Source organism: Mesorhizobium sp. M0500 (genome assembly GCF_040321165.1).
Lineage (GTDB): Bacteria > Pseudomonadota > Alphaproteobacteria > Rhizobiales > Rhizobiaceae > Mesorhizobium.
This window is the reverse complement of record NZ_JAMYRB010000006.1, coordinates 1-226,568: the sequence shown is the minus strand read 5'-3', so window position 1 is coordinate 226,568 and position 226,568 is coordinate 1. Positions and strand designations below refer to the sequence as shown.

Sequence of the window (226,568 nt, the reverse complement as noted above, 5' to 3'; positions counted from 1 at the left end):
CAGGCGGCCTTGCGCTTCACACTGCCTCGTCCATGACGTCTGCATACAAGTTGTATGAAAGTCTCGGCTTCGAGAGACGCCCCGCCCACGACCTTTTCGCCTCCGACATTATTGGCTTTGATCCAGCACTCGGCGATCAGCAGATCATCGCCTACCTGCTGCCGCTCAAGCAGGTCGAGAGCAGCCGCGATCGATAATGTTCGACCGCCGTTTGAACGGACGGAGGCATCATCTCGCTTCCGGATGCTGTCCGCAGCTTCCACCGTTTGTCTCGATGCGAGCAGATCCTAGTCTTTCGTATAGTCAGGCCCAAAACGAGTCGGCAGGTTGTCGGCGAGTTTCAACCAAGGAAGCTTCTCCTCAAAAGCGACATGCAGCGTAGGTGCAAATTTTTCTGGCTCCTCCATCGCTGCCGCAAAAAAATGCATGACATCAGACATGTTTTTTGAGCGGAAGGACAGCGGCGTGCCACAGTGATTGCAAAATGTTCTTTCCACACCGGGAGAAGAGTTGAATACCTTCGGTAGCTTGCCCAGCCATCGCCATTGGCCGTCCAAGACTCCAATATAGGAGGTCATCGGCGCAGAACATTGCCGCCGACAACTTTCACAATGACAGACCACGCAGGCCTGTGCCGGGCCATCGACTTCAAAGGCAATAGCGCCACATAAGCAATGACCACGCATGCAAATTCTCCTTGAGCCAACAAGGACAGCTTCATGCCTGGGCGTGAGGGAGGCGCCATGAAATGCGTCGAGCTGGCGCCCAATTCCGACATTCGGCGCTGGCGATTGTCCTCGCGTGCGCGAGGCGTTGCCTCCAAGCTGCCTTCACTACCCCCTTTCGGCATATAGAAATGTTCGTAGAGTTTCTCCGCCGGGCCGCTGAATTCACGGCCTGGCAGGTCTATCGCAACCCGAACACTACAGTGGAATTGCGGTCACTTCCTTGGCCGTTCGGATCACGAACATCGTGTGGTATCGCGCGACGTTGCTTCGGTCTCGGAACAGTCGCTCGCACAGCGCATCGAACTCTTCCATATCCGTCAGGCGGAGCATGAGGACGGCGTCGGTTTCGCCGCTTACACTGTAGGCCTGAGTGACGGCCGGTTCCTGAGCGGCCAACTCGAGAAAGTCCCGCATAAACTGCTCGCCATGACGCTCCAGTTCGACGGCGACGATCGCCTTCAAGCCCCGGCCAGCCTTTGCCGGTGCGAGAAGCGCGACAACGCGGCTGATGACACCGCTCTTCTTCAGTCGTCGTATGCGGCGCAGGCAGCTCGAAGGGGAAAGCCCGACTAACCCCGCCAGTTTGGCGTTAGTTCGTGAGGCATCATCCTGGAGCAGGTTGAGAAGCCTTCTGTCGATCTTGTCCATGTCGGTCGCGCTCATCGTCGGTGCGTTGCAATTTTATTGCACGGAATCGCAAACTTTGACCACAAATGCGAAGCGTCTCACGCTACTCAGATGGCTCCAGGGATGATGGAGCAGCATGATGGCAATTTGCGCCGCCTTCTATCGCAAGACATTGGAGACGCTTGAAATCTATTGGGAACTGGTTCGCGTCATCGTTCCGGTTGCGATTGCCACGCGGCTGCTGCAGGACCTTGGCGTCATCCAGGCGATTTCTCCGTTCTTCTCCCCGCTCATGTTGCAGGTGGGGTTGCCACCTGAACTCGCCTTTGCCTGGCTGACGGGATTGCTGGTCGGGATCTGGGGCGCGCTTGTGATCGTATTCACCTTGGTTCCGGTTTCGGCGCTCAGCACTGCCGACATGACGGTTCTTTCGGCTCTCTTGCTGTTTGCACATGCCATTCCGATCGAGCAACGGATCATTCAGAGGGCTGGGCCGAGCTTCCTGGTCACCGCGGCGCTTCGTATTGGCGGGGGTTTGGTCTTTGCTGTCCTTCTGCATCAGATATTCGCCGTGACCGGATGGCTGTCAGGACCGGTGAAGCCGGCGTGGATGCCGACGAATGAAAGCACCGACTGGGGCGGCTTTCTCCTGGGTACGCTCAAAACCCTGGGCATCATGCTCGTTGTTCTGCTTGCGCTGAGCTGGGTGATCGAGCTTCTCAAGATGTCGGGCATTTTGGAGTGGATGAACAGAGGGCTTGCACCGCTCTTTCGGCTCGCCGGCATCGAAAAGCAGACGGTACCTTTCGCCGCTGTTGGCCTGTTTCTCGGGATTTCCTATGGCGCAGGACTGCTGATCCGCGAGGCGCGCACGCCTAGCGCGGAGCCGCGTCAGATATTCCTTGCCTGCGTGTTCATGGGTTTTGCCCACAGCCTCATTGAGGATACGTTGGTCGTTGTCACACTTGGCGCTGATGTTACCAGCGTGCTTCTCGATCGCCTAGCGTTTGCCGTGCTCGCGACCGCCGTGATCGCAAAACTAATCAAGGCGGTTCCCGACGCTCTTTTCTTCAAGACACTCTTCCACAAGGAAGAAGACAGTCCGCGCAATCAGATTTCGGAGCCGGCGATTAGCGGGCCGTTGACGTGAGCCCTCCTTACGCAGCAGCCGACATGTTTGTCGCATCGCTATCGCGAAAGGACGCGGCTACCCCTCGCCCGACAGATCGCGCCGCGCCTTGTCGAGTTCTTCGGCATAGCGCCGCATCAGGTGGCCTTCGGTCAGCAGACCGACCACCTTGCGATCGGTGAAATCCTCGACCACCGCCAATTCCTCGGCGCCGGCGCGCTGGAAGGTCTCGGCCGCCGATTGCACGTTCATGCTCGGCACCAGCACCGCATCCCTGAATTTGGCGAAGGACAGCACCGGCATCTCGTCATCCGACAAATGGCTGTGCAATTCGGCGACGATCAGCACGCCGACATAATGCAGGTCGGCGTCAACCGCGATGACGCGCTGCGAGGCACCGAGCGGCACCTGCTTGCGGAATTCCGCAAGCGTCGTCGAGGCGTCGATGGTGCGGACATCCTTTCGCATCATCGAGCCGACAGTCAGGCTCCGCATCCAGCCGACATCATGCGCGCTGCGGATCGTTTCGCCGCGCAGGTGAAGGCGCCATGTCGAGAAGGAATAGCCGAACGTTTCGCGCACCAGGATCGCCGCCATGAGCGAGGCAGCCAGCACCACGCCGGTCAGCGTCAGGTCGCGGGTCGATTCCAGCGCCAGGAAGGTCATCGTCAACGGGCCGCCGACGACGCCGACGGCGAGCGAGGTCATGCCGACGACGGCGGCGACGGCAGGGTCGATGCCGGTCGCCGGCGAGACGAATGCCATCGCGCCGGCAAACATCTTGCCGAGCAGCGCGCCGAGAAACAGCGAGGCAAAGAACAAGCCGCCGCGGAAGCCGGAGCCGAGCGAGATCGCCGAGGCCGCCAGCTTCAGCACGAAGACGCTGGCCACCACGGCCAGCCCGTAATTCATCGCGAATTCGCGGTGCAGCGCGCCATGGCCGCTGGACAGGACTTGCGGCGTGACCAGCCCCAGCAGCCCGACCATCACGCCGCCGATGGCGGGGCGCAGCGAGGCGTCGATCGACAGCCGGGCAAAGAGGCGCTCGATCAGGCTCACCAGATGCATGATGGCGATGGAAGCACCGCCGCCCAGAAGCCCGAGCAGCATGAACGGCAAATACTGGCTGACGGTGAGCTGCGGCAGACCGGCGAGCTCCAGCGGAAACGGCACGCCGCCGAACACCTCTGCGGTCAGCGAGGCCGAGATCGCGGCGGCCATTACCGGCGCGACATTGGCGACCGAGTAGATGCCGATGACCAGCTCGAAACCGTAGAAGGCGCCGGTCAGCGGCGCGTCGAAGGCGGCGGCGATCGCGCCGGCGGCACCGCAGCCGACCAGGATGCGGACATCGTTGCGGCGCAGCCTGAACAAGCGCGCCAGCCGCGACGCCAGGCCCGAACCCACCTGCGTATAGCCGGCCTCGAGCCCGACCGAAGCGCCGAAGCCGCTCGAGATCATCGTCTGCCCGGCGATGATGAAGGTGTCGGTCAGCGACATGTGGCCGCCGTACAGCGCGTTGGCTTCGATCGGATCGACCGGCGTGCGGAACTTCCGCTTTCTCAGCCAGATCACCGTCAGCCCGAGCAGGATGCCGCCGATCGCCGGTATCAGCGCCTGCTCCGGCCTTTGCAGCGAAAACATCGCCGAAAGCCGACCGCCGGGCTGAACGCCGAACATAAGCCCATGCAGGACCTGCACCAGTCCGCTCATGCCGGTGACCAGCGCACCCGCCATCACCCCGACCAGGGCAGCCAGAATGACGACGGCAATACCGCGCGCCTCGAGCAGCGGGATCGATCTGATCAGCACCGCGCGCAACCGGCGGGCATAGACTTGCGGTTCGTTTCTGGGCGGTTCGTTTCTGGAAAGCACCGGGGCGGCTCGCCGATATTCGTGGGTGCCTGATACCCTCGGCAACATCGCATGGCAACATGCAGGCCGCCGAGGTGTCATGCCCGCGTGATGCTGCGGCGATAAAGCCCATCCTCAGCTCGGGGAACCGCGTTGACGTAAACGTCAACCCAAAGCTATATGCGCCAGCGACCGTGGCTGTAAAACCAGCCATGCGACTTCGGCCAGGTGGACGCGCCAAGGCGCGACAAACGTAACGAGACGAGGAGAACCGCCATGAGCGTTCAGGAGATTGCCGACAAGATCAGGTCGCGCGTGGCGAGTGCCGGGTTCGATCGCTCGGTGAAATTCGACACCGGCAGCGACGGCGTCATCGTCATCGACGGCGCCGATGTCTCGACCACCGATGCGCCGGCCGATTGCACCATAAAGCTGTCGCTCGACGATCTGGACTCGCTGATATCAGGCGACCTCAACCCGACCATGGCCTTCATGTCCGGCAAGATAAAGGTCGAAGGCGACATGAGCGTCGCCATGGCGCTCAGCCAGTTGATCGGCTGATCGCTTGAGGTGAAACAAGCCGCCGCACGATGGCGGGCGGCTTGCTTCGAACCATCAGGCAGCGAGCGGCAGCCGCTGCGCCTTCAGCTTGCGCCCGGCCGCCTTCAGCGTGCCTTGCGCGCCGTCGAGCGCGCCGACAACCAGTTCCCGCGCCAGCAGGCGGTGCCGCTCGTAAGGCCCCGGCATGGCCAGCGAGCCGGTCTTTGCGGCCGAAAACCCGAAGCGCTCGTAATAGGGCGCGTCGCCGACCAGCAGGATCGCCGCATGGCCAAGCCGCTCGGCCTCAGTGACCGCATGGCGCATCAGCGCCGAGCCGATGCCGGCATTTTTCAGCGCCGGGTCGACCGCAAGCGGGCCGAGCAGCAGCGCTGCCGTGCCGCCCTCGCCCAGGACCACGTCCCACAGCCGCACCGTGCCGGCAACAGTGCCCGACGCATCGCGCGCGACAAAGGCCAGGCCCTCCGCAGGCCGGCGGCCGCGCCGCAGCTTTTCCGACGACTTCTTCCGGCGCTTCGGCCCCATCGCGCGATCGAGCAAAGCCTCGCGCGCCGGGACGTCGGCGGCGGTTTCGGCGACGACCGCAATCTCCCCCCTCGAGGGGGAGATGTCGCCGAAGGCGACAGAGGGGGTTGTCGCGCGTGAAGCGCCGGCCTCCATCTGCGGCAGGAGGCCGAGTCCAGTCGAACCGACCCCCTCTGGCCGCTTCGCGGCCATCTCCCCCTCGAGGGGGGAGATTCCCACGCCTTCAACGATGAGATCTGCAATGTTCATTTCCGCGATCCTTCACAAGCGGATTGTTCCACAGGCGAGCCCGGGCGGGCGACAGGCGCCCACCGGGGATGATCTGAGCAACTCTTGCGAGCCCTCAGATCACGTAGGATCGGAGAGGCTCGAAGCCGTTGAAGGCGACCGATGCATAGGTCGTCGTGTAGGCGCCGGTGCCCTCGATCAGCACCTCGTCGCCGATGGTCAGCGACAAGGGCAGCGGGTACGGCGTCTTTTCGTACATCACGTCGGCCGAATCGCAGGTCGGGCCGGCGAGCACGCAAGGCGCGGTCTCGCTGCCGTCATGTGCGGTGACGATCGGGTAGCGGATCGCCTCGTCCATCGTCTCGGCGAGACCGCCGAACTTGCCGATGTCGAGGAACACCCATCGCACATTGTCGTTGTCGGCCTTCTTCGAGATCAGCACGACCTCCGACTTGATCACCCCGGCATTGCCGACCATGCCGCGGCCCGGCTCGATGATCGTCTCGGGGATGGCGTTGCCGAAATGCTTCCTGAGCGCCGAGAAGATCGCCTGGCCATAGGCCTGCGCCACCGGCACATCCCTGAGATAGCGGGTCGGGAAACCGCCGCCCATATTGACCATCTTCAGCACGATGCCTTCGTCGGCGAGCGTCGCGAACACCTTCTTGGCGTCGGCCAGCGCGCGGTCCCAGGCGGTCAGGTCGGTCTGCTGCGAGCCGACATGGAATGACACGCCATGGGCGTCGAGGCCGAGCGCCCTGGCATGGCGCAGCACGTCGACCGCCATCGCCGGCACACAGCCGAACTTGCGCGACAGCGGCCATTCGGCACCCTCGCCGTCGGTCAGGACGCGGCAGAACACGCGGGCGCCGGGAGCGACGCGCGCGATCTTCTCGACCTCCTCGACGCAGTCCACCGCAAACAGCTTGATGCCGAGCTGGTAGGCGCGCTGGATGTCGCGCTCCTTCTTGATGGTGTTGCCGAAGGAGATGCGGTCCGCCGGCGCACCGGCGTCCATCGCCATCTCGACTTCGGCAACGGAAGCGGTGTCGAAGGACGAGCCCATCGCAGCAAGCAGGCGCAGGATTTCCGGCGCCGGATTTGCTTTCACCGCATAGTAGATCTTGGAATCGGGAAGCGCCTTCTCGAAGGCGCGGAAATTGTCGCGCACGACATCGAGGTCGACGACGAGGCACGGGCCGTTCGGACGTCGGGTGGCGAGAAAGTCAAGGATGCGCTGAGTAGCCATCGGGTCTCTCCATCAGCGCCTTTCGGCGCGCACAAAGGCTTGCGGACGCGGGCTCTCGGCCTCGCGAACACGCGGTGGACAAAGGCGGGACGGAAATCCATGGAACCAGCCGGTGGAGACCCCGGAACCATGAAGCGCCGTCTCGCGGCGGTGAACCTTGGCCTTGCCCGGCCTCGGTTCGCTTTGTCTGCCTTGGCTTGGATGGGAGACCCGTCCGCACTGCCGGCAATGAAGGTGTGCCTCTTCAGTAACCCCGGTCTTTGGACGACCGGCAGAACACCAGAAAGGCCCGCACCGTCGTTGCTTCAAGGTGTCCTCGGTTGGCGGTTGGCCGCTAAACCGACTGGAGGGGTTGGCTCCAGTTACCTTACCGATTGCCCTCACCATTCGAGGATCGGCGGACACCCACAGGCACGTGCGACTTTGGGCAAGCGCGATATAAGATCGAAAGATTTCACAATCAATAAAAATCGTATCGCAGGTTGTAAAATTTGTGGCATCGAACAATGCTGCGGGACCAGAAGAACAATGCTGCGGCAAGCACACCCGGATATCGAACGCATGACAGGCACTCGCGGCCCGCTGAACGCTTTTCTCGATCTTGATCAAGTCCCTGTTACCAATGCGCAATCCGGCCCGCTTGCCGGCTTGCGGTTGGCCGTCAAGGATATCTTCGACGTCGCCGGGTACCGCACCGGTTGCGGCAATCCGCAGAAATACCGCGAAGCCTCGCCGGCCACGGCCACCGCGCCGGCCGTCCAGACGCTGCTTGATTCGGGCGCCCGCTTCGTCGGCAAGACGCAGACCGACGAACTCGCCTTTTCCCTGCTGGGGCTGAACGCGCATTTCCCATCGCCGATCAATCCGGCGGCACCCGACCGCGTCACCGGCGGCTCGTCCTCGGGTTCTGCTTCTGCAGTCGCCGGCGGGCTGGCCGATATCGCCACCGGCTCCGACACCGGCGGCTCGATCCGTGCGCCGGCAAGCTTCTGCGGCCTGATCGGCCTCAGGACCACGCATGGCCGCATTTCGCTCGACGGCGCGATGCCGCTGGCGCCTTCGCTGGACACGTTCGGCTGGTTTGCCAGGGATATCGTCACCTACGAAAAGGTCGGCACGGTGCTGCTCGGCGACGATCCGCACCGCCACGAACTGGTACGCCCTCTTGCCCTCGACGCGCTGGACAGCCTCGTGCTCGGCCCGCTGGAGGCCGAGGAATATCGCGCCATGGTCCGCAGTGTCGCTTCGGTGCTGGGCGCGCCGCGCAGCGTTGGCCCGCTGTCGCATTCCACCGACGATCTTTATTGGTGCTTCCGCAAGCTGCAAGGCTATGAAGCCTGGCAAAGCCACGGCGCCTGGATCGCTGGCGGCGACCGCATGCTGGGACCCGGCGTCAAGGAGCGCTTCGAGCATGGCGCGACCGTCGGCCCGGCAACCGCGCAGCACGAAACGGAACGTCGCGTTTCGTTTCGCCTCGAGCTTACCGACCTGCTTGGCGAGGACGGCGTTCTTGTGCTTCCGACCGCTCCGGGTGCCGCGCCGCTCAAGGCCGAATTATTTGATGATTTGCAGATCTATCGCGAGCGCGCGCTGAGATTGCTGTGTCTTTCCGGCCTGTCTGGATTTCCGCAGATCACGCTGCCGCTCGGCAAGACCGGCGGGGCGCCGTTCGGTCTTTCGCTGCTCGGCCCGAAGAACAGCGACCGGCAGTTGATTACGCTCGCCGCCCGCATCCTTTCAGCCCACCAAGGAGGCGCATGACATGGATACGCTGACCCGCATGCGCGCCTTCATCGATGTCGTCGAGGCCGAAGGCTTTTCGGCGGCGGCACGCAAGATCGGCCGCTCGAAGGCGCTGCTGTCGAAATATGTGCGCGAGCTGGAGGACGAGCTCGGCGCGCTACTGCTCAACCGCACCACCAGGCAGTTCTCGATGACCGAAGCCGGCCACACCTATTACCGGCGCGCCTCGGAGATCGTGCGCGAGGTCGACAGCCTTGCCGATGCGGTGCGCGAATCCTCCGGCGACGTGCGCGGCAGGATCAAGCTGTCGGCGCCGCGCACCTTTGCCGACGCGCCGATCGGCCAATCGCTGATCGACTTCGCCAAGCAGCATCCCGACATCGTGCTCGACATTCATCTCGACGACCGCTTCGTCGATCTGGTCGAAGAGGGTTTCGATCTGGCAGTGCGCATTTCGCGGCTGGAAAATTCCTCACTGATCGCCAGGCGCCTGGCGCCGTTTTCGGTACGGCTTTGCGCGTCTCCCGAACTGATCGCCAAGCACGGCATGCCGGTCAGGGCGCAAGACCTTGCCCGCGTGCCTTGCATCATCGACACCAATGGCCGCTGGCTCACCAACTGGCCGTTCAAGGGCGACGGTGCCGATACGGTGAGTGTTTCGGTCTCCGGCCCGATCGAGGTCAACAGCCCGATGGCGGCGAGGGCGGCCGCCGTGGCTGGACTGGGGTTTTCCATCCTGCCGGATTTTATCGCCGCGCCCGACATCGAAAGCGGCAAGCTGGTGACTGCGCTGGATGACCGCATTCTGCCCGGCGGCGGCATTTTTGCTGTCTATCCGCACCGGCGCTATCTGCCTGCAAAAGTTCGCGTTTTCGTCGACTTCCTGGTGCAGTGGTTCAAGACGCTGGACAACGCATGAGCTTTCAGCCGCGTTGCGGTCCCATTTTCGCCCGCTTTCTGGTAACTGTCGGCAATTCACCGAAGCCGATTGAATCGCGACCGAGAATGCACCTGAAACGGCAAGCAATGATGCTGGCTTCGGCCTTGACCGCGACGTTTGCCGCCGTCGGACCGGCTGAGGTGCATCCCCACGTCTTCGCTGAAGCCCGCCTCGAAGTGGTCCTCGGCCCGGATCACCAAACTGTGAAGGCATTGCGCCATGTCTGGCGCTTCGATGATTTGTTTTCGAGCACGGTGATGATGGAGTTCGACAAGAATTCCGACCTGAAACTCGACGACAAAGAGCTGAAGGATGTCGCCGACACCGTCCATGCCTCGCTTGCCGAGTTCAACTATTTCCAGCTCGTCACCGTCGACGGCAAGGACGTGGCAATGACCCCGCCGCCTCATTTGATGGCCAATTTCGACAATGACCAGTTGATCATCCTGTTTGAATCTGAACCGAAGGTGCCGATCAAACTGAGCGGCAAGATAGATATCGGCGTCTACGACCCGACCTTCTACACCGCGATCGATTTCACCGAGGATGCCAATCTGCAGGTCGATGGGTTGCCGCCGACCTGCACCAGCAAGGTTGTCCGCCCGAACCCGGACGAGGCGATCGCCCAGAACCAGAAGACCCTGACCGAGGCCTTCTTCAACGATCCGACAGGCACCGACATGAGCAAGATCTTTGCCACCAAGCTTGAACTGACCTGTCAGCCGGAAGGATAGATCCAGTGACCAAGCCGTCCCTGCGTTTGGCATTCGGTCTTCTGGCCGTCGCCTTTGTGATGACGCACTTTCTCGGCACCGCCCACGCCCAGAGTTCACTCGGCATCGGCACCAATGACGGCATGGCTCCAACCGCCACCGGCCCGTTCGCCCACATCCTGATGTGGATCAATCTGCGCCAGCAGGAATTCTATCATGCGCTTGCCGGCGCGATGAAGGCGATGCGCCAGGACGGCAGCAAGTTGTGGCTGCTCATCGGCCTGTCCTTTGCCTATGGCATTTTCCACGCCGCCGGCCCCGGTCACGGCAAGGCGGTGATCTCTTCCTACATGGTGGCCAATGAAGTGGCGCTCCGGCGCGGCATCATGCTGTCCTTCGTCTCGGCCCTGCTGCAGGCGCTGACCGCGATCGTGGTGATGCTGGTCGCCTATTTCTTGCTGCGCGGCACTGCTGTCTCGATGACAGACGCCGCATGGTTCCTCGAAATCATGAGCTATGTCTTCGTCACTCTGTTCGGCGCCTGGCTGCTGTGGCGCAAGGCCGGCCCGGCCATCCTTCGCCTGTTCGGCGCAAATCCGGGCTACAGCCTCTCGGCTGCCCATGCCGGCCATTCACATTCCGGCCATTCACATGCCGCCCATTCACATGCCCATGCGGCACATTCCCACGCGCTTGATGCGCATGACCACCACGATCATGCGCATGACCATCACGATCACGGCGCCCACGACCACGCCCATGCTGCGCACGATCACCACAGCCATGCGGCGGGCGAGGTCTGCGAGACCTGCGGACACTCGCATGCGCCCGACCCGGCGCTGCTTTCCGGTGATCGCTTCGATTGGCGCACGGCCTGGTCGGCGGTGGCTGCCGTCGGTATCCGCCCCTGTTCAGGCGCGCTGATCGTGCTGAGCTTCGCCTTGCTGAACGGGCTGTGGTTCGGCGGCATCCTTTCGGTGCTGGCCATGGCACTCGGCACCGCAATCACCGTCTCGGCCCTGGCGACGCTTGCGGTGACCGCGAAGAACTGGGCGGTGTATTTCGCCGGCGACGGCCGCATGGGCAACCGCATCCATTCCTTCGTCGAGATCGGCGGCGCCGCCTTCGTCTTCCTGTTCGGCCTGCTGCTGCTCTCGGCCAGCCTGACGACCGGCGGGTGACGTCCAGGCGCGACTCTCCCTTCTCCCCTTGTGGGAGAAGGTGTCGCCGAAGGCGACGGATGAGGGGTGTTCCAGCTTGGCGCCAACAGCGCTCTGTCCAGCACCCCTCAACCGTCTTGGCGCTGCGCGCCAATCCACCTTCTCCCACAAGGGGAGAAGGAAGACGGCGCCACGTTAAATCCTGCCGCCCAGCTCATCCTCAATATGGACGCGTATAATCTCATCAAAACTCGTCTCCGCCGCAAAGCCAAGCTCCCTCGAGCGCCGCGCCTCGAAGCGCGTCGGCCAGCCCTTGACGATCGCCCAGATCGTCTCGTCGGGCTCCTCGCGGATCAGTTTCACCGCCTTGGCGCCGGCGACACGTTCCAGCGCTTCGATCTGTTCGCCGACGGTGACGGCGACGCCCGGCATCGTCAGGTTGCGGCGCGGGCCGACGGCACTGCCGTCGATCTGAGCCGCATGGATCAGGAAATTCACCGCCGAACGCGGGCTGGCGTGTGTGTGGACGACCGAGCGCGGCACCGGCAGGATCGCTTCATGGCCGCTCAGCGGCTCGCGGATGATACCGGAGAAGAACCCTGAGGCCGCCTTGTTCGGCTTTCCCGGCCTGACGCAGATGGTCGGCAGCCTAATGCCGATGCCGTCGAAGAAACCGCGGCGCGTATAGTCGGCAAGCAGCGCCTCGCCGATCAGCTTCTGCGTGCCGTAGGAGGTCAGCGGCGTCGGGTGGAACTCGTCCGGAATGATGTCGGGAAACGGTGCGCCGAACACGGCGATCGACGAGGTGAAGACGACGCGCGGTGTATAGGCCGCCAAGCGGATGGCATCGAACAGCGCCCTTGTGCCGTCGAGATTGACGCGATAGCCGAGATCGAAATTGGCCTCCGCCTCGCCCGACACCACGCCGGCGAGATGGAAGATCACGTCGGGGCGCGGCGCGACCAGATTTGCCGTCGCGCCCGGCGCTGCAAGGTCGCCGGTGTGGACGCTAATGCCGACGCTGTCGAGGACCGGCGCCTGCGGCGGCACGATGTCGTGAAGGTCGAGCGCGGCGATCTTGCGGCCGCCGAGCGTCCCGTCCTTGGCCAACCTGGCGATGAGCTTGTGGCCGACCATGCCTGCCGCGCCGGTAATCAGAATGCGCATGTCACTTTCCCTTTTTGCGCTGGCTGCGGCTACGCAGCCAGAACACGACGAAGATTGCCACCATGAAGATCGCCGCGACGACGCCGGCAAGCACCGTCGAGACCTTGCCGACCGCCAGCATCACTGTTGGAAGATAATAGGCTGCGATGCCGAACAGCAGCAAAACCCAGGCGGCGCCGATCGCCGCATTGCGGGTGTCGCGGTCCATCACGCGGCGCCAGGGTGGCGAGAGTTCATGTCAATCGTTGCCAATGCCCAGAACTCCCGAAGTCAGTGATAATGGCCGCGGTGCGGTGCCGTATCATGCGCATGATCGTGCTCGTCATCATGCTCATGGCTGTCGGCACATCGGCCGAATTCCGGTTCGACCGTGGCATGGGCTATGCCATGTTCCGCCGCAAGCCGCTTCTTGATCGCGCTGACCGCCATATGCGCGTCGACGCCGTCATTGAGGCAGGCATGCAACGTCGCCATGTTGCTGGAACCGTCGATCGACCAGACATGCATGTGATGCACCTCGCGCACGCCCTTGATCGAGCCTTCGATGTCCCTGGCGATCAGGTCGCGGTCGAGGCTTGCCGGCACGCCTTCGAGCAGGACGTGGGCGGCCTCGCGCATCAGCGACCAGGCCGTGGACAGGATCAGCAGCGCGACAAGCACCGACAGGATCGGATCGATGGGCGTCCAGCCCGTCGCCAGGATCACCAGCGCCGCCACGATCGCCGCGGCCGAGCCTAGCAGGTCGCCGAGCACGTGCAGGATGGCGCCGCGCATGTTCAGGCTGCCGCGGTCGCCGCCATGCAGCACGTAGAACGAGCCGAGATTGACCAGCAGGCCGGCGATCGCGACGACCAGCATCGGCCCGCCGAGCACCGGAGCCGGCGCTTGCAAGCGGCCCCAAGCCTCGTAGACGATCCACAGCGCGATGGCGAAGATGGCGATGCCGTTGGTGTAGGCGACCAGCGTCTTGACCCGGCCGAAGCCGTAGGTGAGGCGCACGGTCGCCGGCCGGCTCGCAAGGTGAAAGGCATACCAGGCAAGGCCGAGCGCGACGCAATCGGCAAGCATGTGGCCGGCATCCGCCAGCAGCGCCAGCGATCCCGTCAAGAGACCGCCAAGCGCTTCGACGACCATGAAGCCGGCGGTCAGGCAGGCAGCGATCAGCACGCGCTTCTTGTCGGTCGAGCCGTGCACATGACCTGCGCGATGGCTGTGGTCGTGGACCTGCGAAGCGTGGTCGTGGGTATGCGCCATCTATAGCCCCTGCTAGAGCCTGATCCATCCCGGCAGACTCGGGATGGAGGCTCTATCTTTCTATTTGACCATGATCTTACCCGAAAAACCGGATACCACTTTTCGGGAGCATGGTCAGGCGCCGAACTCGGCGCGGAAATCCTCGAGCCGCCGCTTCTGCTGGCCATCGCTGTCGAAATTAGCCGGATCGAGCCACGCCTCATAGGCTCTGCGCAGATCAGGCCATTCCCTGTCGATGATCGAATACCACGCGGTATCGCGGTTTTCGCCCTTGACCACAAGATGCTGACGGAAAATGCCCTCGAACTTGAAGCCGAAACGTTCCGCCGCGCGCTTCGACGGCTCGTTGCGATTGTTGCATTTCCATTCGTAGCGGCGATAGCCAAGCTCGTCGAAGACATACTTCATGAACAGGAACTGCGCTTCCGTCGCGGCCGGCTTACGCGAGATCAGCGGGCCCCAATAGATGTTGCCGATCTCAATGACGCCGTAGGTGGCGTCGATGCGCATCAGCGTCTGGCGCCCGGCGACCTTGCCGCTGGCCTTGTCGATGACCGTGAAGAACAGCGGGTCTTCGCTGGCTTCCGCCTTGTCCAGCCATGGCTGGAAGGCGGCGCGGCTCTCCGGCGGGTAGTCTGGCAGCCAGGCAAAGCGGCCGTCGACATCGGCCACCGACGAGGCCTCAAACAGGCCGTCGCCGTGCTTTTCGGCGTTGAGCGGCTCCAGCCTGACAGTTCGCCCCTCCAGCACCTTGCGTTCGGGCCGCGGGCGCGGTTGCCAATTCTTGAGATTTTCCGACACCGAAAACTCCAATCCGTTTGACTTTTGCGGGCGGACGCTCACAAAAACGCACGCTCGCTGAAAGAACCACACGGACAGGAAAAATGCTCCACACGATTTCGGCCTTCGACCGCCTCGGCGAGGAAAATGCGTTCGCAGTGCTGGCGCGTGCCACGGCACTTGCCCACCAGGGCCGCGACATTGTCAATCTCGGCATCGGCCAGCCCGACTTCAAGACGCCGCAGCACATCGTCGAGGCCGCGATCAAGGCGCTGCGCGACGGCCATCACGGCTATACGCCGGCCAACGGCCTGCTGGCGACGCGCGAAGCGGTGGTCCGCCGCACGCTGGCCACTACCGGCGTCGAAGTCTCGCCCGAAGCGGTGATGATCCTGCCCGGCGGCAAGCCGACCATGTTCGCGGCCATCCTGATGTTCGGCGAGCCGGGCGCCGAAATTCTCTATCCCGATCCCGGCTTTCCGATCTACCGCTCGATGATCGAGTTCACCGGTGCTGCCCCCATCCCGGTGCCGATGCGCGAGGAGAACGGCTTTGCCTTTTCGGCTGCGGAGACCTTGGCGCTGATCACGCCGAAGACCAGGCTGCTGATTCTCAACTCGCCGGCCAATCCGACCGGCGGCGTCACGCCGCGCGCCGAGATTGAGAAGCTGGTCAAGGGGCTGGAAGCGCACCCGGACGTCGCCATCCTCTCCGACGAGATCTACGACGTGATGACCTATGACGGCGAGACGCACTGCTCGCTGCTCGCCTTCCCCGAAATCCGCGACCGGCTGATCGTGCTCAACGGCTGGTCGAAGACCTGGGCGATGACCGGCTGGCGCATGGGCTGGTCGATCTGGCCGAATGGCGACAAGGGCGCGCATCTCTACGACAAGGTGCGCAAGCTGGCGGTCAATTGCTGGTCCTGCGTCAACGCGCCGAGCCAGTATGCCGGCATTGCCGCCATCGACGGCCCGCAGGACGATGTCGACAAGATGATGCGCGCCTTCGACCGCCGCAGGAAGGTCGTGGTCGAGGGGTTGAATGCCTTGCCCGGCGTTTCCTGCATTACGCCGAAAGGCGCCTTCTATGCCTTCCCCAATGTTTCCAAGACCGGCTGGAAGGCCAAGAAGCTCGCCTCGGCGCTGCTCGAGGATGCCGGCGTGGCGCTGATCGGCGGCCCCGATTTCGGCATTCTCGGCGAAGGCTATGTCAGGCTGTCCTACGCCAATTCCGAGGAGAACATCCTGCGCGCGCTGGAGCGGATCGAGGCGTTCCTGGCGAAGTGAGGACGGCGAAAGGAGAAGCCAGATGTTCTATGCCATTCTTGCCTATCACGAGGAAGAAGCGATTACGGCACTGACGCCTGAGCAGGATGCGGCGCTGATGACCGATCTTCTCCAGATCAACGATCGGCTCTACCAGCAAGGCACCCTTGGGCCGGCGGCCCGGCTCGGCGCGACACAAGACGCCTGCACCTTGCGCGGGCCAGGCACCGGAATGGTTATCGACGGCCCCTTCGCCGAGACCAAGGAACAATTGCTGGGGCTCTATGTCGTCGACTGCGCCAACCGTGACGCCGCCATCGACATTGCGCGCGACCTTCGCCGCGTCAATCCGACCGCCGTCTACGAAATCCGCCCGATTTCGCTATATTTACCCGGCGTGCCGCTTCCGGTCACCCGGCCCTGATTTAGACCGGGTTGAGACTAATTTAGCCTCGCCCGACAAATGGCATCTTCGTCGCCATCACGGTCATGAACAGGACGTTCGCGTCGAGCGGCAGGCTGGCCATATGGAGGACGGCATCGGCGACGCGCTCGACATCCATCACCGCTTCGGCGGCAATGGTGCCGTTGGCTTGCGGCACGCCGACCGTCATCGCTTGCGCCATGTCGGTCAGCGCGTTGCCGATGTCGATCTGGCCGCAAGCAATGTCGTAGGGCCTGCCGTCCAGCGCCAGCGTCTTGGTCAGCCCGGTGATGGCGTGCTTGGTCGCCGTATAGGGCACCGAGCCCGGCCGTGGCGCATAGGCCGATACCGAGCCGTTGTTGATGATGCGGCCGCCCATCGGCTGCTGCCTGCGCATGGCGCCGAACGCGGCGCGAGCACACAGGAACGAGCCGGTGAGATTGACCCCGACGATGTCGTTCCACACGTCGACCGGGATGTCGTCGATCAACGTCGATTTGTAGCTCGTGCCGGCATTGTTGAAGAGCAGGTCGACGCGCCCGAAAGCCGCAGCCACCGTCTCGAACAGATCGTCGACCTGATCGGCCTTGCTGATGTCGCAGGCGAAGGCCAATGCCTTGGCCTGCGTCGGCCCGGCCGCGGCGATCGCATCCTCCAGCACCGGCTTGCGCCGGCCGCAGAAGACCGTATTCCAGCCGGCCTTGAGCAGCGCCGTGGCGACGCTTTTGCCGATGCCCGTGCCGGCGCCGGTGACGATGGCGGTTTTATAGTCGGTCATGGCTGTACTCCCTGAAAGGGATGAGCCATCGCAAATGACGGGAACCATGGCAAGCCGGCCCAAAGCCTGTGCTCACAAAAAGGGCGGCCGTTGGCGACCGCCCCTGATCCGAACCGGGCATGGGAGGAGGAAAGCCGATCCGACTGCCTGAAATCATGCGCTCACCGGATTAACGAGAAGCTAACGCCAACGGCGCCGAGCTCCGAGGCTTCCTCTTCGAGCTACCAGCGCGAGCCTGCGACCGGTTTGGCCGTGCTGCCCGCTGCCGGCACCTTCGCCGCCGTCACCGTCGCCTCGACATGGTCGACCAGCGCATCCGGCAAGCCGAGACGGCCGGCAAGCAGGTCGAGATAGCCGCGTTCGGCCCGCGTGTCCGGATCGATGGCAAGACGCGAGGCGGTGTAGAGTTCCAGCTTTTGCGCATCGGTCTTGGCCCCGGCGATCAGCACATCCAGATCGAGCGGCGCCTCCAGTTCCGACATCAGGAATTTCTCCGCTTCGGCGCCGACGCCCGCTAGGCTGAGCTTGCCGGCGATCTTCTGCCGCTCTTCGTCATCGACGTGACCGTCGGCCTTCGCCGCCGAGATCATCGCCCTGACCAGCGTCAGCGTGAATTCGTCTTCGCCCTGCGGCGCTTGCGACGGATGGAAGGCGGTATCGGCCGGCGGCGGCCGCAATTCCGGTTCGCCTGCAGCTTGCGTCTCGGCCGGCACGTTGCCGTTCTTGTAGTTCTGGTAGGCCTTGTAGGCGAGGCCGCCGATCGCAGCCAACCCACCAAGCTTCACCGCCGCACCGGTGACCTGGCGGCCTGGGCCGGTTCCGAGCAGCACCGCGGCCAGCGCACCGGCGGCAAGCGGATTGTCCTTGGCCATCTGCACCGCCTGCCCGGCCTTGTCGCGGACGGTCGATCCGGTGCCGGGAATTTGCGAGCCGAGCAGATCGTCGAGGAGCTTCTTGGGATCGAACATCTATGCCTCCAGAATTGGCCCGGCCGAAGGTGCGCGGGCAGGTTTGCACGTCGAAGACCTAGGTCCCGCAGTTTGACATTACAATGACGCGGTGCATCGTTTTGCCCGCTGCCACGCATGACCTCGAATGGAGGTCTGCTGGGATTTCACGCGGAAATTAAAGTGCTGCAGCCTCCTTCCGCGCCAAAAAACGCGTGTCGAAACCAGCTTCGACTTCGAGTAATGTCGCGGCACGTCGCTTGGGAGGAGCCTGGCATGACCAATGAGACAGCCCGCCAGCCGGCACGCGATCCTCAGGAGCTGGAGCGCCTGCTGATTTCACGGCAATGGGTCGGAGACATTGACGGCATGGCAGCGCTTTTCGAGCAGCATGCCGTCATCGACAGCGGTAGCGGACAACTGACGTTCGGCCGCGAAGCCATCCGGGGGCTGTTCGCGGAGATCACCGCAACCGGCCGAAAATTTCAGTCCGGAGATCAGCGCCCGGCTGTCGTCAATGGCGACCTGGCGCTCACCTCGACCCGGCTTCCCGATGGCACCATCACCACCGAGGTCGCGCGCCGGCAGAACGACGGGACATGGCTGTGGGTCATCGATCGCTTCTCTGTTGCTTGACGTGAAGTTGCTTAACGTGAAGCTAACTTCCGATATGGCGATCGCCGCGCGCTTGCGCCAGCTCGACCTGGTGCTGGCGCTCGGCGTAGCGGGCGCGATCTTCGTTCGAGCGGGCATCGAAGCAATGCGGGCATGAGATGCCGGCAGCATATTTCGGCGACAGCCGGTCTTCTGCAGCCAGCGGATGCCGGCAGGCGCGGCAGAGTTCGGCCTCGCCTTCGAGCAGCCCGTGCGATACCGAAACGCGCTCGTCGAAGACGAAGCATTCGCCTTGCCACAGGCTCTGTTCGCCGGGCACGTCCTCGAGATATTTCAGAATGCCGCCCTTGAGGTGGAACACATCCTCGAAGCCGAGCGACTTCACATAGGCGGTCGCCTTCTCGCAGCGTATGCCGCCGGTGCAGAACATGGCGACCTTGCGCCCCTCGAGCTCGTGCCGATGCTGCTCGACCCAGGCCGGGAATTCGCGGAAGCTGGTGGTGGCGGGATCGACAGCACCTTTGAACGTTCCGAGCGACACCTCGTAGGCGTTGCGCGTGTCGATGACGATGGTGCCCGTATCCGAGATCAGTGCATTCCAGTCGGCCGGCGCAACATAGGTGCCTGCACCTGCCGCCGGATCGATATTGTCCACGCCCATGGTGACGATCTCGCGCTTCAACCGCACCTTCATGCGGTGGAACGGCATCGTTGCGGCGCTGCTGTATTTGATCTCGAGACCGGCGAGACCGTCGATGGATTCGAGATGATCGATGAGCGCCGCGATTGCCGGTTCACTGCCGGCGACCGTGCCGTTGATGCCCTCACGCGCCAACAGCAGCGTGCCTTTGACGCCGCGCGCGCAGCAGAAGGCGGCGAGCGGCGCGCGCAGCGCCTCGAAGGTGTCGAGCCGGGCGAAGCGGTAAAGCGCGGCAACGCGGAAGGCTTGGCTGGGAAGTGTCATCACCAAGCCACTAGACGCTCACGACAGCCTGATCAAGGCAGAGCCGGGAGCGGTCTGATCGCGGAAGGTTTCGAACACCACGCGTGACATCGCGACACGCCGCGTTTCGTGGACAGAAAAACCGCCTTCTGCTAACCGGTCGACTTGATCAACAGAGGAGAGACGACGAATGCCCAGCACGACCGAAAAGCTCCTGTCGCTCCTCAACGGCCAGCCGGTCATACCGGTGCTGAAGATCGCCAATCCCGCCGACGCGGTGCCGCTGGCCCGGGCGCTGGCCAGCGGTGGCCTGCCGGTGATCGAGATCACGCTGCGCACCGCCGACGCGCTGGAGGCGATCCGCCGGGTGGCGGGCGAGGTCGAAGACGCCGTCGTCGGCGCCGGCACCATCCTGGACGCCCGCCAGTTCGGCGAGGCGGCGGCCGCCGGTTCGAAGTTCATCGTCAGCCCCGGCATCACCCGCGAGCTTCTCGCGGCAGCCAAGGACAGCGACGTGCCGTTGCTGCCCGGTGCCATCACGCCGGGAGAGGTCATGGCCGCCCGCGAAGCCGGCCTGCGCTTTCTGAAATTCTTCCCGGCCGAACAGTCGGGCGGCACTGCCTCGCTCAAGGCTTTCGCCTCGCCGCTTGCCGACGTGAAATTCTGCCCGACCGGCGGTATCACCGGCAAGAACGCCGCCGACTACCTCAGCCTGCCCAACGTCATCTGCGTCGGCGGTTCCTGGGTGGCGCCGGACGATCTGGTCAAGGCCGGCAAATGGGACGAGATCGAAGCCTTGGCACGCGCGGCAAGCAAGCTCGGGCGCTAGCATCTTCTGCATCAAAAGCCGCGGCCGATCTGGCCGATCTGGTTCGCCGGCTGGTTCCCGCTCATGGGCTCGAACCACGATTCACGCCTTCAAAGGGCGCTGTCCTACCATTAGACGAAGCGGGAGAATGCCGACCGCTGGTTAGCATCCCTGGATGAAGGAAGCCAGTGCCGGCGGTGGAGGTAGCCGCGCGAGGTGCCCAGCGCGGCCTACTCGGTCTTGAAGCGGGCCACCGACATGAACTTGACGGCTTTGCCGGTGAACCGGTTTGCGTCGGCCATCTCGTTGCCCGGCTGGAAGCCTATCGTATAGACCTCGCTCGGTGCCGTACGGACGAAGTCGTAGGCGTAGCGCGGCGCCGTTGTCGCATCTGAAACAGTTGCGACATACTCACCGCTGTGCAGCGCCCACCGGGCGGACTGCGGCGCGGCGGCGACCACCACCGGCTTGGGGCCGGGCTTCAGGTCGCGGGCGGTGGCCCTGGGTTCCTTGCGTGTGGTCTTCACGCCTGCACCGATGACGGCGGCCGGATCGGAGCCTGCCGGGCGGGCAACGATGGCCTCGCGCGGCGATGCCCCGTCGCTCGATGCCCCGTCGTCGCTCGCCGGTTCCTCGAACACCGATGCTTGCTCGGAAAGCGACGCGACCTTGTATTCGTCGGTCGCGCTGACCCGTTCCAGAACGGCCTTGACCTCGTCGGGCTGGGAACTGTCGGGCCGCGCCGACGGCAATACCGAGAATGCGTCGGTGGCGGTGTTGCTCCGCTCGGCCGCACTCGCCAGCGCCAGCAACACTTGCTTGTCCTGCGGCGCAAGACCCACCGACGAAAGATCGGCCGGCAGCGAATGATTGGGCCGCCAGCTCGGCACGGGAATGTTGTTTGCCGCGACCTGCACCGGGCCGGCCGCAGCAGACGGGTCTGCTATGCCGAACGGAACATTTGCCGGCGCCACGCTTGCCGGCGCTTGCGCGGTCGCCACCGCCTGTTCAGTCGATCCAGCCGCATCCGCCACGCCGAACGGAACGTTTTCAGGCGGCTGGGCGCCGACGTCGGTCTTCGGACGCGGAGCAAAATCCGGCAGCGGAATGCTGCGGGCAGGCAATGCCGCGATGATCGTCTCCGGCGTGTCGTTCTCCGGTTCAGGCGCAGGCGCCGGAGCATCGGCGACTTCCGGAATCTGAGCGCGCTTGGCATCCTGAGGCGCCACGATGGCAATGCCAGGCAGGTTGCTGCTCTTGGCGGACGGCGCCGGCTTCACGTTACGGGGCTTTGGCGCCGGCTCGGCCATCGCCACATCGGCGCTGTCGTCCGCCTCGTCGTCGCCACCGCCGAAGAGGGCTGCCAGGAACCCACGGGATTTTTTGGCACCGCCGCTTGCGCTGGCGAGTTCGATGGCCGGTGCGCCGGCGCCCTTGCGGGCTTTGTAGGAGGCGAGCGCCTGTTGATAGCCAGGCAGCGGCTTGCCGTCGCTCGGCACATGCAGCGTCTTGCCGTTGGGGAACACGCGCGCCAGTTCCTGGCGGCTGATGCCGGGCCAGTGGCGTACATTGCCGACATCCATATGCACGAACGGCGAGCCGGAACTGGGATAGTAGCCGACGCCGCCGCCCTGCATCCTGAGGCCGACGTCGCGCAGCTTCTTCAGCGGCACGCCGGGAATATAGAAATCCATCGCCCTGCCGAGCATGTGCTGGCTTTTTTCGGCGACGCCCCTGCTGCGGCTGCGCAGCATCGAATTCGTGGCCGGCGAACGATAGCCGCAGACGACCTGGATGTAGTCGGTCGCGCCGCTCTCCCGATAGGCCTCCCAGACCAGGTCCAGCAGGCGCGGATCCATCTTGGTCGGCTCGTTGCGACGCCAGTCGCGCAGGATGATGTTGATCTTTCGCAAGCCCGCCTGGTCGTAGCGCCCGTTGCGCTTGTAGACGATCTCCGCCTTTTCATGCGTGTGGAGATGATAGAGCTTCAGCGAACGTGTCTCGGCGCTGGCGCCGGTTGCCGCTGCTGCAAGGAACCCGACGGCAACAATCACCGCTGCCAGCCATCTCGGCCAGACGCTCATGTGATAATGCCGCCCGTTTTTGTGTCGTTCGATTCTGTTCAAATCAAAAGGCCTTGCAGGCTGCCGTTTTGTCCCCGGATTTGACCAAACGGATGCGTGGTGTGTGCATCCGAATATCGATCCTAATGGTTAATCATCGCTTATTGAAGCCGAAATGCGGTAACACGGTGGCGATATCCCGCCAAAAATATTGCGCAGGATATCTTGGTAAACCGCTGGTTTAGATCATGTTTTGGCGCCAGCTCGAAACACGATCTGTTACCGTCCGCCTTAATACGTGAACACTGTGGCGAACACCTCGTTTCGAGGCGCAGTTGCGTGGAATGATGTCCGGATGAGAACCGGCTTGGCCCTGTGACTCAGGAAGCGAGCCGTTCGACGCGGCCGGTTTCCGGGTCGATGCCGTATTCCTTGAGCTTGCGGTAGAGCGTCGACCGGCCGATGCCGAGGCGGCGGGCGACTTCGCTCATCTGGCCGTTATAGTGATCGATGGCGAGCTTGATCATTTCGAGTTCGACGTCGGCCAGCGCACGCACATTGCCGCGCTCGTCGAGCGCCCGCAGCGTGCCGAAACGAGGCTTGGCTGGTGCATCGGCGTCGGCGGCTGCGATGCCGCCAGCGGCCGATATGTTGTCGCGCGGCTGGCTGCCCGAAGCCACTCCGGAAGCTGGCCACCCTGGAGTTGGCCCCCCTGAAGCTGGCCACCCTGGAGCTGGCAAGGCGATACCCGAATCGAGATTGACCGTGCCCTCGACTTGCGCCCGGATCTGCGGGAATTCTTCTTCGGTCAGCATGTCGCCGTCGGCGAGCACCGAAGCCCGGAAGACGGCGTTTTCGAGCTGCCTTATGTTGCCCGGCCAGTCATAGGCCTGCAGCATGGCAAGCGCCGCAGCCGAGATGCCTCGCAGGCGGTGGCGCGGATCGGCGGGCGCCACCTTCTCCATGAAGTGCTCAACCAGATACGGGATGTCGTCGCGACGGTCGCGCAATGGCGGCACGAAGATCGGATAGACGTTCAGCCGATAGAACAGGTCCTCGCGGAACTTGCCGTCCTTGACCTGCTGCAGCAGGTTGCGATGGGTTGCCGAGATCAGCCTGATGTCGACCCTGACGGTCGAGCGCCCGCCAACCGGATCGACCTCGCCGTCCTGTACGGCGCGCAACAGCTTGACCTGCACGTCGAGCGGCAGGTCGCCGATTTCGTCAAGGAACAGCGTGCCGGTGTGCGCTTCGACGAACTTGCCGGTATGTTTTTCGGTGGCGCCGGTGAACGAGCCCTTCTCGTGCCCGAACAGGATCGATTCGACCAGATTGTCGGGGATGGCGCCGCAATTGACGGTGACGAAGGGTTTCGAGCGGCGGTCGCCGCTGCCCTGGATGGCGCGCGCCACCAGTTCCTTGCCGACGCCGGATTCACCTTCGATCAGGATCGGAATGTTGGACGCCGCCGCCTTGCGGCCGAGCCGGATCACCCGATCCATCGCCGGACTGTGGGTGATCATGTCCTTGAACGTCAGATGGCCGCCGCGCTGCCGTGACGAGCGCTTCACTTCGCCTTCGAGCGCTTCGACCTTGAGGGCGTTGCCGATCGACGCCTGCAGCCTATCGGGGGAGGCCGGCTTGACGACGAAGTCGAAGGCGCCGTGACGCATTGCCGAAACGACGGTTTCGATGCCGCCCTGCGCGGTCTGCACGATGACGGGAATGTGGATGCCACGCTCGCGCATCGCCTTCAGCACGCCGATGCCGTCGAGCCCGGGCATCATAAGGTCGAGGATGACCACCGACACGTCGCGCGCATTGGGTCCGTCGACAAACTCGAGACCCGCCTCGCCGCCATCGGCGACGATCGCGGTGTGGCCGAATTTCGTCACCGCCGCCTCGAGAAGCCTGCGCTGCACGGGATCGTCATCGACTATGAGTATGGAAGCTGCCATGACTGATCCGACCGTGCCCGCCCGAGAATGCGCCCTATGGATCATCTTGGCACAGGGTTCTAAATAAGCTTTCAAAAAACCCGGTGAATGAATTCCTTAGGATTTGACCGGCTTCTCGTTTCCTCGAATTTTTGTGTCTGGAAGGATCGGCAATGCGCATGGTTTTTGCTCGAAAGCTGGCGGCGGCGCCCGGTCAGGGCGTGGCGGAGCTTGGCGACCTGCCGGAATGGAATCTGGCCGATCTCTATTCGGGCATGGAAGCGCCCGAGTTGAAGCGCGACATCGCCAAGGCCGCCGTCGATGCCATCGCCTTCGAGAGCCGTTGGAAAGGCACGCTCGCCGCCGAGGCCGGGCGTGGCAGCGCCGGCAGGCTTGGCGAGACGCTTCAGGCCTATGAAGCGCTGGAGGAGCTGATCGGCCGCATCGTCTCCTATGCCGGGCTTGTCTATGCCGGCAACACGTCGGATCCGCAGCGCGCCAAGCTCTATGGCGACATCCAGGAAAAGATGACCGATGCCAGCGCGCACCTGCTGTTTTTCGCGCTCGAGCTGAACCTCATCGACGATGGCGCGATCGAAAACGCACTCGCGGCCGATCCGGCCTTCGCCCATTACCGGCCCTGGGTGCTCGATCTGCGCAAGGACAAGCCCTATCAGCTCGAAGACCGCATCGAGCAGCTCTTCCATGAAAAATCGATCACCGGGCGCGGGGCCTGGAACCGCCTGTTCGACGAGACGATGACCGATTTGCGCTTCGACGTCGACGGCGAGGAGCTGACGCTGGAGCCGGCACTCAATCGCCTGCAGGACGCAGACAGCGAGGTGCGCCGCCGGGCGTCCGAGGCGCTGGCCACGACCTTCCGCAAGAATTTGCGCGTCTTTACGCTGGTCACCAACACGCTGGCCAAGGACAAGGAGATTTCTGACCGCTGGCGCGGCTTCGAGGACATTGCCGATTCCCGCCACCTCGCCAACCGCGTCGAACGCAGCGTGGTGGATGCACTCGCCGCCGCGGTTCGCGACGCCTATCCACGCCTGTCGCATCGCTATTACGCGATGAAGGCGCGCTGGCTCGGCATGGAGGTGATGAACCACTGGGACCGCAATGCGCCATTGCCCGAGACCCCGCAGGCAGTCATCGGCTGGGACGAGGCCAAGAACACCGTGCTTTCCGCCTACCAGCGCTTTTCGCCCGACATGGCGGAGATCGCCAGAACTTTCTTCGACCGCAACTGGATCGATGCACCGGTGAGACCCGGCAAGTCGCCTGGCGCCTTCGCGCATCCGACCGTGCCTTCGGCGCATCCCTATGTGCTGCTCAACTACATGGGCAAGCCGCGCGACGTGATGACGCTGGCGCACGAGCTCGGCCACGGCGTGCACCAGGTGCTGGCCGGCGGCCAGGGCGCCCTGATGGCATCGACGCCGCTGACGCTGGCCGAAACCGCATCGGTGTTCGGCGAAATGCTGACCTTCCGCTCGCTGCTCGAGCAGACCACCGACAAGCGCGAACGCAAGGCCATGCTCGCCCAGAAGGTCGAGGACATGATCAACACGGTCGTGCGCCAGATCGCCTTCTACGAGTTCGAGCGCAAAGTGCATGCCGAGCGCAGGAGCGGCGAACTGACCTCCGACAAGCTCGGCCAGTTCTGGTTGGAAGTGCAGGCGGAAAGCCTCGGGCCGGCGATCAAGCTGCGCGAAGGGTACGAGATTTTCTGGACCTATATCCCGCATTTCATCCACTCGCCTTTCTACGTCTATGCCTATGCATTCGGCGATTGCCTGGTGAACTCGCTCTACGCGGTCTACCAGAACGCCGAGCGCGGCTTTCAGGAGAAATATTTTGCCATGCTGCGCGCTGGCGGCACCAAGCATCATTCCGAGCTTCTGGCACCGTTCGGCCTCGACGCGGCCGACCCTGCCTTCTGGCAGATCGGGCTTGGCGTGATCAGCGGACTGATCGACGAGCTGGAAGCACTGGACAATTGATGCGCAACACTGGGTGATGCGCAACACCGGATGACCGGGTTTTCCAGAACAGTTTAGCTGCAATGCATATTGGCGATGGTTCTATTCTTGTCTTGGATATTTGTTCTTAAATAACTTTCCATGGAAGTTTTCCGTTAGATTCCCGTAAGCTGTATGATAGCGTCCGCCCTCAAGCTCAGCCGGGCACGAATGGATCCGGTCGGAAAATCCCGACCGGTCATGGCGTGTCGGCGGATGCGACAACGGTTGTTGGCCAGGGGCAAACCGGTCGCCGACAGCTCGATCGAAGCCGGCTGTTCTGCAAATTGCGGAACCACCATCGAATGGTCCTTCGCCGAGGTCATGGCTCCACAGGCCAGGGCGGACGGATCGGACTGGAGAGAGAAAGACAATGGGCACTTTTTTCTACATGCTCCTGGCGTTCCTGGTAGGTGTGTTGGTTGGCTGGTTCATTTGGGGACGCCTGCGTGGCGAACTCGACAGTTTGCGCGGCGATCTAGACCGCACGCGCAGCGAACGCGACAGATTGCGGGCCGATAGCGACCGTCTGACCGGTGAGTTGGATGCATGCGGCCGCGCCCGCGCCGATCTCGAACGCCGGCTGGGCGAGGCGAAAACCACCCAGGCGCCAACCGCGAAGGCGGCAACAGCCAAGGCGCCAGCCGCCAAGACCGGCGCGACCAAAGCCGCGATGCAGGCGCCGTCAACGCTGATGTCGACATCCGCACCGGCTAAACCGGCGCCGAAGAAATCTGCAACGGCGAAGGCCGCGACCGCGCCACGCGCAAGTGCCGCGAAAACGGCAACGCCGAAACCGCCTGCATCGAAAGCGAGCGCCGCGCCGACGACCGCGCCAGCGGCAAGCAAGGCTGCGCCGGCGGCAAAGAAAGCCGCGACCGGCAAGGCAACAGCCACCGCGGCAGGCAAAGCCAACGATCTGCGTCGCCTGATCGGCATCGGCCCCACCAACGAGCGGCTGCTCAAAGGGCTTGGGGTCACGACCTATGCCCAGATCGCCGCCTGGACGCCCGACGATGTCAAGCGGATCGAGGCGACGTTGAATTTCGACGGCCGTATCGAACGTGAACGCTGGATCGAGCAGGCGAAACTGCTTGCCGCCGGCGACGAAAAGGAATTTGCGCGCCGCTTCCCGACCGCGGGAGAAGCCAGCAACACCTGATCCATCGCAGGCGGCATCTGGAACAAGGCGGCGCCCTCTGGCGCCGCATTTGTTTTTGCCGCCGCGCCTTTGCGTCTTGAGACGCCGCTCCCTCGATTGCACACGGTCGAGCCCCCATATAGATCGATCGCTGGTGACCGCAGCATCCGAGCCTTATGTCCCTGCCCCTGCCCTTTGCAATTTTCAGGAACGACGAGACCGCGCGGCAGCTCGTTTTCGACCGGCCGGCCGAGATAATCGCAGCGCATGGCGAGGCGGACTTTTTGCCTGCCCTGGAAGCCGCGCAGGTAGCACATGACGGCGGCAAATGGCTGGCCGGTTATTTCTCCTACGAGGCCGGTTACCTGCTCGAACCCAAGCTCGTTCCGCTGCTGCCGGCCGGCCGCCGCGCCCCGCTTTTCTGCCTCGGCGTGTTCGACGCGCCAGTCGAGGAGACGATCGCGCCAGGCGATCTGCCGGCTAGCAACGGCCCAATCTTCGACGCCAAGGCAGCCTGGTCTTCGGACGACTACGCCAAACGCTTTGCCAGGCTGCATGACCATATTCGCAAGGGCGACTGCTACCAGGGCAATCTGACCTTTCCGGTCCGCGCGCAATGGTCGGGCGATCCGCTGGCCGCCTTCAACGCGCTGACCGAACGCCAGCCGGTGAAGTATGGCGCGCTGGTCGCGCTCGGCGATCCGATCGTCTTGTCGCGTTCGCCCGAACTGTTCTTCGAGGTGGACGCGGAAGGCATGATCGAGACGCATCCAATGAAAGGCACCGCGCCGCGCGGCGCCACCAAGGCCGAGGACGATCGCCTGAAAGCGTTCTTGCGCAACGACGAGAAGAACCAGGCCGAGAACCGGATGATCGTCGATCTCCTGCGCAACGACATCTCACTGATCAGCGAGGTTGGCACGCTCGATGTGCCGGAGCTTTTTCGCATCGAGAGCTACCCGACGGTCCACCAGATGGTGAGCCGCGTGCGGGCAAAACTTTTGCCCGGCCTCGCCATCCGCCAGATTTTCGCCGCGCTGTTCCCCTGCGGTTCGATTACCGGCGCGCCGAAGATCCGCGCCATGGAGATCCTGCGCGAGCTGGAAGGTGGCCCGCGTGACGTCTATTGCGGCGCCATAGGCTGGATCGCGCCCGGCGGCCGGATGCGCTTTTCGGTGGCGATACGCACCATCTCGCTCTTTGCCAATGGCGAGGCGGTCTACAATGTCGGCGGTGGCGTCGTCTTCGATTCGACAGCCGAAGAGGAGTACCAGGAGTGTCTGCTGAAAGCCCGTTTCGCGACGGGAACACTGCCGATTTCGAACTGATCGAAACAATGCGCTGGGAACCCGGCTCGGGTTTCGTCCGTTTCGACCGCCATCTCGCGCGGCTTTACGGTTCGGCAAGCGAACTCGGCTTCGCCTGCGACCCGCAAAGGGTCGGCGAAGCGCTGATGAATGCGGTCGGCCGCCAGCACATCGCATTGCGCACTCGCCTCGTCCTGTCGCGCAAGGGCGAAGTGGCGGTGTCGGTGCAGCCCTACGAGCCGCTCGCCGCAGACAAGGTCTGGACCCTGCAGCTGGCGCGCGTGCGGCTTGATTCGAGCGACATGCTGCTGCGCCACAAGACCAGCGGCCGACAAACCTATACGCGCGCCCGCGCCGAATATCTCGCCAGCCGCGCCAACGAGGTGCTGCTCGCCAATGAGCGCGGCGAAATCTGCGAGGGCACGATCACCAACGTCTTTGCCGATTTCGGCGACGGCGTGCTGGCCACGCCGCGGCTCGATTGCGGCCTGCTGCCTGGCGTCCTGCGCGGCGAACTGCTGGATCAAGGCCGCGCCGGTGAAGCGGTCTACACGTGGAACGAACTGCAATCGGCCAAGGCGCTGTTCGTCGGCAACTCGCTGCGCGGATTGATCCCGGCGCGGCTGGGCTGAAGCATCTGGAGACAACAATGTTCGTGGTTTCGCTGAACTACAAGGTGCCGCTGACCGAGATCGACTGCCTGCAGCAAGCGCATGTCGAGTGGCTGAAGGCCTGCTATGCGCAAGGTATCTTTGTCGCCTCCGGGCCAAAGCGGCCAAGGACCGGCGGCATCATCATCGCGCGCGGTCCACGCGAGGAGCTCGATGCCAGACTGGCGGACGATCCCTTCGCCAAGGCAGGTGCCGCCGATTACGAAATCACCGAATTCACGGCGAGAATGGCCGCTGCCGCACTGGAAGCCTACAAAGAGGCATGAGTTTCCGCCCACCGACCCACACACCCTATGACGGCTCGTCGAAACTGTTCACCATCGGGCTGAAGCCGCTCAATCTCGATAGATGGATCGAGGTCGACCAATATCTGCTGCCCTATCTTGCCGAGAAATGCCGGCTTTACGCGGAAATTCCCGACAAGGTTTTTGTCGAGGAGCAAGCAACGCGCGACGCCCAGCGCGAAGTGCTCGATCTGGTCGGTGCGCATCTGGCGGCGAACTTTCCTGAGACCCACAGGCGTACCGCCGACGGGATCGAGGTGATCGGCGGCACCGACGATCTCGAAGGCTCGGGCACCGCAGCTTCTTTCAGCGATGCGCCGCTTGCCGCGGCCTCGTTGCTCGTCCAGGAAGATTTGATCCTGATGCGCCGCGACGAGAGCGGCTGGCGTCTGGCGGCCGGCTCGCTCTGCTTCCCCTCGTCATGGTCGCTGATCGAAAAATTCGGCAAGCCGCTGCAGCAGATCCACGCGCCGGTACCGGGTTTCGGCCCGGGCACACGCCCGGCCGATCTCATCAACCGCATGTTCGACGGCCTCCAGGGCCAAGCCGTCGAGCGCTACAACTGGTCGATCCAGGCGGGCGACGCGCTCTACCATCCGCTCTCCAACCTCGAACGCATCGACCGCGCCAGCTGTCGCCCGTCGAGATTCCCGGATGGCGACATCGACGCCCATGCCTTTATCCGCGTCGAACGGCAGACGCTGAGAAAGCTCCCCGTTTCGGGCGACGTACTCTTCACCATCCGCATCCATCTCGACCCGCTCGCCGTGCTGGAACGCCACCCCGACCGCGCGGCGCTCGCGGCGTCCTTGGCCGAACAACTTCTGGCGCTGGACGAGCCACAACTCGACTACAAGGGGATGACCGCCGACCGTGACCGGCTGGTCGCGTGGCTCAGGGCGCTAGTGCTGTCCTAAATCGCGGCCAGGCCCAGCAGCAGGATCGCGGACATTGCGGTAAAGACGGTGACGTTGACATCCCACCGCCAGCCCGCCGGTCCAAACGGCGGCCGGAACGGCGGATAGCCGTTCTCGTCATACAGCACGCCACCGTAGATCGGCCGCGAGAGCATGGCCGCGAAGAATGCTCCATACATAGCCGCGGCCAATCCCCCGGCGAGATAGAGCCGCTCGGCTTCGAGTTGTCCCTTGATCCAGATAAGTCCGAGCGCAATCAGCGCCACACCGGTGTAGCTCAGCACCTGCCAGACGACATGAAACCGGGCGTGTGGGGTCCACAACGGATTGGTTGCATGTGTGGCGTTGAAGTCGGCTTTGATCGTCGCTACGCCGTAGCCCACGGTCGCGACGCTTAGCAGAATTCGGGCAAGCAGATGACTATCGTAAGCGAGCTCCATCGCATTTTCCTCCCTTATGCAGGAACGACTTGAATGGCACCCTGGGCACAGAAGAGCTGCCCATCGGCCAGCCGCGCATAATTATGGACGATCCCCTTCTCGTGATCCTGCAACTGCACGATGAAGTTGCCGCTCTGCTCCGTCTAACTCGCGAGCACGAGATTCGGGCGTACGCTGGTCAGGTCGACCTTGACCATCTCGTCGATTTCGGTGGTCCCGATCGACGCCTGGATATGCAATTCCTGCGGCGAGAAAAACGTCAGCCGTGGTACGAAGGGGCCGAAAACGCAGTCGAAAGTCTTGCCGACGAGCGAAGCTGGAAAAGCATCGGTTTCTGCCATCATCCTCTCCTTGGGCATGGCCGCCGCTGCGGGCCACGCCATTTGACGATTCTCGGTGTCGCAGTCGCATAAACATCCGAATATATGCCCTTGGAGCGCTCCAAGGAATACGATCCGCCTATTTCGGTTTTGAGTCAATAAAATTCTTGGAGCGCTCCAAAAAATGGTCTACCTCAGGAAAAACGAGTGAATCGCCAATGCCAACCCTAGCCGATGTCGGCAAGGCTGCCGGAGTTTCCCGGGGGACTGTCTCCAACGTCTTCAACCGGCCGGAGCTGGTCAGGCCCGAATTGCGCGAGCGCGTCGAAGCGGCCGCGCGAGCGCTCGGGTTTGGCGGCCCCGATCCGAAAGGACGATTGCTGCGGGACGGCAAGTTCAATGCCATCGGGTTCATGCCGCCTGGCGCCTACGCCATCTCCGAAGTGATGAGAAGCCCCTATGGCCGTGAGCTGGTGCTCGGCGTTTCGCTCGCCTGCGACGAGGCTGGAACGACGCTCAGCCTTGTAAACGGCACCGATGACACGCGCTTCGCCAGCATCCGCGATGCGCTGGTTGACGGCTTTATCCTTGGTCACAGCGCCGACATTGGTCTCATAATTTCGGTACAGAGACGGCGTCTGCCCTTCGTCATTCTCGAAAGCGACGCGGGTCCCGACATCAATTCGATAAAGATCGACGGTAGGAGTGGAGCGGTTGCTGCCGTCCGGCATTTGATCGGGCTGGGGCACCGGCATTTTGCCATCCTTTCGGTGCGCCGGACTCCCGGCCCGCCGATTGTCCACATGCCCGGACAGGCAACGCGCCCGCTTCTGGCCGGCTTCCCGCTCGACGATGAAAGGCTCGATGGTTTCAAACAGGGTTTGGCGGAGGCGAATTTGTCGATCGACGATGTCCCGATCATCGAGACGATACCAGGCGAGCCGTCTGCCGGAGCAGTGGTGTTCGACAGGGCGCCTGAAGTAACCGCGATCCTGACCATGTCGGATTGGCAGGCGATCACAATACTGGACGAGGCGGTTCGCCGCGGCATCGACGTGCCGGGCCACGTATCGGTCGTTGGCTTCGATGGGACCGCTGAATCCGCACGCACCACGCCTCCGATGACCACTGTGGCGCAAGACGTGATCGGAAAAGGCAGGCTGGCCGCCCGAATGGTTCTTGACAATGAGGCCCCCCGCCAGGTCGTTCTGCCGGTAGAACTGGTGGTTCGAGCCTCCACGGCCGGGCCGAGGGCAAAAGTCCGCTGAAACGCGCGGATGCGCCATCCGCATCAGGGGCGGCGCTGGCAGCGTCTTTTCGCTAAGCAGCGTCTGACACTGAACGGGGCACAACTTGACTATAAGGGCCTGACAGCCGACCGTGACTGTCGGCGGAAGACAACTGTAACTTGTGGCTTGGGGGAACAATGATCCAGCATCTTGGCAGGCCGGTCACGTTCATGGCCGCGATCCTGGTACTGTCGACAGCAGCTGAGGCGGAGCCGGTGACTTATGCCGGCAAGCTTGGAAAAAGCGATATCGTCGTCGAATTCACCGGCGACCCCGCGACCGCCGACGGCCCGCTGGCCGGCCGCTACTTCTACCGCTCGAAGGGCGTCGATATCCCGCTGCAGGCCAGGTTGCAGAAGGGCAGCAAGTTCGAACTGGCCGAGGAGGAGGCATGCGGCGCCGATAATTGCGATGACGGAAAGGCCGCGCCGATCGCCGCTGTGTGGCGCCTGGCCTCATCCAGTAACGGCAAGACCCTTGAAGGCAGCTGGAACGGAAAGAAGGCGCTGCCGCTCAGATTGGAACGGGTCGCAAGTCGGCAAGTGACCGGGAACGAGCCCAGCACCCCGCTCGATCTCTACGATTTCAGCTTCATGAACTTCTTCGCCATGACACGCCGCTCACTATGGAAACGTCCCCTTATGACTATCTGCGGATGGACACTCAGCTCGATAACGGCAAGACGACTGGCTGGCCGGACGCAACCTACCGCTATGTTGTCGACCCTCGCACCAAATTCGCCACGCCGCGCATTGTCGAACTGTCCGCCAACGTTCTGATCGAGGCCGCGAATGCTCTGCTGCAAGACAGGCACTGGCGCGCAAACATCGGCGCACTGGGCTGTGTGGCGGCGCAATATGCCGGCTTCAACGAAGGCGGGCCGATTGACAGCATGAACGACGGCACGCTCGGCGGCTATGAGGACAGCACATTCGAAGTGAGCTCGCTGACGTCGAGGCTGATGAGCTGGCGGGAGTCCGGCAGCATCTTCTGCGGCGGAGCGCATCCGACCAACTATTCGGACGCCTACATCATGGATATGCGCCGCGGCGTCCTGCTTGGCCTTCAGGACATTTTCTCGGATACGGTGGATGGCAAGCCCGGTCCTTCCCTCGCCTCCTTGGTCAAGCAGCGGCGCAAGAAACCGACCGATCAGACCGATATCGATCACGAAGCCGAATGCGGCATGGACGATCTCATCGGCGAATATCTAGCGGTCAGCCTCTGGCGTGAGGGCGACAAGCAGGTTCTGGTGTTCGGGCTCCAGACCCTATTGCATGCCATCCAGGCCTGCGCCGACGATCTGCTGGAACTGCCGGTCTCCGGGGCACGTGACCTCTTCAAGCCTGAATTCGCAAGACTGGTCGAGCCGTAGCCGGGATGGCGCGGCGTGAGGCCGGCCGTCCGCTTTTCGCTTTATTGTGACAATGATCTATGGTTTGTCGCGCCGCGGCCAAGCCGCTGTTCCGAAGCGTTTTTTGAGGGAGTAATCGATAAATGGCGAATGAAAACTGGCCCGTTTACGGTGAGATCACCGGCCCTGTAGTGATGATCGGCTTCGGCTCGATCGGACGGGGCACGCTGCCGCTGATCGAGCGCCATTTCAAATTCGACAAGTCGCGCATGACGGTCATCGACCCGCGCGACACCGACCGCAAATTGCTCGACGAGCGCGGCATCACCTTCATGCAGGATGCGGTGACCAAAAAGAACTACAAGAAGCTGCTGACACCGCTTTTGACCAATGGCGGCGGCCAGGGCTTTTGCGTCAACCTGTCGGTCGACACTTCCTCGCTTGAGCTGATGAAGCTCTGCCGCAAGCTTGGCGTCCTCTATATCGACACGGTGGTCGAACCCTGGCTCGGCTTTTATTTCGACGAGAAGGCCGACAACGCCTCACGCACCAACTATGCGCTGCGCGAGACCGTACGTACTGAAATCGCGAAGAACCCTGGCGGCACCACGGCGATCTCGTGCTGCGGCGCCAATCCGGGCATGGTCTCGTGGTTCGTCAAGCAGGCACTGGTCAATCTCGCCACAGATCTTGGCCTCGACTTCTCGGAACCCGCGCAGCACGATCGCGAAGGCTGGGCCAGGCTGATGAAGAAGGCCGGCGTCAAGGGCATCCATATCGCCGAGCGCGACACCCAGCGCACCAAGAAGCCCAAGCCGATGAACGTGTTCTGGAACACCTGGTCGGTCGAAGGCTTCATTTCGGAAGGGCTGCAGCCGGCCGAGCTCGGCTGGGGCACGCATGAGGCGTGGATGCCGAAGAACGCCAAAAGCCACAAGAACGGTTCGAAGGCCGCGATCTATCTGGAGCAGCCCGGCGCCAATACACGCGTGCGCACATGGTGTCCGACGCCCGGCCCGCAATACGGTTTCCTGGTGACACACAACGAAGCGATCTCGATTGCCGATTTTTTCACGCTGCGCGGCAAGAAGGGCAAGGTGCAATACCGGCCGACCTGCCATTACGCCTATCATCCCTGCAACGACGCCGTGCTGTCGCTGCACGAGATGTTCGGTGTCGCCGGCAAGGCTCAGCCCGTGCATCACGTGCTCGACGAAAATGAACTGGTCGATGGCGTCGACGAACTCGGCGTGCTGCTCTACGGCCACGCCAAGAACGCCTACTGGTACGGCTCGCAGCTGTCGCTGGCCGAGGCGCGCAAGCTGGCGCCCTATCAGAACGCCACCGGCATGCAGGTCACGTCGGCGGTGCTGGCCGGCATGGTCTGGGCGCTGGAAAATCCCGAGGCCGGCATCGTCGAAGCCGACGAGATGGATTACAAGCGCTGCCTCGACGTGCAGAACCCATATCTCGGGCCGGTCAGGAGCTATTATACCGACTGGACGCCGCTCGACAATCGGCCTGGTCTGTTTCCCGAGGATCTCGACACCAAAGACCCGTGGCAATTCCGCAACATCCTCGTTCGATAGCAGCGTTGCCTCGACACTCCGCCAGCTTGCAATCGCCCGGAAATCGGGCGATTGAAGAGGGGCGGCCTAGAGCGACGTGCGTCCATTTGGACGCACAAAGTACGCTCTAGCACTTTGAATGTGCGCATCGTGCTTTCCGAAAATCGGATCGATTTTGGGCCGATGCGAGAGGAGAGGATCTTGAAGATGACGATTGCGCAAAGACTGCTTTCGGCTGGCATTGCCGCGGCCGCTACGGTCGCGTTGGCGGCCTGCACGACAACCGGCCCAGGCGAGCCGCCGGTGATCACGGCCAAGGGGGTTGAAGGCTCCTGGATCGACGCGCAGGGCACGGGCTTGTCGACCTTCAAGGGCGGCAGCTTCGCGACCGTCGCCACCGATACCGGCCAGAAGCTTGCCGATGGCAGCTACACCATGACCGGCGGCACCTCGGTCGAGATCCATGGCACTTCGCTGATCCGCCAGACGCCAATCAGCTTCAACTGCTTGATGGTCTCCACCAGCCAGCTCAATTGCACCAGCGCGAGCGGACAGAATTTTGTGCTGACCAGGCGCACCTGAAATCCGATTCCGAATTTACTTTGCACAAGGGCGGCGGCTTCAAGCCGCCGTCTTCTTGCGCCGGCAAAGCTGATGCCGATTTCCGCTTGCATCGACTGAAACGCGATGTGAACATAGCCCAAGAGGGCTGTTACATCCCAGTCAAACAAGAGCGTTAAACGCCTCTGGTCAAGTTATCCGGGAGACGAGAATGAAGAAGATTGCTGCCATCGCCGCGCTGTCGGCATCGGCGCTTGGCCTGTCGGCAGGGGTATCCTTTGCCGACTACACGCTCAACATCCTGCACATCAACGACTGGCATAGCCGCATCGAGAGCAACAACAAGTACGAATCGACCTGCTCGGCCGAGGAGGAGACCAAGGGCGAATGCGTCGGCGGCGCCGGCCGCCTGGTCACCGCGATCGCGCAGGAGCGCAAGAAGCTGGAAGGCCAGAACGTGCTGCTGCTCAGCGCCGGCGACAATTTCCAGGGCTCGCTCTTCTACACGACCTACAAAGGCAAGACCGAAGGCGAATTCCTCAACCAGATGAAATTCGATGCCGAGGCTCTCGGCAACCATGAGTTCGACGATGGCGAGTCGGCGCTGGCGCCGTTTCTCGACATGATCAAGTTTCCGGTGCTCGGCGCCAATGTGAAGGCCAATGCGCAATCCAAGCTCGGCGACCGCGTCAAGCCGTCGATCGTGGTCGAGGTCGGCGGCCAGAAGATCGGCATCGTCGGCGCGGTCACCAACGACACGCCGGAGCTTGCCACCCCTGGCCCGAACATTGCCATCGAAGACGACGTCAAGTCGATCACCGCTGAGGTCGAGAAACTGAAGCGAGAGGGCGTCAACAAGATCATCGCGGTCACCCATATCGGCTACAAGCGCGAGCGCGACGTGATCGCCAAGATCCCGGGCATCGACGTGGTGGTCGGCGGCCACAGCCATTCGCTGCTGTCCAACACCGACCCCAAGGCGGAAGGCCCATATCCGACGATGGTCGACAATCCGGACGGTTACAAAGTGCCGGTCGTGCAGGCGGCGTCCTATTCGAAATATCTCGGCGAGTTCAAGGTCGTGTTCGACGACAACGGCGTCGTCAAGGAGGCAAGCGGCGATCCCATCCATCTCGACAAATCGATCACGCCCGACCCCGCCGTGCTTGCCCGCATCAAGGAACTCGGCGCGCCGATCGAGGCCTTGAAGAACAAGGAAGTCGCCGAGACCACCAAGGCGATCGACGGCAGTCGCGAAAACTGCCGTGCCCGCGAATGCGAGATGGGCAATCTGGTCTCCGACGCCGTCCTCGACCGGGTCAAGGGCCAAGGTGTCGAGATCGTCATCTCGAATGGCGGCGGCTTGCGCGCCTCCATCGACCAGGGCACGGTCACCATGGGCGAGGTTCTCACCGTCCTGCCGTTTCAGAACACGCTGGCGACCTTCCATATCTCCGGCAAGGATTTGGTTGCCGGCCTCGAAAGCGGCCTCAGCCAGGTCGAGGACGGCGCCGGGCGCTTCCCGCAGGTTGCCGGCCTGAAATATGCGTTCGACAAATCGGCGCCGCCTAACGGACGCGTCAAATCGGTCGAGGTCATGGAAGGCGGCGCCTGGACGCCGATTAAGCCGGACAAGGATTACCTGGTCGCCACCAACAACTATGTCCGCCAGGGCGGCGACGGCTACAAGGTGTTCGCCGAGAAGGCCAAGAACGCCTATGATTACGGCCCGGGGCTTGAACAGGTCGTCGCCGACTACCTAGGCGCGCACCGGCCCTATACGCCGAAGCTCGACGGCCGCATCACCGAGATCGCCGCGACCGTGGCCCCGGCCGCAGAACCTGCCAACCCTGCCGAACCGCCAAAACCTGCTGAGGCTGCGCCGGCAAAGCCCGTTGAGCCGGCAATGCCCGAAATGCCGGCCGGCTCCGGCGACATTTCCAAGACCCCGCCGGCCGTCCCGGCTGAAACAGCGCCGGCACCCGCACCCGCCGAGCCGGCCCAGCCGGCGGCACCTGCGGCTCCGGCCACACCGGCTCCGGCGACCCCTGCTCCGGCTGAGCCGGCACCGGCCGAAAGCAGCCATGTAATCGTCGCCGGCGATACCTATTGGGATCTCGCGGTGAAGGCTTATGGCGACGGCACCAAATGGAAAATAATCTCCGATGCCAACAAAGCCTACGAGCCACGCCGCCTTCCGGTCGGCGCAACCTTGACGATCCCGGCGGCCTCGAAGTAATCCGGCCGCAGGAACGCAATGCACCCGCCCGGCAGACCGGGCGGGTCTTTCATTTCTGGGATAAGGTGCGGCCAGACGCAGCATTTGAAAACCGGCGCGGCATCGCTACTTTCGCCGCGGCACCGTTGGTTCGCGGTGTTGGAGAACCTCATGACGCTTGCCAACCCTGCTGAAATCAAAGGCGAGAAGACTGCCGCCTCGCCGTCGGCAGGGCGCCCTCTGGTCAGGACCGGCAAGGTCGGTGTCATGCTGATCAATCTCGGCACCCCGGACGGCACCGGCTTCAAGCCGATGTGGCGCTACCTCCGGGAGTTCCTGTCCGATCCGCGCGTCATCGAGCTCAACAAGGCGATCTGGTATCCGATCCTCTACGGCGTGGTCCTCACCACCCGGCCGAAGAAATCAGGGGCCAACTATGCCAGGATATGGAACCGGGAGCGCAACGAGTCGCCGCTGCGAACCTACACCCGCGCCCAGGCCGAGAAGCTCGCGCTCGCGCTCGGCGAGCTACCCAATGTCGTCGTCGACTGGGCGATGCGCTACGGCAACCCTTCGACCGAGAGCGTGGCCGAGAGACTGGTCGAGCAAGGCTGCGACCGCATCCTGTCTTTCCCGCTCTATCCGCAATATTCGGCGACGACGACTGCGACTGCCAACGACCAGCTGTTTCGCGCGCTGATGAAGATGCGCCGCGCCCCGGCCATTCGCAGCGTGCCACCCTATTACAACGAGCCGGCCTATATCGAGGCGCTCGCCCGTTCGATCGAAAAGCATCTGGCGAGCCTCGACTTCGAACCGGAAATTGTCATCGCTTCCTATCACGGCATTCCGAAACCCTATTCCGACAAGGGCGACCCCTACCAGGCCCATTGCCTCGAGACGACCCGACTGCTGCGCGAAAAGCTCGGCTGGGATGAAAACAAGCTGATTACCACCTTCCAGTCGCGCTTCGGCGCGCAGGAGTGGCTGCAGCCCTACACCGACAAGACGGTCGAAAGACTAGGGCGCGAAGGCGTGAAATCGGTCGCCATCGTCAATCCAGGATTTTCCGTCGACTGCATCGAGACGCTGGACGAGATCGGCAGGGAAGCGTCCGAGACCTTCCATCATGCCGGCGGCGAAAAGTTCGCACACATCCCTTGCCTCAACGACAGTGCCGAGGGCATGGCGGTGATCGAGGCGATGGTGCGGCGCGAGCTGTCCGGCTGGGCCTGAACAGATTACCCGTCTATGCACCCGCAATCCGTGATCACCTGATTGTAACATTGCTGAAACACACTTAAGTGTTTGATGGGAATCGGTCGCGTGGAATATCCAACATGGCCGGCCTTTGAGGGGAGAGCCAAATGGGTTTCAGTGGTTTTGATATCGCGCTTCTTGTTCTTGTCGCCCTTGTCGTGCTGGTGCTTATCAAGGGCATCCGAACAATTCCGCAAGGCTATAATTATACCGTCGAACGTTTTGGCCGTTACACCAAGACATTGAACCCAGGCCTCAACCTGATCGTGCCTTTCGTCGACCGTGTCGGCGCCAAGATGAACATGATGGAGCAGGTGCTCGACGTTCCGACGCAGGAGATCATCACCCGCGACAATGCCACCGTTGCCGTCGATGGCATCGCCTTCTATCAGGTGCTCAACGCGGCGCAGGCCGCCTACCAGGTCTCCGGCCTGCAGAATGCGATTCTCAATCTCACGATGACCAACATCCGCACCGTGATGGGCTCGATGGACCTCGACGAACTTTTGTCGAACCGCGACGCCATCAACGAGCGCCTGCTGCGCGTCGTTGACGAGGCGGCGCATCCCTGGGGCATCAAGATCACTCGTGTCGAGATCAAGGACATCAACCCGCCGGCCAATCTCGTCGAATCGATGGGCCGACAGATGATGGCCGAGCGCAATAAGCGCGCGCAGATCCTCGCCGCCGAAGGCCTCAAGCAATCGCAGATCCTGGAGGCCGAAGGCCGCAAGGAAGCCGCCTTCCGCGATGCCGAGGCGCGCGAGCGCTCGGCCGAGGCTGAAGCACGCGCCACGCAGGTGGTGTCGGAGGCGATTTCCAAAGGCGACGTGCAGGCGCTCAACTACTTCGTCGCGCTGAAATACACCGAAGCGCTGACCAAGATCGGCTCAGCGACAAATAGCAAACTCGTGCTGATGCCGATGGAGGCCTCATCGCTGATCGGCACGCTCGGCGGTATTGGCGAAATCGCCAAGGAAGTTTTCCGAAGCGAAGGCACCGCCGGTGCCGCACGACGGGCCGCCCGCCCGCCGGTCGTTCGTCCGAGCGAAACCTGAGGCCACAGCCATGCTCGACCGCATTGTTTCCGAACTCGGCCCGTGGAGCTGGATGGTCCTCGGCTTCGTCCTGCTGGTAATGGAGGTCATCGCGCCGGGCATTTTCATGCTGTGGATCGGCATTGCCGCGCTGTTGATCGGCGTCGTCTCACTGCTCATCTGGGATGCCGGTTTCTGGACCTGGCAAGTCCAGGTCCTCGCCTTCCTCGCGCTGTCGCTGGTCTCGGCCTATGTCGGCAAGCGGCTGGTGGGCGGGCGCCATGATGAAACCGACCAGCCCCTGCTCAACCGTCGCGGCGTACAGATGGTCGGCCGGACGGCGACCCTTGCCGAGCCGATCAAGGACGGGCGCGGCCGCATAAAGCTGGGCGACACGTTGTGGCGCGTCTCCGGCCCTGACCTGCCGGCCGGCACGCAAGTGCGCGTGACGGGCGCCGCTGATACCGACCTGGAACTGACGGTCGAGGCGGTCTAGAAGCCCGCTAGGCAGCACCGATGCGCAGCAGGTCGTGCAGATGGACGAGCCCGATCGGCCGCCTGCCTTCGACCACCATCAGGCTGGTGATAGCCGAGTCGTTGATCGTCTGCAGCGCCGTCGCAACAAGCGTGTCGGGCGCGGCCATTTTCGGCTCTCTGGTCATCACCTGATCGACGCTCATTGCCAGGAGATCGCTGCCGATATGGCGCCTGATGTCGCCATCGGTGATGATGCCGATCAGCTTGCCGTCCGCGGCAGTCACGGCCACGCAGCCAAACCCCTTGCGCGACAATTCGAGGATTGCCTCGCGCATGCCGGTACCTGACGACACCAGCGGCAGCCTGTCGCCGACATGCATGATCTCGCGGATCTGCGTCAGGTTGGCTCCGAGCTGGCCGCCGGGATGGAACGTGCGGAAATGGTCCGGGGTGAAGCCGCGTGCCTCGAGGAGCGCGATGGCCAGCGCATCGCCCATCACCATTTGCAATAGTGTCGAGGTCGTCGGCGCAAGCCCGTGCGGGCAGGCTTCCGGTGCTCGCGGCAGCAGAAGCACAACGTCGGCCGCGCGCGCCAGAGCCGATTTTTCACCCGCGGTGACCGCGACCAGCGGGATCGAGAAGCGCCTCGAATAGGCGATGATGCCCTTGAGCTCAAGGCTTTCGCCCGACCACGAAAGCGCGATTATGGCGTCGTTTCTGGCGATCATGCCAAGGTCGCCGTGATTGGCTTCGGCAGGGTGGACGAAGAAGGCCGGCGTGCCGGTCGAGGCGAGCGTTGCGGCGATCTTCGAGCCGATATGGCCGCTTTTGCCGACCCCGGTGACGATGACGCGGCCATCGATCTGCGACACCATGCCGACGGCTCGTGCGAACGGCTCGGCCAGCCCGTTTTCGAGAGCGTCTGCCAGTGCCGCGACGCCGGCCTGCTCCGTCGCCACGGTTCTCAGCGCCGAGGCAATCGCGGCCTGCCCGTCATGCCGCTTCCTGTCTGGGGATTTCACGTCCATGGACGATGCGATTAGCGCTTCGGCGCGCGCCTGTCCAACGGAATTGCCGTCCCGAACCTCCTGACGGGCCATGCCTCAACGCTCCGTTAACCATCCCCATTTACGGTTTCGTAAGTATGGCGCGCGTGCGCCGCGCAAGCAGTGGTGCCGATGTCCGGGTTTCAGCCTCAAAACAAAATGGGACGAAAGGGCAAGGCGGTCTGCGCTTTGCTGCTGGCAACCAGTGTCTTTGCGTTGTCGCGGCCGGCACTGCTTTGCGCCCAGGAAACCGAGCTGCGCGGCGAGGTTTCAGAATCGACAATCCTGGACGACCAGCAGTACAAGATCAGGCAATCGAGCATAGCCGGAACCCAAGCCGCGCAGGCTGCTGCAACCGCCAACGACAATACGCCGCTGCCTACCTATCGCCCGGCCAGCCAAGGGGCGTTGCCTGACGACGGCACGGGCGAGGCGGCCACAACCGGCGGCACTTTCGATCAACCAGCGGCCAGCGGCGATCCATTTCCCGACAACCCTGCTCCGCCCCCCCGACGGCGGCCAAGCCCGACACAACGCGCCGCCAATGCGGCCAACGCCGAAGACGAGACCGCTGACAGCCAGAAGCGCAAAAGAACCGCGACTGCAGCCGCGGCGGCGACCGATGACACCGATACCGCCGCCATAGACGAGCAGGATACGGTCAACCGCCGTGCCGTCACCATCGATTCCGCCGAGAGGCTCAAGCTCGACCCTGGCGCCGAGCGCACCGAAGCCATCGAAGGCCAGGACAACAAGAACGAGGACGACCCGTTCGCCGCCACCGGCATCAAGCTCGGCTCCTTCGTGATCCGGCCGACGCTCGAGCAAGGCCTGACGTCTTCGACAAACGCCGATTCGAGCAGCCTCGGCAAGCCGGCCTTGCTGTCGGAAACGACGCTGCGCTTCAACGCCGTCTCCGACTGGCGGGAGAATTCGGCGACGGTTGAGGGCTATGGCATCTTCCGCGAAACCTTGTCCGGCTATGACATTCACGAGGCGCAAGGCCGCGTCGACGGCACACTCAACATCGATCTCGATAATGATCTGCGCGCCATCGCCAAGCTGGGCTATGAGGCCTTGCCCGAATCGGCCTCGGCGCCGGACGCGGTCGTCGGCGCCGTTGGCCAGCCGGTGCGCCAGACCGTGAACGGCAGTCTCGCCGTCGAGAAGGATGCCGGCAAAATGCGCTTCGCGCTGACTGGCGCGGTCGAGCACGACATCTTTGGCGACGCCAAGCTTTCGTCGGGCGGATCGCTGTCGCAGAAGGGCCGCGACTCGACGCTCTACACGGCCATTTTGCGTACCGGTTACGAGATCTCGCCTGCCATCACCCCGTTCACCGAAATCGAGATCGGCCGGCGCGCTTATGATTTGCGCGTCGATCCAAACGGCTTCCAGCGCTCCTCGACCAGGCTTGGCGCACGGGCCGGCGTCGAGCTCGATCTCCGCGAGAAGCTTAGCGGCGAGTTCTCGGTCGGCTGGCTGCGCGAAGCTATCGACGACGATGCCCTGCCGGCTATTTCGGGCGCGACGGTCAATGCCGATCTCAAATGGTCGCCGGAACGCGGCACCACGATCGGGCTCACCGCACAGACGACCGCCGAGAACACGACGAATGCGGGCGAAAGCGGCGACATGCTCTATTCCGGCAGCCTCACCGGCGAGCGGCAGATCCGCGCCAACCTGACCGGAAATGCCGCTCTCGGCCTTGAATGGCGCGACTATACCGGCTCCGACGATCATGATTTGACGCTGAGCGCCGAGGCTGGGCTGACGTGGTGGCTGAACCGCTACACCGGGCTCACCACCCGCGCCAGGACTGAAAAACTGACCAGCAACCTGGTTGGGCGCGACTACACGGCCAACAGTATCTTCGTCGGCTTGAAGTTGCAGCGCTAAATGCATGTCGCGCAAAAGTGTGCAGCGGTTTTGCGATAACGACTTGCGTAAAACAAGAACCTAAAGCGCGTCGCATGAGGCCGGTCGAACGCGGCGCGCTTTAGCCGATCAGCGCGGCAACCGGTGTTGAAACTACAAGGCTACGCCGCGGCGTTCTGACGGCGCGAGTTCGTCGAGAAGCGTGCGAATGACACCGGCCATGCTGGCATTCATGTCTCTGCGCCACAGTGCGAAGGCAACGTTGGCCTCGACGAAGCCTTCGGGCGAGCCGCAGTCGAACGTCCGCCCGCGGTAGTGGTAGCCGTAGAAGGACTGTTGCTTCTGCAGCTTCAGCATTGCATCGGTGAGCTGGATCTCGTTGCCGGCGCCTTTTTCCTGACCTTCGAGTATCTTGAATATCTCCGGCTGCAGGATATAGCGCCCGTTGATGTAGAGGTTCGACGGCGCCGTGCCGGTCTTCGGCTTTTCCACCATGCCGGTGATGCGGAAACCGTGATGCGCGTCCTCGCCGCGGCCGACAATGCCGTATTTGTGCGCCTCGGCCGGATCGCATTCCTGCACGGCGACGATGTTGTTGCCGGTCTCGGCGTAAAGCTCGACCATGTCCTTCATGCAGCTTTTTTCCGACTGCATGATCATGTCGGGCAACAGCAGCGCAAAGGGCTCGTCGCCGACGAGCTCGCGCGCGCACCAGACGGCGTGACCAAGGCCGAGCGGTACCTGCTGGCGGGTGAAGCTGGTCTGCCCCGGCGCCGGCTGCAGCCGCTGCAGGCGGGCGAGCTGGTCGTCCTTGCCGCGCTGCGCAAGCGTGTCGTAGAGCTCGAACTGGACATCGAAGTGATCCTCGATGACCGCCTTGTTGCGGCCGGTCACAAAGATGAAATGCTCGATCCCGGCTTCGCGCGCCTCATCGACCACATACTGGATGACCGGCCTGTCGACGACCGTCAGCATTTCCTTGGGAATGGCCTTGGTGGCGGGGAGAAAGCGCGTGCCGAGACCGGCAACCGGGAACACTGCCTTGCGAACTCTCTTCATGTGCCAATTATCCATTTGCATGACTGTTCGGCAATCCCGATTCGAGACATTTTCATGCCGAAATCGAGGATTACTGAACGGCGGGTCAGAAATCTCAGCTGGTAAAGCATTGACGCATCTTTTCACCCCGTACGACACCTATGGTAAACCAAATGCTAACCGGGTTCGGCGATGAATAGTCTTCCTGAGATGAAGAAGGAGGAAAAGATGTCCGTTCGCAACGCCGCAAGGCGCTTCACCAGCGTCCTGACGGCCGCCAGCCTCTCGCTTGCCTTGCTCATGCCCAGCGGGTCGGCTTTTGCCGATGCCGGCTTCCGCCAATGGGTCGCCAGCTTCCGTGCTACCGCCGTGGCGAGCGGCGTTTCCGGCTCCGTCTACGACCAGGCATTCAAGGGCATCAACGATGCTGACCCGGTGGTGCTGGAAAAGGCCCGTACTCAACCCGAATTCACCGCACCCGCTTGGGATTATTTCGACAACCGCGTCCATGACCAGTCGGTCGCCGTCGGCCAGCAGATGGCAAGGAAATGGAAGCCTTGGCTGGACAGGATCGAGGCAAGATACGGCGTCGACCGCTACATCCTGCTGGCCATCTGGTCTATGGAATCTAACTACGGCGAAACCCTCAAGCGCGATGATATCATGCGCAATGTGGTGCGCTCGCTGGCGACGCTTGGTTATGCCGACCCGAAGCGAGCGAAATTTGCCCGCACCCAACTGATCGCGGCGCTGAAGATCCTGCAGACCGGCGACATCGACGAAAGCCATCTCAGCGGCTCATGGGCCGGCGCGATGGGCCATACCCAGTTCATCCCCACCAGCTACCAGTCCTATGCGGTCGATATGGACGGCAACGGCAAGCGCGACATCTGGAATTCGATTCCCGACGCACTGGCGACAGCCGCCAATTTGCTGAGGAAGAACGGCTGGCAGGCAGGCAAGACCTGGGGTTATGAGGTCAGCCTTCCGGACGGCAAGAAGCTGCCCGGAGGCTCGAAGTCGCTGTCGCAATGGCAGGCGTTGGGGGTCAGCCGTGCCAACGGCAGGCCGTTCAAGAACGGTGCGGACAAGGCGACGTTGAAGCTGCCCGGCGGCCGCGGCGGGCCGGCTTTCCTGATGATCAAGAATTTCTCGGTCATCAAGCGCTACAACAATGCCGACAAATATGCGCTCGCCGTGGGCCTTCTTGCCGACGAAATTGCCGGCTATGGCGGGCTTGTGCAGGACTGGAAACGACCGTTTACCAAGCTCTCCTTCGAGGAAAGGCAGGAGCTTCAGAAGCGACTTTCCGAGCACGGCTATTACGACGGCAAGTTCGACGGCAAGATCGGTGACGGATCGAAAACCGCCATCATGGCCTTCCAGGCAAAGGCTGGCTTGACCCAGGACGGGTATCCGAGCAAGGAAGTGCTCAAATGGCTCAGGCAGAACTAGAGCCGGTTGCGGGATGGAGAGGGTGATTGGTTTCGGCTGCGCGCATCCGGTTAATCGTTCGTCGCGTGCCGATCCTCGTTCTGGCGATCGCCGTTCTGGCAGTCGGCTCCGCCAGTGCCTTTCATACCGCGGCCATGGCGCAGGAGCCGGAAAGTCGTGGCTGGTCGCTGCGCGACCTGTTGTTTCCGCGCAGAAGCGAGCGGTTTGAGCAGCCGCCGCCCGAATTCCAGAGAGAATTCCAGAGAACAAAGCCCAGGCCCAAGCTGAGAAAGCCCCGGTCAGTTCGCCGGCCGCCGCCGGCCGAGCCGACAACCCCGGTGGCCGAGAAGGCGCCGGATGCACGCGTCGTTCTGGTGGTCGGCGATTTCATGGCGTCTGGGCTGGCTGAGGGGCTCGACGCCGCCTTTGCCGAGAACACCGGCGTCAGGATCGTCGTCCGTGCCAACGGATCGTCCGGCTTCGTGCGTGACGATGTCTACAACTGGCCAGACCAGGTCAAGTCGCTGATCGCCGCCGAAAAACCGGCAGCCGTCGTCGTCATGCTCGGATCCAACGACCGGCAGCAGATGCGCGTCGGCGATGTGCGCGAGCAGCCGCGATCCGAAAACTGGACCAAGGAATACGAGCGCCGGACCGAAGCGTTCGGCAAGGCCATCGCAGCAACCAAGGTGCCGTATCTGTGGGTTGGCATGCCGGCCTTCCGGGTCTCGAAAATGACCTCCGACATGCTGGCCTTCAACGACATCTTCCGCTCGTCCGCCGAAAGCCACGGCGGCGAATTCGTCGACGTCTGGGACGGGTTCGTCGACGAGAACGGCGCCTTCATCACCAGCGGACCGGACATCAACGGCCAATCGGTGCGCCTGCGCTCCGACGACGGCATCAACATGTCGAAGGCCGGCAAGCGCAAGCTCGCCTTCTATACCGAAAAGCCGCTGATGAAGATCCTTGGGCTGGCCGCGCCGGGAAGCGTGGTCCCGGCTTCTGCCCCGGCCGGCGCTCCCGTCGAGGCGCCGTCACCTGCTGCCGCACCGATAGCTGTCGATCGCACCGTGCCGATGCTGCTCAGCGATCCGGCGCTGGACGGCGGCTCGGAACTTCTCGGCGCCGCCCCGCCGGCAAAAGCGGACAAGCATTTGCCGGGCGAAAGGCTGGTAATCGAGGGCAAGGCGCCCGACGCCTCACCGGGCCGTGCCGACGATTTCTCGTGGCCACCCAAGACACAGCCTGCGACGGCGGCCGCATCCGATACGACGACGGCGATCCGCCAGTAAACAGAACCTCTTCGGAACGGGCTCAGCGCGGCAGCACGCTCGATCCCATCAGCGCCTCGTCGATGGCGCGCGCCGCCTGGCGGCCCTCGCGGATCGCCCAGACGACCAGCGACTGGCCGCGCCGCACGTCGCCCGCCGCATAGAGCCTTTCGACGCTGGTCCTGTAGTCCCGGTCATTGGCCTCGACATTCTTCGAACGGCGGCTGTCGGTGACGATCTTCATCTGCCCGTCGAGTTCCGAGACCGGCCCGCGAGCGGCTGGCCCGGCAAAGCCGATGGCGATGAACGCGAGATCGGCGCGGATGACGAATTCGGTGCCGGCGATTGGCTTGCGCTTTTCGTCGACCTCGCAGCATTTGACCCCGGTCAGCTGGCCGTCCTCGCCGATGAATTCAAGCGTCGCCACCTGGAATTCGCGCTCGGCGCCTTCGGCCTGCGACGATGACGTGCGCATCTTGGTCGCCCAGTAGGGCCAGACCGACAGCTTGTCTTCCTTTTCCGGCGGCTGCGGCCGGATGTCGAGCTGGGTGACGCGCACCGCGCCCTGGCGGAAGGCGGTGCCGACGCAGTCTGAGGCAGTGTCGCCGCCGCCGACGACGACGACATGCTGGCCGCCGGCGACGATCGGGCGCGACGGCCATGCGACCGACTGGATCGGCTCGCCGCCGATACGCTTGTTCTGCTGCACCAGATAGGGCATGGCGTCGTGCACGCCGTCGAGATCGTCGCCCGGGATGTTGGCCGGGCGCGGCGTTTCGGAACCGCCGCAATAGAGCACGGCATCATATTCGGCGAGCAGTTCGGCGACCGGCTTGTCGACGCCGACATTGACGCCGCAATGGAAGCTGACACCTTCGCCCTGCATCTGCTCGATGCGCCGGTCGATATAATGCTTCTCGATCTTGAAATCGGGGATGCCGTAGCGCATCAGCCCGCCCGGCCGGCTCTCGCGCTCATAGACGTGAACGTCATGGCCTGCGCGGCCGAGTTGCTGGGCAGCCGCCATGCCTGCCGGCCCCGAGCCGATGATCGCGACGCGCTTGCCGGTCTTCCGTTCCGGCGGATAGGGCCGGATATGGCCGGTTTCATAGGCTTTGTCGGCAATCGCCTGCTCGATCGTCTTGATGGCGACCGGAATATCCTCGAGGTTCAGCGTGCAGGCTTCCTCGCAAGGTGCGGGGCAGATGCGGCCGGTAAATTCCGGAAAATTGTTGGTCGAATGCAGGTTGCGGATCGCGTTTTCCCAGTCGCCATTGTAGACGAGGTCGTTCCAGTCCGGGATCTGGTTGTGGATCGGGCAGCCGGTCGGTCCATGGCAATACGGAATGCCGCAATCCATGCACCGCGCGGCCTGTTTCTCGACCTCCTTGTCCGACATCGGCAGCGTGAACTCGCGGAAATGCCGGATGCGGTCGGAAGCCGGCTGGTACTTGTGCACCTGCCGGTCGATCTCGAGAAACCCTGTTACCTTGCCCATAGTCCAGTCCCTACTGTCCGGAAGGCACGCCTGGCGACGCACCCGTTAACCTCATAAGGCAGCTGTGGCAACCTTCAGTCCGAGGTCAGGATTCTTGATGAAGATGGTTGCCGGGACGCACGGCCTCCCGGCAATTTCCAAATCTATTCCGCCGCCACGTTCATGCGCATCCGCTCCATCTCGATCAGCGCGCGGCGGTATTCGACCGGCATGATCTTCCGGAATTTCGGCCGGAAAGTCGCCCAGTCGTCGAGGATTTCGCGACCTCGTACCGAGCCGGTGTAGTGGACGTGGTTGGAGATCAGCTGATAGAGCCGCTCCTCGTCATGGCTGGTCATATCGCCGGATACGTCGACACGGCCCTTATGGTCGAGATCGCCGCCATGGTGGAGCAGCTTTTCCATCAGGTCGTCCTCTTCCGGAACCGGCTCCAGCTCGACCATCGCCATGTTGCAGCGTTCGGCGAAATCACCCGCCTCGTCGAGCACATAGGCGACGCCGCCCGACATGCCGGCGGCGAAGTTGCGGCCGGTCTGGCCGATGACGACGACGATACCGCCGGTCATGTATTCGCAACCATGGTCGCCGACACCTTCAACGACGGCGGCGACACCCGAATTGCGCACGGCAAAACGCTCGCCGGCAACGCCGCAGAAATAGGCCTCGCCCTCGGTTGCGCCGTAGAGCACGGTATTGCCGACAATAATGGACTCGGCAGCAACGATTTTCGTGTTCTCCGGCGGGCGGATGACAATGCGGCCACCCGACAGGCCCTTGCCGACATAGTCGTTGGCAGCGCCCACCAGTTCGAACGAGACACCGCGCGCCAGGAAGGCGCCAAAGGACTGGCCGGCCGTGCCGGTGAGCTTGACCGAGATCGTGTCCTCGCGCAGTCCCTTGTGCTTGAAGCGCTTTGCCACCTCGCCCGACAGCATGGCGCCGGTCGAACGGTCGACGTTGCGGATCGGCAGTTCGATACTGACCGGCTGCCTGGCTTCGAGCGCCGGCTTTGCGAGTTCGATCAGCTTGCGGTCGAGCACGTCGTCGATCGGATGCTTCTGCCGCTCGGTCCAGTGCACCGCCTCGTGCGGCGCATCGGGCTTGTAGAACATCTTGCTGAAGTCGAGCCCGCGTGCCTTCCAGTGCTGGATCAGCTCGCGCTTTTCCAGAAGGTCGGTGTCGCCGATGATCTGGTCGAGATGGGTGTAGCCCATCTCGGCAAGCAGCGCCCGCACCTCTTCCGCCACATAGAAGAAGAAGTTGATGACGTGCTCGGGCGTGCCCTTGAAGCGCTTGCGCAGCACCGGGTCCTGTGTCGCGACGCCGACGGGGCAGGTGTTGAGATGGCACTTGCGCATCATGATGCAGCCGGCCGCGATCAACGGCGCGGTCGAAAAGCCGAACTCGTCGGCGCCGAGCAGTGCGCCGATAATGACGTCACGCCCGGTGCGCAGGCCGCCATCGACCTGCAGCGCGACGCGCGACCTGAGGCCGTTGAGCACCAGCGTCTGGTGCGTCTCGGCAAGGCCCATCTCCCACGGGCTGCCGGCATGCTTGAGCGAGGTCAGCGGCGAGGCACCGGTGCCGCCGTCATAGCCTGATATGGTGATGTGGTCGGCACGCGCCTTGGCGACGCCGGCCGCAACCGTGCCGACGCCGACTTCCGAGACCAGCTTGACCGATACGTCGGCCGCCGGATTGACGTTCTTCAGGTCGTAGATGAGCTGCGCCAGATCCTCGATCGAATAGATGTCGTGATGCGGCGGCGGCGAGATCAGGCCGACGCCCGGCGTCGAGTGCCTGACCTTTGCTATGGTCGCATCGACCTTGTGGCCCGGCAGCTGGCCGCCCTCGCCGGGCTTCGCCCCTTGCGCGACCTTGATCTGCATCATGTCGGAATTGACCAGATACTCGGCCGTGACGCCAAAGCGTCCCGAAGCGACCTGCTTGATTGCCGAGCGTTCGGGGTTCTTGCCGCCGCCCGGCAGTGGCAGATAGCGGTCGGCCTCTTCGCCGCCCTCGCCGGTGTTCGACTTGCCGCCGATGGCGTTCATGGCGCGCGCCAGTGTCGTGTGCGCTTCCCTTGAGATCGAGCCAAAGGACATCGCCCCGGTCGAGAAGCGCTTGACGATATCGGCCGCCGGCATCACCTCGTCGAGCTTGACCTTCTTACGCCCGGTCTCTTGCGCAAGCTTGATCTTGAACAGGCCGCGAATGGTCTGCGCCTGCGCCGTCTCGCTGTCGATCTGGGCGGAATAGTCCTTGAACGTCTCCCACGAGCCTTGGCGCACGGCGTGCTGCAAGGTCGCCACTGCGTCGGGCGACCAGATATGGGCCTCGCCGCGCATGCGGAACATGTATTCGCCGCCGACCTCGAGGCTGTTGCGCAGCACCGGGTCGTTGCCGAAGCCGTCGGTGTGGCGGCTGACCGTTTCGGCGGCGATCTCGTCCAGCCCGACGCCTTCGATCAGCGTCGCCGTGCCGGTGAAGTACTTCTGCACGAAGTCCGACTTGAGCCCGATGGCGTCGAATATCTGCGCGCCGCAATAGGACTGGTAAGTGGAGATGCCCATCTTGGACATCACCTTCAGGATGCCCTTGCCGATCGACTTGATGTAACGGGAGACGACTTCGTAGGCGTCGACCTCCGCCGGCAATTCGCCACGCTTGTGCATGTCGAGCAGCGTGTCGAAAGCGAGATAGGGATTGATCGCCTCGGCGCCGTAGCCGGCGAGACAGCAGAAATGATGCACCTCGCGCGGCTCGCCGGATTCCACGACGAGCCCAACCGACGTGCGCAATCCCTTGCGGATCAAATGATGGTGCACGGCCGCAGTCGCCAGCAGTGCCGGAATGGCGATGCGGTCCGGGCCGAGCTGACGGTCCGACAGGATGATGATGTTGTAGCCGCCGGCGACCGCCGCCTCGGCGCGCTCGCATAGCCGGTCGATGGCGCCCTGCATGCCGGCCGCGCCTTCATTCGAACCGTAAGTGATGTCGATCGTCTTGGTGTCGAAACGGTCTTCGGTGTGGCCGACGGAGCGCAGCTTCTCCAGATCGCCATTGGTCAGGATCGGTTGGCGCACTTCGAGCCGCTTGCGGCGCGAATTGCCGACAAGATCGAAGATGTTGGGCCGCGGCCCGATGAAGGACACCAGGCTCATCACCAGCTCCTCGCGGATCGGGTCGATCGGCGGATTGGTGACCTGTGCGAAATTCTGCTTGAAATAGGTGTAGAGCAGCTTCGATCTGTCCGACATTGCCGAAATCGGCGTGTCGGTACCCATCGAGCCGACCGCTTCCTGGCCGGTGGTCGCCATCGGCGACATCAACAGCTTGGTGTCCTCCTGGGTGTAGCCAAACGCCTGCTGGCGGTCGAGCAGTGAGACATCCCTGCGCAGGGCGCGCGGCTCGACCGGGTTCAGATCCTCGAGGATGAGCTGTGTGTTGGCGAGCCAGCTCTTGTAGGGGTGCCTGGTCGCGATCTCCGACTTGATCTCCTCGTCGGAAACGATGCGGCCCTTGTCCAGGTCGATCAGCAGCATGCGGCCGGGCTGCAGCCGCCACTTCTTGACGATCCTTTCCTCCGGCACCGGCAGCACGCCGGCTTCCGAGGCCATGATGACGCGGTCGTCATCGGTGACGATGTAGCGCGCCGGCCGCAGCCCGTTGCGGTCGAGTGTGGCACCGATCTGGCGGCCGTCGGTGAAGGCAACCGCCGCTGGCCCGTCCCACGGCTCCATCAGGGCTGCGTGATACTCGTAGAAGGCCTTGCGGTCCTGACCCATCAGCTTGTTGCCGGCCCAGGCTTCCGGGATCAGCATCATCATGGCGTGGGCGAGCGAATAGCCGCCCTGCGTCAGGAATTCGAGCGCATTGTCGAAGCAGGCGGTGTCGGACTGCCCTTCATAGGAGATCGGCCACAGCTTCGAGATGTCGTTGCCGAACAGTTCGGAATCGACCGAGGCCTGCCGCGCCGCCATCCAGTTGACGTTGCCGCGCAGCGTATTGATCTCGCCATTGTGGGCGACCATGCGGTAGGGATGCGCCAGCTTCCACGACGGGAACGTGTTGGTCGAGAAGCGCTGGTGGACCAGGATCAGCGCCGTCTCGAAACGCGGGTCGGTGAGGTCCTTGTAGTAGGCGCCGACCTGATAGGCCAGGAACATGCCCTTGTAGACGATGGTCCGCGACGACATCGAGACGACATAGAAGCCGTTGTCGACGCCTTTGGTCTCTTCGTGGATACGGCCGGAAATGACCTTGCGCAGGATGTAGAGCCGCCGCTCGTAATCGTCGTCGTTCTCGATCTCGGCGCCGCGGCCCAGGAACACCTGCCGGTGCACCGGCTCGGAAGCGGCGATGTCGGGCGCCTTGGACAGCGATGAATTATCGACAGGCACGTCGCGAAAGCCGAGCAGCGGCTGGCCCTCGAGTTGCGCCACCTCGGCGATGATGCCTTCGATATGCGCCTGCAGCTCCGGGTCGCGCGGCATGAACACGTGGCCGACGGCATAGTGGCCGGGCTTCGGCAGTTCGACCCCTTGCTTGGCCATCTCCTCGCGGAAGAAGCGGTCCGGCAGCTGCACCAGCACGCCGGCGCCATCGCCCATCAGCGGATCGGCGCCGACGGCGCCGCGATGCGTCAGGTTTTCGAGCACGGCAAGGCCGTCCTCGACGATCTGGTGCGACTTCACGCCCTTCATGTTGACGATGAAGCCGACGCCGCAGGCATCATGCTCGTTGCGCGGATCATAGAGGCCGTGCGCGGCATAGCCGGTGCTGGTTCGCCCAATATTGGTCAGGGACGGATTTTTGACGACTGCCGCTTTCGTCTGCGCGGCCTTCGTCGCAGATGGCGTCATGTCCGTCATCGTCCTGTCCTCCGTTCCGTCCCCTTCGGGCGCTGGTTTCCGTCGGGAAGCGCGTGGCTCCCCTTTCAATCTTGCGGCACGTCTTGCGAAATTCTTGCCGACCGTGCGGCTTTCCGCATCGTTCGCATATGGTATTCGTACAGGCCGGAGCCAGGCTGTCTAGCTGTCGCTCGCGGCAATGCCGCAGAGGCGCAATCATATGCCAATGCGGCCAGTTTTGTGCGACAAAATAAGACAGCACTACTGTCCTAAATTTTTATGACAGAAATTTTGGATGCACACAAGACCGATTCACAAAATTCTTGAGGCTTTCGCGACAGAAAATTGCGCGGAACGCCGTGTCAGCGTAGCCTTCAGTCGCTGCATCTACGCTCATGCGTTTCGCTGGCTTTAGCGGATTTTCGGCATCTGCCACTTGCGGCCGGCATGCGAAAGCGGCCAAGCTCGCATCGATTTCCCCAGCATAGGCAGACGCATGATTTTCGCTTCCGACAATTGGGCAGGCGCCCATCCCCGTATCGCTGCCGGCCTGTCGGGCCATGCCGACGGCTTCTCCACCGCCTATGGCGACGGTGCCCTCGACAAGGCCGTTTACCAGCGCTTCAATGAAATCTTCGAATGCGAGGTCGCGGTGTTTTTCGTCGCCACCGGCACCGCTGCCAATTCGCTGTCGCTGACTACCTATAACAAGCCAGGCGGCATTTCCTTCTGCCATCGCGAATCGCACGTCATCGAGGACGAATGCGGTGCACCGGAATATTTCACCGGCGGTTCGCGGCTTTATACAGTCGAAGGCGCACTCGGCAGGATCGATGCCGGCAATCTGGAACGGGCGGTGGACCGTTTCGCACCCGAAAACGTCCATTCCGGGCGGCCGGTTGCCGTTTCGATCACCCAGTCGACCGAAGTCGGCACCGTCTACACGCTGAACGAAATCGCCAGGATTTCGGCGATCGCAAAGCAGCACGGATTGCCGCTGCACATGGATGGGGCCCGCTTTGCCAATGCGCTCGTCGCGCTGGAAACGACGCCGGCCGAAATGACCTGGAAGCACGGTGTCGACATCCTCTCCTTTGGCGGCACCAAGAATGGCTGTTGGTGCGCCGAGGCGATCGTGCTGTTCGACCTCGAGCGAGCCAAGGAATTGGCCTTTTTGCGCAAGCGCGCGGCCCAGCTGTTCTCGAAATCGCGCTTCATCGCCGCGCAATTCGATGCTTATTTCAGGGGTGGGCTATGGCTCGACACAGCACGGCACGCCAATGCGATGGCGGCACGGCTTGCCGCGGCGATAGAAGATTCCCCTTCGGCCCGGCTGGCCTGGCTGCCGCAGGCGAACGAGGTCTTCGCAGTCATGAAAAAGGCCGAGGCCGAAAGAATGCAAGCGGCAGGGGCGGCCTTCCACGACTGGCACAGGCCGCTCGGCTACGACAGCTACATTGGCGAAGACGAAGCGCTCTATCGCTTTGTCACCAGCTTCGCGACCACGCCCGACGAGGTCGACCGTTTCGGCTACCTGCTCGCCGGATAGCAAGCCTTGCCCACCAGCAAAAAGAGCGGCGCATTGCTGCACCGCCCTTTCTTCCCGGGGAGTTGGCGTCCCGGAGTTTAGCTGCCTGGCTTAGGCGGCAGTCTTGGCCTCGATCTGCTTGGCCTTGGCCGGAGCCGAGGTGATCGCGATCTTGCGCGGCTTCAGCTCTTCGGGGATGTTGCGCTTGAGGTCGACGAAGAGCAGGCCGTTCTTCAGCGCGGCGCCGACAACCTCGACGTGATCGGCAAGCTGGAAGCGGCGCTCGAAGGCTCGGCTGGCGATACCGCGATAGAGCAGTTCGGAGCCTTCGCCATTGCCTTCCTCCTTGCGCTCACCCTTGACGGTCAGCACATTGCGGTGAGCTTCGATCGAAATCTCATCTTCCGAGAAGCCGGCCACAGCCATCGAGATGCGATAGGCATCCTCGCCCGTGCGCTCGATGTTGTAAGGCGGATACGTCTGGCCTTCCGGCTGCGCAAGCGAATCGAGCATGGTGAACAGCCGGTCAAAACCGACGGTCGAACGGTAGAGCGGGGAAAAATCAACGTGACGCATGGTGTGTTCTCCTGTTGAGCAACAAGGTTGCGTATGGCCGGTGCGAAACCCGTGACGGCGTTCCGGATGGACCAGCGGCCCCGACATTGGCGACCGCATAACAAATTTGGGAAGCCGGCGACGGCATTTCAAGATTTTCCCGCGTCCGAACGGAACCGGTCCCGGCCCACGTCCCGATGCCGATGAACGGCAGATGAACCGTGGCTTCGGCGAGCGTTCAGCCAGGCGGCACTAAAACTGTTCTCGAGATCACGAACAGGTCGCCGGAAAAGGCGACACGACGAGGCCGAACCGGGTGTAACGTCCCTTCCTCCCGGTCGACAGAGGCCGGAAGCACGCCAAGGCTGCTTCCGGCCTTACTTGTTCGCTGCCTGGGTCGACCTCCCCGGCGTCCCGAATTCCTTTTGCTTTTGGCGCATGGGCGTTTATGCCTGACTTGCGCCCACGCCGGCACCGACACCAACCAAACACCGTATGACCGATCTTCTCCACCAGCCCCCTCTCTTCCACGAAACTCCGGGCAATCCGCTGCCGGAAAACACGGCCGGCGGCTTCTTCACCACGCGCGACGGCAAGAAGATCCGCTATGGGCTGTTTGCCGCGGTTGCCCGCCCGATGAAGGGCACCGTCGTTGTCCTGACCGGCCGCAACGAGTGCATCGAGAAGTATTTCGAGACCATTCGCAACCTTACCGACCGGGGCTTTGGCGTGGCAACCCTCGACTGGCGCGGCCAGGGCGCTTCCGACCGGCTGATCGGCGACCGACAGCGCGGCTTCGTCCGGAGCTTCTTCGACTACACCGGCGATCTGGAGCAGTTCTTCGAGGAGATCGTGCTGCCCGATTGCCGAGGACCCTACTACATACTGGCCCATTCGGCCGGCGCGGTGATCGCGCTGCTCGCCGCGCCCTCGATGGCGAACCGCGTGCGCCGCATGGTGCTGATCGCACCGTTCTTCACCGTGCCGGACCTGCCGGTTTCGGTAAAAACCGTCCGCCGCATCTGTTCGCTGTTCTGCCTTCTCGGCCTTGGCCGACTCTATGCCGCATGGGGGCCGCGGCCCAAGGAATCGGTGCCCTTCGCCATAAACAAGCTGACCAGCGACCCGGAACGCTATCGGCGCAATACGCTGATCTACGAAACCTATCCGCAGCTGGCGCTCGGCGGACCGACGATCTGCTGGCTGAAGGCGGCCACGGAGGCATCCTTGATCGTCAGCGACCCGGATTTCATGGCCAAGATCCAGGTGCCCTTGCTGATGATCGCCGCCGGCGCCGACCAGGTCGTCTCGACCAGGGCAGTCGAAGCCTATGCGAGACGTCTGCGCGTCGGCTCGCTAGTGATGATCGACGGCGCCCGCCATGAGATCCTGCAGGAAGCCGACCTCTATCGCGAGCAGTTGCTTGCGGCATTCGATGCCTTCATCCCCGGAACCGGTGACGTCTGAGCCACATACCTCGTCCGGCTTCAGCTCGTGCGGGCGAAATCCATGATCCAGTTGGTCTCCCATGCCTTGCCGCCGTCCGGCGAAAAGGCCTGCTCCCAGCGCGCCGACCCGTCCGTGATCCGCGACCACAGGAAGCGGACCTGGATCGGCTGGCCGTCGAAGACGTCTTCGCACAGGAACGTGCCGACGCCCGCCACGAAAGTGCCGCGCATCGGAACATCGATGGTCGACGGATTGCGGCCGTCGATCCACCAGATCGACCATTGCCTCGCCGCCGGGTCGAAGGTCCGCAAGGTGGCGGCGCGATAGGGCCCGCCGGGCAATTCAATCCAATTGTCGTCGACATTGCCGAGGCCGCCAAGGATCGGCCGCACCTCGCACGTGCCGCCAAACACATCCCAGTTGCCGTCGCCCTGCAGCCGCTTCTGCAATCTTCGATGGCCGACGGTCCAGCGCCCGAAAAAGAAATCGAAATCGCTCCGCCCGTCCGCCGGAGCATCAGAATGGCTGGCTGCTGGCTGCGTCGACATCTATGGTCCTCCCGGCTGACAGCGTTTCATAGCGCATGCCAACTGACATCAGCCTGTCAGGAGGTATGGCAACGATCTTGCCTGGGCAGCAATGGCCAATCTCAGCCGCGCAGCGCCGCCATCGCGGCTGCGTGCAGCTCTGGTGTCGCCGCTGCCAGAATGTCGCCGCCCTTTTCCGCCGGTCCGCCTTCGAAAGTGGTGATGACGCCGCCCGCCTTCTCGATGATCGGGATCAGCGCGACGATGTCGTAGGGCTTCAATCCGGGATCGGCGACGATATCGACGCTGCCCGCCGCCACCATGGCGAAGGCATAGCAGTCGGTGCCGTAGCGGGCGAGTTGGACCTGTTGCTCGAACAGGTCGTAGCGCAGGCGCGCGTCTCCCTTGAACAGCGCCGGCGTGGTGGTGAACAGCGTCGCCTCGGCGAGATTCGTCGTCTTGCGCGTCGCGAGTCTTCGCGGGCCACCGGGACCTTCATAATGCGAGCCGGAGGCATTGGCGTAGAACAGCTCTCCGGTGAAGGGCTGCGACATCATGCCGGCGACGGCATCGCCGTCGACCGTCAGTCCGACCAGCGTGCCCCATACCGGCAGGCCGGAAATGAAGGCGCGCGTGCCGTCGATCGGATCGATCACCCAGACATGCCGGCTGGAGATGTTTTCGCCGCCATGTTCCTCGCCGAGAATGCCGTGATCGGGGTACTGCGCTGATATCAGCGCCCGGATGGCGCGCTCGGCCTCGCGGTCGGCCTCGGTGACCGGGTCGAAGCTGCCGCGCTCCTTGTTGGTGACCGCGCCCTGGTTGCGGAAGCGCGGCAAGGTCTCGGCTGCGGCGGCACGCGCAATGCGCCGCATGAACTCGATGCTGATGTCCAACTGATTCTCCCGCTCCAGCATGTTTGGAGATACCCGTTTGCCTACGGATTTATGCCGAAACAAAGGCGTTCGGAGCCTTTCGCATGGTGCCAACTGTTGCTCGAATGCAACGCCGCCGTCATGGAAATGCAATTTCCACTTCACAGTGAATTAAAAAAGCCGGAACGCGCCTTGACATTTGTGCAGCGCACAATACGTTTGTTCTCGGACAGGGGTTCCTGTCCATGCCCTCCTTGGGCGTTTCCTCCCTAGACTTCGACCGTGTCGTGCAAACGATGCGGTCTTTTTTTACGCTGCCGCATGAGCGGCGAGTACCGCGATTCCGCGGCTATTCGGCGGCCAGCGGCAGATCCATGAAATTGTGATCGGGCATCGCCATCAGTTCGGCCGAAAACCGCGCCAGATCGTCGGCCAGGGCGTCGAAACCAGCCGATCTCTGGAACGTCCGCTCATTCATGTAGAGCCCGCGATTGACCTCGATCTGCAGCGCATGCAGATGGCGCACGGGGCGGCCATAGTGCTCGGTAATGAAGCCTCCGGCATAGGGCTTGTTGTGGGCGACGCTGTAGCCCATGCCGGTGAGCAGGCCGATCGCCGTCTCGGTCAACGCCGCCGCGGCGGAAATGCCAAAGCGGTCGCCGACGATGAAGTCCGGCCGCAATCCGCTGTCGCCGACCCTTATGCTTGCCGGCATCGAGTGGCAGTCAATCAGCACGGCGTAGCCGAAGCGCGCATGGGTTCTGGTCAAAAGCCGTTTCAGCGTCTCGTGATAGGGCTTGTAGACCGCTTCGATGCGCGCCACGGCTTCCGCCAGCGGCAAGCGGCCGGAATAGATGTCGAGCCCCTCGCCGACCAGCTTGGGCACGGTGCCGAGCCCGCCGGCCACCCGCGCCGAGCGGATGTTGCAGAATGACGGCACCGGTTCGGCGAACATGCGCGGGTCGAGTTCCCACGGCTCCCGGTTGACGTCGAGATAGGCGCGCGGGAAGTTTGCCGCCAGCATCGGCGCCCCGAGCGCGACGGCGCCGCCGAACAATTCCTCGACATAGCAGTCCTCTGAGCGGCGGATGGCGTTGCGGTCCAGCTTGGCCATAGCCATGAACCGGTCCGGATAGTAGCGGCCGCTATGCGGCGAGTTGAAGAGGAAGGGAACGCGCTGTTCGGCGCCCGATCGGATTTCGAAGGGAGGAACGACCGAAAAATCCTCGGCTGCCGTTTTCAATTTGAACGAACCCGGGAATACCAATGCATCATGATAGGAAAGTGCCACCTCGCCGCCCGCATGTCCAGCCGCCGAAGCGCAAGCCAAAACAGGATTGTGCGCCCAACGTTCACTTGATGTTTACCGTCGCCTCCTCATATACAGCATGGTTAACGGGCTTGCCGCACGGCATTGTCGGTTGGGTGATTCGGACGGGACAAGATGGCACGCATTCTGCTGGCGGAAGACGACGACGACATGCGCCGGTTCCTCGTCAAGGCGCTGGAGCGCGCCGGTTATCAGGTCAGCGATTTCGACAATGGCGCCAGTGCCTATGAGCGGCTGCGCGAGGAACCTTTTTCGCTGCTTTTGACCGACATCGTCATGCCCGAGATGGATGGCATCGAGCTCGCCCGTCGCGCCACGGAGATCGATCCCGACCTCAAGGTGATGTTCATCACCGGCTTCGCCGCCGTCGCGCTGAACCCTGATTCCAAGGCGCCGAAAGACGCCAAGGTGCTATCGAAGCCGTTCCACCTGCGCGACCTCGTCAACGAAGTCGAAAAGATGCTGCAGGCCGCCTGACGCGCTTTTTGTCGCGTCTTGACCGACGCCGCAAGCCAGCCATTCTTTCCCCTTTCCCGCTATTGACGTGCAGAACCAAAAATGGTGTATGCGCGGCTTCGGATGGGCGTGTAGCTCAGCGGGAGAGCACTGCATTGACATTGCAGGGGTCACAGGTTCAATCCCTGTCACGCCCACCATCCAGACAATCCCTCAATTGGCCGTCGGTATTTTTCGTCGACTGACGTTCCCGGCCTATACCGGCCTCAGGCGGCGCCGAGGCGGAGATCACCGGTCTCGACGTGCTGGAGAAACCAGGCATAGGTCTGTTCCAATCCGCTGCGCAGCGAGTAGCGCGGGCGCCAGCCGGTGGCGAACAGACGCGACACGTCCATCAGCTTGCGCGGCGTGCCGTCCGGCTTCGTCGCATCGAACGTTATCGCAGCATCGGCGCCAGCGACCGACACGATGGTGCGGGCAAGGTCGGCAATGGTGATGTCTTCCCCAGAGCCGACATTGATGTGGCTGTCGCCCGAATAATTCTTCAGCAGCCAGACCAGCGCGTCGGCGGCGTCGTCGACATGCAGGAACTCACGCATCGGCGTGCCCGATCCCCACACCTCCAGGGTCTTGCGGCCGGCGCGCCTGGTCTCGTGCGCCTTGCGCATCAGAGCGGGCACGACATGGCTGGAATTGAGGTCGAAATTATCGCCCGGGCCGTAGAGATTGGTCGGCATCGCCGAGATGTAGTCGACGCCGTGTTGGCGCCGATAGGCCTGGCACAGTTTCAGCCCGGCGATCTTGGCGATCGCATACCATTCGTTGGTGGGTTCGAGCGGCCCGGTCAGCAAGGCGTCCTCGGAGATCGGCTGCGCCGCGAATTTGGGATAGATGCAGGATGAACCGAGAAACAGCAGCTTCTGCACCTCGTTGCGGAAGGCGCTATCGATGACATTGTTCTGCATGACGAGATTGTCCTGCAGGAAATCGACGGGAAGCCTGTTGTTGGCCAGGATACCGCCGACCTTGGCCGCCGCCATTACCACTGCATCCGGCTTGCGGTCGGCCATCCAGCGCCGCACGCCGGCCTGGTCGAGAAGATCGAGCTCGGCGCGCGAGGCGGTCAGGACCTCGCAATCCTCATCGGCCAATCGGCGCAGGATGGCCGAGCCGACCATGCCGCGATGTCCGGCCACGAAAACGCGCTTGCCCTGAAGGTCGAAGGTCATCAGCTTACCCCAATGCAGAACGGCAGCTATGCCAGTTGGCCGGCGGAGCGCCGGATCGGCTTCTCTGTTGCCGGACGCATACCGCATACAGATTTGCCCAGACAAGGCAAATCGCAAAGCCACCCGAAGCAACCTTTGGATCGGACGCTGTAGCGCTCGCGATCAGACGCCCGCTACCGCGCAGAGGCTTGTCATTCTGGCAATGGCAAGCTCGGGGTCGGCCAGCAACCCTGCCTGGTCGGCAAGGCGAAAGACATCGGCATAGTGACGGATGCCGCGCGCCGATTGCATGCCGCCGATCATCGAAAAATGCTCCTGGTGGCCGTTCAGCCATGCCATGAAGATGATGCCGGCCTTGTAATATTCGGTGGGCGCCTCGAAGATTTTGCGCGACAGCGGCACTGTCGGGGCCATCAACGCGTCATAGCCGGCGCGGTCGCCGTCGGCCAGCTTTGCCAGCGCTGCATTGGCGACCGGCGCGATCGCATCGAAAATGCCGAGCAGCGCGTGCGAATGTCTGTCGCCGTCGCCGGCGATCAGCTCGGGGTAATTGAAATCGTCGCCGGTGAACATCAGCACGCCCTCAGGCAGCCGATCCCTGAGCGCAATCTCCTTGCCGGCATCGAGCAGCGATATCTTTATGCCTTCGACCTTGCCGGCATGGCGTTCGATGATCGCGACCACCGTCTCCAGCGCAGTTTCGAAGTCGCTGCTGCCCCAGTAGCCTTTCAGCGCCGGGTCGAACATGTCGCCCAGCCAGTGCAGGATGACCTTGCCGGAGGCCTGGGACAGGATGCGGTCGTAGACGCCGATATAGTCGTCGGGGCCTTTGGCGACCGCCGCCAGCGCCCGGCTGGCCATCATGATCGCCTTGCCGCCAAGCCCTTCGATGAAGCCGAACTGTTCTTCATAGGCCGCGATGACATCGTCTAGCCTGCTGGCGCCCCCCGGCGCCAGATGGTCGGTGCCGGCGCCCGACGCAAGATCGGCGCCTTCGACGCTGCGCGCCTCGGCGATCGAGCGGCGGATCAATTCCTTGGCATTCGCCCAGTCGAAACCCATGCCGCGCTGAGAGGTGTCCATCGCTTCGGCGACACGGAAGCCAAGCCGCCAGAGGTGACGGCGAAACGCCATCGTCTTGTCCCAGTCGACCGCGGGCCTCGACCACGGATCGGTCATGGCGAGGGGATCGGCAACCACATGGGCGGCGGCGTAGGCGATGCGCGAGAAGCGAGCGCCGGCCACAGGCTGCACCGGCTGGCCGACAAGCCGGCAGCGGACACGGCCGGCGCCTTCCCCGGGCAAGGTGATGTCCATGGCTCTCTCCCTTACCAACGCCTATTAAATGGAACGTTCCAACAAATCAAGATATTTTGCCCCTGCCTCGTGCAGCGAAAATTGCTGCATCGCAGCAGCCGAAAGCCCTGCTTGCCCGAGGATTGCGCCACCGAGCCGCATTTCCCGGGTTCGCAAAAACGCGATTGACTCAAATGCGCAGCATGGATTAGATCGTTCCAATAAAATCGCACAAGAAACCACCGGGAGGACAGATCTGGATGGCCAGCCGGGCCAAGGCAACGATACTCGACATCGCCCGTGAGGCGGGCGTGTCCAAGTCGACGGTATCGCTGGTGCTGCAAGGCAGCGGGCTGATCCGGCCCGAAACCGCGCTCAAGGTGCGCAAGGCGATCGAGGACGTCGGCTATGTCTACAACCGCGGCGCCGCCAATCTGCGCAAGGCCCATTCCAACGTCATCGGCATGGTCATCAACGATCTCACCAATCCGTTTTTCGCCGAGCTCGCGGTCGGCATGGAGCGCGTCTTCCAGTCGGCCGGCGTCGTGCCTTTCATCGCCAATACGGCTGAAAACCCGGTGCGCCAGGAAGAGGTGCTGAAATCACTGATGGAGCAGGGTGTCGCCGGGCTCGTCGTGTCGCCGGCGCGCGGCACCACGCCTGGCGCGTTCCGTCGCCTTGAGACCGCAGGCGTTCCGGTCGTCTTCGTCATGCGCCGGCTTCCCGAAAGCCGTATCCCGATGATCACGCCCGACAATCATCGCGGCGCCTATCTCGCCACCGCCCATCTGATCGGCAAGGGCCATCGCCGGCTGGCCTTCTTCGGCGGCTCGTCCGACCTTGTCGTCTATCACGAGCGCCTGGGCGGCTTTCGCGAGGCCTGTGAAGCGCTCGGCATCGAACCGGCCGACAGGCTGGTCTTCGAGGGCGAAACCAGCCGCAAGGGCGGTATTGCCTGCCTGGAAACCGCACTTGCCATGGCCGCGCCGCCGACCGCGGCCCTTTGCTTCAACGATGCGGTCGCCTTCGGCGTCTTGCTGGCGCTGCGCAAGCGCGGCCTGGAACCCGGCGCGGACTTTGCCGTCGTCGGCTTCGACGACGTCGCCGAGGCCGAGCACTATATGCCGGCGCTGACCAGCGTCGCGGTGAACACCGCCGGCCTCGGCGAGCGCGCCGCCCATGTCGTGCTGAAGATGATCCAATCGCGCACCACGCGCGCCGAGGATCATATCGGCGCCGTCAACCTCGTGGTCAGGGAAAGCTGCGGCCCCGATCGCAACGAGCATGGCTGTGCAGGAATGGGAGACGCGGCATGACCGTCAGTTGGGGGCTGATCGGCGCCAGCACGATCGCAAGACAGTTCATGATCGGCGCCATCCGCGCGCAGAAGGACGGCGAGATCGCCGCGGTGATGAGCTCCAGCCCGGAGCGCGCCGCCACTTACGCCAGTGAAAACCGCATTCCGGCGGCGGTCTCGACGCTCGACGCCCTGCTCAAATCCGATATCGACGCCGTCTACATCTCGACCACTAACGAATTGCATCTCGAACAGGCACTCGCCGCCATCGAGGCGGGAAAGCATGTGCTGTGCGAAAAGCCGCTGGCGCTGACCAGCGCCGACGCGCGCAAGATGGTCGCGGCGGCCAGGGCCGCCGGCGTCGTGCTCGGCACCAATCACCATCTGCGCAATGCCGGCTCGCATCGGGCGATGCGCGAAGCGATCGCTGCCGGCCGCATCGGCAGGCTGATCGCCGCGCGCGTCTTCCACTCCGTCTATCTGCCGGAAAACCTGCAGGGCTGGCGCATCACCAGGCCGGACGCCGGCGGCGGCGTGGTGCTCGACATCACCGTCCACGATGCCGACACGCTGCGCTTCGTGCTCGGCGACGATCCCGTCGAGATCTCGGCATTCACGCAGTCGGCCGGCATGGCCGCCGGCGGACTGGAAGACGGCGCCATGTGCCTCTGGCGCTTCGCATCGGGCGTCATCGCCCAATCGCATGAGGGCTTCACGACAAAATTCGCCGGCACCGGCTTCGAGGTGCATGGCAGCGAAGGCTCGCTGATCGCCAAAAATGTGATGACGCAGAAGCCGGTCGGCTCGGTCTTGCTTCGCACGGCACAGGGCGAGGAGGAATTGAGCTTCGACCGCGAAGACCTCTATGCCCGTTCGCTGCGCGAATTCCACGCAGCGATCCGTGGCGACGGCCAGCCGTCCGCCACCGGCGAGGACGGCGTCTGGTCGCTGACATCAGCCGAGGCGGCATTGCAATCGGCCAGGTCCGGAAACGCCGTTGCCATCGACCCGAAGCTCGGGAGCGCCGCGTGAGCAAGCTCGTTTCAGCGGCTGAAGCTGCCGGCCTGATCAGGGATGGCATGGTCGTTTCCGTGTCATCGTCGAGCGGCCTCGGCTGTCCGGATGCGGTGCTGGCTGCCGTCGGCGAGCGCTTCGACGCGGAAGGCCATCCCAGGGACATCACGACGCTGCATCCGATCGCCGCCGGTGACATGTACGGCATCAAGGGCATCGACCATCTAGCCAAGCCCGGCCTGTTGAAGCGCACTTTGTGCGGCTCCTATCCGTCCGGGCCGTCATCGTCGGAACCGCCGCAGATCTGGAAGATGATCGGCGACAATTCGGTCGCCGCCTATAACGTGCCGTCCGGCATCCTGTTCGACATGCATCGCGAGGCCGCGGCCAAGCGCCCCGGCGTGCTGACCAAGGTCGGGCTCGATACCTTTGCCGACCCGCGCCATCAGGGTTGCGCCATGAATGCTGCCGCCAGCGAGCCGATCGTTTCGGTGCAGCAGTTCGACGGCGAGGAATGGCTCTATTTCCGCTCGATCGTACCGCAGGTCGCGATCATCCGCGCCACCACGGCGGACGAGCGCGGCAACCTTACCTATGAGCATGAGGGTGCCTATCTCGGCGGCCTCGAACAGGCGCTGGCCGCCCGCAACAATGGCGGCATCGTCATCGCGCAGGTCAAGCGCGTCGTCGCGAACGGCACGCTGAAGCCGCACGATGTGCGCGTGCCCGGCGTGCTGGTCGACCATATCGTGGTGGCGCCCGACCAGTTGCAGACGACGCTGACGCCTTACGATCCGGCCATCTCCGGCGAGATCTTCCGGCCACTGTCGAGCTTTCGCAACGCCGAGATGAACGTCCAGAAGGTCATTGCGCGCCGCGTCGCCATGGAGCTTGCCGACGGCATGGCGGTCAATATCGGCTTCGGCATCTCGGCCAATGTGCCGCGCATCCTGCTCGAGGAAGGCCAGCACGGCAAGGTCACCTGGGTCATCGAACAGGGCGCGGTCGGCGGCGTGCCGCTGCTCGATTTCAAGTTCGGCTGCTCGTCGAATGCCGACGCCTTCATGCCTTCGCCGCACCAGTTCATCTATTTCCAGGCCGGCGGCTTCGACGCCTCGCTGCTGTCCTTCCTGCAGATCGACCGCCACGGCTCTGTCAATGTCTCGAAGCTTTCGGCGCGGCCGCATGTCACCGCCGGCGCCGGCGGCTTCGTCGACATCACCGCGCGGGCGAAGAAGATCGTCTTTTCCGGTTTCTTCAATGCCGGCGCCAAGTTGTCGCTTGCCGGTGGCGGCATCCGCATCGACCAGGAGGGCAAGGTCAAGAAAGTCGTCGGCGAGGTCGAGCATATCTCCTTCTCGGGCAAGCGTGCCGTCGCGCAGGGACAGGATATCACCTATGTCACCGAGCGCTGCGTGATGAAGCTGACGCCTGCGGGGCTGATGGTGACCGAGTTGGCGCCGGGCATCGACCTCGAGCGCGATGTGCTGGCGCAGGCCGAGATCCCGCTCGCCGTCGCCAACGACCTGAAAGTGACGCCGGATGCGCTCTACCGGGACCGGCCGATCGGCCTATCGCTCAATGGCGGCGCGTCGCTTGGAGGCGCACATGGCTGAGCGTCTGGTAACCTTTGAAACCGACGGCGCCATCGGCATTGTCACGCTGCGCCGGCCGGAGAAATTCAACGCGCTCGATATTCCGATGCTGCGGGCGCTGGAAGCGGCACTCGACGAGGCCGAGACAGCAACCGGCGTCCGCGTCGTGCTGGTCTGCGGCGAAGGCAAGGGCTTTTGCGCCGGCGGCGACGTCGAGGCTTGGGCAGAAATGAGCGCTGCCGATTTCCAGGTGCAATGGGTGCGCTACGGCCACCGCGTCTTCGACCGGCTGGCGCGGCTGCGACAGCCGACGATCGCCGTTCTTGCCGGCCATGCGCTGGGCGGCGGGCTGGAACTGGCGGCGGCTTGCGACTTTCGCGTGGCGGAAACGCAGGTGAAGTTGGGGTTCCCCGAAACCTCGATCGGCGTCGTTCCCGGCTGGTCCGGCACCCAGCGCGCCGTGCGCCGCTTCGGCGCGCAGGCAGTGCGGCGGATGGCGCTCGGCGGCGAGGTGTTTCTGGCTACCGAGGCTCTTGCTCTGGGGATTGTCGACCGGGTGGTCGAGACCGGCAAGGCGTTCGCCGAAGCCAAGGCCTGGGCCGGCAAGATCGCCGAGCGCGGCCCGCTCGCGACCGAAGCCGCCAAGCTGATGATTACAATCGCCGAGGGCGAAGAGAGTGCTGCCGCGACCGAAGCGCTGGCCAGCGGCTTCATCGCGCTGACAAGCGATCTCAGGACCGGCGTCGAGGCTTTCAAGACCAAGCAGAAGCCGGCGTTCTCAAGATCTTAGGAACCTGGAAATCACATGAACGCACCCCTCAACATCGCCATGCCCGCCGAGGCAGCCGCAGCGCCGAAAAGGTACCGGCTGCTGATCGGCGGCAGGTTCATCGACGCCCAGGACGGCCGCACGCTGGAGCGCAGCAGCCCCGGCCACGGCTTCACCGTCTCGCGCTATGCACAGGCCGGCGCGGCGGACGTAGAGGCGGCGGTTCAGGCCGCGCACAAGGCCTTCGAGACCGGCCCGTGGCCGCGCATGAAGGCAGCCGAACGCGCCGCGATCCTGCTCAAAGCTGCTGACCTGATCGAGGCGCGGCTGGACGAGATTGCCCGGCTCGACGCACTGGAATCCGGCAAGCCGATTGCGCAGGCGCGCGGCGAGATCGGCGGCGCCGTCGATATCTGGCGCTATGCCGCGGCACTTGCCCGCACGCTTCACGGCGAAAGCTACGCCAATCTCGGCGACGCCATGCTCGGCGTCGTGCTGCGCGAACCGATCGGCGTCGTTTCCATCATCACGCCGTGGAATTTCCCGTTCCTTATCGTCAGCCAGAAACTACCCTTCGCGCTCGCCGCCGGCTGCACGGCGGTGGTCAAGCCGAGCGAGATGACCTCGGCCTCGACTTTCGTGCTCGGCGAGATACTGATGCAGGCCGGCTTGCCGGACGGCGTCGTCAACATCCTTGCCGGGTTGGGCGCCGATGTCGGCGCACCGATGGTCAGCCATCCGCTGGTCGAGATGGTGTCGTTCACCGGCTCCACCCGCGTCGGCAAGATGACCATGGCGTCTGCCGCCAACTCGCTGAAGAAAGTCGCGATGGAGCTCGGCGGCAAGAACGGCCAGATCGTCTTTCCCGATGCCGACCTCGAGGCCACCGCCGACGCGGCGGTGTTCGGCGGCTTCTTCAATGCCGGCGAATGCTGCAATGCCGGCAGCCGGCTGATCGTCCATGAGGCGATCGCCGACGAGTTCCTCGGCGCCGTCAAAGCCCTCACCGCCAAGGTGGTTGTCGGCGACCCGCTCGACGACCGCACCAAGGTCGGCGCGATGATCTCCGCCGACCATATGGCCAAGGTCACCGGCTACGTGACGGCAGCGGAAAACGGCGGCGGCCGGATCTGTAGCGGCGGCAATCAGCTTGCTTCGAGCGCCGGCCAGTATCTTGATCCGACCATCGTTCGCGATGTCACCGAAGACATGGCCATTGCACGCGAGGAAGTGTTCGGTCCGGTGCTCTCGGTGCTGACTTTTGAATCGATTGAAAGGGCGTTGCACATCGCCAACAACACGCCCTATGGTCTGTCGGCGGGCGTGTGGAGCGCCAGCATCGATACCTGCATGTCGGTGGCGCGGAATGTGCGTTCGGGAACCGTTTGGGTGAACACGTTCATGGAGGGTTACCCCGAGCTGCCTTTCGGCGGCTACAAGCAGTCCGGTCTCGGACGCGAACTCGGCAAGCGCGCCGTCGAGGATTATACCGAGGAAAAGACAATCCAGTTTCATCGCGGCCAGCGCACCGGATGGTGGGTCGGCTGAGTTGGGAAGAACCCGGTGGGCATCCGCCGGTCGTGTAAGTTCAACAAGGGAGGAAGTACATGTTGCGCAAACTGCTTATCGGGACGGCTCTCGCATCGGGCGTTGCGTTCGCGGCCCATGCCGAGGACGTCAAGGAAGTCCAGATGCTGCATTGGTGGACGTCGGGCGGCGAAGCTGCCGCTCTGAACGTGCTCAAGCAGGATCTGGCCAAGGAAGGCTTTGCCTGGAAGGACGTGCCGGTGGCCGGCGGCGGCGGCGACGCTGCCATGACCGCGCTGAAGGCGATGGTGGCAGCGGGCAACTACCCGACCGCCTCGCAGATGCTTGGCTATACCGTGCTCGATTACGCCGCAGCCGGCGTTATGGGCGACCTGACCGAGACGGCGATAAAGGAAGGCTGGGACAAGTCCGTTCCCGCGGCCCTGCAGAAATTCTCCGTCTATGATGGCAAGTGGGTCGCGGCTCCGGTCAACGTCCACTCGGTCAACTGGCTATGGATCAACAAGGCGGTGATGGACAAGATCGGCGGCACCGAGCCCAAGACCTTCGACGACTTCATTGCGTTGCTGGACAAAGCCAAGGCGGCGGGCGTCATCCCGCTCGCGCTGGGCGGCCAGAACTGGCAGGAAGCGACAATGTTCGACTCAGTCGTGCTGTCGACCGGCGGGCCTGAGTTCTACAAGAAGGCCTTCAACGACCTCGACGAGGAGTCGCTGAAGTCCGACACGATGAAGAAGTCGTTCGACAATCTCGCCAAGCTCGTCACCTATGTCGACCCGAACTTCTCGGGCCGGGACTGGAACCTCGCCACCGCCATGGTCATCAAGGGCGATGCGCTGGTGCAGGTGATGGGTGACTGGGCCAAGGGCGAATTCAACGCCGCCAAGAAGGTCCCGGGCACCGACTTCCTGTGCTACCGCTTCCCGGGCACCGACGGCAGCGTCGTCTACAACTCCGACATGTTCGGCATGTTCAACGTTCCGGAGGACCGCAAGGCCGCCCAGATCGCCCTGGCCACCGCCACGCTGTCGAAGAGCTTCCAGTCGGCCTTCAACGTCGTCAAGGGCTCTGTTCCGGCCCGCACCGACGTGCCGGACACCGATTTCGACGCTTGCGGCAAGAAGGGCATGGCCGACCTGAAGGCCGCCAATGAAGGCGGCACGCTGTTCGGTTCGCTGGCGCAGGGCTATGGCGCGCCTCCCGCGGTTGCCAACGCCTACAAGGATGTCGTCTCGAAATTCGTGCACGGCCAGATCAAGACCTCGGACGAGGCCGTGACCCAACTGGTCAGCGCGATCGAAGACGCCAAGTAAGGCACCCGCCCATGTGAATGATCTCCCCGGCGCAAGCCGGGGAGATCCCCTGCGGCGAGGTTTTGCGGTTGCGCCGACCGGCACGCTTTCGTGCCGCAGAGCCCGAGACAGCAGAATTCCGGACCCGCCATACGGAATGGACAGATGAGCACAGTTGCTGAAACCAGTATCACGCTGACGCCGGAGCACGATGCCCGTCCGGGCGCCACGGTGCGCTCGCGCCTTCAGGACGCGCTGCCGAAGCTCGTGCTGGCGCCGAGCTTCGCCGCCACTATCGTCTTCGTCTACGGCTTCATCCTGTGGACGATCTATCTGTCCTTCACCAATTCCAAGACCTTTCCCTCCTATGCGATCACCGGGCCACGCGCCTATCAGCGGCTATGGCGCTGGACTTTCGAAAGCGATCCGCCGTCCTCCTGGTACACGTCGATCACCAATATGGGGATTTTCGGCTTCCTCTATATTTCCATCTGCCTGGCGCTCGGCCTGTTCCTGGCGATCCTGCTCGACCAGAAGATCCGCGGCGAAGGTGTGCTGCGGCCGATCTACCTCTACCCGATGGCACTGTCGTTCATCGTCACCGGCGTTGCCTGGAAATGGTTTCTGGACCCCGGCCTCGGCCTCGAGCAGACGCTGCACCAATGGGGCTGGACGAGCTTCCATTTCGACTGGATCAAGAACAAGGATTTCGTCATCTACACAGTGGTCATCGCCGGCGTCTGGCAGGCGTCGGGCTTCATCATGGCGATGTTCCTGGCCGGCCTGCGCGGCATCGACGGCGAGATCCTGAAGGCGGCGCAGATCGACGGCGCCACCACCTTCCAGCTCTACCGTCGCATCGTCATCCCGCTGCTGCGGCCGATCTTCCTGTCCGCCTTGATCGTCCTCGCGCATCTCGCCATCAAATCCTACGATCTGGTGGTCGCGCTGACCAGCGGCGGGCCGGGCGGTTCGGCCTGGCTGCCGTCCAACTTCATGTATGAGTACACCTTCAAGCGCAACGAGATGGCCGTCGGCTCGGCCAGCGCCGTGATCATGCTGATGACCATCACCGCGATCATCGTTCCCTATCTCTATTCCGAGCTTCGGGAGAAGCCGCGATGAGCGCCGTGGCCACTCCTGCTCGCCAGAGCACTGGCGGTATCAGCGCCAGGACGGTCAACCGTATTGTCATCTACGGGCTGCTGGCGCTGTTCGCGCTGTTCTACCTGATGCCGTTGTTCGTCATGCTGGTGACCTCGTTCAAGACCATGGACGAAATCCAGAACGGCAACATGCTGGCGCTGCCGCAGGAGCCGACCTTCGCACCTTGGATAAGGGCGTGGAGCGAGGTTTGCTCGGGTCTCACCTGCGTCGGCATGAAGGGTTATTTCTGGAACTCGATCAAGATGGTGGTTCCGGCCGTCATCATCTCGACCCTGCTCGGCGCGCTCAACGGCTATGTGCTGACGAAATGGCGCTTTCGCGGGGCGACGCTGGTGTTCGGGCTGATGCTGTTTGCCTGCTTCATTCCGTTCCAGTCCGTCCTCTTGCCGATGGCAACGATCCTCGGCAGCCTCGGCCGGTTCGGCGTCAAGCTGCAGAACGCGACCGGCCTCACCTTCGGCTTCGGCAATCCGACCGTGAACCTGGTGTTCGTTCACGTCGTCTACGGCATCGGCTTCACCACCCTGTTCTTCCGCAATTATTACGAAGCGTTTCCGAACGAGCTGGTGAAGGCGGCGCAGATCGACGGCGCCAGCTTCTTCCAGATCTTCCGGCGCATCATGCTGCCCAACTCGCTCCCGATCATCGTGGTGACGGTGATCTACCAGTTCACCAACATCTGGAACGACTTCCTCTTCGCTTCCGCCTATGCCGGCTCAGGCGACGTGATGCCGATGACGGTGGCGCTGAACAATGTCGTCAACACCTCGACCGGCGTCGTCGAATACAACGTCAACATGGCGGCGGCGATGATCGCCGCGCTGCCGACGCTCCTCGTCTACGTGCTCGCCGGCCGCTATTTCGTGCGCGGCCTGATGGCCGGCGCCGTCAAAGGATAATCGCATGGCTTTTCTGGAAATTGACGGGCTGAAGAAGCGTTTCGGAGCGGTCGAGATCCTGAAAGGCATCGACCTCGACCTGGAAAAGGGCGGCTTCCTCGTGCTGGTCGGGCCTTCCGGTTGCGGCAAGTCCACGCTGCTCAACACTATTGCCGGCCTGGAAACCATCACCGAAGGGGAAATCCGCGTCGACGGACGCACGATCAACGATCTCCACCCCTCCAAGCGCGACATCGCCATGGTCTTCCAGAGCTACGCGCTCTATCCGAACATGACGGTTGCCGGCAATATCGCCTTCGGCATGGAGATGCGCGGCGTGCCGGCCGGCGAGCGCCAGAAGGCGATCGACAAGGTGGCGAAGGTCCTGCAGATCGGCCATTTGCTGAAGCGCAAGCCAAGCCAGCTCTCCGGCGGCCAGCGCCAGCGCGTCGCCATGGGCCGGGCGCTGGTGCGCGATCCAAAGCTGTTCCTGTTCGACGAGCCTTTGTCCAATCTCGATGCCAAGCTGCGTGTCGACATGCGCATCGAGATCAAGCGCCTGCACGCCACCACCGGCACCACCATCGTCTACGTCACCCACGACCAGATCGAGGCGATGACGCTGGCCACCAAGATCGCGGTGATGCGCGACGGCGAGGTGCAGCAGTTCGGCACGCCAGCCGAAATCTATAACAATCCGGTCAACCTGTTTGTTGCCGACTTCATGGGCTCGCCGGCGATGAACCTGATCCCGGCGACGATCGGCAGCAACGGCAGCGGCTTCTCCGTCGTCATGGAGCGCGAGGCGCGCCAGCCGATCTCGCTGCCGCTGGGCAATGCGCCGGCCGGCCTGTCGGCATTCCAGGGAAAACCGATCATCTTCGGCGTCCGCCCGGAAGCACTGACCGATCCCGAGGGTGCCGAACGCAACGCCTCGAACATCGCCCGCGCCGACTGTCACATCGAGGTCATCGAGCCGGCCGGCTCGGATACGTTCGCGGTCACCAATCTCGGCGGCAAGGCGGTGGTGGCGCGGCTGCGCGCCGATGCCAAAATCCAGCCCGGCACGGTCACGCCGCTCGCCTTCAACCTGACCAAGGCGGTGTTCTTCGATCCAGCGACCGAGAAACGCATCGTCTAACGGCCATGACAAATCCCGACATCGTCATCATCGGCTCCGGCATAGGCGGCGCCACGATCGCCTCCGGCCTTGCCGGCAGTGGCGCCTCGATTCTGATGCTGGAGCGCGGCGAAGCCCTGCCGGCAACGCCGCACACACGCGACACCCGCGCGATCTTCGTCGATGGCCACTATAGGCCGAAGGAGATGTGGCTCGAGGCCGGCGGAGCGCCGTTCAACCCGGGCAATTACTACTATGTCGGCGGCAATTCGAAATTCTACGGCGCGGTGCTGATCCGCTACCGCAGGGAAGACTTTTCGGAGATGGAGCATTATGGCGGCGTCTCGCCGGCCTGGCCGTTTTCCTACGAGGAATTCGAGCCCTGGTATTCCAGGGCCGAGCAGCTTTTCCGCGTGCGCGGTGCACTCGGTGAAGACCCGACCGAGCCGTTCCACTCGATGCCCTACCCTTTCGGGCCGGTACCCGACGAGCCGCCGATCGCGCGTGCGCGCGCCGAGCTTAGGAGCCTGGGCCTGCACCCGGCATCGCTGCCGCTCGGCATCGACATCGAAGCCTGGCTGAAAGACGGCAGCACGCCGTGGGACGCTTTTCCCAACACCGGCGTCGGCAAGGTCGACGCCCAAACGGGGCCGCTGACCGCCGCCCTTGCCGACCAGAACATCAAGCTCGAGACCGGCGCCCACGTCGAACATCTCGAGGCATCGCCGGATGCGGGGACAATCGCTGCCGTCCATTATCGACAGAACGGTACGCTGAAGAAAGTCGCGCCGAAGCTGGTCATCCTATCGGCCGGCGCGGTCAATTCCGCCGCCATCCTGCTGCGCTCGCCCAGCCCTCAGGGCAGAGGCGGTGGCAAAGGCCTGGCCAACCGCTCCGACCAGGTCGGCCGCAACTTCATGAACCACAATTCGAGCGCCATGCTGGCGATCGATCCACGCCGCCGGAACAAATCCGTCTACCAGAAGACGCTGATGCTGAACGATTATTATCTGTCCGACGGCAAGGGCGGCAAGCCGCTCGGCAATGTCCAGCTCCTCGGCAAGATCGACGGCAACATCCTCAAGGCCAATGTCAGGCGCGCGCCCAAATTCGCGCTCGATTTCATGGCCGGCCGCGCCGTCGACTGGTATCTGATGTGCGAGGACCTGCCCGATCCCGAGAGCCGCATCATGGTCGACGGCAAGGACATCGTCATGCAGTGGCGGCGCTCCAACATGCAGTCGCTCGACGGACTGACCAAGGTGATGCGCGAGAATTTCCGCGCCTGCGGCTATCCGATCGTCCTATCGCGTCCGTTTGACAAGCGCACGCCCTCACATCAGTGCGGCACGGTGAAGATGGGCAACGATCCAGCGACCTCGCCGCTTGATCCGTTCTGCCGCTCCTTCGACCACAGCAATTTGTTCGTCGTCGATGCCGGCTTCCTGCCGAATTCGGCCGCCGTCAATCCGGCGCTGTCGATCGCCGCTCAGGCGCTGCGCGTCGCCGATCATATCCGCAAGACGGAGCTTGCAACATGAGCCGCCCGGCAGCGATCGTCACCGGCGGCGCGCGCGGGATCGGCCTTGCTTGCGCCGAGGCGCTGGCCGACGCAGGCTTCGACATCCTCCTCTCAGACCTTGCCGACGAAGCCGCCGACGGGCTCGCCGCCGACATCACAGGGCGCGGCGCGAAGTTCGCCTATGCCAGCAGCGACATCGCCGACCTCGACGGCCACGCAGCGCTGATTGATGCCGCGACAAGCGCCTTCGGCCGCATCGACTGCCTGGTCAACAATGCCGGCATCGGCGCCGTCCTGCGCGGCGATCTGCTCGAGCTCAAGCCCGAAAATTTCGACCGGGTGCTCGGCATCAATCTGCGCGGCACCGTATTCCTCAGCCAGGCCGTCGCCAAAGCGATGCTCGGCCTGCCAAGCGATGGTGCGAGATCGATCATCACCATCACCTCGGTCAGCGCCGCCATGGCCTCGCCGGAACGTTCCGATTACTGCATCTCCAAGGCTGGGCTTTCGATGTGGGTGAAGAACCTGGCGCTGCGGCTTGCCACCGAAAACATCGCCGTGTTCGAGGTGCGCCCGGGCATCATCCGCACCGACATGACCGCGGGTGTCACCGCCAAATATGACGGATTGATCGACGGCGGGCTGGTGCCGGCAATGCGCTGGGGCGCAGCGGATGATGTCGGCGCCGCCGTGGCGGCGTTGGCCGGCGGCACGCTCGGCTTTTCGACCGGCTCGGTCATCAATGTCGACGGCGCGCTGTCGGTGCCGAGGCTATGAACAGGGTGACGCCATGACCGACTACATCATCGTCGGCGCCGGCCCGGCCGGCTGCGTACTCGCCAACCGGCTGAGCGAAGATCCGTCGCATCAGGTGCTGCTGCTCGAAGCCGGCGGCAAGGACTGGCATCCGCTGATCCACATGCCGGCCGGTTTCGCCAAGATGACCAAGGGCATCGCCGCCTGGGGCTGGTCGACGGTGCCGCAAAAGCACATGCAGGACCGTGTCTTCCGATACACGCAGGCCAAGGTGATCGGTGGCGGCTCTTCGATCAACGCCCAGATCTACACGCGCGGCAACGCCCGCGACTACGACGCCTGGGAGAAGGAAGAAGGCCTTGCCGGCTGGGGCTATCGCGACGTGCTGCCCTATTTCAAGCGCGCGGAGAACAACCAGCGTTATGCCAACGATTTCCACGGCGACCAAGGCCCGCTCGGCGTGTCGAACCCGATCGCGCCGCTGCCGATCTGCGAGGCCTATTTCCGTGCCGGACAGGAGATGGGCATCCCCTTCAATCCCGACTTCAACGGGGTAGCCCAGGAGGGCGTCGGTTACTATCAGCTGACGCAGAAGGACGCGAAGCGCTCCTCCGCCTCTGTCGCCTATCTCCGGCCGATCCGCGAGCGAAAGAATCTCACCGTCAGGACCGGCGTTCTGGTGACGCGCATCGTCGTCGACAAGGGCCGCGCCGTCGGCGTCGAGATCGTCGACAGGCCGGGCGGCCAGCCAACGATCCTGCGCGCCGAGCGCGAGGTGATCGTCTCGTCCGGCGCCATCGGCTCGCCGAAGCTTTTGCTGCAGTCGGGCATCGGCCCGGCCGACCATCTGAAGGCGGTCGGCGTAACACCGGTGCACGATCTGCCCGGCGTCGGCTCCAACCTGCAGGATCATCTCGACCTGTTCGTCATCGCCGAATGCACCGGCGATCACACCTACGACAACTACGCCAAGCTGCACTGGACGGCGTGGGCCGGGCTGCAGTATCTGCTCCTGAAGAAAGGCCCGGTAGCCTCCAGCCTGTTCGAGACCGGCGGCTTCTGGTACGCCGATCCGACCGCCGCCTCTCCCGACATCCAGCTGCATCTCGGCCTCGGCTCCGGCATCGAGGCCGGCGTCGAGAAGCTGAACAATCCGGGCGTGACATTGAACTCGGCCTTCCTGCGCCCGCGCTCGCGCGGCACCGTGCGGCTGAACAGTGCCGACCCGGCCGACCGCCCGCTGATTGATCCGAACTATTGGTCCGATCCCTATGACCGCGACATGTCGATCAAGGGGCTGAGGCTGGCGCGCGAGATCATGCGGCAGAAGGCGCTGCAGCCCTATGTACTGCGCGAGGTACTGCCGGGACCCGACCTGCAGAGCGGCGACGAGTTGTTCGACTACGCCTGCCGCAGTTCCAAGACCGACCACCACCCGGTCGGCACCTGCCGCATGGGCCACGATGCGATGAGCGTGGTGACGCCCGATCTCAAGCTGCGCGGTATCGAGGGCCTGCGCGTCTGCGACGCCTCGGTGATGCCGCGCATCCCCTCCTCCAACACCAATGCCCCGACGATCATGGTTGGCGAAAAAGGCGCCGATCTGATCCTTGGCCGCGAGCCGCTGCCGCCGGCGGTGTTTTCCACCAACCGAGCGGCATGAGGGACAAAGAATGATCAGGCACTGTGTCTTCGTCAGATTTCGCAACGATGTCGCCGACGCCGAGCGCGCGGCAATCCATGCCGATCTCGAAGCGTTGCGGGCGGTGATCGACGGCATGGGCAGGGTCGAATTCAGCGCCAATACCAGCCCGGAACCCTTCGCCCGCGGCTTCACGCACGGCTTCACCATCGACTTTCGCGACGCTGCGGCACGCGATGCCTATCTGGAGCATGAAGCGCATCAGCGAGCCGGCGCAAAACTGGTCGCGGCGCTCGAAGGCGGCACCGACGGGCTGATGGTGTTTGATCTGGAGATCGCGTGACTATCCCATTCTCAGCGCAACGACGCCGGCAACGATGCTAAGCACCGCGGCACCTCGCCATGCCGTCATCTTCTCGCCGAGCGCGAACACCGAGATCATCATGGCGAACAGGATCGATGTTTCGCGCAGCGACGCCACCGAGGCGATCGGCGCCTTGGTCATCGCCCACATCACGATCCAGTAGGCGCCGCCGCTGAGCACGCCGGTATAGATTCCGGCCTTCCAGTCGCGCGCCAGCACCGGCAGCGCCTGTGGGCCGCGAAAGACGACGCATAGCACCAGCGCCCACAGCGCATCGCAGACGAACAGCCAGGCGGCATAACTCGACGCGGTGGCGGCCAGCCGCGCGCCGCTGCCGTCCGACAGCGTGTAGCTGGCGATGAAGATCGATGTGCCCAGCGCGAAGCCGACGGCGCGCAGGTTCAATTTCTCCAGATGCGCGCCGCCGCGAAACGACAGCACCAGCGTGCCCGCCGACAACAAGAGGATGCCGACAACGGCGAGCGGCGCCGGCATCTCGGCAACCACCACAACGCCCCCCAAAGCGGCCAGCAATGGCGCGGTGCCGCGCGCCAGCGGATAGGTCTGGGCGAAATCGCCGGCCTTGTAGGCGCCGATCAGGAACGTCCTGTAGCCCATGTGGAAGACAACCGAGGCGAGGATGTATGGCCACACTTCCGGCTTCGGCACCTCGACGAAAGGCAACGTCACCAGCGCAGCGGCACCCATGCCGAGCGTCATCAGTGTGATCGACAGGAAACGGTCGAGATGGACCTTGACCAGCGCGTTCCAGATCGCATGCATGGAAGCGGCGGCGAGCACCGCGAAAAAGACAAACAGGCTCATCGGCGGTTCATCCGCCGCCCGTCCCGATGACGATCGGCGTCTCCAGGTCGATATCGACCCAGAGCGGAAAATGGTCGGAAGCGATTTGGCCGATATCGGCGCTGACCGAGCGCACGCGCCCGGCAAACATGCCGCCGACGAAGCAATGGTCGAGCCGGCGCTTTGCCAGCCTGCCATCGATAGTCTTCACATGGGTGTGGAAATCCGCTGTCGGTTCCATTGCGACGGCGGCGGCATCGACAAAACCGTCGAGATAGGCGGCACCGCGATGATAGGGCGCGCTGCCGACAATGCGCCGGTACTCGGCGCTATCCGGCTCCATGTTGAAGTCGCCCAACCAGATCGCCGCTACGGGGTTTTTTGGCTCCTGTTCGCCATTGCTCCAGTTGCGCGCCGGCTCGTCGTCGGCGCCGCTCCATGGGCCGCCCTCGGACGGCACGCGGCGATGCTCGGCGAGCAAATAGTCGATCTGCTCCAGCCGCTCCTCGGCCGCGATATGCGCCAGATGCAACGACAGCACCCGCACCGGACCGGCAGGGGTGCGGATCATGCATTCGAGTGCGGCATTGCGGGTGTTGAGCGGCCGCAGCGTGCGCCTGAGCGGCAGGGTATGCAGCCGCGACCAGACGATCGGCAGCTTCGACAGAACCATGGTGCCGAATTGCCGCCGCCGGTTGACGATGCGGCCTTCACGCCGGTGGCTGGCATCCATGTCGAAGGCCGGCCCGTAGACCCAATGATAGTCGGGCAGCAATTGCGAAAGAAGTTCCGGCTGGTCGTCCTCGTTGCTGCGCAACCAGTGCCGTTCCACCTCCTGCAAGGCGACGATGTCGGCGCCGGCCACGACCTTGGCACAACGCGCCAGGTCGTAGCGGCCATCGCTGCCGAAGCCGTACTGGATGTTATAGCTGACCAGCTTCATTGCTTATCCGGCTCAGTTTCCTGCTGGCAGTAGCCGTTCGCTGACAGCCTTGCAATGTGCAGCCGAGCGGAGGGAGCTTGGGCCAGATGCTAAGTGGTCAGCGGCTGGAACCGACCGGGCGGGGATGCTGCCAGTTCCGACCAGTCGATTTCTTCCTCAAGGCGGTGGTAGGCTTCGTCGCCGATCGTTCCGTCGATGCGCAAACGCTCCAGCGCATCGCGCTGGCTCTTGATGGCGTAAAGACGCAATCTGTCATACTCGGTCGCAGCCTGGGCATCCTCCGGGTTTTCGGCGATGGCGCGCTGGGCGGCATATTGCTCTCGCACCGCCCCGGCCGCGCTGGATGTCTTGCCGCTGAGCACGTCCAGCGCCGCCTGCATGATGGCGACGCGCGCCTGCGCCACCTCCCGGTCGACCGTCCGGTCGAGGTCGAGATTGAGCAGAAGCAGCAACGGTTTCAGGCTGACGCCTTGCAGCACCAATGTGCCGAGCACGACCGTGAAAGCGGCGAGCACGATCGGATCACGGCCCGGAAAGTCGGCCGGCAAGGCAAAGGCTGCCGCAAGCGTCACCAGGCCACGCATGCCGCACCAGCCGATAAGCACGCCGCCGCGAAATGTCGGCGCGTCCTTCCGCCTGTCCTCGTCGCCCAGACGTGCCAGCGCTCTGAGGATCGCGCCGCAGCCCAGAACCCAGACGAGCCGCGATACGATGACGACGGCCAGCACAGCCAGGGCAAAGACGAACGCCTCGCTTTGTCCTTGCTCGGCAAGTCGGCCGACGATGGACCGCGCTTGCAGGCCCATCAGAACGAAGGCCAGCACGTTGAGCACGAACACCGCCGTCTCCCAGACCGAGTAGGAGCTGACACGATTCCTTGCCGGCATGCGGCGCGGCGATGTACGTGCGATCGTCATGGCATAGACGACGATCGTGATGATGGCGGAAAGCCCTATCCTGTCGGCCAGGATCCAGACGCCGAAGGTTGAGGCGAATTGCACCACGGTGCCGCTCGCCGGGTCGTCGATGCGGCCGAGTATGGCGAGAGACAACCGGCCGAGCACATAGCCTGCGGCAAGGCTGCCGACCGTCGACAGCAGGATCATTGGAACGGCACTGCTCAACAGGATGGAGCCGGCGGCTGCGGAAACCGACATCCTGTAGATCAGCAGCGCCGTAGCGTCGTTGAGAAGGCTCTCGCCTTCCAGGATGGCGGTGATGCGGTGCGGCACCTTGAACTGTCCGAGCACGGCCGCCGCCGCCACAGCATCGGGCGGCGCTACGATCGCGCCGAGCGCTATGGCCGCGGCAATGGGCAGGCCTGCCATCGTCCAGCCGACCAGCGCGACCGTCACGGTGGTGAAGATGACGGCGCCAAGCGCCAGCAGGATGAGCGAAACCTTGTAGCGGTTGAGATCGCGCAGCGACGTGTCATAGGCCGCGTCGAGCAGAACCGGCGCGATGAACAGAGCGAGCGCCAGCTCCGGGTCGATCTCGATGGTCGGGGCAAACGGCAGGAAGGCGATGCCGGCGCCGGCCAGCGCCAGCAATGACGGATAGGGAATCTGCAGACGCCGCGACAGCGCGGTCAGGGCGACCGCGATGAGAAGCAGGACAAGGGTGAGTTCAAAAAGCGCCATGCCTTATCGTAGCGGTGAAGCCGGGCGATTGGCACTGCAAAAACGGCGACGGCTTTGGCTGCTCGTGAATGGTGAATGGTGAATGGTTGCTTGCAGAGGAATTTCGGCGCGTAAAGCGCATTCTTACTATTCACTATTCACTATTCACCATTCACTCTTCTCCTAATGCAGCACCAGCATGTCGCCCGACGAGAACGAAATCTCGGCCTTTTCGCCGACGGCCGGCGGCGGTGTGGCCGGACTGTTGAACGTGTCGAGCGAGACCGTGCTGCCGCCGATGCCGACGCGAACCCGGATGACCGAGCCGAGGAAATGCACCTCGGCGATTTCGCCCGAAAGGCTGGAATCGCGGCCGGGGTGTCGGCCGAGCGAGATCGCCTCGGGCCGCAGCGCCAGCGACAGCGTGTCGCCGGATTTCGAGCCGTTGAGCTTGCCCTTGAGCGAGACCTCTTGCGAGTTGACGCGCACCTTGCCCGAAGCGGCGTCGGTGACCGTGCCTTCGAGCACGTTCAGCGTGCCGACGAAATTGGCGACGAATTTGGTTGCCGGCCGGTTGTAGATCTCGAACGGCGTGCCGACCTGCTCGGCCTTGCCGCCATACATGACGGCGATGCGGTCGGAGATCGACAGCGCCTCTTCCTGGTCGTGGGTGACGAAGATGGTGGTGATGCCGAGCTTCTTCTGGATCGAGCGGATTTCCTCGCGCAGTGACACGCGCACCTTGGCGTCGAGCGCCGACAGCGGCTCGTCGAGCAGCAGCAGTTTCGGCTTGGGCGCAATCGCCCGCGCCAGCGCGATGCGCTGCTGCTGACCGCCGGAGAGCTGATAGGGATAGCGGTCGCCCATCTGTGGCAGCTTGATGATGTCGAGCATCTCGGCAACGCGCCTGTCGGCATCGGCCTTCGGCATACCGGCGACCTTCAGCCCGAAGCCGATATTCTGCGCCACGGTGAGGTTCGGAAACAGCGCATAGGCCTGGAACACCATGCCGACATTGCGCTGGTTGGGCTTGAGCCGGGTGATGTCCTTGCCGGCCACGACGATCTTGCCGGCGGATGGCTCTTCGAAACCGGCGACCATGCGCAGCACCGTCGTCTTGCCGCAGCCCGACGGGCCAAGGAAGGAGACGAATTCGCCCGGCTCGACGTCGAGGTTGAAATCCTGCACCACGGTGATGGGGCCGAAGGATTTTCGCACATGCTGGATTGAGAGGAATGGCTCGGTCATGGCTTTTTCTTTCGGGTCAGTTCGGACGGTTCGCCGATCGCGGCGCGAAGCGCGACAGGATCTGGATCAGCGACATGCAGCCCCAGGTGATGGCGAAGGCGATGATGGCAAGCGCCGCCGGCTCGTAGGCGCGATTGGCGCCGACGTTCTGCAGATAGGGTCCGAAAGCAGGCCGGTTGAGCAGGCTGGCCATGGTAAATTCACCGATGACGATGGCGAAGGTCAGGAAGGCGCCCGACAGCACCGCGATCAGCACGTTCGGCAGGATGACCCGAGCGATGATCGTGCCCCAGCCGGCGCCGAGGATCTGCGCCGCCTCAGTCAGTGTCCGCACGTCGATGGTGCGAAGCCCGGTGTCGACGGCGCGATACATATAGGGCAGCGCCAGTGTCGCATAACCGATGACCAGCAAGGCATTGGCTCCTGTGTCGCTGGCCAGGAACGGCAGCGGTGAGTTCGACCCGTACATTCTGATGTAGCCGAAGACGATAACGATGGCCGGGATGACCAGCGGCAACAGCGTGATGAACTCGACGACGGGCCTTAGCTGCGGCAGCCGCAGACGAATCCAGTACGCCGCCGGCACCACCACCAGCACGCCAAGGATGATGGTGAAGATGGCGGCGACCACCGAATAGATGAAGGTCGCCTGGAAGCGGGGATCGCCGAGCACGACCTGATAGGCATCGAAGGAATACGCGCCGCGCCGCATGCGCATGGAGAATTCCACGGTCGCGATCAGCGGAATGAAGAAATAGGCCGCGCCCAGCGCGAAGACGATCCAGGCCCAGAATCTGCCGGACTTCATTTGAGCCACCTCTCAGAGCGCGTCCTGAACCAGATGTAGAAGACATTGGCCAGCCCAGTGATGACGATCATGCCGAAGGCGATGGCGTAGCCGAGATGGGCATTGTGCAGCACGTCACCGCGGATCTGCGCGTAGAGCAGGATAGGGACGATGTTAAGCGAGGAGCCGGTCAGAGCGTAAGCGGTGGCGATGGCACCGAAGGCGTTGGCGAACAAGAGGATGACGGTGCCGAGGAAACTTGGCCAGATCACCGGAATGACGACCATGCGCCAGAACTGCGCCTGGGTCGCGCCAAGCGTTGCCGCCGCTTCGCCCCATTCCTTCTTCAGCCCATCGATCGCCGGCACGATGATCACCACCATCAGCGGGATCTGGAAATAGACATAGGTCAGCGTCAGGCCCCAGAACGACAGGATGTTGAAACCATGGGCATAAATGTTGAAGCCGACCAAGACGTTGAGCAGCACCGTGGCGAGCCCGAGCCGGCCGAGCGTCGCGAGAAAGGCGAAGGCCAGCGGCACGCCGGCAAAATTGGAGGCCACGCCGGAAAAGGTCAGTGTCGCCGAGCGTATCCACTCCGGCAGCCCGCCGCGCACGATGGCGATGGCAATGGCAAGCCCCGCGAAAGCACCGATCAGCGACGAGGCGAGGCTGACCTTGATTGAGATCCAGTAGGCGGCAACGATCGACGGCTGCGCCAAGGCCGCTATGTTTTCGAAAGTGAATTCGCCGGCATCGTTCCGGAATGCGCCAAGCATCAGATAGAGCGTGGGCAGGATCAGGAACATGATGGCGAAGATGAAGAAAGGCGCAACGCCAAGCCACTGCGTCGGCAGCCTCATGCTGCGGGCGTCGGCAGGAGGCGCGGTCTTCCCGGCAACAGCGTGATCGGACAACGAGATATCGGTCATGCGCCGGCTACCGTCCTGGAGGTATGCCGGGCGGCGATCTAAGCCGCCCGGCTGATCTCAAGTCTTACTTGACGTTGGCGCCGACGACGGCATCCCAGTTCTTGGTGATGGCTTCCTTGGCCTTGCCCTGCTCGTCGAGCGTCGGGAACACCGCGGCTGCATAGGACTCGGCCGGCGGCAGCTTGGCCATCACATCAGCCGGGAGCTTGCCATTCTTGGCGAGGTCGTTGAAGCGGATCGGGTGACAATAGCCCTTCAGCCAGCCGATCTGGCCTTCGTCGGAATAGAGATATTCCAGCCATAGCTTGGCAGCATTCGGGTGCGGCGCGTAAGCACTAATCGCCTGAACATAGACGCCGGCGACGACACCGGTCTTCGGCACGACGACGTCGACCGGCGGATTGCCCTTCAGCGTATCACGGCCGGCAAGCGCGTTATAATCCCAGGTCACCAGGATTGGCGTCTGGCCTTGGGCAAGCGTCGCGGGCTTGCCGATGACCGGCACGAAATTGCCGGCGGCGTTGAGCTTCTTGAAGAAGTCGAGACCAGCCGTGCCGGCGGCTTCGCCGGCAGCCGCACCGCCGGAAAGGCCGGCGGCATAGACTGCCTGGATGGCCTGGTTCGAAGCACGCGGGTCACCGGCGAGCGCCACGGCATTGGCGAATTCCGGCTTCAGCAAGTCGGCCCAGTCGGCCGGCGCTTCCTTGACCAGGTCCTTGTTCACCAGAAACGAAAGCACGCCGTAATAGTCGCCGGTCCAAAAGCCTTCGGCATCCTTGGCGCTGTCCGGGATCGAGTCCCAGGTTGACACTTTATAAGCCTGGATCAGGCCATCCTTCTTTGCGGTCGGGCCGAAGCTCAGGCCGACGTCGATGACGTCGGGCGCTTGCGGGCCCTTGTTGTCCTTGTTGGCCTTGATCGCCTCGACCTCGTCGCCGGAGCCGGCATCGGGGTTGAGCTCGTTGATTGTGAGTTCCGGATATTTTGCCTTGAAGCCGTCGATGACCGCGCCGTAGCCGCACCAGTCATGGGGCAGCGCGATGGTGGTGAGCTGGCCTTCAGCCTTGGCTGCGGCGACCAGTTCATCCATGGACTGGGCCGACGAGATGGCAGAGGTCGCCATCAGGGCGACGGCCGAAAGGGAAAGCAGTTTTCCCGTGAATTTGAACATGTGTTCTCTCCGTTGAACTGACGCCGTTGGACGCCTGCGATGCGGTATCGTTTTCGTGTGACAGCCAGATGAAAGCTTTGTGAAAGCGATGCCCCGCAGTATGAAAAAGTAAACTCTTTTTAACCGGCTGTAGCAATCGCTTCGCGATTCTTTTTCCGGCTAACTAGTTTCGATCTTGCCTTTCATCTTTCCCCCTTTCCTTTGCCTCTTTTCCCAAGTCGATTTCCGATGCGAAAATTGTCTCAGACGGTGCCGGCGATGGCGTTTTCGAGCAGCGTCAGCGCCGCCTTTTTGGTCAGCTTGACCGGGTTGCCGCCCGCGGTCGGATCGACCACCGCCATGTCGGCAATCAGGCCCTTGCGTTTCTTGTCCATGTCGAGCCCCTTGATCAGGCCGGGCAGCGCATGCGGCACCTTGAGCTCCTTGCGCAGCTTGATGATCGCCTTGGCAAAACCGTCGAATCCGCCCTTGATGCCGCAATAGGCGGCAAGCCGGGCTATGCGCGGCTCGATCGCCTCTCGGTTGAAGGCCAGCACGTAGGGCATGAACACGGCGTTGGTCATGCCATGGTGGGTGTCGTAGAGCGCGCCGATCGGATGCGACAGCGAATGAATCGCTCCAAGCCCTTTCTGGAAGGAGGCCGCTCCCATGGCAGCGGCGCTCATCATGTTGGCGCGGGCGACCAGATCCTTGCCGTTGGCGTAGGCTTTCGGCAGGTTTTCGAAGACCAGCCTTATGCCTTCCACGGCGATGCCGTCGGCCATCGGGTGATAGCCCGGCGCGCAATAGGCTTCGAGGCAATGGGCAAGCGCATCCATGCCGGTGCCGGCGGTGATGAAGCCCGGCATGCCGACCGACAGCTCCGGATCGGCAATGACGATCGCCGGCAAAAGCTTTGGATGGAAGATGACCTTCTTGGTGTGGCTCGCCTCATTGGTGATGACGCCGGCGCGGCCGACCTCCGAGCCGGTGCCGGCCGTGGTCGGCACGGCGATGATCGGCGCGATCGCATCGGCATCGGCGCGTGTCCACCAGTCGCCGACATCCTCGAAATCCCAGACCGGCCGTGTCTGCCCGGCCTGGAAGGCGATCAGCTTGCCCAGGTCGAGCGCCGAGCCGCCGCCAAAGGCAATGACGCCGTCATGCTTGCCCTTCTTGAACACGGCAATGCCGGCGGTCAGGTTGGAATCCACCGGGTTCGGCTTGACCTCGGAAAATACGCCATACGGCACCTTGGCGTCGTCGAGGATCTTCAGCGTCGAGGCCACCACCGGCAGCCTGGCCAGTCCCGGATCGGTGACGAACAGCGGCCGCTTGATGCCGGTCGCCGCCAGCACCTCCGGCAGCTCCTTGATGCGTCCGGCGCCGAAGCGGACGGTCGTCGGGTAATTCCATTTGGAAACGAGTTTTGTCATTTCGACCTTCTTGACTGCTTTCGTGCTCTTGGACGTCATTAGTTCACAAAGGTGTTGGCCACACGTTCCGACCGCATCATGTACGGAACCCAGATGACTGCGGCCCATATCGAGCGCGAAATTCCGCCTACGGTGTCTGCGTCGTACGCATCGGCCAATTCTGGAACGACGGTGGGAAAAGCCAGATGCACAGCCCATGGATCGAGAACGGCATATACCGGCATCGCGAATGCCCAAATCATGTACCAGCCGGGGAATATCTGCCAGCGCTTGAACATGAAGAACAATAATAGGGCCGGGGCCGTAAGGTTTAGTATGCCGGATATCACCAATTCGGCAAGAATCAGCACACCTTGGGACAAACTGTAGGCCTGCCAGTTCTGTAACATGCCGAGATAGTCGGAATTGTGCAGTTGTACCAACCCCAGTATCGGCGTGAGAATCAACCCGAGCATCGGCAGGACAAGCCATCCGCCGATACTCTCGGGACCCTCACGATCTGGCAGCGCCGATTGTTGTGTATCCGCCATTACTCCCCCTCAACAGCGATCGCATGCTTGTCGATCGCCACCTTAGATCACCTCGCGCAGATGGTATGATTTCGGCCTGGTCAGATTGTCGTAGCCGATGGCCGACAGTGCCGCGCCCTTGCCGGTGTCCTTGGCGCCGGTCCAGACCAGCGCCGGGTCGAGATAGTCGCAGCGGTTCATGAACACGGTGCCGGTCTCGACGCGATCGCCGATCGCCGCCGCATGGCCGGTGTCGCGCGTCCAGATCGAGGCCGTCAGCCCATAGGGGCTGTCGTTCATCAGCGCGATCGCTTCCTCGTCGTTGCGCACCTTCATGATGCCGACGATCGGGCCAAAGCTTTCCTCGCGCATGACGCTCATCTGGTGGTCGACCTGGGTCAGCACTTCCGGCGCCAGATAGGGGGAACCTTGCCTGTCGTTGGCCACCTTCATATTGATGTGTGCCCTGGCGCCCTTGCGCAACGCCTCGGCCTTCTGCTCGCGGATCAGGTCGGCGAAGCGCGCCTGCGCCATCGGCCCCATGGTGGTCGCCTGGTCGAGCGGATTGCCGACGACGTAGTTCCTGGTCTCGGCAATGAAGCCCTCGACGAATTCATCGTAGACCTTCTCGTGGACATAGACGCGCTCGATGCCGCAGCAGCACTGGCCGGAATTGTAGAAGGCGCCGTCGACCAGATTGGCAACGGCATGGTCCATCTTTGCGTCCGGCAGCACATAGGCCGGATCCTTGCCGCCGAGTTCGAGGCCGAGCGTCATGAAGGTGCCCGCCGCCGCCTTTTCGATGGCGCGGCCGCCGGCGACCGAGCCGGTGAAGTTGACATGGTCGATCTTGCCGGAGCCGAGCAGCCTTTCAGTCTGCGCGTGGTTCAGGACGAGGTTCTGGAACAGGCCCTTGGGCAGGCCGGCCTTATCAAACGCCTGCTGAAACCGTTCGCCGACCAACAATGTCTGTGCCGCATGCTTGAGGATGACGGCGCTGCCCGCCATCAGCGCCGGGACGATGGTGTTGACGGCGGTGAGATAGGGATAGTTCCACGGCGCGATCACCATGACCACGCCGAGTGGCACCTTCTTCACATAGCGGCGAAAGCCGTCCTTCGGATTGGAGGCCATGACCGGCTTCAGGGCCGCCTCGGCGATCTCGACCATGTAGCTGACGCGTTCCCTGACGCCGCCGAACTCGCCGCCATAGCGCACCGGCCGGCCCATCTGCCAGGCGATCTCCGGCACGATCTCGTCGGTCATGGCGACCAGCGCTTCCAGCATGGCAAGCATGTATTTGCCGCGCTCGACGACCGGCGTCTCAGCCCACTTCTCCTGCGCCGCCTTGGCACGTTCGACCGCGGCACCGATCGCCTGGTCGGTGGCAAGAGGCCGTTCGGCATAGATCGAACCGTCGACGGGGGATTTTATCTTCACGGTTTCCAAAGAGGTCTCCAAATCAACAAGGCACTGTTTTGACGAAGCCGGCCGCGCCATAGGCAAGGATTGCGCGATCGCGGGTGATGATCTCGAGGTTTTTCGAGCGCGCCGTGGCTATGATGATCCGATCCGTTGGATCGTTGTGAACGACGCCGGGCAGGAACGAAGACTCGACCAAAAGCTCACTGTCGATCCCCTCGACGCTCGCTGCCCCGGTCTGCACGAACCGTTCGAACCATGCGAGCGGTGACTTGATGAATGGCAACCGGCCCTTGGCTACAAGCATGCCGATTTCCCAGGCGGACATCACGGAAACGGCGATCACGCTGCCATTTTTGCGTGCGCTGGTCACCTTCTCGACCGCAGCCCTCGTGACCGGCTGCTCCGTTGACAGCCACAGCATGAAGCATGTGTCGAGCAGAACCCCCTCACTCGTCATAGACATTGCCCCAATCCGGATCGGCGGGCGCGGTATAGTCGACGTCCGGAAGCAGGGTGAGCGTCCCGGCCATGCATCCAAACAACGGATCGGCACCCCGAGGCGGCACGATGTACTCTTCCTTGTTGCCGTTCATGTCATCCACGAAATCCACTTGCCCCTCCTCGAAACCAGACCGGCGATCAGGCTCCGGTGGCCTCGCCGCATCATTGGAACTTCCGAGGTGCACCAATATCTCGCTTTCCTGCCGGTCGAGAATTTCAGCGATCTTGCGTATCTCGTCGACCTGCATACGCCGTTCACCGTTCAGTGTCCGCGACAAGGCGCTGTAGTGTATGTTCATGCGGCCGGCCATGCTGCGTACCGTGAGCTTGCGCTCGTTCATTCGACTCATGAACCACGCTTTGTCGACATGGGCTCTACCTTTGGGCAAACGCTGCCTCCTGCGTGTTGCTGGTGCGATAACCGCAACAATATTGCGTAAAGCGCAACGCCGTCAATACCGCTCGAACCCCCTGTGCAGTTCCCAGTCCGTAATCCGGCGGTCGTACTCGAACTGTTCCCAGTGTGCCGTGTGGACGTAATGTTCCAGCACATCGTCGCCGAGCGCTTGCCTCAGCATTTTCGATTCCGCCAGCGTCGCGGTGGCGTCGCGCAATGTCTTTGGAATTTCAGGCAGCTGCGAGGCCTGGTAGGCATCACCGACGAAGGGCTTCTGCAGTTCAAGCTTTTCATCGATACCGGCAAGCCCGGCCGCGATCAGCGCGGCGAAAGCCAGATAGGGGTTCAAATCGGCGCCGCCGATGCGGCATTCCATGCGGATGCCCTTGGTGCCCTCGCCGCAAAGACGGAACCCGGCGGTGCGGTTGTCCTCGCTCCACATGATCTTGGTCGGCGCAAAGGTGCCGGCCTGGAAGCGCTTGTAGGAATTGATGTAGGGCGCCAGGAACCAGGTGAATTCCTTGGCATATTTGAGCTGGCCGGCCGCCCATTGCTGGCCGAGTGTCGACAGCGTCCACTCGGCATTTTTGTCGTAGAACAACGGCGTCTTGCCGTCGGCGCTCCACAGCGAATTATGGATGTGGCTGGAATTGCCGGCGAGCCCGTAATTGTACTTGGCCATGAACGAGATCGCCTTGCCTTCGGACTCGGCGATTTCCTTGGCGCCGTTCTTCAGGATGACGTGGCGGTCGGCCATGTCGAGCGCCTCGGCATAGCGGACATTGATCTCTTCCTGGCCTGGCCCCCACTCGCCCTTCGAATTCTCGATCGGGATGCCGGCCGCCTCCATCTCGTTGCGCAGCCGGCGCATGACGCCTTCTTCCTTGGTGGTGATGCCGATCTGGTAGTCGCCGATGTAGGGCGATGCCGTCTCGAGGCCCTGCCAGTGCTTCTTGCGGGCGGAATCGTAGGTTTCGCTGAACAGATAGAATTCGAGCTCGGAAGCGAAATAGCCGATATAGCCGCGATCCTGCAGCCGCTTGACCTGCTTCTTCAGCATGGCGCGCGGCGAATGCGCCAGGTCGTCATGGGTATGGTGGTCGAGCACGTCGCAGATCACCAGCGCCGTCTTCTCCAGCCACGGAACGCGCCGCAGCGTCGCAAGGTCCGGCTTCATGACGAAATCGCCATAACCCTTCGACCAGCTCGCCGCCTTGTAGCCGGGCACCGGTTCCATATCGATGTCTGCGGCCAAGAGATAGTTGCAGCCATGCGTCTCGTCATGCGCGGAATCGACGAAATACCGGGCCAGGAACCGCTTTCCCGCGAGCCGCCCCTGCATATCGACGATGCAGGCCAGCACCGTGTCGACCTCGCCGCTGGAGACCGCTTGCTTCAACTGATCGAAGGAGAAATTTCCGGCCATTCCTTTGGCACTCCAGCGCTTGTCGTTTCGGGCTTGTCACTTTGAAAAGGAAACGGAAATCCATGGCCGGCACGATGCCGGCCATGGTCATCAGAGAGCGTCAGGCGCCGGCTTCGCCTATGGCTAGCTCGGCTGCCTTGATCGCCGCCTGACGCTTTGCGATCTGGTCGCCGATGGGCGGCCCCTGGAAGCGGCGGTTCTCGAAACCGAACCAAAGCACCGCGGTCAGCACAATGAAGCCCAGGGTGATATAGAGCACTTTGTCGTTCGGCGGCTGGATGGCGATGTAGAAGATGATCGCCATGCCGATGACCGACAGGATGCAAAACAGCTTGAACAGGCCGGCGCCGAGGTTCCATGGGCCGGGGTTCGGCCATTTTTCCGTTCCGAAAGCCATCATGCCGAGCACGATCGGAATGATGAAGGACAGAAACAGGAACACCAATGTCGAATTGACGACGATGGTATAGATGTTCGTGCCGCCGACCGAGATGAACTGGGCAAGAAAGACATAGATGACCTCGAGCACAGCAGCCGTCCAAATCGCATTGACCGGCGTGCGCCAGGTCGGGCTGACCTTGGCTAGCGAGGCCGAGCCGACCGGCATGCCGCCATCACGCGAGAAGGCGAAAAGCATGCGCGAGGCAGAGGTGACCGTTGCCAGACCGCAGAGGAACTGCGCGATCAGGATGCCCAGATAGAGCAGTGTCTTCAGCCACGCCGGCAAGATCGCGTCCATCGTGGCGAAGAACACGCCCCAGCCCTGCTTGGCGCCGGCCGCCAGGTCCGGAATCGCCAGTACGATCGCGCACAGCATCACCCAGCCGATCAGCGACGACCAGACTACGGACGAAACGATTGCCCGCGGAACCGAGTGCGCCGCCCTCAACGTTTCTTCCGAAGTATGCGCCGACGCGTCATAGCCAGTGATGGTGTAAACCGGCAGTAGCAGGCAGAGCAGGAAGAGATACGTCATGGAATCGGACTGCGGGAAAACACCGCCGCCCGCGTCGCCCGAATAGTTCGTGAACGTCCACAGCCGCGTAATGTCGATCGCTGGAGCAAACATCAGGCAGGCGACGATCAGCACGGCTGTTGTTGCCAGGATCAGGAAGCCGGAGGCGTCCGTCAACATAGCCGTCAATTTGATGCCGAAATGATTGAGCAGCGCCTGCAACACGGTGATGAACGCGACAAACCCGACGATCTCACCAGGCGTGCCAGTCATGCCGAAGGCTCCGCCGAAAGTGCCGACGAAGAAGAAAGCAGTACCGATGTTGATGGCGCCGAGCACGGTGATCAGGCCGAGCAGATTGAGCCATGCGGTGAGCCAGCCAGTGAAACGGTTCCCTAGGATGGATGCCCAGTGATAGAGGCCGCCGGCGGTCGGAAATGCAGAGGCGATCTGGGCCATGGCGAGCGCGAAAAATCCCGAAACCATGCACCCGACGATCCAGCCGATGCCAGCGCCGGCGCCACCGATGGACGACGTCGCTTGCGCGAAGGAATTGATGCCGCCTGAGAGGATGCAGATGATCGAGAACGAGATCGCGAAATTCGAGAAGCGGCTCATGCTTCGCGACAGTTCCTGAGCATAGCCCATTCCGTGGAGAACTTTCAGGTCCTCCTTCTTGTCAACTTCGCTGTAACCCGGTGCTACCATTTTAAAGTCCCCTTTTGGTTTCTTAGCTGGCCGATTGAACTGACTTTCCGACTGCGCTTGGTCTGGAGGCCTTGGCCGCTTCGGGCTCCAGATTGAGAAAAATACCGGTGAGCAGATCCGCCCATTTCCGCTGCCCGGCCGCGCCGGCGATCTCGTCGTTGCGGATTTCAATCATTGCGCAGGGCAGCCCGCGCGAGCGCGCATGGCGTTCCAGCGTGAAATAGACCCGGTCGGCCGGCGAATAGGGTTCGTTGACGCCGACGCTGACGCCGGCAAGCCGCTTCAGTGTCGCGATCAGCGGCGCCGCCAGCCGGCGGTCCTCGTCATGGATGATGCCGATGTGCCAGGGCCGGCTTTTGCCTTTGTAGAGCGGCGTGAAGGAATGGATCGAGACCAGCCTGGTCTCCCGCCCGGCCGCCAGGCGCTCGTCGATGACCGTTGCGATCCGCTCGTGAAACGGTCGCCACGCCAGCGCGATGCGCGCCTCCCGCTGGTCGGCCGAAAGTCCCTGGTTGGCCGGGACCACGGTTTTTTCGCTGGCGCTGACCGTCACTATCAGGTCCGGCGCGTCGAGCGGGCGGTTGCAGTCGATGATGAGCCGCGAGAGGCAGGTCTCGACCAGCGTCGCATCGAGCGCCTCGGCCATGCGGCGCGCCACCGACAAGGCGCCCGGATCCCAGGCGATGTGGCGGGAAAGATCCTCGGCGGCAAGGCCGAGCGTTCCGAATTCCGGTGGCAGGAAATTGGAGGCGTGGTCGCAGGTCAGCACGAAGGGGCTCGATCCGCCGGGGTTCGTCACCCTTACGGTTTCAGGCGATGCAAGGCTGGCGGGCCGTGCTGTCTCCATTGTCTGCTGTCCCCGGGGAGCGCTGTATCGTATGTTACGTATTTTGCCTCATTGCGTCCCTGCGGATGATTTCATACAGTTTGGCCGGCTTTGTCAAACGCGATTTCGATAATGCGCTAACGGCACGGCCAGGGTGGGGAAAAAGCATGGTTTCGAGCATTGCCGAACTGATCTCCGACCGCATCGGCACCATGCCGGCCGGCGAGCGGCGCGCAGCGCAAGCGCTGATCGCCAGCTATCCACTGATCGGGCTGAAGACGGTCGCCGAATTCTCGGCTACGGCCGGCGTATCATCGCCGACGATCCTGCGTTTCGTCGCCCGGCTCGGCTTTCAGAACTATCCGGAATTCCAGTCGGCGCTGCAAGACGAACTGGCGGCGCAATTGCAGTCGCCGGCGTCACGGACACTCAATTCCCCGTCGCCGGGCAGCAGCGCCGTGTCGCCGATGCTGGAGGCGACGCTCGACAATATGCGCGAGACATTCCGGCATCTCTCTGACAAGCAGCTTGCCGACATCGTCGCCAAGCTGGCCGACCGGCGCGGCAAGACATTCCTGATCGGTGGCCGCTTCACCGACCCGCTGGCGCGCTACATGGCGGCCCACCTTGCTATCATCAAACCCAACGTCTTCCATCTCGCCGGCCAGGAAAGCGTCTGGCGCGACCGGCTGATCGACATGGGCAAGCGCGACGTGCTGGTGATCTTCGACATCAGGCGCTACCAGGATAGCCTGGTCCGTTTCGCCGAGACCGCCAACCAGCGCGGCGTGCAGATCGTGCTGTTTACCGACCAGTGGCTGTCGCCGATCGCCCGCTTCGCCCGCCACGTCATTGCCGGGCGCACCGCCGTGCCTTCGGCCTGGGACTCATCCGCCGCACTTTTCGTCGTTGCCGAAACGCTGATCGGCGCCGTCACAAGGCAGCTCGAGGCCGACGGCGCCAAACGCATCCGCGAACTGGAAAGCCTGCGGTAGTGCCCCTCCGGAAAGGGACGCGTTTCGCTTCGGTCTAGTCCACTAAAAAACTGATCATCTGCAGGATCAGGATCAGCAAAAAGACGCCAAAGGCAGTCGCAAAAATCGCTGCCAGCAGGACGGTGCGTTGTTTCTTACCCATGGCTTTCCCCCCGAAAGCATAGTCCCCGTCCACGAATACGAATGTCAGTCCCGCCCCACTGCTCGGCCACCTCCCAACTCCTCAAGACCCGCCTGCGGCTTGGGCGGAGGAGTAATGACGACTTGCTTCACGTGCGAAATTAACCGCTTACAAGGTGCTCGCTAACGGAAATGGCCGCATCATTCATCCGACCCATGTCACGGCCGAACGGACACCTTGCCGCTGGGGCTTAACCATTTCAGCCGCAAAGCGCACCATCGCCTCGGTCCGGATACTTTAGCCGTGGCAAGGACAATCGTAGTTCGGCTAGCCTTGTCGACGTGAAGCCGCTTCCTTGAACCAAAGCGCGGTGAATTGCGCGGAGGGTACGATGAGCTATCTGGACGAGCTGTTCTCAGTCGCCGGCAAGACGGCGCTGGTCACCGGCGCCGCGACCGGCATCGGCCGCATGGCGGCGACCGCTCTGGTCAGGGCTGGCGCCAGCGTGATGATCGCCTCGCGCAAGAGCGAGGATTGCGTCAGGGTAGCGGGCGAGTTGAACGGCCTTGGCGCATCCGGCCGGGCGGAAGGTTTTGCCGGCGACGTCTCCAGCGAGGCCGGCATTGCGGCGCTTGTGGCCGAGGTCAGGGCGCGGACCGAGCGGCTGCATATCCTGGTCAACAATGCCGGCATCTCCTGGGGCGCGCCGCTGGAAAGCTTTCCCTACCATGCCTGGGCCAAGGTGTTCGGCGTCAACGTCACCGCGGTCTTCCACCTGACGCGCGAATTGCTGCCTCTGCTCGAGGCCGCCGCCAGCGATGCCGACCCGGCCCGGGTGATCAACCTCGGATCGGTGATGGGCACGCAGCCTTTGGCCGAAGATGCCTACTCCTACTCGGCCTCGAAGGCCGCGGTTCACCACCTGACGCGCATCCTGGCAATCGAGTTCGCCGCCCGCCGCATCACCGTCAACGCCTTTGCGCCTGGCCCTTTCCAGAGCCGGATGACGGCCTTCGCCACCGGCACCGAGGACCAGGCAAGACATATCGGCAACCACGTTCCGATCGGCCGCATCGGCGCACCGGATGACATTGCCGGCGCAACGCTCTATTTGTGCAGCCGGGCCGGCAGCTACGTCACCGGCGCCATCCTGCCGATCGATGGCGGGCAGTCGGTGCAACACGGGCTGACATTGTTCAAGGAATGAGACGCACACCATCCGGCGAGTGAAATGCCGGGGGTGAAGATGGAGGACATCAGCGTGGAACCGATCAGTCTCGATGTGCTTCTGGCCAACGTCGGCAAGGAAGTCGGCGTGTCGCCATGGCGGGTCGTCACCCAGCGCATGATCGACCAGTTCGCCGATGCCACCGACGACCATCAGTTCATCCATTGCGATCCGGAACGCGCCAGCCGCGAAACGCCGTTCGGCGGCACCATCGCGCATGGCTTCCTGTCGCTTTCGCTGTTGTCGGCGATGACCTTCGAAACCATGCCGCCGCTGGAAAACAGCAAGATGGGCGTCAATCACGGCTTCGATTCGCTGCGCTTCCTGGCGCCGGTGAAGACCGGCTCGCGCATCCGCACCCGTTTCGTGCTGGCCGACGTCAAGGTCAGGCCGTCGGGGTGGGTGCAGACGGCGCACGACGTGACGATCGAGATCGAGGGCTCGAAAAAACCGGCGCTGACCGCGCGCTGGCTGACGCTGACGCTGATCGAACGCCAGCCGGAAGCGGTCTGACTCTCGTCAGGCGGAGAAGCCCAAATCTATCTGTGCCAAATCTATTTGGCTTCGGCCGCGACGTACTTCATGTGACGGCTGACCTGCAGCGCAATGTAGACGACCAGTGAACAACCGATTGGGAACACGATCTCGTTGAGGCCGGTTGCGATCGCCTGTGGCATTGCGAGAGCAGCATCATTTGCCGCGGCCGTTTCGATGGTCAGCACCGTGATGCCGCCGCCGAATACCGCGCCTATCAGGGCGCCTGCCAGCGCGAAATGGAGCGGACGCGGTTCTTCCTTCGATGCCAGCGACGCAAGTGTCCAGCCGAGCAGCCCGTATTCGATCGGGCTCGCACCTTGGTGAGCGCCGTGCCGAGGCTGACGCCGGCGCAGACGAAGAACGACCAGGTCACGCCTTGCGCCAGTTCGATCAGAACCTGCGTCGTCGCGGGGTAGGCACCTGCCGCAAATCTGACGGTCAGAATGAGAGCTTCCATGGCGAAGCCGAGCGCGATCGCCAGCCATGCGACAGTCAAGCTTCTGCTTCGTGCCACCCTTGCCCGACGCCGTACAGCGTATATATGCTGCATCCAGCCATCAGTCATAAGGCAGTAGAAAGTTGCAGCTAAGCGTCCAGGAGCGCCGCGAAAAACAAAAGGCCGAACTGCGTTCCGAACTTGTCGACGCCGCACACAAGCTTGTCCAGGAAGAAGGCTATGACGGCCTCACCATCCGCAAGCTCGCCAAGCGCGTTGGCTATGCGCCGATGTCGGTCTATTCCTATTTCGCCGACAAGCAGGACATCCTGTTCGCGCTGGCCGAGGATGCCTTCGAGACCTTGGCCAGGCGCATCGCAAATCATACGGCCGACGACCCGATCGAGGCGCTCAAGGCGGTGCTTGTCGAATACGCCGCCTTTGGGCTGGAAAATCCCAACGAATACCGCACCGTCTTCATGACCGAAAAAGTCAGGCCGCCAGCCGGAAAGACCTTCGCCGAAATGGAGAGCGGCAACCCGGCGATGAAAGTGCTGATCGCGAGGGTCGAAGCCTGCGTTGCCGCCGGTAGGCTCAAAGGCGATCCACGCGCCATCGCCACCATGCTATGGGCGGTCGGCCACGGCGCCATCTCGCTGCTGATCACCTTCCCGTTCTACCCGTTCGGCGACCAGACGACGTTCATCACACGGATCGGCGACATCATGCTCGAAGCCATCGCCGCGCACGAGATTGCGCCGCTCACGCCGCCGGTCAACTGCTGAAGAGCGGCGCTCCTCCCGATCTGCAGGATCTTCTCCGACCGATCTGCGCTGCGGCGCCGAGCGTTCGGCAATTCTCCGTACGCGTACGATTTTGCTTGAACACCGGGAGGCCAGGGCGTATCTGTGCGCAATGCCGTACATGTACGAGAAATTCAATAGCTGAACCGGAGACCGACGATGAAGAAGGCAATCCTCACGCTCGCCGCCCTGCTGGCGCTCTCTGGCGCCGCATTTGCCGGCAGCAGTCAGCCAGCCAAGCAAGAAGCGGCCTGCGTCGACACCAAAACCGGTGCTAAGCTCGATTGCGCGCCAACCGGATCGCTTGAAAAGGCCGATGCCGCGGCCCACAAGGCCGGCAGCAAGGGCCCGAGGCTCGGCATCGGCATCGACCCGTGGATCGTGCCAAGCAGCTTCTGAGCCGATCGGGCGACAATACGCGGTGAGGAAACGAAAGGGCGGCAGCAATTTCCGGCCGCCCATCGTGCCGGCCTCAGCCCTGCTTTTTGTCACCCCGCGCAGATCACTTCTTGCGCTTCTGTCCCACCACGCTTTTGGGCTTGCCGGGTCTTGCCGGTGCGCCGGGAATGGCCGTTCCGGTGATCGACACCGGATCGCTGGCCGGGAATGTATCCTCGAGGCCTTCCTCGAGTTCCTCTTCGATATCCGTCCCAGTGCGCTGCTCGTCTTCGAAAGAGCGCACGGCCGGCGTCTTGACCGGCGACTTCGGCGCGGAGTTCGGCGGCATTTGCATTCTCCCTCGGCTCGCTGTCGCAGAACGGTCGGGCGCGGCGAACATGCCTATGCTGCCGCGTCGCGCGCTGCCTCCGACAGAAAAGTAAAGACATAATCGGAAAAGGAACGCCAGCATTCGACGCGGAACGCGTCGGCCGCCGTGCGCAACAGCACGATTTCGACCTTGCCGAGAATGGTACGCGACGCCGCCCCGACCGGAAAGGCGTCGAGCGACAGATCCTGCGGGCAGCCGGCATTGATCGTCGCCGCGGCAGCCGGACCGGTAACCGATATGGCGACGTTGCGGTGCGAGATGCCGACCGCCGAATGCAGTACGGAAATGCTTGCGCAGTCGGCGAGCGGATCTTTTCCGCTCTCGTCGATGACCAGCCATTCGTCCGGCCCGAGCCACAAGGCCGTGCGTCCGGCCTTTGCCGCCGAGGTTTTCGGCCTTTGCGGCAGAACGACGCCGAGCGCTTTCGAAAGTGCCGCAATCGAGGCTTCCGGCGCGCGCAGCGATATGCGCTCGGCCGGCGGCAGCACGGCAAGTGTAACGCCGGCGGCGGAAAGCGACTGGCCGGCGAGAGCCGGACGGCGTTCGACTGAGGGTCCGGCGGCGTCGGTTTTCAAAGCGGCCTTAGCCATTGAGGCGCTCCCCCTTCTCATCGAAGAACACCATGCCGGTGACCTCCACCTCGATCACCCCGTTCGGCATCGGCACATAGAGCGTCTCGCCCGTGCGATCGCGGCCGCCGGCGACCAGCCCCAGCGCGATCGAGCGGCCGCAATTTTGCGACCAATAGCTCGAGGTGACATGGCCAATCATCTTCATCGGGATTGCCTGCTTCGGGTCCGCGACGATCTGCGCGCCCTCCTCCAGCACCACCTTGGGATCCCTGGTCTTCAGGCCGACAAGCTGCTTGCGGCCCTTGGCGACCAGATCCGGCCGCGCCATGCCGCGAATGCCGACGAAGTCGGTCTTCTTCTTGCCGACCGCCCAGTCGAGCCCGGCGTCGTTCGGCGTCACCGTGCCGTCGGTATCCTGGCCGACGATGATGTAGCCCTTTTCAGCGCGCAGCACATGCATGGACTCGGTGCCGTAAGCACAGGCGCCATGCTTCTGGCCCTCGGCCCATAGCGCTTCCCAGACTGCCTCGCCGTAATCGGCCGGCACGTTGATCTCGAAGCCGCGCTCACCGCTGAACGACATGCGAAACAGCCTGGTCGGCACGCCGCAGATCCGGCCTTCGCGCACCGACATATGCGGCAGCGCCTCATCCGACATGTCGATGCCCTCGACCAGCGGCGCAATGATGTCGCGAGACTTCGGTCCCTGCACGGCAATCACCGCCCATTGCTCGGTGATCGAGGTCAGCCAGACGTTGAGATGCGGGAACTCGGTCTGGAGATAGTCTTCCATATGGTTCATGACGCGCGGCGCGCCGCCGGTCGTCGTCGTCACATGGAAACGGTCGGGTGCAAGCCTGCCGACGACACCGTCGTCATAGATGAAGCCGTCCTCGCGCAGCATGATGCCGTAACGGCAGCGGCCGGGCTCGAGCTTCTCCCATGGATTGGTGTAGAGCAGTTCCATGAATTTGGCCGCATCCGGCCCGACCACCTCGATCTTGCCCAGCGTCGAGGCGTCAAACAGGCCGGCCGTCTTGCGCACCGTGACGCATTCGCGGTCGACGGCGGCATGTATGTCCTCGCCCGGCTTCGGGAAATACCAGGCGCGCTTCCATTGGCCGACATCCTCGAACATCGCGCCTTGACGCTCTGCCCAGGGATGGATCGCCGTCTTGCGGGTCGGGTCGAACAGCGGACCCCGCGCGTGGCCGACGATCGAGCCGAATGTCACCGGCGTATAGGGCGCGCGGAACGTCGTCAGCCCGACCTGCGGGATCGGCTTGCCCAACGTCTCGGCGGCAATCGCCAGGCCGTGCATGTTGGAGGTCTTGCCCTGGTCGGTCGCCATGCCATTGGTGGTGAAGCGCTTGACGTGCTCGATCGAGCGCATGCCCTCATGCACTGCCTGGCGGATGTCCTTGGCGGTGACGTCGTTCTGGAAGTCGACAAAGGCCTTGACCGTCGTATCCGATCCGGCACCGGGTGCTGCACCCAGCATGCCGCGCGACCAGCTCTCGCCGGCGTCGACCTTCGGCTTGGTGCCCTTGGCCGGCCTGCTGCCGGCGTCCTTGGCCGCCTTGGCGCCGGCCGCGTAGGCCTCGTCGATCGTCGCCGACAGCCCGTCGGTGCCGTTGCAGGCGCCGACCGAGACGCAGTCCTGCGCATAAATTCCGGGCACGAAGCGCTTGCTCTCGTCGTTGAAGGCAACTTTGCCGCGCGATTGCGAGAACAGATGCACCGACGGCGTCCAGCCGGCCGACATCAGGATTGCGTCAACCGGCATGGTGCGTTCGCCGCCGCCATTCTTCGGCTGCACAGTCATCGACGACACCCGCAATTTGCCGCCGGCGCGGATCACCGCGCGGCCGAAATTGACCTCGATGCCGAGCGCCCTCGCCTCGTCGATCGCCGGCCCGGTCGGGTTGTCGCGCAGGTCGACAATCGCCGCCACGTTGATGCCGGCCTTTTTCAGGTCGATCGCCGCCGCATAGGCGGAATCGTTCGCCGTATAGACGCCGATATTCCTGCCGACGGCGACGCCGTAATGGTTGAGATAGGTGCGCGCCGCCGACGCCAGCATGATGCCGGGCCGGTCGTTTTCGGCAAACACCATGTGGCGCTCGATGGCGCCGGTCGCCAGCACCACGCGGTTGGCGCGAACCTGCCACAGCCGCTCGCGCGGCAGGTCGCGGCCGGGATTCTGCAGATGGTCGCTGACGCGCTCGACCAGCCCGACGAAATTCTGCGCGTAATAGCCGAAGGCGGTGGTGCGCGGCAGCACGCGGACATTGTCCATCGTCCGGAGCTTGGCAACAGCGGACTGCGCCCAGGCAAAACCGTCCTGGCCTTCGATCCTGGCGCCGCTCTCGAAGCGCAGGCTGCCGCCGAATTCCGCCTGCTCGTCGGCAAGGATGACGCGCGCGCCGGTCTCGGCCGCGGCCAATGCCGCGGCGATGCCCGCGGCACCGCCGCCAAGCACCAGCACCTCGCAATGGGCGAAGCGCGCCGAATAGTGGTCGGGATCCGGCTGGTCAGGAGCGACGCCGAGACCGGCGGCGGCGCGGATCTTGGGCTCGTAGAGGTTTTTCCACGCGGCCTTCGGCCACATGAAGGTCTTGTAGTAGAAGCCGGCCGAAAGCATCGGCGAGGCAATACTGCTGACGGCACCGATGTCGAAAGCGAGCGACGGCCAGCAGTTCTGCGACTGTGCGGTCAATCCGTCATAGAGTTCCTGCACCGTGGCACGAACGTTCGGCGTCTTGCGTGCCGCGTCGCGCTTGATCTCGACCAGCGCGTTCGGCTCTTCGGCGCCGGCCGACAGAAAACCGCGCGGCCGGTGGTACTTGAACGAGCGGCCGACGAGATGGACGCCGTTTGCAAGCAGCGCCGAGGCCAACGTATCGCCCTCGATGCCGGTATAGGGGCGGCCGTCGAAGCTGAAGCCAGCTATCTTTGCCTGTTTGAGCCGCCCGGCGCCGGCAATGCGGAACGTGGCGCTCATTTGGCGGCTCCCGGCAGCTTGGTGGGCTTCGGTTCGCCGGCCTTGTAGGTCATCAGGAACCTGTCGCTGACGGTGTCGCGCACGGCATTGAAGAACCGCGCACAGCCATGCATGTGCCGCCAGCGCTCATAGATGATCCCCTTGGGATTGGAGCGGATGAAAAAGAACTTTTCAAAATCGTCGTCGCTCTCGCCGGCGATGTTTGGGGAACGCGCGATATGCGCCTCGCCGGCGTTGCGGAATTCGAGCTCCGGACGCTCTTCCTCGCAATAGGGGCAGCGGATGAGAAGCATGGTCGGTCCTACAGTTCGCCGTGGCCGACGCGAGCGCCGGCAGGTTGGTCGCAAAGCCTCTGGCCCATCGTCACGAAGGGCGCCACCAGCCGGATGCGCTCCTCGATGCTGGCTACCGGGCGGAAAAGGTCGCGATACGCCATATTGCCGACCGAAAGCGTCATCGGTTCGGTCGTCACGATGACGTAGCGCCGCTCGAATTTTTCGCCTTCCTCGAGATCGGCTGGCCGGTTCTCCATAAAGGTGACCACTCTCTGACCGGCGCTCCAGGCGCAGGCGAGTACACCCTCGTCGACGGAAAACGGCCAATCTGCTTCATTGCCGGCCCGGCTGATGGGCTGCAGGCGCACCTCCTCTGGCGTGGGGATATGGAACAGGCCTTGCTCGCCGGCGAGCATCAGCGGCATAGCGATGGCCATCTCGGTCATCATCAGTGCGCCACCGCTGCCGCCGCCGCCTCGTCGATGAGGCGGCCGGTGCGGAAGCGCTCGATGGTGAAGGGCGCGTTGATCGGGTGCGGATCGTCCCTGGCGATCGTATGGGCAAAGACATGGCCCGAACCCGGCGTCGCCTTGAAGCCGCCTGTGCCCCAGCCGCAATTGACATAGAGGCCGGGCACCGGCGTCTTGGCCAGGATCGGCGAACGGTCCGGCGTCACGTCGACGATGCCGCCCCATGAGCGCAGCATCTTCATGCGGGTGAAGATCGGGAACATCTCGCAGATGGCGTCGAGTGTGTGCTGGAGGATGTGCAGGCCGCCGGTCTGCGAATAGGAGACATACTGGTCGGTGCCGGCGCCGATGACCAGCTCGCCCTTGTCGGACTGTGAGATATAGGCATGCACCGTGTTCGACATCACCACGCAAGGCACCACCGGCTTGACCGGCTCCGATACCAGCGCCTGCAGCGGATAGCTTTCCAGCGGCATGCGCACGCCGGCCATGTTCATGATCACCGACGAATGCCCGGCGGCAACCACGCCGACCTTCCTGGCGCCGATGAAGCCGCGCGTCGTCTCGACACCGGTTACCGCGCCGTTCGGCGCCCGCTTGACGCCGGTGACCTCGCAATTCTGGATGATGTGGACGCCACGCGCCGAGGCGCCGCGCGCATAGCCCCAGGCGACCGCATCGTGGCGCGCCGTGCCGCCGCGGCGCTGCAGGGAGGCGCCCATAACCGGGTAGCGTGCATCGCGCGAAATGTTGAGCGGCGGGCAGAATTCCTTGGCCTGCTCCGGCGTCAGCCATTCATTGTCGATGCCGTTCAGCCGGTTGGCGTGGACGTGCCGCTTCAGCACCTGGATGTCATGGATGTTGTGGGCGAGCATCATGACGCCGCGCGGCGAATACATGACGTTGTAGTTGAGCTCCTGGCTGAGCCCGTCCCACAGCTTCAGCGCATGGTCGTAGATGCCGGCGCTCTCGTCGTAGAGATAGTTCGAGCGGATGATGGTGGTGTTGCGCCCGGTATTGCCGCCGCCGAGCCAGCCTTTTTCCAATACCGCGACGTTGGTGATGCCGTGCACGGTGGCGAGATAATAGGCGGTGGCCAGGCCGTGGCCGCCGGCGCCGACGATGATGACGTCGTACTCCTTCTTCGGCTCCGGCGAGGACCACTGTTCCTCCCAGCCTCTATGACCGCGCATGGCCTCGCGGGCGATGGCGAATACCGAGTATTTCTTCAACGTCGCAGGCCTCGCAAATGGCGGCAGGGCAGATCAGCCAGCCCCGGCGCGCGAGCTTGTATCACTAGCGAAACCGTGCTGCCAGCCTTGCACTGTTTGCGACGGCGCTTGCCGTTTTGCGCCGTGGTGAAAAAGCCGCATCCGGGCAGGTTGATGCAATTGCCTTCCACCGCTATCCGTCGCCTGACGATCGGAGGATTATGGCGGTGGCTAACGTCTGGTGGAATCTGACATTGCGCTTCTTGCTGGAGCTCGCCGCTTTGCTCGGCCTCGGCATGGCGGGCTGGAGCCTCTCAGCGGGCATGTGGCGCTGGATCCTTGCCGTGGCATTGCCGTTCGTTGCCGCCGCGCTCTGGGGAATCTTCGCGGTGCCGAACGATCCGAGCCGCTCGGGGCGGGCGCCGGTTCCGGTGCCGGGCGGTTTGCGGCTGGTGCTCGAACTCGTCATCCTGTTCGGCGGCGCTGCCGGATTCCACCTGGCCGGCTACACGACGGCCGGCATGGCCGTCGCCCTGCTGATCGCCGTCAGCTACGCATTTTCGCTCGATCGGCTCGGCTGGCTGCTTAGGCAATAGTGGCCTTGCACCGTTTGCGACGGCGCTTGCCGTTTGCGCCGTGCTTTCACTGGTCGCTGTTCTGAGCTTCGCTTTTCGTTGGGTCAGCCGGAGCACGCTTCACGATGCACGGCCCGATTGCATAGATCGATCGCAAATAACCCTCACGGCAATCGGCCGCGATTTTGCGAACTTCCGCGTCGTTCGACTGCTCCGCCATGGCAACGAAGCGCTCGACGATCACCTCGCGTGGCCTGATCGCCACTGCCGCCGCAAAGCGCCGCAAAACCGCATCCGGATGTTCGAGTAACCGTGGCAGGTCCTTGGAACTCGGCATGACATAGTGACCATAGGCGTCGACCAGTGTCGTGAAAGCTGAGTCCAGACGAAGCGCGGCGGCATTTTCCACCGCAAGCCTTAGCTGCCAGCGCTGTGCAAGGCAGATGAATTGGACGACCCTCCACCGAACGCCGGCATGTTCGTCATCCAGCCGCAGCATCACGCGGCCGAGAATGGTGCCGTCCGCAGGCGTGGTGCACCCTAGAAGCGCCTCGATCGCGTCGCACCGGATGCCCGAAGATTCGCTGTCGAGCAGATCGGCTATTTCCGCGACAACGCAATTCATCTTGTAGCTTGTTTTGGGACTGGCTTCGGCCACCAAGAAAGCGGCGGCGGCTTGGGTATGAAGGTTGCCGGACGTCAGCAGCGGCCGGAGATTTTCTATCGGAAAGCCTTTGCCAAATTCCGATTGAAGGGCGGACGTCAACTCGCTGTCGCCCTCGAAGCCGGGGGCCAACAACCTGCTCATTATGTCTTGGGGGGTCATTGGAATGGGTGGCGCGTCCACCCGCGAGTTTTGGATGACGATCCGTAGCCTGGTGGCAAGCGGACGTCAAGAAGGGCTGTCGAGGGCAGCGCAGGTATCGGGTGGCTCGCGCCGCCCCGATTTGCGACCAAGCATCCCGATTGCCGGCCAGAGCCGGCGCGAAAAAAGGATGCAGAAAATGTTCGCACTCACCAACAAGGTCGCCATCGTCACCGGCGCCAGTTCCGGGATCGGCCGCGCCACGGCAAAACTCTTTGCCGAGCAAGGCGCCAGGCTCGTCGTCGCCGCCCGCCGCCGGGCGGAACTCGATGCGCTGGTTGCCGAAATCGAAGACGCCGAGGGCACCGCCATTGCGCTTGCCGGCGACGTCCGCGACGAAGCCTACGCGAAAGTCCTGGTCGACCTGGCGGTCGAGAAATTCGGCGGGCTCGACATCGCCTTCAACAATGCCGGCTCGGTCGGTAAGATGGGGCCGGTTTCTGAGCTGTCGCTGGAGGGCTGGCGCGAGACGCTCGATACCAATCTGACCAGCGCCTTTCTCGGCGCGAAATACCAGGTGCCGGCGATGGTCGAACGCGGCGGCGGGTCGTTGATCTTCACCTCGACCTTCGTCGGCCACACGCTCGGCATGCCCGGCATGACCAGCTATGCCGCGAGCAAGGCCGGACTGATCGGATTGACGCAGGTGCTGGCCGCCGAATTTGGCGCCAAGGGCGTCCGGGTCAACGCGCTGCTGCCGGGCGGCACCGACACGCCTTCGGCGACATTCAACACACCTGAATCGCGGGCGTTCGTCGAAAACCTGCATGCCTTGAAGCGCGTCGCCGAGCCAGAGGAGATCGCCCGCTCGGCGCTTTACCTGGCTTCCGATGCATCGAGCTTCACCACCGGCACGGCACTGTTCGCCGACGGCGGTGTCTCGATCACCCGCACGTGAAGCGTTTCGCGGTTGGCGTCGGCCCGCCAGCCGCAATGTCAGCCCGCCAGCCGCAATGCCGGAAAAACCGGTCTTGCTTTTCCCGGCGATTTGACGATTCCGTCTTCGCCTCGAAGACGGATTGGAAACATGCTGCTGATCAGAACCTATATCGCCGCGAGCGCAATCGAAGGCGTCGGCGTGTTCGCCGCCGAGCCGATCCGGAAAGGGGCGCAGATCTGGCGGCTCGATCCGGACTTCGACCGGCTGATCCCGATGGAAAGATACGAGACGGCGCCGCCGCACCTCAAGGAATTGCTCGACAGATATGCCTATCCCAGTCCGGACCGGCCGGGCTTCATGGTCTATGAGGTCGACAATGGCCGCTTCATGAACCACGCCGACAAGCCGAACACCGACTTTTCGCAATATGGCGGGGCCACCGCAACCCGCGACATCGCCGCCGGCGAGGAGATAACCTGCGACTACGGCGAGTTCTTCGAGGGTTTCGAGCAGCTCCACCTGGCCACCGCGTAGCGGCGCCTATCTGGCCCGAGGCGAATTTTGTTCTTGCTTTGTGCCGGCAGCTATGCTACTAAACTCGATATGGTGCTGATTCACACCAACGACCCCCGCCGAGGCGGGTTTTTCGTTTCGGGATCGGCACCGCCTCTCAATCGGCTGTGGACAGCGCCCCTTGATTCTGCTATCAGCCGCCCCAATTCGTGGTGTAACGCGCCGCGGAGGCTTGCGGCTATGGCCGCTTGCCTGTTGATTTCAAACCCGAAAGACAGGATTGCACGTGCAGGTACTCGTCCGCGACAACAATGTTGATCAGGCGCTTCGCGCGCTCAAGAAAAAGATGCAGCGCGAAGGCATCTTCCGCGAAATGAAGATGCGCGGACATTACGAGAAGCCCTCCGAGAAGCGCGCCCGTGAAAAGGCGGAAGCCGTGCGCCGCGCCCGCAAGCTGGCCCGCAAGCGCGCCCAGCGTGAAGGCCTGCTGCCGATGACGCCGCGTCCGGTCGCGGCCGGTGCTGCCGGTGCCGGTGCTCCGCGTCCGCCGCGGTTCTGACGTCAATTTTTCGTCCTTTTCCAAGGATATCCAAGGTGGCGCGATGCGGAATCGCCGCCACCTTTTTGTTGTGAGTTCGACCCGGTCCGAGAGGACCGGTTGGGAGAGATGCCGGTTCGGAGGGGGAACGGACCAGACGGCGCAGTAAGGACAGGGCAGACATGGACGCAATCACCGTAGAGCGCAGAACCGCGTGGCGCGGCCTCGCCCTGACGGCAGCCCTGCTTTCCGGGATGGCGCTTGCCAGCTGCCAGAGCGTTCCGACCGGCGAGTTCAACAACATCGACAAGGCGCAAGCCTCGACCGAGAACATCTCCTCACTGTCGGCGGTGATCCAGCGCAACCCCCAGGATCCGGAAGCCTACAATGTGCGCGGCTCGGCCTATGGCCGCGGCGGCCAGTACCAGGCGGCGCTCAAGGACTTCAACACCGCCATCCAGCTCAATCCGAATTTCTACCAGGCCTATTCCAACCGGGCGCTCATCCAGCGCTTCCTCGGCGATCAGGCAAGCGCGCTTGCCGACTACAACCGCTCGATCCAGATCAATTCCAACTATGACGCCGCCTATATCGGCCGCGGCAATCTCTACCGCAGGGCGGGCCGGGTCCAGGAAGCCTTCAACGATTTCCAGAAGGCCATCCAGCTCGACACGACCGATGCGCGCGCCTATCACAATCGCGGCCTGATCTACCAGAGTCAGGGCCAGCACGCCTTTGCCATCGAGGATTTCTCGACCGCCATTTCGCTGGCGCCGGATGCCTCCGAGCCTTACAACGGGCGCGGCCTCTCCTACCTTGCCATGAACGACGAGGACAATGCCTTCGCCGACTTCAACATGGCCATCAAGCTCGACGGCAAGAATGCCGAGGCCTGGTCCAACCAGGCATTGATCTACGAGCGGCGCGGCGACAAGGTCAGGGCCGCGAAATCCTACCGCGAAGCCGTGCACCTCAATCCGACCTACCAGCCGGCCAAGGACGGCCTGGCCCGCACCAGTGCCGGCTGAGCGGCCGGTTAATCGGGCCTCCGTTTCCGCACTCCGACAACCCTGCGTTTAGCTTCGCCTTGCTGGCGCCAAGTTTTCGGCGGAACGCTCGGCGTGCTCAGCCGTTTGTACAAGGCAATTTCGAAAGGACCCTGCCATGATCAAGAAACTCGCTTGTGCCGCTGCTCTCGCCACGACCGTCGTTGCCGCTCCCGCCAGCGCCAGCAAGCTCCAGCTCGGCGTGCTCGACTGCACCATCGACGGCGGCACGGCCTATCTCGTCACCTCCAACAAGGGTGTTTCCTGTGTCTTTCGTCCGCATCGTGGCGGCCCCTCTGAAGTCTATACAGGGGTGATTTCCAAGCTCGGCGTCGATGTCGGCCGGACGCATCAGGGCCAGCTGGTATGGGCGGTTCTGGCGGCGACCCGCAACCACGATGAAGGCGACCTTGCCGGCAGCTATTATGGCGTGAACGCCGAGGCCAGCGTGGTCACCGGTGGCGGCGCCAATCTCCTGGTCGGCGGCCTCGACAGCGCCTTTTCGCTGCAGCCGCTCAGTGTCCAGGCACAGACCGGCGTCAACCTGGCGGTCGCCGTCACCTCGCTGGACCTGATCCACTCGTTCAAATAACGGCCTCTGGCAAATACGGCCCGTGGCCTTTCATCATGCGCCGGGATAGGACGGTTCCGCGCCGCGTAGTCGCCGGCGCGTGGCAGCCTTTTGATTGGGCGCCTTGCGGCTTCGAAATTGACCGATGATCGCGCGGTGGCGCCAAACTCATTCTGCGCGCAGCGCTTCGATCGGCTGTAGGCTTGCGGCCTTGCGGGCGGGATAGTAGCCGAAAAAGACGCCTACAGCCGCGGCAAAGCCGATAGCCAGCAGGACGGCGCTGAGATCGATGATCACCGGCCATTGAGCGATAGACCCAACGGCGATTGCAGCAACAATCCCAATACCAGCACCTAGAATACCCCCGAGCAGGGCAAGCGTTGCTGCCTCAACGAGAAACTGGGCAAGGATATCTCGCCGTCGCGCGCCCACCGCAAGCCGCAGTCCGATCTCGCGGACCCGCTCCGTCACCGTCGCCAGCATGATGTTCATGATGCCGATCCCGCCCACGACCAGCGAAATTGAGGCCACCGCCGAAAGCAGCAGCGACACCACGCGTGTGGTCGAACCTTCGACATTCGCAGCTTCGGCGAGGTTGCTCACCATGAAGCTGTCTTCCTGACCTGTCCGCAACCGGTGACGCTGCCACAGGAGTTGGCGGATCGCTGCCATCGTGCCCTCGGCCGAGGTCCAATCGGCGAACTTGACGGTGATGTTGTGTACGAAGGTCGGATTGGCACGGCTCGTGCCAATGAACTGACGTCGCGCCGTCCTCAGCGGCACAAGTGCCACATCGTCCTGATCATCGCCCCACACGCTCTGGCCCTTCCGCTCCAGCAGTCCGATCACCGTGAACGGCACGTCGCGGATGCGGATCGCGGCCCCCAGCGGATCGGCTTTTCCGAACAACTTCTCCCGCATCGTCGTTCCGAGGAGCACCACGTTGGCGACGCGGTTGTTGTCCTCCGGGGTCATCTCCTGCCCGGCAATAACCCGCCACTCGCGCGCTGAGAAATATTCCGGCGTCACGCCGCGAAGCACGCCTTGCCAATTGGCGGAGCCGATCGTGAACTGCTCGCGGGCGTAGAGGAGTGGCGCCGCCACCACGACGCCGGGGATTTCCATTCCGATCGCCGCCGCGTCCTCTTCACTCAGCCGCGGCGCGCCACCGGCCCCAAGGCGGACGCTGCCCATCTTCGCACTGCCCGGACTGACGCTGATGAGGTTGGCGCCGAGGCTGCGGATCTGCGCGGTGATCCGTTCGCGCGCACCAACCCCGATCGCGATCATCACCACGACAGCGGCCACACCGATGATGATGCCCAACATGGTGAGCGCGCTGCGCATATGATGGGAGCGTAATGATCGCAGGGCGGTTCTTGTGCTACCGGACATTGTTGTACGCCAGCGCTAGACGGCGAGTGTCATCCAAAGGTCGGACCTGCTGTATGACAGGGGTGTCTGACAGAACGCGGCCGTCTCGAAAGGCTACAATGCGATCCGTATGGGCAGCTATCTCAGCCTCATGGGTGACCAGCACAATGGTCAGGCCCTCTCCATTGAGTCGGCGGAAAATTGCCATGATCTCCAGCCCTGTCTGGCTGTCGAGCGCACCAGTGGGTTCATCGGCCAGTAGAAGTAAAGGCTCCGTCACCAGGGCGCGGGCAATGGCAACGCGCTGCTGTTGTCCGCCCGAGAGTTCGGCAGGAGTATGTCTGGCCCGATCGGCGAGCCCTACCTTGGCCAGCATCGCCAGCGCTGCGCGCCGCCGCTCACCAGCCCACATGCGGCGATAGACAAGCGGCAGTTCCACGTTTTCTAGTGCGCTGGCCCGCGGCAGCAGATTGAACGACTGAAACACGAAACCGATGTTCCTATTGCGGATCGCAGCGAGTTCATCGTGATGGAGTCCACCGACGTCTACCCCGTTCAGCCGATAACGGCCTTCACTCGGACTGTCGAGGCAGCCCAGTATGTTCATGAAGGTAGACTTGCCCGATCCTGAAGATCCGATCACCGCGACGAATTCGCCTCGTTGAATCGTCATGCTCACCCCTTCGAGCGCCCACACCGGCTCTCCGCCAACACGGTAGCAATGGCGCAGCCGGTCGACGTCAATCAGAGCCATGGATACCTGACCTCACCACAACCGGAACTTGACCAGGACGGAAGACGCGTCTTCGTCCCGACGCGGAGCAGTGGCAAGCCCCGTAATGACCTGCTGCCCCTCAGTCAGGTCGCCTGCCAGCACCTCTGTTGCACGACCGTCGGTGATTCCAAGCCGGAGCGAGACAAGCTTCGGCTCGCGGTCTGGCCCAAATACAAATACCTCGCCCGGGCTTCCCGCCTCTACGCCCGTTTCGGCAATGGCCGGCGCGGTTGGTCGCGCCTCGTCCCCGGTATCGCTCGGCGGCCGAAAACGCAGGGCCGCATTGGGCACTTTCAAGACTCCCTGTCGCTTGGCCATTACCACGCTCAGATTGGCGGTCATGCCGGGCAACAGCAGCTCATCGGAATTTTGCGTACCGACCACCACTATGTATGTGACGACGTTTTGAACGACCTGCGGTGCCTTGCGTATCTGTTTTACCGTGCCGGTGAAAATTCGGTCGGGATAGGCATCGGCGGTGAAAGTAACCGGCTGCCCAAGCGCAAAACGGCTAATGTCGGCTTCCACCACGGAAGCTTCCACCTGCATCTCAGTCAGGTCTTGAGCTATGGTGAACAGTATCGGGGTCTGCAGGCTAGCCGCCAGGGTCTGACCGCCACTGACGGCGCGATTGACCACCGTGCCGGTGACCGGCGCGCGTACATAGGTGCGGTCAAGATCAATTTGGGCCTGCTGAAGCACCGCTTCCTTCTGCTTCACCTGGGCAAGCGTGTTGGCGAGTTCCGCTTCTGCCATGTTGAGTGTCGCCTTGGCGGCTCGAACGACTGCCGATTGCGACAGTTCCTCGGCCTGGGCGGCAGTCGCCTGCGCCTTGGCAGAATTGTGTGCGGTATTCTCCCGCTCCCATTCTCCCACCGCGATGATCTTCTGTTTAGCCAGGGAACGTTTGCGGTTCACTTCCTGCGCCGCACCATCGAGCGCGATTTCGGCGCGTGTAGTCTGTGCGGCTGCAGAATCATATCTGGCCTCGGCGGTCTCCATCTCTGCCCTGGCCCGCTCGATCTGCGCCCGATGTACCGAAACCTGCGTTTGCGCCATCTCCCGTTCGGCAAGGGCTTGCGCTACTCTCGCTTCGTAAATCTCCGGCTCAACCCGGGCTATCACCTGGCCTTTGGTGACCTTGGAGTTGAAGTCGACATAGAGGTCCTTCACCCGACCCGAGAGCTGAGAACCGACTTCCACCATAACTAGCGCGTTCAGCGTGCCAGCCGCCTGCACCGTTGTGACGATATCGCCGCGCTCCACGGCTTGCGTGCGATAGGCGGGGGTATCGGGCCGGATGGAGGACGGCTCGAGGAGAGCTGAGAGCTGATTGAAGGCCGACAAAACCTGGCCGGAAGTCACCGATGGTGTCGGTCCCATGGAACTCCCGGGCGTTACCGCCGCGCCGAGGATTACCGTAACGAACAAAACGCTGCGCATCATGTTCTGACCACCTCTGAGCCGGAAGGGAAAGGTAGTCCCTTCCAGCTCTTTAATCTGCACTTGGCAGTGCCGCAGAGGAATTCTACAAAACTATAGAATAAACCCGTCAACAGCCAAATACATAGATGTTTATTCTAAAATTTCGGATATTACTACTTGCAGTGGCCGGGATTACCCTCGCAGGCCGTCTCGGTCTTGTTGCCAATGTTGCCTTGGCCTTCAGCCGTATCCTGCGTTGCCGTGCCGAACGCATTGCCATTCACATCCTTCGTGGTCTCATTGCACACGCAGTCCGGAACCGACCCCGTCTTTGTACAGGAGGCCACGCCAGCGGTGCCGCAGAAGTCCGTGCACTGTGTCTGCGATACGCCGGGACAGGTCTGCGCTAGCGCTCCGCCTGTTCCAAGCAACAGTGCCCCACCCATGAAAGCCGCAGCCGCGGCCACCTTTAAACCACTACATCCAATAATCATGTTTTCCTCCGATTTTGCCAGAGCTAGAGTGTGCTGCGCAGGCCATCTCTGGCACTGGTCGGCAGCATGAGGGCGCAACAAAGCCCTCGATTCGGCTCGATCGATTATGCTGTGGGGGATGCGGAAGTTATGAGGCCGCCAGCAACGGCTTTAAGCCGCCGGGCCTCCCAAGACTCTTTCGGGTGACAAGACTCTTTCGGATGAAGGGCCCTCTGCGGCGCACAGAATCGCCGCAATACTTGGCCTGCGCAAATCGGCAGCGCCCATTGTCGTGCTCCAGTACGACTGTAAGCGGGAATATTTCTTCTTGCTAATATATTAACCATATTTGCGGAAGCTGGCAACCAGTATCTGGGATATACGTCGGTTGAGGTGCTGCTAAATCGATTGGTAGAACGGCGTGAACATCGCAATCGGCGTCAACCAGTATGAGTTGCGCCGCAGAGCGGGTTGATCGTGGAGCCGAGATGCACGATCACCCTGGCTTCCCGCCTACATCATCATCTCAGCACACCGGAAAAACCGCTTGAACTCAACTGCGGTTGAGGTTTTACAAGCCGTCCCCGAAGCGCCGCGTGCCCATTTGGAGACGAAGAGCGCTCCAATATTTTAGACCAGCGTCTAGGGAAGCTCGGGGGACTGGATGACCAAAACAAGCACAAACGGGGTCGATTGGCGCGCGCTGTGGGCGAGCGGCGATCTGGCGCGCTTCTGCTTCATCAGCCTCGGCATTCTGCTGCACGCCACCAACGAAACCATGGTAGCAACGGTCATGCCGGCCATGGTCGGCGAACTTGCCGGCGTGCAACTGGTCGGCTGGTCGCTGGCGATCTACGAGCTCGGCGCCATCGTTGCCGGTGCGGCCGCCGGACGGCTGGTGAGCTATGTCGCGCTGCGTACCAACATGATGGTCGCCGCAATGCTCTATGCCGCCGGCGCGCTGGTCTGCGCCACCGCGCCTTCGATGCCGCTGTTCCTCTGCGGCCGCCTGATCGAAGGGCTCGGTGGCGGCGCGCTGGTGTCGCTGGCCTTCGTCTCGGTCGAGCGGCTGTTTGCCCGCGCGATCTGGCCGCAGCTTTTCGGCGTCATGTCGGCGATCTGGGGTGTCGCCGCCTTCAGCGGGCCGGTGCTCGGCGCGGTCATGACCGAATTCTCGTCCTGGCGCTGGGCCTTCGGCGTCTTCACCCTCGGCGGCACGGCCATGGCGCTGGCAAGCTTCCTCGTGCTCGATACGCCTGAAGCAACGAGGCAGGCGAAGGGCGGCTCGGCGCCGCCCTTCCCCTTTGCGGCACTTGGCTGCCTCGCCGGCAGCGTCGTGCTGATTGCCACTGCCGGCGTCGACATCGCCCTGCTGCGCTCGTCGCTGCTACTCACCCTCGGCCTGATCGGCCTGGCGCTGTTTATCTATATCGACGCACTGAAGCCGCGCTCGCGCCTGTTCCCGTCGCGGCTGTTCTCATGGCGCTCGCCGGTCGGCGCGGGCATGACCATGGTCGCGGCGTTTTCGGTGGCGACCTGCTCGTTCGCGGTCTACGGACCACTGCTTCTGACCAGCCTGCACGGCATTCCGATCCTGACCACCGGCTACATCATCGCCGCCGAATCGATCGCCTGGTCGGTCCTGTCGATCCTCGTCGCCAATGCGCCACCGGAGCGCGAGCGGCTGATCATCGTCGGCGGGGCGCTGATGATCGCCACGGGCGTCGCCGGTTTCGCCTATACGGTGCCGGCCGGCTCGATCCCGCTGATCCTGTTTTGTGCTTTGTTGCAAGGCGGCGGCTTCGGCATAGCCTGGCCGTTCGTCACGCGTGTCATCGTGGCATCGGCCAAGGAAGGCGAGCAGACGATCGCCTCGGCCGCCGTGCCGACCATGCAGCGCATCGGCTATGCCGTGGGTGCGGCACTGACCGGCATCGTCGCCAACGCCAGCGGCTTTTCCGAAGGCCTGAACCGCGAGGCCGCGGCGAATGTCGCCGCCTGGCTGTTCCTGGCGTTTATCCCGCTCGGAATCCTGGGATGCCTTGCCGCTTTGCGGATTTCGGGGGCGCCGCCAGCGAAGCTGCCAATCTCCCCCCTCGTGGGGGAGATTGACTAGACGACGACCGTCTTCAGCCGCTCGGCGATCAGTGCCGCGAGCCGCGTCGCCACCTCGTCTTTGCTCATCTCCGGCCATTCCTCGACGCCGGCCTTCGAGACGATCCGCACCTTGTTGCGGTCGCCGCCCATCACGCCCGGGGAACCATCTTCATGCGAGACATCATTGGCGACGATAAGATCGGCACCCTTTCTTGCGAGCTTGGCCTCGGCATTCCTGACCAGATCCTGCGTCTCCGCAGCGAAACCGACCACCAGCATCGGCCGCTTTTTGTGATGCCCGACACCGGCAAGAATATCGGGATTTTCCACCATCTGCAGCGCCGGTGGCCCCTCGCCCGCCACCTTCTTGATCTTTTCCCCGGCCGAACTTTGTGTGCGCCAGTCGGCGACAGCCGCGACGAACACTGCCGCGTCGGCCGGCAGCAGCTGCTCGACCGCGTCCTTCATCTCGACGGCCGTTTCGACGTGCAGCGTGGCGACGCCGGCCGGATCGGCAATGCCGACCGGGCCGGAGACGAGACGCACGTCGGCGCCGAGCCTGGCCAGCGCCGCCGCGATGGCGTGGCCCTGCTTGCCCGACGAGCGGTTGGCGATGTAGCGGACAGGATCGATCGCTTCATGCGTCGGTCCGGAAGTGACGATGATCTTCCTGCCCGTCAGCGGCTTTGGCCGGCTGTCGAGCAGCGCCTCGATCGCGGCGACGATCTCCACCGGCTCGGCCATGCGGCCCTCGCCCACCTCGTTGCTCTCGGCCATCTCGCCCTTCGCCGGGCCGACGAATGCGACGCCGTCCTTGCTCAGCGTCGCGCGGTTGCGGCGGACCGCCGGATGCGCCCACATTTTCGGGTTCATCGCCGGCGCCATCAAAACTCGCTTGTCGGTGGCGATGAGCACGGTCGAGGCAAGGTCGTTGGCGTGGCCATTGGCGAGCTTTGCCATCAGGTCGGCGGTGGCCGGCGCCACGACCAAAAGGTCGGCCTCGCGCGACAGCCGGATGTGGCCGATGTCGTGCTCGTCCTGCCGGTCGAAGAGTTCGGTAGAGACGTGGTCGGCTGACAGTGCCCCGGCCGACAGCGTGGTGACGAATTCCTGCGCCGCAGCCGTCATCACCACGCGCACCGAAGCACCACGCTCGCGCAGCCGGCGGATCAGGTCGAGCGCCTTGTAGGCAGCGATGCCTCCGCCGATGATGAGCAGGATGCGCTTGCCGGAGAGGATGCCTCGCGGGCTGGAGACGGCGACCACCGGCGTTGCTGGACTCTGCGAACTCGTCAGTTCGCGCAGTGTTTTCTCGATCTGGTCGATGCGACCGGCCGAACCGAACTGACCTTCGACCGCTGCGCGGATCATCACCCGCGCCTGGTCTTCCATCGACCGGCCATTCTCCGCCGCCAGTCGGCGCAGCAGGTCCTTGACCTCGTCATCAAGGTTGCGGATCGTGATGCTGGCCATCTGATTGCACCTTGCCCGGAATTGCTGAGTGCAATGATAGCAATGCAATCACTTTGCAACAAGCGCTAGAATATACGCCAGGCGATGTATACCAGCGTCAATGCGATCAGCCACAGCGCCAGCCGGCCGGAGCGGGTGTAGCGCGCCTCGGCCTTGCCGATGGCGCGCGCGGTCCTTTCGTCGAAACGCAGGCCGTTTTCGGCCATCAGGTCGATTTCGCGCGACAGCCGCTCGGTGCGGGCGGCGAGGTCCGGTGCCTGGCGGGCCAGCGCCAGCAGCGCGGTGGCGCCGTCGCGCACGTCGGCCAGCAAGGCGCGCGGGCCGAGATTGCGGGCAATCCAGCCGCTGACCACCGGTTCCGACGTCTTCCACATGTTGAAGGCCGGGTCGAGCGTGCGGGCGACGCCCTCGACAACCACCATGGTTTTCTGCAGCAGCACCAGTTCGGATCGCGTCGCCATGTCGAAGAGGTCGGTCACTTCGAATAGAAGCGTCAGCAGCTTGGCCATCGAGATGGTCTCGGCCGGCTGGCCGTGGATCGGTTCGCCGATCGCCCGGATCGCCTGGGCGAAGGCCGCGACATTGTGCTGGCGCGGCACGTAGCCGGCCTCGAAATGCACTTCGGCGACGCGCTGATAATCGCGCGTGATGAAGCCGTAGAGGATTTCTGCGAGGAACCGGCGCTCCTTCCTGCCGAGCCGGCCGGCAATGCCGAGATCGACGGCGACGATGGTGCCGTCGGCCTCGATGAAGAGGTTCCCCGGATGCATGTCGGCATGGAAGAAGCCGTCGCGCAGCGTATGGCGCAGGAACGACTGAACGAGATTGGCGGCGATCGCCTTCAGATCGTGGCCGGCGGCGGTCAGGCCGGCAATATCGTTCATCTTGATGCCGTCGACCCATTCCATGGTCAGCACGTCACGGCCGGTGCGCTCCCAGTCGACCGAGGGCACGCGAAAGCCGGGATCGTCCTTGGTGTTTTCGCCGAGCTCCGAAAAAGCAGCCGCCTCCAGCCTCAAATCCATTTCGATCTTGGTGGTCTGGGCCAGTGTCTCGGTCACCTCGACCGGCCGCAGCCGGCGCGACGACGGGATGTATTTTTCCTGTAGCCGGGCGGCGAGGAAATAGCTCTCGAGATCGCGAAAGAAGCGGCGGCGCACGCCCGGCCGGATGACCTTCACCGCCACTCGCCTAACGACGCCGTCCTGCAGCGTTTCGGCGGTATGGACCTGGGCGATCGAGGCGGCGGCGACGGCCTCGCCGAAACTGACATAGAGCTCGTCGATCTTGCGTCCGAGCGAGGCTTCTATCGCTGCAACGGCCTCGGCCTTCGCAAACGTCTGCATCTTGTCCTGCAGCATGGCGAGATCGAGCGCTATGTCGTTGCCGACGACGTCCGGCCGTGTCGCCAGGAACTGGCCGAGCTTGACGTAGGATGGGCCGAGCCGCACGACCGCCTTGGCCAGCCTGTCGCCGCGCTCATAGGCAAGCGCGCGACGGCGGGTGAACAGCCGGGCCATGCGCCAGCCGAATTTCGGCAAGCCGAAGAGCTCGTCACCGGGCAAAGCCGCGATGACACCCTCGCGGACCAGCACCCAGCCGGCCCGTACGAGCCTGAAACCAGCGCCGATGCTGCTCATGGCTGGCTTTGCCCTGCCGGTTTCCTGAACTGGCGCAAGGCACGTCGGAAAATGCGGGCCAGCCTCAAAGCTTCCAGCCCGAATGAAGCGCGGCGATGCCGCCGGAATAATTGCGGAATGAGGCGCGCTCGAAGCCTGCGCGCGAAATCATCGCCGCGAAATTCTGCTGATTGGGAAACTTGCGGATCGATTCGACCAGATAGGAATAGGGCTCGTCATCGCCGGTCACCACCTTGCCGATCCGCGGAATGGCGTTGAACGACCATGCTTCATAGACCTTGTCGAGCAGCGGCATCTCGACCTCGGAGAATTCAAGGCAGAGAAAGCGCCCGCCAGGCTTCAGCACGCGATAGGCTTCGGCAAGCGCCACATCGATGCGCGGCACGTTGCGGATGCCGAAAGCGATGGTGTAGGCGTCGAAAGTAGCGTCGGCAAAAGGCAGTTCCTCGGCATTGGCTTCGACGAAATCGGTATTTGCCGACAGGCCTTTTTTCTCGGCCCGGTCGCGGCCGACGGCGAGCATCGAGCCGTTGATATCGAGAACCGTTGCATGAGAGTGCCTGCCGCTCGCCTCGACGATGCGGAAGGCGACGTCGCCGGTGCCGCCGGCAACGTCGAGAACGCTCCAGCCCGGCCGCTTCGGTGGATTGAGCCAGGCGACCATGGCGTCCTTCCACAACCGATGCAAGCCGGCCGACATCAGGTCGTTCATCAGGTCGTAGCGGTTCGCCACCTTGTGGAAAACATCATTGACCAGGGACTGCTTGTCGCCTGGCCCTACCCGCTTGAAACCATAGGAGGTTTCCATGCCGCCCGCAGCAGTGGTTCTTTCAACCGACATCGTTTTGATCCGCCATAAAATCGGCGGGACCATAGCCGATCGATGGTGCGGGCGCTATTGTTTAAGGCGCGGTGTTCGGCCGCGCTTCGAAGCAGGTTCCGGAAAAGTGTCACACGGTTTTCCGACAGGAACTTGCGTCATAAGAAAAAGCCTGACGGGATAATTGAATGCCTTTGAAAGCAGAACTGCACTGCCACATCGAAGGGGCAGCGGCGCCTGAACTCGTCCTCCGCCAGGCTGAGAAATACGGCAAGGATGCCTCGCCCTACATCCAGGACGGCTCCTTCGTCTGGCACGACTTCACCTCTTTCCTCGCCGCCTACGACTTCTCGTCGGACCTGTTCCGCACCGAAGAAGACTATGCGCGGCTGGCCGATCATTACCTGACCAGCCTCGCCCGCGACGGCGCCATCTATTCCGAGGTTTTCACCTCGCCCGACCATGCCAGCAAGGCCGGGCTGTCGCCGAAGGCCTATACCGACGCGCTCGGCGAAGGCATGGCCCGCGCCAAGGCGAAGACCGGCATTGAAGGCCGCATGATCGTCACCGGCGTGCGCAATTTCGGTGTCGAATCGATCGAGCGAGCGGCGCGTTTCGCCGCGCGCTGCGGGCATCCGCTGGTCACCGGTTTCGGCGTCGCCGGCGACGAGCGGATAGGCGACCTGGAAGATTATGTCAGGGCCTTCGAGATCGCCCGCGAGGCCGGCCTCGGCATCACCGTCCATGCCGGCGAATTGATGGGCTGGGAGAGCGTCGAGGCGGCACTCGACCACATCCGCCCGTCTCGCATCGGCCATGGCGTGCGCGCCATCGAGAACCCCGAGCTTGTGCGGCGCATCGCCGACGAAGGCGTCGTGCTCGAATGCTGCCCTGGCTCCAACATCGCCCTGAAAATCTTCGACAGCTTCGCCGACCATCCCTTCCCCGCCTTGCGGGCAGCGGGCTGCAAGGTGACGCTCAACTCCGATGACCCACCCTATTTCTGGACCTCGCTGAAACGCGAATACGACATCGCTGCCGAGCATTTTGCGATGGACGACAAGGCGCTCACCGCCGTCACCAGGACGGCCATCGAGGCAGCCTTCGTCGACAGGAAGACCAGGGCGGCGCTGCTGGGCAGGCTCGGCGCCAAGGGCAGGTGAATGGTGAATGGTTCACCCGGCGCTTTGGTCCGTCAACCGCGAGTTTTTCCGCGCAACCAAGGACTCGCAAACCAGTTCACTATTCACTATTCACCATTCACCATTCATTTGCGCAGTTGGAGAACACCATGAAGGGCGTCACCGTCGTCGACCATCCGCTTGTCCAGCACAAGCTGACCATCATGCGCAAGAAGGAAACCTCGACGGCCGGCTTCCGGCGGCTGCTGCGCGAGATCTCGCTGCTGCTCGGCTACGAGGTCACCCGCAACCTGGAACTGACGACGACGACCATCGAGACGCCGATCGAAACGATGGAGGCGCCGACGCTGGAGGGCAAAAAACTGGTCTTCGCCTCGGTGCTGCGCGCCGGCAACGGCTTGCTCGAAGGCCTGCTCGATCTGGTGCCGGCGGCGCGTGTCGCCCATATCGGCCTCTATCGCGACCATGAGACGCTGGAAGCGGTCGAGTATTTCTTCAAGGCGCCAGGCGACCTCGCCGACCGGCTGGTGATCGTCGTCGATCCGATGCTGGCGACCGCCAATTCGGCGATCGCGGCGATCGACAAGCTGAAAGGCCGCGGTGCCACCAACATCCGCTTCCTCTGCCTGCTGGCGGCACCAGAGGGCCTCGAGCGGTTTACCCAGGCGCATCCCGATGTTCCGGTCTTCACCGCTTCCATCGACCGCCAGCTCAACGAAAAGGGCTACATCATGCCGGGTCTCGGCGATGCCGGCGACCGCATGTACGGCACCAAATAGACCCGCTTACCGATTGTTTACGCAAACGGCTGGTTTCCGCACTCGTTAAAGCGGCAATCACCTTGTGGGGCTAAGGATCGGCAACCAGGAAGGCCGGTCCATGCTGCGCAAGCTTCTCATCCTTGGCGTGTTTGCCGGAACGTCGGCATCGCTGCCGATCGTGTATCAGTCCAATTCACAGGTAATCGAGCGGCTGTTGAAATCCGCCATCGGAGCCAGGCCGGCCGACACACAAACCGACCTGAATCTCGCCGCCGTTCGGGACAGGCCGGCGACGCCGCAGCCGCTCGGCCGCAAGGTCGTCGTCACCGCGGACGCGCGCGGCCATTTCATGTCGGCCTTCAAGTTGAACGGCCACCAGATCGACGGCATGATCGATACCGGTGCCACGCTCGTCGCCATCAACACCTCGACTGCGCGCAGGATCGGCATCTCGCTCAATTCGACGGACTTCAGCCATCAGGTCAACACCGCCAATGGTGCGATCAAGGCCGCCGTGGTGACGATTGATCGCCTGCAGATCGGCAAGATCACCGTCGAGGGCGTCGAGGCCGTCGTGCTCGACGACAGGGCGCTGCACACCAACCTGATCGGCATGAGCTTTCTGCAGCGGCTCGAAAAATACCAGGTCGAAGACGGCAAGCTGCTGCTGGTTCAGTGATTACCCGCGCGGCAGGATCCGCCGGATGACGGTTTTCTCCGTGGCCGGTCTGGAAGTGCCGATCATATAGGCCGAAAGCACGGCGGCCGCGGCCGCTTCGGCATCCCCGGTATTACGGGCATGGACCAGCGCCAGCGCTTCGCCGGCCCGCACTTCAGCACCGACCGGCAACAGCCTGGTGATGCCAACGGCGTGATCGATCCTGTCGTCGGGCCGCGTCCGCCCGCCGCCAAGCCCGACCACGGCAAGCCCGATCTCGCGGGTCGCGATGCCGGTGACAAAGCCGTTCGCGCTCGCCTTGACCGCGAATTCCGTTGCCGCTTTCGGCAAATATTTTTCCGGATTGTCGACAAAGTCGACGGGACCACCCAGTGCCGCCACCATGCGCGCGAAGACGGCAGCGGCGCGGCCGCCGGCCAGCGTTTCGGCGGCGCGGCGCAGGCCGTCCTGGTTGGACGACACCAGGCCTGCCGATTGCAGCATCTCGGCGGCCAGCGCCAGCGTCACGTCCTCCAGCCGCCGGTCGCGAAAGCGGCCGGTGAGAAAATCGACGGCGTTGCGCACCTCGACCGCGTTGCCGGCGGCGGACGCCAGCGGCTCGTTCATGCCGGTGACCAGCGCCGAGGCCTTAAGGCCGGCGCCATTGGCGACGTCGACCAGGCTGTTGGCCAGTGCGGTTGCGTCGCGCGATTTCTCCATGAAGGCGCCGTTGCCGACCTTGACATCGAGCACCAGCGAACCAAGGCCGGCCGCCAGCTTCTTCGACAGGATCGAGGCGGTGATCAGCGGCACCGATTCCACCGTTCCCGTCACATCGCGGATCGCGTAGAGCCTGGCGTCGGCGGGTGCCAGATCGGCGGTCTGGCCGATGATGGCGCAGCCGGTTTCGAGCACGGTCTTGCGGAAGCGCGCAACATCCGGCTGGCTGATATAGCCGGGGATGGCATCCATCTTGTCCAGCGTGCCGCCGGTATGGCCGAGACCCCTGCCGGAAATCATCGGCACATAGGCGCCGCAGGCAGCGACGATCGGCGCCAGCATCAAGGAGACGTTGTCGCCGACGCCGCCCGTCGAATGCTTGTCGGTGACCGGGCCGGGCAGATCCGACCAGTCGAGCACATCGCCGGAATCGCGCATCGCCATAGTCAGCGCCACCGCCTCGTCGCGGCTCATGCCGTTGAAGAACACCGCCATGGCAAAGGCGCCGACCTGCGCGTCGGTGACTGTGCCGGCGGTCAGACCCTCGATGAAGAACGCTGTCTCCTCAGCCGAGAGCTTCTGGCCATCGCGCTTGCGGCGGATGATTTCCTGTGGAAGCATCAGGCGTCGACCCTGTGCTCCGGAAGCCCGTCCTGAAAAACACGCTGCAGAATGGTCGCCAGCCGCGCGCCGCCGACCGGCGCCATGTCCTTGGTCTCCTGGTGCGACAGCTCGGCTCCGGTCATGCCGGCGGCAAGGTTGGTCACGACCGAACACGCGGCGACGCGCAGCCCAAGGAAGCGGGCGAGAATGACCTCCGGCACCGTCGACATGCCGACCGCGTTGGCGCCCATGACGCGCGCCATGCGGATCTCGGCGGGCGTCTCGAAGCATGGGCCGGAGAACCACATATAGACGCCCTTGTGCAGCGTGGTACCGGTGGCCTTCGCCGCCTGCTCGATGGCGGAGCGGAGACCGGCGTCGTAGGCTTCGGTCAGGCCGACGAAACGGCGGTCGCTCGGTTCGCCGATCAGCGGGTTGGAGCCCGAGAAATTGATGTGATCGGTGATCAGCATCACCGAGCCCGGGCCCATCCCGGGATCGACCGAACCGGCGGCGTTGGTGAGGATCAGCCTGGAGATGCCGAGGCCGGCGAGCACCTCGAGTGCCGGCCGCATCGCCGCCGCGTTGCCGTGCTCGTAATAATGCGCCCGGCCGGACAGCATCAGCACCGGCGTGCCGGCAAAGAGCCCCGCCACCACCTCGCCGGCATGGCCGCTGACTCCGCTTCGGGGAAACCCCGGCAAGTCGGCGTAGGAGATGCGCACCGCATCCTCGACCTGGTCGACAAGCCCGCCAAGCCCTGACCCCAGCACCAAGGCGGTGGTCGGCGCCAGCCCGTCCAGCCTTTCGACGAGGTGATCGAGCGCTTCCTTCATTTCAGCACATCGCCTTCAAACCCGTATGGCAGCAACTCGCCCATGGTCACGGTCTCAACCACGCCGCTATCATCGCAGAGATAGAATTTCGTCTCCGGCCGGCAGAATTCCGCCAGCCGCTGCCGGCAGCCGCCGCAGGGCGAGCATTTTGCCACGCGTTCGGCGATCACGGCGATTTCCGTGATCTTGCCGCCGCCGCCCATGACGTAGTGGCCGAGCGCGGTGGTTTCGGCGCACCAGCCCTCCGGATAGGACGCGATCTCGACATTGGCGCCGGTGAAGACACGGCCGTCCTCGGTGCGCAACGCCGCGCCGACCGGAAATTTCGAATAGGGCGCATAGGCCTTGGCCATGGCGGCTTTCGCCGCTTCGAACAGATCATGAGCCATGATAGATCAGCGTTCCTTGACATACGGCACGCCGCCGGCGCGCGGCGGGATTGCCTTGCCGATGAAGCCGGCAAGCAGGATGACGGTCAGCACATAGGGCAGCGCCTGCATGAATTGCACCGGCACCTTGCCGATCATTGGCAGTGGCGTGCCTTGCAGGCGGATCGACGCCGCGTCGAGGAAGCCGAACAGCAGGCAGGCGAACATGGCGTTGACCGGTTTCCATTTGGCGAAGATCAGCGCGGCCAGCGCGATGTAGCCCTTGCCGGCGGTCATGTCCTTCACGAAGCCGCCATTCTGCACCATCGACAGATAGGCGCCGGCAATGCCGGTGAGCACGCCGGTGCAGATCAGCGCCCGGTAGCGCAGCCAGGCGACTGATATGCCGGCGGTGTCGACGGCGGCGGGGTTCTCGCCGACGGCGCGCAGGCGCAAGCCGAAGCGGGTGCGAAACAGCACCCACCAGGTGAACGGCACGGCCAGGAAGGCGAGATAGACCAGCACGGAATGGCCGGAGATGAGTTCCGAATAGATCGGCCCGAGGATCGGCACGCTCCTGAACGCCTCCGCGCCCGGCCAGGTGATTGCCTCGAACCGCTCGCCGGCGGCCAGCGCCGGCGTGCGCCCGCCTTGCTGGAACCAGGCTTGGCCGAGCATGATCGTCGATCCGGCGGCAATGAAATTGATCGCGACACCCGAGACGATCTGGTTGCCGCGATGGGTGATCGAGGCAAAGCCGTGGATCAGCGCGAAGGCAACCGAAATGAGGATGGCCATGCCGAGGCCGAGATAGGCCGAGTGGAAGACCGAGGCGGCGGCCGCACCGGCGAAGGCGCCGACCAGCATCTTGCCCTCGAGCCCGATGTCGAAGACGCCGGCGCGCTCCGAATAGAGGCCGGCGAGGCAGGCGAGCAGCAAGGGCACCGACAGGCGGATGGTCGAGTCCAGGACCTGCACGATGGCGTTGAAGAAATCCATCTCAGGCGCCCTTCCCCTTGACCGCTTCCATGCCGACCGATTTCGGGCTGAGCGAGGCGAACAACGCCTGGACGTAGGGCCGGAACATATGCTCGAGCGCGCCGGCGAACAGGATGACCAGGCCCTGGATGATAACGATCATGTCGCGGCTGATCGCCGGCATCTCGAAGGCGAGTTCGGCGCCGCCCTGGTAGAGCATGCCGAACAATATTGCCGCCATGACGATGCCGACCGGATGCAGGCGGCCCATCAGCGCCACCGCGATGCCGACGAAACCGGCGCCCGAAACGAATTCGAGTGCGACATTGTGCTGGTCGCCCATCGTCGGGTTGAGCGCCATCATGCCGGCTAGCGCGCCCGAGATCATCATCGCGATGATGATGATGCGGATCTCCGAAATGCCGGCATAGCGCGCCGCTTTCGGGCTGTGGCCATAGGTGCGCATCTCGTAGCCGAGCTTGGTGCGCCAGATCAGCACCCACACCAGGAAGGCCATAGCTAGCGCCAGCAGGGAACTGACGTTGAATGGCGCCGAACGGATTTTGGCGCCGAACAATTCGATGACCCAGTTGAGCTTCGGCAGTTGCGCGCCTTCGAGGAAGGTGCGCGTCTGCGGTGCCATCGAGGCGGGGGGCTTCAAGTACCCGACCAGCGCACGGACCATGACGCTGGCGGCGATGAAATTGAACATGATGGTGGTGATGACGATGTGCGAGCCGCGCTTGGCCTGCAGATAGGCCGGGATCAGCGCCCACAGCGCGCCCATCGCCGCGGCGGCGATAATGGCGATCGGGAAGGTCAGCCACCAAGGCAGCACGCTGTCGAAGGCCAGGCAAACGATGCCGATGCCGAGACCGGCGATATAGCCCTGGCCCTCGCCACCGATGTTGAACAGGCCGCAATGCGCCGCAACCGCCACCGAAAGCCCGCTGAAGATGAAGGTGGTGGCATAGAAAAGCGTGAACGCGATGCCTTGGCCGCGGCCGAAGGCACCCTCGACCAGGACGACGGCTGCGCGCAGTGGGTTCTCGCCAACCAATATGACGACGAAGCCGGCAACGACGAAGGCGACGAACAGGTTGATCAGCGGGATCAGGACGTAGTCGGCCCAGGCCGGCAGCTTGGCATAGGGAGTGCTCATTCCGCCGCCTCGCGCTGCTCGACGCCGGCCATCAGCAGGCCGAGCTCGCCCTCGGTCGCGTCGGGGCCGCGTTCGCCGACGATGCGGCCGGCAAACATCACCAGGATGCGGTCGGACAGCGAGCGGATCTCGTCGAGCTCGACCGAAACCACCAGCACCGCCTTGCCCTGGTCGCGCATGGCGATGAGGCGCTTGTGGATGAATTCGATGGCGCCGACATCGACGCCGCGCGTCGGCTGGCCGACGATCAACACGCCGGGATCTTGTTCCATTTCCCGCGCCAGCACGATCTTCTGCTGGTTGCCGCCGGAGAAATTGGCGGTCTTGAGGCGGCAGTCCGCCGGTCGGATGTCATATTTGACGATCTTGTCCCTGGCATCGTTACGGATGGCATCGATGTCAAGGAACGGCCCCTTCAGATAGCGCTCGTCGTCCTGATAACCGAGGATCGAATTCTCGTTCTCCTCGAAGGCCAGCACCAGCCCGACATGATGGCGGTCCTCCGGCACATGGGCGAGGCCGCGCTCGCGCAGTTCACCGGGATCGGCGGCGCCGGTGAGGTCGATCGGCTTTCCGTCGAGCATAACGGAGCCCGAAACGGCATGCCTGATGCCGGAAATCGCCTCGAGCAGTTCGGACTGCCCGTTGCCGGCGACGCCGGCAATGCCGACGATCTCCCCGGCATGGACATCGAAAGAGACGTCGTCGACCATGGTGACGCCGCGGGAATCCTTCACCGTCAGGTTCTTGACCGCGAGCTTGACGCCGCCGGCCTTCGCCTCGCCCTTCTCGACGCGCAGCAGCACGCGCCGGCCGACCATCAGCTCGGCCAGTTCCTCGACCGTGGTCTTCCTGGTTTCGCGTGTCGCCACCATCGTGCCCTGGCGCATCACCGAGACGGTGTCGGTGATCGCCATGATCTCGCGCAGCTTGTGGGTGATCAGCACGATCGTCTTGCCCTGCTCCTTCAGCTGCCTGAGGATGCGGAACAGATGGTCGGCCTCGGCCGGCGTCAGCACGCCCGTCGGCTCGTCGAGGATCAGGATCTCGGCGCCGCGATAGAGCGCCTTGAGGATTTCGACGCGTTGCTGCAGGCCGACCGGCAACTCCTCGATGATGGCGTCGGGATCGACTTCGAGCCCGTATTCGCGCTCGAGCCGCTCCAACTCGGAACGCGCCTTGGCGATGCTCTTCTTCAGCAGCGCATCGCTTTCGGCGCCGAGAATGACGTTTTCCAGCACCGAGAAATTGTCGACCAGCATGAAATGCTGATGCACCATGCCGATGCCGAGCGCGATCGCATCGTTCGGCGTCTTGATCGATGCCGGCTGGCCGCCGACACGGATCTCGCCGGAATCGGCCTGGTAGAAACCATAGAGGATCGACATCAGCGTCGACTTGCCGGCGCCGTTTTCGCCGACGATGCCATGGATAGTGCCGCGCATAATCTCCAGATTGATGTCGCGGTTGGCGCGCACGGCGCCAAAGCTCTTGTCGATGCCGATCAGCTCGATTGCGGCTTGCGCCATGCAGCCTGTTCCCACTGTTATTTTTTTACCGCTTGGTCAAACGCCTAGCATGACGCCCAGTCTGTGCCAATTGGGTCCGTACCAATTGGCCGGAGCAGGGTTCACTCTCGACAAATCCCGCCATGCTTGTCAATTTCCAACGTGGCCGCAGCCTGCACAATCGCCTGATCGAGGATTTCAAATGACCATGCCCGAGGACCGGCTGACGACGCTGGAAATCCGCGCCGCCGAGCAGGAGAAGACCATCGAGGAACTGTCCGGCCAGATCGCCGAGCAGTGGAAGGTGATCGAGCGCATGCAGCGCAAGCTCGACGCGCTGGCCGAGCGCTTCCTGGCGCTGGAGGAACAGGCCGCGCCCGACGTGCCGGTGACCAAGCCGCCGCACTGGTGAGCGGGCCGACAAGACAAAACCGCCGGGCTTTCACCCGGCGGCTCGTCAGTTCAGCAGTGCCAGTCGATCAATAACGGCAATCGATCAATACGGGCAGGCATTGTCCGACATGTAGTCGTGCACCTTGATGGTGCCGGCGATGATGTCGGCCTTGGCTTTTTCGACCGCCGCCTTCATCGCATCGTCGACAAGCGCCTTGTTGTTGTCGTCCATGGCGTAGTCGACGCCGCCTTCCTTGAGGCCGAGATCGTTGACGCCGGCCGTGAATTTGCCGTCCTTGGCATCCATGAAGGTGTTGTAGACGGCAACGTCGACGCGCTTGACCATGGAGGTCAGCACCTTGCCGGGCTGTAGGCCGTTCTGGTTGGAATCGACGCCGATGCCGAGTTTGCCGGCGTCGGCCGCTGCCTGCAGCACGCCCACACCGGTGCCGCCTGCCGCCGCGTAGACCACGTCGGCGCCCTGGTCGATCTGCGTCTTGGCGATCTCGCCGCCCTTGGCCGGATCGTTCCAGGCTGCAGGCGTATCGCCGGTCATGTTCTGGATGACGTCGGTGGCGCCGGCCGCCTTTGCGCCGCCGACATAGCCGCAGCCGAACCTGCGGATCAGCGGAATGTCCATGCCGCCGACGAAGCCGACCTTCTTGGTCTTGGAAGCCATCGCCGCCATCACGCCGACGAGGTAGGAGCCTTCCTGCTCCTTATAGACCAGCGAGCGGACATTGGGCTTGTCGACGACCATGTCGATGATGGCGAATTTGGTGTCGGGGAACTCGGTGGCGATCTTGTCAAGCGCGTCAGCCCACGAGAAGCCCGCCATGACGATGGGGTTGCGACCGTCCTCGGCGAAACGGCGCAGCGCCTGCTCGCGCTGGGTGGCGTTGCTGACCTCGAATTCCACATAGGGGATGCCGGTCTCGGTCTTGAACTTTTCAGCGCCGTTGAACGACGCCTCGTTGAACGATTTGTCGAACTTGCCGCCGAGATCATAGAGGATCGCGGGTTGAATGTCCGCGGCGAAGGCCGGAAGAACCATTGCAGCTGCGGCCATAAGGCCGAGAACGATACGTTTCATGTGATCCACACCCCTGTCGGTTATTTGTCCATTATGCACCGCATGCCGGCCCGGTTCTCCGGCAGGCATATGGCGTCGGGCAGGAGTGTCTTCCTCCCGCTTCGGGTCAATCTGGCACGGCCCGAAACAAAATTCACGTGGAATTTTGACCCTTTGGAAAAGCATGGCGCCGCATCGCGGCGCCACAGCATATTCCTTGCGTCAGGAGCATAAAATCAGGCGGAGACGGCGGCCGGAATGGCGCAGGAGACGCCGGTTCCCTGCAGGCCGCAATAGCCGTAGGGGTTCTTCGCCAGATATTGCTGGTGGTCTTCCTCGGCGAAGTAGAATTCCGGCGCCGGCGCGATCTCCGTGGTGATCTTGCCGCGTCCGGCGCCGCGCAGCGAACCCTCGTAGGCGTCGCGCGAGGCGATCGCAGCCTGGTGTTGAGCGTCGTTGAGCGTATAGATCGCCGAGCGGTAAGTGGTGCCGACATCATTGCCCTGGCGCATGCCTTGCGTCGGGTCGTGGCTTTCCCAGAACAGCTTCAAGAGCTCGGCATAAGACACGATCTTGGGGTCGTAGACGACGAGCACGACTTCGGCATGGCCGGTGAGCCCCGTGCAGGTTTCCTGATAGGTCGGGTTGGGCGTGACGCCGCCGGCATAGCCGGCCGCCGTGACCCAGACGCCCTTGACTTGCCAGAACAGGCGCTCGGCGCCCCAGAAGCAGCCCAGGCCGAACATCGCCGTTTCCATCCCTTCGGGATAAGGACCCTTGAGCGGCCTGTTCGAGACAAAGTGCTTCGATGCGGTCGGGATCGGCCGGTCGCGGCCGGGCAACGCCTCGGAGGGTTTCGGCAGGTTGAGCTTCTTGTTCAGCATGTCGCTGAGAAACATGTGTGGGTTCCTTTTCTTCTTGGTTGAGCCTCCCCGGTACGGAACACCGGGTCAGGCTGGAAATGTCAGGTTGCGGCGAACCGCCCGCTGGGGCGCTGCCGCCTGTAACCGATGGCATAAAGAATGAACGCCAGGACCGCGAACACGGCAAAGCCGGGCTGGCTGAGCACCCAGGCGATGGCACCGTCCCACAGCAGCGGGTTGATCTTATCGCGGACGAAGCTTTCGAAGGCGCTGCGCGTATCCGGCGAGACAGCGAGCCAGCTGGTGTTGAGCGGGGTCATCACCAGCGCCGAAGCCGCCACCGAGCGGGTCGCATCGAGCACGGCCATGATGACCGAAACCGAAAGCGCGACCATTGCAGCGAGACGAAAGACGAAGCGGAACATCCGGACCCTTCCTCCCCAGGAGTTTATCAGAATGTCGTGTCGGACTGTTAAATAGGACCTGCGCGCTTTATCCGCAATCGCGACACGTGAAGTTGAACCCGTGACCGCCGGTTCGCCGGAACCGGTGGTGCGCCGGACGGCAAGCACAACCTCCGCCGATCGTTTCGATAGGCTCCGAACGGGTGCCCCAGCGGCATGGGCTGAGCATCCGTATCCGGCAAAGCGAATAGACTGCCGTTATGTCTTGGCATTCGGCACCGGATCGACTAGATGAGCCCCGCGCCTGTTGCTTTGACGGCTCGGGTGCGGGGAAAGGGTATCCGCTGGTTGACGGCGCCCACGGCCGGAATTCCGGCCGGAATCCCACAGGAGAGGCATCTCCCCAACCCGCGCGGCGAAACCGGCCGCGGCGAAAATGCTAAAGGATGGAGAGGTGGCCGAGTGGTTGAAGGCGCACGCCTGGAAAGTGTGTTTACGGGAGACCGTAACGCGGGTTCGAATCCCGCTCTCTCCGCCAGTTGCCTCGCCAAATTGCTGAAATACCTAATAAATTTCATGGCTCGCAGTATTTGACCCACTTTTTGCCCCACATAATTGTGTGGATTAAAATGGCTGTCACAGGCTTTCTCTGGACGCTATCTCTAGCAAGAGCGCTTCATTGTGGAGCGAAGTTGAGCGCCTCTCCAACTATGTGAGTCTGGGGCCGGATGGTCCTGTCACTACGGGGACGACGGCGACGTTGGCGGGTGTGTGGAGAGGCTTTGATTTTGGTGGGCGTGTTGACCTGTCGCCCGATCCTGTGGGGAGCGAAAGATGGTGACGATACTGAAGTGGATTGCCATCGCTGTACTTGGGCTGCTGGCATTGATGCATGCGGCACTGACTGCTTCACTGATCTGGCACATGTTCCGCTACGATGTACCCGGAGCTTGGATTGCGGAGCCCGAATTAGTCAGGCAATACCTGATTCCGCTGGCTTCCATTTTTGGTCTCTTGATACTGATGCGATACGCCAAGCCGACCGAAAGAAAGGCGTGCATCGCAGTTCTCGCTGCCGTTACTGTGTCCTTTGCGCTGTTTCTATTGTTGCATTTAACCGGTCGATTGACGATCAAATAGAGGGGACACTTGGGGCCCGCGCAGCGATTTTTGGCTGTTCTGCATGCTGATTTTTGCCTCTGATAGTGCTTCGCGCGGGTAGAATTTTGCGTTCGCGGCCTGCAAATTTTGTCATCGAATCCGGTTTGCGCGCACGAAATTTGGGCTCTTCTTGCGGTAAGCTAGCGCGGTTTCTCGTGCATCGGCGAGCGAGATGATCGGCGTGCCGCCCAATCCGATGTCTCTACGCCTGCCTTGGACGATGATCCGGAGGAGCCAACGCTTCGCTCCCGACGGGTCCACGACGAGGTAAAGGCCATTGCCATCGGCATATCGTCCCGGAGTCTTAGCCTGCCGCACCTCGATCGCGCTTAGCGCCTTGTCCGGGTGCTTTCCCGATTTTTGCATCGTCCGCCCAACTCACCCCACCCCACATTTTCACCCACATTGTATCGGCGATTTTGTTGGACGGCAATGAATGTCGTTGGACGAACTGAAAAATTAACGACTTGATTTCAAAGCGTTATTGGACGTCATTGGCCGCAGACGAACAGCCGACTGGCTGCCGCTCTCTCCGCCAAATAAATCTCACCGGTTCGCCAGCCTAAAGGGACGCTGGACGGCTACTGCCGCTGCGGTGCAGGTATCTTGGGGCAGGCAGAGGGGGCGCGAAGGCTACGGAGCGGCTTTCATCTTCGCCGCACCCTTACCTCAGATCAGCCTACAACCAATCGGCCCGCGCTTCACCAGAAGCACGGGCTTGGTCGACTCGGCGCCATCGCCGCCCCGTCTAGCGCGGGACCGCTTGTATTCCCGAGACCGAGCGCTCTGTTTCGGCGGAGAAAACCACGAAGGCAAAGATCAGCACGGCGACAGCGACAATCATTGAGCCGGTGGCGACGATCGGCTCGAGCGCCGGGTTTCCCTGCAGCATCAGGTAAAGAGCCGGCAGCATCACGACCAGGCCGAGATTGTAGACGCCGTAGTGGATCATGGCGCTCCTGCGGGCAGCCTTCGCCGGATTCAGCGCATAATAGCCGCCGAATATTGCACTGGTGACCCACCCCAGCAGGTTGATGTGCGCGTGAGCCGGAAACGCGCCGTGATCGCCTGAAATTGCCATCTGCAGGCCAGCTGCAATTCCCAGAATAAGAAAGATGATGGCTGTCTTGAAAAAGAGTTCCGAAACCTTAGGCATGTCATTCTCCCAAACCCGTTTTGCCGCCGCATCATGCTGTGGTTCCGGCGATCTTGCCAAGGGACCGTCGGGCCTGCGGAGCCATTTGTCGCCGGCCTGACAGCCCGTTGGCGGCCGGCCGCCGGGCCTGGCCGGTTGCGAGCCCAGCCAGCAAAAAATATGCACTCACGCTAATTTAATTGCAACATTACCGGGCAGGCTTCATGTCGTTCTCGCCAGGAAAGTGTCCTGCACGATGGTGGTACCATACGCGCCAAAGGTCTGCCCGTCAGTGTTGCAGCAAGGCCTCGCCGAACTTCTCCCACAGCTGTGCGCAATCTGTTGCTCTGAGGCTGGGGGTTCCGAGTGGGCCATATCTGATGACGGCGGCGTGAACATCATAGCCAACGATAGGTGCATTGGCGACAAAGTGGATAGCCTCGCCCAATCGGCGGGGGCCAATTGGCGCATCGGTTTTGTTGGTGATGTCGAAGACACCACGAATATCCGCTTCCTGATTCCTGGCTGCCAACGCAGCCGCCATTACCCTTTCTTGCATCATCGAAATCTCTCCTATCGGTCTAAGTCTAAGAACCGCGGCTTGTGCCGGTCCGGCAGCTGACAACCGGCAAATCGAAGTGCCTTTTGCAGCATCTCGATTGGCTCTTGCTGCGAGCCACTCCGCCCGCTCCCGCGGCAAGCCGATAAGGCAACTGCCAGCGAAATCCGCAGGCACGTCCACGGTCGCATCAAACACGGCCCACGTGCCAGTCGGCTCCTGAACGGGCAAAAACCTCATAACAGCGCCTGCTAATATACTATGCCGACTGTGAGGACGAGACTTTTTCCTGCATCAACTAAACGAATGAGAGCTGGTGTCGAAGTGCCGGGCGACGCTCGTCGAAAACAAATCGTCGGCGACATCGCCTGGATCGAAGGTGGGCCTGAGCAGCGATCCGGCCGCATTCGGGGCTCGCCGACAGGGACAAGCACAAGACGCAGCGCCGGCACGCCTCGTCAGATGTTACTTTCTGCCCTGCGGATAGATCGTCTCGCCGCGCTTCAGCATCTCCACGAACGCCGCGATCTTCTTCTTGCGTCCGGCTTCGGTTTTCATGTTGTGGATGCGGAAGGCGAGTGCGAAGCGGTTTTGCCCGCTGAGCTTTGCCAGCATCTCTTTCGCCTTGGGCTCGGCGTCTATTGCCGCCTGGAGGTCGTCGGGGATCTTCATCTCCTTGCCGCTCTTGTAGGCGAGCGCCCAGCGGCCGTCGGCCTTGGCCGCATCGACCTGCCTCAGCCCGTGCTCGGTCATCCGGCCCTCCTCGATCAGCCGGGCGACATTGTCGACATTGATCTGGCTCCAGGTGCTCTTCTTGCCGCGCGGGGTGTAGCGCTGCAGGTAGCTTTTGCCGTCCAAGGCCTTGCGCACCGCATCGATCCAGCCCCAGCACAACGCCACGTCGATGGCTTGCTTCGGAGTGATCGACGGCAGTCCCGAATCGAGCTTATGGATCTTGATCCAGACTTCGTCCTCACTGTCGTGATGCTCGCCAAGCCAGGCATGGAAGCTTTCGGCATCCCTGAACTCGCGCACCTTGGCGGGGTCGACCTTGACGGGCGCCATCAGCCGGTCCGCCCATGACGCGAGCGCGTAACGACGCCAAACCGCTTGCCGGCCGCGCGCGCGCTCATCTCAGCTCCGAGTCCGCAATCCGCAGGCCTGGTGATTCTCGCCGGCACGCATTCAGCCCGCACGATTGGGCGTGCCGAGGACATGGGATTTCGGCGGCAGCATGACGTTGTCGAATGTCTGCGTGAACATCGCCGCCGCAAAGAAAGCGACGGCGCGCAGGGTTTCGGTGCCGGTGTTGACGAGGTCGTGCCTGACCGGCGTCGGAAGTACCAGGACGCTGCCGGGCCCGACCGGGTGGGTGGTGCCGCCCTCAATGTGTAGCTCGCCGGTGCCGGCGATGATGTATTGCGTCTCTTCGGTGGCGTCGCTGTGCCAGCCGAGCCGCTTGCCGGGCTCGATCTCGTAGACAATGACCGAGGACTGGGTGGTGCCGTGCCCGCCGTAAACCGCGAAAGCGCCGGCCCATTTGACCGACGGATCGTCCTCTGCCCAAACCAGCGAACGTTCGAGCCTGTCGGATGCGACGACTGCTGTCATGGCTTCGTTCCTCTCAGCGAATTGCGAACACGAATCTAGATGATTTTTCTGGTCTGCGTCAGCAAAACTGGCTGCTGACCGTTCCCTCGCCCATTGCGCGTGACGATTTGTCGGGCCGCGATCCGACCTATTCTACTCTCGGGCCGGATCACTGAGCCGATTCCCCAATGCAACCAAGCCTTTACCTTTTAGCCAGTTTTAAGTTGCCCCTGCGTTGCGTTCGTGGTCCGGTACAACCAGGGCGCTCAATGCGGCATTCGGCAACGGTCGCCCCACCGACCGTCAAGGCAACACACCGTCGAGCCAACACAGGAGATAGCAATGGGCATTTTCGACAGTATCAAAGGTGCGATTTTCGGAAACGCGGTTGCGGCCGAAGCGCCGCCGGCGCAACCGTCTCCCGCGCCTGCTTCGAGCACGGCCACCCAGCCGACGGCGCCTACCCGATCCGCCCCGGCTGCAACCCCGGCTCCGGCCGCGCCGGCCGCGCCGTCCTCTGCCCCGGACATCGCTGCCATTCTCGACAAGGCGGTGGCCGCGAAGGGGCAGAAACTCAACTGGAAGAATTCGATCGTCGACCTGATGAAGGCTCTGAATATCGACAGCAGCCTCGGCGCCCGCAAGGAGCTTGCCCACGAGCTGAACTACACCGGCGATATGAACGACACTGTAACGATGAATCTGTGGCTGCACGACGCACTGATGAAAAAGCTGGCCGAGAATGGCGGCAAGCTTCCGAGCGACCTGGCCGCCTAGAGTCACAAGACAAGCAATTCCAGGAAAACGTGTGAACGGTTTTCCGTCCGGAATTGCGTCAAACAAAAAGACAGACCGGTTCGGCGTTTCCGTGAAACGACGAACCGTCCCGGTCCTGCCCGCACCGTGGTTCTTGCTGCGCTGGCTTCGGCCGCAACCGAGCAGACCACACTGCCAAGCATCAGACTGCCAGTAAATAAAATTGAGACCGATCCCGGCCGCCGGGATTGGGTCTATGGCGAAGTCGCATGGCACAAAAGCGCTGCCGCCTCGCGCCCGGATTGCCTCCCGCAAAACCGACGATTTCGGTCGCTGCCCACGCGCTGGTAGGACCACCATTTCGCTGGCGAAACGCGACGTTCGGCGTATCATTCTCCCGGGAGAGGGTTCATGGTGGGAGGAAGCCAATGAACGTGGTGCAGCGGGTGACCGTCGCCGACTTGACGGCCCAAGAGCTTGTTTCATCTGCGCTTTCACGGTTCGGTGCCGGCGACACCATATCGACGAGGGCGATGCTGGACATCGTTCGCAGGACGGCCCCGGCCTGCGGCAACAGTGACGACGATCTGGTCGAGCTTATCGTCATGACGGCCGTTGGTAGGACCATGGGCGTCGTGTTCGACCATCGCTCCCATTAGCAATCCGGAACGAATACCAGGCTGCGCCCAGGAGCAGTGGCGGGCGGTTGGCAGCGCCGCCAAAGAGGCCAGCCTGTTTGTGCGCGAAGGCCGGCCTGACGCCAAGCCCCTGCTTTGAGCAAACCGCCGCGCATGCCCGGTCATGCCCGAGGGCAGGCAACTGGGCGACACGCTCGAAGGAACTCGCTGAAATCTTGCCCGTTATGCTCTCGTCGAGATGAGGAGAGCTGCCATGGCCGACGACAAAACCAAGACCGACAGTCGCGACCGCTCACGAATGGCGGGCGGCGAAGACTACGAGGTACGTCACTTCGCCGAGGAAGCGGGCATCACCCCGGATCAGGCACGCACGCTGATCAAGCGCCACGGCACCGACCGCAAGGTGCTGAACGAAATCGCCGAAAGCATAAGAGCGTCGTAATGGCTGACAAGAAAACCGCAATGGCCGACCGCAAGACGCGCGATCCGGACGAAAAGGAGGCTCTGCGCCTGGCCGAAACCACCGACGTTTCGCCGAAGCAGGCGAAGGATCTGATGCGCAAGCACGGCAAGGACAGCCCGAAGGTCGAGAAGGAAGCCAAGAACTTCAAGGCCGAGGGCTGAGCCGCCGAGCCGGTTGGACGCGCGGCACAGGGTTGTGGCCGCAATCCTGCAGCTTATCGGTTTTCTAACAAATTCGGCCTATCCCTTCCGCTATCGCGGCTCAGGGATGCCATATGCGCGGGATATCTGGTGAGGCGAGGCCGTCGATAGACGACATACGGCATGTGAGGCTGATGTTTTGCCTGCTGGCGGCGGTCGTGATGGCGGCGGCGCTCCTCGCCTTTGCCACCTCCCTCCTGCAGGATCCTGATAGCTGGTGGCACATCAAGATCGGCATGGATATGCTGGCAAGCCGCACATTCCCCACCGTCGACATCTATTCCTATACTTTTGCCGGCCAGCCATGGATCGCCAAGGAATGGCTTAGCCAGGTTCTCCTTGCAATTGCCTTTGAAGCCGGCGGCTGGAACGGCGTGGTGCTGCTGGCGACTGCAATAATCGCGCTGACGGTCTTTTTGACGTCGTGGTATCTCAGCGCGTGGTTGAAGCCGACGCTGGCGATAGGACTGACGCTGGTTCTCGCGCTCTTGATCGGGCCAGTCTATGTCGCCCGGCCGCACATCTTTACCTTGCCCATCATCGTCGTCTGGACCGCCGGTCTTTTCCAGGCCGCACGCAACGAGAAAGCACCGCCCTTATGGCTGCTGGCGCTGCTTTGCCTGTGGGCCAATCTCCATGCCACCTTCACCTTCGGTTTCGTCATCGCCGCCTTCGCCGGCCTCGATCTCGTCACGCGCACACGCTTGTCGAACGCCTGGCTGCTGGCCAAGTGGATCGTTTTCGGGCTGCTTTGCCCGCTGGTCAGCCTGCTCAATCCCTATGGCGTCAAGGCCATACTCGCCACATTCACCGTGGCCTATGGCAATGAGGCGGTGCCTTACATTGCGGAGTGGCAACCCTTCGACGCCTCGCGGCACACCCTCCAGGAGGTGGCCCTGCTGGTGGCGTTTTTCGGGCTGCTCGTGTCGAGATTGCGCATTGGCTGGGCCAAGGCGCTGTTCCTTGTCTTCACGTTGCACGTCTATCTCACCCACATACGGTTCATGTACCTGTTCTTTCTTCTCGTGCCGGTGGTCCTTGCCGTCGAGGTCGCGCAACAATATCCAGCGCTTTCAGCCGAGAAATGGGCGGCGGAAAAGCGTGACGGACTTGAACAATTTTTCGCACGGCAATTTTCCAGGATTTGTGCTGGACTTGCCGTTTTGCTGGTTTTGGCGGCTGCCGCCTTCACGACCTATCCGGTCGCGCCGAGCCAGAAGACCTCGGCGAGGGACGCACTGGCCTTTGCCCAAACCCATAATCTGTCGGGCAATCTGCTGAACTCCTACGATTTCGGCGGCACGCTGATTTTCCACGGCATCAGGACGTTTATCGACGGCCGCGCGGATCAGCTCTTCCTGAATGGCTTTACGGAAACGGATGAGCAGACGGGGCACAGCCGGGGCAAGCCGATCCTGAAAGCCCAACTCGACAAATATACGATAGGCTGGGCATTGTTGACCGCCGACGACAGCCGCATTCCGTTCTTCGACGAACTGGGCTGGAAGCGGGCGTATGCGGACGATTACGCGGTGATCTACACCCGCGCGGACTGAGCCCCGGCAGCTTCGCGCGCCGGTGCGCACTTCCCCCCCTGAAGCTTCGGCCAGCGCCGAGGCGGCGAAATCCTTATGGGATTTTGATTTCTTTGCTCCGCGTCCCGTCTCGAACCTTTATGGCGCTTTGATCCATATTCACAGGAGCGGTGTATCCAGCCGCCGATATGATGCGGCGACGGGTTTGGATAGTTTGTTAAAGTAAACAAACAAATACAACATAAGGAAAACGCGCGGTGGACATAGTTGTTGTCGCGATTGGAATCGCGTTCTTTGCTCTATGCTTCGGCTACATCAAAGCTTGCGACAAGCTGTAAGTTTAGGGGATCGCAACATGCTTTTAGACTATATCCTCGGCGGCGCCGTGACCTTGTTTCTTCTCGCCTACTTGACATACGCCCTCGTTCGCCCGGAACGCTTCTGATCTCCGCTGGCAAGGAGCCAACCCCATGACAATCAACGGATGGCTGCAGATCCTCGTCTATTGCGGGATCGTCGTTCTGCTGGCCAAGCCGCTCGGCGGCTACATGCATCGCGTTTTCAGCGGCGAGCGCACATTCCTGTCGTCAATTCTGGCCCCGCTCGAGCGCGGGCTCTACCGCATATCAGGGACCAGCGAGCGCGAGGAGCAGCACTGGACCTCCTATGCGGCGGCCCTGCTGTTCTTTAACCTGGCCGGCTTCCTGGTGCTCTATTCGCTGCAACGGCTGCAAGGCGGCCTGCCCTACAATCCGGCCGGCATGACCGCCGTCGAACCTGGGCTGGCCTTCAACACCGCCGCCAGCTTCATGACCAACACCAACTGGCAGAACTACGGCGGCGAAAGCACGATGTCCTATCTCGTGCAGATGGCCGGCTTGACCGTGCAGAATTTTCTGTCGGCGGCGACTGGCGTCGCCATTGCGGTCGCATTGATCCGCGGCTTTGCCAGGGCCTCAGGCAAATCGATCGGCAATTTCTGGGTCGATATGACCCGCGGCACGCTCTACCTGCTTTTGCCCTTTTGCATCGTGTTGACTCTGGTCTATGTCTATCTCGGCATGCCGCAGACGCTCGCTGGCTACGTCAACGCGACGACGCTCGAAGGCGCCCAACAGACTATCGCGGTCGGGCCGGTCGCTTCCCAGGTTGCCATCAAGATGCTCGGCACCAATGGCGGCGGTTTCTTCAACGCCAATGCAGCGCATCCCTTCGAAAATCCCGATGCAATCTCCAACCTGATCCAGATGGTGACGATCTTCGCCCTCGGCGCGGCGTTGACCAATGTCTTCGGCCGCATGGTAGGCAACCAGCGCCAGGGCTGGGCAATTCTGTCGGCTATGGGCGTGCTGTTCATCGCCGGCGTTGCCGTCTGCTACTGGGCGGAAGCCGCCGGCAATCCGCTCGTCCATGCGCTGGGCGTCGACGGCGGCAACATGGAGGGCAAGGAGAGCCGCTTCGGCATCGCCCTGTCGGCAATGTTTGCCGTCATCACCACGGCCGCATCCTGCGGCGCGGTCAACGCCATGCATGACAGCTTCACCGCACTCGGCGGCATGATCCCCATCATCAACATGCAGCTCGGCGAGGTCATTGTCGGCGGCGTCGGCGCCGGCTTCTACGGTATCCTGATGTTCATCGTCATTGCCGTTTTCGTCGCCGGGCTGATGGTCGGACGCACGCCCGAATATCTCGGCAAGAAGATCGAGGCCAAGGAGGTCAAGATGGCTATGCTGGCCGTGCTCTGCCTGCCGCTTGCAATGCTGATCTTCACCGCTATCGCGGTGGTGCTGCCGACCGGCGTTGCTTCCATCGCCAATGCCGGCCCGCACGGCTTCTCCGAGGTTCTCTATGCCTACACCTCGGCCGCGGCGAACAATGGCTCCGCCTTTGGCGGCCTCAGCGGCAACACGCCCTGGTACAACGTAACGCTCGGCATCGGCATGCTGATGGGCCGGTTCCTGGTCATTATTCCGGCATTGGCGATTGCTGGCTCGCTGGTTGCGAAGAAGACCGTCCCTGCCTCCGCCGGCACCTTCCCGACCGACGGTCCGCTGTTCGTCGGGCTGCTGGCCGGTGTCATCCTGATCGTCGGCGGCCTGACCTTCTTCCCGGCCCTGGCGGTCGGACCGATCGTCGAGCACCTGGCGATGATTCACGGTCAGACATTCTGAAACGACGATGCCCTGGTTCGAGATCATACCTCGAAAGGTCCGGCATCGCCCCGAGCCGGAGGGGGAGAAAACGCCTCCTCCTTTCCCGACGCTGTCCACATTCCTCGCTATTGCGGCAGCCTTGATCATGATCTGGCTGCTGGCTTACGGGCCGCCGCACCTTCGTTCGGCACACGATCGACCGGTCAACAACATCGACACTGGAGCTACCAAATGAGCCCGTCGAAATCCGTGAGCATCATGGATACCCGCATTCTGTGGCCCGCTATCGGCGGTTCCTTCAGAAAACTGAACCCGCGCACCTTGATGCGAAACCCGGTAATGTTTGTCGTCGCCGTCGTCTCGGCGCTCACCACCGTGCTGTTCGTCAAGGATCTCGTTACCAGCGGCGGCGATCTTGGCTTCACGCTGCAGATCATCATCTGGCTGTGGTTCACCGTGCTCTTCGCCAATTTCGCCGAAGCGGTGGCCGAAGGCCGCGGCAAGGCGCAAGCTGACTCGCTGCGTCGGGCGCGAACCGAGACGCAGGCCAAGCTGTTGAACGGTGGCGACCGCAGCAAGTTCAAACTGGTGCCCGGCACCAGCCTGAAGGTCGGCGACATCGTGCTTGTCGAAGCCGGCGACATCATCCCCTCGGACGGCGAGGTGGTCGAAGGCGTGGCGTCGGTCAACGAGGCGGCCATCACCGGCGAATCCGCACCGGTCATCCGCGAATCCGGAGGCGATCGTTCGGCGGTGACCGGCGGCACGCAGGTCTTGTCCGACTGGATCCGCGTGCGCATCACCGCGGCTGCCGGTCATACGTTCCTCGACCGCATGATCTCGCTGGTCGAGGGCGCCGAGCGCCAGAAGACACCCAACGAGATCGCGCTCAACGTCCTGCTCGTCGGCATGACGCTGATCTTCGTGCTGGCGACGGCGACGATCCCGAGCTTCGCCTCGTATTCGGGCGGCTATATCTCGGTGACCGTGCTGGTCGCCCTGTTCGTTACCCTGATTCCGACCACAATTGGCGCCCTGCTGTCGGCTATCGGCATTGCCGGCATGGACCGCCTGGTGCGCTTCAACGTGCTCGCCATGTCGGGCCGCGCCGTCGAGGCGGCCGGCGATGTCGACACGCTGCTGCTCGACAAGACCGGAACCATCACGCTGGGCAACCGTCAGGCGACGGCATTTCGTCCGGTCAAGGGCGTCACCGAACAAGAACTGGCCGACGCGGCTCAGCTTGCCTCGCTTGCCGACGAAACGCCGGAAGGCCGCTCGATCGTCGTCCTGGCGAAGGAAAAATACGCCATCCGCGCCCGCGACATGGCAAGTCTGCATGCGACTTTCGTGCCCTTCACCGCGCAAACCCGCATGAGCGGTGTCGATCTGGAAGGCTCCTCGGTCCGCAAGGGCGCAGTCGATGCGGTACTTGCCCACGTCAACCTCTCGACCGTTGCCACAGGCAGTACGCGCCCCGGCAGCGACACCGTCCGCGACCTTCAGGCGATCGCCGACGAGATCGCCAAATCGGGTGGCACTCCACTCGCGGTAGAGCGCGACGGGCGCCTGCTCGGCGTCGTCCATCTGAAGGACATCGTCAAGGGCGGCATCGCAGAACGCTTTGCCGAATTGCGCCGCATAGGCATCCGCACGGTGATGATCACCGGCGATAATCCGATGACCGCGGCGGCGATCGCGGCGGAAGCCGGCGTCGACGACTTCCTTGCCCAGGCGACGCCCGAGGACAAGTTGAAGCTGATCCGCGACGAGCAGGCCAAAGGCAAACTGGTCGCGATGTGCGGCGATGGCACCAACGATGCGCCGGCCCTTGCGCAGGCCGATGTCGGCGTTGCCATGAACACCGGCACGGTCGCGGCGCGCGAGGCCGGCAACATGGTCGATCTCGACAGCGATCCGACCAAGCTGATCGAGATCGTCGAAATCGGCAAGGCGCTCCTGATGACGCGTGGCTCGCTGACCACCTTCTCCATCGCCAACGACGTGGCCAAGTATTTTGCCATCATCCCGGCAATATTCGCCGTCTTCTACATCGCCCCGGGCCAGACCGCCGGGCCGCTGCAATCGCTCAATGTCATGCATCTGGCGACGCCGCAGAGCGCTATCCTCTCGGCCATCATCTTCAACGCGCTGATCATCATTGCGCTGATCCCGCTGTCGCTGAGGGGCGTCAAATACCGCGCGGTCGGCGCCGGTGCGCTGCTCAGCCGCAATCTCATTGTCTATGGCCTTGGCGGCGTCGTAGTGCCCTTCGTCGGCATCAAGATGATCGACATGGCCATCACCGCTCTCGGTCTCGCCTAAGGAACCACGTCGATGCTCAATCAAATCAGGCCCGCGATCGTCATGATCGTCTTCTTCACCATTCTGACGGGTTTGGTCTATCCGATCGGCATGACCGGCATTGCCCAGGCGCTGTTTTCGCGCCAGGCCAATGGCAGCCTGATCGAGAAGGACGGCAAGCTCGTCGGTTCCGAGCTGATCGGCCAGGCTTTCGAAAGCGACCGCTACTTCCATGGCCGCCCGTCGGCTGCCGGCGACGGCTACAATGCCGCCGCCTCGGGCGGCTCGAATCTCGGCCCGACCAACCCGAAGCTCATCGACAGGATCAAGAGCGACGCCGAAAAGCTGAGAGCCGAAAACCCGAGCCAGCCGGTACCGATGAATCTGGTCACCACGTCCGGCAGCGGCCTCGATCCGCATATCAGCCCCGATGCGGCCTATTTTCAGGTTGCCAGGGTGGCCAAGGCCAGGGGCGTCGATGAATCCAGGATCAAATCGCTTGTCGACAGCCATGTCGAAGATCGCGAATTGGGATTCATCGGCGAGGCGGTGGTCAATGTGCTGGCCCTCAACCTTGCGCTGGACGATGCGATGAAACAGTGAAGGACCGGCGCCGGGATCGACACCGAAGCCGGCGCCGTTCATGATTGACCCTTATGCCAGACGACAGCCGCACCGCCGAAACCAGGCCCTCTCCCGACGCGCTGCTTGAGCACGCCGAGCGGGAGGAGCGCGGTCGCCTGAGGATATTTCTCGGCGCCGCCCCCGGTGTCGGCAAGACCTACGAGATGCTGATGTCGGGCCGCGCCAGGCTGGCCGACGGGGTCGACGTGGTGATCGGCATCGTCGAGACGCACGGCCGCAAGGAAACCCAGACGCTGGTCGAAGGCTACGAGGTCATTCCTCGCCTTGAGATCGATTACAAGGGGCGGATCCTTGAGGAGATGAATCTCGACGCCATCCTCGCCCGGCACCCGGCCCTAGTTCTGGTCGACGAACTCGCCCACACCAACGTCGCCGGCAGCCGTCACCCCAAGCGCTATCTCGACGTCCAGGAAATCCTGACGCACGGCATCGATGTCTACACGACGCTGAATATCCAGCACGTCGAGAGCCTGAACGATGTCGTGGCGCAGATCACCCGCGTCAGGGTGCGGGAAACTGTCCCCGACTCCATAATCGACCAGGCCGACGACATCGAGATCATCGACCTCACCCCCGACGATCTGATCAAGCGGCTTGAGGAAGGCAAGGTCTACATCCCCAGCACAGCCCAGCGCGCCATCGAGAACTATTTCTCGCCGGGCAATCTGACGGCGCTCCGGGAATTGGCGCTCCGCCGCACTGCCCAGCGGGTCGACGAGCAGTTGCTGACCCACATGCAGGCCCACGCGATACCCGGGCCTTGGGCGGCGGGGGAAAGGGTTCTCGTCTGCGTCGATGCGCGTCCGGGCGGGGCGGCCCGTGTACGCTATGCGCGGAGGTTGGCCGACCGGCTCCGCGCCCCTTGGACGGCGCTTCATGTCGATACCCCTCATTCAGCGGCCATGCCCGAGGAGGACAAGGATCGGCTGGCGACGCAGCTGCGCCTTGCCGAGCAGCTCGGTGCCGAGGTGACGACCATTCCGGGTCAGAACGTCGCGCAAGACATCGTTCGGCATGCGACGGCGAACAACTTCACCCATATCGTGATCGGCAGGCCGACCCGATCGCGCTGGCGGGAATTGATCGAAGGCTCGCTCACTTACGATCTCATCCGCAATGCCGGCGACATCAGCGTCCATGTCATTTCGGGAAACGAACGCAACGCCGAGGCGACGTCGAGGACCGTCAAGGCGGCGGACGAGCAGTGGCAGTTCGAGATCTGGCCCTATCTCAGGGCCACGGCCTATGTTGTTGGCTCGCTCGCCTTCGCCGTTCTTCTCGACCAGTTTCTCGACGTCCGCAATCTGGCGATCATCTTTCTCATTGGGGTCCTGACGTCGGCGGTGACCGGCGGTCTCTGGCCGGCTTTGTATGCCTGCCTCATCAGCGCCATTGCCTTCAACTATTTCTTCCTGGAACCACGCTACACGCTGACGATCGAGGATCCGGAGAGCATCGTTGCGCTGGCTGTCTTCCTGGTTGTTGCGGTCATTGCCAGCAATCTAACAGCGCGCGTGCAGCGTCAGGCGGTCGCTGCGCGCTCGCGGGCACGCGCCACAGAAGATATTTATCTCTTCTCAAAGAAGCTCGCCGGCGCTGGGACGCTTGATGACGTTCTCTGGGCGACTGCCTTCCAGATCGCCTCGATGCTGAAGCTGCGCGTGGTGCTGCTTCTGCCGGAGAACGGCACAATTGCGGTCAAAGCCGGCTACCCACCCGACGACACGCTGGCCGAGGCCGACATCGCAGCAGCCCGCTGGGCCTGGGAGCATAACCGCGCCGCCGGGCGCGGCGCCGACACGCTGCCCGGAGCAAAGCGCCTCTATCTGCCCTTGCGGACCGGACGCACGGCGGTGGGCGTTGTCGGCCTCGACAACGACAAGCAAGGTCCGCTGCTGACACCCGAGCAGCAGCGTCTGCTCGATGCGCTCGCCGACCAGGCGGCGGTCGCCATCGAGCGCATCCAGCTCGTCGCCGATGTTGACCGGGCCAAGCTCGCGGCCGAGGCAGACCGTCTGCGCTCGGCCTTGCTCACCTCCATTTCCCACGATTTGAAGACGCCGCTTGCCGCCATCATGGGCGCGGCCGGAACACTCAGGGACTTCGAGGCCGCACTTCCCGAGCAGGACCGGACGGAACTGCTGTCGACCGTGCTCGATGAAGCGGAGAGGCTTAACCGCTTCATTGCCAATCTGCTCGATATGACCAAGATCGAATCCGGCACGATGGAGCCGAACTATGCGTTTCACTATCTCGGCGACATTGTCGGTTCAGCTCTGTATCGGGCCCGCAAAATCGTCGGCGAGCATAAGACCGAGATCGACATTCCATCGGATCTGCCGATGTTGCGGGTCGACCCCGTTCTGTTCGAACAGGTGCTGTTCAACCTCCTCGACAATGCTGCAAAATACGCGCCGCCAGGTTCGACGATCCGCCTGCAAGCCTGGGCCGACAACGGCTTCGTCATCCTGCAGATCATGGATGAGGGACCAGGCATTCCGCCAGCGGATCTAGAGCGCGTTTTCGACACTTTCTACCGTGTGCGCAAGGGTGACCAGGTGCGTGCCGGCACGGGGCTCGGCCTGTCGATTTGCCGCGGCTTCATCGAAGCGATGGGCGGGACGCTCTCGGCGGCAAACAGGTCCGACCGCTCGGGGGCGGTTTTCACCATCAGGATGCAACTGGTGCCGGCGGAACTGCCCAACCTCGGCGAACCCGATGCGGGCCATCAAAATATGGACGATCTGGCATGACGAGCCTGGACGTCAGGATATTGGTGGTCGACGATGAACCGCCGATCCGGAAACTGCTTCGCGTCGGGCTTGGCAGCCAAGGCTATGCGATCAGCGAGGCGCCGAACGCCAGGGCGGCGATTGAACTCATCGAGACGGAAAAGCCGGACCTTGTCCTGCTCGATCTCGGCCTCCCCGGCATGAGCGGCCATGATTTGCTGCGCAAATGGCGGGATGATGGCCTGGACATTCCCGTGGTTATTCTTTCCAGCCGCACTGATGAGGCCGGCATCGTGTCCGCCCTCGAACTCGGCGCCGACGACTATGTCACCAAGCCGTTCGGTATGAACGAGCTTGTCGCACGCATCCGCGTAGCGCTTCGCCACAAGTTTCAGCAGCAGGGTGAGAGACCGGTGTTCCAAACCGGCGACCTCTCCGTCGATCTGGTGAAGCGCGTCGTCAAGGTCGAGGACAAGGAGATAAAGCTCTCGCCGAAGGAATACGACATTCTTCGCACCTTGGTGCAGCACGCCGGCAAGGTTCTCACCCACCAGTTCCTGCTGAAGCAGGTCTGGGGCGATTCCACCGACGTTCAATATCTCAGAGTCTATGTCCGGCAACTCAGGCTAAAGATTGAGAAGACGCCCGACCAGCCCCGCTATATCACGACCGAGACCGGCGTCGGATACCGGCTGCGCGAAGTCGATTGACGCGAGGAGCATCCGAAGCCGAAATGCCTCTTCCAATCCGCTTCAAATCAGCGGCGGCCATGGTGTCGTCGGACAAAAGCCCTATATTAAGGAAAGATCGGTTTTGTGCGGGAAAGATCGGTTTTGTGCGGGAATGAATGGATGTCACGGCTTCGTCTATTGACGTTTTTAGGGTCGGCAATGCTGACCGCGGCGATGCTGTCGGGCGTAAATCCTGCTGCATCGGCACAGGTCGTCAGTCCCGCCGACCGCAACGTGTTGATCCAGCAAGACCAGTTGCAGATGTTGGAGAACAGGCTGCGGCGGCAGCAATACCAGCAGCAGCAACAGCAGTACCGTGCCCAGGATCGCCAAATCCCAACACCGCAACGGCAGGAGGTGCCGCAGATGAGGCCAACTTGCCAGTTGCTGCCGTCGGGGAGCGGCTTTGTCAGCACCTGCCGCTGACGACCGGCCCTTTCCATTTATTTAGCCGACTTATATATTGTGGAAACCGCTCCGCTTGCGCCCCATTGAAAGCGGCCGACTTTGCAACGCTGCCCTTGCCGTTTGGGCACCGCCTCGACTGGATTATCGAATGGCAGCCAGCAAGAAGAAGGTCGTACGCAAGGCAAGGGAGGGCGACCGGATTCGCCAGGTCGCGGCGATTCCGTTTCGGCTGAACGAGCATGGCGAAGTCGAGGTGATGCTGGTCACATCGCGAACGACAAGGCGCTTTATTGTGCCGAAGGGCTGGCCGATGAAGGGCAAGAGCGGCCGCAAGGCGGCCACCATCGAAGCACAGGAAGAAGCCGGCGTTCTCGGCAAGACACTGAAACAGCCGGCCGGCACCTATTGCTACTGGAAGCGGCTGGCGAACCGCTTCGTCCGTGTCGACGTCGTCGTCTATTTGCTGGAGGTAACCGAGGAACTTGCCGACTGGCAGGAATCCAAGAGGCGTCAGCGTGCGTGGCTGGCACCAGCCGACGCGGCGTTGCTCATCGACGAGCCGGATCTTTCGACGCTGGTGAGGAACATCAGGATTGCCGAGCTGGAGCATAATCCCAAAAAGCAGGGTCCGGCGTTCGGAAAAGATCCCGCTCAATAGAAGATGGAGGCCTGCCCCGACTGTGTCGGGATGGAATTGGTTCCAGCGCCCGCCGCCGCCGTCTCTTGAACCGATGCCTCACTGACTGCCATCGTCTTCCTCGGGCAGAGGCCGCGCCGGCGTGCCGGTATAGGCCCACAGCCATTCGCGCGGCAGCGGCCCCTTGTTGCGGTCGCTTTCCTGCGACTGTTCCCACGCATGTGCGAGGATGCCGACCGAGCGCGACAGCACGAAAAGGCCGCGCGTCAGCGGCGGCGGAAAGCCGAGCTCGCCGTAGATGACGGCCGTGGCGCCGTCGATATTGAGCGGGATTTTTTTGCCCTTGCGCCGCGCCACCTCGGCCTCGATCGCCTCGGCGATATCGGCGAAGCGCCCGCTGACGATGCCGCGCGCGGCAAAGTCGCGGGTTAGCTCGATGAGGCGGGGCGCCCGCGGGTCGACCGGATGGAAACGATGGCCGAGCCCGGGCACATAACCGTTTTCCCCGGCAAGGAAACGATCGAGCCGCGCCGACACGGCGTCCGCAAGCGGCATGCCGGCGTCCAGTTCGGCAGCGATGTCTCCGTAGAAGGAAAGCGCCTGTTCGCCGGCGCCGCCATGCACATCGCCAAGCACGTTGACGGCTGATGCCATGGCGCTGTTGATGCCGACGCCGCAGGTGATCGCCATACGGGCGATGGCGATCGACGGCGCCTGCGGCCCATGGTCGACGGCAGCACCCAGCGCGATGCCAAGCAGCGCCGCCTGCTCCTCGCTTGGCGTTTCGCCGCGCAGCATGAGCCAGATCATTGCCGGAAAGCTGACGCGACCGATCAGATCCTGGATTTCATAGCCGCGCAGCCGGATGACGCCGGGGCGCATCTCGATGATGCCGGTCTGCCACCATTCCTCGCCGCGCGCGCGACCAGTCTTGTTTTGCGTTCCGCTCATGCCTTCGCTCTTTTCTTGGCGCGTGGCGGCAGGTCGGCAAAAACCTCGTCCATATGCTCGCCCAGCCCCGGCGGCGGCCTGCTCGGCAAAGGTGCCTTGCCATCGACCATGAAGCCGCCGCGCACCACGGTCAGCGGCTTGTCCATTCCGGACACAGCCTGGAAGCGCGCCGTCATGCCGCGCTCGATCACCTGTTGCTCCTGCAGAACCTGCGGGATCGTCAGCACCCGGCCGGCCGGCACGCCGGCGCGATTGAACGTCTCCTCCCAGGCGGCGGCCGAGCCGCTCGCCAGGGCGTCCTCGATCAACGCCTTCAATGCGATGCGGTTCTGCTTGCGCGTTTCGCGCTCGGCAAAGCGGACATCCGCCGCCAACTCCGGCCGGCCGATCAACCGGCACAGTGTGACGAACTGCTCTTGCTTGTTGGCGGCGATGTTGAGCAAGCCGTCGCCGGTGCGAAACGCGCCAGACGGTGCGGCCGTCATGTTTTCATTGCCCATCGGCTGCGGCTCGACGTCCGCCGTCAGATAGTTCGACACCGGCCAGCCGAGCGCAGAAAGCGTGCATTCGAGCATCGACACGTCCAGGAACGCGCCCTCGCCTGTCGTCTTCTGCTTGACCAATGCGGCGGTAATGGCGAACGCTCCGACCAGCCCGCCAAGCGTATCGGCAACCGGATAGCCGACACGCAGCGGCGCCGTTTCCGGTGTACCGGTGATGCTCATGATGCCGGAAAGACCTGGATGATCTGGTCGTAGGCTGGATTGTCGCGCATCGGCCCGGTCTGGCCGAAGCCCGATATCGCACAATAGACAAGGCTTGGCCGGACCTCCTTCAGCCTGGCATGGCCAAGCCCCAGCCGGTCCATTACGCCGGGGCGGAAATTCTCGACCAGCGCGTCGGCCGAAGCGACCAGATCGAGGAAGCGTTCGCGGTCGGCCTCCTGCTTGAGATCGAGCGCCACCGAGCGTTTGCCGGCATTCTGCGCCAGGAACGAAGCGCCCATGCCCGCCCGGTTGAGCTCCGGCGAGGCGCCGAGCTGGCGCGCCAGATCACCGCCTTGCGGCGTCTCGACCTTGATGACGTCGGCCCCGAGCAACGCCAGCTGGTAGGCGCAATAGGGGCCGGCCAGCACATTGGTCAGGTCAAGGATGCGGATGCCGGAAAGCAGGTCTGTCATGACGTCACGAACAGCTCAGGCATCGCCCGGCACGTGCTCCGGTCCACGCATGCGTCTGTGCTCGATGTAGGCCCAGATATGCGGTCCAACCAGCCCGATGAAGGCCAGCGTCAGCAGCGTCAGCGACAGCGGATGCTTGTAGAACACCGTCCAATCGCCATTCGAGATGGTCATCGCGCGGCGGAACTGCGTTTCGGCAAGCGGCCCGAGAATCATGCCGATGATGACGGGCGCGGTCGGGAAATCGAAACGCCGCATCAGGAAACCGGCGGCACCGAGCAGATAGAGGATGACGAGGTCGATCGGCGATTGCGAGATGCCGTAGGTGCCGACCGTGGCGAACACCAGGATGCCGGCATAGAGCTGCGGCGCCGGGATCTTCAGCAATCGCACCCAGAGCCCGATCAGCGGCAGGTTGAGGACGACGAGGATGACATTGGCGATGAACAGGCTGGCGATCAGCCCCCACACCAGGTCGGCCTGCGTCGTCAGCAGCAGCGGCCCCGGATTGATGCCGTAGCTCTGGAACGCCGACAGCATGATCGCGGCCGTCGCCGAGGTCGGCAGGCCGAGCGTCAGCATCGGCACCAGCACGCCGGCCGCGGATGCATTGTTGGCCGCTTCCGGCCCGGCAACGCCCTCGATGGCGCCGACCGTGCCGAACTCCTCCTTGTGTCTGGAGAGTTTCTTCTCGATCGCATAGGAGAGGAAGGTCGGGATTTCGGCGCCGCCGGCCGGCATGGCGCCGATCGGGAAGCCGATCAGGGCGCCGCGCAGCCATGGCCTCCACGAGCGCGACCATTCGGCCGCGGTCATGTAGAGCGACCCTTTCAACGGCACGATGTCGTCCTTGCCGGCATAGCGGCGCGAGGCCATGTAAAGCGTCTCGCCAACGGCGAACAGGCCAACGGCGACGACGATGACGTCGACGCCGTCGAGCAATTCGCTCATGCCGAAGGTGAAGCGCGGCTGCCCCGTCTGCAGGTCGACGCCAATCATGCCGACGACGAAGCCGACGAACAGGCTGGTCAGGCCGCGCACCGACGACGAGCCGAGCACCGCCGAAACCGTGATGAAGGCCAGCACCATCAGCGAGAAATATTCGGCCGGGCCGAAGGCCAGCGCGAATTTGACGACGATCGGCGCCAGGAAGGCAACGCCGATCGTGCCCAGCGTGCCGGCGACGAAGGAGCCGATCGCCGAGGTCGCCAGGGCCGCACCGCCACGGCCGGAGCGGGCCATCCGGTTGCCTTCCAGCGCGGTGACGATGGTGGCGCTTTCGCCAGGCGTGTTGAGCAGGATCGATGTCGTCGAGCCGCCATACATGGCGCCGTAGTAGATGCCGGCAAACAGGATGAAGGATGCCTCCGGCGCCACCTGATAGGTGATCGGCAACAGCAGCGCGATGGTCAGTGCCGGCCCGAGGCCGGGCAGCACGCCGATCGCAGTCCCCAGCGTGGTGCCGACCAGGCACCATATGAGATTGATCGGCGAGAAGGCGACCGAAAATCCGTGCGCGAGATGGCCGAGCGTTTCCATGGCGTCAGCCCCTCAGCATGGCAACGACCGAATCGACGATCGCGTTCAGCTGGTTTTCGATGAAGCCGGCGCCGATATTGACGCCAAGCGCCCTGGCAAAGCCGAAATAGGCGGCCAGCGCCAGGATCAGCCCGAGCAGCACGTCACGCAGCGGACGCCGGCTGCCGAAACCGTGGCAGATGAGAACGAACATGATGACAGATGCCGCGGTAAAGCCGAGCGGCTGGATCAGCACCAGGTTGGCGATCAGTCCGAGGGCGGCGATGCCCATCGCCTTCCAGTCGGTCGGCGTCTCCTTTTCGTCCTCCGGCTGCCAGCCGCCCCGCAAGGCGGCAATGATGAGCAGCAGCGACAGGATCACCATCCCGGTCATGGTGATGTAGGGAAAGACGGTCGGACCGACCTTGGAATAGAGCGGCGACACCGGGATTGCCAGCGTCTGCCAGGCAACCGCACCGGCACAGGCGAGGAGCCCGACGCCGATCAGCAGTTCGGGTACTGCAAGGCGCGGCGGCGCCGGCTGGTCGCTGGTGCTCATCATCGTCCTCCCAATGTCGGTCCCTTGGGGCCGGTTCTCCTTGGACCGGTCTCACTCGGCCGATCCCGGCGTAGTTTCACCTCCGGCGCCGCGTATGTCCATGCGGCTGGCGAAAGTCGGCAAGGGTTGGCGCAGGCTGCCGCCCCTTGCCGAGAGCATCACGCTAGGCCGAGGTCCTTGAGGATCGTCCCGATGCGGGCCGTGTCTTCTGCGACGAATTTCGCATAATCGTCACCGGTGAGCAGGATCTGCGTCCAGTTGCGGTTCTTGCATTCGGTGGCCCAGGCGTCGCTCTTGGCCATGGTCTCGATCAGCTTGATCATTGCTGCCTTGTCGGCGTCCGAGACGCCGGGCGGTGCGAAGACGCCGCGCCAGTTGAACAGCTCGACATCGATGCCGGCTTCCTTCATCGTCGGCGCATCGATTCCCTCCTGGCGTTTATCCGCGGAGATGGCCAGCAGCCGCAGCGCACCCGCCTTGACCTGTTCGGCGAACTCGCCATAGCCGGAGATGCCGGCCGCGACCTGGTTGCCGAGCAGCGCCGAGAGCGCCTCGCCGCCGCCGGCAAACGGCACATAGGAGAGATTGGTGGCCGGAACACCGACGGTCTTGGCGATGAGGCCGAACAAGATGTGGTCCGAGCCGCCAGCCGAACCGCCGGCGACCGGAACCTGCGTCGGGTCGGCTTTGAGGGCGGCAACAAAGTCGGCCGCAGTCTTGAATGGCGAGGCGGCCGGCACCACAAGCGCCTCGAACTCGCCGGTGAGGCGGGCGATTGGCGTGACCTCGGTAAGGTTGTTAGCCGCCTTGTTGGCGATGATCGCGCCGACCATGACCATGCCAGCCAACATCAGCGCATTGCCCTTGCCCTTCCACTGGTTGACGAATTGCGGCAGGCCGACAGTACCGCCGGCGCCGCCGACATTGGTGATCTGCGAGCCGGAGATCAGTTTTTCGCCGCGCAGCACCTGGTCCATGGCGCGCGCCGTCTGGTCCCAGCCGCCGCCCGGCGCCGCCGGCACGAAAATCTGCAGCTGCGGTGCGTCCTGCGCGAAGGCGGGGATAAAATGCGATGCCGCCAGTCCGGCAGCACCTGCTGCAGCGGTGCTCATCAAGAATCGGCGTCTGTTCAGCATGGGATTCCTCCAAATCGCGACACCTCCTCCGGTGCCTGCCAGAAACGTGGCCTGACTTCAGACCCGCTCGATAAAATTCATGCAGAGTTTGCGTCTTCCTGTCAAAGACAGAACACGCCGCATGCGGCACAATCGGCCTGTGCGATCTTCAGGCAGGCGAACTCGACGCCGGACGACGTGGCAGGCAGAGGCCAGACAGCGTCCGTCAGGGCTGCCGCTCCAGCAGGATGGTCGGCTTGCCTTGGTAGACGGTTCGCAGCACTTCGCCATAACCGCATTTTGCCGCGACGTTCAGCGAGCCGGTGTTTTCCGGATCGATGATGCAGACGGTCTTCGCGGCTGCAAATGCCTCATCGCCCCAGGCAAGCACCCGTGCGACGACTTCGCTGGCCAACCCGTGGCCATGCGCGCCCGCAACCAGAGCCCAGCCGGTCTCCGGAATGCCCTCGATCGAGGGCGTCATGTCGCGTTTCAGATCGTGAAAGCCGGCCTCGCCGATGAAGCGGCCGGTGGCCTTTTCCTCGATCGCCCAGAAGCCGTAGCCCAGAAGCGACCACAGGCCGGCGTGGCGTAGGAAGCGCATCCAGCTTTCCTCCCGCGTGCGCGGCTTGCCGCCGATAAAGCGGGTGACGACGGGATCGGCCCACATCGCGACGTAGGCGTCGAAATCGTCAAGCCGGTGCGGCCGCAGGACCGTGCGCGAGGTCTCAATCACTGGGGCGACAATTGTATGCGGACTGGCCATGGTCATGTCTCGGTTGTGTTGCCGGTGCCTAATGCAGGTCTTCCAAAAGTGGGGACAGCGACACGCTCGAGACGGGAAATCCAAATCCGTTGCGAAAAACAAGAGCCAAGCCTGTGTAGATCATCTTCCAGGCTGATGTGAATCCTGCCAGGCGGTGTTAGTTTTTCTCCAGTACTGGTTCAGGCGCGTTGGGTTTCGGCGCTGCCGTCCGACAGAGGGGAACAGCATGGACACCACCGACCTTGTGCTTGCCATTTTCCATCATCTGCTGGTGTTTTCGCTGGCAGGCATCATCGGCGCCGAGTTCGTCCTGATCCGCAGCGACTTGTCCGCCGCGACGCTGAAGCGGCTTGTCGGCATCGATCGCCACTACGGCATCATCGCCATGCTGATCATCGTCGCCGGCATCGGCCGCGTCATCTATGGTCTCAAGGGCTGGGAATTCTACGTCTACAACTGGATGTTCTGGGCAAAGATGGCCGCTTTCGCAATTGTCGGCCTGTTGTCGATTATCCCGACCGTCCGATTCCTGTCCTGGAACAGGCAGGCGAGCGCCAGTCCCGGCTTCCAGGTGCCTGCGGCGGAGCTAGCGTCCGTTCGCACCTATGTCCGCACCGAGGCATCGATCTTCCTATTGATCCCGGTGTTCGCGGCGGCGATGGCGCGCGGCTATGGCTACTAGCATAGGTTGGAGGAAGGGCATCGCACGGCCCATCCTTCCCACTCATTTGCGCGGATAGACGTGCAGTTTGCCGTTTGAGCCCGATTGTCATTTGTCGGGTTGCGCTAGTTATTGCTCCATCTACAGTCGGTTTTAGAGGAATCCGCGCAGCGGTTGGCAATCATATCCTGGGAGGAAACACGATGCGAAAATTCATCGCCGCGCTGGCTGTCGCTGCGGCCGCCATGCTTTACCCACCGGCCGCTGGCGCGCAGACCTACCCCGAACGCACCATCACCATTGTCGTGCCGTTTTCGGCCGGCGGCCCTACTGACACCGTCACGCGTCTTGTCGCGGAAGCCATGTCGAAGGACCTCGGCCAGCAGGTCATCGTCGAGAATGTCGGCGGCGCCGGCGGCACACTGGGCGCCGGCCGCGTCGCAAATGCCGAGCCTGACGGCTACACGCTGCTCCTCCATCACATCGGCATGGCGACAAGTGCTACGCTCTACAGAAAGCTCGCCTACGACACGCTGAACGCATTCGAATATGTCGGCCTCGTCACCGAGGTGCCGATGACCATCGTCGGCCGCAAGGACCTCGAGCCGACCGATCTGAAGGGGCTGGTCGACTACGCCAAGGCCAACAAGGACAGCATCACCGTTGCCAATGCCGGGATCGGTGCCGCCTCGCATCTGTGCGGCATGCTGTTTATGAGCGCCATCGGCACGCCGCTGGTCACCGTACCCTACAAGGGCACCGGCCCGGCCATGACCGATCTTCTCGGCGGCCAGGTCGACATCATGTGCGACCAGACGACCAATACCACCAAGCAGATCCAGGGCGGCACGATCAAGGCTTATGCCGTAACCTCGCCGCAACGGCTAGACGTGCTGCCGGACGTGCCGACGACGATAGAGGCCGGTCTTCCCCAGGTGCAGGTCGGCATCTGGCACGGCATCTATGCACCCAAGGGCACGCCGGCCGAGATCACCGAACGCCTGTCGAAATCTCTGCAGGTGGCGCTGAAGGACCAGAACGTCGTCGCCCGATTTGCCGAACTCGGCACCAAGCCGTCGCCCGAGGCCGATGCCACGCGGGCCGCGCTCAAGGCCAAGCTGGAAAGTGAGATTGCGCGCTGGAAGCCGATCATCGAAGCGGCCGGCCAGTACGCCGACTAAAGGTTTTTAACGGGGCGCCGCCAGCGCCCCGTTTTTACACCGGCATCGGCACGCCCGTGAGGCGGGCCGGGAGGACGCCATGAAACCTTTCGCAATCGACAGAACCAACGGCATATGCGCCGCGCTGTTGATCTTTATTGGCGCCTTTTTCGCGCTGCAGTCGCTGGGCCTCGAAATCGGCACCGCCTTTCGCATGGGGCCGGGCTATTTCCCGCTGGTGCTGGCAATTGTGCTCATTCTGCTCGGCGCCGTCATCCTAGTCGAGGCAGTGCGCTTCGAGAGCGAGCCGATCGGTTACATTGCGTGGCGCGGCATGCTGTTCATCCTGCCTGCTCCGATCTTCTTCGGCCTGACGGTGCGCGGCCTCGGCTTCATCCCGTCGATCTTCCTGACGGCGCTGATCGCATCTTTCGGTAGCGGCCGTATGAAGCCGCTGACTGCACTCGTGCTGTCAGCCGGCCTGACGCTGTTCGCATTCGTCGTCTTCAGCTACGCACTCGGCCTGCCGTTTCGGCGTTTCGGCCCGTGGTTGCCAACGTCGTTGTGAGGAGATGAAATGGAACTCCTCAACAACCTCGCACTCGGCTTTTCGACAGCCACATCTTTGGCAAACCTCGGTTTCTGCCTGATCGGCGTCCTTCTCGGCACGCTGATTGGCGTCCTGCCCGGCATCGGTGCCACCGCAACCATCGCCATGCTGTTGCCGATCACCTTCCAGATCGGCGACCCGGTTTCCTCTCTCATCATGCTCGCCGGTATCTATTACGGCGCGCAGTATGGCGGCTCGACCACCGCCATTCTCATCAACATGCCCGGCGAATCCTCGTCGGCCGTCACCGCAATCGATGGCTATCAGATGGCCAGGAACGGCCGCGCCGGAGCAGCCCTGGCGACCGCGGCGATAGGCTCGTTCTTTGCCGGCACGGTGTCGACCTTCCTCGTCGCCATCTTCGCCCCACCGCTGACGGCGATAGCGCTGAGATTCGGCGCGCCCGAGTATTTTTCGCTGATGATCGTCGGCCTGGTCTCGTCCGTCGCGCTCGCCCACGGCTCGATCGTCAAGGCACTGGCCATGGTCGTGCTCGGCCTGCTGCTCGGCCTTGTCGGCACCGATATCTACACCGGCACACCCCGATTCACGCTCGGCATCCGCGAATATGCCGACGGGCTGAATTTCGTCGCAGTGGCGGTCGGCGTCTTCGGCGTCGCCGAGATACTGCGCAACCTCGAAAACGAGCATGAGCGTTCCGTGCTGATCCGAAAGATCTCCGGCCTTATGCCGACCCGCGAAGATTTTCGGCGCATGGCGGCTCCCATCGTGCGCGGGACAATCATCGGTTCGGCGCTCGGCATCCTGCCGGGAGGCGGCGCGATCCTTGCCGCCTTTGCCTCCTACACCGTCGAAAAACGTGTCTCGAAAAATCCCGGGGAATTCGGCAAGGGCGCCATCGAAGGCGTCGCCGGACCGGAATCGGCCAACAATGCCGGCGCCCAAACCTCCTTCATCCCGATGCTGACGCTCGGCATTCCGGCCAACCCGGTAATGGCGCTGATGATCGGCGCGATGATCATCCAGGGCATCGTGCCCGGCCCCAATGTCGCCATCGAACAGCCTGCACTGTTTTGGGGTATCATCACCTCGATGTGGATCGGCAATCTGATGCTGATCATCTTGAACCTGCCGCTGATCGGGCTTTGGGTGAAACTTCTTACCATCCCCTACTATGTGCTCTTCCCGATCATCATGGCGTTCTGCTCGATCGGCGTTTACAGCGTCAACACCAACGTCTACGACCTCTATGCCGTCGCCTTCTTCGGCTTGCTTGGCTACCTCCTGACCAAGCTGCGCTGCGAACCTGCGCCGCTGCTGCTCGGCTTCGTGCTCGGCCCGCTGCTCGAGGAAAACCTACGCCGCGCCATGATCCTCTCGCGCGGCGATCCGAGCACCTTCGTGACGCGGCCGATCAGCGCCAGCCTGCTCCTCATCGCGCTTGCCGTGCTCGTCATCGTGTTTCTCCCCGCGGTCAGGAAGAAGCGCGAGGAGGTGTTCGTCGAGGAGAGTTCCTGAATGTGGACGGCGCCACATACGAGGAACTTCAGAGTCACTTGCCGGGCACTGACTCAGTAGCCGCTTCTACTGGCCCGAGCGGCGCGATCTCGACCAGCGGTGCAGGCACGCTGGTCGTCTTTTCCTTGGCCTTGCAGATATCGGCGATGACGCAGGCCGGGCAATCCGGCTTGCGCGCCTTGCAGACATAGCGGCCGTGCAGGATCAGCCAATGATGCGCGTGCCGCATATATTCATCCGGAATGATCTTCAGGAAACCTTGCTCGACCTGTTCCGGCGTCTTGCCCGGCGCCAGGCCGAGCCTGTTACCGATGCGGAAGATGTGCGTGTCGACCGCCATCGTATGCTGGCCGAATGCCACGTTGAGCACGACGTTGGCGGTCTTGCGGCCGACACCCGGCAGCTCGACCAGTTGATCGCGATCCTCAGGCACCTCGCCGCCATGGTCGCGGATCAGCGCCTCCGACAGCGCGATGACGTTCTTGGCCTTGTTGCGCCATAGCCCGATGGTGCGGATATGGTCGCCGAGCTTGGCCTCGCCTAGCGCCAGCATCTTTTGCGGCGTGTCGGCGATTTTGAACAGCGCCCGCGTCGCCTTGTTGACGCCGGCGTCCGTCGCCTGAGCCGAAAGCACCACCGCCACCAACAGCGTGAAGGCGTTGATATGTTCGAGCTCGCCCCTCGGTTCCGGCCGCTGAACGGAAAAGCGCCGGAAAATCTCATGCACCTCGGCCGCGCTGTAAAGCGCCCGCGATCTCGCCGGCCGCGGACGCGGCTTGACGTTCGAGCCGTCGCGGCGGCCGGGCAACAGGTCTTTTTTTAGCGCAGAAGAGTTTTTGGGCTTGGGGCTTGTCATTGCCTTCCTATAATATTCCCCAATGAGCGACACAAACGCCTCATTTCAGGCCGACGAGCCATTTTTCCAGGCGCTGCTGACACCGCACCGGTCGCTGGGCAAGACCGGCTTTGCCATCCTGATGGGCGCCCTGCTGTTCGGCTGGCTGGTGACCGGAGCTTTTTTTCTGTCGCGCGGCGCCTGGCCGGTGTTCGGCTTCTTCGGCCTCGACGTGATCGCCGTCTACATCGCCTTCCGCGCCAATTATCGTGCCGCCCGGGCTCGCGAGGAGGTATCGGTGTCGCGCACCAGCCTCGACATCCGCAAGACTGCCCCGTCAGGCAAATCGGAAGCACACCGCTTCAATCCGTTCTGGGCGCGCTTTTCGATCGCCCGCCACGCCGAGATCGGCATCACCAGAATGGCGGTCGAGGCGCAAGGAAAAACCGTCTCGATCGGCGGCTTCCTCAACCCTGCCGACCGCGAAAGTTTTGCCACCGCATTTTCGCGCGCTCTGGCAGCCGCCAAGGCGCGCTGAGCCAGCGTTTCAGAACCGATAGCGCAACAGCCTGCCGATCTTGCGCAATGCTGGAATGTATTTCCAAAGGCGAACGAACAGTTTCGCGAACCAGCGCATGCGAGCGGCATGTTCCGGCTTATAGGCAGGGATGTCCTCGACGAACCGCAGCTTCGGAACGGCTCGCTCCAATTCATGCGGGTTCTCGATGCTCCAGTGGACCTCGGCGCCGGTGGCGCGGAAGGAGGAATTGAGGCGAATGATCTTCAGTCCCAGGCGACTATAGGCATCGAAAACCAGTTCGCCGCTCGAAAGATGTCCCACCAAACGAGAAAACAGTTGCTGCCCCTCCTCGGCACCCAGGTAGGGAGTCAGGCCTTCCGCCACGACTATGGCCGGGCGATCCCGAGGTACTTTGTTCAGCCATCCAGGTTCGGTGACCGACGAAGCGATCAGATGGTAGTGATCCCGCACTGGATAGAGCTTGCGCCTGAGATCGATGACTTCGGGATAGTCGACGTCGAACCAGTCCACGCCGGCTGGCGGGTCGATACGGAATATGCGCGTATCGAGCCCACACCCGAGATGCAGTACGATGGCGTCAGGATTTCGGGGGAGAAAGTCCTGAACGCAGACGTCCAGCGTCTTTGCCCTGATTGCTAGACCGACGCCGAGATTGTTGTCGACCTTGAGCCGTGAGAAATCATAGTCGATGTTGCGCACCGCCTCGTCGGCAAAGTAGTCCCTGAGCAGCGAATTGGGCAGCCGGCTCTCCAGCGCCTTGCCGTAAAGTGTTAAAAGCAAAGTCTCCTTTGCCCCGGTCAGGTTTACTTTTTCACCAGCCACGACCGTCCTCCCCATTCAAAGCCCAGCTCTATCTGGGTACATGCCGCGGGAAAGCAAGTTTCGGGTGGTGATCGGCGCCGCGAAGGACGATATTCGCACTCAAGGAGATACTGCCATGAACGCCCAAATGCCTCTCAAAACGACAGCAATCCTTCAGAAAGACATCACGCCTGAAGGTGGAGACTACGAAATCGTCCGTCGTGCCATCGAAAAGATCAGCCTCGACTATCGCGACCAGCCCTCGTTGGAAGTGCTGGCCGAGGAGGTCGGCGAGACACCGACCGGGCTGCAGAAGCTGTTCACCCGCTGGGCCGGCCTGTCGCCCAAGGCTTTTCTGCAGGCCGTCACCCTCGATCATGCGCGCAAGCTGCTCGATGCCGGCATGCCGCTGCTTGAAACCTCGTTCGAACTCGGCATGTCCGGCCCAGGCCGGCTGCACGATCTGTTCGTCACCCACGAAGCGATGTCGCCGGGCGATTACAAGACCCGCGGCGCAGGGCTCACCATCCGCTACGGCTATCATATCTCGCCTTTCGGCATCGCGCTGATCATGGTGACGGACCGCGGCCTTGCCGGCCTCGCCTTCAACGACCCCGGCGGCGAGCGTGCGGCCTTTGCCGACATGTCCAGCCGCTGGCCGAATGCGACCTATGTCGAGGACATGGCGGCGACGGCGCCCTATGCCGCGCGCATCTTCGATCCGTCGCTGTGGCGCGCCGACCAGCCGCTGCGCGTCGTCATGATCGGCACAGACTTCCAGGTCCGTGTCTGGGAGGCCTTGCTGCGTATTCCGATGGGCCAGGCCTGCACCTATTCCTCGATCGCCGCGCGCATCGGCGCACCGAGCGCCAGCCGGGCTGTCGGTGCCGCGGTCGGTGCCAATCCGATGTCCTTCGTCGTGCCGTGCCACCGGGCTCTCGGCAAGTCCGGCGCACTCACCGGCTACCATTGGGGCCTGACCCGAAAACGCGCCATCCTCGGCTGGGAGGCGGGACAGGTCTCTTGAATAGCCAACGAATGGAAACGACACGAGCGATGCAAGGACCGCTAGGGTGACAAGCAGCGATCTTACGGAGTAGCTTCCCGCGCAATTAGAGTGGTATGCGCTAGCGGGAGGCATTTCTTGATCGTTGTCATCGGCTCCATCAATCTCGATCTCATCGCAAGTGTCGACCGCTTGCCCGGTCCCGGCGAGACCGTGCGCGGCTCCGGTTTCGCTACTGCCCCCGGCGGCAAGGGCGCCAACCAGGCGCTGGCCGCCGCCCGCGCCGGCGCCAAGGTGCGCATGGTCGGCGCGGTCGGCAAGGACAGCTTCGCCAGCGACGCTCTGGCGCTGCTGCGCGACGGCAAGATCGACCTGTCCGGCGTCGGCGAGACCTTTGCCTCGACCGGTACCGCGTTGATCATGGTCGGCGCCGACGGCGAGAACGTGATCGCCGTTGTGCCGGGCGCCAATGATTCGGTCGTGCCGGGTGACCTTTCCAAGGCCTTCCTGAAAAACGGCGACGTCGTGCTGCTGCAACTGGAGATCCCGCTGCAGACCGTCGAGGCAGCACTCGACGCGGCAAGGACAGCCGGCGCGATCACAGTGCTCAACACCGCACCTTTCCATGGCGACGCGGCCGGCTTCCTCGGCAAGGCCGACTATCTCGTCGCCAACGAAACCGAGTTCGACCTCTATGGCGAGGCGCTGTCGTTGAATGGCCGCGACCGCCCGGCACGGATGCGCGACTATGCCGCGAGAACCGGCCGCACCATCGTCGTCACGCTTGGCTCGGACGGCGTTCTGGCGGCTACGCCGGACGATCTCCTGATGGTTCCGGCGCTGAAGATCAGTCCGCTCGATACGGTCGGCGCCGGCGACACGTTCTGCGGCTATTTTGCAGCCGGGCTGGCAGCCGGCCTGCCGCTCGACCAGGCGCTTGCCCGCGCTGCCGCAGCCGGTTCGCTGGCCTGCCTGAAGGCCGGTGCACAGCCGGCCATCCCGCTGGCCAGGGACGTCGATGCCGCCCTGCAGAAATCTGCAGGCTAAAGCGGGATGACAGCCATGCGCCCGACGACGAAGCACGCGGTGCCGCCCGCCGGCGACATCTGCCGCCTGTCTGCCGTGGAGCTTGCCGGGAAGATCAGGCGCCGGCAGCTTTCGGTGCGCGAAGTGGTCGCGGCATGCCTCGACAGGATCGAGGCGGTGAACCCGCTGGTCAACGCTATCGTTTCACTGCGTGAGCGTGCCGACATCCTGCGCGAGGCCGACAGCGCTGACGCTCATCTGGCGCGAGGAGGAGATACCGGATCGCTGTTCGGCCTGCCGATCGCGATCAAGGATCTTGCGCTGACAAAAGGCCTGAGAACCGCCTTCGGCTCGCCGATCTTCGCCGATTTTGTGCCTGAGGAAGACGACTTCTTCGTCGAGCGCGTCCGCAAGGCCGGCGCGATCATCATCGGCAAGACCAACGTTCCCGAATTCGGGCTCGGCTCCAACACCTACAACACCGTGTTCGGACAGACGCTCAACGCATTTGACCCGGCGCTGACCGCCGGCGGCTCGAGCGGCGGTGCGGCGGTCGCGCTGGCGCTCGACATGGTTCCCGTTGCCGATGGCAGCGATTTTGGCGGTTCCCTGCGCAATCCCGCTGCCTACAACAATGTCTATGGCTTCCGTCCATCGCAGGGATTGGTGCCGGCCGGCCCTGACCTTGATGTGTTTCTTGCGCAAATGGGCGTCGAAGGGCCGATGGGGCGTAACGTGCGTGACATGGCGTTGCTGCTCGACGTTCAGGCCGGCTATCATCCTCGCGCGCCGCTGTCGCATGATAAGCCAGGCTCGTTCCTCGAAGGGCTGGAAGCACCGGCGGCCGGCGGGCGCATCGCCTGGCTCGGCGATCTTAACGGCCATCTGCCGGTTGAAGCAGGCATTCTACAGCTTTGCGAGGCAGCACTCGGCCGGTTCGCGGATGTATCCTTCGAGGCCGAGCCGCTGATGCCGGAATTCGACTTCGAAGCGCTGTGGCAAGCCTTTGTAACGCTTCGCCAGGCGAGCAGCGGTTGTGCACTCAAGGCGCATTACGACGATCTCCTGAAACGAAGTCTGCTGAAGCCGGAGGCCGTTTGGGAGGTGGAACATGCACTGCGCCTCACCGCGCCGCAGATCCACGCCGCCACGGTGAGGCGCTCGTCCTGGCATCGAATGCTGCTGTCGCTCTTCGAGCGTTTCGACCTGATTGCGCTGCCAGCCGCACAGGTCTTTCCCTTCGATGTCGTCACCCACTGGCCAAGGGAAGTGGCCGGGCGTGCCATGGACAGCTATCACCGCTGGATGCAGGTCTCAGCGCTCGCCACGCTGGGCGGCTGCCCGGCGGTCAACGTACCGGCGGGCTTCGACGCCAGGGGCCGGCCAATGGGCATGCAATTGATCGGGCGGCCGCGCGGTGACCTCTCCGTGCTGAGGGCGGCTGCCGCCTATGAGGCAACGCTGCCATGGCAGGCCGGCGCCTGCTGAAATCAGCTCCGTATTGTCGGCGCCTCGCCGACTTGCACGCAACTCATCGCCATGCATTGATCGCGACAGCGCGCCGCACGAGCGGCATCTGTGGAGGGAAAAAATGTCGCTGGAACTCTACGCCACCTATGTCGTCGCCTGCATCGTCATCATCCTGGTGCCGGGGCCGACGGTGACGCTGATCATTGCCAACAGCATCCGCCACGGCTCGCGCGCCGGGCTCGCCAATGTCGCCGGCACCCAGGCCGGGCTGGCCATCATGATCGCCATTGTCGGCATCGGGCTGACCTCGCTGATCGCCGGCATGGGCCACTGGTTCGAATGGGTCCGGCTGATCGGCGCCGCTTACCTGATCTGGATGGGCGTGCAGATGTTCCGCTCGAAAGGCAAGCTTAACGCCGACGGATCGGCAAAAAAGCCGCGTGGCGGCTTCTTTTTGCAGGGGCTGCTGGTGGCGATCAGCAATCCAAAGACGCTGGTGTTCTTCGGCGCCTTCTTTCCGCAGTTCATCGCGCCTGAAGGCAATTACGCACTACAGATCGGCGTCATGGGTCTCACCGCGATGATCTTCGCCGCAGTCTCGGATTCGACCTACGCGCTGGCCGCCGGCCGCGCAGGGCGTCTGCTGTCGGCCGGCCGCGTCAAGCTCTTGTCGAGGATCAGCGGCAGCTTCCTGGTCGGCGGCGGCCTGTGGCTGGCGTTTTCCAAGGCGAAGTAACGGCCGCGAGCCCGGCGACGCCAACAGCAACATCCTGGAATAGGAAGGCCGATTGAAAGTCGGCCTTCAGGCCACCACATGGATCAACAGTTGGGGATTCATGTCTATGCCGTGGACTTACGCGGATTTGAAAAGGAACGCGTTTGGCGTGATCCTGTCCATCGCTTTGTTCGCGGCGATGGTTCCGTCGGCTCTGAACAAATGGGCGAATGACGCAAGTCCGATCCGGTCGGTCGACCCGGTCGATGCAACGATCAAAAGTGGACAGGGTAAAGGGCGCAATATCCAATATCTGCTGGTCCTTGAGAACGGTTCGACGGTCCTCGTTTACGACGACCTCCCGCATCTGATCGGCTCGCGCGTCGGCATCGAGCGCGTCACGCGCGACAATGGCTTCGTCTTTTACCGGTTTGCAAATTGAACGACGATCGATTCGATAGGCTGTTTTCAAAGGTGAAGCGAGTGACATGGCTTTTTCGGGGAATCGCTCTTGAACAAAGCCCCTATGCTACTCAACTCTAAGGTATGGGGCCGACAAATATTTCTCTTAGAACCCGCATTCTTTTGCTTCGGGAAGAGTTTCGCGACAGAGTTGTTGGCATCACAATCTTGTGCGCGCTCGCTCTCGCGATCGCTGTGCCGATTGTAACTAGGCAGAACAGTCCGATCACTGGCACACAACTCGTAGGAGGCACCGTCGAAGATGTTGCGACGATGCCTCTAAATCCGAAAGGTTCCGTCGGACATGGACTTTATTATAGATATGAAGTCCGCCTCCATGACGGCAACGCTCGGATATTTGTCGATGGTGAGGTGGAAACACCCCACATGATCGGATCGGAAGTATCGATCGAAGAACAGCAACGCCAGGACGGTACCACCACCTACCGCCTGCTCAACTACTGAGCAGCCCTAAAGCCGCCCCAGCCTTTCCAGCAACAGCGCGAAAAACGCATCATGGTCGATGTCGCGCATCACCATGGCGTTCTTCGGCCGCTTGGTCACCCCCCACCAGTCGATCACCGTCATGCCCATGGTGAGCTCCGAGGCGGTTTCCACGCTGACATTGCAATTGCGACCCTTGAACAGCTTCGGCTTCAGCAGATACGCGATCACGCAAGGATCGTGCAGCGGGCCGCCGTCGGTACCGTATTTCTCCTCGTCGAAACGTTCGAAGAATTCCAGCATGTCCGCGGTGGCCGTGCCGACCCTGGTGCCGAGCTTGCGGAAGGCCTTCGTGCGCTTGGCGGTGGTCAGCGCCTTGTGGGTGACGTCCAGCGGCATCATCACGATCGGAATGCCGGATTTGAACACGACATCGGCGGCATGCGGATCGACATAGATGTTGAACTCGGCGGTCGGCGTGACGTTGCCGCCCTCGAAGAAGCCGCCGCCCATCAGCACGATTTCCTTGATGCGCGGCGCGATTTTCGGCTCGCGGATCAGCGCCAACGCAATGTTGGTGAGCGGCCCGAGCGCGCAAAGCGTGATCGTGCCGCTCTCCTCCCTCATCAGCGTCTCGACTATGAAATCGACCGCATACTCTTCCTGCAGTTTCATCTTTGGTTCGGGCAGTTGCGGCCCGTTGAGGCCGGTCTTGCCATGCACTTCCTCGGCGGTGACCAGTTCGCGCGCCAGCGGCCGGATGGCGCCTGCATAGACCTTGACGTCCGGCCGGCCGGCCAGCTCGCAGATCTTGCGGGCGTTTTTTTCGGTAAGTTTCAACGGCACGTTGCCGGCCACCGCGGTGATGCCGACGATCTCCAGCTCGGCGCTGCCGAGCGCCAGCAATATGGCGACGGCATCGTCCTGGCCGGGGTCAGTGTCGATGATGATCCTGCGGGATTGGGGCATTTCAATTCCTTGTTTTGGCAAGTCTTTTTGGGCGGGACGTGTGACGGCTTGAAGTCTGCCGGGCGGCGGACCATATCAAGACCATCGGGAAAAATGCCATCCGGGTTTTTCCACTTTATGTCGCTCTTGAGAGGACACTGTAACATGAGCCGAATGACGCCTTTTTCCAGCCCGCTTCTCCTCGGTTTCGATTCCATGGAAAAGACGCTGGAGCGCTTGGCAAAGTCCGGTGACAGCTATCCTCCCTACAACATCGAGCGCCTCAGCGGTGCCGACGGCAAAACCGGAAGGCTGCGTATCACGCTCGCCGTCGCCGGTTTCGCGGAAAGCGATCTCGATGTCACAACGGAGGAGAACCAGTTGGTCGTGCGCGGCCGTCAGAACGACGACACCGAGCGCGAATTTCTCCACCGCGGCATCGCCGCGCGCCAGTTCCAGCGCTGTTTCGTGCTGGCCGACGGCATGCGGGTGATTGCGGCGGAATTGAAGAACGGCCTTCTGTCGATCGATCTCGATCGGCCGGAATCCGAACGGCTGGTACGAAAAATAAACATATCGGTGAAAGACTGATTTTTGCCGATAGCTCTCATGCGGGATGGCCTTGAGCGGCGTCTCGCGGCAAGGAGGCTTGAAATGACCAGAACTAACGAGAATATCATCATGACCAGCGGCGAATTCGCCCATCTCGGCGAAGGTTCGGTCGCCTATCTCAGGAAAGTGTCGAGCGACGATCTGCGCGGCCGTTTCCCGGGCCTCGGCGAAATCGCGCCGGGTCTGGAACTGTGGGCCCTGTTTGCCGCTAATGGCCAGCCGATCCTGCTTTCGGACGCTCGCGACCGGGCACTGGCTGGCGCGCTGGAAAACGATCTGACCCCGGTCGCTATCCACTAACGTCGCTATCCACCAACATTGGCGCCATCGACTGACAAATACGGCGCAGCGATCTGGCTGGAAACGGACAGGGCCGCTCACGGCGGCCCTTCAAAGGATTTAATCAAAACCTCAAGCGGCGTGCGAGGCCTGCGTGTCCGACAGCAGCGCATGGATGGCCACGGCGTCGCGCGTGCCCCTGATCTTGGCAACCGTGTCGGCGTCGCGCAGCACCCGCGCGATGCGCGACAGCGCCTTGAGGTGGTCGGCGCCGGCACCTTCGGGAGCCAAAAGCAGAAACACCAGGTCGACCGGCTGATCATCGAGGGCCTCGAAGTCCACCGGTGTCTCCAGCCGGGCAAAAACGCCGGCGATCCGCTTCACCCCAGCCAGCTTGCCGTGCGGAATGGCGATGCCGTTGCCGACGCCGGTGGAGCCGAGCCGCTCGCGTTGCAGGATGGTGTCGAACACCTCTCGCTCCGGAATGCCGGAAATTGCCGCCGCCCTTTCGGACAGCAATTGCAGCAGCTGCTTTTTGGAGTTCGCCTTCAACGCCGGCATGATTGCCGGAACGCTGACGAGATCGCTCAGATCCATGCTTGAAATCCCTTGTTCGCCTGCCGTCGCCAGTCCCCACGCTCGCGTGCGGCTGGTCTTTACCCCTGCGCGACCTTGGCCGTGGACGGGTCGATCCAGCCGATATTCCCGTCCGGCCGGCGATAGACGATGTTGAGATGGTCATTTCCGGCATTGCGGAAGACCAGGACCGGGCTGTCCTTGGTGTCGAGTTCGATCACCGCTGACGCCACCGACATGGTCCGCAGCGTCATAGTCGATTCGGCGACGATGGCCGGCGCGAAATTCTCCGGTATGTCCTCCTCGTCGTCGGCAAGCGGCGCCATCACCGTATAGGCGACGTCGGTGAGCTCGCCGTTGCTATTGCCTGAATTGTGCGACTTCAGCCGGCGCTTGTAGCGCCTGAGGCGCGTTTCCAGACGGTCTGCCGCGGTATCGAAGGCAAGCGTTGGATCCTGGGCATCGCCGGTCGCCTGCAGCGAAGCACCGGAGTCCAGCCGGATCATGCAATCGGCCGTGTAGCGCGACCCCGATTTGACGACTACGATTTGCCCTGAAAAGCCCCGATCGAAATATTTCCCGATCACTTCCCCGACACGGTCGTTGATGCGCGTACGGAACGCATCGCCGATATCCATGTGTTTTCCCGATATGCGCAGTGTCATCTGAAAACTGACCTTCCTTGCTCAGGCTTCAAACTGTCCCGAGTTTATACTCGTGGTCCGCGCGCACAAGCTTTTGCGGCGTCACTTGCGCCGATTTTAGATCCGAACTTTCCGGTTGATCACAAGCCGCCTTCTTGGCCGTCCCGTGGCCTACGTCGTGACGGACCATCTCTCGTGCGGGCATCGGCGAACTCAAATCCACTCGCCAGCCCGTCTCATGCGGGCGGGCTTCTAGCCACTTCGTCGCCGCTTGTCAATGAAGGGCGAAAGCTGTGGAAATTCCGCCGGAGATCAACGGCCGGCGCTGGCCAAAGCGCGTTTTTCGCGCCGCCGCTGCACCGAAGAGGGTATGTTCATGCCTTCCCGGTATTTGGCCACCGTGCGCCTGGCGATGTCGACGCCGCTTTCCCGCAGCATGTCCACGATGGCATCGTCGGAAAGCACATCGATGGCTTTCTCCTCGTCGATCAGCTGCTTTATGCGGTCGCGCACCGCTTCCGACGAATGCGCATCGCCGCCACCTGACGAAGCGATCGAGGCGGTGAAGAAATAGCGCAGCTCGAACACACCGCGCGGCGTCAGCATGTATTTGTTTGCCGTGACCCGGCTGACCGTTGATTCGTGCATGCCGATGGCGTCCGCCACCGTGCGCAGGTTGAGCGGCTTCAGGTGCCGCACGCCGTGGACGAGAAAAGCGTCCTGCTGGCGCACGATCTCAGAGGCCACCTTGAGAATGGTCTTCGCCCGCTGGTCGAGGCTGCGCGTGAGCCAGTTGGCGTTCTGCAGGCATTCGGCAAGGAAATCCTTTTCCGCCTGGTTTTTCGCATGTGGCGTGACCTGGGCGAAATAGATGTGATCGACCAGCACGCGCGGCAGCGTCTCGGCATTGAGCTCGACCGTCCAGCTGCCGTCATTGGCTGCACGCACCTCGACGTCGGCCACGATCGCATCGCTGGCACCGCGCGAAAACGCCATTCCAGGCCGCGGGTCGAGCGCCCGGATCTCGGCCAGCATGTCGAGCAGATCCTCCTCGTCGACGCCGCAAATCCGCTTCAGCGTCTGGAAATCGCGCCGTGCCAGGAGTTCGAGATTGGCGATCAGCACCTTCATCGCCGGATCGAGCCGGTCGCGCACGGCCAGCTGCAGCAACAGGCATTCGGCGAGGTCGCGGGCGAATATGCCGGCTGGCTCAAATGTCTGGCAGACCGCCAGGACCGGTGCCATCGCCGTGGCGTCCGTGCCGAGGCGGGCGGCGATCTCGGCCATGTCGGCACGCATGTAGCCGGCCTCGTCGAGGCCGTCGGCAAGCTCGCCGGCGATCAGGCACGCCGCCGGATCAGCAAAGGCGAGCGCCACCTGCTCGCCGACATGGTCGCGCAGCGTGATGGCCGCCGCCGCCATATCCGCGACGTCGAAGCCGTCGGAGGAAGAGGTGGAACCGTTGCCGGACGCCGATTTCCATTGTGCCGTCAGGTCGGGCCCGAGCCGCTCGCTCGTACCAGGATCGTCAGGAAACAGGTTTTCCAGCGACGTATCGAGCTTTTCCGAGATCGCCTCGGCGCTCCACGCCGTTTCCGCCTCGAACCAGTCGCCGTCGGCAGCCGGTTCCGATGCGGCGTCGCCCTTCTGCGCCTGGTCGCTGGCGGCGTCCTCCTGCGGTTCGGCGCGTTCCAGCAGGGGATTGCGTTCGATCTCGTCGTCGATGAAGCGTTCCAGCTCGAGATGGGTGAACTGCAGCAGGCGGATCGACTGCATCAGCTGCGGCGTCATCACCAGCGACTGCGACTGTCGTAGCTGTAGTTTTGCCGCCAACGCCATGGTTCGGTTTCAAACGCTCCGTCTACGCACCCGCACTGCTGGAAGGAATTTTCCAGGCCAGCATAGAAACTGGCCCGGCTTTTGCTTGTCAAGGCGAGGAGCGGTAAAACTCGCCTGTCGGAGCGTTTTCAGGCAGAAAATTGAAGAAAAAGCTGCTGGACCACGCCGGAAATCCCGCTCGAGCCGGAATTTCGCACTTAGAGCGTAAATCCCTCGCCGAGATAAAGCCGCCGCACATCGGCATTTGCGACCACTTCGTCGGCTCGACCATGGGTCAGCACCTGGCCGGCATGGATGATGTAGGCGCGGTCGATCAGGCCAAGTGTCTCGCGGACATTGTGGTCGGTGATCAGAACGCCGATGCCACGTGCCGTCAAGTGGCGCACGAGCTGCTGGATGTCGGCGACGGCGATCGGATCGATGCCGGCGAAAGGTTCGTCGAGCAACATGTAGGCGGGGCGGGTTGCCAAGGCGCGGGCAATTTCGAGGCGTCGCCGCTCACCGCCGGAGAGCGACAGCGACGGAGCCTTGCGCAGATGGCTGATGTGAAATTCCTCGAGCAATTCGTCGAGCAGGCGCTCACGCTCCTTGCGGCTCTTTTCGACCACTTCGAGCACGGCCCGGATGTTTTGCTCGACATTCAGGCCGCGAAAAATCGAGGCTTCCTGCGGCAGATAGCCGATGCCGAGACGGGCGCGGCGATACATCGGCATCGACGTGACGTCGAAACCGTCGATTTCGATCGTGCCTTCATCGACCGGCACCAGGCCGGTTACCATGTAGAAACAGGTCGTCTTGCCGGCGCCGTTGGGGCCGAGCAGCCCAACCGCCTCGCCGGCGCGCACGCCCAGCGTCACGCCGCTGACGACTTTGCGGCCCTTGTAGCTTTTGGTCAGCCCCTTGGCGATCAAGGTTCCCTTGAACTTTGCCGCTTCGACGGTGACCCTGGCCGGTGCCGCAAGTTGGCTGGCGGCGCGCCCTGGAAGACGCGCCAGCAGCGACGATATGCCGGTCATCAGGGTTTCGCTGCTCCAGACTTCGCCGGCGGCGTGATCGACATCATGACGCGGCCGCCGCAGGCGTCGACCTGGGCAAGGCCGCTCTTCATCTGCACAGTGAGCTTGCAGCCGACAAGCACGTTGTCGCCTTGCGAGAGCACGACCTTGCTGCCCGAAAGCACCAGCACTTCGGTCTTCATGTCGAAAGTGCCGCGGTCGCCGGTGGCAACCTGATTGTCCGATTTGATGTAGACCTTATCGTCGACCTCGAGATGGTCGATGTTGGCGGATCCGGTCATTGCCGCGGCACCCGCCGGCTGGGCGCTTTTGGCGGCGCCTGCATCCCTGACGTAATAGACCGTCATTTTGCCGGCCTTGAGCACAGTTGGACCCTGGACGACGTTGACGTTGCCGGTGAAGACGGCAACGCTTTCCGCTTGGCGCACCTCGAGCTTGTCGCTTTCGATCTGGATCGGCTTGTCGCCCGACAGCCTGAGGCCGGACATTTGGCTGGTGGCCTTGGACTGCGCCAGCGACGGCGCCGTCCCCAAGGTCAGCCCCAAGGTTAGCAACGCCGAAATCGCGGCGAGGCGCCGTGCCGAACTACTGAACCGCATTGGTCTCTCCGCTCTTTGCCTCTGCCGCCTTCAAACTGGCGGGATCGATGTCGACGCGCACCTTGTTCTCGAAAACCAGGACCTTGCCATTGTCCTGGACCGACATCGAATCCGCCCTGATCCGCGACCCGCCGCGGCTGACATCGACGGGCTCGCTTGTCTTCATAGTGCCTTCGCCCATGTCGAGATAGACTGATTTGAATTTTGCCACCACACCATCCGTCGTCGACACGGTCACATCGCTGGTCAGGCTGAGCGTGTTGCCGTCGCGATCGTAGGTGCCGTGCGTGGCGTTGATGGCGGCCGTGTTGTCGGCCGCAATCGGCAGCTTGGCCTTGATGCCTTCCAGATCGATGATGCCCTGTTTGCTGACGTCCTGTATGGCGCGCAGGGCCGTCATCGAATAGGGCAGGTCCTGCTTGGTGAAGCCGTTGAGCTTGGGATTGGCCATCACCAGCTTGCCATCGGCAAAGGCGCCGCCGTCGGCCTGCACCTCGATTGCAGCGGGAGCCATGAGATAGGAATAGACCGGAAACGCGACCGCAATCACGGCAGCGACCAGCGGCACGGCCAGCTTGAGGATACGGACCCGGCGCGAATGACGCTGCGCAACGTCAAACGCGTCGACCCGCGCCCGGCCTGCGGCCTTGGGAGCCAACTCCGTCTCGGTGTTGGTCGGTTCGATTGGTCCCGCTAACATGACTGCTTCTTCTAAACCCCTGCCCGCCAGGCCGCCCTATAGGTGGGGTGCCGGCGCCCTCAAGCAAGCACAAGCCGAGGAAAACCGCAAAAATGTGACAGCCGCCCCTGTACAATGAAAATGGCCCCAGCGCAGCCTGTACCTCATACCAGATATGGGCGCACAGTGTTAGAGCCTGTAGAACGTGACAGGTTGAGGCTTGCCGCGAATGCCTAAGACGGCCTTTGGCGCAAGGCCGTCAGGAAACGGTAGCCGGGCGCGAATGGTTGCTTTAAAAGCATCTGCTCCCACCGACTACGAGGCTGACCATGGCATTGAGAGCCGACGACCTGATCGACCGCCGCCGCTTGCGCCGCAAGCTGACATTCTGGCGTGTTGCGGCGATTATCGTCGCAGCAGCCGGACTGATCGCCTTCTCGGCATGGATCTATGGTGACGACTTCACCGGCGCGGCTGTCGACCACATCGCCAAGGTCAAGATCGAAGGTACCATCACCGAAGACGAAGAACTGATCAAGCGGCTGGAGGCAATCCGTCAGTCGCCGCGCGTCAAGGCTGTGATCCTGTCGATCGATTCACCCGGCGGCACCACCGTCGGTGGCGAGTCGATCTATGAGGCAGTGCGCAAGCTCGCCGCCGACAAGCCGGTGGTGGCCGAGGTCGGCACGCTCGCGGCTTCGGCGGGCTATATGATCGCCACCGCGGCCGACCATATTGTCGCACGCAAATCCTCGATCGTCGGCTCGATCGGCGTGCTGATCCAGTACCCGGACGTCAGCGGCCTCATGGACAAGCTCGGCGTCAAGCTGGAGGAGGTGAAATCCTCGCCCTTGAAGGCCTCGCCTTCTCCCTTCAAGCCGACCAATGACGATGAGCGCGCCATGGTCCGCAAGCTCATCCTCGACAGCTACGACTGGTTCGTCGGCATCGTCGCCGAGCGCCGCAACATGACCAAGCCGGAGGCGCTGGCGCTCGCAGACGGGTCGATCTTCACCGGCCGGCAGGCGGTCACCAACAGATTGATCGACGCGGTCGGCGGCGAGGCCGAAGCAATCGACTGGCTTGCAGGCAAGGGTGTCGATGCCAAGCTCAAGGTGGTGGAATGGAAGGACACGGAAAAACGTGGTGGTTTCCTGTTCTCCAAGGCGATGGCGCAGACCGTCGGTGCTGCGCTTGGCCTGCCCGGCCATGGCGGCGACGTCCTTCACGAAATTGGAGCGGACCGCTTGTTTCTTGACGGTCTCGTTTCCGTCTGGCACCCTTGAGGAACCGCTTGGGACGAGTGAAAAACCAAATAAAATCATTCTGATAATTTCGGCGGCACTGCTTTTACGGGGAGCCTTTTCATGATCAAATCCGAACTTGTGCAGATCATCGCCACGCGTAATCCGCATCTTTTCCTGCGCGACGTCGAAAACATTGTCAGCGCCATCTTCGATGAAATCACCGACGCGCTTGCCGAGGGCAACCGGGTCGAGTTGCGCGGCTTCGGCGCGTTTTCGGTGAAAAACCGCCCTGCCCGTACCGGCCGCAACCCGCGCACCGGCGAATCCGTAGAGGTCGAGGAGAAATGGGTACCGTTCTTCAAGACCGGCAAGGAATTGCGTGAAAGGCTGAACGGAGGCAAATAGGCGCGGCGCCCGCCACCGCTCCCGCCTTTTCTTCCGAACGGAAAAACATGTTCAATCGCTTTCTCCTCATCGTGGTTTTCGTGCCGCTGGCCGTCATCCTGATTGCGTTGGCCGTCGCCAACCGCGAACCGGTCGCCTTCACGCTCGATCCGTTCAACCCCGGCAATCCGGCGCTGACGCTGACCATGCCGCTCTTCATTTTCCTATTCCTGGCGCTGGCCATCGGCATGATCGTCGGCAGCCTGGCTACCTGGACCAAGCAGGGCCGCTACCGCAAGCTGGCGCGCCAGCGCGGCGCCGAGGCAGAGAACCTGCGCCAGGCGGTCAGCCGCGCGCCCACCGCGTCGCAGGGCCCAGCCTTGCCGAAGCCGACGAACTGAGCCGCGGCTCGGGCCTGAAGCACAACCGGCCTAGTTCTCCACGGAGCCTTTCATGCTGACCATTTCCGCCGCCGAGGTCGACCGCGCGCTGACCTTTTCCGGGCTGGTCGAGACGTTGCGCGCCGCTTTTCGCGATGGCGCCGTGCAGCCGGTCAGGCACCATCACACGGTTGAGCGGCCCGATGGCGCCGCCTCGACGCTGCTTTTGATGCCGGCCTGGACCGACTTCAACGCAGCCGGCACCTCGGCCGATGGCCATATCGGCGTCAAGATCGTCACCGTGTCGCCCGACAACAATGCCGTCGGCAAGCCCGCGGTGATGGGGCTTTACCTGTTGCTCGACGGCGCCACCGGCGAGCCTCAGGCCTTGATCGATGGCCAGCGGCTGACACAGTGGCGCACGGCCTGTGCGTCGGCGCTGGCCGCCTCCTATCTGGCCCGCGCGGACGCATCGCGGCTGCTGATAGTGGGCGCCGGCGCGCTGTCGCCGTTCCTTGCAAAGGCGCATTCGGCGGTACGTCCGATCAAGAACATCCGCATCTGGAACCGCACGCCGGCCAACGCCGAAAAGGTCGCGGCAAGATTGCGTGCCGAGGGTTTTGCGGCCGAAGCAGCAGGCGATCTCGACGCCGAACTCGGAAAGGCCGATATCGTGTCGTCGGCGACCATCACCACCATGCCACTGATCAAGGGCGCACTCTTGAATCCCGGCGCCCATGTCGATCTGGTTGGCGGCTTCACGCCGGCGATGCGCGAAAGCGACGACGACGCGATTGCACGCGCCCGGGTCTATGTCGACACCCGCGCCGGCGCCACCAAGGAGGCAGGCGATATCGTCCAGCCGCTGGCCTCCGGCGTTCTGAAGCCGGAAGCCATCGTCGCCGATCTCTATGAACTGGCGCGCGGCCAGAAAAAAGGCCGGCAGAACGACGATGACATCACGCTGTTCAAGTCGGTCGGCGCGGCCCTCGAGGACCTCGCCGCCGGCATTGCCGTGTATCGGGCAAGTGTAGGGCAGTAGGGCAGTAGGGCAGTAGGGCAGTAGGAAACCGTGCTAATCGTGCGGCGCCGCGCCTAGTGCTACTTTGCTCTCGCCTACTGCCCTACTGCCCTACTGCCTTTGCCAATAAACCCGCAGCCGGTGGCTGTCGGGATCAAGCGCGACGAAGGTGCGGCCGAAATCCATGTCGGTCGGCGTCTGCAGAATTTTCAGCCCGCGGCCGGCCCACTCGGCATGGGTGGCGTCGACGGCACCCGGCGTGTCCAGCGCAAAGACGATCTCGGCGCCACCGCCTGCTGCCGCGGCGGCCGGTTCCACGGTGTGACGCGACCAGAGGCCGAGCTTGAAGCCGTTGTCGAGCACGAACAGCACGAAGGTCGGCGAGGTCTCGACCGGCTGCCGCCCAAGCAGCGCGCTGTAGAAGGCGCCGCTTTGCTCAGGCTTGTCGACAAAGAGGATGACGAAATTGGGCGGTGTCATGAATTGCTCTCCAGATGGTTTCGACTGGAGGAGCATACCGTACGCCACTGCCAGATTCTGGCAGCAGTCTCAACTGAGCAGCAGCCTTAGCTTGGCGTGTCGAGCGTCGCCCGCCATTCTTTGAGCAGCACCTGACGGCGACGCGGATAGCGCATCTCGGTGGCATTGAGGCCGGATATCCGGTCGGCGCGAAAGTGCCTGAAATCCTGGCGCATCTCGCACCAGGCCGCGACGACGCGCACCTTGTCGAAGAAGCCGAGTGCGAACGGCCAGACGGTGCGCTCGGAGGCAGCGCCGCCGGCGTCGCGATAGACAAAGCTCAGCTTGCGCTCCTCGCGGATGGCCTGCCGCACCACGCCGAGATCGATGCCTTCGGTGACCTCGGTGCGCGACCCGACCAACAGCGTCGAGGCGTCGAGCTCTTCGCGCAAATCGTCCGGCAGCACCGCGGCGATCTTGGCCAGCGCGTCGGTGGCGGCGTTCGCAAGCCGCCAGTCCGGCTGCTTGGCCACCCAGCGCGAACCGAGCACGATCGCCTCGATCTCCTCATCGGTGAACATCAAGGGCGGCAGCATGAAACCGGGCCTGAGCACGTAACCCAACCCCGCCTCGCCCTCGATCGGCGCGCCCTGCCCCTGCAGCGTGGCGATATCGCGATAGAGCGTGCGGATCGACACACCCATTTCGCCCGCAAGGCTGCGGCCGCTGACCGGCCGGCGATGCCGGCGCAGGATCTGGATCAGGTCGAGCAGGCGTTCAGCACGGGACATGAATCATGACCTAGTTTCAATCACGATAGAGCCCCAGCACTTTCGGCGGCAAGCGACATGGTGGCGGACGGGAACGTCTGCGCCCTGACGCCGTTGTCTGGCCATTATGGATATACGCGGGTTGCTGTTGTTCTGGTCGGTTTTGACCGCCATCGTCGCTGCGCTCAGCCTCGGACCATCCTTCGCCCATGTGCTGGAATCGGTGCCGCGGCTGACCAGATGGCCGCCTTCGCTCTGGCGTGAAACCACTGTCTTCAACGCTCAGTTCCAATTCTTCGCGATTGTCGGCGCACCGCTGGACGTGGCCGCGATCGCCTGTCCGGGGCTTCTCGCCTGGATGCTGCGCAGCGACCGCCCGGCATTCTGGTGGATTTTGGCCGCCACCGTGCTTTTATCTGATGGCCCTCGTGGCGTGGTTTACCCTGGTCAAACCGGCAAACGATGTCCTGGCCACCTGGGTGCCTGGACCGATCCCGGACAATTTCGAAAGTATCCGGAGCAGCTGGGAAACCGGCCATATGGTCGTCACCGGCTTCAAGGCCGTTGGTTTCATAGCGCTCGCAGTCGGCCTGCTGTCGATCAGGCGCGGCTGATCCGGTTGCACACGTCGGCAGCCCTTTTGTTGCGCCGGTCAATGTGCTGTGGCAGAAGCGGCGAGCCGCCTTCCGGAGATGCGCCTTCTTGAAACCTTTTCGCGACAAACGCCGCGACAGCCGCCCGCCCGCGAAGGGCGGGGCGGAGCAGCCGCGGCGGCGCGACGCCGGCCTGACCGCCGGTTCGGAGCCTAAACTGCAGGACCGGTCCGAGCCGAAAGCCGCGCCGCGCCCTCTATCCCGCCGCGATGGCGCGCTGCCTGCCGAACATCTGCCGCTGATCCTCGAGGTCGGCGCCAATCAGGACTACGCGCTGCTCGACAGCGGCGCCGGAGAGAAACTCGAGCAATACGGCCCCTACCGCATCGTTCGGCCGGAGGGCCAGGCGATCTGGCAAAAGGCTTTGCCGGCCAGGGACTGGGAGCGCGCCGACGCCATTTTCACCGGCGATACCGACGAGGAAGGCATCGGCCGCTGGCGCTTCCCCAAGACGCCACTCGGCGAGACCTGGCCGATGAAGCATGACGGCATAGATTATCTCGGCCGCTTCACTTCGTTTCGCCATGTCGGCGTCTTTCCCGAGCAGGCCTCGCACTGGGACCACATGGCCGGACTGATCGCGGCGGCAAAACGGCCGGTGAAGGTGTTGAACCTGTTCGGTTACACCGGCCTTGCCTCCTTGGTGGCGGCGCGTGCCGGCGCCGAGGTCACCCACGTCGATGCTTCCAAGAAGGCGATCGGGTGGGCGCGCGAAAACCAGGAAATGGCGGGCTTGTCGCAAAAGCCGATCCGCTGGATCGTCGACGATGCCGTGAAATTCGCCGAACGCGAGGAGCGCCGCGGCAGCCGTTACGACATCATCCTGTTCGACCCGCCCGCCTATGGCCGCGGACCGAAAGGCGAGGTCTGGCAGCTGTTCGAGGACCTGCCGGCGCTGACCGATATCTGCCGCGCGATCCTGACGCCGAAGCCGCTCGCCGTGGTACTGACCGCCTATTCGATCCGCGCCTCTTTTTTCGCCATCCATGCCCTGATGCGCGACACCTTCGCCGGCATGGGCGGCACGGTCGAGTCGGGTGAATTGATCATCCGCGAGAAATCTGCCGGTCGGGCGCTTTCGACCTCGCTGTTCTCACGCTGGGTGGCCTGAATGAGTGCGTACGAACGGCACGCGGGCGCGCCAGGGCAGGTGAAGGAAGTCACCAGCCTCGCCAACCCGCTGGTCAAGGCCATCAAGGCGCTCGCGCTGAAGAAATTCCGTGACCAGCAGAATGCCTTCATGGCCGAAGGCCTGAAGTTGGTCATCGACGCGCTCGATCTCGGCTGGTCGATCAGGACATTGGTCTTCGCCAAGGCCGGACGTGGCAATACGGCGGTTGAAAAGATCGCGGCGCGCACGGTCGCCGCCGGCGGCACCGTCCTTGAAGTTTCGGAAAAAGTGCTGGTCGCCATCACCCGCCGCGACAATCCGCAAATGGTCGTCGGCGTGTTCTCGCAGAAATTCCTGCCGTTGAAGGACATCCGCGTCCGTGACGGCGACGTCTGGGTGGCGCTCGACCGCGTCCGCGACCCCGGCAATCTCGGCACCGTCATCCGCACGGTCGACGCTGTCGGGGCCAGGGGCGTCATCTTGGTCGGCGAGACCACCGATCCCTTTTCGGTCGAAACGGTGCGCGCCACCATGGGCTCGATTTTCGCCGTGCCGGTCGCCAAGGCGTCGCCCGAAGCTTTTCTCGCCTGGCGAAAGAGCTTTCCCGGCCTCGTCGCCGGCACCCATCTGAAGGGTGCGGTCGACTACCGCTCGGTCGATTTTTCAAAAGGCCCGGTGCTTTTGATGATGGGTAACGAGCAGCAAGGCCTGCCTGACGAGCTTGCCGCAAACTGCGACAAACTGCTGCGGATACCGCAGGCCGGCCGCGCCGATTCGCTCAACCTTGCGGTGGCCACCGGCGTCATGCTGTTCGAGATCCGGCGCGGCGCGCTGAAGCTCGGCCCGGAGGATGCCCGATCGTGACGTCCCAAACCGTGAAACTGCAAACTATGAAGTCCTGGAGCCCCTACGCTTTTCTGGTTGTCGCCGCGATAGCGCTCGACCAGTGGCTGAAATATCTGGTCGAGACCGGCCTTGCCTTTCAGGAAAAGCTCGATCTCCTGCCTTTCCTGGCGCTGTACCGCACCTACAACACCGGCATCGCGTTTTCGCTGTTTTCGTCCTTCGGCGACACCGGCCTGGTGGTCGTCGCGGTTGTGGTGGTCGCTTTCGTGCTCTACCTTGCGGCCCGCACGCCGCCGGGCCACCTGCTTGCCCGCATCGGCTTCGCGCTGATCGTCGGCGGCGCGCTCGGCAATCTGATCGACCGCGCTATCTACGGTCATGTCATCGACTATATTCTGTTTCACACGCCGGTCTGGTCCTTCGCGATCTTCAACCTCGCCGATGCCTTCATTTCGGTCGGTGCCGTGCTGGTCGTCTTCGACGAACTCATTGGCTGGCGGCGCGGAGCGTCGAGCGATTGACCTCACTCGCCTGGCGCCGCACATTCTGATCTGCAAGCCCGAGGAGAAAAAATGCCCGAAACCTTCAAAGCCATCCTCGTTTCGCGTGACGCCGAGAAAAACCAGTCAGTCGCGGTGACCGAGCTTACCGAGGCAGACCTGATGGAGGGCGACGTCACCGTCGCGGTCGAGGCGACGACGGTGAACTACAAGGACGGTCTTGCAATTACCGGCAAGGCGCCGGTAATCCGCCGCTGGCCGCTGGTGCCGGGCATCGATTTCGCCGGCACCGTCATCTCGTCTTCCAATCCTGACTGGCGCAAGGGTGAAAAGGTCATATTGAACGGCTGGGGCGTCGGCGAGACGCATTTCGGCGCCTTTGCAGGGCGCGCTCGCGTCAAGGGCGACTGGCTGGTGCCGTTGCCGGACGGCATGAGCCCGCATGATGCGATGGCGGTCGGCACCGCCGGCTACACCGCCATGCTTTGCGTCATCGCGCTGGAGCGCCACGGCATCGTGCCCGACCGCGGCCCGGTGGTGGTGACGGGCGCTGCCGGTGGCGTCGGCTCGGTCGCGGTCTCGATCCTGTCCAGCCTCGGCTATCACGTCATCGCCTCGACCGGCCGCGCTGCCGAAAGTCCCTATCTGATCGACCTCGGCGCCGCGGAAGTGATTTCACGCGACGAGCTCACCCAGCCGGCAAAACCGCTCGCCAAGGAACGCTGGGCCGGCGGCGTCGATGCGGTCGGCAGTCACACGCTGGCCAACGTTCTGTCGATGACCTCCTATGGCGGCGCCGTCGCCGCTTGCGGCCTCGCCGGCGGCATGGACCTGCCGGCAAGCGTCGCCCCCTTCATCCTGCGCGGCGTCTCGCTGCTCGGCATCGATTCGGTGATGGCGCCGAAGGCGGTCCGCCTCGAGGCCTGGCGCCGCATCGGCGCCGATCTTGACCACGCAAAGCTTGCCAGCCTGTCGACGAGCATCGGCTTCGACGGCATCATCGGCGCCGCGCATGACATCGTCGAGGGCAAGATCCGCGGCCGCGTGGTGGTGGATATGTGAGCCCCCAAGGGATAAAAAAGAGCGTGACCGCTAAAATTCGAGCGATCAACCACAACCTTCGATAAGCTCTCTCTGGCAGGAGTTCCGTATGATTGCGGAACCCGGCATCAGAGAGGCGGAACCAGCCGAACGGGCCGACGGGACGGCCCCCGCGGCGCCAGGACGGCAGCTTGTCGACGCGCCACCGCTGGCGCCGGAACTGCCGGCCTCCAACCGCGAAGGCCTGCCCTTCCTGACGCTCGTCGCCATCGTCGTGCTGGCAGGCTTTTCGCATCTGACCGGGGCGCCGATCTTCATCACCATCGGCCTTTTGGCGACAGCCATCGCCGGGCTCGCCATGCATCTGCGCAACAGGCGCACCGAGCGCCGCGCGGTGGCCCTGCTCGATGCCACGACCGCCCGCAGCCGCGCCGAAATCGAGACGCTGGCCGACCGCATGTGGGAGATGCAGGAGAGCGAGGAGCGCTTTCGCGGGCTGATCGATGCACTCGGCGATCTCGTCGTCCATCGTGACCGCGACGGCCACATTGTCTACGCCAACAAGGTTTTCGCCGACCTTGTCGAAACCGACCAGCGCGACCTTGCCGGCAAGACCCTGGCCGAACTAGGCATCGATGTCGGCATCGTCCCCGACGCCGCGTTTTCCGACCATGAATGCCTGAGTTCCACCGACGTCGCCATTCGCACGCCGGACGGCCCACGCTGGTTCTCTTGGATCGAGCTGTCGGTGCGCGACAAGGACAGCGGCGCCGTTTCGCATCGCGCCATCGCCCGCGACATCACCGCTCGCAAGCGCGCCGAATCCTCGCTGATCACCGCCCGCGAGCGGGCCGAATATGCGAGCCAGGCCAAATCGCGCTTCCTCGCCACCGTCAGCCACGAGATCCGCACTCCGATGAACGGCATCATGGGCATGGCCCGGCTTCTCGCCGACACCAGCCTTTCGCCCGAGCAGCGGACCTATGTCGGCGCCATCTCGACCTCGGCCAGCGCGCTGCTGGCGCTGATCGAGGACCTGCTCGATTACTCGAAGATCGAGGCCGGCCGCTTCGATCCCGAACCGCAGCCGATGTCGGTGCGTGAGATCGCCGACAACGTCATCGAACTCTTGGCGGCGCGGGCTTTTGCCAAGGATATCGGCCTCGGCTGCCATGTCGAACCCGACGTGCCGCAGCTGATCACCGCCGACCCCGGCAGGGTCAGGCAGGTGCTGCTCAATCTCATCGGCAACGCCGTCAAGTTCACCGACAGCGGCGGCGTCCTGGCAAGCATCGCCCGCGTCCGCACCGAAACCACCGACCGCATCCGCTTCACCATCGCTGATACCGGCCCCGGTCTGCGCGAGGAGGACATGGAGCGCATCTTCGAGGACTTCGAACAGGCTGACGGCACCTCGACCCGTGCGCATGGCGGTGCCGGCCTCGGTCTCGCCATTTCCAAGCGCCTGGTGACCGCCATGGGCGGCACTATCTCTGTGTCGAGCCGGCTTGGCCAGGGGTCCGAATTCGTCTTCGATATTCCCGCTATTTCCGCCGTCGAGGCGCCGCAGATCCGCCAGGACGCGCTGTCGGGCCGGCATGCGGTGATCGTGTCGAAGAACCTGGTCGAGGCCGAAGCCCTCGCCCGCACCATTCGCGCCAATGGCGGCACGGTCGATCTGGCCACCGCCGCCGCCCAGGCCACCGCTTTCGCCGAGGGCTGTGACGTGCTTCTGATCGATGCTGCCATGGAGCAAAGCGACGGCAGGCTGCTCAGGCGCCTGCGCCAGAGCGGATTTGCCGATTGCGAGGCAGTGACGCTGATCGCGCCGACCGACCGCGGCATGCTTGGCGAGTTCCGTGCCAATGGTTACGCCACCTTCCTTGCGAGGCCGGTGCGCGGCGAGACATTGCTGCGCGTGCTTTTGACCAGCCATGCACCGGTCATCGCCGAGCCGCAACTGCAAAGGCGCGGCGCGCAGGCGGGGCACGCCATTGGCGCCCGCCAGCAGGGCCTGTCGGTGCTGATCGCCGAGGACAACGACATCAACGCCATGCTGGCCCGCGCCACGCTGCTGAAGGCCGGGCATCGCGTGAAAGTGGTCGGCAACGGCAAGGCCGCGGTCGAGGCGGTCATCAGCACCGGCCACAAGCACCGCTACGACGTGGTGCTGATGGACTTGCACATGCCTGTCATGGACGGTCTGGACGCCATCGCCGCCATCCGCCGCCATGAGGAGGAGACCGCGGTGCCGCCGGTGCCGATCATGGTGCTGTCGGCCGACAGCCAGGAAAAGACCCGCCACGCCGTGCTCGCTCACGGTGCCAGCGGCTTCGTCACCAAGCCGCTCGACCCCGATGCCCTGGTTCATGCGGTCGAAGGGCAAGCGGCCGCCTGAGGCACAACATAGACGGTTGATAGATTGCCCAGCCGACGAAGTATTGCCCGCAGAGCCGTATCACGGTACTGTCACAATCCTGTTGCACTCTACACCGTATCCCCGTGCCAAGAGGGATGGCTCGAAGGAGAATCACTCGTGCATACAGTCATGCCGGAATGTGATGCTCGGCCGAACGCCAGCGGGCCTTTGCTCGTCGGCCGGAACGCCGATGCCGTCATAAAAGGCGCATCGCTCGGCCGCATCGGCAATCTCGAAGTGCGGCTCGCCCGCAACGAGGCCGAGATCGCTGCCGCGCAGGAAGTGCGCTACCGGGTGTTCTACGACGAGCTTGGCGCCAGGAAGGACCTGTTTCAGATGCAGGACCGCCGCGATGCCGACCGCTTCGATCCCGTCTGCGATCATCTGCTGGTCTTCGATACTTCGCTTTCCGGCCCCGAGCATCGCCGCATCGTCGGCACCTACCGCCTGCTGCGGCAGGAGATTGCCGCGGCCGCCGGCGGTTTCTATTCCGAAGGTGAATTCGAGCTGACCAAGCTGATCGCGCGGCATCCCGGCCAGCGCTTCCTCGAGCTCGGCCGCTCCTGCGTTCTGCCGGAATACCGCTCGAAGCGCACCATCGAGGCGCTGTGGCAAGGCATCTGGGCCTACATCAACCACTACGGCATCGGCGTGATGACCGGCTGCGCGTCGTTCCACGGCACCGTGCCTGCGGCACATGCGGAGGCGCTGACCTATCTCGCCCACCACTCCCGGACGAATTCATCCTGGGACGTGCGCGCCGTCGCCGGGCGCTATTGTTCCATGGATCTGATGCCGATCGAGGCCGTCAATACCAAGGCGGCGATCGCCGCGATGCCGCCGCTGGTCAAGGGCTATCTGCGCGTCGGCGCGCGCATCGGCGACGGTTGCGTCATTGATCGTGAATTCTCGACGGTCGACGTGTTCGTGGTTATGCCGGTCAAGGAGATCGGTGCCCGCTACGTCAATTATTATGGCGGAGAAGCGCAGCGGTTTGCGGCCTGAAGTAGTGAATAGTGAATAGTGAATAGAACATAGCACTGACTGCTGGAGCAGCAATTGGCTACTCACTACTCACCATTCACTACTAACCATTCACCATTCACGCATCTTTCTCAGCCTGCTCGTTGACCGGCCCCGGCTCCACTGGCGCTTCGCTTGCGACATGCTTGGGGCCGCCCTTGGCGACGCCGACCATGGCCGGCCGCAGAACACGCTCGCCGATCGAATAGCCGGGCTGCACGACTTGCACGACCGTGTTGGCCGGTACGTCGGGATTGGGCACCTCGAACATCGCCTGGTGGAAATTCGGATCGAATTTCTCGCCCTCGGGCTCAAGCTTCTTCACGCCGTGGCGTTCCAGCGCCGACAGCATGGCGCGCTCGGTGATCTCGACGCCGTCGATCAGCGCCTTGAAGCCGGCATCGCCCGACGCCTTGGCCTCCTCCGGGATGGCATCCAGCGCACGGCGCAGATTGTCTGACACCGAAAGCATGTCGCGGGCAAAATTGGCAACCGCATAGGCGCGCGCATCATGGACGTCGCGGGCGGTGCGGCGACGCAAGTTCTCCATGTCGGCCGCGACGCGCAGTGCGCGATCCTTCAGCTCTTCGTTTTCCTTCAGAAGCCGGACAAGCGCTTCATAGTCGCCGTCGACGCCACCTTCCCTTGGCTCCGCGCCAGCCTCGGTCTTCTCGGCTTCATCGGGCGCGCGTTCGTCTTTTGCCTGGTCGCTCATCGCCGTTTCCCGTCATTTTCGAATGGTGTGGATTTGCGCCCGATATCGAGGTTTAGCGGCCAAAAATCAAGGGGCAAGCGCTACTGCAGCCGCTGCCGCGGCTTGATGGCGGACGGCGCATACCTTTCGATTTTAATTCAAACTTTACCGTACCCGACGGCTTTGCTTGCCAGCATACTACAATGCGGGAACCATTCCTCCCTTGGAAGAGTTTCGAAGCCGACACAGGATTTTGGATGATGCCCCGCAGGAATGGCGAAAAACGCGACGGGCTCGCCGCCGATATCCGGCGCCAGCTCGGCACCGAGGCGACCAAGCGCTTTCTGCGCACCTTGCCGGCCTTCCGCACGGAGTCCGATATTCCCGACCGTCTGAAGGAATTGCTCGACCGCCTGGACGGCGTCGAAGCCAAGGTGGTCGCAGGCGGGCGCCGTCGGTAGACACCGTCGCAAGCAACGCGACCTGCGATTGCGGCCGCAATTCCTCGCCATCGCGCGACATTTACCCGCAGTAACTTTGCGTGATCTCCGCCTTGCGGCAGCGCGCCGCTCCGCCTATGTTTCATGATGAACATGATTTCCCCCGAAGCTGTGGCAAACAGCAAGCGCGCCTGGTTGAAGATCCTGTCGCGCTATAAAAAGCCCGACAGGCGTCGCAGCGCCGTCGAACTCGCCATCACCCTCATCCCCTTCGCCACGCTGTGGGCACTGTCCTCAGCCGCTTATGCCTATGGCCATTGGTGGGGTCTGGTCCTCATCCTTCCGGCAGCCGGCTTTCTGGTGCGTATCTTCATGATCCAGCACGATTGCGGCCACGGCTCCTTCTTTGCCAACCGCTATGCCGACGACTGGATCGGCCGCGTGCTTGGCGTGCTGACGCTGACGCCCTACGATTGCTGGCGCCGCGCCCACGCAACCCATCACGCCAGCGCAGGCAACCTCGACGAGCGCGGCACCGGCGACATCAAGACACTGACCGTCGCTGAATATCGGCAACTGTCATGGCGGGGTCGGCTCGCCTATCGCCTTTATCGCCATCCGCTGGTGATGTTTGGCCTTGGCCCGATATGGATCTTCATTTTCGAGCAGAGACTGCCCTTGGGCATGATGCGGGGCGGTTTCACCCCCTGGGTGTCGTCGATGTCGACCAACCTCGCCATCGCGGTCATCGCCGCGCTGCTCATCTGGTTCGTTGGCCCCGGCGCGTTTCTGGTCGTGCATTTGCCGATCGTCATCCTCGCCGGATCGGCCGGCATCTGGCTGTTCTATGTCCAGCATCAGTTCGAAGAGACGGAGTGGACAAAGGACTCCGAGTGGGAATTCCAGCACGCTGCCCTGCACGGTTCGTCCTATTACGACCTGCCGCCGGTGCTGAACTGGATCACCGGCAATATCGGCGTCCACCACGTGCACCACCTCTCGGCCAAGGTGCCATGCTACCGGCTTCCGGAAGTGCTGAGGGACTATCCGGAGCTGCGTGAGATCGGCCGCGTCACACTCCTCGACAGCCTGCGCTGCGTCAAGCTGGCGCTGTGGGACGAGAGCCGCAGCAAGCTGGTATCGTTCCGCGAAGCGCGGATGGCCGTGTAGACCCATCGCCGCACCTAAAGCGCGTCGCGCTCGACCGGCCTCATGCGACGCGCTTTAGGTTCTTGTTTATGCATGCCGTTATCGCAAAACCGCTGAACACTTTTGCGCGACATGCGTTAGGGGTGCGGCGGGCTCCACATTCCGAGCTTAAGCCGCCTGGCGCTGGTCGCGCATCAGGATCTCGCCCTGGCGGATCTCGGTGCCCAGCACTGTCAGGCATTCGCGCATGAACGCGGCAAGGCCCGGCCAGCCCTTGGCCGACACCAGATTGCCGTCGACATGGGCGCCGGTCGGCGCAACATCGATATAGATGCCGCCGGCCAGCGTGACTTCCGGCTCGCAATATTGCAGCGCCGCGACTTCGCGGCCGCGCACCACGCCGTCGACCGCGATCAGGATCTGCACGCCGTGGCAGATGGTGAAGATCGGTTTTCCCGTCTCATGGAAATGCCGCACCAGCGCCTGCACGCGCTTGTCGATGCGGATATATTCCGGCCCGCGCCCGCCCGCCGCGTAGACGGCATCGTAGTCGGCCGGATTGACCTCGGAAAACGTCTTGTTGAGGATGTAGTCGTGGCCGAGCTTTTCCGTATAGGTCTGGTGGCCCTCGAAGTCGTGCAGCGAGGTCTTCAGGATATCGCCGGCCTTCTTGTCGGGGCAAACGACATGGACGGTGTGGCCCACCGCATGCATGGCCTGTTCAAAGACGAAAATCTCGTACTCCTCGCTGAACTCGCCAACGAGCATCAATATCTTCTTGCCAGCCATACTCGGTTCCTCCCTTGTGGCCACATTTATTCGGATCGCGAAATAATGGGCCTATCCTAAGGCGGAGAGGCGCAAAATAAAAGGCTGAATCGGGAATGTGGTCCGACCAGATAGGGCTTCTGGTCCCCTGGAGCAGATCAGCCGGCGCGCACCCGCCGCCACGAATATTTCGGGCCTTTGGCCTCCGGCTTCACCGCCGGCTGGTAGGACAGCGGCAGTCCGCCGGTACGACCTTGCTCGAGCCGCTTCAGCAGCACCGGGTGCGAGATCTCGAATTCGTCGAAGCCGAGGCGCAGCATATGCGGCAGCTGATCAATCAGCACCTGCCCGGTGGCGCGCATAGCGCCTGCAAAATGATAACGGCTGCGCAGCAATTCGCCCTTGGAGAACGAGCGGCCGTCATTGAACGCCGGAAACGCCAGCGCCACCAGCGACAGCTGATCGAGCAGGCCTGCGATCTTTTCGAGCTGATCGCCGGGCTGCAGCAGCACACCGATGCGCTCCTTCGCCGACCGCCGCACCTCCGGATCGAGGCCGAGAAACGCCTGCAACGGCAGGATGAAACGGCCATTGCCGACCAGCGCCTCGGCGCTTTCGGCATGAACCCACTCGTCCTCGCGGAACCCATCCGGTGTCCATAGCCGCATGGCGTTTTCGGCTATCAAGTCGCTCATCAAGAAAATTCCCAAGTCCACAATATTCTCAAATTCAAAACACCCCAGGGTGTGTCGAGATTCAGTCAGGCCGAGCCGAAGCCGACGGCGGGCGCGAAGCGACCAAACTGGGTGGCTTCCGACAACCGGAGCGGAGCGTACTTTGGGTACGTGAGCGCCGGAAGCGCAGGAAGCCGCCGTTTGCAGGCCGGCTGAATATCAACATACCCTAAAGCGAGGCGTCGGTCAGCGACCTTTCCAGCCCCGACAAGTGGATGCCGCATTCGGTCTTGGCGTGCCCGGCCCAGCGGCCGCTGCGCGCGTCGTCGCCCGGTTGCACCGGCTGCGTGCATGGGAAACAGCCGATCGACAGATAGCCATAGGCGACCAGCGGGTTTTCACGCAGCGCATGTGCGCGCATGTAGCCGGCCTGGTCCGATGTCGTCCAGTGCGCCAGCGGATTGATGCGGATGCGCGAGCCGACCGCCTCGAACACCGGGAGCGCTGCCCGGGTCGCCGCCTGGAAGCGCTTGCGGCCGGTGAACCAGGCGCGGAACGGCTCGACGCCGCGCGCCAGCGGCTCGACCTTGCGGACGTCGCAGCAGGCGTCGGTGTCGGTCTCGTTCAGATTGCCGGTCGGGTCGATCCTTGCCAGCGCCGCATCGTCGGGCCTGATCACCCGGATATCGCTCAGCCCGAAATCGGCGGCCAGCGCGTCACGATAGCCGAGCGTCTCCTCGAAATGCTTGCCGGTGTCGAGAAAGATCACCGGCAGCGTCCGGTCGATCTCGGCGATCATGTGCAGCAGCACCGCCGAATCCGCGCCGAAGGACGAGACGGCGGCGATTTCGCCGTGAAAGAACTCCCGGGTCGACCGCTCGATGATCTCCAGCGGCTTCAGATGGCCGTAGAGCGCGTCGAGACCCGCCGCTTGGGCGGCGAGGCCGGCCTCGACGTCGACGATCCGGTCAAGCGGCCTTGGCTTCGCCAGCATAGAGCGCCTCCTTGAACGGCGCGGGACCGACACGGCGGTAGGCGTCGATGAATCTTTCGTTTCTGTCCAGCCGAAGCCCGAGATAGGTCTCGACGATCTGCTCGATGGCGTCGGTGATCTCTTCCGAGCTGAAGCCGCGGCCGATGATCTCGCCGACCGAGGTGTTCTCGTCGGCCGAGCCGCCGAGCGTCACCTGGTAGAGCTCGGCGCCTTTCTTCTCGACCCCGAGGATGCCGATATGGCCGACATGGTGATGGCCGCAGGCATTGATGCAGCCGGAAATCTTCAGCTTCAATTCGCCGATGTCGCGCTGGCGCTCCAGCGAAGCAAAGCGCCGCGAGATTTCCTGCGCCACGGGAATGGAACGCGCCGTTGCCAGCGCGCAATAGTCGAGGCCGGGGCAGGAGATGATGTCGCTGATCAGGTTGGAATTGGCCGTCGCCAGCCCGATATCGACAAGCGCGTCATAGACCGCCTTGAGGTCGGCACGCGCCACATGCGGCAGGATCAGGTTCTGCTCGTGGCTGACGCGCAACTCGTCGAATGAATATTTTTCGGCAATGTCGGCGACCGCTTCCATCTGGCTGTCGGAGGCATCGCCGGGCGTCTCGCCGATGCCCTTGAGCGAGATGGTCACCGCCGCGTAGTCGGGATGGCGATGGGTGACCACATTCTGGTCCAGCCATTCGGAAAAGCTCTTGGAGTCGAGGCGGGCAAGCTTGACCGCCTCATCGCCTTCCGGCCGGTCGACAAGCGCCGGCGGCGCGAAGTAGGCGTCGATGGCGCGGATGTCTTCTTCCGGCAGCCTCAGCTCGGCGTCCTTCAACTCCTGCCATTCGGCCTCGACCTGGCGGGTGATCTCCTCGACGCCGGTCTCATGGACCAGGATCTTGATGCGCGCCTTGAACTTGTTGTCGCGACGGCCGTAGAGGTTGTAAACGCGCAGGATCGCCGTGCAGTAGGACAACAGATCCGCTTCGGGCAGGAAGTCGCGGATCTTCTTGGCGACCATTGGCGTGCGGCCCTGGCCGCCGCCGACATAGACGGCGAAACCAAGCTCGCCGGCGGCGTTCTTCTTCAGGTGCAGGCCGATGTCGTGCGTCTGGATGGCGGCGCGGTCGCGCTCGGCGCCGGTCACCGCGATCTTGAATTTTCGCGGCAGGAACAAGAACTCCGGATGCACCGAGGACCATTGCCGCAGGATTTCGGCATAGGGGCGCGGATCGGCAACCTCGTCGGCGGCTGCGCCGGCGAAGTGGTCGGCAGTGACGTTGCGAATGCAGTTGCCGCTGGTCTGGATCGCGTGCATCTCGACGCTTGCCAGATCCGCCAGGATCGCCGGGATGTCCGACAGCGCCGGCCAGTTGAACTGGATGTTCTGGCGCGTCGTGAAATGCCCATAACCTTTGTCGTATTTGCGGGCAATGTGGCCGAGCATGCGCAGCTGCTTGCTGTTTAGCGTGCCGTAGGGCACCGCGATGCGCAGCATATAGGCATGCAGCTGCAGATAGACGCCGTTCATCAGCCGAAGCGGCCGGAACTGGTCCTCGGTGATCTCGCCGGCAAGGCGCCGCGCGACCTGGTCGCTGAACTCGGCGACGCGGGCCTTGACGAAATCGTGGTCGAACTCATCGTAACGGTACATATTCAGGTCTTTCCGGGCGCGTCCGCCCGTTATTTTCTTCGTTCGAGCATGATCGGGATCATGCTTGGGTCATCTATGCCGCGCGTGCGGCTTGCGGACGGGCCTGCTTGCCCAGGTCGTTGCGGGTGGTCGGGCCGGCGGCACGGATCTTTTCACGCAGCCGGACCGCTTCGACCGTGCCGTTGGCCACGGTCACGTCTATCAGGTTGACGTCGACCACTTCGTTGTTGGCGGAGGCCTTGGCGCCGATCGCCTCCAGCCGGTCCTCGGCCGCTTTGTCATGGGCGATGTCGGCATGGTCGATGGTCTCGGCCCAGCCGCCATTGGCGTACCAGACGGCTATGCCGTCGGCGAGGCGGTTCGCGGTCAGGACTTTCATTGGTTCACTCCTTGCGCGGCAGCACGGGCCACGCTTTCCTGCCTGTGTGCCGCCAGCGGCTCGGACCGTTCGAAATTGGCGCCGGCGACCGCGTCGCCGATGATGGTCATCACCGGGCCGCTGAGGTCGGCGCGCGCCTCCAGCGACGGCAGGTCGGCGAGCGTGCCGTGGAAACGACGGCGGCTGGCAAGGCTGGCATTCTCGACCACGGCGACGGCCGTATCCGGCGACAAGCCGGCTTCGATCAGCCGGCCGGCGACCTCTGCAGCGACCGAGCGGCCCATATAGACGGCGACCGTCGCGCCGGAAATAGCGAGCTTTGCCCAATCTGGCAGCGAATTTCCCTTGAGGTCATGGCCGGTGGTGAACACCATCGACGACGACACGCCGCGCAGCGTCAGCGGCAGTTCGAAATCGGCGGCGGCGGCGAAGGCCGCGGTGACGCCCGGAACCACTTCGTAGGCGACGCCGGCATCGCGAAGTGCCGCCATCTCCTCGCCGGCCCGGCCGAACACCAGCGGGTCGCCGGACTTCAGCCGCACGACACGCTTGCCGGCGTGGCCAAGCTCGACCAGCAGCGCATTGATCTCGGCCTGGCTCTTGGAATGGCAGCCCTTGCGCTTGCCGACCGGCAGGCGCTCGGCATCGCGGCGGCCCATGGCGACGATCGCCTCCGGCACCAGCGCGTCATGGACGATCACGTCGGCTTCCATCAGCAGGCGATGGGCGCGCAGCGTCAAAAGGTCCTCGGCGCCTGGACCGGCGCCTACAAGCGCGATATGGCCCGATGCCGGCTCTTTCGAAAGCAGCAGGCCGACGGCCGCATCATGCGCCTGCGAAAGCTCGCCGGCCTCGACAGCGCGGGCCGGCGCGCCGCCAAAGAAATCGCTCCAGAAGCGGCGGCGGGCATTGCCTTTCGGCAACAGTTTTTCGGCGGCGTCGCGAAACGACGCGGCAAGGGCTGCGAGCGGACCGAGCGAGGGCGCCAGCATGCGGTCGATGCGGCTGCGCAGCATCTGCGCCAGCACCGGGCCGGCACCTTCCGTGCCGATGGCAATGGCGACCGGCGCGCGGTTGACCAGTGCCGGCGTGAAGAAATCGCATAGCTCCGGCCGGTCGACGGCATTGACCGGAATGCCCAGCCGGCGCGCATCCCCGGCAACGCGGCGATCGAGCGCCTCGTCGCCGCTGGCGGCAAACACCATCACCGCACCATTGAGATGTGCTGCATCATAGGCCTCGGCGATGTGGGCGGCCCCCGTCTCGGCGATAAAGGCCAGCAGCTCCGGGCTTGTTTCATCGCTGACGATGCGCAGCGCAGCGCTCGACTGCGCGAGCAGCCGCGCCTTGGCCAGCGCTTCCTCTGCGCCGCCGACGATGGCTATGGCTTCGCCCTCGACCCGCATGAAGACGGGAAAGGCATTGAGCTTGGGCGTGGCTTGCGGCATGACGAGCGGAATCCTGGAACCGTTTGTCAGTTCTACGCGGGGGCGCGAAAAACCAGAAGGCACCCACTCGCGCATCGCTTCGTAGCAGGCAATCTCTTTTCTGCAAGCATGAAGGCCAAGAGAAAAATATTCCACATTCAAATGCGGAGCAGATTGAAGCTGCTGTTGCAGCCCTTGATCCGCTGCCTTTCTAGCGGCCGGAGGAGCTAACCACAAAACAGATTTTTCTAAATTCTATCAATTTAGTAGATTAAGCCGCCGGATGCCGACCGAGCCATCAAAGGCAGCCCGGCGCTCTCGCCGGCCCTTGTCGGAATACCGGGTCCGAGTGCCGGAACATTCCCGCCTCGGCACGCGTTTGCTCTATGGACCCAGGCCCGGTCACACCCCTGCGGCAAAGGCCCGGCGATGGGCTCGAAAAATCAAAAAAGGAGCGCCCCATGAGCAACGTCAGACTGAAACGCGGACTGTGGATCGTGGTGGCAGATGGCGAAAAGGCGCTGTTTCTCGAGAACCGTGGAGACGTCCAATATCCCGACCTTCAGGTCGTGCACGAGATGGAGCAGGAAAATCCGGCAACCCGAGAACAGGGCACCGACCGCCCCGGCCGCTACAGCGACGGCCCTTCCGTCCACCGCAGTGCGGTCGAGGACACCGACTGGCACCGTCTCGGCAAGGAGCGTTTTGCCGAAGAGATTGCCGACAGGCTCTACAAGCTCGCGCATCGCGGCAGCTTCAAGGAGATCGTGCTGATCGCGCCGCCGCCGGTGCTGGGCGACATGCGCAGGAAACTGCACAAGGAGGTCACCGACAAGATAACGGCCGAAATTCCAAAGACGCTGACCAACCACAGCATACCCGATATCGAGAACCTGCTGCAGGCGACCTGATCGGGCATCGGCGGCGTCAACCGCCGCCAGACTTGAACACGCCGCCCGCGATGCTGACAAATCCTGCCGGCTCGCTCGCCTGGAAAGCCTTCTACACGTGCTGGCCGCCATTGATGTGTATTTCCGAGCCGGTCACGTAGGACGCCTGCTGCGAGCACAGGAAGAAGATGATGTCGGCGACTTCCGCCGTGGTGCCCAGCCTTCTCAGCGGAATGGTCTCGACGATTTTTTCGGTGCCCGGCGACAGGATCGCGGTGTCGATCTCGCCCGGCGCAATCGCATTGACGCGAATGCCGTGGGGGCCGAAATCATGCGCCATCTCGCGGGTCAGCGAGCCGAGTGCCGCCTTCGACGTCGCATAGGCGGTACCGGCGAAAGGATGCACGCGGGTGCCGGCGATCGAGGTGACGTTGACGATCGAGCCCTTGGCCGACGCCAGCTCCTTGAACAGGCCCCGCGCCAGCATGATCGGGGCGAAGAAATTGACCTGGAAGACGTCGCGCCAGACATGCATCGGCGTGTCGATCGAGTTCATGCGGCTGTTGCCGTCCTTGAGCTTGGGCGAGATGCCGGCATTGTTGACCAGCGCATGCAGCTGGCCGCCATGCGCCTCGAGCCGGTGGCGGATTTCCGAGATGGCGATGCCGACATCCTCCTGGTGGGCGAGATCGACCTTGATGTGGTCTTCCGGTCCGGCCGGCCACGGGCAGTCCTCGGCAAAGGCCTGGCGCGAGCAAGTGATGACGCGCCAGCCTTCGCGTGAAAAGCGCTTGACCGTAGCGTGGCCGATGCCACGGCTGGCGCCGGTCAGCACAATGGTCTTTCTGGTGTCGGTCTCTGCCATTCGCGGTCTCCAAACGGGAGATGTAGCGGAACGCGGCAGCGGTGGCGAGGGGGCCTGTTGTTCAGCCGCCTGTCAGGATGTCCAGGATCGACGTCTGCCGCTTCTTGACCGGGCCGCCGACATTGCCGGGCGGCACCGGGTGCTTGATCGATCCGGTGGTGCCGTCGACGCCCGGCATGGCCAGGCCGCCGGCATCGACCGTCTCGGCAGGACGCACGGGACGCGAAGCCGACTGGGTAGCTGCCGCAGGCGGCGCCGATTGGCCAACGGAAGCGACCGGCGCCGGCGGCGCCGTGTCGGACGGTATGTCGTCCGGGACGATGGTGTCGGGCGGCGTCGACTTCCAGGTTCCGGGCAGCGGCCGCACCGGCACGCCCTCATGCGCGGCGACCATGAACTCGTGCCAGGCCTGCGCCGGCAGTGCGCCGCCGGTGACCTTCTTCATCGCGCTGCCGTCATCGTTGCCGAACCAGACGCCGGTGGTCAGATTGGCGGTATAGCCGATGAACCAGGCGTCGCGCGAGTTCTGGCTGGTGCCGGTCTTGCCGGCCGCCGGCCAGGCGAACGCCGCCTTCCTGGCCGTGCCGATCTCGACCGTGCCGGTCATCATCGAGTTCATCATACCGACGACATCGGGCTTGACGACGCGCGGCGCACCGCCGCCATTGTTTTCGTAGAGCACCTTGCCGTCGCTCGTCGTGACCCGGCGGATGAAATGAATGTCGGGCTTATAACCGCCATTGGCGAAGGGAACATAGGCCGAGGTCAGTTCCAGCGGCGTCACTTCCGAGGTGCCCAGCGCGATCGAGGTGTTGGCCGTCAGCTCGGACTGAATGCCCATGCGGTGCGCCGCCTCGACCACCGCGTTCGGCCCGACTTCCATGGTCAGCTGCGCGGCAACCGAGTTCAGCGATTTTGCCAGCGCCGTCGCCAGCGTCACCTTGCCGAAATATTTGCCGCCGTAATTGTCGGGCGTCCAGTTGCCGATCTTGATTGGCGCGTCGTTGCGCACGCTGTCGGGCGTGCGGCCGGATTCCAGCGCCGCCATATAGACGAACGGCTTGAACGCCGAGCCCGGCTGCCGGCGCGCTTCCGAGGCGCGGTCGAACTGGCTGGTCGAATAGTCGTAACCGCCGACCATCGCGCGCACCGCGCCGGAATTGTCGATCGACACCAGCGCGCCCTGACTGACATTGAGTTTTTTGCCGCTCTGGTCGATCAGCCGGCGGATCGATTGCTCGGCGAGCTTCTGCAGCGTCAGATCGACGGTCGTGTCGACGACGATATCGCGGCGCACGTCGCCGATCAGGTCGGGCAGTTCTTCCATGATCGTATCGGCGACGTAGTTTTCCGAGCCGGTCCAGTAGGACGGCGCGCGTGTCGCCGGCGCGCTCATCGCCGTTGTCTGCTCCTTGGCGCTGATCTTGCCCTCGTCGCGCATCGCGGCGAGCACCAGCTGCGAGCGCTGCTCGGCCGCCTTCGGGTCGCGCGCCGGCGACAGCCGCGACGGCGCCTTGAGCAGGCCGGCGAGGAGTGCGGCCTCCGACAGCGTGACGTCGCGCGCGCTCTTGCCGAAATAGCGGCGCGAGGCCGCTTCGACGCCATAGGCGCCGGAGCCGAAATAGACCCGGTTGAGGTACATTTCGAGGATCTGGTCCTTCGTATGCTTGTGCTCCAGCCACAGCGCCAAGAGCACTTCCTGCACCTTGCGTTCCAGCGTGCGGTCCGGCGTCAGGAACAGGTTCTTGGCCAGCTGCTGGGTCAGCGTCGAGCCGCCCTGCGAAAAATGCCCGCCCAGCACATTGGTCACCATGGCCCGGGAAAGGCCGATCGGGTCGATGCCGAAATGCGAATAGAAACGGCGGTCTTCGATGGCGATGACGGCCTCGGGAATATAGGGCGACATTTCGTGCAGGCCGACGGCCTCGCCGCCGCTCATGCCGCGATTGCCAAGCAGCTGGCCGTCGACCGAGACGATCTTGATGTTGGGGGCGCGATCGGGAATGGCCCAGGTGGTGGCCGCCGGCATTTTCGCGCCGTAATAGACGACGATGCCGGCAGTGGCGATACCGCCCCAGATGGCCAGCACGAAGCACCAGTAGAACAGCCGGGCAAGCACGCCGAACACGCCGCGCCGGCTTTTGCCGCGCCCGCCGCGCGGCGGCTTGGCCTTGGACGATTTGCGCTTTGCAGCGGCTTTTCGGTTGCTCGGCACGACGCGGTCCTCCTCGCTTACCGAAAAACCGGCCGAGGATCTCGCCCCCGGCGATGCCTCGAAGCTGGGCTCGATGCGGCTGTCTTTCCGGTTCGCCATGCGCTGTGCTGTCTTCCCCATGCCTATGGCGTTGGGGTTGAAGACTAGATGCGGCGGTTTAAAGGCGGGTTAAGTCGGGAAAAATCGAAATAAACTGTATTCAGTCGCTTGCCGAACGGCTGCGGCCCGCGACAGCGCCAAAGCCGGAAATGAAAAACCCGCCTCGGCGGGCGGGTCGCTGGAGCCAATGAGCACCATAGCGAAATTAGTAGCATAGCTGCCGGCACAAAGCAAGAACAAAATATGCTTTGCCTCAGAATAATCACTTCAGTTCGGCGGTTGCGACAACCCTCAGTCGTCGGCATCCGGGTCGTCGGAGGCCGGCCGCCAGCGGATCGGCTCGATCTTCCTTTGCGTATGGCCGTCGGTATAGGCCCACCAGCCGGCGTCGCTTTCGTCCCAGTCGCCGCCGGCCGCCTTCAGCCGGTCGAGCGAACGGTATTGCGCGATGCTCTCGTTCATCACGCCGTCGCTATCCTGCCAGTAGACGGTGACCTTGGAACCGTCCTTCGGTGCCGTTTCGATTGATTTTCGGGCAGCCATTTCAGTTCCTCCCGGCCGACGGCGTTAAAGTGCCAGAGGGCCATCAGCTGTGGGCGAAGATGTCCTCTTCATCCCAGCCCATCAGGTCGAGTTTCGCACGCGTCGGCAGGAAGCGGAAGCAGGCATCGGCTTCCCTGGTCCGGTTGTCGCGCGCCAGCCGCGCGCTGAGCACGTCGCGCAGCCGGTGCAAATAGAGCACGTCGGAGGCGGCATATTCGAGCTGCTCGGGCGACAGCGTCTCGGCGGCCCAGTCCGATGATTGCTGCGCCTTCGATAGGCCGACGCCGAGAAGCTCGAAGCAGATGTCCTTGAGCCCGTGCCGGTCGGTGTAGGTGCGCGTCAGCCGCGACGCGATCTTGGTGCAGAACACCGGCTCCGGCATGACGCCGAAAGCGTTGTAGAGCACGGCGAGATCGAAGCGGCCGTAATGGAACAGCTTGGTGATGCTGCGGTTCTTCAGCAGGCTGACGAGGTTCGGCGCCTTCTTCTGGCCGGGCGCGATCTGGATGACGTCGGCCGAGCCATCGCCCGGCGAGATCTGCACGACGCAGAGCCGGTCGCGATGCGGGTTCAGCCCCAGCGTCTCGGTGTCGATGGCGACCGCCCCGACATCGTAATGCAGCAGGCCGGGCAGATCGTTTTTGTGGAAACGTATGTCGCTCATCGTCTTCTCCGGTCGCGGCCCCGTGCAGCGATGCGCGACGGACCGTGCCCGTCCTTGCCGCGATCCGGCGAAAAATCAACAAAAACTTGAGTCTGGCGCAATTTCAGCGTGTCAGCGCCTCTAGAATGCGCGCCCAGGAGCGCTGGCCCTTGTGGAAGGAACTCATCTCGTACTTCTCGTTCGGCGAGTGGATGCGGTCGTCGTCGAGACCGAAACCGACCAGCAGCGATTCCATGCCGAGATAGGTCTGGAAATCGCCGACCACCGGGATCGAGCCGCCGCTGCCGGTCACCACCGCCGGCTTCGGCCATTCGTCGGATAGCGCCTGCTTGGCCTTGGCGAGGAAGGGCGAGTCGTAGGAAAGCTGGATCGCCGGCGAGCCGCCATGCGGATGAAATTCGACCGAGCAGTCGGCCGGAACGCGCTCCCTGGCGAATGCCTGGAAGGCGGCGCGGATTTTTGCCGGATCCTGTTTGTGGACCAGGCGGAAGGAGACTTTTGCCGAGGCTTGCGCGGCGATCACCGTCTTGAAGCCCTTGCCGGTATAGCCGCCGATAATGCCGTTGAACTCGGCCGTCGGTCGCGCCCAGGTGAGCTCGAGCACCGAGCGGCCCTTTTCGCCGGACGGAATCGACAGGCCAATCGGGCCGAGGAAGGTCTCGGCCGTCTCGCCGAGCGACAGCCACGACTGCAATATCTGCGACGGCGTTTCCTCGACGCCGTCATAAAAACCTGGAATGGTGACGTGACCATCCGCATCGTGGAGGTCGGCCAGGATCTTTGCCAGGATGCGGATCGGATTGGCGGCCGCACCGCCATAGAGCCCGGAATGCAGGTCGCGGTCTGCGGCGCTCACCGTGATCTCCTCGCCGACCAGCCCGCGCAGCGAGACGCAGATCGACGGCGTATCGCGGTCCCACATGCCGGTGTCGCAGACCAGCGCGAAATCGGCCCTGAGCTCATCCGCGTTCGCCTCGAGAAACGGTTTCAGCGACGGCGATCCGGACTCCTCCTCGCCCTCGAACAGGATTGTGATTCGGCACGGCAATCCGCCATGCACCTGCTTCCACGCGCGGCAGGCCTCGACGAAGGTCATCAGCTGCCCCTTGTCGTCGGCCGCGCCGCGTCCGGTGATCACCTTGTGGCCGGGCTCGATCTCCCTGACCGCCGGCGCGAACGGGTCGCTTTCCCACAGCTCGATCGGATCGACCGGCTGGACGTCGTAATGGCCGTAAAACAGCAGATGCGGCGCGCCCGCCGGCCCATCGTGATGCGCGACCACCATCGGATGCCCCGGCGTGTCGCGCACGCTGGCGTCGAAGCCGATCAGCTTGAGCTCGGCGACCAGCCATTCGGCGGCCTTGCGGCAGTCGGCGGCATAGTCCGGATCGGTGGAGATCGACTTGATGCCGAGCAGGCCGAACAGGCGTTCCAGGCTCTGGTCGAAGTTCTTGTCTAGGCGGTCGAGAACAGGGGAAACTGCGGACATCTGGCGGGGCCTTTCGATTCTGGCGGCGAATCTAGAGCCCATACGGCGAAACGGAAAGCCCGCGACCGTTAGGCCACAAGGCAGGATCTTATCGAAAGGCAAAAAAATGCCGCCGTGGTGGAGGGGGAACCACGGCGGCCTTACTCGAAACGATGCGGCAGCCCGGAGAGGGGGGATAGGCTGCCGCAAGTGTCCGGGATAGGCGGGGGACGGGCCTTGCTCCGGACTTCGGCGAAAACTGCCGATGGCGTTTATCTGTGTCTGCGAACGTGGCGATTCAAGGGCACAAAAATTACACTTTTGTAACATAGGCGTGAGCGAACAAAGCTCCGGCCAGGCCGGCAGGGCCGGCCAAGCTCGCACGCCATTTGTCAGGGTGTTGCCGGAACCCTTGGCGGAAGCCGCCTTTGGCATGGACCGCGGCGCTGCGCCGCGCTATCCCTCGTGCCATGAAAAAAGGCGATCATCTCTTCCTTGTCGACGGCTCCGGTTACATCTTCCGTGCCTATCACGCGCTTCCGCCGCTGTCCCGCAAGTCCGACGGGCTGCCGACCAGTGCCGTGCTCGGCTTCTGCAACATGGTCTGGAAGCTGACGCAGGACGCCCGCAACACCGATGTCGGCATCGTGCCGACGCATTTCGCCGTGATTTTCGATTATTCGTCGAAGACCTTCCGCAACGACCTCTACCCCGAATACAAGGCCAACCGCTCGGCGCCGCCGGAAGATTTGATCCCGCAATTCGGCCTGATCCGCCAGGCGACCAGGGCCTTCAACCTGCCATGCCTTGAGACGGAAGGCTACGAGGCCGACGATTTGATCGCCACCTATTGCCGGCTTGCCTGCGAAGCCAGCGCCGACACCACCATCATCTCTTCCGACAAGGACTTGATGCAACTGGTCGGCCCAACGGTTGCCATGTACGACCCGATGAAGGACCGCCAGATCGGCGTTCCCGAGGTGATCGAGAAATGGGGCGTGCCGCCACAGAAAATGATCGACCTGCAGGCGCTGACCGGCGATTCGGTCGACAATGTGCCGGGCGTGCCCGGCATCGGGCCGAAGACGGCGGCGCAATTGCTCGAACAGTTCGGCGACCTCGACACGCTGCTCGCCCGCGCCGGCGAGATCAAGCAGGACAAGCGGCGCGAATCGATCATCGCCAATGCCGACAAGGCGCGCATCTCGCGTGACCTGGTGACGCTGAAGAACGACGTGCCGGTGACCGAAGGGCTCGACGAGTTCGTGTTGCACGCGCCGGACGGCCCAAGGCTGATCGGCTTTCTCAAGACCATGGAATTCTCGACGCTGACCCGCCGCGTGGCCGAAGCGACCGGAACCGACGCGGGCGACGTTCCAGCCACCCCCGTCACCATAGAGCGTGCCGATACCGCGCATGGCCCCGATATGGGTTTTGGCGCGCCCGCGGCCGCCGAGAGCGCACCGCCGTCGGACAAAGCGGCACTCGAAGCCCCGGCCGCAGCCAAGCAAGGCGACACCCCATCCCTGCTTTCGGCGCTTCGCCTGGAGGCTGCCACCGCCCGCAAGATCGACACCAGCGCCTACGCCTGCATCCGCGACGCCGCGACGCTGAAGGTCTGGATCGCCGAGGCGATGGAGAGAGGCATCGTCGCCTTCGACGTTAAGACCTCCTCGCCCGATCCGATGCGGGCCGAACTGATCGGCCTTGCCATGGCCGTCGCGCCCGGCCACGCCGCCTACGTGCCGCTTGCCCACAAAAACGGCAATGGCGACCTGCTCGGCGGCGGCGCGGTCGAAAACCAGATCCCGATCCGCGACGCGCTGGCGTTGCTCAAGCCGCTGCTCGAGGACAAATCCGTCCTCAAGATCGTGCACGACATGAAATACCGCCTTGTCGTCATGAGCCGTCACGGCATCGAGATCGGCCCCTATGACGACACCATGCTGATCTCCTACGTGCTTGAGGCCGGCACTCATGGTGGCCATGGCCTGGAGGCGCTGGCCGATAAATGGCTCGGCCACGCGACCATTCCGCTGAAGGAACTGGCCGGTTCGGGAAGAAGCTTCGTCGGCCTCGATCAGGCCGACCTCGGCAAGGCGACGGCTTACGGGGCCGAGCACGCCGACGTCGCGCTCAGGCTCTGGCAGGTGCTGAAGCCACGGCTTGCCGCCAAGGGCCTGGTCTCGGTCTATGAACGGCTGGAACGGCCGCTGGTGCCGGTCCTGGCACGGATGGAGCAGCGCGGCATCTCCGTCGACCGGCAGATCCTGTCGCGGCTCTCCGGCGAACTGGCACAGGGTGCCGCACGGCTCGAGGACGAGATCTACCAGCTGGTCGGCGAACGCATCAACATCGGCTCGCCAAAACAGCTCGGCGACATCCTGTTCGGCAGGATGGGTCTGCCCGGCGGTTCAAAAACCAAGACCGGCCAGTGGTCGACCTCGGCGCAGCTTCTCGAAGACCTCGCCGCCGAAGGCCACGAATTGCCGCGTAAGATCGTCGACTGGCGCCAGCTGACCAAGCTGAAATCGACCTATACCGATGCGCTGCCCGGCTTCATCCATCCCGACACCAAGCGCGTCCACACCTCCTACGCGCTTGCCGCGACGACGACCGGACGGCTGTCGTCCTCGGATCCCAATCTGCAGAACATTCCGGTACGCACCGTCGAGGGGCGAAAGATCAGGACGGCCTTCATTGCCGACAAGGGCAACAAGCTGGTTTCCGCCGACTACAGCCAGATCGAATTGCGCGTGCTGGCCCACGTCGCCGAAATCCCGCAGCTCAAGCAGGCCTTCGCCGACGGCGCCGACATCCACGCCATCACCGCGTCCGAAATGTTCAACGTGCCGGTCGAGGGCATGCCTTCGGAAGTGCGCCGCCGTGCCAAGGCGATCAATTTCGGCATCATCTACGGCATTTCGGCCTTTGGCCTCGCCAACCAGCTGTCGATCGCGCGCGAGGAAGCCGGCGACTACATCAAGAAATATTTCGAGCGCTTCCCCGGCATCCGCGACTATATCGATGCGACCAAGGCCTATGCCCGCGAGCACGGCTTCGTCGAGACCATTTTCGGCCGCCGCATCCACTATCCGGAAATCAGATCGTCAAATCCTTCGGTCCGTGCCTTCAACGAGCGCGCCTCGATCAACGCCCGCCTGCAGGGCACCGCGGCCGACATCATCCGCCGCGCCATGATCCGTATGGACGATGCCCTGGAAAAAGCCAGGCTTTCCGCCCGCATGCTGCTGCAGGTGCATGACGAGCTGGTCTTCGAGACCATCGAAGCCGAGGTCGAGGCGACGATCCCGGTCGTGTGCCACGTCATGGAGAACGCGGCCATGCCGGCGGTGTCGATGTCGGTGCCGCTGCACGTCGACGCCCGCGCCGCCAACAACTGGGAAGAGGCGCATTAGGGCGGGGACGGATATCGACTTCCTGTTGAGGAGCCCCAATATTCTGATGTGGCCTACCTTCATCAGCCTACGCGCCCGTTGAGCCATCTTTTCTCAAGGTTCACGAAAAGCAGCGGTGTGGTATACTGCCCCCATGATCACGAAGACACTCGAGAACCTGGTAAAGCACGCGGAAGCTTGGCCTCGCGAAGACCAGGAGGAGCTTGCCGACTATGCCCGCGTCATCGAGGCGCGCCGAACCGGAGTGTATGCCACGTCGGAATCAGAGCGCAGCGCCATCACAACGGGACTCGCAGAAGCCGACCACGGCACTTTCGTAGATGAGGATACGGTTCGCGCGGCAGACACCCGCCGCAGACTATGAAGGTCCGATTTACGCGGCAGGCCTTTGCCGAACGCGAGGCGATTTTCAACTACCTCGACGAGCGGGCGCCCCAGGGCGCCCTTTCAGTTGTTTCTCGGATCCAAGCTGGGATTTCGCGACTTGCCGAATTTCCAGAAAGTGGCCACGCGACCGATATTCCTGGCGTTCGCGTTCTCTTCATAGGTCGCTACCCCTACAAGGTTTTCTATCGTGCCCGTTCCGATGCAATCGAAATCCTGCACATCCGGCATACCTCAAAGAAGCCGGTTGGCTAGGCCGTAAACTAGGTGGAAAGCGGACTTGGGATTTGTGGAAAGCACTCATGGCGTATGTCATGCTAGAACCGCAGTCATCAAGAATGGTTCATGCATGAATTGGGAACAGATAGCATCGGATTTCGCTTGGGACGGCTCATGGCGAGACATCTACGTTCTGAACACGTCTGAGGCAGATTGGCAGGGCGTCTGGAACATCCTCCTGGAATGGACCCCGCCTGCTAGTTTCAGTGTCTCCGGCAAGATCGAGTCGATGCCATTGGGCGTCGAAGCGGCCCTGGAAAGCGAAACAGGCAGCTTACTGTCTTTTTACGTCGGGCCAATTCAGCTTGCATGTCACTTCTTCACCGTTATCGAAATTGAGTTCGACTTCGATCCAAGGCAAGTCAGCGGAAAAACCGAGGTTGAGCACCTTGACCGCTTTATGCGATTGCTCGGTGACGCTACTGGGAAGCAGATAATTCTGACGCAGGAAAATGATCAACAGGCTATCATCGCACGCTACTCTCCCGATCTTGAGAGGGTAGTTTGGACTGCACTTTCATAGCCGAATGTCTGCAACGGGTCGTTTGTTGACTGGCGGCTTCCGCCTCATGGAGGCTATCGCCAAACCATAGGAACCATCGTGAGCCCACCAGCGAGGCGTGAATACTGCCCCGCCGCCTTCGAAGTGTTGCCTTCGGGCTTGCTAAGCCGCTTCAGCCAAACACTTCGCACATGTCCCACGAAACTCGATCACCGCCTTCTTGGCGGCGAAGCCGGTCGAACGCACCCATTCGTCGAGCCGGTGTCCGACATCGTGGTCGGAGAACTCGGTCACCTGGCCGCAGGTGTCGCAGATGGCAAACGCCGTCATCGAATGGCTGTGGTCGTGCGGCTCGGCACAGGCGACGAAGGAATTGAGGCTTTCGAGCCTGTGCACGAAGCCGGATTTCACCAGCGTGTCGAGCGCCCGGTAGACCTGCAGCGGCGCGCGAAAACCGCGCTCGCGCAGTTGGTCGAGCAACGTATAGGCGCTGAGCGGGCCGCTGGCGGCCTCGAGCTTCTCGAGAACGCAAAGCTGGTTCTTCGTCAGTACATCCCTTGCCGCCATGATCCTGTTCCAAGCCGCTCCGTGCCGATCGCTGCCATTTCGCAAGCAGTCGGACCTCTTCCACTGAGATAGCGACGAACTGCCATTTTTGCTACTGTTTCTATTCGCAGCCGGTGGTCGGCTGGCCGGCGGCGCCATATTCAAAATACTGACAAAATCCTCGGCCAGGCTGGCCGTGCTTGGAAATTCGATCGGGCTTGGGGAAGCAATCATGATCAAAGTGACGCGGCGGACGCTGCTTGCCGGCACGTCCGCGCTGGCCGCTGCCGGCCTGGTGCCGTTTCGGGCATTCGCAGCGGCGCGCACCTACCATGCGCTGCTTGTTGCCTGCACCGATTACCCGAACCTGCCGAAGAAAAACTGGCTGATCGGACCGAAAAACGATGCCGGCTTGGTGCGCGATTACCTCCTGGGGAACACGCCCGCGCCGGTAAAATTCCTGGCCGAAAACGTCACGCTGCTCGCCAAGGATGTCGAAGGCGCCAACGGACCGCCGACACATGCGGCGATCAAGGCGGCGTTGGCCGATCTTGCCGCCAAGGTCCAGCGCGACGATTTCGTCTACCTGCATTTGTCCGGTCACGGCGCGCAGCAGCCGGCAGCGAACAAGGGCGACGAGACGGACGGCCTCGACGAGATTTTCTTGCCGTCCGACATCGACAAATGGGTGAACCGCGAAAAGGGCGTGCCCAATGCGCTGGTCGACAACGAGATCGGCACCGCGCTCGACGCTATTCGCGACAAGGGCGCCTTTATCTGGGCCGTGTTCGACTGCTGCCATTCCGGCACTGCGACGCGCGCCGCCGAGGTCGACGACGAGTTGGAACGCAAGGTCGAGTTCGCCGATCTGGTCGGCGGCGACGACGCTGCCAGGGCGGCTGCGGTGAAAGCCTATGACGAGATTGCGTCGGCCGCGCCGCGCGGCTTTGACGAGGACGGGCAGCGCAAGCCGGCCTTCAAGCTGACGCCGACCGGCGCCGAGCCGACCACCAAGGGCAAATTGGTCGCCTTCTACGCGGCGCAGACGGTGGAGACGACGCCCGAGATGCCGCTGCCCAAGGGCACGGCCGATGCACCGCGTTTCGGGCTGTTCACCTTCACCATCCTGTCGAAACTGGCCGAGAACCCCAACATCACCTACCGCCAGCTCGGCCAGGCCGTGCTGCAGCAATATTCGGCGGACGGCCGCACCCGGCCGACGCCGCTGTTCGAAGGGGAACTCGACGCCCGCGTCTTCGGCACCGACAAGACCGACGCGGTCATGCAATGGCCGATCGTCATCGAGAATGACAAAGCCACGATCGGCGCCGGACTGCTGCATCGCCTCACCCCGGGCAGCAGGCTCGCAATATTGCCGTCGGCGCTGTCGCCGCTGTCCGAGGCGCTTGGCTATCTCCAGGTGCAGTCGGCGAAAAACCTGGAAAGCCGGGTCAAGCCGGTCGAGTTCGGCGGCAAGCCGGCGCTCAAGCTGGCCGACATCCCCGCCAATGCCTATGCGCGGCTGGCCGAGCTCGCCGTCGACTACAAGCTCGTGGTCGCGCGGCCGGCAGCGGCCAAAGGCCTCGAGAAAGAGGCCGCGCTGGCGAACTCGGTTCTCGACGAACTGGCGGCCAGGGAGAGCTCAGGGTTCCACATCGCGCTGGTCGAGCCGGGCAGGAGCGCAGATCTGCGTCTCGCAGTGCTGCGCGAGAACGCCATTGCCGGCGCCGCAGAAGATGCCACCGACGCGCCGGCGCTGTGGTTCCTGCCGGCTTCGGGCGACATGACGCTCAAGGGCGGCAGCAAGCCGCCGTTGATCGTCATTCATCCGGACGGCCGCGAAAAATTGATCGAGGCCGCCGCAGGGAATCTGACGAAAATCTTCCGCGCCATCGGACTGTCGAGGCTGGCCGCCGCTTCCGATTATCGGCCGGAAGAGGTCAGCGTCGAGTTCCGGATCAAGCGTTTTGACAGCGACACGCTGCAGCCGATCGAACCGTCGACGGTGCCGCGTGTTTCGCCCGACGATCAGGTCCACGTGCTGGCCAGGAACGGTTCGACCAACCTGGTCGACATCAACGTGCTCTATGTCGGCTCCGACTATTCCATCCAGCATTTTCTTGCCGAGCGCCTGACCGAAGGCGCCGTGCTCGAGGAAGGCCTGTTCAAATTCACCGACACCAGCTTCGGCATGGAGCGGATGATCGCCGTCTTGACCGAAGCACCGCCGCAGAGCGAGAAGCAGGATCTGAGTTTCCTGGCGCAAGAGGGGGTTGTCTCGGTAACGCGCGGACTGGGACAGCCAAGCTTCGCCGACATGCTGGCCGATATCGGCATGGCGCCGGCGACGCGGTCGGCCATGCGGCTGACCGACGACAAGGGGTCGAAGGGCGCCGTGATGATCTTCCCGATGGAGACGGTGCCGCGCGCCTGAGGCGGGGTCAGGTGCCCGGCCGGGCCTCTTGCCTAATCGGCTGATAATGAACATTCTTCGACCGCCGCTGTCGGCGGCCGAACGGAACGGATGAGGGCGTTCGTGAACAGGATCGTATTTTCTTGGCGCGCAACAACCGCCGGCCTTGTCGCCGGGCTGTTGCTGGCCGCGAATGCTTCGGCGGACGAGGCTTGCGGCCTCTGCGCCAAGGAGGTCGTCATCAATTCCGAACTGGCGAGTTGCTTTCTCGACCAGTACGACCAGATCTCCAAAACCGGCAACGCCGCCGTTGTCGTCGATCTCAGCAGTTGCACCTCACGCGGCGTGGTCGAACCATTGCCGTCGCCGAGCAAGGCGCAGGTGGCGCCTGACGTGCAGTTCATCGTTTCGCGGGCGCAGCTGGATTGCCTGAAGAAGAAGCTGGAGGCGCCGGGCATCGTGCTCGACCCGTCCGCCACCATAGAACTGGACAGCTGCGGATGACGAAAGCGGGGGGCAACGCAACGCAGCAGGTAGTGACGGCGCCGGTACCGCAAAAGAAGCCGGTGTCGCTGCCGGAAACCGTCGAAGGCCTGCCGTGGGTGAGCAATCACGAGGTCAAGAAGGAGGCGAACCCGTTCACCGATCGCGACTGGCGCATGCTCGTCTATGCCTGGTCCGGATTGCTGGTGCGCCTGGCGATCATCTTCACCTTGATCTTTTCGGTCTACCAGTTCCTAGCGACCAGGAGCAGAAGCGCGTCGAGCAGACGATGTCGCTGGTCGAGCTCTGGGAAAGCAAGGACTACCAGCAGGCGCAACGGGCCCTCAAGCAACGCCTGGCGGCGCTCAACGCCAAATACGGCAATCTGCTCAGTGCCAATCCGACGCCGACCGAGGAACAGGTGTTCAGGCAGCGCATCGGCATCGAAGCGATGAGCGCAACCGGCGGCGACATGCCGCTTGCCGAGTTCAGCGACAATTTCGACCGCATCGTCTATTTCCTCAACCGCCTTTCCTTCTGCGTCGAAGGCAGGCTGTGCTCGCGTGAGGTCGCCGACTCCTATTTCCGCGACTATGCCGCTTCGTTCTGGAGCTATTTTGCCGGCTATATCGACAAGGAACGCAAGGCCGGTTCACCGACTTTCGCCCAGCCGATCGAGAACTATGTCCGCCAGGCGCCACCCTCGGCCCAGTCCAGATAATTCCCGAAAATGCGAAAGCCGGCGACGGAAATGCTCCGCCGCCGGCCGGTTTTCCGCGACGATCGCGGCGGAAACTCTGCAGGCCTATTTGTACAGGCTGTTGATCCACTGGACGTTGATGGCGTTCAGACGCACGGCTGTGTTGGCATCCGGGCTCTCGGCCACGTTCACGCCGGTGATGACGCGCTGCTTGGAGCCATTGTCGTAGGCATAGACCGAGCTGCCGCTCGATCCTGGATACGTGTCGCAGTCGTACTGGAAATACTCGGTGGCGATGTGTTCGGCGAGCACTTCGCAGGTCGCCTTCCACATCGTGCCCATCGGCTTGTCGCCGGGATAGCCGACGATGTTGGCGGTGAAATCGCCGAGATCCACATAATTGGCATAGCCCAGCCAGCCGAGGTTGGTGCCGACATCCTGCTTCAAGGTGACGATGCCGAGATCCCATGGCACGACCGAGCCGTAAAAGCCCTGGTAATTGTCGATGAAGCCCTGGATGATATAGGCGCTTTCATAGGTGAAGGCGCCGAACGGTGCGTCGTCGGCAGTCTTGCCGTTGAGAGCCGGCACGAACAGGATGTCGTCGAGCCAGGCCTTGTCCTCGTGGCTGTAGAGGCAGTGCGCCGCGGTGAGCACCGTGCGCGGGCCGATCAGTGTTGCCGAACAGCTGCCATAGCTGCCGCTTTTCGATTTGCCTTCGAGGTAGCCGATCGCGGTGAACGGGTAGGTTTTGGTATTCTTGATCTGCTCCCGGTCGTCCGTCCCGAACACCTGGCGGCCGGCCTCTTCGCCTCCGCTCAGCCCGGAATTCTCGGACTTCTGTCCCTCGGCGGGCGCGTTCATTTCCTTGATGACAAGGTCCTTCAGCGTCTCGTTCGGATCGATCTTGATGTCCTTGCCATCGGCGGAGCGGCCGACGATGCCATAGGATTTGACGGCCGTTGCTTCGTCGGTGAGCGGCGCGGCGCGGTTGGCCTCGTCCTCGGTCAGTTTCGGCGGGGCGATCGGTTTCGCCCGGCCGGGCTTGTAATCGCCCGATGTCACATCCCGCATGCTTTCGCCGTTGCCGGCATTGGCGGAACCTGGATCGGCTGCCAAGGCAGGAACCGCCCACATTGCGGTGGAAAGCAACGCGGACGCAATAATGCTATATGTCAGTTTTGTCATGGTGAGACTCTCCCAAAAGTCAGCAAGGACTGGATCAAGATACAGAAATATTGTCGAGATCGTGGTGGCGCAGAAAAATGAAATTGGTTACCGGTACCTTTACCGGGCCATTATTCAGTGCAGCCAGTTTAGGTCCCCGCCAAAAATGCCTGCAACGGTATACTGCCTAAAATAATCCAACATTGGCAACGACAAATTGCTTCCACATAGCCCGTGGGGGGCTATAGGATTTTGGGCGGGTTTGGCTCGACAGCACGACTAGCAGAAATGGTGCTCGGCTTTGTGACGGATCATGCTTCGCCGTGGAGCATGATCTCACCGGCCGGTTCCATTTCAGTGGATCATGCGTCGGCGACTGACCTGTCGGGAACATCGTCTCAGGGGGTTCGAGGTGAAGATCATCCATAGGTTCAGACCGATTGCCGCCGCCGCACTGCTCGGCATCGCGGCGGCCTTGCCGGCCGTCAATTCCGTTCATGCCACGGACGCGGCCGCGCGGCCGGAGGCGGCGATCTCGCCGATGAAACGCGTGGCCGAGGCCAGGGCCAAGGCCAAGGCGGAGAACCCCGACGGCGCCGATCGCGTCTACGGCGGCAAAGAGGCCGAGAAGGGCGCTTACCCGTTCCAGGTGGCATTGTTGACCACCAACAGACTGGACAAAAGCCCGGCCTCGCAGGCGAATGCGCAGTTCTGCGGCGGCAGCCTGATCGCGCCGCAATGGGTGCTGACGGCGGCGCACTGCCTCAATGACGACGGCGAGCCGATTTCGCCTGATATGGTCACCGTGCTCACCGGCGCCACCGATCTCAGCGAGGGCAAGCGCTACAAGGCGGCGGAGATCATCGTCAACGAGGGCTATAGCGAGCAGACGCTGGACAACGATCTCGGCTTGATCCGGCTGGCCGAGCCGGCCGATGCTCCGACCATCAAAATTGCCCGTGAGCCGACACCGGACACCGGTAAGACGACGGTCACCGGTTGGGGCAAGATGCAGGACGGAGCGTTTCCCACCGCGCTGATGGTCGCCGACCTGGACCTCCAGCCGAACGCAACCTGCAACAGCGGCATCAAGGCGATTTATGCGCATGATTTGAAGGCAGCGCTCGGCGAGCTCGCCCGCCGCATGCGTTACTCGGAAAGGGGCATCGAGGCGGCCGCCAACGCGATTGCAGCTGACATGGCCGATCCGCTGACCGGCAACATGATCTGCGCCGGCACCGCAAGCGGCGAGCGCGACGCCTGCAACGGCGACAGCGGCGGACCGCTATTCATGACCGGCGCCGATGGCCCGGTGCAGGTCGGCGTCGTCAGCTGGGGCGAAGGTCCGGCCGACGGCAGCACCGCCTGCGGCCACAAGAACGCCTACGGCATCTACACGCGGCTGGCCAATTACACCGGCTGGATCGAAGAGAAGATGAAGACGGCAGCGCCGGCAGCGCCCAAAGCCCTCGGCACGGCGCAGAAGCCCGCCACGCCCTGACCGGTGTCATTTGCTGAATGACGGCGGGAGCAATCCCGCCGTTTCTGCCCGGAACCTTAGGTTGGGACTAGAACCAGCGATCGCGGCGCTGGTCTGTGGCGGCCAAGGCGAGGCCCAGTAGCGCCCCTACGGCCGCTCCGAGTATGAAGGCGGACGATATTGTGCCGGGATTCTCCTGGACAACCCCGGACACTGTCTGCGCCCTGTTGCGCAGGGCTTGTGCCGTCCGCGAGGCGCGCTCAGCAGCGTTGCCATACCAATCGCCGGCGTCCTCAATCGCCTCTTCCGCGCGTTCGGCCAAGGTTCGGTTGATCTTGTTGATCTCGCGCCTCAGCTGCGCGACCTGCTTCTCCAGGGCTTCCTGAGCTTCACGTTGAGTCATCTTCGGTGCTGCGGATTCGTTCGGTTCGTCGGCCATTGTAATCTCCTTTGCTCAGGCTCGGCTCAACGGCCGGCCCACTGTGCAGGTTCCTCCGCAAAACGCGTATGTCCGGTGTTTGTTCGGTGAGAAACCGGCTTTTGTCCGGCATGTCTGCGAATTCGGCATCAACATCGGATCGTTCCGGCGCTCCCCGCGTTGGTGAAAACGCCACAAGGGAGGAACCGCCATGGACGACGATCGGCATGAAAAAATTCGGCAGCGAGCCTATGAAATCTGGGTGCGCGAGGGCCGCCCGCACGGCGCACATGAGCGTCATTGGCAGCAGGCGAAACATGAGCTTGACCTCGACGACGCGACAACGGTGCCGGCAGATGATGGCGCGGCCGAGCACGGTCCCACTGGAACGATCGCCAGTTCCGACGTTCTGACGGTCGAGGCACTGGCGATGCGCACCGGGATAACCGGTGATCAGGCGCAAGAGCTGATCGACAGGCTTGGCAACGACAGAGCGACGCTCGAGGAAGCCGCGCGGAACCTCAAGGCAGCCGAAGGTTAGCCGCTGGCCACCGTGTCGAAGACAGCTACCAGTTCGCGCTGCCGCGTCTTTTCGATGAAACCGGACCGCAGACCGTCGTCGCCTACTTCCTCGGCGGCCCCTTGCGCTCGGCCGATGCCGCCCAGAGGTTGATGTCCGACTCGCGGGCAAAGGTGTCGATCTCGGCGAGCTCGGCATCGCTGAAGTCGAGCGCCTTCAGCGCGCCGACGCAATCCTCGACCTGTTCCGGCCGGCTGGCGCCGATCAGCGCCGACGTCACCCTGCCCCGGCGCAGCACCCAGGCCAGCGCCATCTGCGCCAGCGTCTGGCCGCGGCGACGGGCGATGACGTTCAGCGCCTCGATATTGGCGACGGACTTGTCGTTGATGAATGCCGGGCGCAGCGACTTGCCCTGGCTGGCGCGGCTGCCATCGGGGATGCCGCCGAAATATTTGTCGGTCAGCATGCCTTGCGCCAGCGGCGAGAACACGATGGAGCCGACGCCAAGCCCCTCAAGCGTATCGAGCAGGCCGTCATCCTCGACCCAGCGGTTGAGCATCGAATAGCTCGGCTGATGGATCACGCAAGGCGTGCCGAGCTGCTTCAATATGTCGGCGGCCTCGCGTGTTCGCTGGGAATTGTAGGAGGAAATGCCGGCATAGAGCGCCTTGCCCGAGCGCACCGCATGATCGAGCGCGCTCATCGTCTCCTCCAGCGGGGTGTCAGGGTCGAAGCGGTGCGAATAGAAGATGTCGACATAGTCGAGCCCCATCCGCTTCAGGCTCTGGTCGAGGCTGGCCAGCACATATTTGCGGCCGCCCCATTCTCCATAAGGCCCTGCCCACATTTCGTAGCCGGCCTTGGTCGAGATGATCAGCTCGTCGCGATAGCCGGCAAAGTCCTTCCGCAGGATCTCGCCGAACGCCCGCTCCGCCGAGCCGGGCGGCGGGCCGTAATTGTTGGCGAGGTCGAAATGCGTGATGCCGAGGTCGAAGGCCTTGCGCGTAATCGCCTGCTTGGTTCTATGCGGCGTGTCGTCGCCGAAATTGTGCCACAGCCCAAGCGAGATCGCCGGCAGCTTCAAGCCGGAGCGCCCGCAGCGATTGTAGATCATCTTTTTGTAGCGGTTCTCGGCGGGGACATAGGGCATGGGAAATCCTCATATCTCATATCGAAACGCGCCCGACGGCTGCCGACGCGATGACGGGCAAGTCGGCTCCAGCCTCACCCTTAGCCTCTCCCCGCGCAAACGGGGAGAGGCTGTTGCGGTCCTTGGGAGGTGCGCCGCCTACTTCGTTTTCTTCTTCGCCAGCAGCTCCTTCGCCGCCTTGACGCCGAGTGCCGCGGGCCGCTCGCAGCTGGTCTGCATGGCAACGAACTTTCCGGTCTCGCCCGAGCGCAACAGGCCGGTCATGACGTCGACGGCATGCAGCGCCAGTTCCATCGAGCAGCGGTGCGGCCTGCCTTCGGTAATCGCTATCGCCATGTCGGCAAGGCCGGCGGTGCGGTAGTTGGCCATCATGCCTTGCGAATGCATCTCGTTGGGCACGCCGAACGGATGCGGCCATTTCGGCAGCTTCTTCACCGGTTTGGCGGCTTCGGTGTAGCGCACTTCGCCGCCGAAGAAGTTCGGATCCGGCACGAACACCGTGCCCGCCTCGCCATAGAGTTCCATCGGCGCGTGGCCATGGCTCCAGACATCCCAGCTGGTGTTGAGCGTCACCACGGCGCCGTTCTCGAATTCCAGCACGCCGTGGATCGTCGTCGGCGTGGAGACCGGGATCTTTTCGCCGGCGCGCGGCTTCGAGCTGATGATGCGTTCCGTCATCGGGATCGAAGCGAAGGCGGCGACCCGCTTCACCGCCCCGATCAGCTGGATCAGGTTGGTGATGTAATAGGGTCCGATGTCGAGCACCGGCCCGGCGCCCGGCTGGAAGAAGAAGTCCGGATTGGGGTGCCAGTGCTCCATGCCATGGCTCATCACATGACAGGTGCCGCTGGTGATCCTGCCGAGCCTGCCGGTGTCGATCAGGTCGCGGACAAGCTGGTGCGCGCCGCCGAGGAAGGTGTCGGGCGCCGAACCGATGCGCAGCCCCTTGCTTTCCGCCCGTTTTTTCAGGTCGAGCCCTTCCTTGACCGACAGCACGAAGGGCTTCTCCGAATAGACGTGCTTGCCGGCGTCGAGGATCTGCTTCGACACCTCGTAATGCACCGCCGGAATGGTCAGGTTGACGATGATGTCGATATCGTCGGCCTTGAGCAGCCCCTCGACGGTCTCGGCGCGCAGTTTGAACTCTTTTGCCCGCGCTTTCGCCGCTTCCATGTTGATGTCGGCGCAGGCGCGCATCTCGATGCCGCGAAACAGCGGCGCCAGCGAGAAATACGCCTTCGAGATGTTGCCGCAGCCGATAACGCCAATGCCAAGTTTTGTTGCCATGCTGGTGTGCTCCTAATAGGTCTTGGCGGCTGCGATCGAGCGGCGGGCGAAGCGCTCGATATCGTTGGGATTGTCCTGTTCCATGACGTAGTATTTTGCGGCGCTTTTGGCGCGCAGCGCCTTGATCAGGCCGGGCCAGTCGATGGTGCCGTGGCCGACATCCGACCAGCCGTCCTCGTCGAGGCCCTCGCCCGGCTTGGCCAAGTCCTTGACATGGACGGCGACGATGCGCTTGCCGTGCTTCTCGATCCAGGGCAGCGGATCGACGCCGCCGCGCACCACCCAGGCGACGTCCATCTCCCAGCCGATGTCGGGCGCGGAGGACAGGATATGGTCCTGCGGCACCGAGCCGTCGGCAAGCGCCTTGAACTCGAAATCATGGTTGTGCCAGGCAAAGCCATAGCCGGCTTTCCTGGCCGTCTCGCCGACCTTGGCCAGGCGTTCGCCGAAGCCGCGCCAGCCGGCTGTGTCGGCCGGTCTGAACTCGGCGTTCAGGAACGGGCAGATGAGCAGCGTGATGCCGAGCGCGTCGGCCGTCCTGCGCACGCCGTCGAAATCCTTCTCGAGCGCGTCGATCGAGAAATGCCCGGTCGGCATGGCAAGGCCGTTCTTGTCGAGTTCGGCCCGGAACGCCTTGGGATCGTCATAGACGCCGCCGAACCCTTCGACTTGGCTGTAACCAAGCTCCCCCAGCATCTTGAGCACGCCCTCCCAGGGCTGGAAATTGCGGGCGCTGTAAAGTTGGAATGACCAGTTCATCGTCTCTGTCCGTTTTCTTGTGGATGGTTAGTTTTGGGGGGATGAGTCTTGGGGGAGTGGAAGAGTCTTGGGGAGTGGGAGAGTCTTGGGAGGCTAAATCATGCTCTAGAGGCGGTTACCTGTGGCGGCGTCGAAAAGCGAGGCGCGCATCGGGTCGAAACCGATGCCGACCGCCTCGGCGTTGTTTGGCGTGCGCTCGGCTGTCACCCGCACCGTGAAATTCTGGCCGGCGAGCTTCAGCCAGACCAGCGTGTCGGAACCCATGGGCTCGACGACCTCGACATTTGCCGTGGCTGCGAACGGCCATCCCGTGCCGCTGTTGAACGCCACGTGCTCGGGGCGGATGCCGAACACGGCCGGCCCTGGCACCGGGTCCTTCTCGAAAGCATAGGTGGCAAGCGGTATCCGCACATCCTCGGCGACGAAGTGCCAGTCGCCTGCAGCTTGCTCCAGTCTGCCGTCGAGGAAGTTCATTGCCGGCGAGCCGAGGAAGCCGGCGACAAACCGGTTGACCGGCCGGTTATAGATGGTCTGCGGCGCATCGAGCTGCTGGATGACGCCGCCCTTCATCACCGCGATACGGTCGGCCAGCGTCATCGCCTCGATCTGGTCGTGGGTGACGTAGATCATGGTGTTCTCGAGCTTGCGATGCAGCAGCTTGATTTCGACGCGCAATTCCGCGCGCAGCTTGGCGTCGAGGTTGGAGAGCGGTTCGTCGAACAGAAAGACATCGACGTCACGCACAAGTGCGCGCCCGATCGCCACGCGCTGGCGCTGGCCGCCGGACAGCGCCGCCGGCTTGCGATGCAAAAGCGGTTCGATCTGCAGGATCTCGGCGGCCCGGGCGATGCGCTTGGCGATCTCGTCCTTGGCGAGGCCGGCAACGCGCAGCCCGAACGACAGGTTCTTCTCCACCGTCATCTGCGGATAGAGCGCGTAGGACTGGAACACCATGCCGATGCCGCGATCCTTGGGCTCTTCCCAGGTGACGTTCTTGCCCTTGATGAAGATGCGGCCTTCGGAAACGTCGAGCAGCCCGGCAATGCAGTTGAGCAAGGTCGACTTGCCGCAGCCGGACGGGCCGAGCAGCACGATGAATTCGCCTTCGGCAACATCGAGGTTGAGCGTCTGCAGCACCGATATCGCACCGAAATTCAGCGACAGGTTCTGGATCGAGACGCTGGTGCCGTTTGCCGCAATGCTGCCGTTTGCGTTCATCGCCATCATCCTTTCACCGCGCCGGCGGCGATGCCGCGCACAAACAATTTTCCGGACAGGAAATAGACGATCAGCGGCACCAGGCCGGTCAGGATGGTGGCTGCCATGTTGACGTTGTATTCCTTCACGCCTTGCACCGAGTTGACGATGTTGTTGAGCTGCACCGTCATCGGATAGGTGTCGGGGCGGGTGTAGACGACGCCGAACAGGAAGTCGTTCCAGATGCCGGTCACCTGCAGGATGATGGCGACGACGAAGATCGGCAGCGACATCGGCAGCATGATGCGGAAATAAATGCCCCAGAAGCCGGCGCCGTCGACACGCGCTGCCCGGAACAGCTCCTCCGGCATGGAGGTAAAGTAGTTGCGGAACAACAGTGTGAGGATCGGCATGCCGAAGATGGAATGGACGATCACCAGGCCGCTGAGGCTGCCGTAAAGGCCGACTTCGCGCAGGATGATGACGATCGGATAGATCATCACCTGATAGGGGATGAAGGCGCCGACGATCAGGATGATGAAGAAGGTGTCAGCACCTTTGAAGCGCCAGTTGGCAAGCGCATAGCCGTTCACCGAGGCGAGCGCGATCGACAAGATCACCGACGGGATGGTGATGCGCACCGAATTCCAGAAGCCACGCGACAGCCCGTCGCAGTTGAGCCCGGTGCAGGCGCTCGACCAGGCCTTGACCCAGGGCTCGAAGGTGATCTCCATCGGCGGCGAGAAGATGTTGCCGAGGCGTATCTCGGGCATGCCCTTGAGCGATGTCACCACCATCACGTAGAGCGGCAAAAGATAGTAGAGCGCCACCACGATGAGCGTGCCGTAAAGGAAGATGTTGCGGCGCGAGAACATATGCCGCGGCTTCGGCCCGCTCGGCCCGTAGGCTTCGAGCCCGCCGGCGCCGGCAATAGCGGGCAATGAAACGGTATGGTCAGACACGCTTCTTGCCTCCGAACTCGAGATAGGCCCACGGCACGATGACAATGATCACCGACACCAGCATCATCGTCGAAGCGGCGAACCCTTGGCCGAGGTTCTGGGCAAAGAACATGTAGTCATAGACATATTTGGCCGGGACTTCGGAGGCGATGCCGGGTCCGCCGCTGGTCTGGGCGACGACAAGGTCATAGATCTTGACGATACCGGCAGCGATGATGACGAGCGTGGTGATAAACACCGGCCGCATCATCGGTATGATGATGAACAGATAGGTCTTCCAGGTCGGTATCCCGTCGACCCGCGCGGCCTTCCAGATATCCTCGTCGATGCCGCGCAGGCCGGCCAGCATCAGGCACATGATGAGCCCGGTGCCTTGCCAGAGAGCGGCGATCAATATGCCGTAGATGACGATGCTGGAATCATAGAGCGGATTGAAGCTGAAGCTCTCCCAGCCGAGGCTGCGCACCACTGCCTGGACACCGAACTCGGGGTTGAGCAACCACTGCCAGACGAGGCCGGTGACGATGAAGGAGAGGGCGAAGGGATAGAGGAAGATGGTCCGGAACGTGTCTTCGAACCGGATCTTCTGGTCGAGCAGGGCGGCAAGCAGGAAGCCGATCACCAGCGAGAACAGCAGTGACAGCACGCCGTAGATCAGCAGGTTCTCGATCGAGACCAGCCAGCGCGGCACCGACCACAGCCGGTAGTACTGGTCGAGCCCGACGAAATTCAGCCGTGGCAGGAGCTTCGAACTGGTGAAGGAATAAAGCACCGTCCACGCGCTGCCGCCGACAAAGATCACCAGCGCGGTGAGGATCATTGGGATCGAGGCGATCTTCGCATTGAGGTTGCGAAAGAGTTGGCTAGGGCGTTCGCTCTTGCTCATCTGCACAGCCGCGCTGGATCGGGTAAGGGCCGGAGGGTCAAGAGGCCTTGACCCGAGCTCCCGACCCTGCGTTTGCAGGGGCGGGAGTGAGGCGGTCGGTCGATCGCTCAATCGGCCGAACTGACAATGGCGGCGAAGCGCTTCTGCGCATCTTCCACGGTCATGTCCTGCTTGGCGAAGAACTCGGAGAAAAGATCCTCCTTCTGCTTCTGCGTATCCTGCGAAAGCAGCTGGTCGGTCCAGGGCATGACATTGCCCTTGGCGAGAATTTCGAGCCCCTTCTTCATGCAGTCGTTCGCCGCCTTGAGGTCGACGTCGCCGCGCACCGGCAGCGAGCCTTTCTTGAGATTGAAGGCGACCTGCGTCTTGGGATCGAGCAGCGTGTGGGCCAGCACTTCCTGTGCCTTCGATTTTTCGGGATCCTTCAGCAGCGGGAAGTAGAAAGCGTCGCCGCCGGTGGCGATGACCTCGTTGAGACCGAGGCCCGGAAGGCAAGTATAGTCCTTGCCGGCGGTCTGGCCGGCAACCTGGAACTCGCCCTGCGCCCAGTCACCCATGATCTGGCCGCCCGCCTTGCCGGTGATGACCAGATTGGTGGCCTGGTTCCAGTCCTGCACATTGGTGTTCTTGGCCATCTTGCGGGCATCGTCCGCGGCCTTGAAGACCTTGGCGACCTCGGGCCCGGCAGCGAATTCCGCGTCCTTGTCCTTGTAGACCTTGAGGAAGGCGTCGGTGCCGCCGACCGCCGCAAGCAGCACGTCGAAAGCGCCGGAGGCCTGCCAGGGCTGGCCGCCGACCGCGAGCGGCTGGATGCCTGCTTTTTCAAGCGCGGGCGCCGCAGCGACATATTCATTCCAGTTCTTCGGCACCGGCACGCCGGCTTTTTCGAAGGCCGCGTTCGACAGCCACAGCCACTGCCAGGAGTGGATGTTGACGGGCACGCAATAGATCTTGCCGTCGAGGGTACAGCCGTCGAGCAGGCTCTTCGGCTGCACGATTTCCGTCCACTTTTCCTTGGTGGCGAGATCGGTGAGGTCGCGCATCAGCCCGGCCTGCACCAATTCTTCCGCCTGCCGGCCGTGATTGAACTGGGTCGCGCCCATCGGGTCGCCGCCGGTGATGCGGCTGATCATGATCGGCCGCGCCGTGCCGCCGGAGCCGGCGATGGCGCCGTCAACCCAGTGATTGCCGGTTGCGTCGAAAGCCTTGGCGAGTTCGGCGACCGCTGCCGCCTCGCCGCCGGAGGTCCACCAATGGGTGACTTCCAGATCCGTCGCGGCCGCCGGGCCGGCAAATTGCAGCGCGACCGTCGCAGCCAGCGCAGCAGTCATGAGTTGGTATCGCATTTCGTTCCTCCCAGAATCTGAAACGTTACAGATTTTCGATACGGCAATTGCTTGAGGCGCGCAACCCCTCAGGCGAAGGTGGCATCAAGTTTTTTCGAAGCGCGAATAAAATCGCGCGGCTCGCCGGCCTGCCGCATCGCAACAAGAGGGGTTGCACTGCAAAATGGAATGCTGCGACGCCAAAAAATCGGAAAAGCCCGTTCGAATCACGGTTTTGCACCGACTGCAGCACCGCTCGTTCTGCATCTGTCACCAGTGATATGGCGATGGTCGTGACAATCTGTAACGTTTCAGTATATAGCGGTTTCATTCGGTGAGAGCCCGCGGCGAACCCGCGGCCGGCCGATTGCCGGCCTGTCCGGCAACTGTTATGCGCCTGACGGGGCGGGATGAATGAACAGGCATCAAAAAGAGAAGGCCGACGAAGCGTCGGGCCAGGGCCGGCCGACACTGAAGACGCTCGCCTTCATGACCGGGCTGGGCGTCACCACCGTGTCGCGCGCGCTGAAGGATGCGCCCGAGATCGGCGCCGAGACCAGGCGGCGCGTCCAGCTTGTCGCCAAGCAGATCGGTTATCGGCCCAACCGTGCCGGCGTCCGCCTGCGCACCGGCAAGACCAATGTCATCAGCCTGGTGCTCAACACCGAGCACGAGATCATGAGCTTTGTCTCGGATATCATCTACGGCGTTTCCGAAGTCATTGCCGACACGCCCTACCATTTGATCGTGACACCCTACTCGCGCTCCCAGGATCCCCTCGACCCGATCCGCTACCTCGTGGAAACCGGTTCAGCCGACGGCGTCATCATTTCGCGCACGCAGCCGAACGATCCGAGGGCCCGTTATATGCTGGAGCGCGGCATCCCCTTTGCCACGCATGGCCGCACCGATATGGGGCTGATCCATCCCTACCATGATTTCGACAATTACGCTTTCGCAGCCGAGGCAGTGCGCCATCTGGCCGGCCTCGGCCGCCGCCGCCTGGCTCTGTTGGCGCCGCCGGTCGAGCTGACCTATCACGGCCATACGCTCGCAGGCTTTGCCGATGCGCTGAGCGAGGTCGGCGCCAGCGAGATTCCGTTCAACACCGTTTCGATCGATCATTCGATCGAGCAGATCAGAATGCGGACCGCGCAGCTGATGCGCCGCGAAAGCCGCCCGGATGGTTTCATCAGCAGCGCCGCCGCCGCGACGCTCGCCATCGTCGCCGGCATCGAAGACGCCGGCCTCAAGCTTGGCCGCGATGTCGATGTGGTGTCCAAACAATCGTCGGAGCTTCTGCACCTGTTTCGCAGCGAATTGCTGGTCGTCAACGAGAACTTCCGGCTGGCCGGCGCCGAACTCGCCCGCTCGGTGCTGGGCTGGATCGGCGGCGCCGCCCCCGGCTCCTTGCAAAGCCTGAGCGAACCGGGCGAAGTCCAGGCCTATCGCCGCCCGGCGTGAGCGGGACATGTTCAAAGTGAACTGGGCATCCCGCTCTATCTGTTTGTCTTAGCCGCATTCTTCCACTTGGCTGGAAAATGCGCTGCTGACTGGCAGCCTTTGGCCGGAAGCGAATGGTCCGGTCCGGGCTGACTGCACCGGAGAGCCGACATTCGCCCGCCGACCTCATCTCCGGCGTGGAATCACAGCCAAGCTTAGCACATCTGGATGGTGCAGATAAGTCGGATGAGCACGGCAGCCTTGGATCAATGACCGCGTCTCGTCGCAGACGTCCCAGATACCCTACTGTTAGGCGCGACCCCACCCGCTTGAACTAACGCCGGATTTACCCGGCTACCGCCCAAAGTTGCCTGACGGGATATCCAGAGAACCATTTTACTAACATTGGGGACAAGTTTCGGATGTCGATTGCTCGTCAGTGCCCCATATTCTACTTTTGTTCTCATGGAAAAATTCTTGGCACAGGGGCTTGTACGATGAGCGGGCGGGGCACGTCCGGAGGGGTGGTTTTTCAGGCCGAGGTGGGTGCGTACGTGGCTGGGCTGCTGCTGGCCGAACGCCCGGTCTCACGTATGGCAGGTGGGCTTCCTGGAGTGCCACGTACTATTCGATTTGAGACGCCCACGGCCGTGGATGATCTTTTAATCGAGACTGATCGTGGCGAGATTTATGTACAGGCCAAACGCACGATTAGCCTGTCATCAAATCCTGGGAGTGAGCTGGCGTCAGCCGCCGACCAATTCGTGCGACAGTTTCGCGATGGCATAATCGACGGCGGAGTGCGTAGGGATTTTGATCCGTCGCGTGATCGCTTGGTTCTCGCCGTTGGGTCGACGACCGCAGCTACGGTTGCGAACAATCTACGCGAAGCACTCGATCGGAACCGTACCGGCGCCGCAACCGCCATGCCAAATAGCCTGGGCTCAGCGCTAAGGACCTTCTCTGGGCTGATCGATGCCGCATGGAACACTCACGCCGGTATCGGGATCAAACCCGCCGAACGACAGTCTATTTTGGCGTGTTGTTCTGTAGTCGTCGTGGGTGACGGGCAACGCCAGACTGTCGAAGATGGATTGCGCGATGTTGTAGCAGTTGTAGGGGATGAAGCCGCCCTGCTTGAGGCACTAATTTCGTGGGCCGCGACTGCGTCCGGTAACGGAACGGGCGGAGATGCAGCAGCGATCCGTCTGGCGCTAGCTGGCAAAGCTCGCCTGGTCGAGCCGCCAAGCTATCGCGACGATGTACAGCGCTTGAACACCTATAGCGCAGGCGTCATGGGGCGTCTCGAGCGTTTCACACAAATAACGAGCCCGGAGGGTCACTTCACCATTGCTAGACCCGTGACGGCACTGACCGTCCAGGCGGCGCGGGGAGGCTTACTCGCCATCACCGGTGAACCGGGTTCAGGCAAGTCAGCCATCGTTCGCGAAGTAGCGCAAGAGCTTGCGAAGGAAGCTACCGTTGTTGTCCTTACAGTAGAGGCAGTATCTATTTCGGCCGACGCCCTGCGGATTGATATTGGCCTTCAACACTCGCTGATCGATGTACTCGCTCAGATGCCCGGCGACAGACCGGCATATCTCGTGCTTGACGCACTTGATGCCGCACGCGGAGGATTGGCCGAAGCCACCTACAAACGTCTCGTGGAAGAAGTGTCCACCCTTCCGGGTTGGCATGTCATTGCATCGGTCAGAACATTCGATCTCCGTCTTGGCAGGGAGTGGCGACGGCTTTTCGCTGGAACTGCTCCACAAGCGGCTTATGCCAATCCGAATTTTTCCGCCGTCCGACACATCCATATTGGACTCCTTTCGGATGTTGAAAAGGCGGATGTCGCTGTCAAATCGCCAATCCTTGCGTCTGCGATCGAGGCAGGCGGACCAAAGATGGAAGGCCTGGCCCGCAACCCTTTCAATCTTGCCCTCCTTGGCGACCTGCTGCACAGCGGTGTGGCCGCAAGTACATTGTCTTCGGTAGCGACGCGAGGAGAACTGCTGGAGCGATATTGGGATGAACGGATCAGCGAGTTTGGCCTTCCGGCCGTCACAAGTCTAAAGACCGTAGTGACGCGCATGCTCACCGCTCGGTCGATCGATCTCCCAGAAACAGACGTTCCTGATACAGCGGCGAAAGCTGTTGACGATCTTCAACGTGTTGGCGTTTTAGTTACAGAGCAGACACGCCGCATCGGCTTCCGGCATCACGTCCTATTCGACTATGCCGTCGCGCGATTGATCTTGTTGCCAGACCGCGTAGCGGCATTAGAATTTTTGAGCCGGGCGAGCGGCGCAGGCCTCCTAGTCACTCCATCGCTAGGGTACTGGCTTGAAGCTCTGAAGGCTACATTTAGCGCGGAGGAATATTGGTCTTTTGTCGTATCGCTAATTGGCGATGATGCTATCGATCCAATCGTTCGTATCGAAGTCGCCCGCCTGCCCGTCGAGTCGGTTCACAATGGCGACGACCTCACGCCATTGGCGGATGCCCTCACGAAAGTCGATCCGTCAAAGAATCGGGCATTTCAGCACATCGTCGGCTCGCTGATGACGAAGTCGCAGCTCAAGCAGCCGATAGCGGTGGATGCTTGGGCTACACTTTTAGAGGCGCTTGGTGATCCCAATCCCGAACAGCTCGGTAGTTTTCGAGCATTGATTGGAATGCTGATCGAAGACAACCCGAGCCCCGAAGCGCTGAGGTCCTTGGGTAAGGCGTCTCGTGTGCTGTTCGACGCCATGTCGACAGATGAGAGCCGTATCCGATGGCTTGCATCACACGTTGTGCCGTTCGTCGCGAAGACCATAGGAACAGACCCAGGTGCCTCGCGGAAGAGGTTGGATCAGATATTCTCGCAGCCGCGGTTTTCAAAACTTGGCTTTATCGAGGTGCCGTGGCTGGCGCGCGAAAGTCTGAGTCTCGCGGAGCATGACGAAGAGTTTGTTGTTCAGCTTTTTTATCGAGTTTTTCGTGGAGGAGAGTTTAGTAGAGACCAAGTCACCTCAATGTCTGGCAGTTGGATACTCTCGCTCACGTCTAATGCCGCCCAAGATTTTGCGATGTCGACACATTCGCTCGCTAGCGATTTTCCTCAGTTACTGTTGCGATATCCACGGATCGCTTTACGTGCCTTCGCTGCCGCAATCCGAGGTGAGCGCGAAAGGTCACATCCTGCCAGGGAAAGCCAGGAGGTTCAAAGGGTCTCGATTGCCGGTGTAGAGAGGGAGTTCGAGCAGGACTACAGCCATATATGGGCGTGGAACGCAGACGATAGGGAACATGACGACTACGCGAAGCTCTACCGCGCGGTAAGTGCATGGGGAGCGACGGCTGACGACCAGGCGCTTTTGACGCAAGTGCCTGAACTGATTCTGAGTGAAACAGGCATTGGTCTAGCGTGGCGATCAGTTTTCGAGATCGCAGCATCCAAGCCCGATATCCTTGGGAGGGAGATTTGGAAAACGGCAGCCAGTGTGCCGATGCTTAAATCGCTTGATACCCGCCGGAGCGCTATCTCCGCGATAGCTGCGACGTTCCCACATCTGTCATCAGACGAACGTGCCCAAGCTGAGACTGATTGGCTTCAGCTTAATTTCGCTGAGTTCTCGCGGCCTGACGAAGTGCGCGTTGAGATTGTTGGAACGCTATTTGAAACGATAGGCGAGTCCCAACTCGTCACCGAAACAGCACGGGCATTCCTACGTGATGCCAAGACGGGTGGCAGCATATTTGAAAACGGCAAGCCTCTCGAATTCAACTCTGGTTGGACGGCATCTGACCGGCATTGGCTTGAACGGGAAGGGATAGACGTTAAGGCGCATGATGTCGCACCATTATTAGCCCTGGTTAGCGATCTGCGATCCGCCCGCGATGCCTTTAAGGCAGAGGAGACGCTGGATCGAGGAGCATTCTTGTGGAACTCAACTTTGGCCCTTGGCGACGCAGTCGCTCAAGCTGGTCCAATGGGGGCTGCGCTTGATCAGGAGATGTCAGATGCGCTGGCAGAAGGACTTGGGATTGCCTTATCTAAGGGACTCGTACCTACGGAGAAGCGTGATGCCGCGCTCGGGTGGTTGCTGGAACTGACACATCACAGCGATCCCGAGTTGAAGGACGAAACCGAGGAAAGATTCGCAGATTTTCCGTCATGGGGATCACCATCGCCAAGAATCGAAGCCGCTCAAGCATTAGCGATCCTCGCCACTCAATCCGAGTTTTGGCCATTAGTTAGAGAGCGCTATCAAGATATACTCCTAAATGACCCTCATCCGGCTGTCCGCTTTCAGCTTGTTCGCGTCCTTCCTTGGATCGAACAAATAGCCGAAGAGGAGATGTGGACTCTTGCGGAAAAATTTCTGAAGAAAGAAAAGAACGCTACAAATTTGAAACAGGCAATCGCCTCTCTTTCGAGACTAGCTGGCCGAAACCCCGAACGGTTGGAAGCGTTGGCTATTCCCGTTGCGGACGTGAGGTTTCCAAAGAAAGGGGACGATCCGCTGACAGGGCTCATCGTTTTTTTTGCAGTTAACAAAGAACTCCCCACATCTAAGGCACTGCTGTTCGATTGGACGCAAAATTATAAAGAGCAAGAAGAGCGTCTTCAGTCGGCTCTATTTGATATCCGCAATGGGCTGATCATTGGTTTTGATGATGAGGACCCGGAAAAAGTGACACTACGCCGGAGAACTCAAGATTTTCTCTGGATTCTAATCGCTGCTCTCGAACCAGCGGTGAAATCGTGGCCTTCGTCGGGTAATGAGCCAACTCCAGAAGAAGTTTCTGCCCTTAAATTGTTTAATGAAATTGCTGACCAAATCTACTATGCGGTAGGTCATGATGAGATCTCTCCTGAGCTTGCCGGTGTCGACGCCAAACGCAGGTTCCTCAAGGAGTATGCGCCGTTTATCTCGAAACTGACGACGCTAGGCACTCCAGGGTCAGTTCACCATCTCTTGTCAGTCCTAAGCTTTCTCATGGAGGTCGATCCCGAACAATGCTTTGATTTAATTAGCGAGGCGATGTTAAGGACCACTGGAGTTGCTCGCTACGAACACGAAAGCATGGGTGCCACTCTTTTTGTGTAAGCGCGAATTTCCCCGCACCTTTTGCTGTTGAGTGCTCTGATGCATGAGGTGTCCACCAAAATAGGTGGACACCTTGTGATG

218 protein-coding genes, 3 tRNA genes and 1 pseudogene (1 of these 222 running past the window's edge) are annotated in these 226,568 nt (G+C 62.9%); 112 read left to right on the top strand and 110 right to left on the bottom strand.

The annotated features are described in order from the left end of the window. Positions 1-197: the final stretch of a GNAT family N-acetyltransferase gene (locus tag NKI70_RS14455; protein WP_352568107.1), read on the top strand. Its footprint begins 367 nt before the window's first position; only the last 197 of its 564 coding nucleotides appear in the window; the start codon falls outside the window, past its left edge; its stop codon occupies positions 195-197. Between the two features lie 90 nt (positions 198-287). Here the strand turns inward: NKI70_RS14455 and NKI70_RS14450 are convergent, their stop codons facing one another. Together NKI70_RS14450 and NKI70_RS14445 are read right to left on the bottom strand one after the other, a co-directional pair. After that, complete coding sequence (locus NKI70_RS14450; RefSeq protein WP_352724680.1) at positions 288-686, bottom strand: GFA family protein; 399 nt, start codon at positions 684-686, stop codon at positions 288-290. Positions 687-923: 237 nt separating this feature from the next. Continuing rightward, positions 924-1,376: an Lrp/AsnC family transcriptional regulator gene (locus NKI70_RS14445; RefSeq protein WP_352698605.1), complete on the bottom strand. Its 453-nt coding sequence runs from the start codon at positions 1,374-1,376 to the stop codon at positions 924-926. Positions 1,377-1,494: 118 nt separating this feature from the next. Here NKI70_RS14445 and NKI70_RS14440 point away from each other — a divergent pair, with 118 nt between their 5' ends. Then, a complete protein-coding gene (locus NKI70_RS14440; protein WP_352724679.1) occupies positions 1,495-2,505 on the top strand; it encodes a nucleoside recognition domain-containing protein in 1,011 nt (336 codons plus the stop codon). 57 nt (positions 2,506-2,562) lie between these two features. Here NKI70_RS14440 and NKI70_RS14435 read toward each other — a convergent pair whose 3' ends face one another. After that, entirely contained in the window at positions 2,563-4,296 is a 1,734-nt protein-coding gene (locus NKI70_RS14435) for a chloride channel protein (RefSeq protein ID WP_502898922.1), read from the bottom strand. Positions 4,297-4,614: 318 nt separating this feature from the next. On the opposite strand from NKI70_RS14435, the gene NKI70_RS14430 reads away from it, so the two are divergent. After that, on the top strand, positions 4,615-4,899 hold the full coding sequence (locus NKI70_RS14430; protein WP_352524570.1) for an SCP2 sterol-binding domain-containing protein: 285 nt from the start codon (positions 4,615-4,617) through the stop codon (positions 4,897-4,899). Positions 4,900-4,953: 54 nt separating this feature from the next. Here the strand turns inward: NKI70_RS14430 and NKI70_RS14425 are convergent, their stop codons facing one another. Together NKI70_RS14425 and odc2 are read right to left on the bottom strand one after the other, a co-directional pair. After that, a complete protein-coding gene (locus tag NKI70_RS14425; protein ID WP_352724693.1) occupies positions 4,954-5,556 on the bottom strand; it encodes a GNAT family N-acetyltransferase in 603 nt (200 codons plus the stop codon). A gap of 208 nt (positions 5,557-5,764) precedes the next feature. Beyond that, complete coding sequence (gene odc2 / locus NKI70_RS14420; RefSeq protein WP_352448194.1) at positions 5,765-6,898, bottom strand: ornithine/lysine decarboxylase; 1,134 nt, start codon at positions 6,896-6,898, stop codon at positions 5,765-5,767. Between the two features lie 561 nt (positions 6,899-7,459). On the opposite strand from odc2, the gene NKI70_RS14415 reads away from it, so the two are divergent. The 4 genes from NKI70_RS14415 to NKI70_RS14400 all read left to right on the top strand — a co-directional run bounded on the left by NKI70_RS14415 (position 7,460) and on the right by NKI70_RS14400 (position 11,475). Then, on the top strand, positions 7,460-8,659 hold the full coding sequence (locus NKI70_RS14415) for an amidase (protein ID WP_352588042.1): 1,200 nt from the start codon (positions 7,460-7,462) through the stop codon (positions 8,657-8,659). 1 nt (position 8,660) lies between these two features. Continuing rightward, a complete protein-coding gene (locus NKI70_RS14410; protein ID WP_352588045.1) occupies positions 8,661-9,560 on the top strand; it encodes a LysR family transcriptional regulator in 900 nt (299 codons plus the stop codon). 86 nt (positions 9,561-9,646) lie between these two features. Further along, positions 9,647-10,315, top strand: a complete 669-nt coding sequence (locus NKI70_RS14405; RefSeq protein WP_352564924.1) for a DUF1007 family protein — start codon at positions 9,647-9,649, stop codon at positions 10,313-10,315. A gap of 5 nt (positions 10,316-10,320) precedes the next feature. Further along, on the top strand, positions 10,321-11,475 hold the full coding sequence (locus NKI70_RS14400; protein ID WP_502894479.1) for a nickel/cobalt transporter: 1,155 nt from the start codon (positions 10,321-10,323) through the stop codon (positions 11,473-11,475). Positions 11,476-11,649: 174 nt separating this feature from the next. Here NKI70_RS14400 and denD read toward each other — a convergent pair whose 3' ends face one another. The 4 genes from denD to NKI70_RS14380 all read right to left on the bottom strand — a co-directional run bounded on the left by denD (position 11,650) and on the right by NKI70_RS14380 (position 14,676). Continuing rightward, entirely contained in the window at positions 11,650-12,621 is a 972-nt protein-coding gene (gene denD / locus NKI70_RS14395; protein ID WP_352568116.1) for a D-erythronate dehydrogenase, read from the bottom strand. Position 12,622: 1 nt separating this feature from the next. After that, positions 12,623-12,829 (bottom strand): hypothetical protein, encoded by a 207-nt coding sequence (locus tag NKI70_RS14390; RefSeq protein ID WP_352448198.1) that lies wholly within the window; start codon positions 12,827-12,829, stop codon positions 12,623-12,625. A 62-nt stretch (positions 12,830-12,891) separates the two neighbouring features. Beyond that, complete coding sequence (locus tag NKI70_RS14385; protein WP_352568118.1) at positions 12,892-13,875, bottom strand: cation diffusion facilitator family transporter; 984 nt, start codon at positions 13,873-13,875, stop codon at positions 12,892-12,894. A 114-nt stretch (positions 13,876-13,989) separates the two neighbouring features. Further along, positions 13,990-14,676: a GNAT family N-acetyltransferase gene (locus tag NKI70_RS14380; RefSeq protein ID WP_352568119.1), complete on the bottom strand. Its 687-nt coding sequence runs from the start codon at positions 14,674-14,676 to the stop codon at positions 13,990-13,992. Positions 14,677-14,759: 83 nt separating this feature from the next. On the opposite strand from NKI70_RS14380, the gene NKI70_RS14375 reads away from it, so the two are divergent. Continuing rightward, positions 14,760-15,944 (top strand): pyridoxal phosphate-dependent aminotransferase, encoded by a 1,185-nt coding sequence (locus tag NKI70_RS14375; protein ID WP_352568120.1) that lies wholly within the window; start codon positions 14,760-14,762, stop codon positions 15,942-15,944. A 22-nt stretch (positions 15,945-15,966) separates the two neighbouring features. Further along, positions 15,967-16,347 (top strand): YciI family protein, encoded by a 381-nt coding sequence (locus NKI70_RS14370; RefSeq protein WP_352568121.1) that lies wholly within the window; start codon positions 15,967-15,969, stop codon positions 16,345-16,347. A 22-nt stretch (positions 16,348-16,369) separates the two neighbouring features. Here NKI70_RS14370 and NKI70_RS14365 read toward each other — a convergent pair whose 3' ends face one another. Together NKI70_RS14365 and NKI70_RS14360 are read right to left on the bottom strand one after the other, a co-directional pair. Continuing rightward, positions 16,370-17,125 carry an SDR family oxidoreductase gene (locus tag NKI70_RS14365; protein ID WP_352698598.1) on the bottom strand — a complete coding sequence of 252 codons (756 nt, stop codon included), beginning with the start codon at positions 17,123-17,125 and terminating at the stop codon, positions 16,370-16,372. A gap of 221 nt (positions 17,126-17,346) precedes the next feature. Then, positions 17,347-18,093 carry a tellurite resistance TerB family protein gene (locus tag NKI70_RS14360; protein ID WP_352724677.1) on the bottom strand — a complete coding sequence of 249 codons (747 nt, stop codon included), beginning with the start codon at positions 18,091-18,093 and terminating at the stop codon, positions 17,347-17,349. A 255-nt stretch (positions 18,094-18,348) separates the two neighbouring features. Between NKI70_RS14360 and NKI70_RS14355 the strand changes: the two genes are divergently transcribed. Next, a complete protein-coding gene (locus tag NKI70_RS14355; RefSeq protein WP_352568124.1) occupies positions 18,349-18,708 on the top strand; it encodes a YybH family protein in 360 nt (119 codons plus the stop codon). A 22-nt stretch (positions 18,709-18,730) separates the two neighbouring features. Here NKI70_RS14355 and trhO read toward each other — a convergent pair whose 3' ends face one another. Continuing rightward, positions 18,731-19,651: an oxygen-dependent tRNA uridine(34) hydroxylase TrhO gene (gene trhO / locus NKI70_RS14350; protein WP_502894478.1), complete on the bottom strand. Its 921-nt coding sequence runs from the start codon at positions 19,649-19,651 to the stop codon at positions 18,731-18,733. A gap of 169 nt (positions 19,652-19,820) precedes the next feature. Here trhO and NKI70_RS14345 point away from each other — a divergent pair, with 169 nt between their 5' ends. After that, positions 19,821-20,459 (top strand): 2-dehydro-3-deoxy-phosphogluconate aldolase, encoded by a 639-nt coding sequence (locus NKI70_RS14345; RefSeq protein ID WP_352568126.1) that lies wholly within the window; start codon positions 19,821-19,823, stop codon positions 20,457-20,459. Positions 20,460-20,510: 51 nt separating this feature from the next. On the opposite strand, the gene NKI70_RS14340 is transcribed toward NKI70_RS14345, so the two are convergent. From NKI70_RS14340 to NKI70_RS14330, 3 genes are all read right to left on the bottom strand, one after another. Beyond that, a tRNA-Gln gene (locus NKI70_RS14340) sits at positions 20,511-20,584 on the bottom strand. A gap of 84 nt (positions 20,585-20,668) precedes the next feature. Further along, complete coding sequence (gene mepK / locus NKI70_RS14335) at positions 20,669-22,522, bottom strand: peptidoglycan L,D-endopeptidase MepK (RefSeq protein ID WP_352568127.1); 1,854 nt, start codon at positions 22,520-22,522, stop codon at positions 20,669-20,671. A gap of 359 nt (positions 22,523-22,881) precedes the next feature. Next, positions 22,882-24,459 carry a sigma-54-dependent transcriptional regulator gene (locus NKI70_RS14330; RefSeq protein WP_352568129.1) on the bottom strand — a complete coding sequence of 526 codons (1,578 nt, stop codon included), beginning with the start codon at positions 24,457-24,459 and terminating at the stop codon, positions 22,882-22,884. A gap of 152 nt (positions 24,460-24,611) precedes the next feature. On the opposite strand from NKI70_RS14330, the gene NKI70_RS14325 reads away from it, so the two are divergent. The 6 genes from NKI70_RS14325 (at position 24,612) to NKI70_RS14300 (ending at position 30,785) form a co-directional block, all read left to right on the top strand. Beyond that, the gene (locus tag NKI70_RS14325) at positions 24,612-26,447 is read left to right on the top strand and encodes a M3 family oligoendopeptidase (RefSeq protein WP_352454076.1); all 1,836 of its coding nucleotides are present in this window, start codon (positions 24,612-24,614) and stop codon (positions 26,445-26,447) included. Between the two features lie 391 nt (positions 26,448-26,838). Beyond that, positions 26,839-27,627, top strand: coding sequence for a helix-hairpin-helix domain-containing protein (locus NKI70_RS14320; RefSeq protein ID WP_352454075.1), 789 nt, complete (start codon positions 26,839-26,841; stop codon positions 27,625-27,627). A 155-nt stretch (positions 27,628-27,782) separates the two neighbouring features. Further along, on the top strand, positions 27,783-28,934 hold the full coding sequence (locus NKI70_RS14315; protein ID WP_352454074.1) for an aminodeoxychorismate synthase component I: 1,152 nt from the start codon (positions 27,783-27,785) through the stop codon (positions 28,932-28,934). Next, the gene (locus tag NKI70_RS14310; RefSeq protein WP_352568132.1) at positions 28,883-29,545 is read left to right on the top strand and encodes an aminotransferase class IV family protein; all 663 of its coding nucleotides are present in this window, start codon (positions 28,883-28,885) and stop codon (positions 29,543-29,545) included. The genes NKI70_RS14315 and NKI70_RS14310 overlap by 52 nt, the downstream gene beginning before the upstream one ends. A 17-nt stretch (positions 29,546-29,562) precedes the next feature. Next, positions 29,563-29,850 (top strand): YciI family protein, encoded by a 288-nt coding sequence (locus NKI70_RS14305; RefSeq protein WP_352454072.1) that lies wholly within the window; start codon positions 29,563-29,565, stop codon positions 29,848-29,850. After that, a complete protein-coding gene (locus NKI70_RS14300; RefSeq protein ID WP_352698590.1) occupies positions 29,847-30,785 on the top strand; it encodes a heme-dependent oxidative N-demethylase family protein in 939 nt (312 codons plus the stop codon). Before NKI70_RS14305 ends, NKI70_RS14300 begins: the two co-directional genes overlap by 4 nt. Here the strand turns inward: NKI70_RS14300 and NKI70_RS14295 are convergent. Together NKI70_RS14295 and NKI70_RS14290 are read right to left on the bottom strand one after the other, a co-directional pair. Further along, a complete protein-coding gene (locus NKI70_RS14295) occupies positions 30,782-31,225 on the bottom strand; it encodes a DUF6640 family protein (RefSeq protein WP_352454070.1) in 444 nt (147 codons plus the stop codon). The genes NKI70_RS14300 and NKI70_RS14295 overlap by 4 nt on opposite strands. Before the next feature lie 143 nt (positions 31,226-31,368). Further along, complete coding sequence (locus NKI70_RS14290; protein WP_352698588.1) at positions 31,369-31,566, bottom strand: hypothetical protein; 198 nt, start codon at positions 31,564-31,566, stop codon at positions 31,369-31,371. A 197-nt stretch (positions 31,567-31,763) separates the two neighbouring features. Here NKI70_RS14290 and NKI70_RS14285 point away from each other — a divergent pair, with 197 nt between their 5' ends. The 8 genes from NKI70_RS14285 to NKI70_RS14250 all read left to right on the top strand — a co-directional run bounded on the left by NKI70_RS14285 (position 31,764) and on the right by NKI70_RS14250 (position 41,328). Then, the gene (locus tag NKI70_RS14285) at positions 31,764-32,813 is read left to right on the top strand and encodes a LacI family DNA-binding transcriptional regulator (RefSeq protein ID WP_352698586.1); all 1,050 of its coding nucleotides are present in this window, start codon (positions 31,764-31,766) and stop codon (positions 32,811-32,813) included. 676 nt (positions 32,814-33,489) lie between these two features. Further along, on the top strand, positions 33,490-34,209 hold the full coding sequence (locus NKI70_RS14280; protein ID WP_352698584.1) for a hypothetical protein: 720 nt from the start codon (positions 33,490-33,492) through the stop codon (positions 34,207-34,209). Positions 34,210-34,331: 122 nt separating this feature from the next. Continuing rightward, a complete protein-coding gene (locus tag NKI70_RS14275; RefSeq protein ID WP_352576117.1) occupies positions 34,332-35,777 on the top strand; it encodes a homospermidine synthase in 1,446 nt (481 codons plus the stop codon). A gap of 186 nt (positions 35,778-35,963) precedes the next feature. After that, entirely contained in the window at positions 35,964-36,338 is a 375-nt protein-coding gene (gene omp10, locus NKI70_RS14270; protein ID WP_023720183.1) for an outer membrane lipoprotein Omp10, read from the top strand. Between the two features lie 190 nt (positions 36,339-36,528). Further along, complete coding sequence (locus tag NKI70_RS14265) at positions 36,529-38,556, top strand: 5'-nucleotidase C-terminal domain-containing protein (RefSeq protein WP_352698582.1); 2,028 nt, start codon at positions 36,529-36,531, stop codon at positions 38,554-38,556. 150 nt (positions 38,557-38,706) lie between these two features. Further along, positions 38,707-39,771, top strand: coding sequence for a ferrochelatase (hemH, locus tag NKI70_RS14260; protein WP_352633666.1), 1,065 nt, complete (start codon positions 38,707-38,709; stop codon positions 39,769-39,771). A gap of 131 nt (positions 39,772-39,902) precedes the next feature. Continuing rightward, entirely contained in the window at positions 39,903-40,853 is a 951-nt protein-coding gene (locus NKI70_RS14255; protein ID WP_023675391.1) for an SPFH domain-containing protein, read from the top strand. 10 nt (positions 40,854-40,863) lie between these two features. Continuing rightward, entirely contained in the window at positions 40,864-41,328 is a 465-nt protein-coding gene (locus NKI70_RS14250) for an NfeD family protein (RefSeq protein WP_352698580.1), read from the top strand. Positions 41,329-41,335: 7 nt separating this feature from the next. Here NKI70_RS14250 and NKI70_RS14245 read toward each other — a convergent pair whose 3' ends face one another. Then, positions 41,336-42,337: a KpsF/GutQ family sugar-phosphate isomerase gene (locus NKI70_RS14245; RefSeq protein ID WP_023675389.1), complete on the bottom strand. Its 1,002-nt coding sequence runs from the start codon at positions 42,335-42,337 to the stop codon at positions 41,336-41,338. A 177-nt stretch (positions 42,338-42,514) separates the two neighbouring features. Here NKI70_RS14245 and NKI70_RS14240 point away from each other — a divergent pair, with 177 nt between their 5' ends. Next, positions 42,515-44,254: an outer membrane beta-barrel protein gene (locus NKI70_RS14240; RefSeq protein WP_502897758.1), complete on the top strand. Its 1,740-nt coding sequence runs from the start codon at positions 42,515-42,517 to the stop codon at positions 44,252-44,254. A 132-nt stretch (positions 44,255-44,386) separates the two neighbouring features. On the opposite strand, the gene galU is transcribed toward NKI70_RS14240, so the two are convergent. After that, positions 44,387-45,292 carry a UTP--glucose-1-phosphate uridylyltransferase GalU gene (gene galU, locus NKI70_RS14235; RefSeq protein ID WP_023675387.1) on the bottom strand — a complete coding sequence of 302 codons (906 nt, stop codon included), beginning with the start codon at positions 45,290-45,292 and terminating at the stop codon, positions 44,387-44,389. Between the two features lie 207 nt (positions 45,293-45,499). On the opposite strand from galU, the gene NKI70_RS14230 reads away from it, so the two are divergent. Next, positions 45,500-46,726, top strand: a complete 1,227-nt coding sequence (locus NKI70_RS14230) for a lytic murein transglycosylase (protein WP_352568143.1) — start codon at positions 45,500-45,502, stop codon at positions 46,724-46,726. A 26-nt stretch (positions 46,727-46,752) separates the two neighbouring features. Next, the gene (locus NKI70_RS14225) at positions 46,753-48,000 is read left to right on the top strand and encodes an SGNH/GDSL hydrolase family protein (RefSeq protein WP_352568145.1); all 1,248 of its coding nucleotides are present in this window, start codon (positions 46,753-46,755) and stop codon (positions 47,998-48,000) included. A 22-nt stretch (positions 48,001-48,022) separates the two neighbouring features. Here the strand turns inward: NKI70_RS14225 and NKI70_RS14220 are convergent, their stop codons facing one another. Beyond that, positions 48,023-49,477 (bottom strand): glutamate synthase subunit beta, encoded by a 1,455-nt coding sequence (locus tag NKI70_RS14220; protein WP_352448228.1) that lies wholly within the window; start codon positions 49,475-49,477, stop codon positions 48,023-48,025. Positions 49,478-49,620: 143 nt separating this feature from the next. After that, positions 49,621-54,351 (bottom strand): glutamate synthase large subunit, encoded by a 4,731-nt coding sequence (gene gltB, locus NKI70_RS14215; RefSeq protein ID WP_352568147.1) that lies wholly within the window; start codon positions 54,349-54,351, stop codon positions 49,621-49,623. A 475-nt stretch (positions 54,352-54,826) separates the two neighbouring features. On the opposite strand from gltB, the gene NKI70_RS14210 reads away from it, so the two are divergent. Beyond that, positions 54,827-55,879 (top strand): threonine aldolase family protein, encoded by a 1,053-nt coding sequence (locus tag NKI70_RS14210; RefSeq protein ID WP_352576130.1) that lies wholly within the window; start codon positions 54,827-54,829, stop codon positions 55,877-55,879. Between the two features lie 90 nt (positions 55,880-55,969). Here NKI70_RS14210 and NKI70_RS14205 read toward each other — a convergent pair whose 3' ends face one another. Then, positions 55,970-56,434: an Hsp20 family protein gene (locus NKI70_RS14205; RefSeq protein ID WP_023675381.1), complete on the bottom strand. Its 465-nt coding sequence runs from the start codon at positions 56,432-56,434 to the stop codon at positions 55,970-55,972. Positions 56,435-56,908: 474 nt separating this feature from the next. Here NKI70_RS14205 and NKI70_RS14200 point away from each other — a divergent pair, with 474 nt between their 5' ends. Continuing rightward, positions 56,909-57,880 carry an alpha/beta fold hydrolase gene (locus NKI70_RS14200; RefSeq protein ID WP_352724675.1) on the top strand — a complete coding sequence of 324 codons (972 nt, stop codon included), beginning with the start codon at positions 56,909-56,911 and terminating at the stop codon, positions 57,878-57,880. Positions 57,881-57,900: 20 nt separating this feature from the next. Here NKI70_RS14200 and NKI70_RS14195 read toward each other — a convergent pair whose 3' ends face one another. The 3 genes from NKI70_RS14195 to NKI70_RS14185 form a co-directional block, all read right to left on the bottom strand. Further along, complete coding sequence (locus tag NKI70_RS14195) at positions 57,901-58,410, bottom strand: DUF1579 domain-containing protein (protein ID WP_352724674.1); 510 nt, start codon at positions 58,408-58,410, stop codon at positions 57,901-57,903. Between the two features lie 101 nt (positions 58,411-58,511). Next, positions 58,512-59,285 (bottom strand): histidinol-phosphatase, encoded by a 774-nt coding sequence (gene hisN / locus NKI70_RS14190; RefSeq protein WP_352576136.1) that lies wholly within the window; start codon positions 59,283-59,285, stop codon positions 58,512-58,514. Between the two features lie 328 nt (positions 59,286-59,613). Further along, on the bottom strand, positions 59,614-60,555 hold the full coding sequence (locus tag NKI70_RS14185) for an N-formylglutamate amidohydrolase (RefSeq protein ID WP_352488728.1): 942 nt from the start codon (positions 60,553-60,555) through the stop codon (positions 59,614-59,616). Positions 60,556-60,708: 153 nt separating this feature from the next. Here NKI70_RS14185 and cpdR point away from each other — a divergent pair, with 153 nt between their 5' ends. Then, complete coding sequence (gene cpdR, locus NKI70_RS14180) at positions 60,709-61,071, top strand: cell cycle two-component system response regulator CpdR (RefSeq protein WP_006199474.1); 363 nt, start codon at positions 60,709-60,711, stop codon at positions 61,069-61,071. Positions 61,072-61,175: 104 nt separating this feature from the next. Further along, a tRNA-Val gene (locus tag NKI70_RS14175) sits at positions 61,176-61,250 on the top strand. A gap of 66 nt (positions 61,251-61,316) precedes the next feature. On the opposite strand, the gene fcl is transcribed toward NKI70_RS14175, so the two are convergent. After that, on the bottom strand, positions 61,317-62,279 hold the full coding sequence (fcl, locus tag NKI70_RS14170; protein ID WP_352724673.1) for a GDP-L-fucose synthase: 963 nt from the start codon (positions 62,277-62,279) through the stop codon (positions 61,317-61,319). A 162-nt stretch (positions 62,280-62,441) separates the two neighbouring features. Next, complete coding sequence (locus NKI70_RS14165; protein WP_352620364.1) at positions 62,442-63,596, bottom strand: dihydrodipicolinate synthase family protein; 1,155 nt, start codon at positions 63,594-63,596, stop codon at positions 62,442-62,444. A 239-nt stretch (positions 63,597-63,835) separates the two neighbouring features. Here NKI70_RS14165 and NKI70_RS14160 point away from each other — a divergent pair, with 239 nt between their 5' ends. The 13 genes from NKI70_RS14160 to NKI70_RS14100 all read left to right on the top strand — a co-directional run bounded on the left by NKI70_RS14160 (position 63,836) and on the right by NKI70_RS14100 (position 78,518). Then, complete coding sequence (locus NKI70_RS14160) at positions 63,836-64,891, top strand: LacI family DNA-binding transcriptional regulator (RefSeq protein ID WP_352724672.1); 1,056 nt, start codon at positions 63,836-63,838, stop codon at positions 64,889-64,891. Continuing rightward, positions 64,888-65,904: a Gfo/Idh/MocA family protein gene (locus tag NKI70_RS14155; protein WP_352568156.1), complete on the top strand. Its 1,017-nt coding sequence runs from the start codon at positions 64,888-64,890 to the stop codon at positions 65,902-65,904. The genes NKI70_RS14160 and NKI70_RS14155 overlap by 4 nt, the downstream gene beginning before the upstream one ends. Next, positions 65,901-67,502, top strand: a complete 1,602-nt coding sequence (locus NKI70_RS14150) for an acyl CoA:acetate/3-ketoacid CoA transferase (RefSeq protein WP_352454051.1) — start codon at positions 65,901-65,903, stop codon at positions 67,500-67,502. Before NKI70_RS14155 ends, NKI70_RS14150 begins: the two co-directional genes overlap by 4 nt. Beyond that, on the top strand, positions 67,495-68,271 hold the full coding sequence (locus tag NKI70_RS14145; protein ID WP_352568158.1) for an enoyl-CoA hydratase/isomerase family protein: 777 nt from the start codon (positions 67,495-67,497) through the stop codon (positions 68,269-68,271). The genes NKI70_RS14150 and NKI70_RS14145 overlap by 8 nt, the downstream gene beginning before the upstream one ends. A 15-nt stretch (positions 68,272-68,286) precedes the next feature. Beyond that, the gene (locus NKI70_RS14140; RefSeq protein ID WP_352724671.1) at positions 68,287-69,798 is read left to right on the top strand and encodes an aldehyde dehydrogenase family protein; all 1,512 of its coding nucleotides are present in this window, start codon (positions 68,287-68,289) and stop codon (positions 69,796-69,798) included. Positions 69,799-69,857: 59 nt separating this feature from the next. Next, a complete protein-coding gene (locus tag NKI70_RS14135) occupies positions 69,858-71,111 on the top strand; it encodes an ABC transporter substrate-binding protein (RefSeq protein WP_031194023.1) in 1,254 nt (417 codons plus the stop codon). A 144-nt stretch (positions 71,112-71,255) separates the two neighbouring features. Then, entirely contained in the window at positions 71,256-72,215 is a 960-nt protein-coding gene (locus tag NKI70_RS14130; protein WP_023675368.1) for a carbohydrate ABC transporter permease, read from the top strand. Continuing rightward, the gene (locus NKI70_RS14125) at positions 72,212-73,156 is read left to right on the top strand and encodes a carbohydrate ABC transporter permease (protein ID WP_023675367.1); all 945 of its coding nucleotides are present in this window, start codon (positions 72,212-72,214) and stop codon (positions 73,154-73,156) included. Before NKI70_RS14130 ends, NKI70_RS14125 begins: the two co-directional genes overlap by 4 nt. A 4-nt stretch (positions 73,157-73,160) precedes the next feature. Next, complete coding sequence (locus NKI70_RS14120) at positions 73,161-74,276, top strand: ABC transporter ATP-binding protein (protein ID WP_023675366.1); 1,116 nt, start codon at positions 73,161-73,163, stop codon at positions 74,274-74,276. A gap of 5 nt (positions 74,277-74,281) precedes the next feature. Further along, complete coding sequence (locus NKI70_RS14115) at positions 74,282-75,796, top strand: GMC oxidoreductase (protein ID WP_352698561.1); 1,515 nt, start codon at positions 74,282-74,284, stop codon at positions 75,794-75,796. After that, complete coding sequence (locus NKI70_RS14110) at positions 75,793-76,554, top strand: 3-ketoacyl-ACP reductase (RefSeq protein ID WP_352698559.1); 762 nt, start codon at positions 75,793-75,795, stop codon at positions 76,552-76,554. Before NKI70_RS14115 ends, NKI70_RS14110 begins: the two co-directional genes overlap by 4 nt. 13 nt (positions 76,555-76,567) lie before the next feature. Then, positions 76,568-78,196 (top strand): GMC family oxidoreductase, encoded by a 1,629-nt coding sequence (locus NKI70_RS14105; RefSeq protein ID WP_352724670.1) that lies wholly within the window; start codon positions 76,568-76,570, stop codon positions 78,194-78,196. Between the two features lie 10 nt (positions 78,197-78,206). Continuing rightward, positions 78,207-78,518: a Dabb family protein gene (locus NKI70_RS14100; protein WP_023675362.1), complete on the top strand. Its 312-nt coding sequence runs from the start codon at positions 78,207-78,209 to the stop codon at positions 78,516-78,518. Here NKI70_RS14100 and NKI70_RS14095 read toward each other — a convergent pair whose 3' ends face one another. The 15 genes from NKI70_RS14095 to NKI70_RS14025 all read right to left on the bottom strand — a co-directional run bounded on the left by NKI70_RS14095 (position 78,519) and on the right by NKI70_RS14025 (position 94,226). Continuing rightward, positions 78,519-79,364 (bottom strand): EamA family transporter, encoded by an 846-nt coding sequence (locus NKI70_RS14095; protein ID WP_352724669.1) that lies wholly within the window; start codon positions 79,362-79,364, stop codon positions 78,519-78,521. 7 nt (positions 79,365-79,371) lie between these two features. Next, the gene (locus tag NKI70_RS14090) at positions 79,372-80,286 is read right to left on the bottom strand and encodes an endonuclease/exonuclease/phosphatase family protein (protein WP_352698555.1); all 915 of its coding nucleotides are present in this window, start codon (positions 80,284-80,286) and stop codon (positions 79,372-79,374) included. Positions 80,287-80,375: 89 nt separating this feature from the next. Then, positions 80,376-81,926, bottom strand: a complete 1,551-nt coding sequence (locus NKI70_RS14085; protein ID WP_352620344.1) for a cation:proton antiporter — start codon at positions 81,924-81,926, stop codon at positions 80,376-80,378. Positions 81,927-82,088: 162 nt separating this feature from the next. After that, a complete protein-coding gene (locus NKI70_RS14080) occupies positions 82,089-83,153 on the bottom strand; it encodes an ABC transporter ATP-binding protein (protein ID WP_023675358.1) in 1,065 nt (354 codons plus the stop codon). A gap of 16 nt (positions 83,154-83,169) precedes the next feature. Then, positions 83,170-83,961: an ABC transporter permease gene (locus NKI70_RS14075; protein WP_352588181.1), complete on the bottom strand. Its 792-nt coding sequence runs from the start codon at positions 83,959-83,961 to the stop codon at positions 83,170-83,172. Beyond that, positions 83,958-84,872, bottom strand: coding sequence for an ABC transporter permease (locus NKI70_RS14070; RefSeq protein ID WP_023675356.1), 915 nt, complete (start codon positions 84,870-84,872; stop codon positions 83,958-83,960). Before NKI70_RS14070 ends, NKI70_RS14075 begins: the two co-directional genes overlap by 4 nt. 64 nt (positions 84,873-84,936) lie before the next feature. Next, positions 84,937-86,043 carry an ABC transporter substrate-binding protein gene (locus NKI70_RS14065; RefSeq protein WP_352698553.1) on the bottom strand — a complete coding sequence of 369 codons (1,107 nt, stop codon included), beginning with the start codon at positions 86,041-86,043 and terminating at the stop codon, positions 84,937-84,939. Positions 86,044-86,285: 242 nt separating this feature from the next. Continuing rightward, a complete protein-coding gene (locus tag NKI70_RS14060) occupies positions 86,286-87,458 on the bottom strand; it encodes an iron-containing alcohol dehydrogenase (protein WP_352698551.1) in 1,173 nt (390 codons plus the stop codon). Between the two features lie 38 nt (positions 87,459-87,496). Beyond that, the gene (locus NKI70_RS14055) at positions 87,497-87,988 is read right to left on the bottom strand and encodes a DUF2569 domain-containing protein (RefSeq protein WP_352698549.1); all 492 of its coding nucleotides are present in this window, start codon (positions 87,986-87,988) and stop codon (positions 87,497-87,499) included. A gap of 42 nt (positions 87,989-88,030) precedes the next feature. Further along, positions 88,031-89,467 (bottom strand): aldehyde dehydrogenase family protein, encoded by a 1,437-nt coding sequence (locus tag NKI70_RS14050; RefSeq protein WP_352724668.1) that lies wholly within the window; start codon positions 89,465-89,467, stop codon positions 88,031-88,033. Further along, on the bottom strand, positions 89,430-89,855 hold the full coding sequence (locus NKI70_RS14045) for a type II toxin-antitoxin system VapC family toxin (RefSeq protein WP_352506370.1): 426 nt from the start codon (positions 89,853-89,855) through the stop codon (positions 89,430-89,432). The genes NKI70_RS14050 and NKI70_RS14045 overlap by 38 nt, the downstream gene beginning before the upstream one ends. Next, a complete protein-coding gene (locus NKI70_RS14040) occupies positions 89,839-90,234 on the bottom strand; it encodes a helix-turn-helix domain-containing protein (RefSeq protein ID WP_352698545.1) in 396 nt (131 codons plus the stop codon). Before NKI70_RS14040 ends, NKI70_RS14045 begins: the two co-directional genes overlap by 17 nt. 111 nt (positions 90,235-90,345) lie before the next feature. Beyond that, positions 90,346-91,716 carry a glutamine synthetase family protein gene (locus NKI70_RS14035; RefSeq protein ID WP_352690447.1) on the bottom strand — a complete coding sequence of 457 codons (1,371 nt, stop codon included), beginning with the start codon at positions 91,714-91,716 and terminating at the stop codon, positions 90,346-90,348. A 100-nt stretch (positions 91,717-91,816) separates the two neighbouring features. Continuing rightward, positions 91,817-93,379 (bottom strand): amino acid permease, encoded by a 1,563-nt coding sequence (locus NKI70_RS14030; protein ID WP_352682536.1) that lies wholly within the window; start codon positions 93,377-93,379, stop codon positions 91,817-91,819. A gap of 22 nt (positions 93,380-93,401) precedes the next feature. After that, positions 93,402-94,226: an N-formylglutamate amidohydrolase gene (locus tag NKI70_RS14025; protein WP_352682538.1), complete on the bottom strand. Its 825-nt coding sequence runs from the start codon at positions 94,224-94,226 to the stop codon at positions 93,402-93,404. A gap of 146 nt (positions 94,227-94,372) precedes the next feature. On the opposite strand from NKI70_RS14025, the gene NKI70_RS14020 reads away from it, so the two are divergent. From NKI70_RS14020 to NKI70_RS14010, 3 genes are all read left to right on the top strand, one after another. Next, positions 94,373-95,200 carry a MurR/RpiR family transcriptional regulator gene (locus NKI70_RS14020; RefSeq protein ID WP_352682540.1) on the top strand — a complete coding sequence of 276 codons (828 nt, stop codon included), beginning with the start codon at positions 94,373-94,375 and terminating at the stop codon, positions 95,198-95,200. Between the two features lie 512 nt (positions 95,201-95,712). Next, positions 95,713-96,528, top strand: coding sequence for an SDR family oxidoreductase (locus tag NKI70_RS14015; RefSeq protein ID WP_352698542.1), 816 nt, complete (start codon positions 95,713-95,715; stop codon positions 96,526-96,528). Positions 96,529-96,567: 39 nt separating this feature from the next. Next, entirely contained in the window at positions 96,568-97,062 is a 495-nt protein-coding gene (locus NKI70_RS14010; RefSeq protein WP_031211357.1) for a MaoC family dehydratase, read from the top strand. A gap of 41 nt (positions 97,063-97,103) precedes the next feature. On the opposite strand, the gene NKI70_RS14005 is transcribed toward NKI70_RS14010, so the two are convergent. Beyond that, positions 97,104-97,271, bottom strand: a complete 168-nt coding sequence (locus tag NKI70_RS14005; protein ID WP_352690440.1) for a hypothetical protein — start codon at positions 97,269-97,271, stop codon at positions 97,104-97,106. A gap of 29 nt (positions 97,272-97,300) precedes the next feature. Then, the gene (locus tag NKI70_RS14000; protein ID WP_352690437.1) at positions 97,301-97,582 is read right to left on the bottom strand and encodes a hypothetical protein; all 282 of its coding nucleotides are present in this window, start codon (positions 97,580-97,582) and stop codon (positions 97,301-97,303) included. A gap of 83 nt (positions 97,583-97,665) precedes the next feature. Between NKI70_RS14000 and NKI70_RS13995 the strand changes: the two genes are divergently transcribed. After that, positions 97,666-98,307 (top strand): TetR/AcrR family transcriptional regulator, encoded by a 642-nt coding sequence (locus NKI70_RS13995; RefSeq protein WP_023675343.1) that lies wholly within the window; start codon positions 97,666-97,668, stop codon positions 98,305-98,307. Positions 98,308-98,484: 177 nt separating this feature from the next. After that, positions 98,485-98,724 (top strand): DUF680 domain-containing protein, encoded by a 240-nt coding sequence (locus NKI70_RS13990; protein ID WP_352588218.1) that lies wholly within the window; start codon positions 98,485-98,487, stop codon positions 98,722-98,724. 103 nt (positions 98,725-98,827) lie between these two features. Here the strand turns inward: NKI70_RS13990 and NKI70_RS13985 are convergent, their stop codons facing one another. From NKI70_RS13985 to NKI70_RS13960, 6 genes are read right to left on the bottom strand one after another with little or no spacing between them, the layout of a single operon-like run. Next, positions 98,828-99,052, bottom strand: coding sequence for a hypothetical protein (locus NKI70_RS13985; protein WP_023675341.1), 225 nt, complete (start codon positions 99,050-99,052; stop codon positions 98,828-98,830). Positions 99,053-99,105: 53 nt separating this feature from the next. Beyond that, positions 99,106-99,684 (bottom strand): sarcosine oxidase subunit gamma, encoded by a 579-nt coding sequence (locus tag NKI70_RS13980; protein WP_023675340.1) that lies wholly within the window; start codon positions 99,682-99,684, stop codon positions 99,106-99,108. Then, complete coding sequence (locus NKI70_RS13975) at positions 99,677-102,670, bottom strand: sarcosine oxidase subunit alpha (RefSeq protein WP_352588221.1); 2,994 nt, start codon at positions 102,668-102,670, stop codon at positions 99,677-99,679. The genes NKI70_RS13980 and NKI70_RS13975 overlap by 8 nt, the downstream gene beginning before the upstream one ends. After that, positions 102,667-102,963, bottom strand: coding sequence for a sarcosine oxidase subunit delta (locus tag NKI70_RS13970; protein ID WP_292519105.1), 297 nt, complete (start codon positions 102,961-102,963; stop codon positions 102,667-102,669). Before NKI70_RS13970 ends, NKI70_RS13975 begins: the two co-directional genes overlap by 4 nt. Positions 102,964-102,971: 8 nt before the next feature. Continuing rightward, positions 102,972-103,394 (bottom strand): hypothetical protein, encoded by a 423-nt coding sequence (locus NKI70_RS13965; protein WP_352588224.1) that lies wholly within the window; start codon positions 103,392-103,394, stop codon positions 102,972-102,974. Next, positions 103,394-104,647 carry a sarcosine oxidase subunit beta gene (locus NKI70_RS13960; RefSeq protein ID WP_352588227.1) on the bottom strand — a complete coding sequence of 418 codons (1,254 nt, stop codon included), beginning with the start codon at positions 104,645-104,647 and terminating at the stop codon, positions 103,394-103,396. The genes NKI70_RS13965 and NKI70_RS13960 overlap by 1 nt, the downstream gene beginning before the upstream one ends. Before the next feature lie 206 nt (positions 104,648-104,853). Here NKI70_RS13960 and NKI70_RS13955 point away from each other — a divergent pair, with 206 nt between their 5' ends. Then, positions 104,854-105,222, top strand: a complete 369-nt coding sequence (locus tag NKI70_RS13955; protein WP_352698532.1) for a YrdB family protein — start codon at positions 104,854-104,856, stop codon at positions 105,220-105,222. Between the two features lie 46 nt (positions 105,223-105,268). Here NKI70_RS13955 and NKI70_RS13950 read toward each other — a convergent pair whose 3' ends face one another. Further along, positions 105,269-106,048, bottom strand: coding sequence for a hypothetical protein (locus tag NKI70_RS13950; RefSeq protein ID WP_352633704.1), 780 nt, complete (start codon positions 106,046-106,048; stop codon positions 105,269-105,271). A 157-nt stretch (positions 106,049-106,205) separates the two neighbouring features. Between NKI70_RS13950 and NKI70_RS13945 the strand changes: the two genes are divergently transcribed. The 5 genes from NKI70_RS13945 to NKI70_RS13925 all read left to right on the top strand — a co-directional run bounded on the left by NKI70_RS13945 (position 106,206) and on the right by NKI70_RS13925 (position 109,635). After that, positions 106,206-106,964: an SDR family oxidoreductase gene (locus tag NKI70_RS13945; RefSeq protein WP_352698528.1), complete on the top strand. Its 759-nt coding sequence runs from the start codon at positions 106,206-106,208 to the stop codon at positions 106,962-106,964. A 129-nt stretch (positions 106,965-107,093) separates the two neighbouring features. Next, positions 107,094-107,480 carry an SET domain-containing protein gene (locus tag NKI70_RS13940; RefSeq protein WP_352454023.1) on the top strand — a complete coding sequence of 129 codons (387 nt, stop codon included), beginning with the start codon at positions 107,094-107,096 and terminating at the stop codon, positions 107,478-107,480. Positions 107,481-107,745: 265 nt separating this feature from the next. Continuing rightward, entirely contained in the window at positions 107,746-108,018 is a 273-nt protein-coding gene (rpsU, locus tag NKI70_RS13935) for a 30S ribosomal protein S21 (RefSeq protein WP_023675331.1), read from the top strand. Between the two features lie 161 nt (positions 108,019-108,179). After that, complete coding sequence (locus NKI70_RS13930) at positions 108,180-109,025, top strand: tetratricopeptide repeat protein (RefSeq protein WP_352454022.1); 846 nt, start codon at positions 108,180-108,182, stop codon at positions 109,023-109,025. A gap of 136 nt (positions 109,026-109,161) precedes the next feature. Beyond that, positions 109,162-109,635 (top strand): DUF992 domain-containing protein, encoded by a 474-nt coding sequence (locus tag NKI70_RS13925; protein ID WP_023675329.1) that lies wholly within the window; start codon positions 109,162-109,164, stop codon positions 109,633-109,635. 147 nt (positions 109,636-109,782) lie between these two features. Here NKI70_RS13925 and NKI70_RS13920 read toward each other — a convergent pair whose 3' ends face one another. The 3 genes from NKI70_RS13920 to NKI70_RS13910 are packed head-to-tail and all read right to left on the bottom strand — an operon-like array spanning position 109,783 to position 113,209. Continuing rightward, positions 109,783-110,961, bottom strand: coding sequence for an ABC transporter permease (locus tag NKI70_RS13920; protein ID WP_352682564.1), 1,179 nt, complete (start codon positions 110,959-110,961; stop codon positions 109,783-109,785). 37 nt (positions 110,962-110,998) lie between these two features. After that, positions 110,999-111,742 carry an ABC transporter ATP-binding protein gene (locus NKI70_RS13915; protein WP_352454020.1) on the bottom strand — a complete coding sequence of 248 codons (744 nt, stop codon included), beginning with the start codon at positions 111,740-111,742 and terminating at the stop codon, positions 110,999-111,001. 12 nt (positions 111,743-111,754) lie between these two features. Beyond that, entirely contained in the window at positions 111,755-113,209 is a 1,455-nt protein-coding gene (locus NKI70_RS13910) for an efflux RND transporter periplasmic adaptor subunit (protein WP_352724667.1), read from the bottom strand. A 1,116-nt stretch (positions 113,210-114,325) separates the two neighbouring features. Between NKI70_RS13910 and NKI70_RS13905 the strand changes: the two genes are divergently transcribed. Beyond that, positions 114,326-115,777, top strand: coding sequence for an MFS transporter (locus NKI70_RS13905; protein WP_352698524.1), 1,452 nt, complete (start codon positions 114,326-114,328; stop codon positions 115,775-115,777). Here NKI70_RS13905 and coaBC read toward each other — a convergent pair. The 3 genes from coaBC to ubiE all read right to left on the bottom strand — a co-directional run bounded on the left by coaBC (position 115,774) and on the right by ubiE (position 119,712). Next, on the bottom strand, positions 115,774-117,231 hold the full coding sequence (coaBC, locus tag NKI70_RS13900; RefSeq protein WP_352677535.1) for a bifunctional phosphopantothenoylcysteine decarboxylase/phosphopantothenate--cysteine ligase CoaBC: 1,458 nt from the start codon (positions 117,229-117,231) through the stop codon (positions 115,774-115,776). The two genes, NKI70_RS13905 and coaBC, sit on opposite strands and share 4 nt — an antisense overlap. Before the next feature lie 65 nt (positions 117,232-117,296). Next, positions 117,297-118,871: a 2-polyprenylphenol 6-hydroxylase gene (ubiB, locus tag NKI70_RS13895; protein WP_352677537.1), complete on the bottom strand. Its 1,575-nt coding sequence runs from the start codon at positions 118,869-118,871 to the stop codon at positions 117,297-117,299. A 64-nt stretch (positions 118,872-118,935) separates the two neighbouring features. Continuing rightward, a complete protein-coding gene (gene ubiE / locus NKI70_RS13890; protein WP_352698522.1) occupies positions 118,936-119,712 on the bottom strand; it encodes a bifunctional demethylmenaquinone methyltransferase/2-methoxy-6-polyprenyl-1,4-benzoquinol methylase UbiE in 777 nt (258 codons plus the stop codon). Positions 119,713-119,879: 167 nt separating this feature from the next. Between ubiE and NKI70_RS13885 the strand changes: the two genes are divergently transcribed. The 3 genes from NKI70_RS13885 to NKI70_RS13875 all read left to right on the top strand — a co-directional run bounded on the left by NKI70_RS13885 (position 119,880) and on the right by NKI70_RS13875 (position 122,273). Beyond that, positions 119,880-120,854, top strand: a complete 975-nt coding sequence (locus NKI70_RS13885) for an adenosine deaminase (RefSeq protein WP_352698520.1) — start codon at positions 119,880-119,882, stop codon at positions 120,852-120,854. Positions 120,855-120,982: 128 nt separating this feature from the next. Beyond that, positions 120,983-121,612, top strand: coding sequence for a uracil phosphoribosyltransferase (gene upp / locus NKI70_RS13880; RefSeq protein ID WP_023675320.1), 630 nt, complete (start codon positions 120,983-120,985; stop codon positions 121,610-121,612). A gap of 100 nt (positions 121,613-121,712) precedes the next feature. Next, positions 121,713-122,273 carry a TIGR02281 family clan AA aspartic protease gene (locus NKI70_RS13875; protein WP_352677542.1) on the top strand — a complete coding sequence of 187 codons (561 nt, stop codon included), beginning with the start codon at positions 121,713-121,715 and terminating at the stop codon, positions 122,271-122,273. On the opposite strand, the gene deoA is transcribed toward NKI70_RS13875, so the two are convergent. Genes deoA through NKI70_RS13845 form a run of 6 tightly spaced genes read right to left on the bottom strand, consistent with a single transcriptional unit; the run spans position 122,274 to position 128,448 of the window. After that, a complete protein-coding gene (gene deoA / locus NKI70_RS13870; protein WP_352568188.1) occupies positions 122,274-123,593 on the bottom strand; it encodes a thymidine phosphorylase in 1,320 nt (439 codons plus the stop codon). Further along, a complete protein-coding gene (locus NKI70_RS13865; RefSeq protein WP_352448279.1) occupies positions 123,593-124,411 on the bottom strand; it encodes a purine-nucleoside phosphorylase in 819 nt (272 codons plus the stop codon). Before NKI70_RS13865 ends, deoA begins: the two co-directional genes overlap by 1 nt. After that, positions 124,408-124,800: a cytidine deaminase gene (cdd, locus tag NKI70_RS13860; protein ID WP_023675315.1), complete on the bottom strand. Its 393-nt coding sequence runs from the start codon at positions 124,798-124,800 to the stop codon at positions 124,408-124,410. The genes NKI70_RS13865 and cdd overlap by 4 nt, the downstream gene beginning before the upstream one ends. A 6-nt stretch (positions 124,801-124,806) precedes the next feature. Then, positions 124,807-125,778, bottom strand: coding sequence for an ABC transporter permease (locus NKI70_RS13855; protein ID WP_352576206.1), 972 nt, complete (start codon positions 125,776-125,778; stop codon positions 124,807-124,809). 1 nt (position 125,779) lies between these two features. Further along, positions 125,780-126,919, bottom strand: a complete 1,140-nt coding sequence (locus NKI70_RS13850) for an ABC transporter permease (protein ID WP_023675313.1) — start codon at positions 126,917-126,919, stop codon at positions 125,780-125,782. Continuing rightward, positions 126,916-128,448, bottom strand: a complete 1,533-nt coding sequence (locus NKI70_RS13845; RefSeq protein ID WP_352616400.1) for an ABC transporter ATP-binding protein — start codon at positions 128,446-128,448, stop codon at positions 126,916-126,918. The genes NKI70_RS13850 and NKI70_RS13845 overlap by 4 nt, the downstream gene beginning before the upstream one ends. 181 nt (positions 128,449-128,629) lie before the next feature. Here NKI70_RS13845 and NKI70_RS13840 point away from each other — a divergent pair, with 181 nt between their 5' ends. Next, on the top strand, positions 128,630-128,839 hold the full coding sequence (locus NKI70_RS13840) for a SlyX family protein (RefSeq protein WP_031211352.1): 210 nt from the start codon (positions 128,630-128,632) through the stop codon (positions 128,837-128,839). Between the two features lie 84 nt (positions 128,840-128,923). Here the strand turns inward: NKI70_RS13840 and NKI70_RS13835 are convergent, their stop codons facing one another. From NKI70_RS13835 to NKI70_RS13825, 3 genes are all read right to left on the bottom strand, one after another. Further along, positions 128,924-129,913 (bottom strand): BMP family lipoprotein, encoded by a 990-nt coding sequence (locus NKI70_RS13835; protein WP_023675310.1) that lies wholly within the window; start codon positions 129,911-129,913, stop codon positions 128,924-128,926. Between the two features lie 215 nt (positions 129,914-130,128). Then, positions 130,129-130,791, bottom strand: coding sequence for a peptide-methionine (S)-S-oxide reductase MsrA (gene msrA / locus NKI70_RS13830; RefSeq protein ID WP_352633718.1), 663 nt, complete (start codon positions 130,789-130,791; stop codon positions 130,129-130,131). Positions 130,792-130,856: 65 nt separating this feature from the next. Then, positions 130,857-131,180, bottom strand: coding sequence for a hypothetical protein (locus NKI70_RS13825; protein WP_023675308.1), 324 nt, complete (start codon positions 131,178-131,180; stop codon positions 130,857-130,859). 427 nt (positions 131,181-131,607) lie between these two features. Between NKI70_RS13825 and NKI70_RS13820 the strand changes: the two genes are divergently transcribed. Together NKI70_RS13820 and NKI70_RS13815 are read left to right on the top strand one after the other, a co-directional pair. After that, positions 131,608-131,697: transfer RNA gene (locus NKI70_RS13820), tRNA-Ser, on the top strand. A 296-nt stretch (positions 131,698-131,993) separates the two neighbouring features. Next, positions 131,994-132,299, top strand: a complete 306-nt coding sequence (locus NKI70_RS13815) for a hypothetical protein (protein WP_352448285.1) — start codon at positions 131,994-131,996, stop codon at positions 132,297-132,299. Positions 132,300-132,410: 111 nt separating this feature from the next. On the opposite strand, the gene NKI70_RS13810 is transcribed toward NKI70_RS13815, so the two are convergent. The 5 genes from NKI70_RS13810 to NKI70_RS13790 form a co-directional block, all read right to left on the bottom strand. After that, on the bottom strand, positions 132,411-132,686 hold the full coding sequence (locus NKI70_RS13810; RefSeq protein ID WP_352698518.1) for an Arm DNA-binding domain-containing protein: 276 nt from the start codon (positions 132,684-132,686) through the stop codon (positions 132,411-132,413). Between the two features lie 382 nt (positions 132,687-133,068). Then, complete coding sequence (locus NKI70_RS13805) at positions 133,069-133,476, bottom strand: hypothetical protein (protein ID WP_023675307.1); 408 nt, start codon at positions 133,474-133,476, stop codon at positions 133,069-133,071. 268 nt (positions 133,477-133,744) lie between these two features. Continuing rightward, positions 133,745-134,017 (bottom strand): hypothetical protein, encoded by a 273-nt coding sequence (locus NKI70_RS13800; RefSeq protein ID WP_031211351.1) that lies wholly within the window; start codon positions 134,015-134,017, stop codon positions 133,745-133,747. 462 nt (positions 134,018-134,479) lie between these two features. Next, complete coding sequence (locus NKI70_RS13795) at positions 134,480-135,079, bottom strand: YdeI/OmpD-associated family protein (protein ID WP_352465922.1); 600 nt, start codon at positions 135,077-135,079, stop codon at positions 134,480-134,482. A 120-nt stretch (positions 135,080-135,199) separates the two neighbouring features. Further along, on the bottom strand, positions 135,200-135,625 hold the full coding sequence (locus NKI70_RS13790) for a cupin domain-containing protein (protein WP_352465923.1): 426 nt from the start codon (positions 135,623-135,625) through the stop codon (positions 135,200-135,202). Between the two features lie 321 nt (positions 135,626-135,946). On the opposite strand from NKI70_RS13790, the gene NKI70_RS13785 reads away from it, so the two are divergent. The 13 genes from NKI70_RS13785 (at position 135,947) to NKI70_RS13725 (ending at position 148,830) form a co-directional block, all read left to right on the top strand. Continuing rightward, positions 135,947-136,381 (top strand): DUF3597 domain-containing protein, encoded by a 435-nt coding sequence (locus NKI70_RS13785; protein ID WP_023675304.1) that lies wholly within the window; start codon positions 135,947-135,949, stop codon positions 136,379-136,381. 407 nt (positions 136,382-136,788) lie between these two features. Continuing rightward, positions 136,789-137,019: a hypothetical protein gene (locus NKI70_RS13780; protein WP_023675303.1), complete on the top strand. Its 231-nt coding sequence runs from the start codon at positions 136,789-136,791 to the stop codon at positions 137,017-137,019. A gap of 232 nt (positions 137,020-137,251) precedes the next feature. Beyond that, entirely contained in the window at positions 137,252-137,440 is a 189-nt protein-coding gene (locus tag NKI70_RS13775; protein ID WP_023675302.1) for a DUF3606 domain-containing protein, read from the top strand. Further along, entirely contained in the window at positions 137,440-137,622 is a 183-nt protein-coding gene (locus NKI70_RS13770; RefSeq protein ID WP_254816845.1) for a hypothetical protein, read from the top strand. The genes NKI70_RS13775 and NKI70_RS13770 overlap by 1 nt, the downstream gene beginning before the upstream one ends. Before the next feature lie 113 nt (positions 137,623-137,735). Further along, positions 137,736-139,217: a hypothetical protein gene (locus NKI70_RS13765; protein WP_352698515.1), complete on the top strand. Its 1,482-nt coding sequence runs from the start codon at positions 137,736-137,738 to the stop codon at positions 139,215-139,217. A gap of 280 nt (positions 139,218-139,497) precedes the next feature. Further along, positions 139,498-139,641 carry a K(+)-transporting ATPase subunit F gene (gene kdpF, locus NKI70_RS13760; RefSeq protein ID WP_352698513.1) on the top strand — a complete coding sequence of 48 codons (144 nt, stop codon included), beginning with the start codon at positions 139,498-139,500 and terminating at the stop codon, positions 139,639-139,641. Between the two features lie 25 nt (positions 139,642-139,666). Beyond that, complete coding sequence (gene kdpA / locus NKI70_RS13755) at positions 139,667-141,370, top strand: potassium-transporting ATPase subunit KdpA (RefSeq protein WP_352698511.1); 1,704 nt, start codon at positions 139,667-139,669, stop codon at positions 141,368-141,370. 213 nt (positions 141,371-141,583) lie between these two features. Continuing rightward, complete coding sequence (kdpB, locus tag NKI70_RS13750) at positions 141,584-143,677, top strand: potassium-transporting ATPase subunit KdpB (RefSeq protein WP_352698509.1); 2,094 nt, start codon at positions 141,584-141,586, stop codon at positions 143,675-143,677. Positions 143,678-143,689: 12 nt separating this feature from the next. Then, entirely contained in the window at positions 143,690-144,259 is a 570-nt protein-coding gene (gene kdpC / locus NKI70_RS13745) for a potassium-transporting ATPase subunit KdpC (RefSeq protein WP_023675296.1), read from the top strand. Between the two features lie 53 nt (positions 144,260-144,312). Further along, the gene (locus NKI70_RS13740; protein WP_352588308.1) at positions 144,313-147,054 is read left to right on the top strand and encodes a DUF4118 domain-containing protein; all 2,742 of its coding nucleotides are present in this window, start codon (positions 144,313-144,315) and stop codon (positions 147,052-147,054) included. Next, entirely contained in the window at positions 147,051-147,743 is a 693-nt protein-coding gene (locus NKI70_RS13735) for a response regulator transcription factor (protein WP_023675295.1), read from the top strand. The genes NKI70_RS13740 and NKI70_RS13735 overlap by 4 nt, the downstream gene beginning before the upstream one ends. A 141-nt stretch (positions 147,744-147,884) precedes the next feature. After that, positions 147,885-148,190 (top strand): hypothetical protein, encoded by a 306-nt coding sequence (locus NKI70_RS13730; protein WP_023675294.1) that lies wholly within the window; start codon positions 147,885-147,887, stop codon positions 148,188-148,190. A 130-nt stretch (positions 148,191-148,320) separates the two neighbouring features. Further along, entirely contained in the window at positions 148,321-148,830 is a 510-nt protein-coding gene (locus tag NKI70_RS13725; RefSeq protein WP_352465927.1) for an NUDIX hydrolase, read from the top strand. A 78-nt stretch (positions 148,831-148,908) separates the two neighbouring features. Here NKI70_RS13725 and NKI70_RS13720 read toward each other — a convergent pair whose 3' ends face one another. The 6 genes and pseudogenes from NKI70_RS13720 to NKI70_RS13695 form a co-directional block, all read right to left on the bottom strand. Further along, complete coding sequence (locus NKI70_RS13720) at positions 148,909-149,760, bottom strand: citryl-CoA lyase (RefSeq protein WP_352465928.1); 852 nt, start codon at positions 149,758-149,760, stop codon at positions 148,909-148,911. After that, a pseudogene (locus tag NKI70_RS13715) lies at positions 149,757-150,940 on the bottom strand (CaiB/BaiF CoA transferase family protein). Before NKI70_RS13715 ends, NKI70_RS13720 begins: the two are co-directional and overlap by 4 nt. Positions 150,941-150,955: 15 nt before the next feature. Further along, positions 150,956-152,479, bottom strand: a complete 1,524-nt coding sequence (locus NKI70_RS13710) for a tripartite tricarboxylate transporter permease (RefSeq protein ID WP_023675290.1) — start codon at positions 152,477-152,479, stop codon at positions 150,956-150,958. 4 nt (positions 152,480-152,483) lie between these two features. Then, positions 152,484-153,017, bottom strand: coding sequence for a tripartite tricarboxylate transporter TctB family protein (locus NKI70_RS13705; RefSeq protein WP_023675289.1), 534 nt, complete (start codon positions 153,015-153,017; stop codon positions 152,484-152,486). A 158-nt stretch (positions 153,018-153,175) separates the two neighbouring features. Then, positions 153,176-154,153 (bottom strand): Bug family tripartite tricarboxylate transporter substrate binding protein, encoded by a 978-nt coding sequence (locus NKI70_RS13700; protein WP_023675288.1) that lies wholly within the window; start codon positions 154,151-154,153, stop codon positions 153,176-153,178. A gap of 205 nt (positions 154,154-154,358) precedes the next feature. Beyond that, entirely contained in the window at positions 154,359-154,898 is a 540-nt protein-coding gene (locus NKI70_RS13695) for a GNAT family N-acetyltransferase (protein ID WP_352568213.1), read from the bottom strand. A 226-nt stretch (positions 154,899-155,124) separates the two neighbouring features. Here NKI70_RS13695 and NKI70_RS13690 point away from each other — a divergent pair, with 226 nt between their 5' ends. From NKI70_RS13690 to NKI70_RS13675, 4 genes are all read left to right on the top strand, one after another. Then, complete coding sequence (locus NKI70_RS13690) at positions 155,125-155,580, top strand: DUF2214 family protein (RefSeq protein ID WP_023675286.1); 456 nt, start codon at positions 155,125-155,127, stop codon at positions 155,578-155,580. Positions 155,581-155,762: 182 nt separating this feature from the next. Further along, entirely contained in the window at positions 155,763-156,740 is a 978-nt protein-coding gene (locus tag NKI70_RS13685; RefSeq protein ID WP_023675285.1) for a tripartite tricarboxylate transporter substrate-binding protein, read from the top strand. Between the two features lie 79 nt (positions 156,741-156,819). Continuing rightward, the gene (locus NKI70_RS13680) at positions 156,820-157,287 is read left to right on the top strand and encodes a tripartite tricarboxylate transporter TctB family protein (RefSeq protein ID WP_023675284.1); all 468 of its coding nucleotides are present in this window, start codon (positions 156,820-156,822) and stop codon (positions 157,285-157,287) included. Between the two features lie 9 nt (positions 157,288-157,296). After that, the gene (locus tag NKI70_RS13675) at positions 157,297-158,808 is read left to right on the top strand and encodes a tripartite tricarboxylate transporter permease (RefSeq protein ID WP_023675283.1); all 1,512 of its coding nucleotides are present in this window, start codon (positions 157,297-157,299) and stop codon (positions 158,806-158,808) included. A gap of 34 nt (positions 158,809-158,842) precedes the next feature. Here NKI70_RS13675 and nth read toward each other — a convergent pair whose 3' ends face one another. Further along, positions 158,843-159,664: an endonuclease III gene (nth, locus tag NKI70_RS13670; RefSeq protein WP_023675282.1), complete on the bottom strand. Its 822-nt coding sequence runs from the start codon at positions 159,662-159,664 to the stop codon at positions 158,843-158,845. Between the two features lie 22 nt (positions 159,665-159,686). On the opposite strand from nth, the gene NKI70_RS13665 reads away from it, so the two are divergent. Next, positions 159,687-160,181, top strand: a complete 495-nt coding sequence (locus NKI70_RS13665; protein WP_023675281.1) for a DUF2244 domain-containing protein — start codon at positions 159,687-159,689, stop codon at positions 160,179-160,181. A 9-nt stretch (positions 160,182-160,190) separates the two neighbouring features. Here NKI70_RS13665 and NKI70_RS13660 read toward each other — a convergent pair whose 3' ends face one another. Continuing rightward, positions 160,191-161,006 (bottom strand): class I SAM-dependent methyltransferase, encoded by an 816-nt coding sequence (locus NKI70_RS13660; protein ID WP_352698503.1) that lies wholly within the window; start codon positions 161,004-161,006, stop codon positions 160,191-160,193. 115 nt (positions 161,007-161,121) lie between these two features. Here NKI70_RS13660 and NKI70_RS13655 point away from each other — a divergent pair, with 115 nt between their 5' ends. From NKI70_RS13655 to NKI70_RS13635, 5 genes are all read left to right on the top strand, one after another. Then, positions 161,122-162,012: a methylated-DNA--[protein]-cysteine S-methyltransferase gene (locus NKI70_RS13655; RefSeq protein WP_031211349.1), complete on the top strand. Its 891-nt coding sequence runs from the start codon at positions 161,122-161,124 to the stop codon at positions 162,010-162,012. A gap of 117 nt (positions 162,013-162,129) precedes the next feature. Then, positions 162,130-163,038, top strand: coding sequence for a ribokinase (locus tag NKI70_RS13650; protein ID WP_023675276.1), 909 nt, complete (start codon positions 162,130-162,132; stop codon positions 163,036-163,038). Positions 163,039-163,044: 6 nt separating this feature from the next. Beyond that, complete coding sequence (locus tag NKI70_RS13645; RefSeq protein WP_352698501.1) at positions 163,045-164,505, top strand: amidase; 1,461 nt, start codon at positions 163,045-163,047, stop codon at positions 164,503-164,505. Positions 164,506-164,608: 103 nt separating this feature from the next. Continuing rightward, positions 164,609-165,223, top strand: a complete 615-nt coding sequence (locus NKI70_RS13640; RefSeq protein ID WP_023675274.1) for a LysE family translocator — start codon at positions 164,609-164,611, stop codon at positions 165,221-165,223. Positions 165,224-165,275: 52 nt separating this feature from the next. Beyond that, positions 165,276-165,644: a hypothetical protein gene (locus NKI70_RS13635; protein ID WP_245274634.1), complete on the top strand. Its 369-nt coding sequence runs from the start codon at positions 165,276-165,278 to the stop codon at positions 165,642-165,644. Positions 165,645-166,135: 491 nt separating this feature from the next. On the opposite strand, the gene NKI70_RS13630 is transcribed toward NKI70_RS13635, so the two are convergent. Continuing rightward, positions 166,136-167,077 (bottom strand): nucleoside hydrolase, encoded by a 942-nt coding sequence (locus NKI70_RS13630; protein WP_352453985.1) that lies wholly within the window; start codon positions 167,075-167,077, stop codon positions 166,136-166,138. Between the two features lie 144 nt (positions 167,078-167,221). On the opposite strand from NKI70_RS13630, the gene NKI70_RS13625 reads away from it, so the two are divergent. Together NKI70_RS13625 and NKI70_RS13620 are read left to right on the top strand one after the other, a co-directional pair. After that, positions 167,222-167,647, top strand: coding sequence for an Hsp20 family protein (locus NKI70_RS13625; protein WP_352698497.1), 426 nt, complete (start codon positions 167,222-167,224; stop codon positions 167,645-167,647). 63 nt (positions 167,648-167,710) lie between these two features. Continuing rightward, positions 167,711-167,968, top strand: a complete 258-nt coding sequence (locus NKI70_RS13620; RefSeq protein ID WP_023675269.1) for a BQ00720 family protein — start codon at positions 167,711-167,713, stop codon at positions 167,966-167,968. A gap of 111 nt (positions 167,969-168,079) precedes the next feature. Here the strand turns inward: NKI70_RS13620 and ptsN are convergent, their stop codons facing one another. The 6 genes from ptsN to lptC form a co-directional block, all read right to left on the bottom strand. Continuing rightward, positions 168,080-168,544: a PTS IIA-like nitrogen regulatory protein PtsN gene (ptsN, locus tag NKI70_RS13615; RefSeq protein WP_023675268.1), complete on the bottom strand. Its 465-nt coding sequence runs from the start codon at positions 168,542-168,544 to the stop codon at positions 168,080-168,082. Positions 168,545-168,603: 59 nt separating this feature from the next. Continuing rightward, a complete protein-coding gene (gene hpf / locus NKI70_RS13610; protein ID WP_023675267.1) occupies positions 168,604-169,188 on the bottom strand; it encodes a ribosome hibernation-promoting factor, HPF/YfiA family in 585 nt (194 codons plus the stop codon). 291 nt (positions 169,189-169,479) lie between these two features. Continuing rightward, positions 169,480-171,006, bottom strand: coding sequence for an RNA polymerase factor sigma-54 (gene rpoN, locus NKI70_RS13605; protein ID WP_352568225.1), 1,527 nt, complete (start codon positions 171,004-171,006; stop codon positions 169,480-169,482). A gap of 197 nt (positions 171,007-171,203) precedes the next feature. Continuing rightward, the gene (gene lptB, locus NKI70_RS13600; protein WP_023675265.1) at positions 171,204-172,022 is read right to left on the bottom strand and encodes an LPS export ABC transporter ATP-binding protein; all 819 of its coding nucleotides are present in this window, start codon (positions 172,020-172,022) and stop codon (positions 171,204-171,206) included. Next, positions 172,022-172,621 (bottom strand): LptA/OstA family protein, encoded by a 600-nt coding sequence (locus tag NKI70_RS13595; RefSeq protein ID WP_023675264.1) that lies wholly within the window; start codon positions 172,619-172,621, stop codon positions 172,022-172,024. The genes lptB and NKI70_RS13595 overlap by 1 nt, the downstream gene beginning before the upstream one ends. Continuing rightward, the gene (lptC, locus tag NKI70_RS13590) at positions 172,608-173,321 is read right to left on the bottom strand and encodes an LPS export ABC transporter periplasmic protein LptC (protein ID WP_352568226.1); all 714 of its coding nucleotides are present in this window, start codon (positions 173,319-173,321) and stop codon (positions 172,608-172,610) included. The genes NKI70_RS13595 and lptC overlap by 14 nt, the downstream gene beginning before the upstream one ends. A gap of 308 nt (positions 173,322-173,629) precedes the next feature. On the opposite strand from lptC, the gene sppA reads away from it, so the two are divergent. From sppA to lhpI, 4 genes are all read left to right on the top strand, one after another. Beyond that, positions 173,630-174,586, top strand: a complete 957-nt coding sequence (sppA, locus tag NKI70_RS13585; protein ID WP_352568227.1) for a signal peptide peptidase SppA — start codon at positions 173,630-173,632, stop codon at positions 174,584-174,586. Between the two features lie 81 nt (positions 174,587-174,667). Further along, positions 174,668-174,952, top strand: a complete 285-nt coding sequence (locus tag NKI70_RS13580) for an integration host factor subunit beta (protein WP_023675261.1) — start codon at positions 174,668-174,670, stop codon at positions 174,950-174,952. 47 nt (positions 174,953-174,999) lie between these two features. Next, entirely contained in the window at positions 175,000-175,332 is a 333-nt protein-coding gene (locus NKI70_RS13575) for a LapA family protein (RefSeq protein WP_023675260.1), read from the top strand. A gap of 52 nt (positions 175,333-175,384) precedes the next feature. Next, positions 175,385-176,353: a bifunctional Delta(1)-pyrroline-2-carboxylate/Delta(1)-piperideine-2-carboxylate reductase gene (gene lhpI, locus NKI70_RS13570; RefSeq protein ID WP_352568228.1), complete on the top strand. Its 969-nt coding sequence runs from the start codon at positions 175,385-175,387 to the stop codon at positions 176,351-176,353. 90 nt (positions 176,354-176,443) lie between these two features. Here lhpI and NKI70_RS13565 read toward each other — a convergent pair whose 3' ends face one another. After that, the gene (locus NKI70_RS13565) at positions 176,444-176,812 is read right to left on the bottom strand and encodes a VOC family protein (protein ID WP_352568229.1); all 369 of its coding nucleotides are present in this window, start codon (positions 176,810-176,812) and stop codon (positions 176,444-176,446) included. An 86-nt stretch (positions 176,813-176,898) separates the two neighbouring features. Next, on the bottom strand, positions 176,899-177,582 hold the full coding sequence (locus NKI70_RS13560) for a helix-turn-helix transcriptional regulator (RefSeq protein ID WP_352468341.1): 684 nt from the start codon (positions 177,580-177,582) through the stop codon (positions 176,899-176,901). Positions 177,583-177,703: 121 nt separating this feature from the next. Between NKI70_RS13560 and NKI70_RS13555 the strand changes: the two genes are divergently transcribed. The 7 genes from NKI70_RS13555 (at position 177,704) to olsB (ending at position 185,136) form a co-directional block, all read left to right on the top strand. Next, positions 177,704-178,267, top strand: coding sequence for a hypothetical protein (locus NKI70_RS13555; RefSeq protein WP_352698495.1), 564 nt, complete (start codon positions 177,704-177,706; stop codon positions 178,265-178,267). Further along, positions 178,264-179,325 carry an RsmD family RNA methyltransferase gene (locus NKI70_RS13550; RefSeq protein ID WP_352568231.1) on the top strand — a complete coding sequence of 354 codons (1,062 nt, stop codon included), beginning with the start codon at positions 178,264-178,266 and terminating at the stop codon, positions 179,323-179,325. The genes NKI70_RS13555 and NKI70_RS13550 overlap by 4 nt, the downstream gene beginning before the upstream one ends. Further along, positions 179,326-180,189, top strand: coding sequence for a TrmH family RNA methyltransferase (locus tag NKI70_RS13545; RefSeq protein ID WP_352568233.1), 864 nt, complete (start codon positions 179,326-179,328; stop codon positions 180,187-180,189). 26 nt (positions 180,190-180,215) lie between these two features. Beyond that, positions 180,216-180,692 (top strand): signal peptidase II, encoded by a 477-nt coding sequence (gene lspA, locus NKI70_RS13540; RefSeq protein ID WP_352588495.1) that lies wholly within the window; start codon positions 180,216-180,218, stop codon positions 180,690-180,692. Between the two features lie 51 nt (positions 180,693-180,743). Beyond that, positions 180,744-181,733, top strand: a complete 990-nt coding sequence (gene acuI, locus NKI70_RS13535; protein WP_352698492.1) for an acrylyl-CoA reductase (NADPH) — start codon at positions 180,744-180,746, stop codon at positions 181,731-181,733. Positions 181,734-181,821: 88 nt separating this feature from the next. After that, positions 181,822-184,110, top strand: coding sequence for a PAS domain-containing hybrid sensor histidine kinase/response regulator (locus NKI70_RS13530; RefSeq protein WP_352698490.1), 2,289 nt, complete (start codon positions 181,822-181,824; stop codon positions 184,108-184,110). Positions 184,111-184,260: 150 nt separating this feature from the next. Beyond that, complete coding sequence (gene olsB / locus NKI70_RS13525) at positions 184,261-185,136, top strand: l-ornithine N(alpha)-acyltransferase (protein WP_352724692.1); 876 nt, start codon at positions 184,261-184,263, stop codon at positions 185,134-185,136. A 97-nt stretch (positions 185,137-185,233) separates the two neighbouring features. Here olsB and grpE read toward each other — a convergent pair whose 3' ends face one another. After that, complete coding sequence (gene grpE, locus NKI70_RS13520; protein WP_352588352.1) at positions 185,234-185,869, bottom strand: nucleotide exchange factor GrpE; 636 nt, start codon at positions 185,867-185,869, stop codon at positions 185,234-185,236. Positions 185,870-186,105: 236 nt separating this feature from the next. Between grpE and NKI70_RS13515 the strand changes: the two genes are divergently transcribed. Then, on the top strand, positions 186,106-186,309 hold the full coding sequence (locus NKI70_RS13515) for a hypothetical protein (protein ID WP_023675249.1): 204 nt from the start codon (positions 186,106-186,108) through the stop codon (positions 186,307-186,309). 126 nt (positions 186,310-186,435) lie between these two features. Continuing rightward, positions 186,436-187,458: a fatty acid desaturase gene (locus NKI70_RS13510; protein ID WP_352469420.1), complete on the top strand. Its 1,023-nt coding sequence runs from the start codon at positions 186,436-186,438 to the stop codon at positions 187,456-187,458. Between the two features lie 147 nt (positions 187,459-187,605). Here NKI70_RS13510 and NKI70_RS13505 read toward each other — a convergent pair whose 3' ends face one another. The 6 genes from NKI70_RS13505 to cysG form a co-directional block, all read right to left on the bottom strand. Then, a complete protein-coding gene (locus NKI70_RS13505; RefSeq protein ID WP_352577448.1) occupies positions 187,606-188,226 on the bottom strand; it encodes a DJ-1/PfpI family protein in 621 nt (206 codons plus the stop codon). Positions 188,227-188,363: 137 nt separating this feature from the next. Next, positions 188,364-188,900: a DUF934 domain-containing protein gene (locus NKI70_RS13500; RefSeq protein WP_352453969.1), complete on the bottom strand. Its 537-nt coding sequence runs from the start codon at positions 188,898-188,900 to the stop codon at positions 188,364-188,366. Positions 188,901-189,108: 208 nt separating this feature from the next. After that, a complete protein-coding gene (locus NKI70_RS13495; RefSeq protein WP_352724666.1) occupies positions 189,109-189,873 on the bottom strand; it encodes a phosphoadenylyl-sulfate reductase in 765 nt (254 codons plus the stop codon). Beyond that, complete coding sequence (locus NKI70_RS13490) at positions 189,848-191,518, bottom strand: nitrite/sulfite reductase (RefSeq protein WP_352724665.1); 1,671 nt, start codon at positions 191,516-191,518, stop codon at positions 189,848-189,850. The genes NKI70_RS13495 and NKI70_RS13490 overlap by 26 nt, the downstream gene beginning before the upstream one ends. A gap of 73 nt (positions 191,519-191,591) precedes the next feature. Then, positions 191,592-191,897, bottom strand: coding sequence for a DUF2849 domain-containing protein (locus tag NKI70_RS13485; RefSeq protein WP_352453967.1), 306 nt, complete (start codon positions 191,895-191,897; stop codon positions 191,592-191,594). After that, a complete protein-coding gene (gene cysG, locus NKI70_RS13480; RefSeq protein WP_352724664.1) occupies positions 191,894-193,345 on the bottom strand; it encodes a siroheme synthase CysG in 1,452 nt (483 codons plus the stop codon). Before cysG ends, NKI70_RS13485 begins: the two co-directional genes overlap by 4 nt. 440 nt (positions 193,346-193,785) lie before the next feature. Between cysG and NKI70_RS13475 the strand changes: the two genes are divergently transcribed. Then, positions 193,786-194,235, top strand: coding sequence for a baeRF12 domain-containing protein (locus NKI70_RS13475; RefSeq protein ID WP_023675241.1), 450 nt, complete (start codon positions 193,786-193,788; stop codon positions 194,233-194,235). Between the two features lie 91 nt (positions 194,236-194,326). On the opposite strand, the gene NKI70_RS13470 is transcribed toward NKI70_RS13475, so the two are convergent. The 5 genes from NKI70_RS13470 to NKI70_RS13450 form a co-directional block, all read right to left on the bottom strand. After that, positions 194,327-195,079, bottom strand: coding sequence for an SDR family NAD(P)-dependent oxidoreductase (locus NKI70_RS13470; RefSeq protein WP_352724663.1), 753 nt, complete (start codon positions 195,077-195,079; stop codon positions 194,327-194,329). 61 nt (positions 195,080-195,140) lie between these two features. Beyond that, positions 195,141-197,393 (bottom strand): transglycosylase domain-containing protein, encoded by a 2,253-nt coding sequence (locus tag NKI70_RS13465; RefSeq protein ID WP_023675239.1) that lies wholly within the window; start codon positions 197,391-197,393, stop codon positions 195,141-195,143. A gap of 291 nt (positions 197,394-197,684) precedes the next feature. Beyond that, positions 197,685-197,936 (bottom strand): hypothetical protein, encoded by a 252-nt coding sequence (locus NKI70_RS13460; protein ID WP_352698483.1) that lies wholly within the window; start codon positions 197,934-197,936, stop codon positions 197,685-197,687. A gap of 43 nt (positions 197,937-197,979) precedes the next feature. Further along, positions 197,980-198,600, bottom strand: coding sequence for a ribonuclease D (locus NKI70_RS13455; protein ID WP_023675237.1), 621 nt, complete (start codon positions 198,598-198,600; stop codon positions 197,980-197,982). A 103-nt stretch (positions 198,601-198,703) separates the two neighbouring features. Continuing rightward, a complete protein-coding gene (locus NKI70_RS13450) occupies positions 198,704-200,089 on the bottom strand; it encodes a M20/M25/M40 family metallo-hydrolase (protein WP_352698481.1) in 1,386 nt (461 codons plus the stop codon). A 449-nt stretch (positions 200,090-200,538) separates the two neighbouring features. Here NKI70_RS13450 and polA point away from each other — a divergent pair, with 449 nt between their 5' ends. The 3 genes from polA (at position 200,539) to NKI70_RS13435 (ending at position 204,673) form a co-directional block, all read left to right on the top strand. Next, positions 200,539-203,487, top strand: coding sequence for a DNA polymerase I (gene polA / locus NKI70_RS13445; protein WP_352588498.1), 2,949 nt, complete (start codon positions 200,539-200,541; stop codon positions 203,485-203,487). 360 nt (positions 203,488-203,847) lie between these two features. Beyond that, on the top strand, positions 203,848-204,126 hold the full coding sequence (locus tag NKI70_RS13440; protein ID WP_352577441.1) for a type II toxin-antitoxin system RelE/ParE family toxin: 279 nt from the start codon (positions 203,848-203,850) through the stop codon (positions 204,124-204,126). A gap of 94 nt (positions 204,127-204,220) precedes the next feature. After that, positions 204,221-204,673, top strand: coding sequence for a hypothetical protein (locus tag NKI70_RS13435; protein WP_352568251.1), 453 nt, complete (start codon positions 204,221-204,223; stop codon positions 204,671-204,673). 141 nt (positions 204,674-204,814) lie between these two features. Here NKI70_RS13435 and NKI70_RS13430 read toward each other — a convergent pair whose 3' ends face one another. Further along, a complete protein-coding gene (locus NKI70_RS13430) occupies positions 204,815-205,219 on the bottom strand; it encodes a Fur family transcriptional regulator (protein WP_023675234.1) in 405 nt (134 codons plus the stop codon). A 211-nt stretch (positions 205,220-205,430) separates the two neighbouring features. On the opposite strand from NKI70_RS13430, the gene NKI70_RS13425 reads away from it, so the two are divergent. The 3 genes from NKI70_RS13425 to NKI70_RS13415 all read left to right on the top strand — a co-directional run bounded on the left by NKI70_RS13425 (position 205,431) and on the right by NKI70_RS13415 (position 208,815). Beyond that, a complete protein-coding gene (locus NKI70_RS13425) occupies positions 205,431-207,632 on the top strand; it encodes a caspase family protein (RefSeq protein WP_352698479.1) in 2,202 nt (733 codons plus the stop codon). 102 nt (positions 207,633-207,734) lie between these two features. Continuing rightward, complete coding sequence (locus NKI70_RS13420) at positions 207,735-208,115, top strand: hypothetical protein (RefSeq protein WP_352698477.1); 381 nt, start codon at positions 207,735-207,737, stop codon at positions 208,113-208,115. Positions 208,116-208,383: 268 nt separating this feature from the next. Further along, on the top strand, positions 208,384-208,815 hold the full coding sequence (locus tag NKI70_RS13415; RefSeq protein WP_352698475.1) for a hypothetical protein: 432 nt from the start codon (positions 208,384-208,386) through the stop codon (positions 208,813-208,815). Positions 208,816-208,899: 84 nt separating this feature from the next. Here the strand turns inward: NKI70_RS13415 and NKI70_RS13410 are convergent, their stop codons facing one another. Beyond that, entirely contained in the window at positions 208,900-209,982 is a 1,083-nt protein-coding gene (locus tag NKI70_RS13410) for a trypsin-like serine peptidase (RefSeq protein WP_352568254.1), read from the bottom strand. A 391-nt stretch (positions 209,983-210,373) separates the two neighbouring features. On the opposite strand from NKI70_RS13410, the gene NKI70_RS13405 reads away from it, so the two are divergent. Then, positions 210,374-211,462: a S1 family serine peptidase gene (locus NKI70_RS13405; protein ID WP_352568255.1), complete on the top strand. Its 1,089-nt coding sequence runs from the start codon at positions 210,374-210,376 to the stop codon at positions 211,460-211,462. A gap of 67 nt (positions 211,463-211,529) precedes the next feature. On the opposite strand, the gene NKI70_RS13400 is transcribed toward NKI70_RS13405, so the two are convergent. After that, entirely contained in the window at positions 211,530-211,880 is a 351-nt protein-coding gene (locus tag NKI70_RS13400; protein WP_023675228.1) for a hypothetical protein, read from the bottom strand. A gap of 190 nt (positions 211,881-212,070) precedes the next feature. Here NKI70_RS13400 and NKI70_RS13395 point away from each other — a divergent pair, with 190 nt between their 5' ends. Beyond that, entirely contained in the window at positions 212,071-212,400 is a 330-nt protein-coding gene (locus NKI70_RS13395; protein ID WP_352577436.1) for a DUF2934 domain-containing protein, read from the top strand. Positions 212,401-212,482: 82 nt separating this feature from the next. Here the strand turns inward: NKI70_RS13395 and mgrA are convergent, their stop codons facing one another. From mgrA to NKI70_RS13360, 7 genes are all read right to left on the bottom strand, one after another. Next, positions 212,483-213,529 (bottom strand): L-glyceraldehyde 3-phosphate reductase, encoded by a 1,047-nt coding sequence (mgrA, locus tag NKI70_RS13390; protein WP_352698473.1) that lies wholly within the window; start codon positions 213,527-213,529, stop codon positions 212,483-212,485. A gap of 138 nt (positions 213,530-213,667) precedes the next feature. Beyond that, entirely contained in the window at positions 213,668-214,816 is a 1,149-nt protein-coding gene (locus NKI70_RS13385) for a Gfo/Idh/MocA family protein (RefSeq protein ID WP_352698471.1), read from the bottom strand. Between the two features lie 12 nt (positions 214,817-214,828). Then, positions 214,829-215,575, bottom strand: coding sequence for a sugar phosphate isomerase/epimerase family protein (locus NKI70_RS13380; RefSeq protein ID WP_023675224.1), 747 nt, complete (start codon positions 215,573-215,575; stop codon positions 214,829-214,831). 105 nt (positions 215,576-215,680) lie between these two features. Beyond that, the gene (locus NKI70_RS13375; RefSeq protein WP_352448362.1) at positions 215,681-216,793 is read right to left on the bottom strand and encodes an ABC transporter ATP-binding protein; all 1,113 of its coding nucleotides are present in this window, start codon (positions 216,791-216,793) and stop codon (positions 215,681-215,683) included. A gap of 5 nt (positions 216,794-216,798) precedes the next feature. After that, positions 216,799-217,734: a carbohydrate ABC transporter permease gene (locus tag NKI70_RS13370; RefSeq protein ID WP_352620230.1), complete on the bottom strand. Its 936-nt coding sequence runs from the start codon at positions 217,732-217,734 to the stop codon at positions 216,799-216,801. After that, the gene (locus NKI70_RS13365) at positions 217,727-218,620 is read right to left on the bottom strand and encodes a carbohydrate ABC transporter permease (protein ID WP_352698469.1); all 894 of its coding nucleotides are present in this window, start codon (positions 218,618-218,620) and stop codon (positions 217,727-217,729) included. Before NKI70_RS13365 ends, NKI70_RS13370 begins: the two co-directional genes overlap by 8 nt. 107 nt (positions 218,621-218,727) lie before the next feature. Then, positions 218,728-219,966: an ABC transporter substrate-binding protein gene (locus tag NKI70_RS13360; RefSeq protein WP_352698467.1), complete on the bottom strand. Its 1,239-nt coding sequence runs from the start codon at positions 219,964-219,966 to the stop codon at positions 218,728-218,730. 393 nt (positions 219,967-220,359) lie between these two features. Between NKI70_RS13360 and NKI70_RS13355 the strand changes: the two genes are divergently transcribed. Next, a complete protein-coding gene (locus NKI70_RS13355) occupies positions 220,360-221,409 on the top strand; it encodes a LacI family transcriptional regulator (RefSeq protein ID WP_352539436.1) in 1,050 nt (349 codons plus the stop codon). 533 nt (positions 221,410-221,942) lie between these two features. Further along, complete coding sequence (locus tag NKI70_RS13350) at positions 221,943-226,487, top strand: NACHT domain-containing protein (protein ID WP_352724662.1); 4,545 nt, start codon at positions 221,943-221,945, stop codon at positions 226,485-226,487. The last annotated feature ends 81 nt before the right edge of the window (positions 226,488-226,568 follow it).

Bases quoted from the DNA above. Each gene is read 5' to 3' on its own strand.
- NKI70_RS14450 (WP_352724680.1), bottom strand. From the start codon at position 686: ATGCGTGGTCATTGCTTATGTGGCGCTATTGCCTTTGAAGTCGATGGC.
- NKI70_RS14445 (WP_352698605.1), bottom strand. From the start codon at position 1,376: ATGGACAAGATCGACAGAAGGCTTCTCAACCTGCTCCAGGATGATGCC.
- NKI70_RS14440 (WP_352724679.1), top strand. From the start codon at position 1,495: ATGGCAATTTGCGCCGCCTTCTATCGCAAGACATTGGAGACGCTTGAA.
- NKI70_RS14430 (WP_352524570.1), top strand. From the start codon at position 4,615: ATGAGCGTTCAGGAGATTGCCGACAAGATCAGGTCGCGCGTGGCGAGT.
- NKI70_RS14425 (WP_352724693.1), bottom strand. From the start codon at position 5,556: ATGGAGGCCGGCGCTTCACGCGCGACAACCCCCTCTGTCGCCTTCGGC.
- odc2 (WP_352448194.1), bottom strand. From the start codon at position 6,898: ATGGCTACTCAGCGCATCCTTGACTTTCTCGCCACCCGACGTCCGAAC.
- NKI70_RS14415 (WP_352588042.1), top strand. From the start codon at position 7,460: ATGACAGGCACTCGCGGCCCGCTGAACGCTTTTCTCGATCTTGATCAA.
- NKI70_RS14410 (WP_352588045.1), top strand. From the start codon at position 8,661: ATGGATACGCTGACCCGCATGCGCGCCTTCATCGATGTCGTCGAGGCC.
- NKI70_RS14405 (WP_352564924.1), top strand. From the start codon at position 9,647: ATGCACCTGAAACGGCAAGCAATGATGCTGGCTTCGGCCTTGACCGCG.
- denD (WP_352568116.1), bottom strand. From the start codon at position 12,621: ATGCGCATTCTGATTACCGGCGCGGCAGGCATGGTCGGCCACAAGCTC.
- NKI70_RS14390 (WP_352448198.1), bottom strand. From the start codon at position 12,829: ATGGACCGCGACACCCGCAATGCGGCGATCGGCGCCGCCTGGGTTTTG.
- NKI70_RS14385 (WP_352568118.1), bottom strand. From the start codon at position 13,875: ATGGCGCATACCCACGACCACGCTTCGCAGGTCCACGACCACAGCCAT.
- NKI70_RS14375 (WP_352568120.1), top strand. From the start codon at position 14,760: ATGCTCCACACGATTTCGGCCTTCGACCGCCTCGGCGAGGAAAATGCG.
- NKI70_RS14370 (WP_352568121.1), top strand. From the start codon at position 15,967: ATGTTCTATGCCATTCTTGCCTATCACGAGGAAGAAGCGATTACGGCA.
- NKI70_RS14365 (WP_352698598.1), bottom strand. From the start codon at position 17,125: ATGACCGACTATAAAACCGCCATCGTCACCGGCGCCGGCACGGGCATC.
- NKI70_RS14360 (WP_352724677.1), bottom strand. From the start codon at position 18,093: ATGTTCGATCCCAAGAAGCTCCTCGACGATCTGCTCGGCTCGCAAATT.
- NKI70_RS14355 (WP_352568124.1), top strand. From the start codon at position 18,349: ATGACCAATGAGACAGCCCGCCAGCCGGCACGCGATCCTCAGGAGCTG.
- trhO (WP_502894478.1), bottom strand. From the start codon at position 19,651: ATGACACTTCCCAGCCAAGCCTTCCGCGTTGCCGCGCTTTACCGCTTC.
- NKI70_RS14345 (WP_352568126.1), top strand. From the start codon at position 19,821: ATGCCCAGCACGACCGAAAAGCTCCTGTCGCTCCTCAACGGCCAGCCG.
- mepK (WP_352568127.1), bottom strand. From the start codon at position 22,522: ATGAGCGTCTGGCCGAGATGGCTGGCAGCGGTGATTGTTGCCGTCGGG.
- NKI70_RS14330 (WP_352568129.1), bottom strand. From the start codon at position 24,459: ATGGCAGCTTCCATACTCATAGTCGATGACGATCCCGTGCAGCGCAGG.
- NKI70_RS14325 (WP_352454076.1), top strand. From the start codon at position 24,612: ATGCGCATGGTTTTTGCTCGAAAGCTGGCGGCGGCGCCCGGTCAGGGC.
- NKI70_RS14320 (WP_352454075.1), top strand. From the start codon at position 26,839: ATGGGCACTTTTTTCTACATGCTCCTGGCGTTCCTGGTAGGTGTGTTG.
- NKI70_RS14315 (WP_352454074.1), top strand. From the start codon at position 27,783: ATGTCCCTGCCCCTGCCCTTTGCAATTTTCAGGAACGACGAGACCGCG.
- NKI70_RS14305 (WP_352454072.1), top strand. From the start codon at position 29,563: ATGTTCGTGGTTTCGCTGAACTACAAGGTGCCGCTGACCGAGATCGAC.
- NKI70_RS14300 (WP_352698590.1), top strand. From the start codon at position 29,847: ATGAGTTTCCGCCCACCGACCCACACACCCTATGACGGCTCGTCGAAA.
- NKI70_RS14295 (WP_352454070.1), bottom strand. From the start codon at position 31,225: ATGGAGCTCGCTTACGATAGTCATCTGCTTGCCCGAATTCTGCTAAGC.
- NKI70_RS14290 (WP_352698588.1), bottom strand. From the start codon at position 31,566: ATGGCAGAAACCGATGCTTTTCCAGCTTCGCTCGTCGGCAAGACTTTC.
- NKI70_RS14285 (WP_352698586.1), top strand. From the start codon at position 31,764: ATGCCAACCCTAGCCGATGTCGGCAAGGCTGCCGGAGTTTCCCGGGGG.
- NKI70_RS14280 (WP_352698584.1), top strand. From the start codon at position 33,490: ATGGACACTCAGCTCGATAACGGCAAGACGACTGGCTGGCCGGACGCA.
- NKI70_RS14275 (WP_352576117.1), top strand. From the start codon at position 34,332: ATGGCGAATGAAAACTGGCCCGTTTACGGTGAGATCACCGGCCCTGTA.
- omp10 (WP_023720183.1), top strand. From the start codon at position 35,964: ATGACGATTGCGCAAAGACTGCTTTCGGCTGGCATTGCCGCGGCCGCT.
- NKI70_RS14265 (WP_352698582.1), top strand. From the start codon at position 36,529: ATGAAGAAGATTGCTGCCATCGCCGCGCTGTCGGCATCGGCGCTTGGC.
- hemH (WP_352633666.1), top strand. From the start codon at position 38,707: ATGACGCTTGCCAACCCTGCTGAAATCAAAGGCGAGAAGACTGCCGCC.
- NKI70_RS14255 (WP_023675391.1), top strand. From the start codon at position 39,903: ATGGGTTTCAGTGGTTTTGATATCGCGCTTCTTGTTCTTGTCGCCCTT.
- NKI70_RS14250 (WP_352698580.1), top strand. From the start codon at position 40,864: ATGCTCGACCGCATTGTTTCCGAACTCGGCCCGTGGAGCTGGATGGTC.
- NKI70_RS14245 (WP_023675389.1), bottom strand. From the start codon at position 42,337: ATGGACGTGAAATCCCCAGACAGGAAGCGGCATGACGGGCAGGCCGCG.
- NKI70_RS14240 (WP_502897758.1), top strand. From the start codon at position 42,515: ATGGGACGAAAGGGCAAGGCGGTCTGCGCTTTGCTGCTGGCAACCAGT.
- galU (WP_023675387.1), bottom strand. From the start codon at position 45,292: ATGAAGAGAGTTCGCAAGGCAGTGTTCCCGGTTGCCGGTCTCGGCACG.
- NKI70_RS14230 (WP_352568143.1), top strand. From the start codon at position 45,500: ATGTCCGTTCGCAACGCCGCAAGGCGCTTCACCAGCGTCCTGACGGCC.
- NKI70_RS14220 (WP_352448228.1), bottom strand. From the start codon at position 49,477: ATGGGCAAGGTAACAGGGTTTCTCGAGATCGACCGGCAGGTGCACAAG.
- gltB (WP_352568147.1), bottom strand. From the start codon at position 54,351: ATGACGGACATGACGCCATCTGCGACGAAGGCCGCGCAGACGAAAGCG.
- NKI70_RS14210 (WP_352576130.1), top strand. From the start codon at position 54,827: ATGATTTTCGCTTCCGACAATTGGGCAGGCGCCCATCCCCGTATCGCT.
- NKI70_RS14205 (WP_023675381.1), bottom strand. From the start codon at position 56,434: ATGCGTCACGTTGATTTTTCCCCGCTCTACCGTTCGACCGTCGGTTTT.
- NKI70_RS14200 (WP_352724675.1), top strand. From the start codon at position 56,909: ATGACCGATCTTCTCCACCAGCCCCCTCTCTTCCACGAAACTCCGGGC.
- NKI70_RS14195 (WP_352724674.1), bottom strand. From the start codon at position 58,410: ATGTCGACGCAGCCAGCAGCCAGCCATTCTGATGCTCCGGCGGACGGG.
- cpdR (WP_006199474.1), top strand. From the start codon at position 60,709: ATGGCACGCATTCTGCTGGCGGAAGACGACGACGACATGCGCCGGTTC.
- fcl (WP_352724673.1), bottom strand. From the start codon at position 62,279: ATGACCTTCGACCTTCAGGGCAAGCGCGTTTTCGTGGCCGGACATCGC.
- NKI70_RS14165 (WP_352620364.1), bottom strand. From the start codon at position 63,596: ATGGACATCACCTTGCCCGGGGAAGGCGCCGGCCGTGTCCGCTGCCGG.
- NKI70_RS14160 (WP_352724672.1), top strand. From the start codon at position 63,836: ATGGCCAGCCGGGCCAAGGCAACGATACTCGACATCGCCCGTGAGGCG.
- NKI70_RS14155 (WP_352568156.1), top strand. From the start codon at position 64,888: ATGACCGTCAGTTGGGGGCTGATCGGCGCCAGCACGATCGCAAGACAG.
- NKI70_RS14145 (WP_352568158.1), top strand. From the start codon at position 67,495: ATGGCTGAGCGTCTGGTAACCTTTGAAACCGACGGCGCCATCGGCATT.
- NKI70_RS14140 (WP_352724671.1), top strand. From the start codon at position 68,287: ATGAACGCACCCCTCAACATCGCCATGCCCGCCGAGGCAGCCGCAGCG.
- NKI70_RS14135 (WP_031194023.1), top strand. From the start codon at position 69,858: ATGTTGCGCAAACTGCTTATCGGGACGGCTCTCGCATCGGGCGTTGCG.
- NKI70_RS14130 (WP_023675368.1), top strand. From the start codon at position 71,256: ATGAGCACAGTTGCTGAAACCAGTATCACGCTGACGCCGGAGCACGAT.
- NKI70_RS14125 (WP_023675367.1), top strand. From the start codon at position 72,212: ATGAGCGCCGTGGCCACTCCTGCTCGCCAGAGCACTGGCGGTATCAGC.
- NKI70_RS14120 (WP_023675366.1), top strand. From the start codon at position 73,161: ATGGCTTTTCTGGAAATTGACGGGCTGAAGAAGCGTTTCGGAGCGGTC.
- NKI70_RS14115 (WP_352698561.1), top strand. From the start codon at position 74,282: ATGACAAATCCCGACATCGTCATCATCGGCTCCGGCATAGGCGGCGCC.
- NKI70_RS14110 (WP_352698559.1), top strand. From the start codon at position 75,793: ATGAGCCGCCCGGCAGCGATCGTCACCGGCGGCGCGCGCGGGATCGGC.
- NKI70_RS14105 (WP_352724670.1), top strand. From the start codon at position 76,568: ATGACCGACTACATCATCGTCGGCGCCGGCCCGGCCGGCTGCGTACTC.
- NKI70_RS14100 (WP_023675362.1), top strand. From the start codon at position 78,207: ATGATCAGGCACTGTGTCTTCGTCAGATTTCGCAACGATGTCGCCGAC.
- NKI70_RS14095 (WP_352724669.1), bottom strand. From the start codon at position 79,364: ATGAGCCTGTTTGTCTTTTTCGCGGTGCTCGCCGCCGCTTCCATGCAT.
- NKI70_RS14090 (WP_352698555.1), bottom strand. From the start codon at position 80,286: ATGAAGCTGGTCAGCTATAACATCCAGTACGGCTTCGGCAGCGATGGC.
- NKI70_RS14085 (WP_352620344.1), bottom strand. From the start codon at position 81,926: ATGGCGCTTTTTGAACTCACCCTTGTCCTGCTTCTCATCGCGGTCGCC.
- NKI70_RS14080 (WP_023675358.1), bottom strand. From the start codon at position 83,153: ATGACCGAGCCATTCCTCTCAATCCAGCATGTGCGAAAATCCTTCGGC.
- NKI70_RS14075 (WP_352588181.1), bottom strand. From the start codon at position 83,961: ATGAAGTCCGGCAGATTCTGGGCCTGGATCGTCTTCGCGCTGGGCGCG.
- NKI70_RS14070 (WP_023675356.1), bottom strand. From the start codon at position 84,872: ATGACCGATATCTCGTTGTCCGATCACGCTGTTGCCGGGAAGACCGCG.
- NKI70_RS14065 (WP_352698553.1), bottom strand. From the start codon at position 86,043: ATGTTCAAATTCACGGGAAAACTGCTTTCCCTTTCGGCCGTCGCCCTG.
- NKI70_RS14060 (WP_352698551.1), bottom strand. From the start codon at position 87,458: ATGACAAAACTCGTTTCCAAATGGAATTACCCGACGACCGTCCGCTTC.
- NKI70_RS14055 (WP_352698549.1), bottom strand. From the start codon at position 87,988: ATGGCGGATACACAACAATCGGCGCTGCCAGATCGTGAGGGTCCCGAG.
- NKI70_RS14050 (WP_352724668.1), bottom strand. From the start codon at position 89,467: ATGGCGCGGCCGGCTTCGTCAAAACAGTGCCTTGTTGATTTGGAGACC.
- NKI70_RS14045 (WP_352506370.1), bottom strand. From the start codon at position 89,855: ATGTCTATGACGAGTGAGGGGGTTCTGCTCGACACATGCTTCATGCTG.
- NKI70_RS14040 (WP_352698545.1), bottom strand. From the start codon at position 90,234: ATGAACGAGCGCAAGCTCACGGTACGCAGCATGGCCGGCCGCATGAAC.
- NKI70_RS14035 (WP_352690447.1), bottom strand. From the start codon at position 91,716: ATGGCCGGAAATTTCTCCTTCGATCAGTTGAAGCAAGCGGTCTCCAGC.
- NKI70_RS14030 (WP_352682536.1), bottom strand. From the start codon at position 93,379: ATGGTAGCACCGGGTTACAGCGAAGTTGACAAGAAGGAGGACCTGAAA.
- NKI70_RS14025 (WP_352682538.1), bottom strand. From the start codon at position 94,226: ATGGAGACAGCACGGCCCGCCAGCCTTGCATCGCCTGAAACCGTAAGG.
- NKI70_RS14020 (WP_352682540.1), top strand. From the start codon at position 94,373: ATGGTTTCGAGCATTGCCGAACTGATCTCCGACCGCATCGGCACCATG.
- NKI70_RS14015 (WP_352698542.1), top strand. From the start codon at position 95,713: ATGAGCTATCTGGACGAGCTGTTCTCAGTCGCCGGCAAGACGGCGCTG.
- NKI70_RS14010 (WP_031211357.1), top strand. From the start codon at position 96,568: ATGGAGGACATCAGCGTGGAACCGATCAGTCTCGATGTGCTTCTGGCC.
- NKI70_RS13990 (WP_352588218.1), top strand. From the start codon at position 98,485: ATGAAGAAGGCAATCCTCACGCTCGCCGCCCTGCTGGCGCTCTCTGGC.
- NKI70_RS13985 (WP_023675341.1), bottom strand. From the start codon at position 99,052: ATGCCGCCGAACTCCGCGCCGAAGTCGCCGGTCAAGACGCCGGCCGTG.
- NKI70_RS13980 (WP_023675340.1), bottom strand. From the start codon at position 99,684: ATGGCTAAGGCCGCTTTGAAAACCGACGCCGCCGGACCCTCAGTCGAA.
- NKI70_RS13975 (WP_352588221.1), bottom strand. From the start codon at position 102,670: ATGAGCGCCACGTTCCGCATTGCCGGCGCCGGGCGGCTCAAACAGGCA.
- NKI70_RS13970 (WP_292519105.1), bottom strand. From the start codon at position 102,963: ATGCTTCTCATCCGCTGCCCCTATTGCGAGGAAGAGCGTCCGGAGCTC.
- NKI70_RS13965 (WP_352588224.1), bottom strand. From the start codon at position 103,394: ATGATGACCGAGATGGCCATCGCTATGCCGCTGATGCTCGCCGGCGAG.
- NKI70_RS13945 (WP_352698528.1), top strand. From the start codon at position 106,206: ATGTTCGCACTCACCAACAAGGTCGCCATCGTCACCGGCGCCAGTTCC.
- NKI70_RS13940 (WP_352454023.1), top strand. From the start codon at position 107,094: ATGCTGCTGATCAGAACCTATATCGCCGCGAGCGCAATCGAAGGCGTC.
- NKI70_RS13930 (WP_352454022.1), top strand. From the start codon at position 108,180: ATGGACGCAATCACCGTAGAGCGCAGAACCGCGTGGCGCGGCCTCGCC.
- NKI70_RS13925 (WP_023675329.1), top strand. From the start codon at position 109,162: ATGATCAAGAAACTCGCTTGTGCCGCTGCTCTCGCCACGACCGTCGTT.
- NKI70_RS13920 (WP_352682564.1), bottom strand. From the start codon at position 110,961: ATGCGCAGCGCGCTCACCATGTTGGGCATCATCATCGGTGTGGCCGCT.
- NKI70_RS13915 (WP_352454020.1), bottom strand. From the start codon at position 111,742: ATGGCTCTGATTGACGTCGACCGGCTGCGCCATTGCTACCGTGTTGGC.
- NKI70_RS13910 (WP_352724667.1), bottom strand. From the start codon at position 113,209: ATGATGCGCAGCGTTTTGTTCGTTACGGTAATCCTCGGCGCGGCGGTA.
- NKI70_RS13905 (WP_352698524.1), top strand. From the start codon at position 114,326: ATGACCAAAACAAGCACAAACGGGGTCGATTGGCGCGCGCTGTGGGCG.
- coaBC (WP_352677535.1), bottom strand. From the start codon at position 117,231: ATGGCCAGCATCACGATCCGCAACCTTGATGACGAGGTCAAGGACCTG.
- ubiB (WP_352677537.1), bottom strand. From the start codon at position 118,871: ATGAGCAGCATCGGCGCTGGTTTCAGGCTCGTACGGGCCGGCTGGGTG.
- ubiE (WP_352698522.1), bottom strand. From the start codon at position 119,712: ATGTCGGTTGAAAGAACCACTGCTGCGGGCGGCATGGAAACCTCCTAT.
- NKI70_RS13885 (WP_352698520.1), top strand. From the start codon at position 119,880: ATGCCTTTGAAAGCAGAACTGCACTGCCACATCGAAGGGGCAGCGGCG.
- upp (WP_023675320.1), top strand. From the start codon at position 120,983: ATGAAGGGCGTCACCGTCGTCGACCATCCGCTTGTCCAGCACAAGCTG.
- NKI70_RS13875 (WP_352677542.1), top strand. From the start codon at position 121,713: ATGCTGCGCAAGCTTCTCATCCTTGGCGTGTTTGCCGGAACGTCGGCA.
- deoA (WP_352568188.1), bottom strand. From the start codon at position 123,593: ATGCTTCCACAGGAAATCATCCGCCGCAAGCGCGATGGCCAGAAGCTC.
- NKI70_RS13865 (WP_352448279.1), bottom strand. From the start codon at position 124,411: ATGAAGGAAGCGCTCGATCACCTCGTCGAAAGGCTGGACGGGCTGGCG.
- cdd (WP_023675315.1), bottom strand. From the start codon at position 124,800: ATGGCTCATGATCTGTTCGAAGCGGCGAAAGCCGCCATGGCCAAGGCC.
- NKI70_RS13855 (WP_352576206.1), bottom strand. From the start codon at position 125,778: ATGGATTTCTTCAACGCCATCGTGCAGGTCCTGGACTCGACCATCCGC.
- NKI70_RS13850 (WP_023675313.1), bottom strand. From the start codon at position 126,919: ATGAGCACTCCCTATGCCAAGCTGCCGGCCTGGGCCGACTACGTCCTG.
- NKI70_RS13845 (WP_352616400.1), bottom strand. From the start codon at position 128,448: ATGGCGCAAGCCGCAATCGAGCTGATCGGCATCGACAAGAGCTTTGGC.
- NKI70_RS13840 (WP_031211352.1), top strand. From the start codon at position 128,630: ATGACCATGCCCGAGGACCGGCTGACGACGCTGGAAATCCGCGCCGCC.
- NKI70_RS13835 (WP_023675310.1), bottom strand. From the start codon at position 129,913: ATGAAACGTATCGTTCTCGGCCTTATGGCCGCAGCTGCAATGGTTCTT.
- msrA (WP_352633718.1), bottom strand. From the start codon at position 130,791: ATGTTTCTCAGCGACATGCTGAACAAGAAGCTCAACCTGCCGAAACCC.
- NKI70_RS13825 (WP_023675308.1), bottom strand. From the start codon at position 131,180: ATGTTCCGCTTCGTCTTTCGTCTCGCTGCAATGGTCGCGCTTTCGGTT.
- NKI70_RS13815 (WP_352448285.1), top strand. From the start codon at position 131,994: ATGGTGACGATACTGAAGTGGATTGCCATCGCTGTACTTGGGCTGCTG.
- NKI70_RS13810 (WP_352698518.1), bottom strand. From the start codon at position 132,686: ATGCAAAAATCGGGAAAGCACCCGGACAAGGCGCTAAGCGCGATCGAG.
- NKI70_RS13805 (WP_023675307.1), bottom strand. From the start codon at position 133,476: ATGCCTAAGGTTTCGGAACTCTTTTTCAAGACAGCCATCATCTTTCTT.
- NKI70_RS13800 (WP_031211351.1), bottom strand. From the start codon at position 134,017: ATGATGCAAGAAAGGGTAATGGCGGCTGCGTTGGCAGCCAGGAATCAG.
- NKI70_RS13795 (WP_352465922.1), bottom strand. From the start codon at position 135,079: ATGGCGCCCGTCAAGGTCGACCCCGCCAAGGTGCGCGAGTTCAGGGAT.
- NKI70_RS13790 (WP_352465923.1), bottom strand. From the start codon at position 135,625: ATGACAGCAGTCGTCGCATCCGACAGGCTCGAACGTTCGCTGGTTTGG.
- NKI70_RS13785 (WP_023675304.1), top strand. From the start codon at position 135,947: ATGGGCATTTTCGACAGTATCAAAGGTGCGATTTTCGGAAACGCGGTT.
- NKI70_RS13780 (WP_023675303.1), top strand. From the start codon at position 136,789: ATGAACGTGGTGCAGCGGGTGACCGTCGCCGACTTGACGGCCCAAGAG.
- NKI70_RS13775 (WP_023675302.1), top strand. From the start codon at position 137,252: ATGGCCGACGACAAAACCAAGACCGACAGTCGCGACCGCTCACGAATG.
- NKI70_RS13770 (WP_254816845.1), top strand. From the start codon at position 137,440: ATGGCTGACAAGAAAACCGCAATGGCCGACCGCAAGACGCGCGATCCG.
- NKI70_RS13765 (WP_352698515.1), top strand. From the start codon at position 137,736: ATGCGCGGGATATCTGGTGAGGCGAGGCCGTCGATAGACGACATACGG.
- kdpF (WP_352698513.1), top strand. From the start codon at position 139,498: ATGCTTCGGCTACATCAAAGCTTGCGACAAGCTGTAAGTTTAGGGGAT.
- kdpA (WP_352698511.1), top strand. From the start codon at position 139,667: ATGACAATCAACGGATGGCTGCAGATCCTCGTCTATTGCGGGATCGTC.
- kdpB (WP_352698509.1), top strand. From the start codon at position 141,584: ATGAGCCCGTCGAAATCCGTGAGCATCATGGATACCCGCATTCTGTGG.
- kdpC (WP_023675296.1), top strand. From the start codon at position 143,690: ATGCTCAATCAAATCAGGCCCGCGATCGTCATGATCGTCTTCTTCACC.
- NKI70_RS13740 (WP_352588308.1), top strand. From the start codon at position 144,313: ATGCCAGACGACAGCCGCACCGCCGAAACCAGGCCCTCTCCCGACGCG.
- NKI70_RS13735 (WP_023675295.1), top strand. From the start codon at position 147,051: ATGACGAGCCTGGACGTCAGGATATTGGTGGTCGACGATGAACCGCCG.
- NKI70_RS13730 (WP_023675294.1), top strand. From the start codon at position 147,885: ATGTCACGGCTTCGTCTATTGACGTTTTTAGGGTCGGCAATGCTGACC.
- NKI70_RS13725 (WP_352465927.1), top strand. From the start codon at position 148,321: ATGGCAGCCAGCAAGAAGAAGGTCGTACGCAAGGCAAGGGAGGGCGAC.
- NKI70_RS13720 (WP_352465928.1), bottom strand. From the start codon at position 149,760: ATGAGCGGAACGCAAAACAAGACTGGTCGCGCGCGCGGCGAGGAATGG.
- NKI70_RS13710 (WP_023675290.1), bottom strand. From the start codon at position 152,479: ATGGAAACGCTCGGCCATCTCGCGCACGGATTTTCGGTCGCCTTCTCG.
- NKI70_RS13705 (WP_023675289.1), bottom strand. From the start codon at position 153,017: ATGAGCACCAGCGACCAGCCGGCGCCGCCGCGCCTTGCAGTACCCGAA.
- NKI70_RS13700 (WP_023675288.1), bottom strand. From the start codon at position 154,153: ATGCTGAACAGACGCCGATTCTTGATGAGCACCGCTGCAGCAGGTGCT.
- NKI70_RS13695 (WP_352568213.1), bottom strand. From the start codon at position 154,898: ATGGCCAGTCCGCATACAATTGTCGCCCCAGTGATTGAGACCTCGCGC.
- NKI70_RS13690 (WP_023675286.1), top strand. From the start codon at position 155,125: ATGGACACCACCGACCTTGTGCTTGCCATTTTCCATCATCTGCTGGTG.
- NKI70_RS13685 (WP_023675285.1), top strand. From the start codon at position 155,763: ATGCGAAAATTCATCGCCGCGCTGGCTGTCGCTGCGGCCGCCATGCTT.
- NKI70_RS13680 (WP_023675284.1), top strand. From the start codon at position 156,820: ATGAAACCTTTCGCAATCGACAGAACCAACGGCATATGCGCCGCGCTG.
- NKI70_RS13675 (WP_023675283.1), top strand. From the start codon at position 157,297: ATGGAACTCCTCAACAACCTCGCACTCGGCTTTTCGACAGCCACATCT.
- nth (WP_023675282.1), bottom strand. From the start codon at position 159,664: ATGACAAGCCCCAAGCCCAAAAACTCTTCTGCGCTAAAAAAAGACCTG.
- NKI70_RS13665 (WP_023675281.1), top strand. From the start codon at position 159,687: ATGAGCGACACAAACGCCTCATTTCAGGCCGACGAGCCATTTTTCCAG.
- NKI70_RS13655 (WP_031211349.1), top strand. From the start codon at position 161,122: ATGAACGCCCAAATGCCTCTCAAAACGACAGCAATCCTTCAGAAAGAC.
- NKI70_RS13645 (WP_352698501.1), top strand. From the start codon at position 163,045: ATGACAGCCATGCGCCCGACGACGAAGCACGCGGTGCCGCCCGCCGGC.
- NKI70_RS13640 (WP_023675274.1), top strand. From the start codon at position 164,609: ATGTCGCTGGAACTCTACGCCACCTATGTCGTCGCCTGCATCGTCATC.
- NKI70_RS13630 (WP_352453985.1), bottom strand. From the start codon at position 167,077: ATGCCCCAATCCCGCAGGATCATCATCGACACTGACCCCGGCCAGGAC.
- NKI70_RS13625 (WP_352698497.1), top strand. From the start codon at position 167,222: ATGAGCCGAATGACGCCTTTTTCCAGCCCGCTTCTCCTCGGTTTCGAT.
- NKI70_RS13620 (WP_023675269.1), top strand. From the start codon at position 167,711: ATGACCAGAACTAACGAGAATATCATCATGACCAGCGGCGAATTCGCC.
- ptsN (WP_023675268.1), bottom strand. From the start codon at position 168,544: ATGGATCTGAGCGATCTCGTCAGCGTTCCGGCAATCATGCCGGCGTTG.
- hpf (WP_023675267.1), bottom strand. From the start codon at position 169,188: ATGACACTGCGCATATCGGGAAAACACATGGATATCGGCGATGCGTTC.
- rpoN (WP_352568225.1), bottom strand. From the start codon at position 171,006: ATGGCGTTGGCGGCAAAACTACAGCTACGACAGTCGCAGTCGCTGGTG.
- lptB (WP_023675265.1), bottom strand. From the start codon at position 172,022: ATGACCGGCATATCGTCGCTGCTGGCGCGTCTTCCAGGGCGCGCCGCC.
- NKI70_RS13595 (WP_023675264.1), bottom strand. From the start codon at position 172,621: ATGCGGTTCAGTAGTTCGGCACGGCGCCTCGCCGCGATTTCGGCGTTG.
- lptC (WP_352568226.1), bottom strand. From the start codon at position 173,321: ATGTTAGCGGGACCAATCGAACCGACCAACACCGAGACGGAGTTGGCT.
- sppA (WP_352568227.1), top strand. From the start codon at position 173,630: ATGGCATTGAGAGCCGACGACCTGATCGACCGCCGCCGCTTGCGCCGC.
- NKI70_RS13580 (WP_023675261.1), top strand. From the start codon at position 174,668: ATGATCAAATCCGAACTTGTGCAGATCATCGCCACGCGTAATCCGCAT.
- NKI70_RS13575 (WP_023675260.1), top strand. From the start codon at position 175,000: ATGTTCAATCGCTTTCTCCTCATCGTGGTTTTCGTGCCGCTGGCCGTC.
- lhpI (WP_352568228.1), top strand. From the start codon at position 175,385: ATGCTGACCATTTCCGCCGCCGAGGTCGACCGCGCGCTGACCTTTTCC.
- NKI70_RS13565 (WP_352568229.1), bottom strand. From the start codon at position 176,812: ATGACACCGCCCAATTTCGTCATCCTCTTTGTCGACAAGCCTGAGCAA.
- NKI70_RS13560 (WP_352468341.1), bottom strand. From the start codon at position 177,582: ATGTCCCGTGCTGAACGCCTGCTCGACCTGATCCAGATCCTGCGCCGG.
- NKI70_RS13545 (WP_352568233.1), top strand. From the start codon at position 179,326: ATGAGTGCGTACGAACGGCACGCGGGCGCGCCAGGGCAGGTGAAGGAA.
- lspA (WP_352588495.1), top strand. From the start codon at position 180,216: ATGAAGTCCTGGAGCCCCTACGCTTTTCTGGTTGTCGCCGCGATAGCG.
- acuI (WP_352698492.1), top strand. From the start codon at position 180,744: ATGCCCGAAACCTTCAAAGCCATCCTCGTTTCGCGTGACGCCGAGAAA.
- NKI70_RS13530 (WP_352698490.1), top strand. From the start codon at position 181,822: ATGATTGCGGAACCCGGCATCAGAGAGGCGGAACCAGCCGAACGGGCC.
- olsB (WP_352724692.1), top strand. From the start codon at position 184,261: ATGCCGGAATGTGATGCTCGGCCGAACGCCAGCGGGCCTTTGCTCGTC.
- grpE (WP_352588352.1), bottom strand. From the start codon at position 185,869: ATGAGCGACCAGGCAAAAGACGAACGCGCGCCCGATGAAGCCGAGAAG.
- NKI70_RS13515 (WP_023675249.1), top strand. From the start codon at position 186,106: ATGATGCCCCGCAGGAATGGCGAAAAACGCGACGGGCTCGCCGCCGAT.
- NKI70_RS13510 (WP_352469420.1), top strand. From the start codon at position 186,436: ATGAACATGATTTCCCCCGAAGCTGTGGCAAACAGCAAGCGCGCCTGG.
- NKI70_RS13505 (WP_352577448.1), bottom strand. From the start codon at position 188,226: ATGGCTGGCAAGAAGATATTGATGCTCGTTGGCGAGTTCAGCGAGGAG.
- NKI70_RS13500 (WP_352453969.1), bottom strand. From the start codon at position 188,900: ATGAGCGACTTGATAGCCGAAAACGCCATGCGGCTATGGACACCGGAT.
- NKI70_RS13495 (WP_352724666.1), bottom strand. From the start codon at position 189,873: ATGCTGGCGAAGCCAAGGCCGCTTGACCGGATCGTCGACGTCGAGGCC.
- NKI70_RS13490 (WP_352724665.1), bottom strand. From the start codon at position 191,518: ATGTACCGTTACGATGAGTTCGACCACGATTTCGTCAAGGCCCGCGTC.
- NKI70_RS13485 (WP_352453967.1), bottom strand. From the start codon at position 191,897: ATGAAAGTCCTGACCGCGAACCGCCTCGCCGACGGCATAGCCGTCTGG.
- cysG (WP_352724664.1), bottom strand. From the start codon at position 193,345: ATGCCGCAAGCCACGCCCAAGCTCAATGCCTTTCCCGTCTTCATGCGG.
- NKI70_RS13475 (WP_023675241.1), top strand. From the start codon at position 193,786: ATGAGCAACGTCAGACTGAAACGCGGACTGTGGATCGTGGTGGCAGAT.
- NKI70_RS13470 (WP_352724663.1), bottom strand. From the start codon at position 195,079: ATGGCAGAGACCGACACCAGAAAGACCATTGTGCTGACCGGCGCCAGC.
- NKI70_RS13465 (WP_023675239.1), bottom strand. From the start codon at position 197,393: ATGGCGAACCGGAAAGACAGCCGCATCGAGCCCAGCTTCGAGGCATCG.
- NKI70_RS13460 (WP_352698483.1), bottom strand. From the start codon at position 197,936: ATGGCTGCCCGAAAATCAATCGAAACGGCACCGAAGGACGGTTCCAAG.
- NKI70_RS13455 (WP_023675237.1), bottom strand. From the start codon at position 198,600: ATGAGCGACATACGTTTCCACAAAAACGATCTGCCCGGCCTGCTGCAT.
- NKI70_RS13450 (WP_352698481.1), bottom strand. From the start codon at position 200,089: ATGTCCGCAGTTTCCCCTGTTCTCGACCGCCTAGACAAGAACTTCGAC.
- polA (WP_352588498.1), top strand. From the start codon at position 200,539: ATGAAAAAAGGCGATCATCTCTTCCTTGTCGACGGCTCCGGTTACATC.
- NKI70_RS13440 (WP_352577441.1), top strand. From the start codon at position 203,848: ATGAAGGTCCGATTTACGCGGCAGGCCTTTGCCGAACGCGAGGCGATT.
- NKI70_RS13435 (WP_352568251.1), top strand. From the start codon at position 204,221: ATGAATTGGGAACAGATAGCATCGGATTTCGCTTGGGACGGCTCATGG.
- NKI70_RS13430 (WP_023675234.1), bottom strand. From the start codon at position 205,219: ATGGCGGCAAGGGATGTACTGACGAAGAACCAGCTTTGCGTTCTCGAG.
- NKI70_RS13425 (WP_352698479.1), top strand. From the start codon at position 205,431: ATGATCAAAGTGACGCGGCGGACGCTGCTTGCCGGCACGTCCGCGCTG.
- NKI70_RS13415 (WP_352698475.1), top strand. From the start codon at position 208,384: ATGTCGCTGGTCGAGCTCTGGGAAAGCAAGGACTACCAGCAGGCGCAA.
- NKI70_RS13410 (WP_352568254.1), bottom strand. From the start codon at position 209,982: ATGACAAAACTGACATATAGCATTATTGCGTCCGCGTTGCTTTCCACC.
- NKI70_RS13400 (WP_023675228.1), bottom strand. From the start codon at position 211,880: ATGGCCGACGAACCGAACGAATCCGCAGCACCGAAGATGACTCAACGT.
- NKI70_RS13395 (WP_352577436.1), top strand. From the start codon at position 212,071: ATGGACGACGATCGGCATGAAAAAATTCGGCAGCGAGCCTATGAAATC.
- mgrA (WP_352698473.1), bottom strand. From the start codon at position 213,529: ATGCCCTATGTCCCCGCCGAGAACCGCTACAAAAAGATGATCTACAAT.
- NKI70_RS13385 (WP_352698471.1), bottom strand. From the start codon at position 214,816: ATGGCAACAAAACTTGGCATTGGCGTTATCGGCTGCGGCAACATCTCG.
- NKI70_RS13380 (WP_023675224.1), bottom strand. From the start codon at position 215,575: ATGAACTGGTCATTCCAACTTTACAGCGCCCGCAATTTCCAGCCCTGG.
- NKI70_RS13375 (WP_352448362.1), bottom strand. From the start codon at position 216,793: ATGAACGCAAACGGCAGCATTGCGGCAAACGGCACCAGCGTCTCGATC.
- NKI70_RS13365 (WP_352698469.1), bottom strand. From the start codon at position 218,620: ATGAGCAAGAGCGAACGCCCTAGCCAACTCTTTCGCAACCTCAATGCG.
- NKI70_RS13360 (WP_352698467.1), bottom strand. From the start codon at position 219,966: ATGCGATACCAACTCATGACTGCTGCGCTGGCTGCGACGGTCGCGCTG.
- NKI70_RS13355 (WP_352539436.1), top strand. From the start codon at position 220,360: ATGAACAGGCATCAAAAAGAGAAGGCCGACGAAGCGTCGGGCCAGGGC.